Source organism: Chryseobacterium vaccae (assembly GCF_009602705.1).
Taxonomy (GTDB): Bacteria; Bacteroidota; Bacteroidia; order Flavobacteriales; family Weeksellaceae; genus Chryseobacterium; species Chryseobacterium vaccae.
In genome coordinates, this window is the sequence record NZ_VSWH01000001.1 from 634,386 (window position 1) to 865,071 (window position 230,686).

Here is a 230,686-nt window from a genome sequence, read left to right on the forward strand (position 1 = left end):
GGAAGAATATCTTAGCGATGAACCGGAAACCACATCAATAAAAACTGAAGATTCTGCCGGCAGTGAAGAATTAACGATCAATATTGCTCAGACAGACGCAGAACCTCAGATCATGAAATACCGTGAAGAACTGAATTTAACAGATATTCAGCAGGAAGTTCTAACCCTTTTTGAAAAGCAGAGCTTTAATATTCCACAGAGTGAAATGAGTACATTTCTAAGAGCTAAAAACCTTTTCATGGGGGCTGTGATTGACTCTATCAACGATCTCTGTTATGAAATCCTGGACGACATCCTTATTGAGGAAGAGGATGATTATTTTACGATGAATACAGATTATTATAAAAAACTTTTGAACAATGATTGAAAATATTAAGCCCAAAGAAGCCACATCCATTATCAATTCCCTGGTGAGCGGTGTTGTGCCGAAGATTGGTGTACAGCATATAACCGTTGGAAGATCAGAAGAGATCAATGCATTTATCAATTCTCTGGATGATGTAAAAAACGGTCACAGCATGGCCAAATTCTGGATCGGAGATTTTGGAAGCGGAAAATCCTTTATGCTTCATTTACTGAATACGGTTGCCCTGAAACAGAAATTTGTAGTAGCCAATGCAGATTTTACCCCGGATAACAGGATCTATTCCAATGACGGGAAAAGTGTGATCCTTTATTCTGCCATCATGGATAATATTGCCATTCAGACTAAACCGGAAGGAGGCGCGCTCCAGACTTTGCTTGAAAAATGGATCGAGCAGGTGATTACCAAAACAGCTGAAGAAAACAGGATTTCAATTACAGATATCCGTCATGACCAACATACAGATCTGATCAGAAGCGCTATTATGAAAACAGTCAACGAAATTACTGAAGTTGGGGGTTTTGATTTTGGTTCGGTGATCATAAAATATTATGAAGGCTATATTTCAGGAGACGACCAGCTACGAAGAAATGCTCTGAAATGGCTGAAAGGGGAATATTCTACAAAAACAGAGGCAAGACAAGATCTTGGGGTGAGGGAAATCATCAATGATTCCAATTATTACGACATGCTTAAAAATTTCTGTAAGTTCTTTGTGAGTATGGGTTACAGCGGTTTTATGATCAATCTGGATGAAGCGGTTAATCTGTATAAAATTTCCACGGCTGCTGCCCGTGAAAAAAATTATGAAAAGATCTTATCAATTTATAACGACTGTTTTCAGGGGAAAGTTTCCAATCTGTTCATCAATTTTGCCGGAACAAAAGAATTTCTGGAAAATGAAAGGCGGGGACTTTTCAGTTATCAGGCTTTAAAAACAAGACTGGAAACCAATAAATTTGAAACTGCGGAGATCAGAGATTTTGCTCAACCGGTTATTAAATTAACCCCACTGGATCACAACGAAATATTTGTGCTGCTGAAAAAATTAAAGCTGATTTTCGATTTCAATTATAAAACAGAACTGAACGTCACAGATGAGGATATTTCTGCATTTATGGAAGAAATGTTTAATAAACCGGGGGCTTCGGAATTCCTGACGCCTAGAGAAGTGATCAGAGATTTCTTAAACATCCTGAATATCATCAGACAAAACCCAGGTGCGGATAAAAAAAGACTATTCGGAGAAATTGAAATTTCTGATGAAAGACCGAATGATCTGGTACTTTTAGACAGTATTGAAGAGATATGACGGCTTTCGACATACTCTCTGAGCCGATCAGAAAATACATCAGGGATCAGAAATGGGAGAGTTTAAGACCTATCCAGGAGGCTGCGATTCAAAAAATTATCTCAACGGACCGTAATTATATTCTTATTTCCAGAACGGCTTCAGGTAAAACCGAAGCCGCTTTTCTGCCTATTCTGTCAAAAGTAAATTTTAAGGAACCAGGCGTGAAAGTGCTCTATATCTCACCGTTGATTGCATTGATCAATGACCAGTTTATGAGGGTAGAAAAGCTGTGTGAATATCTGGATGTACCGGTAACCAAATGGCATGGCGAAGCTTCAAAAGGAGCCAAAGACCGACTGATTAAAGATCCTGGCGGAATTGTACTGATTACTCCCGAATCCATTGAGGCTATGTTTGTCAACAAACCCTATAACGTCCAGCATTTATTTTCCTCGCTGGAATATGTGGTTATTGATGAAATTCATTCTTTTCTGGGTTCTGACCGGGGAATTCATCTTCAGTCATTGCTGCAGCGTTTGCAGAGGATTAATAAAAGTACGTTTAAGATTGTAGGTCTTTCTGCAACAGTTAACGGCGATAATCAATATATTGAGCTGAAAGAGTTTTTGGGTAACCCAGAGAACACAACAGTTATTAAGGATACCAATCCTAAGCCTATCAATGCTGTTTTCAAATATTTTCAGGGAACGGTTGAAGAACTGCCGATTGAACTGCTGAAAGATCTTTATATAAGAACCCGCGACCGTAAAGTACTGGTTTTTCCCAATGCCAGAGGGAGAGTGGAGGAAGTGGCTGTAAAGCTGAAAAAGATCTCAGAAAAAGTAGGTGGCCATCCCAATTATTTTGCCCACCATTCATCTGTAGACAAAGAAGTTCGGGAATATGTTGAGTTCTTTGCCAAGAAAAGCAAAACGGAAAACTTCTGCATCTCCTGTACTTCTACCCTGGAACTGGGAATAGATATCGGAAATGTAGACGAAGTAGCCCAGATTGATGCCACCCACAGCATTGCTTCTCTCATCCAGAGAGTAGGCAGAAGCGGGAGAAGAGAAGGAAGATCCAGCAATCTGCTTTTATATGCTACGGAAAAATGGAGTCATCTTCAGTCCTTAGCCTGCTGGCTTCTCTTTACAGAACAGTATATAGAACCGGTCAATGTTCATCAGAGACCTTATGATGTGCTTGTTCACCAGATTCTTTCTATGGTTAAAGGAAGTTCAGGAATTACCCTTACCAAATTACTGGAAGAGCTTGCTGTCAACTCAGCCTTTAAAAATATTAAATCAGAAGAAATTACGGAAATTATTAATCATCTTACCCTTATTGATTTCCTTGAAAAACTTGGAAGAGAATATATTATCGGAGTGGAAGGAGAGAAGGTGGTGAATGCAAGAGATTTTTATACGCTATTTCACACTCCGGTTTACTTCAAGGTTTCCAGTCAGGGAATAAAGATCGGGGAGCTGCCGCTTTCTCCACAAATCCGGGTTGATGAGAATATTTATCTTTCCGCCAGGATCTGGAAAATAAAAGATATTGATTTTGAATCTAAAAAAATAGAAGTAATCCCAACAAAAGATGGCAAAAAACCGATGTTTTTAGGAGATTCTGCGGATACGGCTACCAGAATCAGGCAAAAAATGCTTGAGATCCTTATTTCTGAAGATCACTATGATTTTATGGATGATGCGGGAAAAGAAATTATCAGGCAGATGCGTGAAGAGTTTAAAGTTTTCGATATTGCCGATCCAAAAACAGAAAGGCCTCTTTTATCCGGTCCGGAGAAGGAAAATTTTGAATTCTATTCATTTGCCGGGTCAAAAATTAATAGGACACTGAGTTTTATTCTTGATAAAATGGGTATTGGGAACACTCTTGATGACAGAGAGACCTTGTTTGAAATTGAACTTCAGAAAAAACCAGAGTTTATGTCGTTGCTGAAGGATCCTGTTTTATGTAATACCGATTTTGAACCGTTTCTGACTGAGCTGCTGGAAACCCTGCCCGAAATCCTGAGTTTTTCCAAATGGGGAACTTATCTCCCCTTACAGTATCAGGCAGCCATAGTAAAGGAACGCTATTTTGATTTTGACGGATGTTTTAAGTTTGTTGAAAAACTGAATTTCATCGAAAACAAACTATTACATTCTTAACATATCAGCCGGAACTTGTAAAAAAGATCCGGCTGTTTCATTCATTAGTAAAATATTTTTCCTCTTTCAATTTTTACTATTTTGTCTTTTTCCATATTTTTTATGGCCCTTATTACCGTTTCTACACGGAGCCCTGTGAGTGAAGCAAGCTGCTGGCGGGTAAGAGGAATCCGGAATGAATAAGAGCTTTTATCTTCATAATAGCTTTTGAGATAATCCATCAACTGTTTCAGCTTAAGAATGGGATTCTGAAATGAAAGGTTATACAGCATGACATACTTGTAGTACATCCTTTCAGCTAGGCATTGATAAATATTCAGTGAAATTTCAGGATTTTCCCGGATGATATCCAGAAAACTGGATTTTGGCAATTTTAGAATATGAGATTCCTCCATTGCTACAGCATTCATTGGATAGGGTCTCTCCACAAACAGCAGGGACTCACCAATGCTGTGCCCGTCAGAAAATATATTCTGGAGAAATTCTTTCCCGTCTTCCGTATAATTATTCAGTTTTACCTGGCCGCTTCTGATCTGATAATAATACAACGGAGAGTCTCCTTCCCGAAAAATAATATCTCCAGTTTTATAATATTTGACAGTAGCTCCGTATGAAAGTAATAAATCTTCAGTGATCATAGGTGATCTGTTTTTTTAAATTAAAATTTTAAACTGCTGTTTAACCTGAGTGTTCTGGTTAAGGAGTTTAAATATAAAAGGCTAGAAGTCACTTTTGGTTATAAATACTGAAAACCTCTGTAAAATCAAATTTGCTAAAAAAAATGGTAATCTATTATTGATGTCCTTCAGAACCTAACTCTTCCATCCCCAACTTCCAAGCTCTATAAATCAAAAATTCTTATCCTGAACTGAGGTTGTTTAATAATTTTTTCATCATCTGAATAAATACATTGATTGAGATCATAAAAAATAAGCCTGGTAATCCTTTAGATTTGCTGTAAATAATAAACAGGAAGGCTTAATTTCCTAGACTGAGTTTAAATTAGAAAAATTATATGGGCCGGAGAGATGACGTGGTATGTATGTGGTATTTCAATTGCGGAAAAATTTAATCATTTTTTCTTTCTTTGTTTTTGTTTTAAAATATCCGGCAGGATTTTCTTTCCCGGAAATTTTTAGAACGAAGCTGAAACCAGGATACGCCATTTGACCCTTATGAAATTTTAAAAAAACAAATTAAAGCTTCTATGGAAAGAAGCTGAAAACAGCTGTTAAAGCATAGTGAAACTGAAGCATTGTACTGCCGGAATATTATAAATAGGCATGAAATAAGTAGAGATGAGAAAACAATTATGAAAAACAAAAAACCTGAACCCAATTTAGAAAATTTGAGTCAAAAAATTTTAGTACAGGATGAAATTATAGCACTGGCCAAGGAAAACTCTCCCCGGCTGCTGAATAAATTCAGATTGGTATATCCGGATTTCTTTGGTAAAATTGGAGCCATACAGCCCAATCTCAAAAATTCTGAACAGATTTTCTGCATCTATCTAAAGCTCAACTTTACCACTAAAGAAATTGCAACGTATACTTTTGTGACACCAAAGGCCATCCAGAACAGGAAAAATAGGCTCAGAAAAAAGCTTAACATTCTGTCTGAGGTTGATATCTACAAATGGTTTAATGACCTTTAAAGTTTGTTTGGGATTACATTTGGATTACTGCTTTATCCAGATCATGATAAAGTAGTATTTTCCATCGGTTTTCAATGGCTTCTTTCTGCCATTTCAGCCTTAATTTCATCGCTTTTCTGCCATCAAAATCAGTTTTGTACGCAAGGTGGTATTTCAGATAAGATTCCTGCGGAAGATCATCGGCTCCGTAAAATACAGTTTCATGATTTTCCCTGATCCAGAATACCTGCATAAAAGGCGTATGTCCTCCCACAACCTCAAAAGAAATTTCATCCGTGATCTGACCTTTATCTTCATTCATCCAGATGATGTTGGGTAGTGAAATCAGTTTTTCCAGTATTTCAAAATCGAAAGAAGGGTTACCCTTGTTTTCCATGGCATAGTTCAGTTCCCGCTTCTGGATAAATATTTCCGCATTGGGAAATACCGGCTCAAAACCGTTCTTTGTTAGACGTATACTGCCATCAATATGATCTTTGTGAAGATGGGATAGTAGCAGTTTGGTGATCTGTTCAGGTTTTACATTTTCTTTTTCCAGGATTTCGGAGATTACAATTTTTCCTTCAGGTGTTTTCCATCCGATACCGGTATCAAGAAGGATATGATCATGTTCTGTAATGATCAGAAAAGGCTGTACTGACATTCTGATCCCTTTAACGGTATCAAAATTTTCAGAGGTTAAAAGGGTAAAATCTTTCGTTCTGCTGGCTGAAAAATTGCCTTCTTTAAGCGGAATAATTCTCATGATGCAAATTTCCCTAATATTTTCAAAATCTGAAAGCCTTTTTCTCAATACAGTTCATTGGCAAAAACAATCATGATGTAATCAGTAGAAAATAATAACAATCTTTTCTCCGTTAAAAAATAATACAACCTTGCCAGGTATTCTGCTGAGGCTGTACAGATGAAAAATTATACCTTCTCGTTACTTGAATAATTTTAAAAATGCCATAGAATCAGGGACTGTTTTCCGGAGCAGTCTCTTTTTTATTGATTATCTTTGCCCGTCAAAAAGAAACTGTATTTCCTGTTGGTATTAACGGTTCTGAACTACTTTTTCCATATGTCTTAGTAATTCAATTTGATGTAAAATTTAAATCTATGATGCAGGTAAATTCATCAAACGGTATTTCCCGTACTGTGATCTGGCTGATGGCGGTTATTTCAGGGCTTGTAGTAGCCAATAATTATTATAACCAGCCGCTTCTGGCTCTTATTTCAGATGATCTTAAGGTTTCAGAAAGTGCCGCAAGCAGGATTTCTGTTCTTACCCAGATTGGGTATGCCCTGGGATTGCTGCTGATTGTACCGCTGGGAGATAAATTTTACCGTAAAAAACTAATTTTATTTGACCTGTTTCTGGTATTCGGATCTTTGCTATGGATGACTTTTGCCAATGAATTGTGGATGCTGTATGCGGCTAGCCTTCTGATAGGAGCTACTTCCGTGATTCCGCAGTTGTTTGTTCCTATTGCCGCTGAACTTTCATCAGACCAGGAAAAATCTTCCAATATCGGAACGGTAATGTCCGGATTGCTTCTGGGAATACTTCTTTCCCGTTTCATTGGCGGGATTGTAGGAGAGGTCTGGGGCTGGAGAGCCATGTTCGGGATTGCTGCAGGACTTATGATTCTGGTCTGGATTGCTGTTTACAAAATGCTTCCGGAACTGCATCCTAACTTCAAAGGAACCTATAAAGAGCTCATGGGCTCTGTTGTCCATCTTGCCAAAACGCAACCGATTCTGCAGCTGGCCTCATTCAGAGGAGCAATGGCATTCGGATCTATGTGTGCTTTGTTTACCACACTGGTTTTCCATATGGAAAAACCGCCATTCAATGCCGGTTCTTCAGTCGTGGGAAGTTTCGGACTTGCCGGTGCTGTAGGAGCTTTGGCAGCAGCTAAAGTAGGTAAGATTCAGAAATATTTGGATATTAACCGGATTATTCTGTACTCACTTCTTATTGTTTTGGGAAGCTGGGGCTTCACTTATTTTGCAGGAGAAACCTATTGGGGGCTGATTGTTGGCGTTATCCTTGTCGATTTGGGTGTACAATCAAGTCACATTATGAACCAGACCAACTATTTCCTGATAAAATCCAATGCCGTGAACAGATTAAATACTGTTTATATGGTTTCCTATTTCATCGGCGGATCATTGGGAACATGGCTGGCGTCTGTTGCATGGCAGTATGCAGAATGGAGCGGTGTATGTTTTGTAGGAGCTTCTTTTGGCTTGCTGGCCATCATTGCTCATGTTCTTTTCTGTAACAGGGTGGGAGTTTCAGAAAGTTAACTTTCAATAGAGAATATCAGTTTCAGTAGTCGATAATATATATTGTAATAAATTTTGTTACAATGACATGATAGGTTAAATTTGGGAACGTAAAACTTTATCAAGAATAAAAATAAAAAATGAAAATAGAAATATGGTCGGATGTAATGTGTCCGTTTTGTTATATCGGTAAGCACAACTTTGAGCAGGCATTGGAAAAACTGCCGTTTAAAGATGAAGTAGAAATAGAGTGGAAGAGTTTTCAGCTTGATCCCTCCCTTGATCCTGCGTCTACCCAAAATACGATTGAATATTTTAAGGAGAAAAAAGGATTTCCTGAAGCACAGGCTTCACAAATGATCAGCCACGTTGCAGAAGCAGGAAAAGGAGCGGGAATTAATTTTGATTTTGAAAAAGCTCTGATCACCAATACTTTTAAGGCACACCGACTCCTTCATCTGTCCAAAAAACATGGGGTTTCTTCTGAAATGGAAGAAGCGTTGTTCAAAGCTCACTTTATAGATGGTAAGAATGTTGGAGATGTAGATACTTTAATTGCTCTGGCTGAAGATTTAGGCATTAATCATCTGGAAGCAAGATCAGCTTTAACTTCCGATGAATTTGATTATGAAGTGAATCAGGATATTATGGAAGCGAGAAATAATGGTATTTCCAGTGTTCCTTTCTTTGTCCTGAACGGGAAATATGCCGTATCCGGGGCACAGCCGCCTCAGGTTTTTGAAGATGCTCTTCAGCAGACTTATAAAGAAACGGTAACTCCTTTTAAAGATCTTTCACAAGGAGGTGCTTCATGTGATGCGGATGGCTGCAGTATTTAATATTCTGAATTTCCAATGATAAAAATTAACGACAAACTTCATTTTCCGATATCAGAAACACTTTTTGTATTTGCTCTGGATTCAGAAGCAGGAAAGGCCTTCGATGGGAAGAATAAATTAATAACAGGGATAGGAAAGGTAAATGCTGCTATAGAGCTTACACGTGAGGTTCATTTACGAAAGCCTAAACTAATCGTTAACCTTGGTTCGGCAGGAAGCCAAAGCTTTGGGAAAGGAGAAGTGGTCTGCTGCACGAAATTTATCCAGCGCGATATGGATGTAAGAGGACTTGGCTTCAGTTTGTATGAAACCCCTCTGTCCGGAATTCCGCCGGTACTGGAATATGGAATGCAGATGAACGGTTTGAAAGAAGGTATCTGCGGCAGCGGTGATAGTTTTGAAATGAATCATTTTGAAACAGACTACAATATCGTAGACATGGAAGCTTATCCATTAGCCCTTATCGCTAAAAAAGAAAATATTCCGTTTTTGTGTCTGAAGTATATTTCGGATGATGCAGGAAGTGATGCGGCAGACGATTGGAGCGTACAGGTACATCTGGCAGCGGAAGCGTTTAAGAAAATATTATTTTAATCTTAAACCTGTTTAAGCCTCTTATACGATTGATTATCCTATTTTTATTGATAAAATTCGATACATCAAGCTTGAAATTTTTTTTAAAAGGTCATGCAAATTTGGATTTCTTCAAGTCTGCAAAAAAGGTTAACGCAAAGTTGATGAATAATTCCGCTTTATTTTAAGCAGGCAAAGTGAGGCCACTTCACCGCTCATGAAACGGTATGTTTATTCATACGCTTCGACGAATCAACGAAGTTGATCTCATCCTTTGCCCCCTTAAAATCAGCAGCTTCAAAAATGAAATCCTTTGCGTCAGGAAAAAGCACTATAAGAACATTATCTTTTTAATCAAAAAATACTCAAAGAATGTGATTGATATTAAGATTTGAATGGTACAAAAAATCAAATTAGAAATTTAAACAGGCTCTTAAAACTTAAAAATGATCCCAATTATAATCAATAAGGCAACCGCAGAAGATCTTGAAGTAGTACAAAATCTTGGCAGACAGACTTTTTCTGAAACTTTTTCAGACAGCAATTCTGAAGAAATGATGAAACAATATCTGGAAGAAAGCTTTAGCACAGAAAAGATGATATCCGAACTGAATAATCCGGATTCCTATTTCTTCATTGTTTGTGAAGATGATGATCCTGTAGGCTATCTTAAACTGAATTCAGGACCGGCACAAACAGAGCTTCAGGATGATGCTTCTCTGGAAATAGAACGGATTTATGTCAAAAAAAGCCACCATGGTAAAAAAATAGGACAATTACTGTATGAGAAAGCTCTCGAAATGGCGGAAAATCTTCAGAAAGAATATTTGTGGCTAGGCGTTTGGGAGGAGAACCATAGAGCTCTTGATTTTTACAGAAAAAATGGCTTTGAAACATTCGGAACCCATACTTTCAGGCTGGGAGATGATGAACAGACTGATCTGATGATGAAAAAAGTTCTGAATCCGTAATTTAGAGATTTGAAAGAGTTTATAGAACAGATTAAGCAGTATTATCCGCTGTCTGACAAAACAATTGCAGCGCTGATCAATATTTGTACTGAAGAAAGATACTCTAAAAATGAGCTTTTGCAGGAGGCAGGAGCAGCAGCCAGGTATTATTATTTTATAAAATCGGGGCTGGTGGGGTATTATACAATAGATGAACAGGGTGATTCCGTCTATAAGATTTTTTTTGAAGAGCATAGTTTTGCTGCCTCTACAGCGGCTATTGTGGAAAACCGGGCGAGTGATTTTACGATTATTGCCCTGGAAGACAGTACCGTGATCCGATATCCTGTCCGTGAATATAGAGAACTGCTTTTAAAGTACCATGATCTGGCCCTGTTTCAAATTCATTACCTGGAAAAAAACTGGGTGGTGAAAAAAGAACCGTTGGAAATATCTTTAAAACATGAAACCGCTAAAGAACGTTATCTGAAACTTCTGGAGAACAAATCACTATACAGCCGTCTGAAACAGCATCATATTGCTTCTTATCTGGGAATTACACCCACTCAGCTCAGCCGTATAAAAAAAGAAATAAGATAACAAAAGCTTCAACATATGTTGAGGCTTTTTCATGAGATCATGAGCATCTTTGTGTTAGGAAATTATTTCGTAATTAATTATTTTATCGTATGAAAAAGCTAATGAGTCTTATAATCCTGACAGCAGTATGCATTCCTATGTCTGCTCAGAAGATCATTCATCAGGAGATCTTCAGTTCAAAAATGAACAAAAAAATAAAAGCGGTGATCATTACTCCTGACGCACAGCAGGGAACAACCTACCCATCAGTCTATATTCTTCACGGATACAGCGGAAATCCGGACCGAATTCTGAAACAGGATATTCCAGATCTGGCTAAGAAAGCGCAGGAATATAAAACTATTTATGTTCTGCCGGACGGAAATTTTAATTCCTGGTATGTCGACAGCCCGATTGTTAAAGATTCTCAGTATCAGACTTTCATTGGAAAAGAGCTGGTAGAGTTTATTGATAAAAATTATCCGGTAAAGGCTGAAAAAAAATTCCGAGGCATTCTGGGCTGGAGTATGGGCGGCTATGGAGCAGTTACTATCGGAACCGTTTATAATAAAACTTTCGGTATTGTGGGAAGTTCCTGCGGAGCACTGGATCTGGCTGCATTTGGACCTGGATATACTAAATATAACGTAGATAAAGTGCTGGGACCTGTGGCTTCGTTAAACAAAAACTTCCTGACTGACAGTAAAACCAAACTCATGGTTTCTGCCGGACAGCAATACATTTTTGACTGTGGTACAGAAGATATTCAGATGATTGAAATGAACAGGAATTTTCATAAAAAACTTACAGACCTCAAAATTCAGCACCTCTACACTGAATCTTTAGGCGGTCATGATGATCAATACTGGAGCCGGTCACTATCTGAACAGCTGGTTTTGTTTGATAACTTTTTTAAACATTAACAACATAAAAAAACAGCCTTCCAAAATCGGAAGCCTGTTTTTTTAACTATTTAACCTCAGTTCTTAACTCGAACTCTTAGGTTAGTTATTATTCTTTGTCTTTCGTGAATTTTAATTTCAAAGATTTTCCCTGATTGAAATCAATGGTTTTCAGCTCTGGATTAAAAGTCATTTTGATCTCGTCCTCTTCATTGGTAAAGATATGATTTTCATAGGCAGTCAGTTTTACGGGTTCTTGTCCTTCTGCTATTGCCTGTATATAAAGAACATGATCCTGCACAAATACCTTTAGTTTCATTGGAAAATTAGGAGCACTATAAACTCCTGTATAAGAATTCAACTGTGTATCGGTTGGTGTAACTGCTTTTAATGGCTTTTCAACGTCCAGCTTTTCGTTATACAAAACTTTGCGGATTTCGTCTATCGGAACAACTGTTTTCCGGGTCATATTATTCTGAAGCAGAATGAACGTTTTATCGTTATCCATATGCCGTTCTATATAAGTAACGTATCCTGACCAGCCACCTGAATGATTGGCTATTTTTCCATATTTTGGGCTGTTTTTCACTTTCCATCCGAAACCATAGCCGCTTTGTTTTCCGTCACCCGTTGTAACATCGTTAAATATTAACTTTTTATCATCGTCATTTACAAGCTTGTTCGTGTATAAAGCTCTGTCCCATTTCAAAAGGTCTTCAACGGTAGAGTTCACCATTCCGTCACCTACAACTCCATCCAGATAATAGGTATAAAACTCCTTTCCATAGCTGTCCAGAAGAACCTTTTTTCCGGAATTATCTTCTTCATAGCCTAAGGCATAATTGGCGATGGTCTGCGGTTTGTAACGGCTTCTGTATACAAGGGTATGATCCATGCCCAGAGGTTTAAAGATATTGGCTTTCAGAAAATCTCCAAAAGATTGTTTGGAAACCCGTTCAATAATACTCCCCAACAATGCATAACCTGTATTGCTGTATTCATATTTCTGACTGGGTTCAAATTCAAGAGCCGGTTTGTATTTTGCAAATTCTTTGACGATGTCGTCATTGACCGCAAATTTACTTTTGTCCCAGTTTTTTTCGAATAATTCCATATAATCAGGAAGTCCGCTCGTGTGGTTCAGGAGATTTCTTACCGTTATTTTATCATAGAAAGACAGTTCAGGGATATATTTTGAGATCTTATCATCATAGTTGAGTTTTCCTTGTTTGTGTAACAGAACAATTCCCATTGCGGTAAACTGTTTAGAGACAGAAGCCAGTTCAAACGTCGTTTTAGGATCCAGTTTGCGCTGTGTTGCTTCATCCGCTATTCCGTAGCTTTTTTCGAAGACAGGTTTGCCCTTTTCAGCGATCAGTACATTGCCGTTGAATTTTTTCTTGTTGTACAGGGAAGTAAAAATACTGTCCAGAACCTTAGTTTTGTCCTGCGCAAATGATCCGATGGAAAATAGCACAAGATTAACGCATACTGCTTTTCTTACAGTTGATGCCATGATTGATTTTGTCATGAGATATGAGTTATTAGTTGGTGAGGTTAAAATAGTTTTGATCAAATATAGTCTAAAAAAGCCTTAATTACAGAGGAAATACAAAAATCCCTTTTAAGCACAGAACTTAAAAGAGATTTTGATGGTTGAATTTCAAAATGTTAACTAAACATTTTGAAGTTGCTGAAAGTTTTTACCCAAATGTTCTTCGATTACAAAAAATGGATCGTCTGTAAGAGTATGGGCTCTCATATCAATCAGGCTTACTTTACTCATCATTCTAAGCATGATTCTTCTTTGGCACTGATGTTCTACACCATCAATATTCCTTACTCCGGCACGAAAAGCTGACCTTCCATGAGCACATAAATGATTGTTGACCAGAATAACATCGCCAGCCTGTGGCGTAAAATTCGAATAGATCAGATGCCGTGCCTCTTCCCAGAATTCACTTAAACAATGATGCGCTTCTTCCGACTGCTGAATGTCCGGATTGAACAATTGTTCTGCCGCATCAAACCTCATAAAAGGAAGACGAAAGTTACCATAGAGAACAGAATCTAAAGTCTCTTCCTCATTCGTATCCGTCTCCAGATTAGCATCCTTGGGAATTTTATAGATCCGTTCAAAAAGAGGTTTGAAGTTTTCCCCGATAGATTCATGAGAACGAATGGAGTATAGGGTAGACGGTACCTGCTCTTCATTCCGGATATACATGAAGCTGAGGAAATCTGCCTGATGTTTTAAGAAAGCATCTTCGGTATGAACATAGAGATCTGTTGCAGATCCTGATCCTGTCTGAGTTTCACGCATTTTTTCATCAGGAATAATGGCATGGATCAATCCTCCGCCTTTACGCTGTGAATAATATTGTACAGGTTTTGACGGAAGAGCACCGTGAACCAATGCGCAGGCAAATCCATAAAGATTAAATTTAGAGGAGTCGGCAGACTGCCAGTTGGATGGAGTAATACCAATTTCCTCCTGATCGATGTCCATAAGGCCTTTAAATATCAATGCTCCGTATTGGTCTTTTGAAAAATCGCTTGCAAAATCAGCTGCTATATTCAGAATTCTTTCGGGCAGAAAATAGGACGCAAGCTGGTGGACATGTCTTATAAAATCTCTGTTTTCATAGCTGCCATATTTTCTATGAAGATGCACCGCTGCATCTTTTATCATTCTTCGCTCCTGAGAAGTGATCTCAATAGCTGCAGGAAGCAGTTTTACGGCAGTAATACTGTCTTTATCTAAAATTTCTATAGAATTCATTAAAAATAAATTTGGTGTTAAGTAATAATTTTTATATTTGTTTTTAATTATTCTAAATAACAATAGCGAGTTCAAATTTATGAATAATTTATAAATCACCAAATAAAAAGTAAAAAAATGTAGAAAATTAAAAACCTGACTGTCAGATACATATGTAATTGTATCAAAATAATACTCACAATTTATTGATTTAAAAATCACCTTACAAATACTTATATGAACCACAACCAAATGCCTGCGGGCGATGTCCTCAGTGCTACCTCTCCTCACTTTTTGGGGAATTTTAAAAATATTTTTCATTCTGATAATTATGATCACTACCGTACCGCTGTTGGCGATACTTTAGATCTTGTAGGAAAATTTTTACACAGAAATGAAAAGCCTTTCAGCGGTATTGAAGCCAAAGAAATGAAAACCATGGTACAGCAGATAGACCTTAATCAGAAACTGTTTTCTTATCAGGAACTTCTTCAGGAAGTAGACCATATTTATGTAAAACATGCTACCGCATTTCACCTGCCGCAGTATGTAGCCCATCTTAACTGTCCGGTTGTTATCCCCGCATTAGCCGGAGAAATTCTTGTCAGCGCAATTAATTCTTCACAGGATACTTATGACCAGAGTGCCGGAGGGACCTTTATGGAAAGAAAACTAATTGACTGGACCGCAGAACAGCTAGGCTATCATCCTGAAAACAGTGACGGAGTCTTCACAGCCGGAGGCTCACAGAGTAACTTAATGGGCCTGGTAATGATGCGTGACTGTTTTTCACAGAAAAGATATCATCATAATATCAAACTGGACGGGCTTCCACGTGAAGCATCGAAGTTCAGAATATTCGTTTCAGATAAATCCCATTTCAGCAATCTGAAAAATGCTTCCATCATGGGACTGGGCGAAAAAGCGATCGTAAAAGTTCCTACTGATGAAAGATTCAGAATGGATATTGCTCTTTTGAAAAAATACATCAAAAGGGAAGAACAATTGGGAAATATCCCGATAGGAATTGTCGCTACGGCAGGAACAACCGATTTCGGAAATGTAGATCCTATGGAAGATATTGCCAATATCGCAGAACAGTATAATATATGGATGCACGTAGATGCAGCTTACGGATGCGCGCTCTTATTAAGCGAGAAATACCGCCATCTTCTGAATGGAATTGAAAGAGCAAACTCAGTGACCATTGATTATCACAAATCATTCTTCCAGCCTATAAGCAGCAGTGCTTTTATCGTTAAAGACAAAAAAGAATTGCTTATTCTTAAACACCATGCAGACTATCTGAATCCCAAAGAAATGGATGAAGAAGAGATTCCTGCACAGATCAATAAATCCATTACGCAAAGTACCCGGAGATTTGATGCTCTGAAACTCTGGTTTACCTTAAGAATGATGGGTAAAGAACAGCTTTCCGAATATACTGACACGGTAATAGATCTTACCAAAGATGTTGCGGAAATGCTTACTGAAGATCCGGATTTCGACCTGCTTTCAGATACAGACCTGAGTGTTCTTGTGTTTCGGTATATAAGGCCTGAAATCACAGATCTGAACGCCCTGAATCAGTATATAAAAATGAAACTGTTCTACAGCGGAGAAGTTCTGGTAGCAAGCACAAGGGTAAATGGGAATTTCTATCTGAAATTTACCTTCCTGAATCCGATCACCACCACTGAAGACGTACATGAAATTCTCAACAAAATCAAAATGCATGGAAAAGACTTTGATACAGCAGCCCACTCAATATAAAGAAAAAGCACAGGAAATTACTGTACGGATCCTGCTGAACGGAATGCTCCGCGAACTCGCAAACGGGAAATTCTACCAAGGAGTTCCGAAATATGATCTTCTTACAGCCCAGGCACTTCAAAACAGTATTTATCCTTTACATATAAGATTCGATCTGAAAAAAAGTGAGGTCTTTTTATTCGCCCCCGTTTCTTACCGTTCCGAAAGTACTTTTCATCATTACGGGCAGGAGTTATGGGTGGTTGACCATAAAAATCAGCAAATTTTTCAACCGGATACTGATCAGTTGACAGAATTGGTTTATAAAGAACTTTCTGAACAGTCTACCCAACAGGGACTAGAACTTTTTACCAAAAGAATCCACAGCAGCCTTAGAAACCTGGAACTGATCATGGATGCCGGATTACAGGGTAAAAATGAATTAACTTATTCCTTCCTTGAATCTGAACAGCAGCTTCCCGTAGGGCATAATCTTCATCCGTTTACCAAAGCCAGAATGGGCTTTTCCAGAGAGGAGCAGCTTCTGTACGGCCCGGAATTCAACAGGGAAATTCAGCTTGAATATTTCCTTGTCCATAAAAGCTGTGTGAAAGAAAACTCTGTATTGGATATTCCTTACAGTCGGTTTCTGGAAAGCATCATTTCATTACCAGAAGATCTGGTAGAAAACCACCTCAGCGGAGAAGAACGGCTTTCGGATTTTTATGCGGTTCCATGCCACCCGTGGGAGGCCAGCTATCTTTTATCAACAAAAGAGGGTTCGGAAATGCTTACTAACCGTACTTTGGTTTATATCGGAAAATCAGGTGAAGGATTTTACTCAACCTCATCCATCAGAAGTATGTACAGCCCGGATATTCCGTGGATGCCCAAGTTCTCTTTAAATGTTCTGTTGACGGGCTCAATACGAATTAATACTGAAAAAGATCTGGCAAGAGGATACGCATCAGCTTTATGGAGGAAACATGCGGGCGAAAATTTTGACAAAAAGTTCAGTCACTTCAGATTACTGCTGGAACCTGTTACATTAGGAGTGTATCATGCCGGTAAAAACATTGAGAGCCTGAATCTCCTGATCCGTGAAAACCCTTTCCAGGCGGAAGACAAAATATTGCTTCTGGCCAGATTATGCCAGGATGAACCTTCTGATGGGAAATCCTTTATACAGCAGTTTTTTGATGATGTTTCAGAAAAGCTGGGAACAAAGCCTGAAGAGTCGGTGATGATCTGGTTTGAAAAATACATTCAGTTATTCATTGAGCCTTTAAATTACTTGTTCAGCCGGTATGGAATGGCTCCTGAAGCCCACCAGCAGAATCTCCTGATCAGCCTTGATGAGAATCTGATGCCGGAAACCCTTTGGATAAGAGATGCTCAGGGATATCTTCTGAGAGAAAGTGCACGGGAACAGTATGTTGAACTTGCAAAATCTTATCCTGAAATTGGAGACCTTTTTATCAGGGATGAGCGTCTTTTAGATATTGTTTCCTATCATGTGCTGGTCAGCAATCTTTCAGCATTGATTGCTTCATTAGGAAAGACAGGATGGGTAAAAGAAAGAGCCCTGATAGATATTCTTTACAGGGAGTTTGAGAGAGTACATTCCGAAGAACCTTCAGACTTCACCCGTTATGCTCTTGAAAACCGTTATTGGGGAACAAAAACCAATTTTAAGGCAGTAGCCAATGAAATTGACGGAATTACAAGTGCGTCAGCGATTTCTTATGCAACAGTTCCCAATCTTCTTCACCAGTATTTCTTTTCAGACCAGTTGATCCATCCGAAAGGAAAAGACGTTTTCTTCAAACGCTATTTCGAAAAAGAAGAGGTGACCATCACCATGCGTCCAATTGATCTTGATCAGGATCTTGAAATGCTTCATGAGTGGTTCAACCGCGAACATGCCATTAAAATCTGGCAGATGAACTGGCCCATTGATGCGCTGGAAACCTATTACCGTCTTATGCTTCCCGGCGATGAAGCCCAAAGTTACATTGTCATAAGCAACGGCGAACCTTCCTGTAATATTGAAGTCTATTGGCCATGCAGGGATATTGTAGGCGATTATTATGATGTTCTTCCGACAGATTACGGAACCCATCAGTTTATTGCTCCAACCGATCCTAAAAAGAAATATGTTTCTCCTTCCACACAATCTATGGTAGATTACGTATTTGCCCAGCCTGAAGTTGGGAAAATGGTGGGTGAAGGTTCTGTAGATTCTCTGGCATCCATGATGAATAAAGCACATGTAGGCTTTAAAGTGGAAAAGGTCATTGAAATGCCTCATAAAAAAGCCAACCTCAACTTCTGCTACCGGGAATGGTATTGGGAAAAGTTTCCACAGAACAAATACGTACAATTTACCGTAAAAACCACTGAACATGAATAATGAAACCCCATATAACGTGATCGGAATTGGAATCGGGCCTTTTAATTTGGGACTGGCCGCATTATCCAATCCGATTTCTGAATTAAAAACCCTTTTTCTGGACCAGAGAGACGGTTTCGACTGGCATCCGGGATTAATGATCGATCATGTAACCCTGCAGACGCCGTTTTTGTGTGACTGTGTATCTATGGCTGATCCAACCAATCCTTTGAGTCTTCTGAATTATTTAAAAGTAACCAACAGGCTTTATAAATTCTTTATCCGGGAAGATTTTTTCATTCCCCGTAAAGAATATAACCGGTATTGTCAATGGGTAGTAAGCCAATTGCCGCAATGCAGGTTTTCAACACAGGTTGTGGATATTGTATATGAAGACGGATTGTATGTAGTAACGACCATTCACACCAAAACTAAAGAAGCCGAAGTTTTCAGGACAGAAAGGTTAATTCTAGGAACAGGTACACAGCCCCATATCCCTTCATTTATTCCAAAAGATGATTCCAGGATTCTTCATACCAGTTCATATTTATACCGTAAGGAAGAGCTTTTGTCCCAGGGTAAAAAAATTGCGGTGATTGGTTCAGGACAGAGTGCGGCAGAGGTTTTCTATGATCTGTTGCAGAGCCGGAATGAAAATACTCAGTTAGGCTGGTATTCCCGCCCGGACCGTTTCTTCCCGATGGAATATTCAAAACTGACCTTAGAGCTGACTTCTCCTGATTATGTAGACTATTTCTACAGCAGAAGCGAGAATGCAAGGAAAGCCATTTTAAGCAAGCAGCAGGCTCAGTTCAAAGGGATTAATTATGATCTCATCAACCAGATCTATGATTTTATTTATGATCTGAATATTGATAATGAGGATACAAGGCTTACCATTATTCCGAACAGCCAGCTGGACAGGGTAGACAACAGCAGTACAGACCATCTTACGCTTGAATTTACTCAGCTTGAACAGGACGTTCAGTATGATCAGGAAGCCGATTATCTGGTGATTGGAACAGGATACCGCTACCATGAACCTTCATTCCTTAAAAATATTCAATCCAGAATTAAAAGGGATTCAGGCGGATTATTTGCGGTTAACCGGAACTATTCAATAGATCATAATGGCGGTGAAATCTATGTATTGCACGCAGAAGTTCATACCCATAGCTATATTTCAACGGATCTGGGAATGGCAGCTTACCGTAATTCTTATATCATCAACGATATTCTGGGAAGAGAATATTATAAGATTGAAAATAAAATTGCATTCCAGGATTTTGATGTTGAAAAATATGCCGCCATACCAACAACTGCCAAAATATAATGTTAAAAATGAACACCACTTTAAATAATACACCCATCAGTCAGGAAATCTGGCTGATGGCCAACCGCGATCTGATGGCTAAAACCTTTGCGGAGTTAATGCATGAAGAGCGCCTGAAACCTATTCCTGTTTTCCAGGATGAAGCAGGATTCACCGTTTTCAGACTTGAAACCGGATTGGAAAATATTGAATACAGCTTCCGCGGACAGGAAAGAATGATGGATTACTGGCATATCGACAAAGACAGTATTGTTAAAATTGAAAATGAAGTAAAAAGTCAGACCCTGAATGTTCCTCAATTCTTTCTTGAAATGCAGACCGTATTTGACTTAGATTCTAATACGTTAGCAAAATATACAGAAGAACTGCTTCATACTTTATATTGTGATGCGCTGATCTTATCCAGAGGAATTATTTCTTCAAAAGATCTTGCCTCCAGCAATTATCAGACGGTAGAGCATCAGATGACAGGCCATCCCTGGGTAATCGTCAATAAAAGCCGGCTGGGATTTTCTCCCTCTGATCTTGAAGTTTACGCGCCGGAAGCAGGGCAGGACATAAAAGTTCTGTGGCTGGCTGCCCATAAAGACAGATCAGCCTTTCAGGCGCTGGAGCATATTGATCAGGAAAACTTTTACCGTTCGGAAATTGGAGACAAATTGTATCAGGTATTTCAGCAGCAACTGATTGATTTAGGAAAATCTGTTCAGGATTACAATTTAATTCCTGTACATCCATGGCAGTGGGAACATAAGCTGAAGATTCATTTTGCGGGAGATATAGCTTCCGGAATTTTAATAAAGTTAGGGGGAGGAAATGATTTTTACAGCCCACAGCAGAGCATCCGGACTTTATTCAACACAGAGCATCCGGAGAAAAGATACTTGAAAACCGCAGTTTCTATTCTGAGTACAGGAAACATCAGAGGACTTTCTCCTAAGCAGATGAGAATTGCTCCATCGATTACAGACTGGGTAAAAGGTCTGATTAAAGATGATGAATATCTGGAGACAAAAGGAACCATTTTCCTGGGTGAGGAAGCTTCAGTTGCCTATCTGCATCCTCAATACAATGCTATAACCGCTGTACCTTATCAGTACAATGAGTTTTTAGGGGCTCTATGGCGTGAAAGTGCCATATCTTCCCTGAAAGAAGGTGAAGAAATGTTTACCATGGCTTCCCTGCTGTACGTTGATCAGAACGGAATTCCTTTGGTACAGGCTTTTGCCGAAAAAGCAGGAGTCAGCATCAAAGAATGGATCACGGAGTATCTGGATGCCTATCTTACTCCGCTGCTTCACATCTATTATACTCATTCTCTTTGTGTGACTCCTCACGGAGAAAACATTATGGTTGTGCTGAAGAATGGTCTTCCTCAGAGGATTGTCATTAAAGACTTTGTAGATGATATTGTACTGACCCCTGAAGCCAGGGAAAAGCTGCCTGACCATCTTGCAGACGGGCTGATCCAGTCTTCAAACAAAGAAAACGTACCACTTTCTATTCTGCTGGGGATTTTTGATGCGTTTTTCAGATATCTTTCCAATGTTTTGCATACGTATTCAAACTTCCGGGAAGAAACATTCTGGACTCTTGTTCATGAATGTATAAAAGAGTACAAAAATCAGAATCCGCATCTGAAGGAACGGTACGAAAAGTATGATCTGTATGTTCCGGCATTCAAAAGGTTCTATATCAACAGTGTCCGTCTGAAGAATAACGGCTATAGCGAAAATAAAGCTTTTGCTATTCCTAAGAAAGATGGCGCCCTTCTTAATCCGCTGTACCAGATCATCAATAAAAATTCTGTAGCGGAAGTATGAGAAAAGCGCTGCATATCATAAAAGAAGGCTCTGTATTTGCGTACGGAGCTTTGGCAGGAAAAAAAACAGAATTGACTTCAGGAAGTATTAATCGTTCTATCTTCAGCCTTGCCATTCCTATGGTATTAGAATTATTGATGGAATCTGTCTTTGTCAGTATCAATTTACTGATCATTGCCCGATTGGGAGATCAGGTTCTAGGGCTTGTGGGGATCACAGACAACTATATCAATTTTGCCAACGCCATTGCAATAGGTCTGGGAATAGCTGCGGCAACACTCACTGCAAGGAGAGCCGGGGAAAAGGACAAAGATGGAATGAGCCGGACTGCCCATTATATCATATTGCTGGCCTCTGCCTTTGCCCTACTTGTTGGAGGTTTGTCATTTCTTTTTGCAGGAGAGATCATCAGCTTTCTTGGCTTTAGCCCGGAAGCAATGACGCAGGCTTTACCATTCTCACAGCTGGTTTTCCTTAGTATCGGGCTGGTTATTCTGAGACTTTCCGTTAATGGATTATTCAGGGGAGCTGGGGATGCTGATCTTGCCATGAAATCCCTGTGGCTCTGCCATATCTCGAGTATGGTCTTTGCCGTTGTACTTGTTTTCGGGCTTGGACCTGTTCCTGCCTATGGACTTATGGGACTGGCTTATGCTACCGTGTTATCAAGGCTGCTGGCCGTTTTGTACCAGTTCTTTATTCTCCTTTCCGGTAAGACCAGTATCAATATTGTGGTGAAATTTCGTTTCGATCTTCCTTTACTCAAAAAGATGATGAAGATCGCGTTGGGAGGACTTGTGCAATATATTATACCTGCTTCCAGCTGGCTGATTATGGTTAAGATCATCGCGACGTTCGGAACTACAGCTCTTGCAGGATATATCATTGCTCAAAGGGTTGCCTCTGTGGCTACAATGCCTGCCTGGGGAATAGGAAATGCCGCAGGAGTACTGACAGGACAGAATTTAGGAGCTGGAAATCCGGACCGGGCGGAAAAAACAGTCTGGAGGGCCGGAGGAATCAACATGACCTATCTGGTAGCTGTCGCCCTGCTCTGGCAGGTCGCTGCAAAATATGTGGTTACTTTTTTTACTCAGGAGCCAGAAGTGGCAGGATATGCCGTACAGTACATTCATGTAGTGTCTATAGCTTATTTGCTGCTGGGCTTTACAATGGTAATCAGCCGGGCTCTTAACGCTGCCGGGAACATTATGCAGGTAACCTTGCTTTATATGATCATGTTTTATGTTATTCAGCTTCCTTTAGCCTATCTGCTTGGGGTACGCCTTCAATGGGAGCTGAAAGGGATCTTTACGGCCATTGTTTCCTCGGAAATAGTGCTTGCTGTACTGTTCTTACTGATCTTCAAAAATGGAAAATGGAAAACTATAAAAATTTAAAATGAACACAACAGAAGAGTTTTATGAAATTATCGCATCAGCTATTGCTGTTAAAAAAGAGTTGGTTGATGAAAACCTTACCTATCAGGAAATTCCCGAATGGGATTCTATGTCCCATCTGCTCATTGTAGAAGCATTGGAGCAGTTTTATCAGATCAAATTTGATTTTAATGATATTCTTGAAATGGGAACGGTAGGAAAAATCCGTGAGAAAATGAAAAAATACGATGTACTCGTAGAAAACTAAGTATATGAAAATTTTAGAAAATGTAATTGACAACAAAAGCCTGCTGTTTACAGATGCTTCGTCCGGTACCACCATACCGGCCGGGGCCCTGTGCAGGTCTTTGGGTTTAGATCCTTCAGAGCAAGGACTGATCTTTCTGTACAATGACAATCAGCTGCCCGGTATTGAGGTGCTCCTCAATTTTTACGGAACAGCTCATGCCATTGCTGTACTGGGACAGAAACTGCATCCTGAATTTAAGGAACGCCTGGAAGCAGAGTATCGCCCGAAATACATCTTTGATCCGTCAAGAGATGAGGTTTGGGGATATTCTTTAAAGGAATTCTCAGAAACCATTAAAATCTTTGCAAAAGAAGATCAAACGCCCGAAGCCTCTATTCACCCGGACATCAAAATCCTTCTGAGCACTTCAGGAACAACAGGGGTCCCGAAACTGGTGAAACTGTCGGATGAAAACCTTTATCAGAATGCAGTAAGCATCCTTCAGTACATGCCTATCCTGGAATCTGATGTGGTTCCGCTGAACGTACCGATTAATTTCGTGTACGGATTTTCTATTTTCACCACCAACTGTATGCGTGCTGGGAGAATTGTATGTACCGACAAAGACATTATGCAGAAAGCTTTCTGGGATGAAATGGAAGAATATGGCTATAGTACACTGGGAGGAGTCCCGTATTTGTATGAAAACCTGAACAGAATTGGCTTTTTCAGAAAAGACAGCCCCAGTTTAAGGTATATGACCCATACAGGAGGTGTTATTAACAGTGAACTGAGAAAAACAATCTTCTCTTACTGTCATGAATTTGAGAAACAGTTCTTTGCCCAATACGGGCAGACAGAGGCTGGAGGAAGAATGGCTTATCTTACCACAGACGGGCTTCTGGAAGAAGAAACCTCTATCGGGACTCCTGTACATGGAGGCAGTTTTACAATAGATCCTGAATCGGAAGAACTGCTTTTTTCACATCCGGGAATTTCCGGTGGATATGCCAACCGACTTGAGGATCTGTCTATATATGAACAGCCCGAAATTCTCCATACCGGAGATATGGGCAGAAGAGGCCAGAACGGGTTGTACTACATCACAGGAAGAATCAAAAGGATTATGAAGCTTTTCGGAATCCGTCTTAACCTGGATGAGGTAGAAGTTATCCTGAAGAACGAACTGGAAGGAAATACACTGGTATGCCTGAATTCCAATGACAAAAAGATCATTGTACTTTACGACAATCAGGGTATTGATCCCCAAAATATCACAGAAATTATTAAAAATAAGCTGCGCATCAATCCGCAGTACGTACGCACCGAACACATAGAATCATTTCCATTATCACAAAACGGCAAAATAAACTATCCTATGTTACAAAACTTACAGCATGAAAACATTTAAAACCCTTATATTACTTTTACTTCTTGTCAGCTTTCCGTTAATCCTTTCTGCCCAGCAGAATGATCGTGTTCACGGTAAAGTCATGCTGTCTGAGAAAGAACCTGTTAAAAACGCCCTTTTAAGGTTAGTGAATACACCTTATCAGGCAAAAACCAATAATTTAGGAGAATATTACTTTGATAATGTGCCGCCCGGAGAATATACCCTTCAGGTGGTTTTAAATGATATCGAACTGATGCGGGAACCAATCCGTATTGAGAAAGAGGTGTTTGAAATCCCTGTTGTTTATACTACAGCAGATAATAATGTCATTGAAGGAATCACAGTATATGCCGTAAGCAGAAACAAATTTCTGGATAAGGACAGTACTTCCATCTCTAAAATGCCTCTGAGAAACCTTGAAAATCCTCAGATGTATACCAGCATCAACCGACAGATCCTTAAGGAACAGCTCGTGTATGATGTGTCAGACGCTTTGAAGAACGTTCCGGGTATTGTTAAGATGCAGGGAAGTGCGGGTAGAGCAGGAGACGGAAGTTTTTATTACAACTTAAGAGGATTTCCGACCAGAGTTTCTATGGTAGATGGTGTTCCGGCAACAACCAACTCCGAAATTGATCCTGCAGACATTGAACGTATCGATGTAATCAAAGGACCTTCCGGAACATTATACGGTGGAGCTGTTAATTCTTTTGGAGGATTGATTAATGTAGTGACGAAAAAACCGAAGGATTATTTTGGAGGTGAAGTTTCTTATCTGATGGGAAGCTACAATTTAAACCGTGTAACTGCTGATGTATACGGCCCGATCACGGATTCAAGGAAAACCTTATTCCGTTTGAATGCAGCCTATCAGTATCAGAATGGTTTCAGAGATTCTGAATTCAGAAAATCAATGTTTGTGGCTCCTACATTCAGCTATGAGGTAAATGATCGCTTAAAATTCAATCTGGGGGCACAGATTTATACATATGAAGGAACCAATACTCCGATCATCTTCCTGTCCAGAACAAGAAAGTTTTTCGCAACAACTCCTGATGAACTTGGATTCGACTGGAAAAGATCTTATTCCAATAATGATATGAGTTTAAAAGCGCCTTCCATCAACGTAAAAGCTGAGGTGAATTACAAAATTTCTGATCACTGGACTTCACAGACTCTAATTTCAAGAAACTACAGAAAAACGGAAGGGTTATACCAATATCAGTTTATCAGAGGAAATGACAGCGATGCCATGCTGGAACGTAATGTACAGTGGCAGAATTCTGAAGGGGCTTCTACCAGTATTCAGCAGAATTTTAACGGTGAGTTCAAAATCGGGAAAATCAAAAATAAAGTTCTTATCGGGTTGGACTATTTAAATCAGTCATTGAACTATAATAATTCCCCGATCGTTAAATACGATACGATCAACGGAAGAAATCTGACTCCAAAATATGGTGCAATTTCAAGAGATCTGGCGCTTCAAAAAATACAGCTGTCAAAAGCTGCCTTGGAAAGAACTACCACATCGTCTAACATATACGGGGCCTATATTTCCGATGCTGTTTACATTACTGACCGTTTGATTACTTTGTTAAGTTTACGTTTTGATCATTATGAAAGTAAAGGACAGCTTAATCTGAACAACTATACTAATTCAGGAGCGTTCAATCAAAATGCATGGTCTCCGAAAGTCGGGATCTTGTATCAGATCTTTAAAGACCGTCTGTCAGCTTATGCCAACTATATGAACGGTTTCAGCTACACCGCTCCGGCATCCCAGCCGCTTCCGGACTACAGCGGAGACTTCAAGCCACAGAAATCTAATCAGTGGGAAGTTGGAGTAAAAGGAAATCTCTGGAGAAATAAGGTAAACTTCACCGTAGGATATTATGATATTCTGGTTAACAATATGTTAAGAGGAGTTGATGTAGTTCGTGACGGAAAAAGCTATAGTGTAACCATTCAGGATGGCGAGCAGAGAAGCAAGGGGATTGAAATTGAAACGATTCTGAACCCTATTCACGGATTGAATATTATGACCGGATATTCTTACAACGACAGTAAATTTGTAAAAGCGGCTGCTAATGTTGATGGACGCCGTCCTTCATCTGCGGGACCTGCTAACGTATTCAATTCATGGATCAGCTACATATTGCCAATCAAAGGACTTCAGGGACTAGGGTTAGGTTTTGGAGTGAACCGTGTAGGTCAACAGATAACTGTTGATAATGCAACTACCGGACAGTTTGTTTTCCCGGCGTATACTTTAATTAATGCCTCTGTGTCCCTTGAAAAAGAAAGATACAGATTAGGATTTAAGATGAATAATTTAGGAAATGCACAGTATTTTGCAGGGCAGGGGGTTGTAGTAGCCCAGATGCCTCGTAACTTTGTTGCTGAGGTCAGCCTTAAATTTTAAGAATGAAGTTGACATTTAGAAAAATTATACATCAGATACATCTATGGCTCGGACTAACGTCCGGGCTTATAGTTGTTATCATGGCAGCTACCGGCTGCATCCTTGCCTTTGAAAAAGAACTGAAACATGCATTACATCCTGAAAAATATTATGTAAAAACCATAAAAAAAGAAAAGCTGAAATTTTCTGAACTCAAACTGAAAGCAGAACAGGCATTACCAGACAGTCTGAAGGTAAGCAGGGTAGAAATTTCCTCAGATCCTTCCCGAAGTTATGCTTTCCGTACTTTGAAAATGGATAAAGAGGCCCTGACTTATTGGGGGTCTTATATTTATTATTACAGAGTTTATGTAGACCCTTACACCGGAAAAGTTCTGGAAGTAGAAAATGCAAAAACCGATTTTTTTGAAATCGTGATGGATCTTCACAGAAGATTACTGCTTGGAGAGAAAATCGGGAAAGCCATTACCGGATATGCTACCATCATATTTGCAGTAATGCTTTTTTCAGGTCTGGTGATCTGGGTTCCGAAAAAAATAAACAAGAATGCTCTGAAAGGAATGTTTTTCATCAAAACATCCGCAAAATGGAAAAGGATCAATTATGATGTTCACAATGTACTGGGTTTTTATTCCGTTATCCCTCTGCTTTTGATTTCATATGCCGCATTGATATGGAATTTTGAAGAAATGGATCAATGGGTAAAAAAAACGCTTAACGGAAAGGCAAAGACTGAACAGAAAGCCAAAAGTACAGTACCAACTACAGAAACTCCGGATTCAAAAAATATTCTGGATATGGTTGGAAACAGAGTAGAGCAAAGTCTTGCAGATAAAAAATCAGCGCTGATCAGCTTTCCGAAAACAGAAGAAGGGACCTATTATGCCGAAGTAACCTATGGTAACAGACAGTATCAGAATGAACAGTTCAATTTCGATCGGTATTCAGGAAAAATACTGAAATATCAATCTTATAAAAACGAAAATATCGGATATGGAACAGCATTAAGAGAAAGAAATTATGATCTTCACACCGGAAGTATCTTAGGAATGACAGGAAGGTTTTTATATCTTTTTGCAGGAATCATTGCCGCCTCGCTTCCAATCACAGGTTTTATCATCTATTTAAACAAGAAAAAGAAAAAACCTAAGAAAAAGAAAGGATCATAAAATTTCTGTTTCTTTTAATCTTTACCAAACAGGAGAGTATAATCATTGTATTATGCTCTCTTTTTATTCTCCGATTCAGCAGATCTATAGAAAGATATTAGAAAATGCAAAGGGCGCAAGGCTTTGAATCATTATGCTGTTTTTAAGGCGCAAGAAAACCAAAGGTTTTTAGCTATTTTTTTCAAATAAAATATATCAGTAATCTGTATATTCTGTGGGAAATTATTTTAACCACAAAAAAGTTTTTACACTTAAGATTAAAGTGACAAGCTTTATGTTGAGAAGAACACTTAAGCTTAAAAATCAAAGATTTTTATGAATTTTGCAGTGTGAAATTTTATCGCAGATAAAATCATTGCGACCTTTTTATACAGCTTGTAAATAACTCTTGCGACCTCGCGTATTCCAAAAAATCTGTGATATCAAAACTCAGATCAATTTCTTTACATTCTCTGAAAGAATTTCAATACTCCGTTCCATTTCTTCAAAGTTGAAATTTCCAAAGCCTATTCTCATAGCCGTAAGATCTCTGTTCTGATAAAGCAGTGTTTTAGGAATAAAAAGATTGTGCTGGGCACAGTTCCGGCTTAGCTGCATTAGATTAACAGGAACCTTCCATTCCATCCAGAATGCAAGCCCTCCGGAAGGTTTCTGAAACCCAATAAACCCCTTCAGATGTTCATCGAGTAATAAAGCAAAATGATCTCTTCTTTCCTGATAAACTTTTAAAGACTTTTTCAGATAGCGGTGGATTTCCCCTTCTTCAATCATTTCTCCCAAAGCTCTTTCCATGAGAATATCTCCCTGACGGTCTATAATCCCGAGGTATTTTCTCATTTCTGCCATCAGATTTTCCGGAGCCACAATAAACCCGGTTCTGAATCCCGGAGCCAGCGATTTTCCGAAAGAACCAATATAAATAACCATTCCGTTGGTATCAGCACTGGCAAGCGGAAGAATCGGACTTTTGTCATAATGAAATTCATAATCATAATCATCTTCCAATATGATAAACCCGTATTCATTAGCGAGTTCCAGTAATTCCAATCTTCTTTGTGCACTTAAAGCAACAGTGGTAGGATAGTGGTGGTGTGGCGTAAGGTAAAGCATTCTTATGCGTTGTTTTTTACAGGCTTCCCTTACACTTTCAACCCTGATTCCTTCATCATCTATTGGTATTGATACAATATTAACTCTCGATTTCTGAAAGATCATATTCACAGAAAAGTAACTTAAAGCACCAATCAGGACTGTATCACCTTCGGAAAGTAATATTTGCGAAACAATGTAAATACTCATTTCCGTACTTCGGGTAATGAGCAGGTTGTTTTTGGAGATAGGAAGGCCGCGGGAAAGATTCAGGTAATGGGATAAATGCTGTTTAAAAAATTCACTTCCGTCGTGATTATAATGTCCCAGCATTTTCTGATTGGATTTCCGTTTAAGAATAGAGCTGTAAAACCGTGAATGCTGGCCGATTTGTGTCAGTCTGATATCCGGAACACCATCATTGAAAATATATTCACAGTCTGAATGCTCAAAAGGATTGTCTAAAATATTGGATGTTTTAAAAGAAAATCCTGTGGTTTCCGGGTAATTCTGAAGGTTGTTTTTTTCAAAATCCTTGACTTTAATAGGTTTTTCCTGATTCTCTCCGATAATGAAAGTTCCTTTATTCGGAAGGCTTTCCACCCATCCCTGTGCAGAAAGTTCATCATAAACGGCAACAGCTGTATTGCGGTGAACCTCTAAAATTTCACTGAACAGTCTGGTTCCCGGCAGTTTGGTTCCAAAAGGAAGAAAGCCTCTCTGTATAGCATTGATCAGCTGATTGGCCACCTGCAGATAGATTGCTGTCTCTGAATTTCTGTCAATTTCTATAAAACTTTGGTAAGGGATCTTAACCGGACTATCCATAATATTAAAACTGGCACCTTTTAATGGTCCGGCAATATACTACTTTTGTGGCAAAATAAAAATCTATGGAATTTCATCGTATGCTTGAAAAGATCGTACAGGACGGTAAAACGCATGCCCAATGGCTGAATACACTTTCTTTTATGGAAAATGCGGGAGCCCGGAAGATCTCAAAGTGTGAACATCCTGTTTCCGTTAGCCTGATCCAGCTGAAACACGCTGCAGAAGAGCACCGTCATGCTTACTATCTGAAAAAGCAGATTGGAAAAATTGATGCTGAATACTGCCTGACTTATGAAGATCATGAACTGCTCGCTGCCATCGCTACAAGACAATATCTTCATTCTTTAGATGTTAAAGCGTGCAGATATCTTAAGAATGCCTTTCAGCTGACTAAAGAAGAATTAAAGTATGCTGCTTATCTTTTCGTGACGTATGCCATAGAAGTTCGTGCTGATGAGCTTTATCCCGTTTATCAGGATGTTCTTACCAAAGATTCCTCCAGGATTATGGTTAAATCTATTATCTTGGAAGAAGAAGGCCATCTGGAAGAAATGATTAACCAGCTGAACGAATTTTCTGAAGACTGGAAGCTCCACGCGGAAAATATTCTGGCTATAGAAAAAGAACTTCATGACCAATGGATTAACGCAATACTTGAAGAAGTGTCAAAAGTGAATTATGCTTAACAGACTTCAGGAACATCTTAATAAAAGAAAGGAGTCGGGAATAGTAAGAACTCTGAAATCCAAAAGGCCCGGAATCGACTTTTATTCTAATGATTATCTTGGACTTGCCGGAAACAGAGAACTTCAGAACATACTTCTGAAACAGGTTATTGAAAAGCCGAAGCTCCTCTCAGGAAGTACAGGTTCCAGACTGATTAGCGGAAATAGCTGTACAGCATTAGAAACGGAGGAATATATTGCGCAAGAACACAAATTTCCTGCTGCATTGCTTTTTCCTTCAGGATACAATGCCAACCTTGCTTTATTCTCTGCGCTTCCGGGTCGTCATGATACCATTATTGTTGACGAGCAGATTCACCGCTCCGTTCATGACGCCTGCAGAATGTCTCATGTCCGAAAACTGAAATTTAAACATAATGATCTGAATGATCTGGAACATTTGCTGAAAAGACAAAACGGACATTGTTTTATCGCCGCGGAAAGCCTGTATTCAATGGAAGGAGATTTTGCCCCATTAAAGGAAATGGCAGATTTAGCTGAAAGATACCATGCATCCCTGATTGTAGATGAAGCCCATGCCTTTGGAGTTTTTGGATATGGTTTGATTCAGCAATATCAGCTTCAGGACAAGGTTTGTGCAGCAGTAGTTACTTATGGAAAGGCTTTAGGAGCTCATGGTGCAGCGATATTATGCAATGATTTGGTGAAATCTTATCTGATTAATTTCGCATCCCCTTTTATTTACAGTACTGCAGCTCAGGATTTCCAGTGGGCTGCTATAAAAACGGGATATGAATTTTTAAAACAGTATCCTGAACTATCAGAAAAGCTTCAGCAAAATATTCAACTGTTCAGAAAACAGGTTATTCCAACACCTTCTTCGGAAAAGAGTCCTGTTCAGGCGGTATTAATTCCTGATAATAAACGATTAAAAATGATGCAGAATACTTTGTCAGAAAATGGATTTTTAACCTACGCAGTATACAGCCCTACCGTAAAAGAAGGGACGGAAAGGCTAAGGATATGCCTGCACAGTTTCAATACAGAAGAGGAAATTGTAACCCTTTCAGAAATTATTAAAGAATTTATTTAAAAAACATAAACAGTCGCAAGTTTGAAGCTTGTTTTTACCTGATTAACATGAAATTATTTATCACCGGGATCGGAACAGAAGTAGGAAAAACCATTTGTTCCGCCATTTTAACCCAATATTTTAAAGCCGATTACTGGAAGCCCGTTCAAGCCGGGGATTTGGCGTATACAGACAGTCATAAAATAGCAGACTGGACAGACTGCACAAAATGTCATCCGGAAACTTTTCGTCTCAAACTGGCAGCTTCTCCGCATCAATCTGCACGGGAGGAAAATATACACATCCGGATTGAGGATTTTAAGCTTCCGGAAACAGATCAGCCATTGATTGTAGAAGGAGCGGGAGGACTAATGGTTCCCCTTTCAGACGATGAATTTATGATTGATCTGATTGAAAAACTGGCAATCCCTGTTGCTCTGGTAGTTAGAAATTATTTGGGATGCATTAATCACACCTTACTTTCTATTATGGCGCTTCAACAGAAAAAAATAAAAGTGGAATACCTGATTTTCAACGGACTTTTTCCTCCTGATACAGAACGGGTGATTTCCGGATTCATTCAAAAGGAAACAAGGATCATCAGGATTCCTGAAATCAATCAGCCTACAAAAGACAGCATTAAAGCTATTGCAGAACAATTAACAAAAACAAATTTATGATAATGGATAAAAAAACTGAAATCAGAAACAACTGGACCAAAAAAGAAATAGAAGATATCTACCATCTGCCTTTATTGGAACTTATCTACAAAGCGGCAACCGTACACAGGGAATGGCACAACCCTGCGGAAGTACAGGTTTCAACCTTATTATCGATTAAAACTGGGGGATGCCCGGAAGACTGCTCTTATTGCGGACAGGCAGCCCGCTATCACACCAATATCAAAGTACAGGCACTATTGCCGACTGAAACTGTAATCGCCCACGCTCAGAAAGCAAAAGACAGCGGATCTTCCCGTTTCTGCATGGCAGCAGCATGGCGTGAAGTACGAAATAATAGGGATTTCGACAGGGTTATAGATATGGTAAAAGGAGTGAATGAGCTCGGAATGGAGGTGTGCTGTACGCTGGGTATGCTTACTGAGGAACAGGCCATACGTCTTCAGGAAGCGGGATTATATGCCTATAATCATAATCTTGATACTTCAGAACAGTATTATGAAGAGATTATTTCCACCAGAACTTTTGATAACAGGATTAATACGATCAATAATGTAAGAAAAGCAGGTATTACTGTGTGTTCAGGAGGAATTATCGGACTGGGAGAAACCCACGGAGACAGAATCTCAATGCTGCTTACTTTAGCCACAATGCCTAAGCATCCGGAATCTGTTCCCATCAATGCACTGGCTAGGGTAGAGGGGACGCCTCTTGAAAATAATCAAAAAGTGGATTCCTGGGAAATGGTAAGAATGATTGCCACTGCAAGAATTGTAATGCCTTCTTCCATGGTAAGATTAAGTGCCGGAAGAATTGAAATGACCGAAACCGAGCAGGCATGGTGCTTTATGGCCGGTGCTAATTCTATTTTCACCGGGGAAAGAGAAACCCTTTTGGTAACTCCTAATCCGGGGGTGTCGGAAGATATGCAGATGCTGGAAACACTTGGGCTAAAGCCCATGAAATCTAATAAAAAGCCGGAAACCTGCTGCTAAACGAGTAAAAATATAAGCTATGAATTTCTGGATCCTGATTATAATTCTGCTGGCATTGGTTGTAAAATTACTATCTGCTATACTGTGATATACATCAACCAGCAGTACCGGATACAGAATAAAAGAGCAGCCGAAACTATTTATAGTACACAGGCTGCTTTCGTTAAAAAAATTATAAATATACATTTGAAATGAATACATCAATACAAAATCTCGGGGAAAGAGACCAGGCTGTCAACTGGCATCCGTATACCCAGATGAAAACGGCTGGGGAGGCCATTCCTATTGTGAGCGGAAAAGGGGTTTATCTCTATGATGAGGAAGGGAAGCAATATATTGATGCTGTTTCATCATGGTGGGTCACTTTACATGGCCATGCCCATCCTTATATTGCTGAACGGGTATTTCAGCAGCTCAATACACTGGAGCAGGTTATTTTTGCAGGTTTTACCCATGAGCCGGCAGTCAGGCTTTCTGAAAATCTGTTGCAACTGCTTCCTGATAATCAGAAAAAGATCTTCTATTCTGACAATGGTTCTACAGCGGTGGAAGCAGCCCTCAAGATGTGTGTTCAGTATGCTTATAATAACGGACAGGAAAAGACAAAAATTCTGGCATTTAGAAATGCATATCATGGCGATACTTTCGGAGCGATGTCTGTGAGTGGAAGAAGTGTGTGGACAAAACCTTTCGGGAGCATGCTTTTTGAAGTGATCTTTATTGATACCCCCACCCGGGAAAACCTGGAGGACCTGAAAATCCAGATTAAAGATAGGGCTTCTGAAACGGCCTGCTTCATCTACGAACCTTTGGTACAGGGAGCTGCAGGAATGTTAATGTATAATGCTGAAGATCTTAGCGAACTGATGAAATGTTGCAGAGAATCAGGGGTTTTAATGATTCAGGATGAAGTATTTACAGGTTTCGGAAGAACAGGAAAGCTTTTTGCAGCAGACCATTTATCAGAAATGCCGGATATTATGTGCTTTTCAAAGGGATTAACGGGTGGAACCATGCCTATGGGAATCACTTCATGCTCTCAGGATATTTTCAATGCATTTTTGTCTGATGATAAATACAAAACCCTGTTTCACGGGCATTCTTTTACGGCTAATCCTTTAGCTTGTACCGCGGCATTAGCGAGTATGGAACTTCTTCTGAACGAAGAGACGCAGGCTGCCATCAACCGTATTGGAGAACAGCATTCAGAGTTTGGTGCAATTCTTTCAAAACACTGCAACGTTGAAAATGTACGTCAGACCGGAACCATTTTCGCTTTTGAGTTGAAAACCAATGAAAATACTTCTTATTTTAATGAAATAGGGAGAATCCTGTATGACAAATTCCTGCAGCGAGGGATTATTATGAGACCATTAGGAAATAGTATGTATTTAGTTCCCCCATACTGCATTACTTCGGAAGAACTGAGGTTGATTTATCAGAACATTCTTGATGTTTTAGAAGAGGTTAATGCAGATCATTTCTCTACCTGTTAAAAAATACTGACTTTGAAAGCTGTCCCGTAAATTGATTATTAATTCTGGAGAATAATCGAAGGAATCCGTCTGCGGAATGCCTGGATTATTCTCCAGTTTTTTATCATTCAAAAAAATAAGCGAAGAGGAGTAAGAGCTGTAAGAAAACGATAGGGTATATTTTACTTTAAAACAATGGTTTTCAGGTATTTTCATTCAATCTCATGCCATTTTGTAAAAATATAACTACGAATTGTAAATTCTGACTGATTTCTTACTTTACAATCATTATTTTTACCGTGCTAAAAAATGTAAAAATGATAAGCATTGCGATCATAGAAGATGAGCCGGCAGTACGTAAAGAAATAAGTTTCCTGATTCAGCAGGAAGCCGATACGGAACTTATCGGATGGAGTGACAGTGTACAAACCGCTGTACAACTGATTCAGGAAAAGCAGCCCGATGTCATCCTTATGGATATTCAGCTTCGGGACGGGACGGCTTTTGACCTTCTGAAATTACTTAATCCAATCCCTCAGAATATTATATTTATTACAGCCTATAACCATTTTGCGATCAAAGCTATAAAATATGGAGCGCTGGATTATCTTCTGAAACCTGTTGATCAGAGTGAACTGAGAGAGAGTTTGGGAAGGTACCGCCGGAGAAGTGAAAACAACCCACAGTGGATGCAGCAGTTAATGTTGACCCAAGAGTCTATGACAGCTTCAGATCTTCCTGAAAGCATTGCCCTTAATACCGTTCACAGTACTCATATTATTAAAGTTCAGGATATTGTTTATTGTAAAGGGGATGGACCTTATACTTTTTTCTTTCTGAATAATGGAACTAAAGAACTGATCTCCAAACCGCTTAAATATTACGAAGAATTATTACCCGCACCGCATTTTCTGCGCACTCATCAGTCCTATCTGGTCAACCGTCAGTATATATCAGGGCTTAACCGTTCAGAATATATTGTTCTTAAAAATAAGGAAGAGATTCCTATTTCCCTGAGACGCAAAAATGCTATATTAACTCAGCTTTTGAATAAATAAATGAAACATATACTTCGGATCATCTACTTTGGAACAGCAGTTTTGCTGGCTTCAGGATGTAGTAAAAAACAGACTTCTGCTACGAAGGAGAATGCTCTCCTAAAACAGATCAATACATTAGAAAATGCACCTGTAAATCCTAAAAATGCGGATTCTATGGTCGTTGTCTGGCGTAAATATGAAAAAAATCCATTGGTGATAAAAGACACTACGATGTCTGCAATTGTTAAATATCAAATGGCCCGTATGTATGGGATGCGCGGTCAGGATTCTGCCCGTTATTATATAGAACAGGCTCTGGAGCTTATAGAACCAACTTCAGGCAATCTTTTGTATAAGACATTGATATACAATGGAATTGGAAACATTCGGAGCATGGAGGCCAAACAACGGGAAGCAGGCTATTATTACAATAAGGCTGCAGCTATTGTTTCAGATACTGCTGTACATCTTTCTGATGAAGCGCGTTCAGCAATTCTTCTTTCAGCTGCACAAAGCAATCTGAATGCTTATCAGTACAATCTTGCTGAAAAAATGAACCGGGCTGCTCTGCCCTGGACTGTTCCCCTGCCTGAGGGGCATATCAATAAACAACGGGTACTGGTACAGATGATATTCACTCTTAGTACCCTCAATAAGCCTGCAGACAGTATAAAACCCTATCTCCATAAGCTGGAAGTTCTTCATGCACGAAATCCTGATCAATATGACATAGGTTATCTATATGATGCCAAAATGAAATATTTTGATTCCCAGGACCAGCGGGACTCCCTGCTTCATTATCAGCTCCTGAAAGCAAAGAATGACGAAAGTATAAACAATAAACAAACAGCTGCAGTTGAGATCAATAATCTTTTTGTTGATTACACTGATATTGCAGGAACTTATGTCGTACTTAAACAAGTGGAGAAAGCTCAGGAATTTATTCAAAAAACTGAAGCCCTGAAGAAAAGTCATCCCAAGCTGATCTATAGCTACAACGAGGCCACATATCTGAACAACCTTGCCGGTTTATACCAATTAAAGGGAAAGCCTAATGAAGCTATTGAGCTTATGAAACAGGCCGCAAAACTTCAAAAAGAAGTATACGAAACGGAAAATACCCAGGCCGTTGCAGAAATGAATGCTCTTTATCAGCTTCAGGCTAAAGACCGTTCCATCCGGACTTTGAATGAAAACATCAAGATTAACCAGTTGGAGCTGGAACAGAACCACTTATGGCTTGTTATCTCTGTCCTGGGATCTGTTCTTTTGGGGATTGTACTATTGTTTTTATATTATAGTTTCCGCCAGCGCCGTACAAGACAGGAAAAAGAAAAGTTGTTGCTTCAGCAGCAATTACTCCGGACACAGATGGAACCTCATTTTATCTTTAATACATTATCTGCGGTACAGAGCTTTGTGAGATTGGATAAAAAGGAAAGTGCTATTAAATATCTTAACCGTTTCAGCCGTCTTCTCCGAAGCAGTCTCGAGCTGAGCAGGGAAAATCTGGTTCCATTGAATGAAGAGATTGAAACACTGGAAAACTATCTCTGTCTTCAGCAGATGCGCTATGAAAATGCTTTTACCTATCACATCTCCCAGCCGGATGAACAGGATTTAGGAGCGGCATTACTTCCTCCGATGCTGATACAGCCTTATGTGGAAAATGCAATCCTGCACGGCATTAATCTGGATTCTCATACCGGAAATATTGAGGTATGTTTTAAACTGGATGACGATGTTTTACAGGTTACCGTTACCGATACCGGACGAAGCCAGGCACATCAGGCAGATACTTCACACCGTTCATTATCCGGAACAATCAGCAGGGAAAGAATGCAGCTGCTAGGCAAAAAAGCAAGTGTAAATATTTCCAAAAATGCAGGCAGTGGCACTGTGGTAACCCTATTAATCCCAGTGGTAAACCCTTAGTTTCAAAGAATGTAATTCAGGTCTGTTCCTCATCAATACTTTTTTCCCGGAAATGTAAAATTCCGGAAATAACGATAAAGAAGTATTGATGAGGAACAAATGATCTGATTAAGATAAAATTACAGTCAATCACAAAATATATTTTTATTCTTTTACTGTGGCGAATCTTCCGCGGCAGGGGAAAGCCAATAAAACCCCTCATTATTCCAATATTTCAGCAAGTCATTACTTTGGTAGAATAAACTCAATAAATGCTTTATATTATCATTGAAAAAGAACTTTAAACATATCGTTAATCGGATCTTTGAATCGCTGGCAGCTGTTATCATGGCAGCAATGATTCTGGCCTTTATATTTATAGTCAACAGTTATCATTATTTTATTTATGCGCTAATTATTTCTGCTCTTGTTTTTATATTGAGAAAGACTCAAAGGAAAGTCTGGAAGAAGAAAGGAGAATATTTTTTGATGCTGCTTGGATTTATTTATGTTTTTATGCTGATTCTTTTTTCTGTCTCTCCGTTTTTGAGATTTAAAGAATTTCAGGTAACTCATTTACGTTGGAATACGGCAGAATCTAAAGTAGTATTTTATCAGTCAGGCTGGGATAAACCTTACAGAAAATCCAGTGGGTATGCTTATTCAGATATTACCTACACCTATAAAATAGGACAGCGTAGTTTCACCCGTACAGAACATAAGGCAGAAAAATTATATTACCCGGTATGGGAAAGCAAAAACCGGATTCATAAACTGAAATCTGAAATTCTGCAAAGAACAGAACAGCAGATAGCTGAAAGGAAATTTATTCTTTTGTATAATCCCGGCAACCTTTCAGAAAGTAAATTATTTATTTCTACACAGCCTTTATATCTGCAAGGTTCAGGTTTGTATGCATTCGCTGTTATGATTGGGATAATTCTGCTTTTAGCCACTTTTTGTATAATTTTCACCCAGAAAAAATGACATTCATGATATTACCTATTATTTTAAATCATATATAGGTGAAAAATGTAGCGAATTGTAAACCACTTCCGGCGAATTGTAAACGAATCTTTTACTTCAGAAATATACTTTCTACCTTTGAACTCAACAGCCAGACCAAGCAAAAGAGTATAAAATGTGCTGCACAAATGACGAATACAAACTATATAAGCCATTTTATAAGACAGCTTCGCTTAAGAAAAAGAATCCTGATTCTTTTGCTGGTTTTGGCGGTTTTTATAATACCCTTTATATTTCTTGTTGTAGCCTATAAAGAAACCAATGACCTGGGAAAAGATCTGTTAGGAAAAACAAGATATAATGAAAGGATAGAAGATGCTGTAAAATATACTTTAGCAATGATGGGGCTTCTTACTGTAATGATAGTACCGCTGGCTTTTCTGCTCAACAGGTTTTTTGAAAGCTATGTTCCGGTGCTGAAATCATTGGAAGATGATGATATTAAGAAACTGAAAAAGTACAACGAAAGCCAGGCTCTGATACATAAATATCATGTTTCATTTATTTTCCAGAAAGATACACTGCATATTTTCAAACTGGGAAGGGTAAACAGCATCAAAGGAAACAGTATTATCAGTTATAATCTTGAAAAGACATACGGCCGGGGAGGTCATTACCGTCTCAGGATAAAGACTGCTGACAAAGATTATTTTTATATAATCAATAATAACGACAGACAGGCACTGATGCTGGAACAGGATCTGGCCGTCATTATGAACCAGACAAACAACTATAAAGAATCCGGAATACATTTTCTCCAGAAGAATTTAATACCCTCCGGAAAAAAGATATAGAAACATATTATTCAGGGAAAATAATAACCGATCAGAGAGACGACGATGGAAAAAAAACTTGCTTGTATACGTATTGTCAAGCATTATTTCGGAAAAAAAAATGCCACTGTTTCTCTGATCTTTGTTTCTATTCTTTCTCTTACAGGAATAGTCTCTGTTTTTGCCAACTGGAAAAGCGGACTTTGTGCAGCAGGTGTTGTAGCATTCATTTATTTCTTTCAAAAAATATTCGGATACAAGTATCTTTTACTGGGTATTGCTTCTATACTGGCTGCAATATATTGGCTAGGGCAGGTATTGAACGTAGAGTTTGTATTTTTTGCTCTTACATTAGTATTTCTTCCTTTTATTTTCTTTATAAAACCGTGTTATGACGAATATAAAAAGTCATCTTATTTTGAGGTTTTTTATTTGGATAAAAGAAAGATCAAATGCATGGTAACAATGGAGAACTCCGATTATAAAGGGTATATGCTTGATCCGAAAAGCTATGTGAAAGAATTTCCTTCAGCAAAGATCAAAGCCTTTTCTTTTGCTGAAAAAAGCATGATGATTGCGGTAGGTGACCTTTTGATCCGGCCGAAAGAGCTTTCTCATGAAGATCTTTATCTCATTCAGGAGTATGTATATCAATATTTTCCTGACCTTTTACAGAATGAGGAGGTAATCCGCGAAAATAGCGGAAAAGAAAACCTGTTTTATCTCCACAAACTCATGATCTTTTCTCCTATACTTATTTTGGGAATTGGTATTTATTTTTTAGCAGATAACGGAAAAGACCAGCTGTTAACCTGTATTTTTCTAATATTAATGGTGGTTTTACCTGTAATAATCTATAGTATTTTAAGAAAATTTAAAAAGTAACGGTTACTATATGTACATTTGAATAACCTATGAAAATCATTAAACATCTTCTGATAAGACTGCTGATCACCGCTGTTCCTCTGATCGGGCTGTATTTCTGGGCAGAAATGGCATTCAAAGCAAACAAACAAAAAGAACATCCTACCGATGTAGGAATGGGAGTTGCGTTGATGCTGATCTTTATATTAAGTGCTTTATTCTTTGGATTTATAACAGATTTGATTATAAGGCTGATAAAAAAAGATTACAAAGCAGCACTTACAGATATTCCGTTTCTTCTGGCTTTTATTGTCCCGATTCTTTACTTAAGCTGTTTATGGTCGGGTGGAGACGGTTTTTGTGAATGGCTAACCAATACTATTAACAAAATATGATATTAATTGCGGCAATAGTAATTTGTATAGTAATAGGTGGGCTTACTTACTTTAAACGTTCACCTAAAGCAATACTCATCACCATACTCCTGCTGTTGGGGGCAATGATCTGCTTTTTTTATTGGGCAGCTTCCAAAGAGAAAAAATATGGGATCTGCATTCCTGCTTATTTTAACAATGAAAAAAAAGACAGCCTTGTAATGTCTGATGGCGGAGAAAAACCTTCTGATGCAGAACGCGTTGTCCAGTGGAAAACAAAAGTATCTGTACAATCAGAAAGTTATGACTGGATACAAAAAGAAGAGACCTGGCAGATGTCACTGTGAATGTGAATACCCGTTTTGTGTTTTTTCAGTTCATCTGGTCTGTTTGAGATGCTCAGATGAAGAAGGAGAACCAGTTCTTTCATAACGACTATTATAAAACCCGTTCAGGAAAAATGAAAAAAATAGTATTGTTTGCCATAATTACCGCAGGAATATTCATTTCGAAGGCACAAACATTGACGCCATCCGGCATCTGGTATGATGTAATTCCGGCAAAGATGAATACAGATAGTCTTTTAACAAAAAAAGGATTTACATTGAAATATGGAGGTCCTAAAAAGCAGGGCGGAACTTTATATTGTTATGTCAACAAAAAAGCGGATGAATGGCTGTTTATCCATACCGATAAGAAGGAAGCCACCAGCCAGGTATCTTATCTGCTGCCTTCGTTAAAGAAATACCGGAAAAATCTGACCAGTAAAAAGCTGTTACTGCCAGGAGAAGAAGTAAGCGGAATGGGAAAAACTTTTCAGGAAAACAAAATATACTATCATCTTATCTATACTTTTCAAAAACCAGAAATACCTATTACAAGAGAATAAAACATGAAAATATTTAAATTGATATTGATTTTTGTTATGGTGGCCTTTGTACTTCTGTGCACAGGCACTTATTTCTATCCTGTACAATATGACAGCAATTGTCGTGACGGAAATATATACCGGTACAAAGCGGGAATTTACCAAATGACTACAGGAGTTTCTGGCAAAAAAGAATATAAAAAAATAGGCGGATTATCTATGTTTTTTGGAATTAAACCTATCATCTGTCCTGAAGAAATTGAAAAACAGCATTTTGAAGCAGTTGTAAAATCCATTGATAGCACCAATCAGATTTTAGACTGGAAACTTCAGAATAACGGACTGTGGATCAGTAAAAAAGGGGATTGGGCTATAAAGGAAATTATAGCGATAGGGCCGGAAGGAATGAAGCAGGCTGATCATTATATTAGTCAGATGGGATTTAATGATAATGAACCTCTGAAGGAGATCATTGATTCTGCTACTTTTCAAAAATTAAATACCAGCTTTTATAAAGATAAAAATCATGTTTACAGGTACTATGGAATGGTTTATGGAGGAAGTTTTTCTATTTTTCCGGAAGCGGATCCTGCTACATTTGAAGTATTAAACGAATGCTATGCGAAGGACAAAAGCCACATTTATGAATCACGCCAGGGAATACTGGACAATGTAGATTATAAAACGTTTAGAACTAAAAATACCCTGACAGGTTGTTTCGCAAAAGACCACAACGGATATTTGCAATGGGGAGACCGGATCTCTGAAGAAAATATGAAGGAGGAATATGTACAGAAAGCCATTAAAGAATTGAAATAATTTATTCCTGCAATTTCTAAGTCATGAAAAGAACACTATTTTCAGTTTTATTGTTTACGTTCAGCCAGATGAATGCCCAGACTGTTTATACAGGATCTATCGGCGATTATCCCATTGAAATGGTTATTTATGCAGGAGATGCTGTTTATTCTTATACTGATTTTGATGAACCGATTTCGCTGAATAATGGAACGATCAGCAATGGGAAACTTACTTTTTATGAAAAAGAAACAACCGGGAAAAAGCAGACCAGAGCAATTCTTACATTGGATCGTTTTTCTGAAGGGCAAAATACATTATCAGGGATCTGGAAAAATATCAAAACAAAAAATGAGCTGAAAATTAATTTAACGAAAAAATATGCTATTGAAAACGGTGAAAATATTCAGTGGAAAGGCAGAGAATTGTTACAGCCCGTTTCGGCAGGTAATACCTATTTCAAAGTGGTTGCTACCAAAGAAAAGGACCATTATTATCCCATGATTACATCCGTAAAGATATTTGAAAAGCGCACAGACAAGCTGCTGCAGGAGCTTGATGTTAGCTGTCAGCTCTGGGGATTAAATAATATAAGCATTGATGATTTTAACTTTGACGGGATTGATGATTTTTCTGTCTTTGAATCCAGTTATGCAGGCCCCAATACCTCCAGTATTTACTTTCTGTATAACAAAAAAACTCAGAAATATTACGAAAGCAGCTTCAGTGGAATTTCTTTGGAGTTTGATCCCGTTAAGAAAAGAGTTTATGAAAGAAATCAATGCTGTGCCGGAACTGTAGTCACAACGGTTGAGTATAAAGTTGCCAATAATAGTTTAATTCCGCTTGCTCAACACTGCTACCGCTGGAATGATAAAAAACAGAAGCTTGTGGAAAAGCCAATGAAAGAATGTCAGTAATTATTTTTCAATGAAAACGATTGAAAATCATCGGAATTTAATTCTTTTTTAATCATCAAAAGGCATACCCGGTCCAGCCCAGACTCATTCAGTACATAACAGAATAACTTAATCACTGAAAGTAGAATATAGTAAGAAAAAATAATAAGATTCACTTCTTAAGGAATTTTGAGGGACCTTTTATCCATTCATATAAGGCTTTTTTTGCGAATTGTAAACGGCATCAAGCGGATTGTAAATGAAAGAGGGAAGGGATGAAAATATTATCTACTTTTGAAATAAGAAACAACAGAAGTTCATCAGGAACCGGAATTATTTCTCGGTAGCCGTTTAATGAAACACCTGTTTTTGACTGGTTTAAAAAACCAATGATTAAGTTCTTTGAAATAAATATAAAACGGAAAAAACAAAAAATACTATTGCCCTATGAAGGCCATTGAAGTTTTACGGAACATTCTGATTGTATTTTGGATTTTGTTGCTGGCAGTGAATGTTCTGCTGGTACTTCCAGAATACTGTGCATGCAGAAATATTTCTGAAAACGGAAAAGGAAAAACCATCTGGGGATATACAATAGACTGTATTGGGGATAATGAAGAATTTTCTTTGATTTTCTTTCAATGGATTGGCTGTTGGCTGATCGGAATAATGACCATAATCATTATACTGCATATAATTTATAAAAGGAAGAAAGGACATCTGAAGTTGGAAGAATAATAACCATGAAAACTTTTAGTTTTAAACAGAGCAATAAAGAAAGCGGTACTGTCAATTGCCGCAGTAAACCTGATGTAACAGGCGTGCCGCTTTTTACTTCCCGAAACCCTGATACATTATAAAAAATTAAAAACTATAACCATGAAAACTCATCATTAACAGCCCAATAAAAAAGCTGTTCTGAGTGAATTACCATTTATAAAAAAGAAGAAAGGAATAGACAAGCCTAAAGAATTAGTAACCATGACAACTTTTGTTTTAAACAGCACAAAAACTGCTCTGCCTTTTTACAACAGGACACCTGTTCGTAATTTCCTGCTGTTTTTCTTCTATTTTTATAACTGTTGACGGTAGGGCAGAAAAAACAAACAGCATCGGTACAAAGGGGAAATGCCGGTGTTGTTTTTACTACAGTTAATCTGTTTACAGTATTATATTGTAAACAATAGATAAAGGAAGTGTAGAGTTAAAAACTAATAACCATGAAAACTCTAAATTTTAAACAAATTCATAAAAAGAGCAGCATGGCGCTGAATGTAATATGCTGCTTTTACTTCCTTCTATACTCCCTTTAATTAAAACAATAGGAAAAATACTGTATCTGAAACAATGAGACAGTTTTTCATAGATTACAAGTATTTAATAATGCTTATAATCCCTTTTTATATGATTTTTCTCTCGCAGACCCAGCAGATTGCACTGATGGTTGTGGTTTGTCAGAAATCTGCTCGTCTGTGGGAGAAAGATTAAGAAGTAAAGATCTTTTATGTTAATATTTTTTATTCTTCACGCAGATTTGGCAAAAAAGCGAATATGGTTGTGGTTTCATCAGTAATATGCCGGTCTGCGGAAGAATAAATTTAATCCGATTTTAAATCAAACTATGATACTGCTAATTTTAAATGTTTTCATAGAGAGTCTTAGATTCTTTATGATATAATTTTGTATTCTTTCCGCAGGTCAGACACCCTGTTGTATTATCTGCTGCCCTGCGGAAGAATCTAGCATTATTTCCTGTATTTATATGATCATTCAAATATTTTCAAAGACTTTACTTATTTACTCCAGAAAATTTCATTCTTTAAAGATATCACACATTTTAATGGATCAGGTCCAAAACGTGGGGTAATTATTTCTCCCTACTTTTCAGACCAATCCACTTTAATCCTCAACATATTTATGTCTTGCAGCCTTCATTCCAAAATAAAACATGAGAACAACTGCAAAGCTTAAAAAATAGAAAGAACTTTTCCACGAAACATCCCAGTCATGTAGTTTTCCGAAAACCGGAGGTCCAAATGCAGCAATCAGGTAGCCTACAGACTGAGCCATTCCGGATATTTTCACCGCATTGGCGCTGCTTTTTGTTCTTGTTGAAAAAAACAGGATAGACAAACTGAAAGATAAACCATTAGAAATGCCGATAATTACCGCATTCACATAGATCCATTGTGATTGAAGCCATGCAAACATCATTGTGCTGATCAGCATCAGAACACAGATTAATACAATCAATATTCTCTGATCTTTCATCTTATTGGCAATGATAGGACTGCAGAACGTAATAGGAATCATGGTGATCTGGATTACAAAAAGTACCCAGCCTGTACTGTCTCCCTGCATATGATAATCGCTAAGGAATGAAGGAAGCCACGCCACCATACAATAATAAAATAATGACTGTAATCCCATGAATATACTGATATTCCATGCCTGAGCAGATTTGAACATATTAAAATCTGAATTGCTTAATGCTGCTTTTGTCTGATCCGGATTTTTTTTATTAAAAATAAGCTCCAGGATAAGTACAAATAGTCCCAAACCGGCAATAACCAGCCATATTCCCAGAGAACCACGCCATCCGAATCCCGTCCATTCACCAATTTTCACACTGAACCCTGAAGCCAGGGCCGCCGTAAGATTCATTGCTACAGCAAAAATACCGGTCATTAAACCAATTTGCTTTGGAAAATTATTCTTAACATACCCCGGTGTTACCACATTTCCGATACAAATTCCCAGTCCGATAAACACAGAGCCCAGAAATAACATCCAGACAGATCCTGTAATGCGCAGAAACAGCCCGAAACTCAAAATAATCAGTGAATACATCAAAAAACGGCTGATACTGAATTGGTGCGAAAAACGGCTCACCAATACAGAACACGTAGCAAACATAAATAAGGGAATAGAAGTAAGAAGGCTTACCTGGAAATTATCCAGCTTCATTGCATCCCGTATATCACCCAGTACCGGAGCTACCGAAATGATAGGAGACCTGAGGTTGCTGGAAACCAATATGACAACAAGTACATTAATGATCATCAGGGCGTAAGACGCATTCTTTCTTGTTTCACTTTTCATGATGGAAATATTTAATGCAAAATTACTTCAGTATTTTTGTTTAATTTTGCCAAAGTTTTAACCTGAAACGACATGAATTCTCATAACAGTATAGACATTGATGAATTGAAAAAAACGTATTTTGTGTGGTTTGAAGAAGACTGGAAACATGATGATATTCTTCATTCTCATCAGAAAGGGCAGCTCGTCTATGTAGAAAGCGGTTTCCAATATATTACGATTGAAGGGAAAATATATTTGCTTCCACAGAATCACGCGGTATGGATTCCTCCCGGTGCTGTTCACAAGACCAATTCGCATTCTGAGAAAATAAAACTGATGATTATGTTTGCCAATGCTGAACCGGGAAGAACTTTTGACCAGGAAATCAATGTTTTCTCCGTTCCTCCGGTTTTAAAGGGAATGATTAAGTATGCTGAAAAATGGTCAAAAAATCAATCAATTGATCCTAATGAACAGATTTTTCTCAAAGCACTTTTCAATGAACTTCCTCATTTTGTAGAACATGCTATAAAGCTTCATATTGGCCTTCCGCAGGATAAGCGTCTCACAAAAGCCATCAATTATCTCCACAGCCATTACCGGGAAGATATAAGAATAGAAGATCTTAGTGAGATTTCCCTGCTTTCTCTGCGTACTCTGGAACGCATCTTTAAAAAAGAAACAGGCAGTACTCTGAACAAATACCAACAAATCCTCCGGATTATTAAAAGTATGGAGCTGTTGAGCTCAGGAAGCCTTACCATTTCTGAAATTGCTTACGAAACAGGATATAAAAGCGTACAGTCTTTTACAAGAAGCTTTTTGTCTGTAATGCAGTTCCGGCCTTCTGATTTTATAAAAAATATGAAATAAGACCTTTTTTAAAACAAAAAAAATCTCCGGAGATTTTCGGAGATTTTATAATTATAATTAATTTTTTTAGAACTTAAATAAGCATTCACAAACGCTCATTTTTCCTTCAACTACAGTGCTCCAGGCGCCTGTCCAGGTTCCGCCGTAGGAAGCACATATCGCAGGACAAACTTCTTTAGCATCTTCATTGCTCCAGATAGGTCCTGCAAGAACATTCATTTTATACTCAGTGCTTCCGGATGGCTCTGTATCGTATTCAACTTCGATAACACTCATCGCACCTTCAACAATAGTGCTCCATTGTCCGGTAAATTTTCCTAAATGAGCCGCAGCAATACGGCCTCCTAGTTTCTGGGCTTCGTCGTTGCTCCAAAGCGGACCTGCAACGATGTTGATTTTAAATTTTGACATGATGTAAAGTTTTTGGGGTTATTTAACATTACAAAGTTGTCACTTTAAAGAGAGATATACTACCGTAGAAAATACCAAATAATAGACTAGGTATTTTCACCTAAAGGAGAAAAAATAAGAAATCAGCCCCGAAAATAGAATTTCAGAATCCTAAAAAGGCATTTTCATTTAAATATTGAATAAATGATTATAGTTAAATAAACAAAAAAGGTCCCCGTAAAAGGGAGACCTTAAAAAAACACAAATGATGAAAAAAAATTATTTCGATCCACAAATATAAGCAAAAATTACATTATGCAAAACATTGTTTTGATATAATATTTTAAAAAATATTCATTCTAGATAAAAATAATGATTCACTAATCAATTCCTGTTATCATTTGCTTATTTACAAAATATTGGTGCCAGCAGAAAATCCTAAAGAAATAACCAAATTATGCAGATAGCTGAACAGAAAATGAAGGTATTGTGATTCTGCTCATAAAAAGCTACCCTTTATTTTCGTTAATTTATTCTGCCAAACCACAAAAATATGAAACCAAAATTAATTAAAGGAGTCCCGCAACAACATTCAGGTGGATTTCATGATACAGAAAGCCGGAAGCAGTATGAAGAAGCTCTTCTACCATTAAAGTTTGAAATGCTGAAAAAGAGATTTTTTTCAGTAAACAGATGGAAAAGCTATTGCGGTGAAGGCTTTGCTGATTTTAGGCTCCATGACTCGTCAGGAAAAGAAGTTGACCGAGATCCACAGAAAGGAGATTATATGAGGATTAACATTCCAGGACCTGGAGAAAGGGAGGCCAAAGGGTATGATTGGGTAGAAGTTACAGAGATCTGCTATTACCAGGATAATACATCAGAAAGAATACAGATAACCTGCCGGCCCTCCGGAGATCCCCAAATAAAAAATAAAGGCCACATTGCTCATTTTTACAGTGCCGGAGCGACCTCCACATTTATGATATCCAGAACTCCAGGCCATTTGAAAGCTGCAGTATATGGAAGAAATGAAACCCCTAATTTTAAAGCTAAGTTTATCGATGTGATCCGCAATCTAATGGTCGCAGCAGGAGGTATAATGGGAGTTTCAAAAATCCAGTGGAAACAGCTTGCTGATGGCTTTTTGGATTTTGACTGATATCGGAATATCTTTTTTTGACTTAAATCAAAGTTCCGGAACCGCCTTCTGCTTATTTTCGCCGCTTAAAAAATAAGCTATGGCAGAACTAGAAAAAATTATATGGATATCCATTATCTTAATCGTCATTATTTCGGTAAAAAACAGAATTAAACTGACGCTTCCTGTTCTGCTTGTATTGGCAGGACTTATACTCAGTCTTACAGGGCTGGTTCCCTCCATTGAAATGAGCCCGGAAATGATCTTTTATGTGGTATTGCCCCCAATTCTGTTTGATGCGGCCTGGAATACCTCAGTTCCGGATTTTAAAAAAGAATTTTCAAAAATATCTGTTCTGGCTGTAGGATTGGTATTTCTTACCACCACAATAATTGCTTTTGCCGTGCACAGCATGATTCCGGGATTTAGCTGGCCGCTCGCATTTATTCTCGGTGCTGTTGTTTCTCCTCCTGATGCAGTTGCCGCTACCAGTATCACAAAAAATCTTCCCATCCCTCAGAAACTGGTCACCATCCTTGAAGGAGAAAGCCTGCTGAATGATGCTTCAGCACTTATTGCCTATAAATGTGCCGTTGCAGCGGTTACCAGTGGAGTTTTCTCTTTCTGGGATGCAGGAACTCAGTTTATAACAGCAAGTCTGGGAGGGATCATAGCCGGACTGCTTCCCGGTTTCCTCTTTCTGAAACTTCACAGATATTTTAACGACCAGAGTAATGCGGAAACATTTGCTGTTCTGCTGTTGCCTTTTGCCGTATATAGCATGGCAGAACATTTACACTGCTTAGGAGTGCTGGCTGTTGTCACCCTTGGAATGTTTCTTTCTTGGAATTCATTTTTCATCTTCAGTGCAGGCAGCAGGATACAGATGGGGAATTTCTGGGAGGTGATCATTTTTGTATTGAATGGGTTGGTATTTCTTATCCTTGGAATGCAGCTGCCTGAGATAATAGCAGATATTCCGGTTTCCGGGCTGCCGGTTCTCATAGTATATGGATTTCTGATATTCATTATCCTCGTCGTCATCAGACTCTTTATTTTAGCTGTATTTCCCGTTTTTTCCGATAAGATTCCGGAAAATCGACACCGTTTTATGAACCAGACCAAAAAAGAATATCTTATTTTATCATGGTCGGGAATGAGGGGAGTGGTTTCGTTGGCAGCTGCATTAGCCCTGCCTTTTCATCATAGCATCACAATTGAACAGAGAAGTACACTCCTGTTCATCACTTTTGTTGTGATTCTTTTTACACTTTTGATACAGGGGCTTACCCTTCCGAAGCTCATCAGAATGATAAAACCTGTAGCACAGAACGTACAGAATGAAGAAATACTGAACAGACAGCTTCTCGAAAAATCAATCTTATTTCTGAGGAATTTTAAAAGCGAAAGTGCTGCTACACAGCATGCCCTGACAAAAATGACAGAAAAGCTGGAAAAAGAAGAAAAAAACATCCTTAACACTGAAAAAGATTCGGCCTCTACCGGAGATCAGGCTTTCCTTAAAAAAGTGTATTATGATCTGGAACTTCAGCTTGCCGGCCACCAGAGAAAAGAATTGATCAAAAGCTATCATACCGGCGAATTTTCCCTTGAAGTGATCCGTAAAAAAGAATGGGAACTGGATTTCTGGACGGCTACAATCCACCATGAAATGGAAACTCTGAGCAATAGTAGCATTTCTTCCGTTCAATGATTTTTTCTTTTTTGACTTAAGTCAAAGTTTTGCATTACCGCTTACAAGACATTTGCATCCGAATATTTTTATATACAAATTTATGAGTACAACATTAGAAAAAGGACAGACCCTCAGCTTCTATCAGGCCGCCGCACCCATCATTATATCGGTGTTCGGGGTTTACCTTACCATTGGAACAGCATTAGGTGTGCTGCCGGAGTTTGTTCAGAAGAATCTGGGCTTTGACAGTATTATGATAGGTCTTGTTATCGGGCTGCAGTCATTGTCAACTCTTTTAACACGGGCTTATTCCGGAAAGATCACAGATACAAAAGGAGCCAAGAACAGCAAAATGACAGGGGTAATCCTGGCTGTTATCGCTGGAATCGCTTATGTGCTGGCTGTATCATTTCAGAAAAATCCGGCATTGGCACTTTCGTTTCTGCTGCTGGCAAGAATTATTCATGGGGTAGGTGAAAGCTTTCTGGTTACTGGCGCTTTAACTTGGGGAATAGGTTTGGCAGGACCCTCCAATTCAGGAAAAGTAATGACATGGAACGGAATTGCCATGTACGCCGGGATTGCTATCGGGGCTCCGTTGGGTATCTGGATCAGTAAAGGATATGGCGATTTCCCAGCATTTATGCTTATTATTCTGCTACCTTTTGTAAGCTGGATCGCGACCATGAAATTACCTTCAATCCCAGTGGATAAAGATCACGTGAGAACCCCTTTCTATAAAGTTATCGGAGCTATTTCCGGGCAGGGGATCAGTCTGGCGTTTTCTTCCATGGCATTTGGATGTATCGCTTCTTTTATTGCTTTATTCTTCACAGAAAGGAACTGGGGTGATGCTTCTCTGGCTTTCATGACTTTTGGAGCCTGTTATGTTCTTACCCGGATCTTTTTTGCTTCTTTTCCAGATAAATACGGGGGCTTTAGAATTGCATTCATTTCTCTTATCATCGAGGTAATCGGACAGCTTCTGATCTGGACATCCGCTTCCAGAACAGGTGCAGTTATCGGATGTGGATTAACGGGAGTAGGATTTTCACTGGTTTTTCCGGCATTGGGAGTATTGGCCATTCAAAAAGTAAAACCACAGATGAGAGGAACAGCTTTGGGTGCTTATGTAGCTTTTGTAGATCTTTCACTGGGGCTTGCCGGTCCCGTTGCAGGGATTGTTGCCACTGGATTTAGTTATCAGACCGTGTATTTGTTTGGGGGAGTCAGCTGTGTTCTTTCTTTAATCATCCTCATGTTGAATAAAAAATAAAACAGATATGCCCCCAAATTCTATAAAAACAGAAAAAATACGTTCTAAGTTTACTGTTAAAGGTAAAAAATTCCTGACCCCTCATTTTATCCGCGTGGCTTTTGAAATTGATGATCAGCAGGAAGAATTGCTGACTTATGTAAAATCGGGCTCCAATAATAAACTTTTTATTCCCGCAAAATCATTAATATCATCAGACGAAAAGCGAATCAAAGCTGATTGGGAGTTTATCACAAGAACTTATACCAATCGTAAAATTGATCTGGAAAACAGAGAGCTGTTGATTGATTTTGTCGCTCACGGAGACAACGGACCGGCCTCAGCATGGGCTTTAACAGCTGTTCCCGGTGAAACACTTGAAGTAGGAATGAAGCAAAGTTCCAGGCCGTTGGTTCCAGATGCCGATTTCTATCTGTTCATAGGTGATGCAACAGCCCTTCCGGTGATCTGTGCCATTGTAGAAGAACTTCCGTCTTACGTTACGGCAAAAGTACTGTTGGAAGTATACGGAAAAGAAGATGAAATGATCCTGTGTTCTGCCGCGGATGTATCTGTACACTGGCTGCATAATGCAGAACCTGAAAAAGGGAGCATACTTGCAGATACAGCCAGAAATATTGACCTTCCCGGAGGAATACTGAAAAAATACATCTACGCCGCCGCAGAATATTCCACAATAAAAGCGATTAAAGACTATTTCAAAACAGAATTGAACTGGGATCCTTATGGATTATACACCTGTTCATATTGGAAATCCGGACAGTCTGAAGAGGAAGGGAAACCGTAAGAAAACGAGGAAATACAGCCATTTATTGCTACATTTGCTGATAACTGATTCACATCAATGGAAGAACTGTTAAGCTCATATATTAAAAGCAAAATATCGGTGACGGATGAAGAAATGAATACCATTCTTTCTTATTTTAAACCTATCAGACTGAAAAAGAATGAACTTCTTCTTACCAACGGGCAGACCAGCCAGCGGACTTTTTTCGTGGTAAAAGGCTGTCTCAGGATATTTTTCATCAATGAAGAAGGGCAGGACTCTACCCGGTATTTTGCTTTTGAAAACTGGTTCAGGATGCGCTTGAAAAATACCGCCAGCTGCTGGATGAGAATCCGGTTATTGTACGCAGGTTATCCAATAAAATGGTGGCTTCCTATCTCAATATTTCCCAGGAGACCTTAAGCAGGCTGAAATCCAAGCTTTAAGTTTCTTTTGGCCAGAATCCATGTTTTAGAACAACACGGTTTTCCGATTTTGTAATTCTTAAATATTCAGATCATGAACAAATTAGATATTTTCATGGGAATTGTCCTGCTGAAAACTAAAATTGCAGCCCATACCTATCATTTAAAAATACAAAGTTCAGACTTTTTACAGCAGGGAAATACGGCTGAATTTTTCTTTTCCAATCCTTATTATGATCCGCAAAGTAAAGTTCATCAATATCCTTTCTGGAATTACGAACCCGTTTACCACACCGCTGATTTTGCTGTCCACACCTTCTCAGAAGAAACCTCCCAATGGATAAAAGCCGTTCAGGAAGGAGATACTGTATTTTTCAGACAAATATCAGACGCATCTGAAGCTGACGAAACAGGGGAACATTATTTCCTGATTGGCGATGTGACTTCATTATCCCGGTTATATGAGATCAACAGGACGTTATCCGTAAGTAAAACGGTCAGCAGCCTGATCTATGCGGAACAGGATGAAGAGCTCTTCCCCGACCTGGATCACAGTTTTCCCTTGAATTTTTTCATTTCAAAGCCTGTTAAACCAGAAAAGGTTATTGAGCATATCCGGTATCATTTCCCGGAAAATGCAAAAAATACCATCGCTTATATTTTAGGGAATGCATCAGTTACAGAAGTTGTTTCCAGGTACATCAGAAAAGATCCCTCGTTCAGAATTTTGAAAATATATTGATTACGGTTCAGGATAATAACTTTAGATATAGACAGGTTTTGAAATTAGAAAATAGAAGTTAGGAGTCTGTTTGAATTCACTGTTGTTGGGTTTGCGCAAGGACGCTATTTTTTACCAGCTTTATGAGTATAAAAGGCGCAAAGATTTTATCTCCGATAAAATTTAATACTGCACGACTTGCCGAAAATCTTGGATTTTCTTTCGCCTTAAAAACGTTAGCATAATCAAAAACTTTGCACCCTTGCGTTTTCCAACCCAGAGACTGCCATCCTTTCAGCTTTCTTAGCCCGAACCTAATTTATTCTGGACTGAATCATAAAGAGAAAATTCTCAAAAAATTAATGTTAGACATTCTTTCCGGAAAAATTTAAGCCTTATATTTGCAGAACAATGTTAAAATGGTTTTCCATAGTATGCTCAATGATGTATGTGTTTGCTACCACTAATGCGGCGGAAGTACTCAAAGTACCTGTCTTCGTAGAGCACCTTATGGAATATGAAGGAAATTTTGCTGAATTTGTCATGGAGCACTATGACAATCACAAAAAAGATTCCGACTGGGATACAGACCAGAAACTGCCATTTATTAACCCTCCGGTTGTATTAATGGTACAAGCCCAGCTTCCGGAACTCAACTTTCAGATCGAAAAACCTAAGGAAATCATTATTTCCCAGAAAAAAACATCTTATCAGGAAAAAGACTTTCCCAGTCTTTATCTTTCCAGAATTTTCCAGCCTCCGCGGCAGTCTTAATGGTCCTTTATATTAAAAATTAATGCTTAAGCTTTAAGCAGTCAATTCTTATTATCCATTAATTAATCCGTTGTACATAAAAGTACTTTTTCCGCTTTAAACACTGAAAATGGTGTGGAATAACTTGTCCTTGTAAAGGAATATTACATACCATGTTTGTTCTTCAAAACTAAAGCATTTACAATTTTAGCTGAAACAAAAGTCTGAAAAGGGCTTTATAAAGTACACCGGATAATCAATCCAAATTTTTCATGTTAAATAAAATTATTGAGTTTTCTGTAAAGAATAAACTCATCATTGCTCTTTTTACCATCGGGCTTATCCTTTTTGGGGTTTATGAAACTACGAAGCTTCCTATCGATGCTCAGCCGGATATCACCAACAACCAGGTACAGGTCATTACCACAGCCCCGTCTTACGGAGCTGCAGATATTGAAAGGCTGGTAACATTTCCTATCGAACAGGCTACAAGCAATATCAGCGGAATTACCGAGCTGCGAAGTTTTTCACGTTTCGGACTGTCTCTGGTAACTGTAGTTTTTGATGATAATACAGATGTTTACTGGGCACGCCAGCAGGTACAGGAACGTCTTCAGCTTGTTCAGGAAAATATTCCGGAAGGGATTGGAAAACCGGAACTGGGACCTATCTCAACAGGTCTTGGTGAAATTTTCCAGTATGTTGTACGGGCTAAAAAAGGTTACGAACATGTATATGATGAAACAGAACTCAGAACCATTCAGGACTGGGTAATCAGACGTCAGCTTTTAGGAACAAAAGGAGTGGCAGATGTCAGCAGCTTTGGAGGAAAACTGAAACAGTATGAGATTGCTATCAATCCTAATAAACTTCAGGCCTTCAATATTAATATTAATGATGTATTTGCAGCGCTGGAAAAGAATAACCAGAATACGGGTGGCGCTTATATTGAGAAAAAAGAAACTGTACTTTTTATCCGTAGTGAAGGACTTTTAGGGAGTAAGGAAGATATCGGAAATATTCAGGTGGCAGATACGAAAGAAGGAATTCCGGTACACATTAAAGACGTAGCATCCGTAAAAATCGGATTTGCAACCCGGTATGGTGCGATGACCTACAATGACACAGGAGAAGTTTCCGGAGCAATTGTCCTGATGCTGAAAGGTGAAAATGCCAATGAAGTGATCGGGAATATTAAGCAGAGGCTTGAAAAGATTCAGGAGTCACTTCCCGAAGGAGTAGTAATAGAACCTTTCCTTGACCGTGCAAAAATGGTAAACAATACCATCAGTACTGTAAAAACAAACTTAATGGAAGGGGCCTTGATCGTTGTTTTCATTCTCGTTCTGTTTTTAGGAAACTTCAGGGCAGGACTGTTGGTAGCGTCGGTGATCCCTTTATCCATGCTTTTTGCCATTATTATGATGAATATTTTCGGAGTAGGAGGCAACCTGATGAGCCTCGGTGCTCTTGACTTCGGACTCATCGTGGACGGGGCCGTCATCATTGTGGAATCTGTACTTCACCAGCTCGCGCATAAAAAACATTTCGGAAAAGATAATATTCTCAGCAAAAAAGAAATGGATGCCCAGGTTTCCGGTTCTGCTGCGAAAATGGTGAACAGTGCTGTTTTCGGACAGATTATCATCCTGATTGTATATCTTCCGATCTTTACATTACAGGGAATTGAAGGCAAAATGTTCAAACCTATGGCACAGACTGTTGCATTTGCCCTGGTTGGTGCGTTTCTTCTTTCATTAACGTATATTCCGATGATGAGCTCCCTGGTACTGAGCAGAAAGAAAAAAGTAAAAGATAATATTTCAGATAAGGTAATGGCCAAAGCAGAGGCTGGTCATCAGAAACTCCTGATCAAAGCCCTTAAATATAAAAAATCAATCATTTTTGGGGTATTGGTTCTTTTTGCGGGTGCTGTTGTTACACTTTCCAGGATGGGAGGAGAATTTATTCCGTCATTAGAAGAAGGTGATTTTGCCGTTGAAATGAGGATTCTTCAGGGCAGTAATATCAATGAAACCAAAAAAATAACTACGCAGGCCGCCGGAATTTTATTAAAGGAATTTCCCGAAATAGAAAAAGTAGTTACCAAGATCGGAAGTGCCGAGATTCCTACAGAACCAATGCCAATGGACGCCGGAGATATGATCATTGTTTTAAAGCCTAAAAAAGACTGGACCTCTGCAAAATCTTTCCCAGAGCTTTCTGAAAAAATGAGTAAATCCCTTCAGGTTATTCCGGGGCTTACTACAGGATTTCAATTCCCCGTACAGATGCGTTTTAATGAGCTGATGACCGGAGCACGCCAGGACGTGGTATGCAAAATCTACGGTGAAGACCTGGACAGTCTTGCGGTTTATGCGAAAAAGCTGGGAAGTATTATCAATACGGTAAAAGGAGCTCAGGATCTTTATCTGGAACCTGTTGTAGGAGCCCCACAGGTCGTTATTGATTATAACCGGGCAGAACTTTCCCGTTACAATATTTCTGTGGCAGAAATCAACAGGGTGATCAATATGGCTTTTGCAGGGCAGACAGCCGGAGCCTTGTATGAAGGAGAAAGGAAGTTTGATATCGTCGTGCGTATGGATAATGAGCATAAGAAAGATATTTCAAGCATTCAGAATCTTTTGGTTCCTACGCCTTCCGGTGAACAGATTCCTTTGTCTCAACTGGCCAGAGTGGAACTGAAAAACAGCCCTAATCAGATCCAGAGAGAAGATACCAAGAGAAGAATTGTGGTAGGATTCAATGTACGCGGAAGAGATGTTCAGAGCATTGTGGAAGAGCTTCAGCAGAAAGCAGATAAAAGTCTTAAACTCTCATCAGGATACACGATCTCTTATGGTGGTGCTTTTGAAAATCTGAATGAGGCCAAAGCAAGACTGGGAATTGCTGTTCCGATTTCCCTGGTTATGATTTTCCTGCTGCTGTTCTTTGCGTTCGGTTCGGTAAAACACAGTCTTCTGATTTATACAGCTATTCCATTATCGGCGATTGGCGGAGTTTATTTTCTTGCTTTAAGAGGAATGCCGTTCAGCATCAGTGCCGGAGTTGGATTTATCGCACTTTTCGGGGTTGCTGTACTTAACGGAATCGTTTTAATATCAGAATTCAACCGCTTAAAAAACAATGGAATACAGAATACAAGCAGAATTGTACTGATGGGAACGAGAATTAGGTTGCGTCCGGTTCTGATGACCGCTTTTGTAGCTTCCCTGGGGTTTCTTCCGATGGCATTAAGCAATGGGGCAGGTGCAGAAGTACAACGGCCATTGGCAACCGTAGTGATCGGTGGTCTTATGCTGGCGACACTCCTTACCTTATTTGTCCTGCCTATTCTTTACGTCCTGTTTGAACATATTAATAAAAGTAAAATGAAATTTTCAAAAAAAGTAAACTATAAAAAGCTGTCTGTATTCGCCTTACTTCTTTCATTTGGGGGAGTCAGTGCTCAGGAGACCATTACTTTTGAGCAGGCTCTGGAAAAGGCCTATCAGCAGAACGGAACTTTAAAGAGTTCAAAATTAATGTCTGATTATCAGGAAAAGCTGAAAGCCAGTTACCTTGATATTCCACAGCTTGAACTTTCCGGAGCTGTAGGACAGATTCAGGGGCAGGAAACTGATAACTCGTTTACCATATCACAGAGGTTCAGCTTTCCGACCGTGTATTCAAAAAGAAAACAGCTTTTGAATGCGGAATGGAATGCCAGTATAATCAATCAGAAACTTACAAAAAATCAGCTTACAAAAGAAGTTTCTGATGTATTTTACAGGATTTTAACTCTTCAGGAAAAAAAGAAAGTCCTGGAATACATCAGCGGTCTGTATAATCAATTTTCAGAAAAAGCAAGTCTGAGACTGAAGAAGGGAGAAGCCAATATCCTGGAAGAATCAACAGCTGTCTTACAGAAAGAACAGGCCGGAATACAGCTGAATTCCCTTGAAAACGATCTGAATATCGCCAAACTACAGCTTCAGTTACTCCTTCAGTCCGAAATACCTTATCAGCCGGTAGCAGATAAAGTGCTGATGGGTGTAAATCTTCAGCTTTCCGATGACCAGGTAAAGCAGCATCCTGAACTGCAATATCTTCAACAACAGATTAAAGCCGGTGAAGCTGAAGTTCAGCTGGAAAAGAGCAGACTTTTGCCCGAACTTATGATTGGATATACCAACCAAAGCATGAAAAACATCAATAACAGCCGTTTTAATTCTGTTCAGGTGGGTGTGGGAATTCCTGTATTTACTAAAGGTCAGCGGGCCCTGACTAAGGCTGCCGAAGCTAAAATCGTTGTTACCGAAAATCAGTATCAGCGTAAAGAAATTGAGCTTAAAAACAGGCTTTCACAGCAGATCAGTAATTATATGAACCTGGAAAAGATCATTGAAAACTATGAACAGAAACAGCTTCCTAAATCCGAAACGATTCTGAATGCTGCGCGGAAGCAGATGGAGGTCGGGGAAATCGATTATCTGGATTGGGTAATTTTAGTCAACCAGGCTGTTAAAATCAAAGCAGATTATATCGACCAGCTGGAAAAGCTGAACCAAACCGGAGCGGAACTTAATTTCTTAATTTCAAAATAACAGCGGAATGCATTTCAAAAAAATATCAATATATAGTCTTTGTCTAACCTTAGTTTTATCTTCATGCTCCGGGAAAAAGGAAGAAGAAAAAACTGTTTACGAGAACAAAAAATTTGCCCAAGGCAATGAAAATACGGTTCATCTTTCGGAAAAACAGCTTCAGTCCGTAGGATTGACTACCACTTCCATCCAGAACAGAAATATGGAAAAATTGGTAAGGCTGAATGGAAAGGCAGAAATTGCTCCGTCACATATCAGCTCGGTTTCCAGTATTATGGGCGGACATATCAAATCGATTAATGTGATCAGTGGAAGCCGTTTCAGTAAAGGACAGGTTCTTGCGGTAGTGGAAGACCCTCAGTTTATACAGCTTCAGCAGGACTATCTGGTCACCAGAGCCCAGCTGGAATCGGCAAGACTGAATTTAAATCGCCAGAAGGATCTTAATACAAGCAAAGCCAGCAGCGATAAAACCTTACAGACGGCTCAGGCAGATTATTCCACGCTTAATGCAGCCTTAAAAGGGCTGGAGGAAAAGCTTAGAATTATCGGGATCAGTGCCAAAGGGCTTAATTCCGGAAATATCAGAAGCAGAATTAATGTGTATGCCCCTTTCAGTGGTTTTGTAAGCAAAATCCTGGTGAATAACGGACAATATGTAAATCCTTCCGATACTTTATTTGAACTGATTAATCCAGCGGGACTATTACTGGAATTAAAGGTATTTGAAAATGATGTGAATGATATCAAAACAGGGCAGGAGATCCTGGTATACAGCAACCAGAATCCTGAATTGAAATCCAATGCCAAAATCATAAGCGTTGTTCCGAATATCGAAAACGGAGGCTCTGCTACGGCTATAGCTCAATTATCGACCGCCAATTCCGAGTTTGTAAAAGGAATGTACATTAATGCTGAAGTGGTGATCAGCAGCCGTTATACGGAAGGATTACCCAATGAATCTGTGGTGTCTTTTGAGAATAAAAACTATGTTTTCGAAGACCTTGGTAAGTCACAGTATAAAATGATTCCTGTAACTGTCGGAATTTCAGATGATCAGTTTACAGAAATCTTAAAAGCGGAACATCTGAAGAATAAAAAAATAGTACAGAAAGGAGCCTACGGCCTGCTGATGATGCTTAAAAACAAAGCAGAGTAAAGGTACTTCATCTATTTCTTATACTTATAAAGCAAAAGAGAAACAGTTTCAGGCTGTCTTTTTTGCTTTTTTTGTTTATACTTTTATGATGCTCATTTATTTCTTGTTATCATTTTTTTACTGATGCTCCTTTTAAAAGAAATTCCAGTACTTTTTCTGTATAGTCAAACCTTTTTTGAAGATAAAAGATATTGCTGTCTTTGTTCTGGACTGTACTCAGCCCATTCTTTTCAGCAACTATGGTGATCGCGTTATGGATCTGGTCTTCAAAGGGAATGATCAGGTTTTTTCTGAGGGTCGTAATTTCTCCGTTAGATCCAAACCTTAAGCTGGTTGTATTTTTAATGCTTTTTTCAAGTTCCTCTATTTCTTTTTCTCTTATCTTCAGCTGATTACCGACCAATAAAACCTTTTCGCTATCAAAATTTGATTTTTTCATTTCGTACTCTGACTGTAAACGCTGAAGTTCCAGCTCCCATGTTTTAATCTGGGCATTTAATCTTGCTTCTGCTTCTTTATACTGAGGCATTTTCTCCAAAATGTACTGAATATCTACATAACCGGTTTTCTGTGCGCTGCTGAAACTGAAAAATAAGAATACTAAAAATGTGAAGAGTGTTTTCAGGTTTTTCATGGTATAATGAGTATTAAAGGTTATTAATGATCTAAAGAACGACAGATGGGGTTAATTATTATCTCATTATGTCCTTTGTTCCTTATAGCCCATAGGATTGAAAACCAGCAAATCTGCTAACTTCTCGACTTTCATATGAGAAATAAAGAGTGTTCCCGATACATTTATCCGGGATCCGTTGCCAAAACAATGATATTTCGCAGGTTTTTAATTTTAAAAATAGTATTCTATGCATAACTCATGTTAAAGCATTATATTTAAGGAGTGAATTAGTTTAAAAAGGATTTTAGTGTATTATTAATGAAGAACTTTTATTAAAAAATATGACAAAAAAACCTTTACACAATTTCCATATTCCGGTAATGGGGCTTGCCTATACGATAGACAGCCCGATTCGTGTTGCGCAATATGGAATTTCTTCCGTGATCTCTATTATTGATGATGAGATCCTAGAAAAAATGAAAGATTTTTATAACAAAAAATTTAATCTCAATTATCTGGGAATCTCCACGAAAATGGAAGATTACAGAGCCAAGAGAATTACGGACTATCTGGATATGGTAGATGATATCGTGAATGAAAAATTTGAATCATTCAAACAGGAAATCAGCAGAAATAGAGAAGCATTAAAAAACTTCATCTCAATTCTTCCCAATAGTTCAGATTTGAAAGCCGGGCTTCAGAATCTTATCAGCCAGAAAGATCATTTTGGTTGTGGGATCAGAAATTTTATTGAAACCAATTTAATGCCCGGAAGTATAGATGTCAATATCATGACGAAAGTGGATAAGGACAATTATAAAAATGGCGAACAGCTTCCGGTGATCTACAATGACGCCCATGCTTCATTGCGGGGATTTGCCAACAGTAAGCTGTCTTCTTCCGTAGTTTTATCTGCCGGGATGAATCCTCGCCTTTACAGTTATCTTGAAGAATTTGAAGACTTCTTTCCTGATCAGAACGGAGTGATAAAAAAGAAAATAATCCTTAAAGTCAGTGATTTCCGTTCAGCCATGATTCAGGGTAATTTTCTGGCCAAAAAAGGGCTCTGGGTTTCAGAGTACAGAATAGAGTCGGGGCTGAATTGCGGAGGACACGCATTTGCCACGGATGGACTTCTGCTTGGACCTATTATGGAAGAATTTAAGCAGAAAAAGAACGACCTGATCCAGTCTGCTCATTCTTTAATGACTGCGGCACTGGAACAGAAAGGAAAATATGCCGTTTCTCAGCCGTTAGAAATGAAAATTACCGTTCAGGGCGGAGTGGGTACCTCAGAAGAACATGACTTTCTTCTTGAAAACTATCATGTGGACAGCGTAGGATGGGGCTCACCATTCCTACTGGTTCCGGAAGCAACTTCTGTAGATCCTGAAACCAGAAAACTTCTTTTAGAAGCTAAAGAACAGGATTATTACACGAGCAATATGTCTCCTTTAGGAGTTCCTTTCAATACCATACGGGGAACATCCAATGAAGCAGTAAAACATCAGAAAGAAAAAGCTGGAAGATACGGAAGCTCATGTCCCAAAAAGCTGCTGGCATTAAGCAAAGAGTTCTCATCAGAAGGGATCTGTACTGCTTCAAAAAAGTATCAGGATATCAAATTACAAGAACTACAGACTGAACAGGAAACACTATCTGCTGAAGATTTTAACAAAAGAAAAGCACAGATTACCGATAAAGCCTGCCTGTGTGTAGGGCTGGTAAATTCAGCTTATATGGAACAGAATATCCGGATAAAAGGAGAAAAACAGGGTGTGGTAATATGCCCCGGACCGAACCTTGCTTTCTTTGATAAGGAAGTTTCCCTGTCAGAAATGGTACAGCATATCTATGGAAATGCCAATATCCTTCCTGATAAACAACGTCCCAATATGTTTATCAACGAACTTAAAATGTATGTGGCCTATTTAAAGAAAGAAATCGAAAATTCTTCTGTAACGATGACCAATGCACAGACTAAAAAATGGAATGCATTCAAAAAGAATATGCTGGAGGGGATAGAGTATTATAGCGATCTTTTTAAAAAAACGTCTTTCTTTAAAAACACATTGGATACTATAAATCTGCAATTGCAGCAACATAAACTGGAACTTACAGCCATTGAGATTCCTCAGGTTGAAAAGTAACAGGTCTTTTTAATTGATAGATAAAAACAGCTTTCGGAAGAAGGCTGTTTTTCATTAGAACTATGAATATTGTAATCTGCAAAATCTGAGATTTTTTTTATGCTCACAGATTTTTGTTGGAGTTACGCAAAGTCGCTATTTTTTAATCAGCTTCATGGTATAAGACGCAAGGATTTTATCTCCGATAAAACAATCTATAACTTACTGAAAATCTTCGATGTTCCAGCACTTTAAAGCAGCGTAATGGTTAAAACCCTTGTGTCATTGCATTTTCCAACTAATCAGAATATTCTTTCAAAAGCTGTCTGTAGCTCATCAGGATAGACGATTTTGAAATAAACCCTATAAATCCGTTGTCTTCACTTACCACGGGAAGATTCCACATCCCTGTATCATCAAATATTTGAAGGATTTCCAGAGGCTTATCCTCTCGATGCAGTACGGCTGGCGGAGTTTTCATGATCTGGGCTACGGTCAGAGAATGGTCTGCTTCAAAGTTAAAAAGATACGGCCGGATATCATCAAGGGTAAGAATGCCCTTTAGTTTTCCTTCCTGATCTACCGCTGCAAAGATATTTTTATTCCCGTTTTTCACCCGTTCAAAGAGTTCGGAAACAGAAGCTGTTTCCTGGATGGTTTCGGGATATTTATCGATAAAATCTTCTGTTCTTAGTGCAAAAAGTATATTTTTATCATGTTTATTGGTGAAAATTTTCCCTTGGTCAGCTAGTGATTTCAATTCCGGAGAAATAGGAGAGAACCATTTTGCAATCAGGTAAGACATCACCGAAACAATCATCAGCGGGATAAAGAGATCATATCCGAAACTGGATTCTGCAATCAGGAAAATAGCGGTAAGAGGAGCATAAAGGACTCCGCTCATGGCACCAGCCATCCCCACAAGAACAAGATTTGTAACCGGGACTTCCGTGAAACCGAGATGCTGGCATATCAATGCAAATAAATAACCAACTGTTCCTCCGGCAAAAAGAGAAGGTGCAAAATTACCTCCGTTTCCTCCGCTGAATATAGTAAAAGAAGTAGCAAAAGCCTTTAATAGGCATACCAGAACAAGAAAAATAATCACAGTCCAGTCTCCGATTTCAAAATATCTGAAAAAACTGTTTCTAATTACAGCCTGAATTTCACCTCCTGTAAAAGCTTTTACAGTTTCATATCCCTCTCCGAATAATGGAGGAAAAAGAACACAAAGAAGGGAGAGTACGGCCCCTCCAAACATAGCCTTACGTATTCTTGAAAGCTTAAGCCTGCTGATAAAATGCTCTACTTTTTGAGAAATAAAAACAAAATAACGGGCATAAAGTCCTGTTACCACTCCCAAGATGAGATAGTAGGGAACATTTTTATAGTTAAAGGCTTCTCTGGTATAAAACCTGAAAAGCACATCTTCCTGTAGCAATATTCTGGATAAAAGACTTCCGCAGACCGCAGCAACCACTAAAGGAATAAAATCTGTGAAAACCACTCCTGTAAGAAGAATTTCAAAAGCAAACATGATTCCGGCAATTGGTGCATTAAAGGCAGAAGCAATACCGGCAGTGGCTCCGGCAGCCAGCAAAAGGGTACGTTCTTTATAGCTCAGTCTGTAGGTCTGGGCATAATTGGACCCAATAGCTGCCCCGGTTACCGCAATCGGACTTTCTAACCCCGCAGATCCTCCAAGCCCTACCGTTACGGCACTCTGAATTACCTGGGAATACATTTTTACAGAAGCTACAATGCTTGAATTCTGTGCTATCTCATACAAAATAGCTCCGATTCCTTTCCGGTCCTGACCTTTAAACAAAGTAAGAACAATCAATGTAGTGAGAACAATTCCCAAAAAAGGAAAAACAATATAAAATAAAATCTGATATTCGAAATGAACCTTATGGGTAATAAAATAATGGATATTGTGCACCAGCGTCTTCAGGATTACCCCCGCAAGACCGGCAGTACAGCCTACAAGGATCCCGGAAAGCACCAGAAACTGATTCCTGCTGAGTCTGTTGTTCAGCCAATGGAGAATAAGTTCATAACTACGGGCTTTTTCCAGTCCGTAATTCTGAAAATCTCTTTTAAATTTTAGAAAGCTTAGGTATTTTTTTTTGTTGTGAATCTTCACCTGAGAATAGTTTTAACCTCAAAAGGTAATGTAAAGGTAAGCATATCTTTATAAACAGATAAACCTAATTTCAAGCAAACGGCTGTAATGTGCTGCCAGTCAATCGAAAATAATTTCACATAAAAAGACTGAGTAACAGGCTTCAGCTGGATTCAGAATGATCTTTCTTCAGATTGCTGATAAAGTAGGAGGGGCTCACCCCGGTTTCTTTTTTAAAGATAACGGCAAAAACTTCCCGGGAAGAAAAACCACAGGCTTCAGCCAGATAACTGATCTTATATTCCCTGTAAATGGGATTTTCATACAGCTTTTTGGTAATATAATCAATGCGGAGGCTGTTGATATAATTATTGTAATTTTTCTCCTTATGCTGTTTGATGATCTCTGAAAGATATCTGGTATTGGTATTCAGTTCATTCGCAAGAGAAGTAAGGCTGAGATCTTTTTTAATAAATTTTTGGGATTTTTCAAATTTATCCAGCTTAAGCAGAATCATATTCATGGTATCATCGGTAATATAGATACTTTTTTCCGAGTTTCCCGCTTCTTCACGATCTGTAGGAGTAGCAGGAATATTTTCTAGGTTTTTGATGGCAAGATCATATTTATCGTGAAGCTTTTTTCTGCTTACTCTCCATAAAACCCAGCCTGCCGCAGTAATAAAAATAATGAGAGCCAATGCAGACAGCAGAATTTTCCGGATATTACCGGTGTGGGCCTGGCCCTGTTTATCCATTATTTGTTTTACAGGAATATTGATGGCTTTCTTTTCTGCATTCACTAAACTGTCATTAAGCTTTGTATAGAGATTCATATATTTTTTTGAAGCCGTTTTTTCTCCAAGTTCTACATAGGATTTGAAGTATACTTCGTATATATCTCTTCGGATATAAGGCATGCTGATTATTTTCTCAAACTGCTCGGCACGGGATGCATAATAGACGGACTTGTCATATTCTTTCTGATCATAGTAAAGCCAGGCATATTCATTCAGAACAGTTATTTCCAGGTTTTTAGAAACATTATATTGTTTGTTCTGGCATATTTCTAAAGCTTTGCCAAAATAAGTTTCTGCATCATTTATCCTTCCGGAAGCAACACTTGTCATTCCCAGATTAATATTAACCAGTGCCAGCATATGATATTTTTTCGATACAAAATCCTTATCGTTTCCAATCTTCACTGTGCTTTCAAGGCATTTCTTCTGATAATAAATAACACTATCCAACGGTGCATTCACATGGGCCGAATAACTTGCGAAACCAATGTATGTTAAAGCATTTAAATAGTTTTTTTTATCACTGGATGTTATTTTCTCAGATATTTTTAATGCTTTTCTTAATTCTTTGATACATTCATCATTGAAACCGAGTTCTGTATAGGATGAAGCCCTCAGTCTGTAAACATTGGCCAGAATAGAGGCGTCTTTTAGTTCCAGTGCCAGTTTTTCAGCTTCTCCACTTAAATCGATTACTTTTTTATGGTTCCCCAGATCAAAGTATCTGGCCATAAGCATAACACTGCTCTCCAGAACTCCTTTTTTATATCCTTTCTTTTTTGAAATGGTATAGATTTCATGTGAAAGTTCTATGGATTGGGAAGGTTTATCTTTAGCAAGCTCTTCAGCTTTTTTAATTTTTGATTCAATCTGTGTAATAAATCCTATATCAACTTGTGCGTAATAAAATCCGAAAATAAAACAGAAGACAAATAGAGCTGATTTTTTCATGTAGTTGTGTTTTTGCGTTCGCAAATTAAGTGTAAAATTAACTATAATCTCGTAAAAACGGTGTTAGTTTTTCCGAATTTATCATACTGTGTTATAAATTTAACACGCTGATAATAAGTTCTTTAATTTACAAATTTTATTGAAGACCAAATGTGTCTTCGGTTTTTTAAAAAATTGATCTTTTTACACAAACTATTACACTTTCTGTTTCTATAGTTAAAGGAAAATGATAGAAAGGCAATCAATTTTTTACAAATATTCAAAGTGTATTATCCGGTTTAAAGGATGTAATATATTCAGAAATTACAACAGGGTTCATTTTCCCGTCTCTTCATAAACTGCTAATGTTGCAAAAGATTAAGCTTATTAAAAACACAGAATTTCAGGCTTGAATTCTAAAACACGGATTATGAAAAGCAATGTTACTATCAAAATTTCCTGTTCCCTCAATCCGAAATTTTGTTCCATTGCTTTTCTCCTGTTTTATTAAACACTGAAAATAAGCATACAAAAAAACACGCATATGGATTTAAAAAAATTAAATATCGGGCCGCTCATTAAGGAATGTGTAGAAAAAAGCGGACTGGAAATACAGCGTATCTCCCGGTTTTTAAATGCTTCAGAAGATGAAATCACTCAAATGTATCAGTCTGCTGAATTAAGTACAGATTTATTGCTTCGATGGTGTAAACTTCTGGAATATGATTTTTTCAGACTGTATTCACAGCATCTGATTTTATATGCTCCACAGTCTTCCGTTGACTATGTCCAGAAGAAAAAGTTACTGTCTTCACTTCCTGCCTTCAGAAAAAACCTTTATACAAAAGAAATCATAGAATTTGTTCTGGATAAGATCAGGAAAGGGGAGATGACAAAATCGGCTGTTGTTACTGAGTACAAAATTCCCAAAAGTACACTCTACAAGTGGATGAATAAGTATAATATCCCTGAAAAATAAGCTTTAAACCCTAAAACATGATGAAAAACAGCCCTGATTACAGAAAAATCTACACAGATATGATTAATGAAAAGTATCCTGATAAAAAAGGAGAAATCAAAGGCATATTATCCAAAGAAAATCTTTCGATGCTGGATGTGATTACCTGCAACAGTATTATTTCTGGTAGAGAAGATGAAAAGACCTTTTCTTTTAACCAGAAACATCGTTTTTTTGACCAGCAGTCCATCCTTCAGATCTTAGATTTTCAGAAAAAAAACGGCTACAATAATACCCAGGTTTCACGTCATTTCAAATTGAGCAGGAATACAATCACCAAATGGAAAAAGAAATATCTGTAAAAAAATGCTTTTGTTGTAATTATTTAACCTGTTGATTTTAAATATCATTACAAACGATACCTAAAGTCATTTTACCCATCGGTTATTTTCTTACTAACCTTTCAATTCTAATTTAAACAGTATACAATGAAAAAAAATCTACTGCCCATGGCCCTCCTGATCTCGATGTCTGCCGCCGCGCAGATAGGAGTCCATACAAAAGAACCTCTGGGGGTTCTGCATATAGATGGGGCAAAAGACAACGGAAATCCAGTTACCCAACAGCAAATAAGCAATGATCTCATTATTACAAAATCTGGTTTTATTGGCGCAGGAGTAGAACTTCCTGCTGTAAAACTGGATATGAGAACATCCGGAACACAAAACGCTTTTGGATTGGGCTCTACAACAATGACGGCCAACGCTGTCGGAGCAGGAGCTGTGAGATATGAATCTTCATCTTCAAAGATCCAGGTTTCTGATGGCAATACCTGGGAAGCTGCCATTATTCTTCCCGTTAAGGCTGTCGTTGTCGCAAGAATGACCAATGCATTTTCTGTTGCTTATAATGTGGATGTAAACATTACCGGATGGAATGAAGTAAGGGATCTTACTAACAGCTTCGATCCGGGGACAGGAATTTTTACTGCGCCCAGAGCTGGAATATACACCTTTTTGATGACTTATAACTTCGTTTCAGGCCCGGTAATCAATTCTTCTGAAGTAACCAGCCAGTTCTTCAGTCCAAGCAGCACATCTATTCTTGCACGTTCCTTCAAAACATTTGCGCGGGCTAATGAAGATGCCCAGATTGGCGGTTCTGCAGCAATTACTGTAAATCTGGCGGCTAATCAGACGGTGCGGCCTCAGCTTCGCCAGAATATTACCACCTCTTCCAGAGCTTTAAGAGTAAATTCAGACCTTCTGCATCCCGATGCCGGTTTTAACAATCTGACTATTATAGAACATTAAATAACACTAAAATGAATATTAACAGTATATACGGCATGCTTTTCTTTATTATTTTCTCTTTATCTCTGCATGCACAAACCGGTGTATTCACAAAAGATCCCTTACAGTCTTTTCATATTGATGCTGCTAAGGATAATACAGGAATACCACCTTCTACAACACAAATATTAAATGATGTAGTAGTAACTTCTGAAGGAAAAATAGGAGTCGGGCTTTTGGACCCAAAAACCAGAGTAGATATCCGGTCTGCCGATCAGAAAGGTATTATTGGATTGGGAACCAGCTCTCAGACCGCTACCGAGGCCAAAGCAGGTGCCATACGATACAGTACCGGAAATATCATCCAATATTCTGACGGAGCAGCCTGGCATAATCTTCCCATGACTCTTCCCCCTAAAGCATTGGTATTGGCCAATAAAGGAACTGCACGGACTTTTGGAAACAATGCGATTACAATCGTAGACGGATGGTCCGTCATTACAGACCCGCAATCAAATTTTAATGGAAGCTCAGGGACTTTTATAGCACCCAGAGCAGGGTTTTATATCGTTTCGTTTAATATCAGCCTGGCAGATGCCAATATTGCCCAGAATTCCAGAATAGAGACGATTATTGAAAGCAGTACTTCCACAAATAATATTCAGATTTACAGAAGCGTAAATTCTTACCCGGCATGGGACGTCAATACGGTAAGCAATATCGTGGGAGGCAACTGTACTGCCATATTCAACTTATCTGCAGGAAATACCGTTCAGTTTAAAGTCTATCATAATTTCGGCGGGATCAGAAATATTGATACAAGCAATGGTGGAACCAATAACAGCATTAGTATTTATGAATTATAAAAATCTAAACACATGAAACTGAATAAAAATATAGTATTCTTAAGTCTTGGAGTTTTTCCGGGCATTCTTTCAGCCCAGATTGGTATTGGCATTTCTAATCCCAATCAGGATAATGCTGTGGAAATAAATACTACTGAAAAAGTGCTCATTGACAAAACCGGAAAAATAGGAGCCGGAGTAGCTCTTCCAAAAACAGCAATCGACCTGAGAGGCGGGACAAATGGAGCTATGGCTGTAGGAATGACTGACCAGACGGCAGCAGAGGCCGGAGCCGGAGCCATCAGATACAATCCCAGCCCGGCTATCGGTGTCCAGGGATATATAGAATATTCTGACGGAGCTGTATGGGTTCCAATTCTTCCATACGGGAAACCCAGAATTATAGTTATGGCAGAGAAAACAGACAGCAATTGTACCGTTTTTGAACCGGGTTTATGGCCCGTGGGAGATTATACAGACGGAATTCCCGGAAGATCTTCTGCTTACCTTACTTCATGGACTGAGAAGCTGGATTCGGATTCCGGGCAGCCCAGGACTAATTTTAACCATGTAACAGGGGAATTTACAGCCCCTAGAGCAGGGGTTTATTTTGCCACTTTTACTTTTGCACTCGCTCCAAGCCAGATCAATACCAGCTTTGGGCAAAATCAGACAGAAGCCATCTGGGAGGTAAGAGACTCTTCCAATAAGGTAACGCAAAGGGTAAAAACCAATAATGGCTATCCCCAGGATACCGGAAATCCCCCGAATACGGTGATTGCAGGATCTGCATGTACGGTAAGCGTATATCTGAATGCCGGAGATAAGCTCAGACCTTTTGTATGGATTAATGTAGCATGGGATCCGGATAAACGGTCTTTACTTAATACAGGAGGATATAACGTCCTTACCATTGTAGAACAATAATATCCATGAAACACAAATGTCTTTATATAGCTGGGATGGATATTCTGTCCCGGCCCTCTTCGAGGGAATAAAATTCCGGAATTCATATAGAAAAATATATTGGGTTATCTTACATTCCTGAAAACAGAATTACATCTTTTGTGCTGAAAAACAGATATCTAAAATTCACTATAGAATGTCTGCACGATGTTTGCATTAGATTTAAAATAAACACAAATATATTGATATGAAATCTTACATTCTGACAGGAAAATACACCTCTATAAGCCTGCGGGCATTTATAAAAAAAATAGCAGCCTTTATCATTTTTATAGTCCTTTTTTCATGTGAAAATAAAAAAGCAGTTAAGCTAAGACAGATCATTGACAGGCAGGAAAAGCAGAGTTTCCGTATGCTTGTAGGAGAGAAAGGCTTAGAGGAAAAAAAACTGAACTATCTGATCGCCCATGAATATGATAGTGCTCTGGCTGTTGTTGATCAGCAGGAAGCAGAGTTTAACAAAATAATCGGAGACATTCAGAAAGCCAATACAGACGGTGTTTCTCAGGGAAAAGAGCTGCAGCATACTTCTGTTAATTACTATACATCAATCAAGAATCTTTATCTTTTTTCAAAACAGGAAATAGAATCGGAAAAACTAATCCGAAATGGAAAAAGAGCAGAAGCGGATTCTGCAATGAAAAGAATTGAGTTTCTTTATCGTGAAAAAAAACAGTTATATGACAAAGTCTTCCAGTCAGAGAATGATTTTTATAAAACCCGGCAGACATTTCTAAAGGAAAATAAATTAAAATAATCTGTCATTACACCACTTTTGCTTTTCTGACTATTTTCGCCAGCAGGGCAGGGAAGAACCTTTTCAGGTAAACACCTGTTACTTCGCGTCCTCCTATAGATTTTTGATTTTTCTTTTGCTGAATCGCGGTCAGCATTTTTTTTGCAAATACATCTGCGGGCATTCCTTTCATAGTGGCATCATCCATTGTTCCCTGCAGAGAACCGTCACCCGTTACGGCATTCACAGAGATATTAGTGTGCACAAACCCGGGACAGATAATGGTAATCAGAATTTTCTTCTCATACAGTTCAGCTCTGAGCGAATCAAAAAGGCCATGGAGGGCATGTTTCGCAGCAGCATAACCGCTTCTCATCGGAGCCCCGAAAATACCCATCAGACTGGACACTACAACAATCTGTCCACCACCGTTTCTGATCATATAAGGAATTACAGCTTTGGTGATTGCAGCGGTTCCCAGAAAATTAATATCCATTAAACGTTTATCCACTTCAATATCCGTCTCTATTGCCAGAGAACGTTGTGACAAGCCTGCGTTATTTATCAGTATATCAATTTTACCTAATTTCTCTACAGCTTCTGCAGCTTTGTCATTCATATTTTGGTAGTCAGCAAGATCCAGAGGTACTACTGCAAAACGTTCTACAGGAAGTCCGGCTTTTTCAGCAGCAGCATATAACTGGGCTTCGTGCCTGGATGACAATATGATTTTTGCAGTGCTTTTCTCCGCGAGTTCCCTGGTTAAAGCTTCTCCGATTCCTGAAGATGCTCCGGTAATCCAGATTACTTTATCGTTAAAATAAGTGTTCATTCTGTTATTCTATGTATTGGAATTATCTGTTTTAAGTTCTGCAATATACTTTCCGGCCTTCATTCCGGAGAAAATACAACCTCCGAGAAAAGTTCCTTCCAAAGCACGGTAGCCATGCATTCCGCCACCGCCAAATCCGGCGGCTTCACCAACGGCATACAGCCCTTCCAGTACACTTTCATCTTCCTTCAGAACCTGACCGCTTAGATTGGTTTTAATTCCACCCAGTGTTTTCCGGGTAAGTATATTTAGGCGAACAGCAATCAGGGGGCCGTTTTTAGGATCAAGTATCTTGTGCGGTGCGGCTACACGTCCCAGTTTATCTCCTAAATAATTCCGCGTACTGCGTATATAATTAACCTGGGTATCTTTTGAAAACTTATTATCCAGTTCCCGGTCCCGGGCTTCTATCTGTGATTTTATCTTTTCATAATCCAGAAGATGGTCCCCGGACAGCTCATTCATCTTTTTTACCAGATCTTCAAGATGGTCTGAAACAATAAAGTCTTTTCCGTGTTCTTTAAAAGCTTCTACAGGGCCTGGCGCCTTTTTCCCGAATATCCTTTTAAGAAATAATGGATAATCTTTATTGGTAATATCCGGATTTTGTTCTGAGCCGGACAGGGCAAATTCTTTTTTAATGATCTTTTGGGTCAGGATAAACCAGGAATAAGAAAATCCGGTGTTTTGGATGTATTTTAATGTTCCCAGCGTATCAAATCCGGGAAGAAATGGAGCAGGAAGGCGGTTGCCTTTTGCATCAAACCATAGAGAAGACGGCCCCGGAAGTATCCGGATACCGTGTTTGGGCCATATTGGATCCCAGTTCTGGATTCCTTCTGTATAATGCCACATTCTGTCACGGTTGATAATATGTGCTCCTGCATTTTCTGCAATACCAATCATTTTTCCGTCCACATACGCAGGAACTCCGCACACCATATTTTCCGGGGCTGTCCCCAGTCTTTCCGGCCAGTTTTTCCTTACCAGTTCGTGGTTGGCACCAATACCTCCTGATGCAATAATAATATGAGGCGCCGTATATTCAAACTGGGAAATTACATTTCTGTTAGTTTCCACACCTCTTGCTTTATCATCATCTTCAAGAATATCTCCTTTCACTCCTTTGAGTTTTCCATTTTCAACAATTAATTCAGTAACCCTGTGTCTGAATTTCATCTGCAGCAGGCCTTTTTTTTGAGCCTGATACGCTTTTTCTACAAAAGGCTTTACAACTCCTGTACCGGTTCCCCAGCTGACATGAAAACGCGGTACTGAATTTCCATGGCCATTTGCTGAACCATCACCACGTTCAGCCCAGCCCACCATAAACATCAGTTTGATGCCGAGTCTGGAAATGTATTCATACTTTTCTTGGGATGCGAATTTAAGATAAGCTTCTGCCCATTTGCGGGGCCAGTAATCTTCTTTACGGTCAAATCCAGCAGTGCCTTTCCAATCCTGGAGAGCCAGTTCATAGGAGTCTTTGATTCCCATTCTGCGCTGTTGTGGTGAATTGATCAGAAACAGCCCTCCAAACGACCAGAATGCCTGTCCGCCAATATTCTGTTCTGTTTCCTGATCTATTAAAAGCACTTTCTTTCCGGCATTGGTAATTTCCATGGCAGCAGTAAGTCCTGCCAATCCGGATCCGATAATAATGGCATCGGGCTGGAATATTGTTTCCATTCGTAAAGAGATTTCCTGATTAATAATACGTTACTTAAATGTATAAAATATTTGCGCTTCAACATATAAATTATCGAGAGAATTTATGCCGGAAAGGGATCTCTACAGATTTATATCATCTATCTTTGTTCATAAAATTAAGCGAAAATGATGCCGTATAAAGCATTTGCTGTAGCTAAAGACGGTACAAAACATCCTATTGAGGCCGAGTCTATTATCATAAAGCTTGTAGAAGATATCGAAATTTCTCTTTTACCACTACATCCGGTTTTTGACGGCAAACTCAATAAAACATTCTATCTTTGTTAAAAATAAAAAGTATGAGATATTTGTTGATCATGATGTGCCTTGTATGCTCGGTTTTCAGCCAGGTTTCAGCACAACAGAAGCAGGATCCGTGGAATGAAAGCCAACTGATGGATCCTGCATTATTAGCCTCCAGAATTACCCAGCACAAGACAAAAGATCTGGTTATTATTTCAGTAGGTCCGGAAGCTATTATTAAAGGTTCCGTAGACATTGGTCCGACCCATGAACCGGAAAATCTGGAAAAATTAAAAAATTATCTTAAAAAAATTCCAAAAGGAAGAGAAGTTGTGATTTACTGTGGGTGCTGTCCTTTCGTAAAATGTCCTAATATCCGCCCGGCATTTCAACTGTTACAGGAAATGGGCTTTAAAAATGCAAAACTACTCAACCTTCCGAAAAATATCAAAACGGATTGGTTAGATAAAGATTATCCTACCAATGATTAGAATAAAAACATTTTTCAGCATTCTGTTTTTAATGATTTGTACAGGATACATTTCTGCGCAGAAAAATATTGAAACAGGAAAGAAAGCTCCGGAAATTATACTTGCAAGACCTGATGGAAATTCTTTTTCACTTTCTTCATTAAAAAACAGGATTGTTCTGATTGATTTCTGGGCCACCTGGTGTGCTCCCTGTATGGATGAACAGCCGGAACTGAAGGCTTTGTATGATCAATTCTCAGATCAGGTAAAAGATAAGAAATTTGAAATTGTAGGAGTTTCTCTGGACAGGAATAAAGAGAGCTGGGAAAAAGCAATTCATCGTTTCAATATCAATTGGATACAGGTAAGTGACCTTAAGTTCTGGAAAAGTCCGGTGGCCAAATCCTATGAAGTTGATGAGCTTCCCTTTAATGTTATTATTGATGGAGAAGGAACTATTTTAGCCATAAATCTTCATGGAAAAGAGTTAGAGGATTTTCTGAAACAGAATTTAAGTAAGAAGTAAGATTATCAACGATAATAATTTGTAAGGAGTGGTAATTTTACCGCTCTTTTTTATTTACTTTATACATTTTTTATTACAGTTTGAAAGCAGAATACATCCGAATTTATCAATTTCATATATAGTATGTTAACAGATATCATTATCCACGACCTTGATGTTATTTTTTGCGGAATAAATCCAGGCTTAAAATCAGCTGATGACGGGCACCATTTTTCCGGAAGAAGCAACCGTTTCTGGAGAGTTCTTCATCAGTCCGGCTTTACACCTTATGAGATTGAAGCAGTAAACGATACTTCTATTTTAGATTTTGGGTATGGCTTGACAACTGCCGTAGCAAGAGCAACTTCTCGTGTAGACGAGCTTTCAAAAGAAGAATTTGATGATTCTCTGGAAGTTTTTAAAGCCAAGATAACTGAATTTCAACCTAAGTATGTTGCTTTTCTTGGTAAAGCCGCTTACAAGGCATTTTCTAAAAAGAAAGAGATTGTCTGGGGGCAGCAATCTGAAGTCTTCTGCGGGGCTAAGGCTTGGGTTTTGCCTAATACCAGCGGACTGAACCGAGGGTTTTCGCTTGACGATCTTGTTACCTCTTACCGTGAATTTCATCTTGCCATTCAGAAGTAATTAAAAATCACTCTTTTCAAGTTTATATTTTGTTCGGTTTGCTTACATATTTATTATTCTTTACAAAAAAGCGCCAGGGCAAGAGTGCATCTTCCTGAGCGTACGCAACCCCTATGCGGGGACCTGCTACGATTTCATCAGGATGATATATAATACCATGATCTTCAATCCAGATTTCATTTCCGTCCAGATCTTTTTTATTAAAGGATTTATCAATGCCTAAAGCCTTAGCTGCGGATCCCGGTCCCGAAGAAATAGCGGTTTTAGCAGCAGGTATATTCCGTCTGAATTCCATGATTTCCTTACCTATCAACGGCTCAACAGCCCTGATCAGAACTGCATGGGGATCATTTTCCACAGAGGTTACCACATTAAAAAGATGATGAATTCCATAACATAAATAGACATAAGAAACACCGCCAGGGCTGTATAAAGTTTCGGTACGGTCTGTTCTTCTGCCGCCATAAGCATGGGAAGCTTTATCCTTCGTGCCAAAATAGGCTTCAGTTTCTACAATAATTCCGGCTGTTATTTCACCATTAATTTCTGTAAAAAGAACTTTTCCCAATAGATTCTGAGCCAGAAAAAGCACATCTTGATTAGCATAATAGGAGAGTGGTAGTTTCAAATCAATGGTTTTATGAATGTACAGATCAAAATTAAAGATATAAAAACAATTTTTCACAATCAAACAGATTTGTTGCTACATTTGAATATTAGTTATTGATATTCTAAAATATGATAAAACCCTTTACGCTCATCCTGTTTCTATGTGTTTTTTGTTTGACGGCACTATCATTCAATATTCCTTATCAGCAATCTTATCAAAAAATGATTGTTGGAAAATGGCAGCCTGTACTTTCAAAAGCTGAAGGAATTGAAGCAAACGGAAAACGAACGGTTCAGAATAATTCCAAATACGGCAGTAAAGATATTATGCAGTTTAATGCGGATGGTTCTATTATTGATGGCGGACAACTTTATTTTTCGTATTCATTAGACTCTAATGATGATAAGCTTTTATCTTTATTTGATGGCGGCAATTATGAAAGAAAATTTGAAATCGCTCAATTAGACAAAACAACAATGAAAATTGTTATGCGGGATACAGATAAGTATAGGGGAGAACCTTTTCACGTAATCTGGACGATTGTATTTAAAAGAAAATAAGCAGGTTTAAATAACGTCAGTTCGGGATAAGAATGTGTGATTGATGGAGGTTTGAAGCTGGGAGCTGGAAAAGGGAAGTTATGGAAGCCATCAAGAATAACGGTTGATCTATTTTATTCTTTTTGTGATATTAAAATTTTATGGTAACTATCAATAATATAACTAAAAATAACTTTCAGCCTTAACTCCTTAATCCAAACTTAGGTTAAATAAAAAATCCCACAACTAGACTGCACCCAAAAGTTTAGACAAAATTAAACAATATTATTATATGAAAGAGTTCGGTACTGTACCGGACTCTTTCCTTTTAGATTAAGTCTTATCCTGTCGTTATTGTAGTAATTGATATACTTCTTTATTTCTTTTTTGAGCTCATCAATGGTTTTAAATTTCTTAGTATAGAACATTTCAGATTTTAAAGTTCCAAAGAAGTTTTCTATTACCGCATTATCCAGGCAGTTTCCTTTGCGGGACATACTTTGGATAATGCCTTTTTCTTTTAACAGATGCTGATAGGCTTTCATCTGATATTGCCAGCCTTGATCAGAGTGGATAATGAGGTTTTCAGTATTCTTGATTTTTCTGAGCCCTTTTTTGAGCATATTTACAACCTGTGCAAAGGCAGGCCTTTCCGAGAGATCGTAACTGATAATCTCGCCATTGTAAAGATCAATTATCGGCGAAAGATACAATTTACTGCCCGAGACGTTAAATTCTGTCACATCAGTGGCCCATTTTCTGTTTGGCTGATCTGCCTTAAAGTTCCTCTCCAGAATATTTGGTGCTATCCTGCCTTGCTCTCCCCGGTAAGATCTGTATTTTTTAACCCTAACGATACTTTTCAATCCTAGGGTCTTCATCAGTCTTAAGACCGTTTTATGATTAATTACAATTCCTTGCTGTTTCATAATCAAAGTAATACGACGGTATCCAAACCGGCCTTTATGCCTATGATAAATCTGTTTTATCAAAGTTTTTACTTCTCCATATTTATCTTTTTTATCAAGAGCTTTCTGATGGTAATAGAAACTGCTTCTGGCCATACCTGTACAATCCAGCAGGAGTGACAGGTCATATTTTCGCCTTAATCCTTCGATGGCCTCTGCTTGTTCTTTTTGAGAGTTAAGGCGTCTAACTTTTTTAGAAAATCAATTTCAGCTCGAAGCCTTTCGTTTTCCAATAAAAGTTCTTCTTCTCTGGTCAATGGCTTATCGGACTTTCTTTTCTTACGCTTGTGATCACTCATAATGCAGGGTCTTCCTTTGGGTTTGTTCTTTAACCCTAAAATACCACTTTTTTCGTAATCCCTTTGCCAATTCAACACGCTAGACTGAGCTGCGATATCGAATCGGATACATGCTTCCCTTTGGGAGATATGTTCTGTTTCGATGGCTTTTAGAACTTTAACCTTAAAATTCAGGGAATAGCTCTTGTTTTTTCTCGGTTGTAGCCCCGAGATTACGTACTTGTTATAAAAACCAATCCATTTGCGCAGATTGCTTTCATTAAATCCTTTCTCTGTTGCTATAGATTCAATCGAACGATAAGAGTTTTTGTGAAGATTAATACATTCTAATTTGAAAGCAACGCTAAATTTTTCTTTTCTATACATAAAAAAATGCCCCTAAAAAGTGTCTAACTTTTTGGGGGCAGTCCAAACAATGTGGGATTTTTCATGGGTTATCTTCCTCCCGGAGGACAATGTTCTTTCAGATATTTTGTAAACAGGGTTGCTAAGTGCAATGATGTTCCTTCTCCTTCATCAATAGAATGTGTACGGTTAGGGTAAGACATCAGCTGGAACTGTTTATTATATTTTACCAGTTCATTAATGTATACTTCCGTATTTTGGTAATGCACATTGTCATCGCCTGTTCCGTGAACCAATAAAAGATTTCCTTTTAGGTTTTTAGCATAAGCCAATGGGGAACCATTAACAAAATCTTCCCTGTTTTCCTGTGGAAGTCCCATATACCGTTCCTGATAGATATTGTCATAGAACAGTTGATTGGCTACCGGAGCAATCGCGATTCCCGTCTGATAAATATCGGGATACTGTCCCAAAAGGTTTAATGTGGAAGAACCTCCGCCGCTCCAGCCCCAAACAGCAACCCTTGAAGTATCTGCATATGGCCATTTTGCAAATAGGGCTTTTGCACCCATTGCCTGATCACGGATATTAAGCTGTCCTATTTTACGATAAACAGATTTTCTCCATTCACGTCCTTTTGGAGCGGGGGTACCGCGGTTTTCAAGGGAAACATACAGGTAGCCGTCTTCAGCCATATCGCCTGTATATAAATAATTCCAGCCGGTGTAGAAATTATCGGTTACGGTTTGTGATCCCGGTTCTCCATAGACAGTAAAAACAATAGGGTATTTTTTATTAGGATCAAAGTTTTTAGGCTTTACCACCCATCCGTCCATAGTAACCCCATCCTGTGTGGTAATCTGGAAAAATTCTGCTCTGGGTTTTGCAGGATCTGCTTTTGCTGATCTTTTGGGAGCAACAAGCTCTTTATGATCCGGTAATGATACAACAGCACCTGCTGAACGGGCATTAACACTGGTATTATTAAACACCGCGATTTTCCCGTTAGGTGATATTGTATATTGATTAGAGCCTGAATAGGTTCCCGGGGTAATTCTTTCTGCTTTTCCACCTTTCATGCTTACTTTATACAAGTATTTCTGCGTTGCATTATCGGGAGAAGCTAAGAAGTAGATCAATTTGTTCGGGACATCAAAAAACTCAGGCTTTATCACATCGAAATTATCTTTGGTAATCAGTGTTTCCTTACCGTTCATGTCTATTTTATAAATATGTCTCCAGCCGTCCTTTTCAGAAAGCCATAGAAATTCTTTTCCGTTATCAATCCAGTCCCAGCCACTCGGATCGTTGTCGTTCCACCGGGATTTGATGTCAATCCAGGCAGGATCTGTTTCTGTGTGAATGGTTCTGCTTGTTCCGGAATTGGCATCTGCCACGATAATCTTGCTTTGATTCTGCTTTCTGTTCAATTGCTGCAAAATAACAGATTTTGAGTCCAGAACCCATTCCATTCTCGGGATATAGTTTTGAATTTCATCGCCTGCTATATCTGCTTTCTTTGAAGATTTTGAAGCCAGATCATAGAACCAGATGCTGCATCCGGAAGGGTTTTCGCCTACTTTCGGATATTCTACAGGAACGGTAAAAGAATACAGGCTGTCTGTATTATTGATCATCAGGAAATTCTTAGTATCTCTTGCATCCAGTTTCCAGTAAGCAATTTTGCTTCCGTCCGGAGACCATCTGAAACCATCCTGCGTACCAAATTCCTCTTCATAGGCCCAGTCAAAAGTACCGTTGATCATTCTGTCTGTACCATCAGTGGTAATCTTCGTAATCTGGTTGTTTGAAAGGTCTTCAATATAAATATTATGCTTAGATACATAAGCTGCTTTTTTACCATCCGGAGAAAACTTGGCAAACATCAATGATGAAGCGGGCAGGCTTTTCCCCAGTTGGGTAAGTTTTTTATTATTCTTGTCGAAGATCCAGTAGTCACCTCTCGTATTATCTCTCCATACTTTCTTAGTATTGGTAAAGAGCAGTAAACTTTTACCATCGGGAGATACCTGAAAACTTTGTACTTCTAACGCGGCAGAGCTTCCCGAAGGAATTAACTCCGTATTGCTTAAAAAAGTCTGGTCTTTTCCTGAATTCAGGACATCAACGATTTCAACGCCATTTTTAGTAAATGAATAATAAGCATTGCCATCAGGAGTCCATTGGGTCTTTTGTGCAGCCAACGGAGACAGACACAGGAAATAGAATGCAATGACGGTTAGTTTTTTTATGTTTTTCATAGATGATATTTGAATTACGCTAAATGTTCTGTTCTGTAATTTTCAATTTCTTCAACGGTTTTAATCAGTCCGTTCCCCAAAAGTTTGTATCCGTCATCAGTAATCAGGAAATCGTCTTCTACACGGATTCCTCCGAAATTTCGGTATTCATTCACTTTATCATAATTGATAAAAGCGGCATTTTTATTTTCGGACTGCCAGATATCAATCAGTTCAGGAATCATATAAATACCAGGTTCAACCGTTACTACAAATCCAGAATCTAATTCTTTACCCAAGCGTAAGGATTTAAGTCCGAATGTTTTGGTATCCTTTGGCTCTTCCTCAGTATAGCCGATATATTGTTCACCAAGATCTTCCATATCATGCACATCAAGCCCCATCATATGCCCCAATCCACATTGGAAAAATAGGGTATGGGCATGATTTTTCACAGCTTCTTCAGGATCCCCTTTCATTAATCCTAAGTCAATAAGTCCTTCTACCAGATGCTGGGAAGCTTTCAGATGAATGTCCTTGAATCTGACACCCGGTTTCAGAAGATGCTGAGCGTTATTAAAAGCATTCAAAACCACTTCATACATTTCCTTTTGTTTTGTAGTAAAAGTATTGCTTACAGGGAATGTTCTTGTAAGATCACCGGCATATCCCATCGCGGTTTCAGCACCGGAATCATTCAGGAAAAGATCTCCTTCTTTCAGGGTATTAAGACGGTAATGATTATGAAGTATGCCTCCGTTTATGGTGACAATAGGAGGATAAGACATCTGGCATTCCTTATTGGCTGCAAGATATTGAATGGCATTGGCTATTTCATATTCTTTAACACCCGGTCTGGCAATACGCATGGCTAACAGATGCATTTCATTGGATACATTTACTGCCTGTTCTATCTGTACTATTTCCTGAGGCTCTTTTACAGAACGCTGCTTTACAATTGCCTTAATCATCTCTACAGAAGGCCGCAGTTCTCCTATTTTAATGTCAAGAAGATCCACTAACAAAATTTTGTTGGAAGACTGATAGGGAGGCAGATAGTGTACTTTTCTGCCGGAGTTTTGTGCTTTTAGAAGATATTGAGAAAGCTGGGCGTAAGATAAAGTTTCCTGTACTCCTGATTTCAGGCTTTTTTCTTTCAGGGTTTCCTGTCTGCCCATCCATACAATATCATCAATACTTAATTCATCTCCGAAAACGATAGTCTTATTTTCATCAATATCAATAATAGCCGCAATCCTGGGTTCCTGAATCCCGAAATAATATAAGAAAGTGCTGTCCTGACGGAAATAATATGGATTGTGTTCAAAGTTTACGGGATTCTCTATATTTCCCAGGAATAATAAAATTCCGTTGGCAACACTGCTTTGTAATACAGCTCTTCTATCTTGATAAGTTTGTACTGAAAACATATGATAATTACTTTTTTATTTAAAGCTTTAAAGTTACGACTTTGTACTATTTGCATCTCTTTATTCGGTAAAATAAAGGATATGTAAAGTTTGGATTTTAATATGATATTCAATGTTCATATTTTGCTTAAATTCGGCAATATTTTAACCTGCTCATATAAAGTGCTGATCTTATGAAAAGTCTCCAGTTTTCTGTACCTGCCGATACCAATAAAAGCATTCGCATCCAGGAAGATATGATGCCTAATTTCTACCCTTATTTCCATCGTCATACGGAAACTCAGATCATGTGGATCCTTAAAGGACATGGAACACTGGCTATAGAACAAAACCTTTTCAATTTTGAAGCCGGTGATATTTTCTATCTGGGTGCCAATCAATCGCATGTTTTCCGAGGTGATTTTGATAAAAATGAAAAACAAAAGGTTCATTCCATTTCTATTTTTTTTGACCCTCATAAAAAGATATCCGGATTTTTCGACTTACCAGAATTTGGAGAACTTAAAAGCTTTATAGATCATTCAAAAGTAGGCTTCCAGGTAGCTTCCAAACTAAAAATAAGTATTGGGGAAAGCATTGCGGCATTACAAAAAGCAAAAGGAGTAGATCAGATTATAGATTTCATCAGGATTTTAAACCACCTTATGCAAAACAGGTATTTGCATATTCCTTTATCTTCAGAGAAAAAATTACCTGATCATATTTCCGATACCGACAAAAGGATTATTGATGCCCAGACCTTTATCAAGAAAAATTTTGCCCAAACTAAACTCACTCTTGACAGTATCGCCAAAGAAGCCTGTATGACCCCTCAGGCGTTTTGCAGGTCCTTTAAAAAAAGAACCGGAATAACTTATATTGAGTATCTTAATGAACTCCGTGTACAGCGGGCCTGCAGACTATTGACAGCCAGCAATATGTACAGTATTTCTTCTGTTGCCTTTAACAGCGGGTTCAATAGCCTTACCAATTTTAACCGGGTCTTCAAGTCCATTATGAAATATTCACCTAAAGAATATCTGAAACATTACAAAGAGGCTACAATAGAGCAATAAAAAACCACCTGTTAAAATATGGTTAGAATCTATTAAAATATTAACATTTACCGTTTTGAAATTCTACTAGTTTTGGATAAATATTATTTGATATGAGTACAAAACTAAACTGGGAAGGTATTTATCCTGCTGTATTAACTCCTTTTACAAAAGAAGGGGAGATAGACTTTGAAATGTTTGCCCTTAATACAGAAGCCCAGATTAAATCTGGCGTTCACGGAATTATTCTTGCAGGAACACTGGGAGAAGCCAGCGTTTTAGAAACGGAAGAAAAATTTGAGCTGCTGAAATACGCAAAAAAGATTACCCAAGGAAGAATTCCTGTCATTCTTAATCTTTCTGAAAATACAACCAAAAATGCAATATATTTCGCTCAAAAAGCAAAAGAATTAGGTGCAGATGGCCTCATGCTGCTCCCACCGATGCGCTATAAAGCAGACAGCCGTGAAGTAGTAGAATATTTTAAAGCTGTGGCTACTGCTACAGATCTTCCTATCCTCATTTACAATAATCCTGTAGATTACGGAATATATGTTACTATTGAAATGTTTGAGGAGCTTATTGAATACCCAACCATTCAGGCTGTTAAAGAATCTACAAGAGATCTTGCGAATGTAACCAGAATGATTAACCGTTTTGGCAAAAGGATCAAAATCCTCGGAGGTGTGGATACGATTTGTCTGGAAACATTGATGCTTGGAGCAGATGGCCTAGTAGCAGGGCTTGTAGATGCTTTTCCTAATGAAACAATGGCTATGTACAATTATGTTAAAGCAGGGGAATATGAAAAAGCTGTAGCCATCTACAGATGGTTTATGCCTTTGCTGGAGCTGGATATTCATCCCAAACTTATTCAGTATATTAAACTGGCCGCCACTTCAGAAGGAATAAGCAGTCCTTATGTACGGGCACCGCGCTTGGAACTACAAGGAGAAGAGGCTGTAAGAATTAAAGAGATCATTGAGCAAGGCAGAGCCAACCGCCCAATATTAGACTAACACCAAAAATAAAGCGATGATGGAAGAAACATCAAAAGAAAATATGGATAGGAGAATTCAGATGGCTGCCGAGGCATATCAGTTTCTGAAAAATACAAATATAAAAGAACGATCTGAATTTATGAATGCTGTTGCCGATCAGATTGAAGCTTTAGGAGAAGAACTTCTGACAACAGCACATGCTGAAACATCATTACCTTTAGCAAGACTTACCGGTGAAAAAGCCAGAACAACAGGACAATGGAGAAGTTATGCAAAAGCTGTAGCCACAGGAATATACACTGAACCAAGAATTGACCTTGCACAACCCGACAAACAAAAAGGAGACCTCAGAAAATATAATGTAGGTATAGGACCTGTGGTTGTTTTTGGTGCCAGTAACTTTCCTTTTGCATTTTCTACGGCGGGAGGTGATACAGCGAGTGCTATTGGAGCAGGATGTCCTGTGATTATAAAAGCCCACCCGGCACATGCTAAGACTTCACAAATGATGGCTGATGCTATTACGGCTGTTGTAGCAGCATTCGGATGGCCGGAGGGGATCTTTAGCCATATTATCGGAGTTTCCAATGATGTAGGAGCTTATCTGGTTCAGCATAAAGACATCCATGCTGTAGCATTTACCGGCTCATTCAATGGAGGAAAAGCTTTATTTGATTTGGCTAGCCGTCGTGAAAACCCTATTCCGGTATTTGCAGAAATGGGAAGCATCAACCCCATATTTGCGATGTCGCATCTACTTGAAAACAAAGCTGAAGCACTGGCAAAAGAATATATTGCTTCTTTAACACTAGGAGTAGGACAATTCTGTACCAACCCGGGAGTGTTTATTGCGCTTAAAGGAAAATCCCTTGACCGCTTTATCACTGCATTGAAAAATGAAATTAAAGAAATTATTCCTTCCAATATGCTTCACAAAGGAATATTTGAAACTTTTGAAAAGCATAAAACCCTTGCAGTGGAACAACCTGAAGTAAATATTATTGCATCAGTAGATACAGAAATTGATGAATGGAAGGGACGTGCTATTGTTATAGAAACCAATGCTAAAAACTTTATTCATAATAAGATATTAAGCGAAGAAATCTTCGGACCTTTTGGAATCATTGTGACTTGTGAAACACGGGAAGAAATGACAGAGATTGCTCAACAGCTGAAAGGACAATTAACCATTACCATAGCAGCCACTCATGAAGATCTCCATGAAAATATGAATCTGATCAACCTTTTAAAAGACAAATGTGGCAGATTATTATTCAACGGGATGCCTACAGGAGTAGAAGTAGTATATGCCATGCAGCATGGAGGGCCTTTTCCGTCTACAACAGATGTTCGTTTTACCTCTGTAGGACCAGATGCAGTCAAACGCTTCGTTCGTCCCATCACCTTCCAGAACTGGCCGGGTGAATTTCTGCCGGAAGAACTGAAGAATGAGAATCCATTGCAGATCAGCAGAATAGTGGATGGTGAAATTCATTCAGGATCATTAAAATTGCAAACAACATGAACAGAACATTTTTTTGTATAGATTCTCATACTTGTGGCTGCCCTGTACGTCTTGTGGCGGGAGGCGGGCCTATTTTAAAAGGAAATTCCATGATGGAGCGTCGGCTTCATTTTATGAAGGAATACGACTGGATCCGCAAAGGACTCATGTTTGAACCCCGTGGTCATGATATGATGAGTGGAAGTATTTTGTATCCGCCTATTGACGAAGAAAATGATATCGGAGTTTTATATATTGAAACCAGTGGATGTCTTCCCATGTGCGGACACGGAACCATCGGAACAGTTACTATTGCCATAGAAGAAGGCCTGGTTGTACCCAAAATTCCCGGGAAGCTGCGCCTTGAGACACCGGCAGGAATTATTCTTATAGATTATGTGCAGGAAGGAAAAAAAGTAAAATCTGTAAAACTGACCAATGTAAAATCCTTTCTGTATGCTGAAAACCTTGAAGTTGAGTGTCCGGATCTGGGATTAATAAAAGCGGATGTAGCTTATGGCGGAAACTTTTATGCCATTATAGATCCTCAGGAAAATTTCAGAGATATTTCTGATTTTACAGCCAGCCAGCTGATTCACTATGGGAAGCTCATCAGAAAATTACTCAATGATCAATATCAATTTATTCATCCTGAAAACGAACCTATTACCGGATTAAGCCATATTCAATGGACTGGTAATCCAAAAGATCCTGAAGCCAGTGGTCGAAATGCCGTGTTAGTAGGTGAGAATGCTTTGGATCGTTCACCATGTGGAACAGGAACTTCCGCAAGAATGGCTCAATGGTATACTAAAGGAAAATTAAAAGAAGGGGAAACATTCATTCATGAAAGCTATATCGGTTCGCAGTTTATCGGAAGAATTGAAGGAACAGCCAGTGTTGGCGGAAAACCTGCCATTATTCCTTCAGTAGAAGGCTGGGCAAGAATTACTGGTTACAATCAGATTATTATTGACGATGAAGATCCTTACTGGCAGGGATTTCAGGTTATGTAAACAAACGTATGACACAGAATAAAGGAAAAGCACTTATCATTGGTGCAGGAATAGCAGGATTAAGCTCAGCATATTATCTTTTGCAGAAAGGCTGGGAAGTAGAAATTCTGGAGCAGAATGATCTTACCAACAATTGTTCCTATGGCAATGCCGGGATGATCGTACCCAGTCATTTTACGCCATTGGCCGCTCCGGGAGTGGTAGCTCAGGGAATACGCTGGATGTTTGACAGTAAAAGTCCGTTTTATGTAAAACCTTCACTTAATTCGAGACTCATCTCTTGGGGATTGAAATTTTTAAAACATTCCAATCAAAGCCATGTAGATCGTTCAGCATCCGCAATCAGGGATCTCAACCTGGCAAGCAGCATACTTTATAATGAAATTGCCCAAAAGGATGGGTTTGATTTTGAACTGAATCAAAACGGTATTCTGATGCTCTATAAAACGGAGAAAGTAGCACAGGAAGAAACAGAGCTTGCCCATAAAGCCATCAGTATGGGCTTACGTGTTGATATTCTGGATAAAGCAGGAATTCAAGCGCTGGAACCCAATACCCAACTCGATGTCATTGGGGGCATCAACTATAAATGCGACGGGCATATGAACCCCATGAAACTGATGCAACAAATGATCTCTTATCTTAAAAATAATGGAGTCATCTTCCATACTCATCATCAGGTAAAAGGGTTTGAGACTTCCGGAATTTATATTAAAGCAGTCATCGCCAATGATCAAAAATTTACAGCAGATCGGTTTGTCATGACAGGAGGTTCATTTTTACCCGAACTCGCCCAAAAAGCAGGTATTAAAATTCAATTGATGCCAGGAAAGGGCTATTCATTGATGCACCGTCCTGAAAATCCGCTCAGCCAAATAGAGCATGCTGCATTATTATTGGAAGCAAGAGTAGCTGTTACGCCCATGGATGGACAAATTCGTTTTGGCGGGACTATGGAGCTGGCTTCCCATCATGATAAAATAAATATGAAAAGGGTAGAAGGGATCATTCAGTCTATTCCAAAATATTTACCTGATTTTCAAGTAAAAATGCCCAAAGAATCTGAAATATGGTTTGGCTACAGACCTTGCGCACCGGATGGGCTTCCATACTTGGGAGAATCTTCCCGATTGAAAAATCTAATCATTGCTGGCGGTGGCGGAATGATGGGATTGAGCCTTGGACCCGTTTTTGGAAAAACAGTTTCTGAAATTGCCAACGAACAAAAACCAACAGCAGACATTCATATTTTTAATCCTGAACGTTTCAATTAATATAAATTAACCACAGTTCGGGATAAGAATTTTTGATTTATAGAGCTTGGAAGCAGGGAGATGGAAGAGGGAAGTTCTGAAGGCCATAGATTGCCGTCTTTTTTAGCTAATTTGATTTTACAGAGATTTTCAGTATCTATAACTAAAAGTAACTTCCAGCCTCCTTCTTCCATCTTCCAACCTTTTATATTTAAGAATTCAGGTTAATTAAATCCAGTTTTTATTTTGAATATTATCTCATGAAGTGAACCTTTCTTAGTTTATTTACGTACTTTTATTTAATCATTAACCAGTACGAGATTCTATTCTTATGTATTATAAAAACGAGACGATTATCATCCGTGAATTTACCCCTCAGGAGTTTATTTTGTTCAGTAAACTCTTCGAAAATGAAAATGTGACCCGCTATCTTCCCTATAAAACCCCGGAAGAATATAAAGAAATGTTTGATAAGGCATTATCAGATTATCAGGATAGTCCTTTCAGCAGATGGGGAATATTTCATGCAGAAAATAATGATTTTGTCGGAATGTGCCTGGCCAGAAATTTTTTCCATAATCCGGATCAGGTAGAAATAGGGTACACACTGGGTGAAAACTATTGGGGGAAAGGTCTTGGAACTCAGGTATGCCAGGCATTGGTTGACTATTGCCGCTCATTGAACGATACTAAAGAAATTGTTGCTGTTACCGATCTGGAAAATGCCGGATCACAAAAAGTACTTCTGAAAAACGGATTCAAAAGAATAGAAAATCTGGTCCGGGAGGAGGAAGAACTGGCTTATTTTCTATTGCAGAATCATTAAATTGGAGAACATCAACCTAATAGGTTTAGAAATAAAGCAATAACCTCATTCCAGGTTCTATATTTCATTTATCAGATAATTTGTTATAACTTGCAGGAATTATGATGTCGAAACGCTGCAAATACGCACTAAAAGCAATGGTCAGATTAGCAAGAAATTACAATCAAGGCTTTCTGCCCACTTCCGTTATTGCACAGGACGAAAACATTCCCAAAAAATTTTTAGAACAAATCCTTCTGGAACTTAAAAGAGCTAAACTGGTCAATAGTAAACAAGGTAAAGTAGGGGGGTATTATCTCTTAAAATCTCCCGATGAAGTCTCATTAGCAGATATTTACCGCATTTTTGACGGACCGATTGCCCTTACACCCTGTGTTTCTTTAAATTTTTATGAAGCCTGTGATGATTGTGTAGATGAAGCAGTCTGCTACCTTAGAAAGGAGTTGATTATCGTTCGGGAAAAGACCAGAAAAAGCATGATGGAAGCCACTCTGACTAAGTTTATCAACAAAGATTAAATTTTTTTTCATTTAAACTCTACTAATTTGATAGGAGTTATAGAATTTTATATATATTTGCAGGACTTAATTTCAATTGGATATGGAAAACAATCTGAAAAATAAATTTGATCAACTACAGGAAGAGGCTTCTGGAGGCTTACTTCAGGATAAAGGATTACAGATATTGGCGGATAGATTTCGGGGTAAGATCATCTTTTCTACAAGCTTTAGCTATGAAGATCAGGTCATCACTCATCTGATAAAGGATCTGAATATTGAAATATTTACGTTGGATACAGGAAGACTTTTTGAACAAACCTATGAAACCTGGACGAACACAAGAGCCTTTTTCAAAAAAAATATTAAAGCGTATTATCCGGATACCGAAGAATTAAAACAATTCATATCAGAAAACGGACCGGATTCATTTTATCAATCTGTAGAAAAGAGGAAAGCCTGCTGTGCCATTCGTAAAGTACATCCTTTGAAAAAAGCACTGGCCGGATATGAAATATGGATCACAGGTCTTAGGTCGGAACATTCTGCCAACCGTCAAAATATGCCGCAACTGGAATGGGATCCTGAGAATAAGATCATCAAGTTTCATCCCCTTCTCCACTGGACTTCTGAGCAGGTAGCAGATTATGTTAAAGCCCATCATTTACCCTACAACCAGTTACACAAAAAAGGATTTGTAAGTATCGGATGTGAGCCCTGTACCAGAGCTATTAAAGAAGGAGAAGATTTCAGAGCGGGCCGCTGGTGGTGGGAAGATGCCAATAAAAAAGAATGCGGGCTGCATATTCATCAATAAAAAAATAAAAAAATGTCAATACATCAATTAAACTATTTAGATCAGCTGGAGTCCGAATCTATCTATATATTAAGAGAGGTTGCGGGGCAGTTTGAACGTCCGGCGCTGTTATTCAGTGGAGGGAAAGACAGTATTGTGCTGGCTCACCTGGCAAGAAAAGCATTCCTTCACGGAAAAATACAGTTTCTCTTCGTTCATGTAGATACCGGACATAATTTTCCGGAGGTTTTGAAATTTCGGGATCAACTCGTTCGTCAGTTGAATGTCGACCTGGTCGCAAGAAAGGTTGAAGATACCATAAAAAGTAAAAAGCTGACTGAAGCTAAGGGCAAATTTCCAAGCAGAAACTGGCTGCAAACCTATACTTTACTGGATACCATAGAGGAATTTGAATTGGATGCCTGCATCGGAGGAGCAAGAAGAGATGAAGAAAAAGCCCGTGCCAAGGAAAGAATATTTTCTGTTCGTGATGAATTCGGACAATGGGATCCCAAACTTCAGCGTCCTGAATTGTGGAATATTTTTAACGGAAAAATTCACAAAGGAGAAAATGTAAGAATTTTCCCGATCAGCAACTGGACCGAACTTGACATCTGGAACTATATCCGCAGAGAAAAAATCGCATTGCCTTCTATATATTTTTCGCATGAACGGGAAGTCGTAGACTTTAACGGACAATGGCTGGCTAATTCGGAACATGTTTTTTTAGAATCCGATGATATTGTCACTACCAAAAAAATACGCTACAGAACAGTAGGAGACATGACCTGTACCGCGGCAGTAGAATCAAATGCAGAAACGATAGACGCTGTAATAGAAGAAATTGCGGCCACAAGAATCTCAGAACGCGGAGAAACCCGTATTGATGACAGAGTAACTGAAGCAGCAATGGAAGACCGCAAAAAAGGAGGCTACTTTTAATAAGCAGTCAGCAATGAATAATAAGTAATGGAATGGGCAGCTTTTACTTATTCTCACCGCAATATTACCCATTGCCCATTACTCATTACTTATAATTACAACCCATGGACATATTAAGATTTATAACAGCAGGAAGTGTAGATGACGGGAAAAGTACCCTTATCGGCAGACTGCTTTACGATAGCAAAAGTATTTTACAGGATCAGCTGGAAGTGCTTGAAAAACATTCTAAAAACAAAAATGAAGACGGGGTAGACCTCGCCCTGTTAACAGACGGACTGCGGGCAGAAAGAGAGCAGGGCATCACGATAGATGTGGCGTACCGCTATTTTTCAACTCCAAAAAGAAAATTTATCATTGCAGACGCTCCGGGACATGTGCAATATACCCGAAATATGATTACCGGAGCATCCAATTCCGAGCTGATGGTGATCCTGATCGATGCCAGAAAAGGAGTTATCGAACAGACAAGAAGACACTCTATCATCGCCTCATTATTACAGTTGAAAAAAGTAGCCGTAGCTATTAATAAAATGGATATGGTAGATTATTCAGAAGAGGTTTTTGAAACCATAAAATCAGATTATTCTACTATTGCAGAAAACCTGGGATTGAATGACGTCACCTATTTTCCGATTTCAGCGTTGAAAGGGGATAATATTGTTTCAAAATCATCAAGAACAGACTGGTATGAAGGAAGTTCCCTTTTAGAATATCTGGAACAGGTAACATTGAATGAGAAAAATAATACCGGAAGTCGTTTTCAGGTTCAGTATGTGATCCGTCCCCAGACAGAAGAGCTGCATGATTACAGAGGATATGCCGGGCAGATACTCAGCGGGAAATTTAAAAAAGGAGATACGATGGTAGTTCTTCCGGCAGGTTTAACGACTGAAATTTCTAAAATTGAAATCAACGGAGTAGAAAAAGAGGAAGCATTTGAAGGCCAGCCTGCCGTTATTCATACGGTTCATGATCTGGATATCAGCAGAGGAGATCTGTTTGCTGTAGGAGAACATCTTCCGGAAGTTGAAAATGATGTGGAAGTTCTCTTATGCTGGCTTGACCAAAAACCGCTGCAACCCGGCAATAAATACCTGTTACAACAGAATAGCAGACTCGTAAAAGCTATTGTGAAAAATGTGGATTATAAGATGGATGTGAATACGCTTAACCGGGAGCAGGCCGAAGATGAAATTAAACTTAATGAAATTGTAAAAGTGACCTTGCGAACGGCACAACCTTTGGTTTATGACAGCTTTATCCATAATAAAACAACAGGGTCTGCAATTTTGGTAGATGAAACTTCTAATTCAACTGTTGCAGCCTGTATAATTCAATAGAAACAATGGCAATTTCCAATCATTTAATGGCAAGAATTCATCAGGCTAAACAAAATAACATGCATGGATTCTTTGATAAAATAAGAACGAAAAGATGGGTTAAAGATCTTTATGAAGCTCTTTTTCTTCCCCAAAAAGACAATTCTGAAGATCAGCTGAAAAGAAATTTTGAGGCATTGCAGGAAACACTTTTTGATTTAATTCATTCGGTAACAGAGAGTAAAGACGATACTGAAGTCCACATTCATCAATTTTTTGAAGCGTTGCCTGAATTGTATAATCAGTTGGTTCTGGATGCAAAATCTATTTTGGAATTTGATCCTGCGGCAGATTCTCTGGAAGAAGTATACCTGGCGTATCCCGGCTTTTTTGCCACTTATGTCTATCGTATTTCGCACCAGCTTTGGAGCCAGGATGTAAAAATAGTACCTCGTGTGATTTCAGAATATGCCCATAGCAAAACAGGAATTGATATTCACCCCGGAGCCATAATCGGAAAGTCGTTTTTCATTGATCACGGAACCGGAATTGTTATAGGAGAAACTACAGTGATTGGAAACAATGTCAAAATCTATCAGGGAGTAACCCTGGGAGCGTTGAATGTCTCCAAAGAAAAAGCCAACCAGAAAAGGCATCCCAATATTGAAGATGGTGTGATTATTTATTCAGGAGCAACCATTTTAGGAGGAAATACAACCATAGGCAGAGAGAGTATCATCGGAGGAAATGTTTGGGTTACCCAGGATGTACCGGCCAACTCTCTGGTCTATCATAAAAGTGAAATAAAAATAAAGGATAACAGTTCATTACCGGAATCATTAACCTTTGTGATCTAAAACAAAAAAGATAAAAATTATATTGATATGAAATTTCAGAATACCTTAGAAACGATTGGAGACACACCTGTCGTAAAAATCAATAAATTATTCAGTTCAGACCATGAAATCTGGATCAAATTAGAAAAAAACAACCCGGGCGGAAGCATTAAAGACAGAATTGCATTGGCAATGATTGAAGACGCAGAAGCCAGAGGGTTATTAAATAAAGACAGCACCATTATAGAGCCTACAAGCGGAAATACAGGAATAGGCCTGGCATTGGTTGCTGCTGTAAAAGGATACAAGCTTATTCTGGTAATGCCGGAAAGCATGAGCATAGAACGCCGTAAAATTATGGAAGCATATGGGGCTGAATTCGTGTTAACTCCAAGAGAAAAAGGAATGAAAGGGGCTATTGAAAAAGCAAATGAATTATCAGAAGAAACACCCAATTCATGGATTCCGAGACAGTTTGACAACCCTGCCAACGTAAAAGTACACACCGAAACTACTGCACAGGAAATCTTAAATGATTTTCCGGACGGCCTTGATTATATTATCACAGGCGTAGGAACCGGAGGGCATATCACCGGAATCGCAAAAGTGGTCAAAGAAAAATTTCCGAATGTTAAAGTATTGGCTGTAGAACCGGAATTATCTCCAGTATTAAGCGGAGGAAGCCCCGCACCCCATCCATTACAGGGCTTGGGAGCAGGATTTGTACCTTCCATTCTGGATATCACTCTTTTGGACGGAGTCATTACAGTAGGCAAGGACGAAGCTTATGAATATGCTATCAATGCAGCAAAAAAAGAAGGTCTGTTTGTAGGCGTTTCTACAGGAGCAGCTTTGGCAGCCATTGCAAAACATTTACCGGAAATACCATCTAACGCTAAAATTCTTACCATCAACTACGATACCGGAGAAAGATATCTGTCAGTAGAAGGGCTCTTCTAAATCCTTAATAAACATCGACTTCAATGAAAACAATCATAAAATCACCAAAGGTTTACCTTATCGGTGCAGGCCCCGGCAACCCTGAACTCATCACCGTAAAAGCAGTAAAAGCCATTACGAAAGCAGACATTATTCTATGTGACCGCCTTGTAAGCCCTGAAATTATGGAAACGTATGTCAGCCAAAGCACAGAAGTAATCTATGTAGGCAAAGAGTGCAGTAAAAATGCCTCTACCCCTCAATCTCATATCAATACTTTAATGGTGGAGTATGCCCGGCAGAATAAAACCGTTGTCAGGCTTAAAGGGGGAGATGTTTCCATATTTTCCAATATTCTGGATGAATTGCAGGCCTTAAAACAAAACCATATTCCTTATGAGATTATCCCCGGAATTACAGCGGCTTTAGGTGCAGCAGCCTTTGCAGGAATGCCCTTAACCGCACGGGGATACTCAACATCAGTCCGTTTTCTGACGTATTATAAATCTGAGATTCTCAATGAAGAATATTGGAAAGAACTGGCGGCTACCAACGATACGCTTGTCTTTTATATGTCTAAAGGAAACCTTACCCGGCTTGTAGAAAAATTCAGACAGCTTGAAATTTCCGGTGAGAAAAAAATTGCGGTCATTGAGCAGGCTACAACCCCTTTTCAAAAGGTGTATACCTCCTCATTCGAGGATTTTAATACCCATTTTGGAAACAAAAACTTTGCATCTCCTTCTTTGGTGATCATCGGTAAAGTTGTGAACCTGCATGAAGAGTTTTCCTGGCTGGACAACGCAGAACAGGAAGGCCTGTATTTTAAATCCGTTGAAAACGGAAGTCTTATATCCAACCCTCAAAATTTCTTTGAATATGCTGTCTGAAACCAAATTAAATGTTCTCAAACAAATCTCCGGTGATTTTTCAAGAGATGAAGCCATCTGGGCCAGCGGATACCTGGCAGGCCTAGCCGGAGGAACATTAACTACCGCTGTACTGCCTCCTCAGCACACTGAAATTACAGCCCCGAATGCTGTGAAAAAAATTACCCTGGCTTACGGTACCGAAACCGGAAACAGTAAAAAACTGGCAACAGGTTTAGCTTCGGTTATTAAGAAAAAAGGAATTCAGGTTAAACTGGCCGATTTATCCCAATACAAGCCTAAAGATTTATCCAAAGAAGAATTCTTTTTTGTAGTGATCAGCACACAGGGAGAAGGTGAACCACCTGCACTCGCCAGGAAATTCTATGATTATATTTATGAAAATGAAATAAACCTCAGTCATCTAAAATTCGGAGTTTTAGCTTTGGGAGACAGCAGCTATCCGCTGTTTTGTAAGACAGGAGAAGATGTAGATTTCCGTTTTGAAACTTTGGGAGCCCAGCGAATTATTCCTTTAAAAAAATGTGATACAGACTATGAACAAGAGGCTGCTCACTGGATAGAACATGTATTCGAAACAGTGAATAAAAATGCTGATAACAGGACGAAAAATAGCTCAGCTTCAAAAGCTTCAACAGGCAGAAAAAAATATCTGGGTAAAGTTTCATCCATTATCAATCTAAATGATATTACTTCTGAAAAAGAAACCTATCACATCGAAATAGAAACAGAAGAAGCTCTGGTCTATCAGCCTGGTGCTGCTTTGGGAATTGTCCCGTTGAATTCAAAATCAGTAGTGGATGAAATTATCAGCCTGACAGGAATTGATCCCAAAAAGCAAATTGAAACCTCAAAAGTTACAGACAGTGCAGCAGAGCTTTTGTATAAACATCTTAACATCAGCTATCTGCTTAAATCCGTTGTTGCCCAATATGCAAAGATCACGGGACATTCTATTCCGGAAGTCCGTTTAAGCCTTCTTGATCTTTTACGAATTTATCCAGTGAAAAATGCTGAAGAATTTGAAGAAGTCATTCAGGTATTAACAGGTCAGGCTCCCCGTCTGTACTCCATATCCTCATCTTTGGAAGCTCATGGTGAGAATGAAATTCATATTACAGTTGCCAAATCAGAATTCTTTATTGACCATGAGAAACACAATGGTCTTTGCAGTGGGTTTCTCAGCGGATTTAATGAAGGAGAAGATGTTGAGTTCTATATTCAGGAGGCAGGACATTTCAAGCTTCCAGAGGCAGGTAAAGATATCATTATGATTGGTCCGGGAACAGGAATTGCTCCCTTCAGATCTTTTCTTTGGGAACGTGATGCAATAGGCGCAGAAGGAAGAAACTGGCTTTTTTTTGGAGATAGAAATTTTGTATCAGATTTTCTTTATCAGGCTGAAATCCAGGATTTCCTTAAAACAGGAAGCTTAACCCGTTTAGATCTGGCTTTTTCCAGAGATACGGCAGAAAAAACATATGTTCAGCATAAACTGGAACAAAAAGCTCAGGAAGTTTTTTACTGGCTTGAAGGAGGCGCATCGGTTTATGTATGTGGGGCCAAAGAACCCATGAGCCGTGACGTAGAGCAAACCCTTCTGAATATCATTCAAAACGAAGGAAAACGCAGTAAAGAAGAAGCACATCAATACCTTGAAGACATGGAGCTTAACGGCAGATATGCTAAAGATGTTTATTAGACTCCAACAGAAAACCCATAAAATTAAAAGAAATAAGTATGAGCAACAATAAAGATAATCTTTCACCGGTAGAAAGAATAAAAACGAGCAGTAACGGGCTTAGAGGTACATTAAAGGACAGTCTCTCCGATGATTTTACAGGAGCCATCAGAGAAGATGATCAAACCCTGATCAAATTCCACGGAATGTATCAGCAGGATGACAGAGACCGAAGGGAAGAACGCGTTTCCAAAAAGCTGGAATGGTTGTATTCCTATATGATCCGGCTGCGGTTACCCGGCGGTTTTTTAACTCCGGAACAATGGCTAGGATTGAATGAAACCGCAGAAGATCATTCAACGGGAACCATAAAAATCACCACAAGACAGACCATTCAGCTGCATGGTATTTTGAAATCCCATTTAAAGCCAACCATTCAGAGTTTTAATCTTCAGCGTCTTGATTCTATTGCAGCTTGTGGAGATGTTAACAGAAACGTGACCTGTACCGCCAATCCTTCAGAATCACCTTTACATCAGCAATCTTACGAACTGGCAGGAAAAATCAGTGAAATGTGCCTTCCTAAAACCCAGTCTTATTATGATATATGGATTGATGACGAATTAATTGTTAACAGAAAAGCGGAAGAAGATCCTCTTTATCAGGACCGCTATCTTCCAAGAAAATTAAAGATAGGAATTGCAGTTCCTCCCAATAATGATGTGGATGTATTCATTAATGATATTGCCCTGATTGCCATTATTGAAAACAACAGAATCGTCGGTTACAATATTGCGGCAGGAGGCGGATTGGGAGCTACCCACGGAAATGAAGCAACGTATGCCCGCCTGGCCTCTGTGCTTGGATTTATAGATACGGAAGAAAAAGTATTGAAGGCGGTCTATGAAATTATTACCGTACAAAGAGACTTCGGAAACAGAAGTGACAGAAAGCTGTCAAGGTTAAAATATACGATTGACAAACTCGGAATTGATCAGTACAGATCCGAAGTGGAAAAGAGAGCAGGATTCCGCTTTGAACCGGCCAGGGAATTTAAGTTTGAGCAGAGAAAAGACCGTTACGGATGGCTACAGAATCATGAAGGAAAATGGTTTTACACCCTGTTTGTTGAACACGGAAGAGTTCTCGATACCAAAGAATACCCATTGAAATCAGGGTTATTAAAGATTGCTCAGACCGGAAAAGCTAATTTCCGTTTTACCTGTAATCAGAATCTTATTCTCGCAGATATTAATGAAGCAGACAAAGCAGAAGTTGACCATATTCTGCAGGAGTACGGCATTTCAGAATACACAGAAAAAGCCAGTGCGCTTCGTAAGAATTCTGTTGCCTGTGTTGCTTTAAATACCTGCTCCCTTGCTTTAGCGGAAGCACAGCGGTATTTGCCGTCTCTGGTAACCAAAATAGAACCGGTTCTTGAAAAATATGGTCTTTTAGAGGAAGACATCACAATCCGTATGACCGGCTGTCCCAATGGCTGCGGAAGATCTCCTAATGCTGAAATCGGATTTGTAGGTACGGCATACGGTAAATATAACCTTCATATCGGTGGCGACAGACTCGGAATGAGACTTAATACAAAATTTAAAGAAAATATAGGCGAAGAAGAAATTCTTACCACACTGGATGAACTTTTCGGAATTTATGTACAGAAAAGGCTCGCAGAAGAAACATTTGGTGATTTTTCATACCGTTATTTACAAACCTTAAATTAAAGATATGGCCAATTTTCAATATAATCTGAACAAAAACAAAAACCAATCTCTTTTTTCAGGCCAGCGAATGTGCATGTGTTGTTGATTCTCCAATAACAATACATCAAAGCTGTTTCAACTTTTCTATTTAACCTCAAACCAAAGTCCGACGAATTTTAAACACTTAAGTATTTTTTAAGTGACAGGCTTTGTGCATATGAAGTACACTTTAGTTTTATGAAAATCAAAGGTTTTCATCTTATGTGAACTTTTATGCGGTACTATTTTAAACTTTCTTAAGTGAACTAAAGTGTTTTAAATAGTAAACTTTAGTGTCTTATTGTAGTTAAAAAAGTTCAGACAGCTTCATTCTCAACCTAAAAAATGAAGAAAATGAAAAACAAAAAACAGGGAAAACTTCTACCAAAAGCCTGTATTATTGCCTTTACCTTTTTATCTTTTAACCTGGCAGAAGCACAGCAGCAGCTCATAGAATTAAGCGGAAGCATCAAAAATACAGGCACACACAAAGGCCTCGATTCTGTAAAAGTACAGATCGAAAACACAGAAGATACCGCATTAACAGACCCGCTCGGAAACTTTAAGATAAGAACCAGAGTCACCATTCCATTCCGTGTGGTTATTAATAAAGAGGGCTTTACCAGCCAAACCGTGGAAGTTCTTTCTCCATCCAATAAAATAACCGTAGGTCTTAATCCTCAGAATACCATTATTGATGCTGTGGTTATTTCAGCATCAAGAATTCCTGAGAAAATATTGAGATCACCGATAGCTATTGAAAAAATTGATATCAAAACCATCAGGGAAAGTCCGGCAGCCTCTTTTTATGAAACACTGGAAAATGTAAAAGGGCTGCAGCTCTTAACCTCCAGTCTGACGTTGAAAATTCCCAACTCCAGAGGATTCAATTCACCAAATAATTTCAGATTTATGCAGCTGGTGGATGGCGTAGATGTACAATCTGCAACATTGGGTGTGCCGCTTGGAAATGCTATCGGGCCTACAGAACTGGACATCCAGTCTATGGAAGTGACGCCCGGTGCCGCCTCCGCATTATACGGGATGAATGCCATCAACGGATTGGCGAGCCTACAAACGAAAGACCCTTTTACTTCCGAAGGATTAAGCGTTTATTTCCGTGGTGGAGTTAACCATGTGGACAATGTCAATCATAAAATAAGTACTTTGGGAGAAAGTGCACTGCGGTTTGCTAAAGTGATTCATAAAAATTTTGCCGTAAAAATCAATGCGTCTTATTTCACCGGAACAGATTGGATTTCCAACAACCTCACAGATCAGAATCCTAATTCATTCATTACAGCTAATCCTAATTTCCCTTTAGCTAATAATCCCGCTGAAGATCTCTGGAATAAATATGGTGATGAAAGAAACAACAGAGTCGCTGTAAAAGTAGATTATAACGGAAAACCAACCACATTCAATGTTTCCAGAACAGGATATCTGGAAAAGGACCTTGTGAGCCCGGAAGTAAAAAATATAAAATTTGATGCAGGGTTATATTATCGTTTCGGAGATCAATGGAAAGCATCGTATGTATATCGCTACGGATTGCTGGACGGGACTTTCCAAAGAGGGAATAAGATTCGTTTACAAAACGCTACCGTTCAGAATCATAAAGTAGAGCTAACAGGTAAAGAATTTACCTTTAGAACCTATGTATCTATTGAAAACACGGGGGATTCCTACAATTTAAAGCCATTGGCAGATAATCTGGATCTAACCAACCTTTCCAATAACAACTGGAAAAATATCTTTCAGACCACATTACAGAATAACCTCAATGCAGGCGTGAATCTTAATGATGCTTTTATTCTCGCACGCAAAGAAGCCGACAAAAACAGAGCAGTACCCGGCACTCCTGCTTTTGAGCAGTTAAAAAATACCATTATCGGAATTAATAATTGGGATTCTGCCAATGGAGGAATAGCAGGTGCTCCCGCAACGGGAGGAGCTAAACTCGAACAAAAATCCAGATTTTATCAGAGTGAGGCGACCTATGATTTCAGCAGACTGGTGAAAATATTTAACCTTCTGGCTGGTGTTGACTACCGTCTGTACAGCATCACTCCCGACGGAAATAACTTTGTTGATTTTAACAGGCCTGTTAATGAAAGAAATATTCCTTTAGCTGAGGGAACATTCGGGAAAGACGTTATTTATCAGAAATATGGAGCTTTTGCGCAGATTACTAAAGTATTTTTTAATGACAAATTAAAGCTGAACGCCGCTTTACGCATTGACAGAAACCCGGAATTTGAGGCCAAGCTGAATCCCAGAATAAGCGTAGTTTACTCTCCGGTTAATCAGCATAATTTCAGAGCATCTTTTCAGAACGGATATCGTTTTCCGTCATTGTTTGAGGCCCTTTCATTCGTTAACAACGGAAATGTAAGAAGAGTAGGAGGTCTTTCAAAAGTGAATGAAGGATTAGGGTATCTGGAAAACTCATATACATTAGCCTCTATCGACAAATTCACTTCTGCCGTTAATGCTGATATAGACGGAGGAAAAAGCCAAAGCCAGGCAGCCCAGGATAACAGACAGCTTTTAACCGTTGCCAGCCTTCAAAAATTACAGCCAGAAAAAATCAACTCATTTGAAGTAGGGTATAAATCTGTTTTTTTTAATAGCAAACTGGTTCTGGACTGGGATTTCTATTATAATATCTACGAAGGATTTCTTGGGCAGGTGGAAGTTGCTGTTCCCAAAAACAGTCAGGTAGGAAGTAATACCGCTATTCTTGCCATGCTTGACCGAAGTAAGCAGGACCGTTACAGGGTATATACCAACAGTAACAGTACGTACAAAAGCTACGGTTCTTCATTAGGAATCCGCTATAATATAACGGGAAATTATAATATCAATACCAATGTTTCTTATAATGATCTTGCTTCCAACAATACATCGGATCTGTTCATTACCGCTTTCAATACTCCGAAATGGATGGTAAATGTAAGCGTAGGAAACAGAGAAATAGTAAAAAACATTGGATTTACGGTCGTAGCAAGATGGCAGAACAGTTTTATGTGGGAAAGCCCCTTAGCTTCGGGGAAAATTCCGGCTTATTATACGATTGATGCACAGGCTACCTGGAAAATTCCGGAAATCAATGCTCATGTGAAAATAGGAGCAACGAACTTACTGAACCACCGATATTTTCAGTATGCAGCAGGTCCTGAAATAGGAGGATTATATTATCTCGCTTTTACCTATGATCTAAAACTATAATCAAGATGAGTAATTCTTTATATCCCATATTCTTAAAACTTGAAACTTTGTCATTACTCATCATTGGTGGTGGCAAAGTTTCCCTTGAAAAGTTAGAGTCAGTACTCAGAAATTCCCCTGAGACCCCTATAAAACTGGTGGCAAAAGAAATTATTCCGGAGATCAGAACTTTACAACATGAGTTTCCGAATATCATATTGCATGAAAGGCCTTACCATATCAATGATTTTACGACTATTGACCTTGCTATTATTGCTGTAAATGATATTGATTTAGCAGCACAGATCCGGGATCATGCCCATCAGAAAAATGTACTGGTTAATATTGCCGATAAACCCAATCTGTGTGATTTTTACCTGGGCTCCATTGTTAAGAAAGGAAATCTTAAAATTGCCATCTCCACGAATGGAAAATCTCCTACTATCGCAAAAAGATTAAGAGAGACCTTTACAGATACCATCCCTGATGAAATGGATCATGTACTGGACAATATGCAGAACATACGCGATCAGTTAAAAGGAGACTTCGATTATAAGGTTGCAGAGCTTAACAAAATAACAACTCAATATCTTTCTGGTGATGAAGCTTCTCCTGCAAAATCCAATATGGAAATTGAGAAGCTCATCAATATCACCAAAATTGCTCAAAGAAAAGCCAATATCTATCTGGCCGTCATAGGCGTTTTACTTTTGTTCGGAATATTGGGATTGGTGGTCTATCAATTCAACCTTTCCGGAAATATTCAGTATTTTCTGAATAAAGACGGGCATATTTTTTACTGGATGTTATTGGCCGGTTTTCTGGCAGAAATTGTTGCCGGATCAATGGGCATGGGATATGGCGTCATATGTACTACCATACTTTTACTGCTTAATGTGCCGCCGCCTGTTGTCAGTGCAAGTATTCATTCCGCAGAATCTTTCACTACTGCAGCGGGAAGCTTCAGTCATTACAAATTAGGAAATGTGAATAAAAAAATGGTGTGGGTATTGTTTCCGTTAGCTATTGTTGGCTCTATTATCGGAGCATTAACGCTTTCTCACTATGGGGAACATTATGCTCATATTGTAAAGCCCATCATTGCCTGCTATACCTTATATCTGGGATTAAACATCCTGAGAAATGCTTTTAAAAGCAAAAAATCCAACCAGCCTAAGGCAAAGCAGAAAAGAACCAATCTCAGAGTATTAGGATTGGCAGGAGGCTTTATAGATTCTTTTGCAGGAGGCGGATGGGGGCCGTTAGTAACCGGGACGCTGATTAAAGAAGGAAGAATTCCCCGCTATGTTGTGGGAAGTTCCACGGTAGCTAAATTCTTACTGACCGTTACCAGTGCTGTCACTTTTATCTTTACCATTGGCATTCACCACTGGAATATTGTACTGGGATTATTGTTGGGCGGTGTTTTTACAGCTCCGTTTTCTGCCATGCTTACCTCAAAGCTTCCTACCAAAAAAATGTTCGTGATTGTTGGAGTAGTAGTCATTCTGATGAGTCTTATAACGATAATGAAATCGCTATTATAACATATAAGCAGAACAGAAAATAGTTGATTTTCAAATAAATAATCTGAATTCGGATTAAGGAGTTTAAATATAAAAGGTGGGAAGATGGAAGAAGGAGGCTGGAAGTTACTTTTAGTTATAGATACTGAAAACCTCCGTAAAATCAAATTACTAAAAAAGAGGGCAATCTATTATTGATGACCTTCAAAACTTCCCTCTTCCATCTCCCTGCTTCCAAGCTCATAAATCAAAAATTCTTATCCCGAACTCTGAGGTTAAATAAGAATGTATGCCCCCTTTATCGATTATGATAAAGAGGGCATTTTGTATTTATTGATCAGAAAAAATCGATTTACACCCTTATTCCGATGAGTTGTAAAGCACTTTTGGTAAGGTAAATATCATCAAAAACAGTCAATGACTCAACATCATTGAATCCTGAAGGGAATAAATCATTTTTATTAAAGGATAATTCTATAGAAGGATCATAAACTGCAATAATTCTAACCTTTGAATAGCCGTTATAATCAACTTTAAAGCCATCAAACAAACATTTTTTCTCCGCTGCCTGATATTGTATCTGTTCTTCAAATCCGGCGGTATCACTTCTTTTGCCATCATTGTGCTCAAGTGATTTCCATGCAGTATAGTTTTTAGGTTCTTTCAGAATGTTTCCCTGAGGATCTACAGGTACAAACATCCCAAGCGTCAGGCGCTGACGTAAAAAACCAGCATAATTTTTCATCATTTTTAATGTCTGAAGATCGGCATATCCTTCATTTGAGTAGTACTCAATGACAAAATCGGTCATCGGAATCAGCTTATGGGAAGCATCATTCAGCATAATGGGTCTTTTCTTGTGCCAAAAATAATATTTTTATTACTTGTATTCCAAATGATAATACAATGTTTCCCAAATAACATCTTTTATGGGAGCATAAAAACAATACATTTAGCAGTTTTTACAGTTTTAAAACTTAATATTGCAAAGGTATTCATCATAAATTCCTTAGAAATGAAAAATAAAGAGCATTGGGAAAAGGTATTTTCAACCAAATCATCACAGGAGGTAAGCTGGACACAGAAATATCCTGAAACAGCGATGAAGTATTTAGAACAGCTTCAACTTCCAAAAACAGCCAGAATTATTGATATTGGCGGTGGCGAAAGTAATTTTGCCGATTCATTGCTGGAAAAGGGATATGAAAACATCTGGGTATTGGATATTTCTGAGACCGCACTGGAAAAAGCAAAACAACGTTTAGGCAGTAAAGCCGAAAAAATACACTGGATTGTTTCAGATATTACAGAATTTAAGAATGAAATACCGTTTGATTTCTGGTATGACAGAGCTGTTTTTCATTTCCTTACCGATAAAGAAGACATTGAAAAATACGTTGCTTTAATAAACAGATCCATTCCCGAAAATGGTCATTTTTTATTAGGAACATTTTCAGAAAACGGTCCTCAGAAATGCAGCGGACTGGAGATCAGACAATATTCCGAAACAACAATGAAAGAAAGGTTTAGCCAGAACTTTGAAGCTGTAAAATGTTTTACGGAAGATCACCATACTCCTTTTGACACTGTACAGAATTTCCAGTTTTGCGGATTTAAAAAAATATAAATTCTTACCATGCCATTTGATCCTGTTATGATGTCGGAAAGGTTGAAAAATCGTAATCTCGACTTTCTCATTCCGAAAACAAATATCACTGAAGCCACTTTTAACCGGGATGAAATTATTTTCAAACTAATCCGCTCTTTGAAAAAAGATATTCCGGACCTTGTTTCCTTCCTTATTTCCACCATGGGAGCATCGGGCCTGGACGAATATGATATGAGCTGTATACAACTCATTCCCACAGACCAAAAGACGGTACTGGAGAGTATTGATAATTTTCAAACCTTATGGAAGTTGAATCTGGAAATTAAAAAATATATGGATGGAGAAATTCAATATATCTATGAAGCCAGAGATACCGTCAGAACCAATTACGACAGTGAAATCAGCTTTATTATAGAAACTGAAAATTCGTATATCTACTTTTTCACCCATCATTTCTATTATTAAAGCTGATGCCAGTCAAAAAATGAAACAAAACCTTCATTTTACAGATAAATCACTGATGTATAGCGTATTTTTCGTTTAAATCAATTTGAGTATAGTCAAAATTTTGTATATTGATTACTGTTTACAAAGCTTTTATTATAAATACTCAGCACAAAATGAAACGACTAAAGAATAGGTTTTCAACAAAGATTATTCCCTCAATTTTGGGTGTCTGTTTCATGTTCTCCTGCACCCAGAGTAAAAAAAATAAAGTGGTAGAAAAGGAAAAAGAAAAGAAGGAGACAGTCATTGAACCGTTCAAACCCTGGCAAGAGCAAAAGCAGATTCCTATTTGGACAAAAATTCCTTATGCAGAATTGGTTCAGGGAACTGAAATATACAATGACGGGATGGTCTCAAATGTTTCCAACCCAACCATAACAATTTACAAACCTAAGAATAATAATACCGGAACGGCAGTTATAGTTTTTCCCGGAGGTGGTTATAATAAATTAGCTATAGAATTAGAAGGTTCCGAAGTGTGCGAGTGGCTGGCATCAATTGGCGTTACAGGGATTTTACTAAAATATCGAGTTCCGGCTTCCGGCCCGCATTACAATAAAGATTGCCGCTGTGAAAAAGACCCTATTAAACCTTTAGCATTACAGGATGCACAAAGAACAATTGGCTTAGTACGCTCTCAGGCTAAAGAATGGAATATTGATCCCAATAAAATAGGCGTTATGGGATTTTCTGCCGGTGGACATCTGGTGGCAGAAGTAAGTACCAATTATGAGAAAAGGGTATACCCGATTTCTGATACTACAGATCAAATCAGCTGCAAACCCGATTTTGGTATTGTTTTTTATCCGGGGCATATGACTTTTCACACTTCTAAACCCTATGAGCTGAACCCAACAATTCCTGTCAATAAAAATACACCTCCAACTTTTATTTTACACGCAGGAAATGATAATATCGATAATATTAAAAATTCTTTGGTTTACTATATGGCATTACAGAAAGCAGGCGTAAAAACAGAATATCATATTTATGCAGAAGGAGGACATGCATTTGGTCTCAACGAATCAGCACAAAAAATACCCAATTGGAATAAACTGCCCATTGCAGATTGGGAAAAGCTTGTTGAAAGATGGCTGCAAACGATCAATGTTATTCCAGAATCAAAATAAATTAAATGCCGGCTTACTTCATAAAGTAGGCCGGCAAAATATCTTGTATCTATGATTGTTTTCTGCGGCGGACAGTAACCTTACGGTCTAATTCCCTGATATCCTGCCTCAGTTCACGGAACATTTCCTTAAAATTATAGCTTTCATAATCTCCGGGTTCAAAATCTTCCGGGAAAATTCCTGAAGCATACTGCCATATCTCCACAACTTCCTCAAAAGGAATATCATAAGGCTCATAAAAAGAATTATCAGCACTTACACAGATCGCATTTTCTTTCTTTTCTTTAAAACGTTTATAGGTAATTCCATCATTTAAGGTGACAAAAACATAGGTTTTTCCCGGTTTTAATTCATTGATGCCTTCCACATATTTTCCTACAATATAAGAACCGCTTCTGAAAGGAGGCATAGAATCTCCGTCTGCAGGGAAGGCTCTGTATTTTCCGTTAGTGAGGAAAGGAAGTGCTATACGCTGAAGACTTTCAATATAATCTACGTCGCTGTAACCCTCCAGATATCCCATAGAGGCCTTCTGGGGAATGATTTCAATGGTATCATTTCCATGAGTATCTACAGCAACTGGAAGAACAATCCTGTTATCCGGAAGCTTCAGCATTTCGTCTATCGGATATTTCTCAATATCTACCGAGAGCAGCAAATCAATACTTACATGAAAGTATTTGGATATTTTTATCAGCAGCTCGATAGGAGGTTCTGATATTCCGTTTTCATATTTGGAATACCGGACTCTGGAGATCGTTAATTCATCGGCTACATTTTGTTGGGATAGCTTTCTTTTAGCTCTTAAAAAGCGTATATTATTTGAAAAAATTGACATTGATAAAAGTATGTAGGCAAAAATACGAAATTTGATTTCGTTTATCAATGATTAAGACTGGTTTTACCGCAGGAAATAAAGAAATTTACTTGCGCTTTTCCTATATATGATGTTCATGTAAAAATAGATGATAAAATATGTTAATATTTTGGCTGTTATATCAAATAATATAATATTTGCCTGATGATTTTTGAGAAACAGCATATACCCCAAAAGTTCAGAGCCATTTTAGCAGTGGTCTTTACTTTTTGTATCCTTATTTCTTCATGCGCTATCAAAAACAGCATCAGACAATTACTGAATTTTGGCTGTGCACCGGTTTCCCAATCTTCGCCTACCAAAGAAAAAAAATATCAGAATCCCGCTCCGTCGGTATGCAAAATCTGTAAGGATAAAGAAATTCTTACCAAGGAACAGAACAGTAAAGATTTTTCTTTTTCTGATCTTCCTGAGCTAACAGCGTTTGCATTTATTATTTTCTGCGGAGCTTTTCTATGGTCTAAATTTCAAAAACATCCTTTTTACAGTAGCTCTAAACTGGAAAACGATCTCCCTATTTTCCTGAGGTACCGTAAACTTATCATTTGATTTCCTGATTTATATATCCGCCCGGAATCAATTAATGATTAATTCCGGCTTTACTGACTTAATTTTCAGTCAGTAAGATAATCTCTTTGTATCTGGCTTAAAGAAATAGTTTTCTGAAAAACTATCCATTGGCTGTGCAGAGATATTTCACACTACAATAAAATCAGAAATCAAACAATAAAAAAATGAAAAACATTCATAATATAAAATCCATTGTTCTATTATTTATTTTCTTAACTTCCTATCAGATGGTTCCGGGAAAAAGTAAAATGCAATCACAAAGATTTTCACAGAAGGAAACAGCTGTGGATTCAGAGGATGATCTTATCTTCATCCAGGAAGACGGGAAGAAAATATCATTAAGTGATTTAAAAGGAAAAATTGTCTTTATTAATTTCTGGGCAACCTGGTGTAGACCATGTATTGAGGAAATGCCTTCTATCCAGAGCCTTAAAAACAAATTTAAGAATGACGAAATCGTTTTTATCATGCTGAACATAGAATCCAACCTGAGCAAAGCAAAAAAGTTTATGAAACAGCGTAATCTGGATCTGCCCGTTCATATTGCCGGAAGCAAGATTCCGTCATCCTTATTCAAGAATGTAGTTCCTACAACACTCATCTATAATAAACAGGGAAAACTGGAAGCCAATATTCAGGGGATGAGAGATTTTGGAGAAGATGAAATCTATCAGGCATTAAAAGAATTATCTGAAAAGTAAAACACATCATGAAGAATACAAAAATATGGATCAAGAAAAACTGGTCTACCTTAACTTTAGCAGCTATTTTTATAATCCTTTTAGTAAGCCCGGATGCCAAAGCGTGGCTGATGCGGCAGATGATAGCAACCGGAATCTTTAATTCCAGTATTAAAGATTCCCCTACATCTGATGAAACGAAGTCTGCATCTGTCCATTTTAAAGTAACGGATGAAAAAGGAGAGGTTTTCAATACTTCACAGCTGAAGGGAAAGGTAGTCTTTATTAATTTCTGGGCATCCTGGTGTCCACCGTGCAGAGCAGAATTTCCTTCCATTCAGAAATTGTATGAGAAATATAAGGCTCATCCGGATATGGTATTTCTTACCATAAATCTCGATGATAATCCTGAACTGGGAAAAATTTATTTAACGGATAATCAGTTTACCCTTCCGTTTCTGACGCCTGTAGAGAATATTCCAAAAGAATATTACAGCGGATCACTGCCCACTACTGTTGTTTTGGATAAGCAGGGTAAAATAAGACTGCATCATACAGGAATGGCAGATTATAGTAAAACCTCGTTTTATGATCAAATGGATTTACTTTTAAAGGATAACTAATACTTTAAATAATTTTATAAAGGCCTCTCTGTATTCCGGAGAGGCTTTTGCTTTAACTGATTAATCTTTAAAAAGACCACAAAACGGTTCATTTTTTTTTCAATATAATCTCCGGATAGTGAAGTCAGCATCAAATTTTGGAGATCAAATCTGGTCTAAAAAAGGGCTTGCTGGTCTGAAATGGCTTCAGAAAAATTTAAACTTTACATAATCGTTATAAGCCTCTTAATATTAATTCAACATTTCGAAGTGCATAAGTTGGCATTTAACATAATTAAAATCAATCAGATAAATAATAAAATGAATAATTCAATAAATTTGAGTTATATTAACGAAATATTAAATAATAAAAAAATATAATTATTTTATTTAAAAATATTTTGACTTATTATTATTTTTCATATTTTAGTGATGTATTAATCATATAAAATTATATCATGAAAAATCTAAAAAAACTAGACAGAAACGAATTAAAAGCTATTTCAGGAAACGGACTACTTGATCCAATCGGAGGACTACTTGGCGGATTAGGCGGAGTAGTAGGTGGAGTAGTTGGCGGTGTAGGAACCATCGTTGGTGGAGTAGTAGGTGGAGTAGGTTCTACCGTTGGTGGAGTTGTTGGCGGTGTAACTACCGTTGTTGGAAACGCTCTATGCCAGACTCAGTGTGTAATTAATGGTGTTGTTCACATCAAATTACTTGAGTGCGGATCTACTTGCTAAGAAGCAAAAAAGCACTGACATTAAAAATTATACCGCTCTTTTCAGAGCGGTTTTTTTACGGTTTCCCGTTTTTGACTTAAACTGTTCTTTTCGTATTTTTAAAATAGTAACCATGACTGCATACGATGAGATCTTTATTATTACTTATTTTAGCTCTGATATTTAACTTTCAATTGATCTATGGGCGCGGAAAATGCACAGGCAGTGAATATTGCAGCGCCTGCGAAACCTGTAATTATTGTAAACATTGTGCTAAAAATGGTGGCAGCTGCGGAATTTGCGGAGGCAGCGACCGGGAAGATCATCATTCATCAATGAATTTATCTGAAAAGAAAAGTTTCTATGGTGATACTCAAAATTCTGAGAACAGCAAATCCTGGGAAAGGTATCTGGTAATTTTCTTATTGATTATTATAGGGTTATTGTTTTTGAAAATTGCTTTGCAGAAACCAAGGAAATAAAAACTTTGCTTAGATAAAGTCTGAAATTTTTTTCTCTCGTTGATTTGGCTAATCTGGCAGATTTATTAAAATTTCATGAAATTCTTATTGTGATCCAAAGGTTTATAAATTTAAGTTCTGAAATCTTTAAATCTCTAATCGCTGAGAATCGTATATAAATTTTCAAGCTTTACATGGGACTGTACAGGAGACTGTGAAAAGGATCTAATTTGAGGATCCAACAGAATGTTTTATATAGAAACAATTACAATTTAACATAATATAAATTATAGGAATTATTGAATTCTAATTTTAAAGCCTTTTATTCTATTTCATCTTTTCATGTAATTCTCGATTAACAGAAATCCTGGGATGAAAATTAATCATTATATTTGCCAAATAATGTCAAGATAAAAAATGTCAAGTATATTTGGTTCCAAACTCAGAATGCTTAGGGAGCAACAGCAGATTCCCCAAAGACAGTTAGCTTCCATTTTGGAAATTGACACAGCAACCTATTGTAAAATCGAAAAAGGCGACAGACAGGCAAAACGTGAACAGGTTATCGTTCTCGGAAACTTATTACAAGCTGATACAAAAGAACTCCTTAGATTGTGGTCAGCAGACAAAGTTTATAATATTATTGCCGAAGAAGATGAAGCAGCACAAATTCTTAGTGTTGTGGCAGAAAACATCGCTATTCACCAACATTCTAAAACAGAACATGAAACCACTAGTAAAATATAGAGGCGGAAAATCAAAGGAAATTCCACACTTAAAAAAACATATCCCGGAATTTAACGGCCGCTACATTGAACCTTTTTTTGGCGGCGGAGCCATGTTCTTTCACCTTGAGCCTCAAAAAGCGATTATTAATGACATCAATTCAAAGCTGATGACATTTTATAAAGGTGTAAGAACTGATTTTGAAACTTTACAGCGCGAGCTTTCAGAAATTGAGGAAATCTACCGTACCAACAGAAAGCAGTTTGAAGAATTAAAAGCTTTAACACCCAATGAAAGAGTTACGGATCATAACGAAGCTCTTTACTATCAGCTCAGAGATATGTTTAATGATCTGGCGGAGAAAAGATATTCAGATGCTTTGCTCTACTTCTTCATCAATAAAACAGCTTATTCAGGTATGATTCGTTACAATTCGAGGGGAGAATTTAATGTTCCTTATGGCAGGTATGTCAATTTTAATACCGCTTTGGTAACAGAAGCTCACAGCCAATTGCTTACGAATACTGACATTTATAACCTTGATTACCAGGCTATTTTTGAAATGGCAGAAGAAGATGATTTTATGTTTTTAGACCCTCCTTATGACTGTACTTTTTCTGATTATGGAAATGTAGAATATAAAGACGGAGGTTTTGATGAGAAAAATCACACTGAGTTAGCCAATGCATACAAACAATTAAAATGCAAGGCATTGATGGTTATTGGGCGGACTCCGTTAACTGAAAAATTGTACGGAGATATGATTGTGGATGAATATGGAAAATCGTATTCTGTCAATATCCGAAACCGTTTTAAGACTTCTGCTTCTCATATTTTAATTTCCAATTATGGAAACATTGCTGAACAACAGGTTGAAGCATTAAAATTAAATAAAGAATTAACGCTCTAAACTTCCATGGCAAGTATCAACAGTAAAGTAATATTCGTTACCACCTCTCCGAGAACTCCTGCTAAAATGATTCCTGAAATTGAGTTATTAAACACTCATTTTGCAGGACAAAAATGGAATGTCGAAACGCAGAGAGAATTTATGGAGCTGTTGAAGGAGGAAAACTTTTTCAATGGAGAGGGAGCAAATGACCCTGCGTTCAGCGCAAGAGACCGGATAAACAGAGCCCCTAAAGCACTTGGTTTTGTAATTCTTTCCCCCGAAATACGTCTAACTCCTGCAGGAGAAGAACTGGTCAATTCAAAGCGGAAAGATGAAATATTTCTGAGGCAGCTCCTTAAGTTTCAGGTTCCTTCCCCATTTCATAAACCTAGTGAAAATTCTGCCGATTTTTGGGTAAAACCTTATCTCGAGCTTTTCAGATTGATCAGGCAGTTTGGCTCATTGAAATTTGATGAATTGATGATTTTCGGGCTGCAGTTAACGGATTATCGGAATTTTGATGAAATTACGGCTAAAATTGACCGTTTCAGAGCAGCTAAAGCACAAAACGAAGGCAATTATAAACAATTTCGTGCTGAATATTTTGACCGGGAATTAAGAGAAATTTATCATTCTGACATTAGCTCCGGCAACACAAAAACAAGAGAAACGGCTGATGCTTCAGTACCAAAATTTTTGAGTACAAAAGCCAGTAATATGCGGGATTATGCTGATGCCTGTATCCGCTATCTGAGAGCAACGGGTTTAGTCAATATTTCACATTTAGGAAAAACAGTTTCCATTGTTCCTGAAAAAATGGAAGAAGTTGATTATTTTTTAGAGCACACCGATAGAACCCCCTGCTTTATTGACAACGAAGAACAATACATAGATTATCTGGGTAATGCAACGATACCAACCCTACTAACTGACAACAGAGAATTACTTGAGGAAAAAATTCACAGTGAATTTCCGGAACTTACGATATCTGCCACTGCGACTTTACAGGATCTTAAAGACATATTTGCTGACGAGTTAGAAAGCAGAAAAGAACAAATACTAGCACACCAGATTTCAGCCATAAAAGATTATCGTCTTTATGAAGACATCAATACAACATTTGAACAGATAATCGCCAATTCATTGTATGATGCCCCTCTGATGTTAGAATGGAATACCTGGCGGGCAATGACGATGCTGGATGGAGGTAATATTAAAGCGAATTTAAAATTTGACGACTTCGGAAATCCTATGTCAACTGCGCAGGGAAATATGGCAGATATTGTTTGTGATTACGAAACTTTTGGATTGACTGTAGAAGTCACCATGCAAAACGGCCAGCGACAATACGAAACCGAAGGTGAACCAGTAACCCGGCATCTTGCGAAATTAAAACGCGAAATAGATAAACCCGCTTACTGCTTGTTTATTGCTCCCAAAATACATGAAGCCTGTATTGCGCATTTTTATGCTTTACACAAAATGAATATTAAATTTTATGGAGGAACTTCCACCATCATCCCTCTTCCATTGAATATATTTTTAAAGATGGTTGAGGATTCACATAAAGCGCATTATGTGCCGGAACCCAGACATGTCCAACGATTTTTTGAACGCTCAAACGAATTAGCCAACACTCTGGACAACGAGGCAGACTGGCACAACGCCATAACAAAGGAAGCACTGAACTGGCTGAATCAATAGAGATTTCTTAGGATTACCAATAATAGGTACCCTCCTGCCCTTTTTTTATTTATTTAGATTAGGGTATACTAAATTATACCTCCGTTCCAAAGTTGGTCTGTAATCTCTTCTTCGCTGTGTTCAAAATATTCCCCATTTTTATTTTTATGCCTCTGAAACAGCTTGATATCATACGTCTTACAGTTTATTTTCAAGAAATTGGGATAATAATCACTGCCAAAACATATATAATTGTAAAACAGAGACCTGAAGGATTTATCATCAGGGTCAGGAATTTCAAAGGTTTTCATCCGCCTTACAATTTCGGCCAATTCACTTTTGGTGAGGCATTCAACCTTTTCAGGATCCGCTAAACATATGTCAAAAGCAAGGTTTTCAGCTCCATTGCCTTCCCACCATTCCCAAAGATTAAATTGTGACATGTCTTTACCTGTCATTCTATGAAGCTTATTTTCCAGATTTTTATATTCGCTGGAATCTTCATCTCCATGCTCATCGCAGTATGCTGTATAATCTAAAATGAGGTTTAAAACATCCGGATAAAGCTTTTCTGCTGTTTCAAAATCAGGTTCTATTTCCTTTCTTAATTCCATTACTTTTTCCTATTTCTTCTTTGTTAATTTATATATTATGTTAAATTCATTTAAAGAAAATCTTTCCTAAAATTCTTTATTCTGCCCTAGCCAAAGCCCTTCCACATTAATTTTTATGATCTGTCCAATAAAATTACAAAAACTTACCACATGGCAAGTTTTATGCTGATGAAATAAAATACCTTTATTCTCAACAAAAAATAAAATAATATGAAACCTAAAATGATCTGGGCCAATCTGGCTGTAGCCGATCTGGACCGCACACAAAAATTTTATACCAGTCTTGGGTTTAAGCCCAATAATCCACACAGCTCCAACGAACTGGTAAGTTTTTTCTTCGGGGAACAGGATTTTGTCATCCACTTCTTTCTGAAAAAAGTTATAGAAAATAATCTGAAAATGATGAAATTTGGTGATTCCCAGATTGCCAACGAAATCATCTTCACTCTTTCAGCCGAGAGTATAGAGCAAGCCGACCAATGGGCTGAGGAAGTTGAAAAAGCCGGAGGAACAGTTATTTCGCCCCCGGAAAGCTTTGGACCAAATTATTATGGTTTTGTCTTTACAGACCCTGACGGTCATAAATTTAATGTATTTCATATGTAAAAACCGGGAAAACCAAACGGAAAATATTTTCTCAATTTAGCGTCTCTTTTTTCAGGTAAATAGCATAGTTACTGGATGAAAAAAGACGCCCTATACGGGCTTCTAAGCGTTTTTGCATATAAATGAGTTTATTTCATGATTTATTCTAAAATTCAAATTATTTCCATTTTTATTTATAGTTTTATAAGCTCAGAATATTGAGAAATATATGGATTATCATACATTCCAGCCCCATCCTGATCTGGCAGATCTTATCAAGTGTTATTGGACCCTGGACAGTGCCAAAGAAGACGTTCCTCAAACCCAGACCATCGTTCCGGATGGATGTATGGAAATGATCTTTCACCACGGTGACCTGTATAAACAATATATTGACGGAAAAGCCACTGTACAGCCAAGAAGCTGTGTTTTCGGTCAGCTTACCGAACCTTTAAAGATAGAGCCCACGGGAATTACAGGGATATTTTCTGTCCGGTTCCATCATGACGGTTTTATTCCGTTTGCAACGATTCCTATAAAAGAAATGGATGATAAAGCAGTTTCATTGGTGGAACTCTTCGGAAATTCCGGAACTGAACTTGAAAGTAAAGTTATCCTTGCCAAAAGAACTGAGGATAAAATAGATCTGGTAGAAGCATTTTTACTCGGAAGGCTTAATACAGAAACCATTGACAGAATTGTTCAATCTACAGTAGATCTTTTGCTGAATGTTAACGGACAAATATCTGTGAATGAGCTTTCCCGACAAACCAATATCAACCGAAGACAACTGGAACGTAAATTTTCCTCCGTAATCGGTTTAAGCCCCAAACAGCTTTCCAGAATTATCAGACTGCAAACGACCCTCAAACTTCTTCTCCATAAAGAATACTCTAATCTTACGGCTCTGGCCCATGAGTCTGAATACTACGACCAGGCTCATTTTATCAAAGATTTTAAAGAATTTACCGGGCTTACCCCCAAAGAGTTCTATGGTGAAAACCTGAAAATGTCTTCCCTTTTCTATGGAACAGAATGATGATTTAGATGGATTTCAGTTATTTCCAGCTCCAAAAAATTACCTTGTCGCATTTTTACAATTTTAAGTAGGTCTTATACCTGAAATTTGTCAGCATAAAACAGAACGACAATGAAATCAAAACTAATCCTCGCCATAATCGCGATATTAACAGCAGGAAGCTGGGCACAACAGCAAAGTGAACTCAAAAAAATGGAATGGCTCCTCGGAACCTGGGAAACCAAAACTCCCAAAGGCAGCTTATATGAGACATGGACAAGAAAAAGTAACTTTGAATTTCAGGGTAAAAGCTATTTTCTGAAGAATAAAGACACTCTGCTATTTGAGACTGTTCAGCTTGTAGAAAAAGATAAAAAACTGCATTATATAGTCTCTGTAAAAAAACAAAACGGTGGATTTCCTGTAAGCTTCGTTTCAAAAAATACCTCTGAAGAGAAAGCGACTGTGTTTGAAAACCCTCTTCATGATTTTCCACAAGCTATTTCTTATAAAAAAACAGGAAAAGACTCTCTATTGGCAGAAATTTCAGGAAGTAAACACGGTCGGGAAATGAAACAGCAGTTTCCAATGAGGAAGATAAAATAGAAATGATGGTTGTTTCTGCAATGAACAATCATTAATTTTTATGGTTTAGCTTTTCAGGTTTCGGCGGCCGGAGGCCGCCGAAACCTGACCCATACCGCTTCGTCCAAATTTACTTATCCACGTCTTTACTCTCCCATACAAAGCCTAAACTAAAAAACATACTTTTTTAATTTTTGACTTCAGTAATCTGTGGGAAATTTTCATAACTTTTAATCTGGTTTCGCACAAATTCCACAGATTCTACAAATCTTTTACCAGCATAGAATATAAAACATTCTTTGCAACATACATTTACTCATAAATCATCTCCTTTTCTAAAACAATTTTGTTTCTGCAAGCCGTCACCACTACTCTGTCTCCCGGCTCAAAACCATCTTCTGTAGGCTCTTTCAAGGATTTAGTATAAATTTGATTTTAAAATCTTCAGCTTTTCATTTAGATAAATATTTTTTCATACATTCACATGAATTTTACACAAAACATATTAAAAATTCAGATGAAATAATATTTCAACTGAAAATATATAAACTAGTAACAATACAATAAATAAAAGCTTAAAAATTTAATAGAAGGATTAAATTAATACCAATTAATTACAATCCCTTATTAAAAAACACCATCAGATCTATGTTGAAAAATTTAAGACCCGCCCGCTTTTTACTCCTGCTTCCCCTTACTTTTTTGATGTTCGGTTTCAACTCGCCCAGAGATGAAGACGAAAAAATGCAGGTGATTATGATCAATACGAAGAATATTTTGTCTTATTTGCATTACAGTCCAAAAACCATTAATGATGCTTACTCAAAAGATGTTTATAAACATTATTTTGAATTGATAGATCCTACACAAAAATATTTTCTCCAGTCTGATATGGATGAATTCCGTAAATATGAAACAAAACTGGACGATTATCTGAACAATGGAGATTTAACCTTTTATAAAATTACAGTCGATAAGCTTTATCAAAGGATGAATGAAATTGATAAGATTACTCAGGATATTTTCAGTAAACCTATCAATCTGGAAGAAGATGAAACATTGATTTTGGAACCCAAGCTGAAAAAAGCACCGGCTAATAAACAGGAGCTTTATAATGAGTGGAAGAAATTTATCAAATATAGTATTCTGCAAGAAATAGAATCCATGAACAGTAAAGATGAAGCGGAAGAAAAAAATAAAGATTCTGCTAATAAAGATAGCAATATTAATAAACCTGAAGTATTAAGCCAAAATCAAAAAATAAAAAAAGCCACAGAAAATGTTAAAGATTTTCTGGAAGAAAAATTTAAAAGGTTCAACAAAAGGAAAAAGATGGATTGGTTTAGTTTATACATGAATTCATATGCTCATGTTTTCGATCCACATACCACTTATTATTCACCGCAGGGAAAAGAAGATTATGATTCGGACTTCAAAGGAAAAATAATTGGGATAGGCGCGATGATCCAGGAAAAAAAAGGTGGCCTTTATATCAGTACATTAACAGTTGGAGCCCCAGCCTGGAAATCTAAACAGCTGACTGAAGGTGATAAGATTTTAAAAATAAAATCTAATCCAAATGATGATGCTGTCAATATTATTGAGATGCTTTCCAGCGAAGCCGTAAGATTAATCAGAGGTGAAAAGGGAACGGCAGTAACTTTAACGGTACAGAAAAAAGACGGAACCATTAAAGATGTTACCATGATTCGCGAAGAAATAGCTATTGAAGATACTTTTGCTAAAAGTATTATTGTAAATACATCCGATAAAAAATACGGACTTATTAATTTGCCAAAGTTTAATGCTGACTTTGAAGATAAAGATGGAAGAAATGCATCTGATGATATTAAAAATGAAATTATCAAACTTAAGGAACAGAATATTCAAGGAATTGTTCTTGACCTCAGAGACAACTCAGGCGGTTCTTTAACAGAAGTAGGTGATATTCTGGGGCTTTTTGCAAATGCAGGTCCGTATGTGCAGGTGAAGGATGGAAATGGAAAGATAACAACTTTAAAAAATAAAAATGAAACTCCGGTCTGGAGTGGTCCGCTTGTGATTCTACAGAATGAGTTTTCAGCCTCTGCAGCAGAAATTTTATCCGGAGTTATGCAAGATTATGGAAGAGCCGTAATCATGGGATCTCCGGTATCTTATGGAAAAGGGACTGTACAGGTATTTGTAGATCTGAACAAGTTTCTCAATACTCAGGAAGACTTTGGTGCTATAAAATTAACCATTCAGAAATATTATAGAATCACAGGAGAATCTACCCAAAGAAAAGGAGTTACCTCAGATATTCCTATGAAAGATATCCTATCTTATGCTGAAATAGGTGAAAAATATGATGATTTTGCATTAGCCTGGGATAGAATACCGGGAACAAGTTTCAATAAACAAAACTTTTTCGATGTTCAGGCTTTACAGAAAGTAAGCACGGAAAGAATTGCTAAAAACAGTAACTACCAGTTATTACTTGAATATGCCCAATGGAGAGAAAATCTGGATAAAGAAAAAACAGTCCCTCTGAACATCCAGAAATTCAATGATCTTATGAAACAGAGAAAGATTCAGACTGAAAAATTCAAAGCTTTAAATACATTAGAAAGCGGTCTTAAATTCACTATGTATCCAAAGGATATTGAAAGAGAGAAAAGTGATGCTGCATTCAAAAATAAATCAGAAATATGGGTTAAAAATCTGCAAAGAGATTTATATCTACAGGAAGCAATAAACATAATTGGAGATCTCAAAAGCAGATCTTAAGCACACTCTCTTACCCTGAAATTAAGAAGCCCATATAGAGCTCATGAATGTATTTAACCTACATTTTTGAGCTCTTTTTTATTAAAATTAAAAATTTTATTTAAAAAATTTGCGTAGCTAAATAACTACACATATATTTGTAGTCAAATAACTACACAATGAATTTAAGAAGAGATGTATTTCAGGCCATCGCAGACCCTACCAGAAGATCCATATTGATGCTGGTAGCTTCTCAATCCATGACTGCCGGAGCCATTGCATCCAATTTCGATACCGCAAGACCTACCGTTTCCAAACACCTTCAGATCCTTACAGAATGTGAACTGCTGAGATCAGAGCAAAACGGCCGTGAAATTATTTATCACCTCAATCCTAATAAAATGAAAGAAATTGCCGATTTCATAGAGCCATTCCGCAAAATGTGGGATGAGAAATTCAATAAACTGGAAAGTGTGATGAAGGCATACCAGAACATGAATAATAAGAGATAAAAGATGAAAGACTAATAGATAATAGACGTCAATTAGTATCAACCTTCATCCATGCTAAACCCTCAAATTCAAAATATAATATGGAACTCAAAACAAAAATCCACGCAGAAGACGGAAAACAGGAAATATTCATCATCAGAGAATTTGATCTTCCTGTAGAACTCCTTTTCAAAGCCTATACAGAAGCTGAGCTGTTCGAGCAATGGATGGGTACAAAAGTGACAAAATTTGAAAATAAACAGCATGGAAGCTATCGTTTCGAAACCTTAAATCCTCAGGGTCATGTAGTGTTCAGTGCCAATGGAACCATTCATGATATTGTTCAGAACGAGAAGATTATAAGAACTTTTCAGATGGAAAATACCCCTTTCCCTGTACAGTTCGAATTTTTAGAATTTGAAAAATTAACGGATATAACCAGTAAAATCACGATCCAGACTATTTATAAATCTGTAGACTTCAGAGATCAGCATCTGAAAATGCCATTCGCCCAGGGAATTAATATGGCGCATAATCGTTTACAGGACATGTTTAAATAAGAGAGAAAAGAAAATAGATGAATAGATGAGAGATTAAAAGCCTCAAATTACTATTGAAAGGATAGCAGCCTTGAACATTAAATTTTAAACTTTAAACCCTGAATTCCAATGAATCCAAAAGTTGATTTTTTCTTCAAAAATGCCGGACAATGGCAAAAAGAATTTGAAAAATTAAGAACAATTGCCCTAAGCACCGAATTGACAGAAGATTTAAAATGGGGCTGTCCCTGTTATACCTACAAGGGAAAAAATATTTTCTTAATTCACGGATTTAAAGAATATTGTGCTCTACTCTTCTTTAAAGGTGCACTAATGAAAGATCCTGATCATATTTTAATCCAGCAAAGCAAAAATGTACAGGCTGCAAGGCAAATCCGCTTTACAGAAGTACAGCAAATCATTGATTTGGAAAAAGAACTTCAGGCTTATATGTTTGAAGCCGTTGAAATTGAAGAATCGGGAGCTAAAGTCGAAATGAAGAAAACTAAAGAATTTGAAATGCCTCAGGAATTTCAGGATAAACTGGATGAAGATCCTGTGCTGAAGGATGCTTTTGAATCCCTAACTCCGGGAAGGCAGAGAGCTTATCTACTCCACTTTTCTTCAGCCAAACAATCCAAAACCAGGGAAACAAGAATTGAAAAATGCATTCCTCAAATCCTAGACGGAAAAGGCCTTAATGACTAAAACTTAAAAACCACAACAATGGAAACATCAGTTCAATCACAAAAAACAAAAAAAATCATTTACTGGATCTTTACCATCTGGATGTCATTGGGAATGGTCTCAACGGCTATTGTCCAGCTTATGAAAAACAAAGATGAACTTGCCAATTTTACCAATCTGGGCTACCCTACTTATCTTATGAGCATTATCGGAATCTGTAAACTTCTCGGAGTTATTGCCGTTCTTATTCCTAAACGCTTAATTTTGAAAGAATGGGCTTATGCAGGGTTCATTTTTGTCATGGCAGGTGCTGTAGCCTCTCATCTTATTGTTGGAGATTCAGTTGGAAGAACTTTTCCTGCTGTCCTGTTACTTGCCTTAGTCATTATTTCCTGGTATTTTAGACCTGCCAACAGAAAGATTTCCGTAAGTAATCATTAAATTTAAATCCAATATATTTAATACAAATTCTGATATGAAAAAGAAAACATTAACCCCCGAACAAACTGAATCTCTTTTAACCATCCTGAAGAATCGTTTTGAGAAAAACAAGTCCCGTCATAAAGACCTTATATGGGAAAAAATACAGACAAAACTAAGGGCCAATCCTGAAAAACTATGGTCTTTAAACGAAATGGAAGAAACAGAAGGTGAACCGGATGTGATAGGATATGACAAAAAAACTGATGAATACCTGTTCGCAGATTGTTCCCCCGAAAGTCCGAAACGAAGAAGTCTCTGCTACGATTATCCAGCCTGGGAATCCAGAAAAGCCAATAAGCCGGAAAGTAACGCCATAGACAAAGCCGCTGAAATGGGCATCGAAATCCTCACCGAAGAACAATACCGAAACCTTCAGGAACTCGGAAAATTTGATCTGAAAACATCCAGCTGGGTAAAAACACCTTCTCATATCAGAGAACTAGGAGGAGCTATCTTCTGTGACCGCCGTTATAATACAGTTTTCATGTACCACAATGGTGCAGATTCCTACTATGCCGCACGGGGATTCAGAGGAGCGCTGACAGTATGAATAATAAGTAATAATTAATAGGTAATGAGTAATATATAATAATTCAAATTTTAGTATTAGAAGAGGCAAGATGTAAATATTTTCTCAATTATTCTGTTGATTTTAAGATGCAAAATCAAAAGTTCTCAAAAAATTTAACAATGATCATCTAAGTGGATTATTTTTTTCAATCTCGCAAATTAAGCAGATCAGACAGATTTTATGAAGATATTCCAATAAATAGAGATAAATGATATAAATTCATTTGAAATTAAATTGTCACTTTATAACACCCTATTTTAATCATAAATCAAAGATTCAACGAAGTCAAAAGGTCAAAAATTTTTTAACAATTTAAATTTATGCATAGTGTTAAATTTTATCGGAGATAAATCTTGCGCCCTCGCACATTTTAATATAAATCCACGATAATAAAAAGCTTTATCGCTGGTTTAATAATATCTTTCCGCTTTTTGTAGCTGATTTTCTTTCATATTGAAATACTATTGCTAATTTAGTACACTGAAATTTGAATTTAACAATTAAGGTATGAAGAAATTAATCTTACTGGGATCATTATCCGTTTTTCTGATCAACTGTAATAAAAAAGCAGATGCTCCGGCTGTAAAAATTGAAAAAGATACGATTGCAGCAGCTGAACCCGTAGTAGACACACTGGGACCAAAATCATTCTGTTATATGGGAGTTACCGGAAAAGATACCGTTTTTGCATCCATTGACGACAATCTGGGAACCATCACCGGAAAAATGGCCTATAAAAACAGCGAAAAAGACAGCTCAAAAGGAGATGTAACGGGCTTTAAATCAGGAGACACATTAAAACTAACCTATGAATTCCAGTCTGAAGGAAAGAAAAGCAAAAGAGATATTTTCTTCCTGCAGCAGGATGATACTTTAATTGAAGGAATCGGTGGACATAAAGAAGAAGACGGACAGTCAAAATATGCGGATGAGAAAAAGATCAGTTATAAAGACGGACAAAACCTAAGCACAGCAGACTGTAAAACGGTTGCCAAAGCTTTGAAATAAAAAATAATTCCTATAAAGCAGGCTGTTTTCAATGATTTGGAAACAGCTTTTTATTTTTTCTGAAATTCCGAATTTTCTTTCTCCCAATAATTTTCAACCACATTTTTCAAAATTCCTACATACCATTTAAGATGTCCCGGCTGGCTGAAAACATAGAACTGATCATGCGTGGTATGAAAATTCATATAAAAAAGCCAGAATCCGAAAGCGAGATAAGGAATCATAGCCACTTCCTGCTCACTTACAGAACGGAATTCACGATAACCTTTTAAAAAAGTATCAAATGCCTCCTTCGCTGCTTCAGCAGTCATTTTTCCAGTGTATACATCTAAAGCGAGGTGCTGCCAGAAGGTCATTAAATCATTGACCAGCCAGCCATAGCCCATAAAATCAAAATCAAAAAAGGTAACTGAATTATTTTCAAAATGAAAGTTTTTAGGAAGGAAATCAAAATGACAGTATCCTTTTGAAAATCCGGATGCATCAATCTGAGTCAGTTTTTTGTGGATTTGATCTACCCTATTCTGTAACCAGAAATAATCTTCAGGGTTTTCTGTAAAAACAGATTGCAAATTTTTCAGGGGCATCAAAATGGTCGTTTCAAAATCAAAGTTCCATCGGGCATTTCCCAACTGAATATTGGAAGATACATTATGAAAACGAGCCATTTCATTTCCCAATGTATAAAGCTGCTCTTGACTAAACATTCTTACTACCTGTCCCGGAGCGTAAGAAAATAATACGGCACACCTTTCTCCCTCGGCTGCATTTATTTTCAGGATTACTTCTTCTGAAATATTTTTTATAGGATATGAAACAGATACACCAGCTTGTTTTAAGGCCAGTAATAATGTCACTTCCTCCTCTATCTGCTGCAAGCTCCGATGGGAAGCACGATAAACACGGAGTATAAAGCGATTTTCAGAGGTTTCAGCCAGGTAAGTATCACCTACTCCGCGAACCAATAATCTGCACATAACATCTTTCAACCCATATTTTTCGGAGATCAATGAAGAAAGTGCCACTGGACAAAGCGTTGAATAAACTGCAGGAAAAATAGTTTCCATAAATAAAAATCCTATGATAATTCTTTTGTAATAATCTCAATAAAATGGTCTACAGGCTCATCTCCCGTATTCCATGAGGTAATCAGTCGTATTGCCGATGTTTTTTCATCTATTTTTTTCCAGACATAAAATTCAAAACTTTCAGATAAAATCTCAACCAGTTCATTATTCAAAATGGGAAATATCTGATTAGTATAGGTATCCGAAAGAAACTGTACTCCCCTCTCCTTCATCGCATTTTTCATCTTCATTGCCTGGGTGTTGGCATGTTTTGCCAAATCAAAATACAGATCATTCTTCATCAGTTCCAGAAACTGAATTCCGAGAAGTCTTCCCTTCGCCAGCAAAGCTCCCTTTTGCTTAATATTGAATGCAAAATCTGTTTTCAGATCCGGATTATTAATGACAACAGCTTCTCCTATTAAAGCTCCGTTCTTAGTTCCTCCCAGATAAAAAACATCTGTAAGTTCGGCAATCTTTTCCAACGTCAGATTACTGATTTCAGAAGTAATACCGTGCCCCATTCTGGCACCATCTATAAAAAGGTATAGTCCGTTCTTCCTGCAGAAAGACGACAGATCTTCCAGTTCTTCAGCCAGATAAATCGTTCCCAACTCTGTAGAATTAGAAATATACACCAGCTTAGGCATTACCTGATGCGGAATATTTTTATGACTTTCAAGAACAGGAATAATATCTTCAGGGCGAAGTTTCCCGTCTTCTGTTTCAATACTTAATACTTTATGTCCTGTAGCTTCAATAGCTCCAGTTTCATTATTCAGAATATGCCCGGAAGCCGCAGATATAACACATTGATAAGGTCTTAGAATCGAAGAAATAACGATAAGATTAGCCTGTGTTCCACCAGAAATAAAGTAAATATCCGAGTCTGTTTTTTTAATTTTTTCTTTAATTAAGTCTTTCGCCTGCTGAGAATATTTATCCTCACCATAGCCAGCCTGCTGCTCAAGATTATATTGTAAAAGTGCCTGTAAAATATTCGGGTGACATCCCTCTGAATAGTCGTTTTTAAATGAAAATTTCATAAAGTAAAATTATAAAAAGTTAAAATAACAAGAGACAGTTTTTAATTTTATTTTGTTAGATTTGTAGTGAAAATCATCTAACATTTTGAAAACAACATTAACAGAAGAAAATTATCTGAAGGCTTTGTTTCATTTAGTTGACAATGAAGGGAAAGTGACGATTAACGAACTCAGCAAATTTTTAAACGTAAAAATGCCGAGTGTGAATAACATGATGAAGAAATTCGCAGAGAAAAAATGGGTCATCTACGAAACCTATAAACCTTTACTCATCACAGAAAACGGAAAACGCGAAGCCGCCTTGGTAGTCCGAAAACACAGACTTACCGAAATGTTCCTGGTTAAGAAAATGAATTTCGGCTGGGAAAACGTTCACGAAATTGCCGAGCAGCTGGAACATGTACATTCTCAGATCTTTTTTGATAAAATGGACGAAATTCTGGATTACCCGAAATTTGATCCACATGGAGAACCTATTCCGGATAAAGATGGAAACATTATCGCACAGGACCTGCAGAAATTAAGCAGCTGTGAGGTTGGAGAAACAGCAATTTTCGCTTCGGTTACTCTTTCTGATGATGCTTTTTTAAGTTATTTGAATGACAGAAAACTCCTCCTTAATACCAAAGTGAAGATTATTAAAATTGAAAACTTTGATAAATCGATGACCATAGAAATCGGTGGCAGAAAAGAAATTCTCAGCAAAAAGGCTACCGAAAAAATATTAATTAAAAAATAGTTTTTAGCCACTGATGCACTAATAAAAAAATCGCACATCAGTAGTTAAAAATCAAAAATCTGTCTAAAATTAATAATTTCTGGATGTTTATCCGAAGTCATTGAAACAGGTTTTAAAATTTCCTGAAAATCAACCTACAAAATTTTATCGTAGATAAAATCCTAGCGTCTTATACCCCGGCAGATAAAAAAATAATTGCGTCTTTTCGCAAAAAAAACAACAACTGTTAAAAAACGGTTAAACTCCTCTCAAAAAAACCTGAAAACCCTAAATTTCCCTAGGTTTGCAAAACTTTCTGTTCAGAATAATCTTCTGACTAATACTGAAATTTTAATGATCCCCTGAAATTATGAAAAAAAGCATTCAGTTTTTTATCGTCTCCATGCTGTTAAGCCCTTTTGCAGGTGCTCAGGTAAGAGATTTTGTTATTGAGCCCCCTATAAAACCCAATCTTTATATTTATAAAACTTTCGGTGTGTTTGGAGGGAAAGAATACTCTACCAATGCCATGTATCTTATTACAAAGAAAGGAGTTGTTCTGTTCGATGTTCCATGGCAGAAAACACAATATCAAAGCCTGATGGATACCATAAAAAAACGCCATAACCTGCCTGTTATTGCGGTATTTGCTACCCATTCACATGCAGACAGAGCCGGAGACCTGAGTTTTTATAACAACAAAGGAATCAAAACCTATGCTACTGAAAAAACCAATGAACTACTGAAGAAAGAAGGAAAAGCAACATCGAACACCATTATAAAAACCGGAAAAACATACCGTATAGGAGGAGAAGAATTTGTAGTGGATTTTCTTGGAGAAGGACATACTGCTGATAATGTAGTGGTATGGTTTCCTAAATACAACATACTGGATGGCGGATGTCTTGTTAAAAGTAAGGCAGCCACAGACCTAGGCTACACCGCAGAAGCCAACGTAGAGCAATGGCCTCATACGATGGAAAAACTGAAATCCAAATATTCCCAGGCTACTTTGATTGTTCCCGGGCATGATGAATGGAAAGGAGGCGGGCACGTAGAGCATACGCTGGAACTGTTGAATAAAAAATAAATTAGAAAGGCCTGCAATCTCTGTCAGGTCTTTTTTTATATCCCAAAATTCATCAATATGAGTATATAAAAAAATCCCGGACTTTTTAATCCGGGATCTGTATTTTTCAAATGTTTTTATTAATCTAAAACACTCCAGCCTCTCTTTGGGTTGTTATTGGAGGATACTTCCTGCTCATTAACAATGATATTTTCTTTCTTCTGACCGATATAATCCAGTTCGCTCAGTTTAGAGAAAATGGTTTCAAGGCTTCTTAACATCTGCTGGATATAAAGAAGCGGCTCGCCGCAGTTGTGGTGGTCATAATTGGTTTCTGCTACAATAGAAAGCTGGTTCAGTAAAGTATGAGGGGCAATTTCACTCCATTCTAAGCTGTAGTTCAGCATTTCTTCCAGTTCGGCAGGTACCAGAATCTGGGTTGCATTGTACAGATGAAGAGCTAATTTAGCAAATACTTCAATCAGAAATACCGGCGGCTGCCAAGGAATAACATTTCTGAACTGGAAATAAACATCACCAAAAGTATTTACCATCGTTGTACACAGATATTTTACATTCTGTGCCAGTGCTGTATTCTGGTTCTTATGGGATGCCTTCTGGATGATTTTGAATGCATACTGCTGAAGGTTTCCGATAGACTTAGCAAAACTGCTGTAATAATCTACTAAAGCCGGATGACTTTGAATAGATGTACACGGCGGAATAAAATTAGAGTCTACCTGTGCAATATTGGCTCTCAGATCCACTTTTCCAATAATCAGGTAATTTCCTCCTGAATAACTGCTGTTCAGTGAAGTTACCGGAAGCAACTCTATAAAATGATTAGGTTGTGCATTCGGGTGGCGCGGCGGAATTTCTTCCGGGTCAATATCTCCGAAAGGTACCTTATCAAAAGGGTTTACAGAGATCAGAATGTAATATTCTCCATCTGCCTGCTCCTCATTCATTGATTTTGCAAGTGACTTCACACTCACTCTCCTATCATTCAGATCAATACGATACCCGGCCATTGTAATAGCGCTGCAGTGTTTAATCACCAGCTGTACATCATTTGTTGCCGTATTGTGAACATCAAAAATGGTTTTATCCGTATATTCTTTAGAGATAGGTAAAAGCCCGTAATTATAGGTGGAAATTCCCAATGAATTGGAATCTCTGATGGTGTCAATTAAAAAATTATCCTGATCATTAAGGTGTCTCTGGGATACTTTCATCCCGTCTACCCAGTTGATCGCAAAATGTTTGATAGGTTGTATCATAGTTAATACTTTTTAAATTTTCTGTGATTATGATCTTCTTATAACGCCTTCTTCCTCGTGCTGGATAACTCTTTTACAAATCACCACTTCATTTTCTGAAATGCCGTTCGTAGTGATATCCTGGTCGAAATCAATATATTTTCTAAAGCTGAAAAACGACTTTTTAGTGTAAAAAATCCAATAATATGGTTCTTTTTCAACATCGGAGAGGTGGATGATAGAACCTGGATTTTTATGGTTGTAATCATCTACAACCCTGTAGAACCAGTCTCCAAAAGTAATTCCCGTGGGAAGTGTTTTGGCTTTAATTCTAAAACGGTTGGCATCTTCTAAGTTTTTGCTTAATTCCACATTCAGAACCATTAAACGGTCAAAGTCAGCTCCTTCAAAATCCGGAAGTCTCTGATCCGGTGAATATTTCCATGTTTTATAAATATCGAAAGGAATACTGATAAACTGAATATAACAGTAATAAAATACCATAGGAACCACAAAAATTGCCATACTTGTAGCAGACATCACTGCATTTCCATTCCCTTTATTGATCAAGTTGAAAATCAGGGTAAACAAATATCCTCCGAAGGCAATACATGTTAATGAAAGAATCGACTCAAATAAAATACTCATTCCTACAGAATCAATATGCTTTCTGAAATATCTGTGCATTAAATTCACATGAATAATACCCAAAATAAGGAAAATCACCTGTGCAATAAGATACCAGTACGGATTAAAAAGATTTCCCGCAAATCCGAAAATTCCGGGAAGAGCCAGACATAAACTGCACAGAAGAACGTATACAATAATTACTTTAATTTTGATAGCAGGTTTGTTTCTTCTGATCACCCCGAGTATGGACATCATAATAACTGCTATTAAAGGCATTAATATATACCTTAAAAAAATACCTTTTACTGAAGAAATTTCCATTTGTTTCTTTTCGAATTTATACTTTGTTGGTAGTTGTAAATATAATAAATTATTTTAGAGGAATGTAGAGTATCCGAGACGGCTGGCGTTTCTTTCATTATCTTCCAGACAGAATGAATATTCCTGTTTCTCTGTAATGAAATTTTCTTCCACATCTACGGTTACAGGAAGAAAATAATCATAAAGGGCTTGCAGTACTTTCCTGAACGGGTTGCCAGGAATATATTTTTCCATTTCATGATAAGGAATCGGGCCTATATTCACCACCCAGTTCCTTTGCCCGTCCATATGTTTTCCGCTCGGAATATACGTTACTCCTAACCTGGAATTCCCCAATAACATAGAATCATCATTTTTCTCAATCTTGTCTATGATGTTAGGCGTAAAAGTAACTTCTACCGGAACCTGAAGAAAAGCTGTCATACATCTTTCAAACCATCTCTTATCACCTCTTATCTGATGGAAAAACGGCAGGATATGAATGAAAATATAGGCATTCTGCTGGTCAAGCATTCTCACCAGAGGCCATAGTTCACTCACTGTTTCCAACAATGCATCAGTATTGCTGGTGATATCAAACTCAGATTCTTTCAGCAATGCGCTGATCTCCGTAAAAAATATTTCCAGCTCAAAAGGCTTGAAAAACTTACGGGCATCATCTTCTACTCTTTTCTGTTTACGGATCTCACGGACTACCGTATCCACATTCTTTCGGGAAGCTCCCAATGAAGGTGGATGAAACAACCCTTCAGGAAGGTAATCATACACGCCTTCCCTATAGGTTTCTATCGTAAATACTTCCTCATCAAATCCTAAATAACTGCTTGAAATACTTTTAATGTCTTTCAGGTAAGCACGGTCGTTAATCCCAATCCGTTCAATAAATATATTGCTTACCGCGCGATGGTATTTCAAAAGGTTTACAGCCACTGCTTCTGCTTTAAAGTCCGTCTGCAGCTTATTGTAATTCATGTCTACAATATTATTCTCATACATAGTGTTTCCTGTGATTATGACTGGTAAAGATAATATATCTCGTAAGTTTGAAAAAATATTTTCCCAATAATTTTATTCTAAAAATACTAATTTATTGACATTAAACGGAATAATCTGTAACAAAATCCGTAAAAATACGGTATACAGCTTCTGAACAAACCTTTAGCACAAACCATTTCAATGAATTTTCAAACTGATAGTGAACAGTTTAAGCAGTAAAAATTCACACTGATAAAACAGATCATATGTGATATGCATTCCCTTTTTTATTTAGATTAAATTTTATTAACATTCTTCCGGGGAATAATCAGGAACTATTTAATGGTCAATTCGAAAGCGGGCCGTATCTTTGCAGCTTGTAAAATGTTATTTATAATGAAAAGTATTTATTCTAAAATTCTGATTTTAGCATTCATCTCCTCTTCACTTTATTCTTATGCATGGGGACTTACAGGACACAGAGTTATCGCAGAGATTGCAGAAAACCACCTGTCGGGGAAAACAAGAAGGGAGATCAAAAAAATAATGGGCAAAGAAAGACTGGCGTACTGGGCCAACTGGCCGGATTTCATTAAGTCTGATACTACAGGTGTTTGGAAACAGGCTTCATCATGGCATTATGTAAATATCGATCCGCAGGTTGATTTTAAAGCATTTGACCAAAACTTAAAGCTTCAGGCAGGTCCAAGTCTTTACACCCAGATCAACACCTTATCCAGCCAGATTAAAGATGCTAAAACTTCTGAAAAAGACAGAAAAATTGCCTTGATTTTCCTGATCCACATCATGGGAGACCTTGCACAGCCTCTGCACGTAGGAAGAGCCGAAGATCTTGGTGGAAATAAAATTAATGTAACGTATTTTGGAGACAAAACCAATCTTCACTCTGTATGGGATGGAAAGCTTGTAGATTCTCAGAAATACAGCTATACAGAATATGCAAAACTTTTAGACATCAAATCTAAGGATGAAGTAAAACAAATCCAAACCGGAACTGTAGAAGACTGGCTGTATGATTCTCATAAAATCGCCAACAAAATCTATGCACAGACGCCGGATGGCTCAAAATTATCTTACGACTACCAGTATAAATTCAATGATACAATGGAAAGACAGCTTCTGTACGGTGGATTAAGACTGGCTAAACTATTGAATGAGTTGTTTTAATGGCTGCTGGCTCAAAATAAAATCATAAAAAGAATTTTTAATTTTTAATTATTTATTCTTCACTATAAAAGCGGGACTTCGGTTTCGCTTTTTTCGTTTATATATCTTTTCTAAAAAAAATTAAATTAAAAACAAAAGAACAATCAATTAAAGAAATATAAAAAAATGTGATTTTTATAAATAGAAATTCTCACTTTCAGGAAAATTATAGAATAAAACACATAACATATTGTAAATCAATATTTAAACAAACTCAAAAAGTCTTTTTGTATATGTTTTTTATATAAATTTGAATACTAAATATTTAAATCGATGATAAAAATTTTTACGTTCGCCATTGCTGTATTTATTAATATTCAAGTTTTTGCCCAAACAAACGACTATTCCGTAAGAGAAGTTAAAAGCGGGTTATATATTCCTTGGGAAATGGTGAGTGCGCCTGATGGCAGCATCTGGTTCACGCAAAGACACGGTGCCATTTCGAGACTCAATCCGGTTACCGGTGAAATGAAGCAGCTTATCTTTGAACAGGGCGTGTCTATCAATAATGGTGAAGGAGGAATGCTTGGTTTAGCCCTGCATCCCGATTTTCCTAATATCCCGGAAGTATTCTGCTCTTACAATTATCTGCTTAATGGAAATGATTATCGTGAAAAATTAGTGGTATATGAATATAATCCGGTTACAGATGTACTTACCTTTAAAAGATTGATAAAAGATAGTATTGAGGCTAATGTCATTCACAATGGCAGCCGTTTGCTCATTAGCAATAATAAACTGTATATGACTACAGGTGATGCAAATGATCTGAGCTTTCCTCAGAATACAGCATCACTCAACGGTAAAATTCTACGCTATAACCTTGACGGGAGTATCCCCAGCGATAATCCTATACCCGGATCAGCCGTATGGAGTTTTGGGCATCGCAATCCGCAAGGACTGGCTATGATGGGCACTAAACTCGTTAGCAGTGAGCACGGTCCTAGCAACGATGACGAGATCAACATCATAGAAGCCGGCAGGAACTATGGCTGGCCCAACGTTGAAGGCTATTGCAATTTACCTGCAGAGGCCACTTTTTGCAACGCCAACAATGTTTATGAACCGGCCAAATCCTGGACCCCAACGATTGCCGTATGCGGTATTGAGTTTTATACTCACCCGCTCTTCCCGCAGTGGCAAAATAAATTACTCCTGGCTTCACTGAAAAATCAGGCCTTATATGTACTGACTTTCAATGCTGATCAAAACGCTGTCATTTCACAAGTGGATATACCTGAGGTAAGTTTTGGAAGAATAAGAGATGTGATGGCTGCCCCTAATGGGAAAATATATGTCAGTACCAGTAACTCCAACAATGTGAACAACAAGATTGATAAAATTTATGAAATATATGACCCTACACCCACCAGCCTGGGTACAGGAGAAACAATTTCCTTTAAAAATAATTGGGTAGCAACCCCTGTTCCTGCCAATAATACGATCACGATACAAAACAAATTGAATCATGCCACTGCAGAGATTGATCTGGTTGATATAAGCGGAAAGCTCATTAAACAAGTACATTTTCAAGGAAAACAAATGCAGATAGATATTAGTAGTCTGGCAGCTGGATTCTATTATTTGAAGATTAAGGAAAAAGGTTCTGTATCACAAGTTTTAAAAATTCAGAAGTTATAAAATCATTGCAAGCCGCATCCATTTCTAAAAGCCTGAAATCTGATGTATCCCATAATACCCCATAAATTTAAAAAATAATTAAAACTGGTGTAACCTTTTTACCACTTCATACGTATAATATATAGTAACTCTTTTTTGAGGATAAAAATAGATGAGACAATTAAAAATCACTAAGCAGGTTACCAACAGGGAAACTGCTTCATTAGACAAGTATTTGCAGGAAATTGGTAAAGTGGAACTGATCACTGCGGACGAAGAAGTAGAATTGGCACAAAGAATACGTGCAGGCGACAGAGCAGCACTGGAGAAATTAATCAAAGCCAACCTTCGTTTCGTAGTTTCCGTATCCAAACAATACCAAAATCAAGGTCTTTCTTTACCCGATTTGATCAATGAAGGTAATTTAGGATTGATGAAAGCAGCAAAAAGGTACGATGAAACTAGAGGTTTCAAATTTATCTCTTACGCGGTTTGGTGGATTCGTCAGTCAATTTTGCAGGCGTTAGCAGAACAATCCAGAATTGTAAGGCTTCCGTTGAACAAAATCGGCTCCATCAATAAAATCAACAAAGCATACGCTCACCTTGAGCAGGAAAATGAAAGACCACCTTCTCCGGAAGAATTGGCTGAAGTTCTTGACATGAGTGAAGAGGATATTAAAGAATCAATGAAAAACTCCGGAAGACACCTGTCTATGGATGCGCCTTTAGTAGAAGGTGAAGATTCTAATCTTTATGATGTTTTACGTTCAGGAGAATCTCCAAGCCCGGACAAAGACCTGATGCTTGAATCTCTTCAGATTGAAATTGAAAGAGCACTGAATACTCTTACTCCGAGAGAAGCTGATTTAGTAAGACTTTATTTCGGACTGAACGGAAAACATCCGATGACTTTAGAAGAAATCGGGGAAACTTTCGATCTTACAAGAGAGAGAGTTCGTCAGATCAAAGAAAAAGCGATCAAGAGACTAAAACATAATACCAGAAGTAAGATCTTAAAATCTTATTTAGGTAAATAATTTTAACGTAACAACGTATTCAACGGAGTCTGTTTTCAGGCTCCGTTTTTTTTGTAACAAATACCTGCTTAATATCAACTAATAGAAAAATTAAAGTTTCGATAAGATGAAATAAGATCTTCATCAGAGAACAGCTCTCATTCACCAAATACAAATTACTATGAGAAAAATACTTTTCGCCTCTGCACTGGCTTTATCTTTCATAGCCTGTAAAGAAAACCGGCCTGAAAATCCTCCGATTGTTGCCAACGCAGTAGACAATGCGGAATCATCAGTTTCCGGTTCACTGAAAGAAAGTTACCGTTCTGATGATATGATCGATCAGATTTATGCTGAACTTCTCAAAATCGATACCAATCTCAAGACTCTGGATGAAAGGGTAACCAAAATTTACCAGGATAGCGAAAAAGTTCTTGCCTCTTATGAACCTATTATCCGTAAATCTGAATCTTATTACCAGGACGCTCATCAGAAAGCAGTCGCCATTAAAGATTCACTCTTAAAAAAAGAAGTTGAACAACAGATTAAGATAAGTAAGGATCAGTACAGTCTTAAAATCAACAATATAAAAGAACTGATTAAGAAAATTAATACCAATACTGAGGCGATCACAGACCAATATACTGCTTTTAAAATCAGGAAAACCCTTCCTGAAATTCAGAAATATCAAAATGCCCACCCACTGAAAACAGACAGTCTGGAACATTTTATTACCAGACAGCAGAATTTACTGAACGAATTAAAAAATATGAAGTAAGATAAAACAATGAGATATACCACACAATGGCTTACAGACAGTGAACGGATTAAAGAACTGATCAGTTTCTTTATCACCCATAAAACAGATTCTTATATTTCTCACGGTGAGATCATTTCCGGAAGAGCTTTAAGCCCGGGACAATGGAATCCAGATCTTGAAACAATATTACAAGCCCAGTTTTCAGACGATTTTAAAGGTTCAGGGACTGAATTAAAAATTCTGATCGCGGAGAATGATCAAAATGAGATCATCGGGATATTGGTTTTTCATCTCATCAATGGCTTTAAAAAATATGCTGTTCTGGAAGATATGCTGCTAGACCAGTCTTACAGGGGACAGTCTATCGGAAGTATGCTGCTGGAAAAAGCGGTGGAAGAATCAAAAAACTGGAATATCAGTTTTATCATGCTTGAAAGCGGTGTAAACAATGCGGGAGCTCATCATTTTTTCGGAAAATATGGTTTTAAAAAAGTATCCGAAAATTATATATTAAATCTGTAATACAGGCCCCATGGATACTATTTCAATTATAGGAGCAGGAATCGGTGGACTGGCATTGGGAAATGTACTGAAGCAGAAGGGATATGATTTCACCATTTATGAATCTGCCCCGGAGATAAAACCCGTAGGAGCCGGAATCATGATGGCTGTCAACGCAATGCAGATCTTTGATCAGCTCGGTCTTAAAGGAAAAATTGAAAATGCTGGAAATAAAATCCACGGGATCTCTATTACAGATCCATTTTTTAAAACAATTTCAAAGACAGATATCACAGCATTTGAAAAAAAATATAATTCTTGTAATGTAGCCATACACAGAGCCGATCTGCAAAAGATTATGGCAGAAAATATAGGTTTTGAATCTATTCAGCTCAATCATTCTCTCCTGCAGATTGAAAAGCAAGAAAATTATGTGCTGCATTTCGAGGGACATTCAAAAGAAAGCAAAATTGTTTTCGGGGCAGATGGCATAAAATCAAAGGTCCGGGAACAGATCCTGAAAACGGGAACCATCAGAAATGCAGGGCAAAAATGCTGGCGCGGGATAACCCATTTCGATCTTCCTTCAAAATTTCTCCATGAAGCTTTTGAAATGTGGGGCAAAGGAAAACGTTTTGGATTTGTGCAGATTTCAGAGGAAAAAGTCTACTGGTACGCATGCATCAATGAAAAAAACTTTGACGAAAAACTAGATGTAGCTATAATTTTCAATGATTTTGATCCCTTAGTAATCAATCTTATTAAGGCTACACCAAAAGAAAATATTATCTGTAATGAAATTGCAGACCTCTCTCCCATTCCCCAATGGCATTTTGAAAACCTTTGTCTTACCGGAGATGCAGCTCATGCCACAACTCCTAATATGGGTCAGGGAGCCTGCCAGGCTATTGAAGATGCCTATATTATTGGTAAACTGCTGGAAAAAAATAAGGATTTCAACAGTGTTTTTGAAGAGTTTCAAAGAATCAGAAGAAAAAAAGTAGATTATATCGTCAGTACGAGCCGCACAATAGGGAAAATCTCGCAATGGGAACACGGAAATAAGCTCCGTAATTTGTTGATGCGCTTAACTCCTGACAGCATGAATCAGAAAACCGTTGAAAAAATTATTCAGCTGGAATGATAAAATTGCTGCTGAAAATCAGTATAAAAAAAGAAGCAGACTGCTTTCAATAAATAACTAAACTTATGAAATAATGAAAAAAATCATTTACCTCGCACTCCTCTTAACGATAGGGTTACAGATGACACGAGCGCAACAGGTTCCTTTGCTGGACAGACAGTTGTTTTTTGGAAACCCTGAAATTTCCGGTGGCCAGCTGAGTCCGGACGGAAAATGGATATCCTTTACCAAAGAATACGGAGGAATCATGAACATCTGGGTAAAAAAAATTGATGAACCTTTTGATAAGGCACGTCCATTAACGGACAGCAAACGTCCGCTAAGCGGATACTTCTGGTCTGAAGATGGAAAATACATCCTCTTTGCAAAAGACAATAACGGTGATGAAAACATCAATATTTTCGCTGTAGATCCAATGGCAAAAGTAACGAACGGAGTTCCTGAAGCAAGAAATTTAACCCCGCTTAAAGAGGTAGCCGCTCAGATCTATATGGCCAGCAGAAAAGATCCTGATTTGTTGATGGTCGGTCTGAATAACCGCGATAAGGCATGGCATGACCTGTATTCATTGAAAATATCTACCGGGGAACTGAAAAAGATCTTCGAAAATAAAGACCGTATTACAAGCTATAATTTCGATTGGGATGAAAAGCTAAGAATTTTATACAGAACGGATGAAAAAGGAACCACTCAATTTTTGTATAAAGACGGTGATCAACTAACTCCTATTTATGAAACCCTGGTAACGGAAGAAGCTTATATTGCAGACTGGAATGAGAATAACAGCAAGTTTTATTTGGTAACTGATAAAGGAAATCTGGATAAATCAGCATTATTCCTGATGGACCCGAAAACCAAACAGATCACCAAAGTAGAAGATGACCCTAAAGGAAAAGTTGATTTCGGAGGACTATTTATAGACAGAAATACCAGAAAAATCATTTCCACTTCTTATACAGGAGATAAAACAGAAATGTACTGGAAAGATAAAACATGGGAAATAAACTATAAATTTTTACAAAGTAAATTTCCGGGAAGAGAGGTTAATTTTGCCAGCCCTACTAAAGATTATTCAAAATTCCTGATCTCAGTCTGGGGCGACAAATATGCTCCTGAAGCCTATTTCTTTGATGCCAAAACCAAACAGCTGATCTTCCAGTACACACCAAGAACCGAATTAAAGAAAGTAGAACAGTACCTGGCTCCTATGACTCCTATTTCTTATAAGAGCAGTGACGGGCTTGAAATTCCAGCTTATCTGACCTTGCCGACAGGTTCTTCTGGAAAGAATGTTCCGGTAGTAATCTTAATACATGGAGGACCAAAAGGACCTAGAGATTATTGGGGATACAATTCAACGGTACAGTTTTTAGCCAACAGAGGCTATGCGGTACTTCAGCCTAACTTCAGAGCCAGTGGAGGTTATGGTAAAAAGTTTAAGAATGACGGGGATCTTCAATGGGGAAAACTAATGCAGGATGATATTACTTGGGGCGTAAAATATCTGATTGATAAAGGCATCGCTGATAAAAATAAAGTCGTGATCATGGGAGGAAGCTATGGCGGTTATGCTACTCTGGCAGGGCTTGCTTTTACGCCTGATCTGTATGCCGGAGGTGTGGATATCGTGGGACCAAGCAACTTGTTTACACTTTTAGACTCTGTTCCTGCTTATTGGGAATCAGCCCGCGCTTCTCTTTACGGAATGATTGGCGATCCGAATACAGAAGAAGGTAAAAAGGCCATCCGTGCAGCGAGTCCACTGTTCAGTGTTGATAAAATTGTAAAGCCTCTTCTGATTATCCAGGGAGCCAATGACCCGAGAGTAAAACAGGCAGAAGCTGATCAGATTGTGATTGCCCTTCGTGACAGAGGAAAAAAAGTAAATTACATCCTGGCTAATGATGAAGGACACGGATTCAGAAAACCGGTAAATAATATGGCCATGTATGCTGAGACAGAAAAATTCCTGTCAGAAGTGATTGGAGGAAGATATCAGAAAGAAATGCCTGAAGATGTAGCCAAACGTCTGAAAGAAATGACTGTTGATATTAAAAAGGTAACTTATACACCTGCAGCAAAAACTGACGAAGCAAAGAAATAAAAGCTGATTAAATTCAGAAAAAGCCGTCTCATTTTAAAATGGGGCGGCTTTTTGTTTTTATAAGGGAAGCTGAAAAATAAAATTACGGTGGATATTACACAAAACTTATAGGTTTAGAACATCTGCAATCGATAAAAAGTATTCACAAAGATCTGTGTAATCCGCGGAATCTGTGGGAAATTCAAGCTCCAATGACAGCACCTAAAATATACTAACCTCGATATATTTATTTTCCAAATGATAAAGGCTATCCATTGGACAGCCTTTATTTATAGTTAGTAAGTTAGAGTAACACCGGCACCCCAGCCCATTTCATTATCATAATTTCCGGAAACGGATAGCCATTTTTGCAGGATATACCGTACTCCTGTTGTAAATTCTCCATCAGAATTAACACTGAAATTTCCTCTTATCCTTCTGGAAATAGGAATATCTTCTCTGCTCAGCTCCAGTAAAACTTTTCCGTTCTGGTCTACACTTGCATCAGCAGTGATGAGCATCGGCAAAAGATACTGCATTCCGACAATGAAGGACGCTTTAGTCTTAGAAGCTTTCTGCTGTCCGAACCAGAATTTCTTTCCGTGAAAATCCATTCCCATATCTTCAGTCATCTGTCTTTCCATGATCTCATGATTCTTCTGGAACCTGAAACCGGCATATGGAAGAGCCCACTGGAATTTTCCTAAGAATCTTCCTACTTTTACATTTCCTTCAAAATGATCGAAATTCCAGTTGGAATGGAACTCATTCAGATTAGCCCATCTCGGTCCGAACATTGTCATTGTCTCAGCGTGCATTTTATTGCTGGCTACATCAAGCATTGCCATAGAGCTGATCATCCTGTTGTCCTGCAAAAAGTTTTTCCAGGCAAGTTTTCTGTTGGGCAGCTGTGGATTGGGCTTCGAGTTTTCATAGCTGAATATTCTTCCCATTCCCGCCATCATATGATATAGAATATGACAATGGAAGAACCAGTCTCCGTCCTGATTGGCCGCAAATTCTATCGTTACCGTTTCCATTGGCATAATGTCTACTACATTTTTCAACGGAGAATACTCTCCTTTTGAATTGATTAATCTGAAATCATGGCCATGAAGATGCATCGGGTGGCGCATCATAGAATTGTTATACAGCTTGATTCTAAGAATTTCTCCTTTTTTTACCAGAATTTTATCTGTTTCTGTTACCGTTTTATTATCCAGTGTCCACAGATAATGGTTCATATTTCCTTCCAGGGTAAACTTCATTTCACGAATGCTGTCTGTTGGAAGAATTGTTTTTTCAGGAGAATTTAACAGATTATAAGACAGTCTTTTGATTGTTTTTTCCTCCTTCATATTCATCCCTGAATGCTGTGAATGATCTTCTTCTTTCTGTTCCTTTTCTTTTGTCTTCACTCCCATCATTTCATTCATATGCTTTGCTGTTGTTTTACGCTGGCTTTCAGGAATTTCAGGATACATCACCTCGTTCATATCCATCATCTGGTTGCCCATCGTCATGTTCATCGGCTTCATGTTTCCGCTCATTTCCATCATTCCGTTCATCATTTTCATTCCTTCAAACAACATCAGTCTTGGCAGATTGGGAGCTTCAACCTTATCACCGGAACCCAGCCATAAAGAAGCATGGCCAATTCTGTCTTCGGAAGTAGCCCGGAATTCAAAGCTTTTATTCTCCGGAACTGTTACTTCAATATCATAAGTTTCAGAAACACCTATAATCAGACGGTCTACTTCCACAGGGACTACGTCATTTCCGTCATTTCCTACAACTTTTATTTTTCCGCCGCCGTAATTCAGCCAGAAATAGGTGGATGATCCTCCGTTGGCAACTCTCAATCTAATTTTGTCACCTGCTTTTAAATTGGAGTAATCAGAACTTGGAAGCCCGTTGATGAGGAACTTATCGTAATATACATCACTTACATCCATTGCTTCCATTCTTTTCCATTCATTCAGGGCTTTTGTTCCGAAATGCCCTGATTTTATAGCTTCCCAGTAACTCTGAACTGCATTTTTCTTCACAGCATACCAGTCTGTATTGGCCATATGAAGCCTTCTGGCAATCTGCATCGGATCATCATCACTCCAATCGCCTAAAAGAACCGGAATTTCCGCATTATATTGAGGAGCAGACTCCCCTTCTCTTTTTTTGAAAACAAGGATACCGTTCATTCCGATCTGCTCCTGAAGAGCTTCATGGGAGTGATACCAATAGGTTCCGTTCTGAGAGATTTTAAATTTGTATAAATGGGTTTCCCCTGGTTTTACAGGCTTTGTTGTGAGATACGGAACGCCGTCATGCTCATTGGGAAGAATTACTCCATGCCAGTGCAGCCCGGTATTCTCCTTCAGCATATTGTGAAGATAGATTTCTGCCGTATCCCCTTCTGTAAAATATAGGGTGGGAGCCTGCAATTTACCGTTAATGGCCAGCGCTCTCCTGTTTTTCCCTGTAAAATTTACGATTGTATCTTTCACATAAAGATCGTATCTGACTGTTTTTCCTCCAAAAGTTACTTTTCCGTTCTCAGAATTTTTTCTTAAAACAGATTTTTCTTCTTTTTTAGGTTCTTCAACAACCGCATGTTGATGATCTTCATTCTCCACCAGCTCCATTCCGCACTTCGGGCATTTTCCAGGTTTATCTGAGGTTACTTCCGGATGCATCGGGCAGGTATAAACAGAATGAGATTGCGTATGAACTTTAGGTTGAGAAACTATTGGTGCTCTGGCAGTCTGAACAGGTTTAGCAGGCTTTGCTTTTTCTGCTTCCTTGACACTTTTCACCTTTTTAATTTCAGGCTTTGCTTTATTTACTTTAGGTTCTACGGGTTTTGTTCTGATTTCAGCTTTCTGTACGGGCTTTTCCTGAGGTTTTGCAATTACTTTAGGCTTTATTACCACTGTTTTCTTTACCAGCGTCATTTTGCATTTCGGGCAGTCACCAGGTTTTGAGGAGACTACTTCAGGATGCATCGGACAGGTATAATATGTTTTCGTTGTTTGGGCGAAGGTAAAAACAGAGCATAAAAGCACCAGAAATATGATCATTTTTTTCATAATATTCTGAACTTTTTTAAAACTGTACGAATTAAAGTTAAACATAACCTAAATCGTACAACTTGTTATTTTAAAGATAGATACACTATTTATTTAATCTCCGACTTTACACTCCCGCATGAAAGCATAGAGCTTCCGTAGTATGGATTGGCGATCTTTTTTTCATCGCTCAGCCAGCTGCCGTCAGCCATTGGGCAGTATTGTACATAAACGGGCTTTTCAGAAAGTTTAAATTCTTTCGTCAAAGCAATCATATTTTCTGAAAGATTCAGGAATGTTTCTCTTTGTGCAGCAATATTTCTCGCATCAGAAATAACAGTAGCATCTTTTCTCAGGATATTAAGATTACCCTCAGACACTAATTTATAATCAACCGTAGAAGCTGTCTTAATAAATTCGGTTGCTGCTTTTGAGGTTTTATCGGCATCATCAGAAGCCAGAGCAGTTTTAATGGCAATATAATTCTGGTACAGTTTGGATACCTGCGCATCTTTTTTAGACTGTGCTGAAACTGAAAGGATTGAAAATAAAGATAAGGCTGCTGTAATGATATACTTTTTCATTGTTTTAAATTTTAGAATTAATTTTTAATAAAGAATTGTTGAAAAACGCACGTAATGCGCTGAACCGTGTTGTCCGCGAAAGTACGATCACCCGGATAATACCAGACAACAGACGGATTCTAAATTCTAAAATTACAATGATTGATATAGATGGGAACCGGCCTGTATTCAGGCGGTGCGTTGATTCTTATCTGGCTAAATTTTGATGCTGAAAAAGACTTGTCTGTAACGAAAAACTGGTGGTCCGGTGCTTTTTCCAGAATCTGATTTAAAAAATCAATCTTCAGAAAATCTGACTTTTGGGAATCATCCACTTTTACCACTTTGATCTCTGTCTTGCAGCAGCTTTTTTTATCTTTAACACCGCATTTACCACAGATATCATCCGTTTTTTGGCTTACAGAAACAAATTCCTGCATACAATAATGAACACTGAAAGCCGCTCCGGAAGAAAACCCGAAGTAGAAAACAGAAAACAATATGGCAAGAATCTTTTTCATTGATACAGCAAAGTTAAAAATATCTTCGAAAACGCTGTTATAAAATTCGGTATACTTGTTATAAAATTCTGCACAAAAAAAGCTCCTGAATTTCAGAAGCTTTATTTTTTTAATATATAGCTGATTTTATATCAGATTTACAGTTTAAATTCAAGTTTTACATTGAAGAAACGTCCTGTAAGACGCACAGGAACCGGATACATCTGGTTCGAGTTATAATCCGTAATCCATTGATTGGCTACTGTATTATTGATATTGAAAGCATTGAAAACCTGCACTCCTAAAGTAAGTTCTTCAAAATTACCCCAGAAACCATATCTCTTTTTCTTATCCTTGGAATCAATAAATACTTTGGAAAGACCTAAATCAACCCTTTTATAGGCTGGCAAAGTTTTCTGATATTGATAAGGATCGGTAAATACAGGAGCTCCGTTAGGAAGTCCCATGGAATAGATCAAAGTAAGGTTTACCCTCATCGATGGGAATTTCGGCATATAATCCTGGTAGAACATCGCAAACCTGAATCTCTGGTCTGTAGGTCTTGGAATATTTCCTCTTCCGTCTATATTTTCATAGATTCTGGAATAACTTGCAGACAACCAGGAATCAACTCCCGGAACAAATTCCCCGAAAAGTCTCGTATCAATTCCATACGCATATCCTGAAGCATTATTTTTACCGGAATAACGGATTCTCACGTTGTCCATATAATAAGGAATCAGGTTATCCATTTTCTTATAATAGGCTTCTGTAGTCAGCTTAAACGGTCTGTCATACATGTAGAATTCATAGTCATTGGAAAGGATGGCCTGAATGGAACGCTGCGATTTTATATTAGAATTGAAGTTTCCGTCAAGATCTTTGATCTCTTTGTAGAAAGGTGCCTGATAATAAATCCCTCCGGAAAGCTTGAAGGTCATATCAGATTCCCAATCCGGTTTTATGGCAAACTGGACTCTGGGTGAAAATATCGTTTCTTTATTGAAGCTCCAGTTGGAAACTCTTGCTCCGGCATTTAAAAATACTTTGCTCGCTCCCCAGTAGAACTTTTGGGAATATTGCGCATAAGCTGAGAGTCTTGAAGGTTCTATATTATTTTTTCCCGCGATCTGGTAAAACAGTCTTAGATCTCCTGTTCCTCCCGTTCTTGGGTCAACAATCGCCACCGGAAGACTGTATCCTGCAGAGTCTACCAGTTTCCATTCGTTGGTAAGGTCTTTCAGGTTTTCCTTTTCGTATTTAAAGCCTAATTCAATATTCGTATTCACATTCGGTGAAAAACGTGCTCTGAACTGGGTTCCATAGGTTTTTACATACAGGTCATTCCTTGCGTGCTCTATCTGTCCTCCGACATCGAAGCTGGATACAGGAGCCTGCGTTACAGGATCAAAAGTCTGCAATTCATAGCTGGAAGCAATGGAATAATACTCTTTTTCTCTGTTCTGATAAGCAAAGCTGTCTAAAGTAAATCTCCATTTATCTGATGGCTTATAGTTCAGTGAGAACGTTCCCATCATATTTTTATACATATCCTGCTCTTTACCGCCATATCCGATATTTACCGTAATGGGCTGCTGAAGGCTTCCGAAAGTAACACTTTTTGCCTTAGGAATCATTTCGTAGTCATTCTTGGAATAATACCCGATGAATGACATGGAAAATTTATCATTGACATGATAGTTGATATACGACTGGAAATCCCAATAAGTAGGATTGAAATCTGTGTCCTCGTTCAGCGTGTTCAGAACAAGATTGGTATTTCTGTACCTTCCTGAGAATAAAGCAGTCAGCTTTTTATTTTTTGAAGCCAGACCGGTTGTTAATCGTCCTCCGATCAAACTTGCTTCTCCTGAAAGTTCAAATTTTTCCGGCTCACGGTAATATACATTCAATGCCGAAGACATTTTGTCGCCATATTTGGCTTCAAAGCCTCCTGCTGAGAAGTTAACTACCGAAACCATGTCCGGATTGATGATACTCATCCCCTCTTGTTGAGAATTTCTGATCAGAAATGGACGGTAAATCTCAATATCATTAATGTAGATAAGGTTTTCATCATAGTTTCCGCCACGTACCATATATTGTGAAGACAGCTCGGTATTGGAACTTACTGAAGGAAGTGTTTTAAGCAGCCCTTCAATTCCTCCGCTTATTGTAGCTACACTTTGAGCCTCTTTTGCTGAGATCTTTACATTGGTAATATCAGAAGTTCTTCCGATCACTTTTTTCTGGAAAACAACTTCCTCAATATCGGTTACTCTTGTGGTTGTATCTTTTTTTCTGTTTTGAGAGAAAATCAATACGGGAACCATAAGGCTTAGTGGTAAAACTAGTTTTTTCAAAAGAAATATTTTAAGAATTTCTAAAATTAATTATTTTTTAACAATTACAAAATCGATTCTCTGATTCTTGTTAATTTTTGTAATAAATCTTCTAATAAATCCAGTCTTAGCATGTTGGCACCGTCTGATAAAGCTGTTTCAGGGGTTGGATGGGTTTCAATAAAAATTCCGTCCGCTCCTACTGCAATTCCGGCTTTGGCTACCGTTTCAATAAGATCAGGTCTTCCGCCTGTAACACCGGAACTCTGATTCGGCTGCTGTAATGAGTGGGTAACATCCAGAATAACAGGTGCATATTCCCTCATTGTAGGAATTCCTCTGTAATCCACGATCAGATCTGTATATCCGAAAGAATTTCCTCGTTCAATGATCGCTACTTTCTGATTATCAGAATCAGTTACCTTCTGAACGGCAAATTTCATGGATTCCGGAGAAAGAAACTGCCCTTTTTTCAGCGTTACGCACTTCCCTGTTTTCGCAGCAGCCACCAAAAGGTCGGTCTGGCGTACTAAAAATGCAGGGATCTGTAATACATCCACATACTGAGCGGCCAATGCTGCGTGCTCATTTTCATGAATATCCGTAGTGGTAGGAATATTAAAGGTCTCGCCTACTTTTTTCAGAATTTCAAGAGATTTTTCTTCACCGATGGAGGTAAAAGAATCTACACGGCTTCTGTTGGCTTTCTTAAAGCTTCCCTTGAAAATATAAGGAATGTTATATTTATCTGTAATATTGATTACTTTTTCAGCTATTCTTAAAGCCATATCTTCTCCTTCAATAATACAAGGACCGGCAATAAGGAAAAAGTTTTTTGAATCTTTGTGACTGATATTATCTAAATACTGAATCATTTTTATTTGAATTAAAAAGTTCAGTAAAAATACTGAGAAAGTTTCAGAATAGGAAATTATTTGAGCCTAAGAATAATTAAAAATATCCTGCATCAATACTCCGAAAAAAGCGGTCACCAAAAGTGAAATAAGAAAGAAAACAAATAAATAGGGAAAATATCTGTTTACCTGAAACACTTGGGTCAACAATAAATGAACCCCAAAAAGCAAGATATAGTAGCCTGAAAATACAATAATGATCTCCGGCAAGTTGTAAGGATCCGTAATAACAGCAATCAGGGAAATAACGATGAAGAATATAATAAACAGTTTATAGGTCTTCAAAGGGATCCGAAATGCCCAATAATAAAAGTTTGCAATGGCAAACATTACTGCAAGAAAAAGGAAAACGGCCATTTCTCAGTTAAAATTTCTTTAAAATCTTCTCAAACGTATTGATATTCCTGCTGGTCATCTGATCTTTCAGGCTTTTCTTTCCCAGCACTTTCCCGAATGTGGAATCCAGGGTATTACCTTTCGGAACCTGCCAATAGAAAATACCTTTAACGATTTCGGCTTTTTCATTTTCGGTTTTGGACGATTTTTCAAATTCTTCCATCAGTATATTTTCAACTCCCGGATTTCCCACAAAAGCATACAGATGAAGGTCATCGTTTTTTTCAAAAGGCCTTCCGTTCCAGAAAGCTTCTGTTTCTTCCAGAGATTTTATGAATAGAAAAGCTTCGTAAGAAAAGTGGTCAGACATGGCTTTCTCCAATATCTGCTTCAGTTCAGCGGCATTTTTATCTGAAGAAAAAACAATATTTCCTGAAGCCAGCACTGAACTTACATCAGTTACTCCTGCATTTTTAAAAACCTGACATACATCAGCCATTTTCATATTGGTTCCTTTTACGTTGACTCCTCGGAGAAAAGCACAGTATTTCATAGTTTCAGGTTTTAGGGTATTAGTTTTGAAAGATTTTAGAGCTTATGAGACTCTACCTGTTTTTTCAATGTTTTAATCAATTCTAATATACAAATTATAGTCTGTTCCTGAAGGTTTAAGCCTGTAGATCTTTTCCAGGATTTTATATTGACTTTTCAGGTGGTCTTTTACCCTGAATTCCTTCATCAGTTTGTAATGTGTCTGATAATAGGCAGCGTCTTTTCCTTCAAACAGGTTTTTGTAGGAAAGAAGATATTTTGGTTTTCTTTTTTTAACGGTATTAACCCAGTAATTAGCCCTGTCTTTCTTAACTTCTTCCTGAATCTGCTTATCAACCAATCCTACTTCGTCAATTGTTTTTAACCCTGAAAAGTAAGGTATATAGCCTGCAGGTTCCAGCAATATCCATTGTTTTTTATCTTTTTCAAAAGTTCCTAAATACAGGCCGATCATTCTGCGGTAATACCATTCTCCGTTTCCTGTTGCTATAGAATGTACAGTCTGAAAAGCAAACATCGGAAGGATATAAAATATAATGAGCAGTGATAACCACAACTTTCTTCTCTCTTTCTGCTCCAAAACAAAAATAAGAACGGGAACGAAAAGCAGTAATTGAGGAACCCAGTAATACCAGTCGAATAAACTTTTTTGAGAAATAAAAATAATCTGTTTTACCCACCCAAAAATGAAAATCATCCACAAAAAGTAGTTTCTTTTTTCCCTTTGTCTGATCAGGTAAATAAAGCAAAGCAGCTCAAAAATAAGGATCATAATCGTTATCGGGTTAAAGCTTCCGGGAAGTTTGAACATTCCCCAAAAGTTACCGAAACTCGCCCCAAAATATTCCAGGTGCTGTTGGAAAGTGAAATCACGCCCATACAGAAGTTTTTTGGCTGTAATGGTATTATTTACCAGTTCGCCAAAATAAAACCAGTTGAAAGACAGTACTGCCACAAGGCCTAAAATTCCTCCCAGTACATAGCGCCATCTGATCTTTCTGTTCCAGAAAATATCTACTAAAAATACAATTCCCAGGAAGATCACTGTATCTATTCTTGTAAACATGATGAGAATCGGCAGAAGAATCAGCGCCCATTTTTTATTTTTGCTGAAACCATAATACAGGAGTGCCATTTCAAGAAAGAAAAGGATTCCGTATTCCATTCCTAAGATTGAAATCTTAATGGCAGGAGGCAGAATTCCGATCAGAAATATAAAAATAGCTTTATGCCATGGATTTTTAAGAACCAAATGAGAAAGCAATACCGTTCCTATCGTAAAGAGTAAAGAGTTGAAGATTAAAAGAGGTTCAATAAAATTCTCTTTGCCAAAGATCAGGTTGAAGAAATAGGATACAAAAACATACAAATGTGTTGTAGAAGCTGAGATCCTTGTATTTCCGTTAAAACCTATAACTCCATAATCCAATAAGTTCTGTGCTACTCTCCAGGTGATAAAAGCATCTTCCTGAATATAGTGAGTCAATAAAAAAAAGATTTTAAAAACTACCGTAAAGGCTGCAGCATAGATGGGAAGGTTGTTGTTTTTAGTCTCGGTCATCGTGTATTTTTAGCGTCACAAATATAATCTTAAAAATCAGGAATCCCAATAATAAAAAAAACGGAACCGAAGTTCCGTTTTAAAGTATGAAGTTAAAGTTTCTATTGGGTTGCTTTAATGATCGCTGTAGTGATCTGCTCTTCTTTTTCTTTTGAATACGTAGAATCGAAAGGTTCCATCACATCAAATAAATACTGGTAGAAAGGCGTTATTTTCTGTACGTTTTCAGATTCTTTCATCGCCTTTTCTTTCCCCATCTGCTGAAGTTCTTTGATGAAAACATTGAACTTTTTATCAATTGGCTCTATCGATTTCACCAGATAAGCATATGCTTTTTCGTTCTGACCAATCTTTTTGTAAGCATCCGTAACCGCGGAAACCACAAGAGAATATTCCATTGGTTTCGTTCTCATCTGTCTTCTTACATAAGTCTGGTCAATAGGATCCAGGCTTAAATAGTAATCATATTCTTCGAAGATTCCTTTTTTAAGGATTTCCGCCAGCTGAAGACCTTTCTGCTCCTGACCTGCAACGATATATCCGGTTACCATCGCGCTTAATGAACGTGGATCGTTGTATTTTTCGGCAGGAATTTCTTTTGCTGCAAGATCAAGAATCTCAACCGCTTTAGCTTTCTGACCACTTAAGGCCAATGCTGAAGCCGCTCTGCTCGCTGACATTCTGTAGCTCATAATGTTTGAAGTAGCTGTTTCGTCAAAGTGAACATTTAAGTTTTTAAAGTTCCCCCATCTGAAATTTTTCACCACATTGTAAAGAGAATTTGCATCTACTTTCCCCATATCTCCATCCGGAGTCTGTACCGTATGTACAGGAACCAATCTGTAGCTGAATCCGTCAAACTGAAGGTATTCGTTCAGATAGAAAATATTTTCACTGTCATAGATTCCTCCTGAAGAGAAGCTGATCGGACGTTTCCAGTCGAAGTTCGCCAAAAGGTCCATCATAATCAGATTGTTTTTATAAAGAGTGTTTCCTTTGTAGGTGATCATAATTTGATTGACTACGTTCGGAAGATCTTCCTGGGTAATGATTCCTGCTTTTAAAGCATTTTCTTTGTTAACCGGAAGAATGAATTTATTAACCGGAAGAACGTTGTATTTCTCATATTTTTCTTCTCCGAAATACATTTTCAGAAGTTCATCTTTTTCAGGAGATTTGAATTTGATGAAATTAATTGCTTCTTTCAGGGTCAAAGAATCCTGTGTAAGATATTTTCTGAACGCTTGGAATTCAGTGTCAGGAACACCTTGTTGTTTAAGCATGGAGAATACACTTTCCCAATCCTCTTTCTTCATCATATAGATCTGGTCGTTTGAACCTTCTCTGTAATCTTCATGAGTCAGTTCACTTGGAATTCCTGCTGCATTATATGTCTTTCTTTTTACCTGATCAAGATTCCATGGAGTTGAAGCAAGGGTAAAATTAACCACTTTCACATCATCCCTGAATCTTTCCGTCTCTTGAATTGCCCACACAGGATAAGTATCATTATCCCCATAAACAAATAAAATATCATTTTTCGGAAGCGATTTTAATACTGAATAAGCATAATCATATGCAGTATACCTGTTGCTTCTGTCATGTACATTATAATTCTGGAATCCCATCATAAAAGGAACTCCTAACAGAATAACACCCAGAGCAATATTAGCTCCGTTGGATTTTATTTTGGACTGAAGGAACCATAAAATAGCTCCGGCCCCCATTCCGATCCAGATGGCAAAGGCATAAAAAGAGCCTACCATCGCATAATCTCTTTCTCTTGGCTCAAAAGGTTTTACCCCTGTATAAAAAACAATCCCTACACTTGTCAGGACAAACAAGGAAAGAAGGGCATAAAATCTTCCGAAATCTCTGTTCAGTTGGAAAAAGAAACCAATTAATCCTAAAATTAATGGAAGGAAGAAGAATTTCACCGTACTTTCATTCTGGAATTTAGCAGGCATTTTATCCTGGTTTCCTAATAAAGCATTGTCTATAAATGAAATTCCCGAGATCCAGTTTCCTTTTGTATTTTCCATGTTTCCTTCAAGGTCGTTTTGTCTTCCTACAAAGTTCCACATCAGGTATCTTACAAAATAGTATCCGTTCTGGAAAGAAATGAAATAATCAAGATTCTGGGCCAATGAAGGTTTCTGAACGTTGATCAGATCGTATGGTTTTACTTTTAAATAGTCTGCTGCTGTGATGGTTTTATCTTCATATTTCGCTCTCAGCTCGTCAAAGATCTGCTTGGCCTGAGGGTTGTCTGCAACATCTTCGTTGGCATAGTTCAAAGTAAAATCCGGGGCTCCGTACATAGAAATGTAGTTGGCCATTACATCTTTATCTTCATTGAACATTCTTGGCATCAGACTTACATGAGACTTGTTGAATACGTAGTTGAACCTGTCATTCGTCTTTCTGTACGTACCGGTTTTTTCGTCTTTTTCGTAAACCTCTCCGGTTTTTGTGGTCTTGAAGCTTCCGTCTTCATTTTTTTCAATTCCTTTGGCATCAAGGAAAGCGGTATAATTCTGTCCATAAATTGTCGGCCAGTCTCCGTACTGCTCTCTGTTATAATAATCCAGCATTCCAATCGCGGTATCAGGATCATTAAGGTTCATCGGAGGATTGGCATTTGCTCTTATTGGAATTACCATCCAGCATGAGAAACCGATAATCATATACACAATTGATAAGGCTGCAGTCTGGAAAATATTTCTTTTTGCTTTTCTCGCATACTTAATAATGAAATAGCATAAAACTGTCATTAAAATAAACGCGGCAATTGTTCCTGAGTGGAAAGGAAGGCCCAGTCCGTTTACAAAGAAAATCTCCAGCTTTCCGAACATCGTCATGATCAAAGGGAAGATAATTTTAAAAACAATAATCAGAATTCCCAGCGTAATCGCGTTAGCCCAGATAAAATTTTTCCATGTAAACTTGTAATTTCTGGCATAATAAACCAGACATACCGCAGGAACTGCCAGCATACACATCATGTGTACTCCTACAGAAAGCCCTAATACAAAGAAAATAAGGATAATCCATCTTTCACTGTCCGTTGCCTGATATTCATTTTCCCATTTCGTGATCAGCCAAACCAGCAAAGCAATAAACATGGAAGCCATTGAATATACTTCTCCTTCTACTGCTGAAAACCAGAATGTATCTGAAAACGTAAAACATAAAGCTCCTATAGCTCCGGCAAAGAGAATAGAGATTTCCTGATGTTTTGTTACTTCTTCAAAATCCTTGTTCAGAAGTCTTCTTACAAAATGTGTGATGGTCCAGAACAAGAACAGAATCGTTAGTGCACTGAACAGGGCAGACATCGCGTTAATTACGATTGAATAATTTTCGCCTTTTCCTAATGCAAAAATGGCGGCTACAGCCCCCACAATCTGGAATAATGCAGCTCCCGGAGCGTGCGTTACTTCAAGTTTTACAGCAGAAGAAATGTACTCACCGCAGTCCCAGAAACTGAAGTTGGGCTCTATGGTAGACAAGTACGTGAAAAAAGCAATGACAAAAATCACCCATCCTAAAACGGTGTTCCATCGCCTAAAAGTCCAATTTTTCATAGTATTAAATCAATTACGCGAAAGTAAGGCTTTTAAATTATTTTATGTTGTTTTTAACACAATTTAAAAAAAATGGCGTAGTATTTGTGATGATACTTCCGCTAAGATTGCAAATAAGAAAATAGATTTTCCTAAATCGCTGTCTAGAAATCAAACAAAAGTTTAGAAATTATTTATTTTTTTGTATTTTTGCGGTCAGATTTTTATTGAAAATAACAAATAATGAGTAATGTTTACGATAATATTCTTGGCCTTGTAGGAAATACTCCTATGGTGAAGCTTAATACTGTTACAAAAGATATTCCTGCAACCGTTTATGCCAAGTTAGAATCATATAATCCTGGACATTCCACTAAAGATAGAATTGCACTTCATATTATAGAAAACGCAGAGCAGAAAGGTTTATTGAAGGAAGGATCTGTAGTTGTTGAAACAACTTCAGGGAATACAGGATTTTCTATAGCAATGGTTTGTATCATTAAAGGATATCAGTGTATTCTTGCCGTAAGTGACAAGACAAAGCCTGAGAAAATCGCTTATTTAAAAGCATTAGGAGCTACAGTATATATCTGTCCTGCCAACGTTCCTGCAGATGATCCGAGATCATACTATGAAGTTGCTAAAAGAATTGCTTCAGAAACACCAAATTCAGTTTACATCAATCAGTATTTCAACGAGCTGAACATTGATGCACATTACCAGACTACCGGTCCTGAAATTTGGGAGCAGACGGAAGGTAAAATCACTCACCTTTTTGCCTGCACTGGAACAGGTGGAACATTATCAGGTTCAGCAAAGTTTTTAAAAGAAAAGAATCCGGGCATCAAGATCATCGGTGTAGATGCAGACGGTTCTATTCTAAAAAGCTACCATGAGACGGGAGAGATTCATAAAGAAGACGTTCATCCTTATCAGATTGAAGGAATGGGAAAAAATTTAATTCCTTCTGCCCTTCTTTTTGATAAAGTAGATGAATTTGTAAGAGTGAACGATGAAATGTCAGCCTACAGAACCCGTGAAATTGCTTTGAAAGAAGCTATCATGGGCGGCTACACTACCGGAGCCGTAACCCAGGCATTAATTCAGTATGCACAGTCCCATGAACTGACTAAGGATGATATGATTGTACTGATCTATCCAGATCACGGTTCAAGGTATATTACCAAAGTATACAGTGATAAATGGATGGCGGAACAGGGTTTTGTTAACAACTGCGTACACAATTACGATGAAGTTTTCAAGACCGAGTTCATTAAATAGAATAATATAAACCACGATACAAATAAAGCCTTTTGTGTTCTACAGGAAAGGCTTTTTTACTTAAAAATTACGATACAACATGTTGGATATTTTTGAAAGAATAAAAGAAAATCCAGGACCTCTTGGACAGTTTGCAGATTACGGAGAAGGCTATTTTATATTCCCGAGATTAGAGGGGCCTATCGGTCCAAGGATGCAGTTCCAGGGAAGAGAAGTAATTTTCTGGAGTGCCAATGACTATTTAGGATTATGTAATCACCCTGAAGTAATTGAAGCAGATGCCAAAGCTGCTGCGGAATACGGAATGTTCTACCCGATGGGAGCAAGAGCTATGTCTGGGGAAACAGAACAACACCTTCAGCTGGAAAGAGAACTGGCAGATTTTGTACAAAAAGAATCAGCATATTTATTAAATTTCGGTTATCAGGGAATGGTTTCTACCATTGATGCTCTGGTAAACAGAAATGATGTAATCGTTTATGATGTAGATTCTCATGCCTGTATTGTAGACGGTGTAAGACTTCATGCCGGAAAAAGATTTACCTACAGACACAACGATATTGCCAGTCTTGAGAAAAACCTTCAGAGAGCGACTAAAGTTGCAGAGGAAACAGGCGGCGGTATTTTAGTGATTACGGAAGGTGTTTTCGGAATGAGAGGTCAGCAGGGAAAAATCAAAGAAATCTGCGAGCTGAAATCCAAATACAGCTTCAGACTTTTGGTAGATGATGCCCACGGATTCGGAACACTTGGAAAAACAGGAGCTGGAGCTGGTGAAGAGCAGGGATGTCAGGATCAGATCGACGTATACTTCTCTACTTTTGCTAAATCAATGGCAGGTTTCGGAGCCTTCTTAGCTGGTGATAAGGAAATTATCAGATATCTGAAATTCAATTTAAGATCTCAGATTTTCGCTAAATCTCTTACGATGCCAATGGTAATCGGAGGTTTAAAGAGACTTGAGCTATTGAGAACAAGACCGGAAATCAAGGCCAAACTTTGGGAAAATGTAAATAAATTACAAAACGGACTTAAAGAAAGAGGATTCAATATTGGTGATACGAATACGTGTGTAACTCCAGTAATGATGCAGGGAACTCCGGTAGAAGCAACTCTTCTGGTGAAAGACCTAAGAGAGATCTACGGAATCTTTACTTCAGTAGTTGTGTATCCGGTAATTCCGAAAGGAATGATCCTTCTGAGATTAATTCCTACAGCTTCTCATACAGATGCGGAAATTAATGAAACGCTGGCTGCATTTGAAGCTATTCACGATAAACTAGTAAGTGGTTACTATAAAGAGCAGGAACAGAAACTTCTGCAGGAGCAGGGGTTAAGTTTCAAGCCAATTTAATAATAAAAATTTCAAAAAAACCACTGAACTTCTTCAGTGGTTTTTTTATGATTCAACTATAAAATCTGTAAAAGAAAAATGAAAATTAAAGGTTATCTGTTAGGTGTTTTGTCATCCGTTTCATATGGACTGATTCCAATCTTTATCCTGCCGCTGAAGCAGGCTAAATTCTCAATGGATATTACTTTGTTTTACCGTTTTTTATTTTCTGCCATGATGGTAGGCGGATATCTGCTTTATTCTAAGGAAAGCTTCAGAATCAATAAAAAAGAAGCCTTACTCCTTGCTGTTTTAGGTATTTGCTACGCTCTTTCCTCGGAGTTCTTATTTATAGGATATGATTTCCTTACTCCGGGTATTGCTTCTACAGTACTCTTCATTTATCCGGTTATTGTGGCACTCATTATGTTTTTCTTTTATAGGGAAAGACTTACAAAGTTATCTGTAGCTTCCCTTTTACTGGCTTTTGCCGGAGTTATTGTTTTATGCTTAAAAGGAGAAGGTTTTGAAATCAACTTTGCAGGTTTGGGGGTTGTCATGCTAAGCTCTTTATTCTATGCACTTTATATGGTGATTGTCAATAAATCAGGACTTAAGGTTTCCGGATTTAAACTTTCGTTTTATTCTATGCTGTTCACTTCAGGATTTTTTATGCTTAAAGCCTCTGTTGGCGGGCAGTCTTTCGCTATACCCTCCCTATCTATATTTTTAAGCTTTATTGTTTTTGCATTTCTTACTACCGTTATTTCCAGCCTGTGTCTGGTGTACGCTATAAAGTATATAGGTTCTACACCAACAGCTATTTTAGGGGCCCTGGAGCCCGTAGTTGCTGTTATGGTAAGTGTTCTAATGTTTCATGAGAAGTTCACAGGCAATCTTCTTATCGGAATCACATTGATTCTTTTGGGTGTTATCCTTAATGTCATTGCAGGCAGCATAAAATCAAGACGGATTAAGATGCATGCCAACTAAAAAATACATGATTACTTACAGATTACACTTAGATATTCTCTAACAATCGGAGATATCAATAGAATCAATAAACCAAAAATAATTCTCTCATACGGAGAATTTTGAAAATAAGTTTGGCTTTCCGGCGTAATTTTTTTCAGTTTTTCAATGTATATTTGTATAACAGTCCCTCACCTGCATATCTGTTATACAGAGATGCATTTTTACTTTACCAATAAATACAGCAGTGATGAAAACAGAAAAACTAACAAAAGAACAATTAAACGGCCGGATAAAAACAACTTCAGAAAAGTTGTACGCTGCCGTTCAGACCGCTCTGGATTTTACTTTCCTCAGCGAACATGATCCGGATGATGAAAGCTTTTCAGAATTTCTTGAAATGCTGGACTCCGAAACAGCAGAAAAAATACGGGAAGCTTCTTTGCAAATGAATAATGACCATGATGAACCTGAAATTCTGTTGATGAAAAATGAATGCACAACCTCTCTCAATCTTATTGCTGAAGATGGTGAAGGTTTCAAAATCATCCTGATTGAAGGTCATTTGGAACTATCGGGAAATTTATTCATCGAAGAATATGTTACCCTTATTGTGACAGGGCAGATTAAAGCTAAAAACATAATTGTTAACGGTTCTCTCTATTCCTCAGGGAGTCTTTCCTGCAGCGTGCTCTTTGGAGCATCCTCTAATGATCATGAAACATATATTGGAGGAAATATTTATGCTTCCCTTGTTGCAGAAAACGGACAATACACTGTTTCAGAAGGTAAAATATATTCCAAATATCTAATCAGTTTTCATAATGAAATTGAAGGAAAATCAGGAAGGTTTATTGAAAATGCTTTGATTGACAATGACAGTGAAGCAGCCAGATTAAATCCTGAAGTGCTGAATAAAAACGGATATTTTGATGAACAGGCTTTTCTGAGTTTCATTAATCAGCATCAGGTGGAAGCTTTATTTTATTGAATACTTTATATCCCGTAGAATTAAATAGTCAGCTTCATCGAAGCAACAGTATCAATATAAATCTTTGCATTGATAAAAATAACATGTGTTTTTTTTACTACAAATCGAAGATTCAACGAAGTCAAAAAGCACAACAGAATTTAAACACTTTAGTGATTTTTAAGTTAAAAACATTGTGTATAAAAGTTCACTTAAAATTAAAAATCTACGATTTTTATTATATTAATTAAAAAGATCTGCGTCATCTGAACAATCTGCGACCTTTTAAAAATATCCATAAACATCAGTGAAATCTGAGCAATCTGTGGGGAATTCTTTGAGGCAAAAAAGATTTTTACGGATTCGGCAGTGTAAAATTTTATCGTAGATAAAATCCTTGCGATCTTTTATACAGTCTGTAAAATAACTCTTACAACCTTGTGTATTCCAACGAAAAATCTGTTCAATCTGCAAATCAAGGAGAAATAAAATATCTGTCTATAAATCAAATTCAGGGTTTGCAATATACAGCACAAATTGTCTATCTTTGACGAACAGTTAACAGAGATCATTTAAAACCATAACCATCTGTTTATCAAAGCAAAACGGATTATATTTTCTCATATTTAACTGAATCCTAAAAATAAATTTGTAAAAAATTCCTGTTGAAAGATCTTCTTCTTATCACTCCGCCTTTTACCCAGCTCAATACTCCTTATCCGGCAACAGCTTATATTAAAGGGTTTTTGAATACCAAAAATATTTCTAGTTACCAGGTTGATTTAGGAATTGATGTTATTTTGAAACTCTTTTCAAAAAACGGAATCCAGCGGATTTTTGACCAGCAGATCGATCTTCAGGCTGTTTCTGAAAATTCACAGCGAATTTTTGCTTTAAAAGAGGAATATTTAAAAACGATAGATCAGGTCATTCCTTTTCTGCAGGGAAAAACACCAACTTTGGCAAGACAGATCTGCAGCATGAATTTTCTTCCCGAAGCTTCCCGTTTCAACCAATTGGATGATATGGAATTTGCTTTCGGAAACATGGGTCTTCAGGATAAAGCCAAGCATCTTGCCACTTTATATCTGGAAGATATTTCTGATTATATTGTAGAAAATATCGACCCCGATTTTGGTTTCAGCAGATACGCCGAACGTCTGGGAAAAAGTGCCAATTCATTTGATGAATTGTATTCAAAGTTATCAGATAAACAGACTTTTATTGATGATTTCACTTTAGAAATTCTTGAGGAAAAGCTGGAAATAGTACAGCCTAAACTGGTTTGTTTTTCAGTTCCTTTTCCGGGAAATCTATATGCAGGATTCAGATGTGCCCAATGGATTAAAAAGAACTATCCACACATCAAAACAGCAATGGGTGGTGGCTTTCCCAATACAGAACTAAGGGAGATCAAAGATCAGAGAGTATTTGAATTTTTTGATTTTATTACATTGGATGATGGTGAAATTCCTCTTGAACTTCTTCATGAAAATGTAATCAATCCTAAAGAAAATCAGGAATACAAAAGAACTTTTTTAATTGAAAATCAAGAAGTTGTTTATAAGAATAATTCTAAACGACACGATTATAAACAAGCTGATATCGGAACTCCTGACTATACGGATCTTCAGTTAGACCAATATATCTCAGTCATTGAAATCGCCAATCCCATGCACAGTTTATGGAGCGACGGGAGATGGAATAAACTGACCATGGCCCACGGCTGCTATTGGGGGAAATGTACATTCTGTGATATTTCCCTGGATTATATTAAAATCTATGAACCCATTTCTGCAAAAATTCTGGTTGACAGAATGGAAGAACTCATTAGAACAACTGGTGAAACAGGATTTCATTTTGTAGACGAAGCCGCCCCACCAGCCTTAATGCGGGAGGTTGCCCTGGAAATTTTGCGAAGAAATTTGGTCGTTACCTGGTGGACCAACATCCGTTTTGAAAAAAGTTTCACCGGAGATCTTTGTTATCTGTTGAAACTTTCAGGATGTGTTGCTGTTTCAGGAGGGCTGGAAGTAGCCAGTGACAGACTTTTGCAATTAATTGACAAAGGGGTTTCCGTAGAACAGGTAGCCAAAGTAACCAGAAATTTCACAGAAGCCGGAATCATGGTTCATGCTTACCTGATGTATGGCTACCCTACTCAGACCATTCAGGAAACTGTAGACTCTTTGGAAATGGTAAGACAGATGTTTGAGATGGGAATTCTTCAAAGCGGATTCTGGCATCAGTTTGCCATGACTGCCCACTCACCTGTCGGACTTCGTCCTGAGGAATTCGGAGTGATTCCCGTAAAGGAAAAAATTCTGTTTGCTCATAATGATATTGACTTTAAGGATAAAACCGGAATTGATCATAGCCAATTCAGTTTCGGTCTGAAAAAATCTCTTTTCAATTATATGCATGGAGTCAATTTTGAACTTCCGCTTCAGGAATGGTTTGATTTTAAAATTCCGAGAACAACTATTCATCCGGACCACATTCATGACTGTCTTTTGGAAGATGAAACCTTCAGCCTGAAAAACAGCTCAAAAATTATCTTTTTAACCCAAAACGTAATCGCTGAGAATCGTGTAAAAAATAAAAAGAAATACTCCGGTACATTTACGCTGCTTACATTCCACTTAAAAACGAATATTGTGAAGGTAGAACTGGAGCAGGAAAAAGCGGAATGGCTGATGGCTATTCTCAAAGAAAATTCCGTGAATAATTCGAAGAAAGCTACTATTCAACAACTTAAGAATGATTTTGAAGAAAATTTTGAGGATTTTGAATTGTTCTGGTTTTCAAAACCTATGCAGCAACTGAAAGAAAATGGGGTTATTTTATCGCTTTAATTTTTGAGATAAAATTGAGCAGGAAATTTAATTTTAATGATTTAAATATTTTTTCTCGCAGATTTTTCAGATTGAGCAGATTTTTATGGAATAACATCTGAGTAATCCTGTTTCCATTTAATTTTTTCTGCAATTTCTTCGAAGGAATATTTTCCGAATTCTATAACCTTTCCTTTGTCATTAATATAGCCGTAGTTTTCGCATTGGGTATAATAATGTTGACAGTCCGTTTCTCCGGGGTGATCATTCCATAGAACATCTTTACATTCTTTTCCAATAATTGCTTTCCCTTTATGAAAAGAAGAAACTATTTCAAATTGCGGCTGGATAACTATTTTGCCCTTTCCATCTGCAAAGCCTATTTTACCGTTTTTGCCGACAATTCTTATTTTATTATTAATCACATCATCAGGGCTTGGTGTTCCTTTTTCGGTATTCAAAACCTGAAATAACTTCTTTCCATTAATATCGACTGCTGTCCAGCCTTCTTCACCCCGAATTGAAAAGATTGAAAAATATCCCAATGTTTCAGGCCTGTAATTCAAACGGAAAGAATCATCCAGTTTTCTAATTACTTTGCCGTTTTTATCAGCAATATAAGCTGTAGAATAATCATTATTCTGATAAATGATCTGGAATTTTTGTGCTGAAAAGACTGAAAACGAAAACAATAACAGGAAAATCAAAACTTTCATAGGCTGTATTTTGTATGAAAGTTAATGAAAAAATTTAATGCATTGGAAAACTGTAGCTTTGCTTAATCTATTTTTTCGACGGGTTGAAACCCGTCGCAATTGAATAAATTGTTTATAATAGAGTGTTCCTCCACTGTTGTTCGAAAGATTCTTATTAGAAAAAATGAGTTAAAACCCATTTTATTATAGCCTTATTATTGTGAAGTTTGTTTCTCAACGGGACCCACAGATACTTTTTCCTGTATTTTAATAAAATTCGGATCCATAATAGCCATTCGTTCTGCTATTGCTTTGTAGGTTGGAAATTTCAGGAGAGCCGCTCTGCCGGACATTTGTCTGTAAATGGTAAAAATTTTTCCGTTCGTTGTCTTGATTTGTTTCATTGTTGTGCTATACCGTCCTATTAACTTACTTTTCGCATCATACACTTCAATATCTACGAAGGTTTTATCGGTAATAGTATCTTCTGAGCCAAAGCTTACAGGTAAATTTGTAAAATAGCCTACGGGAATCCCGTTACTTAAAATCTCACCAACTTTATTAACCTCAATGTTCAGTTTATCTATTTTGTTCCGGGTTGAATAAGCATCTTTTGTTTTACTGTCCAGCTTTCTTTTCGGGACATTTTTAAAAATATCATCCAGATTTTTAATGTTGACTCCTTTGTTATCGATAATTTTTAAGTCTTTTATTGAGGTGTAAACCGCCGATTTTTCTTCTCCTGAGAATGCTGAAGGTGAACTGTAATCCAGATCTATGGTTTTATCCCTGTTATACACTCTGTTCAACCGGATATAGCTGTCTCTTACAGAATCTACGATACTTTTATCTATAAATTCCATTGTATAAATCGGGGTCTCCTTCAGATCCATAAATGTATAAATACTGGATTTGTTTGAAATTTTGGCTACATGCACTCCGTCAAGACTTACAATACCTCTTTTCGTTTTGAAATTCTGGGCATTGAGGCAAATTCCCAGAACAGCAAAGAATATGATCACACCTTTCTTCATAGGATCAGATTTTATGGCATAAAAAAAAGTGTAACAAAGTTACACTTTCTTGAAAATATATTTAGCTTTTCATTTAATTATTCACAAAGGATAATTCCTTTATTATTATTAAATTCTACAACACCGCTTTTGATAGGGTAAGAAAAAGCTGAATCTTTTTCGTTTTCTTTAGTTAAGTTTTTCGTATATGCTTCATCAATAGATTTAGCAAAAAGCTTTACTTTACCTTCGATCAAAGAAGAAACGATACCTGCGTGATTTTTCATGATGTGAAATTCACCACTTTTCCCCGGCAATAGTACAGAGTCTACTTCCCCTTCAAAAACTACATATTCTGGTGTTAAAATTTTTATATTCATTTAATTTAGATTTGAAGATTTCAGATTTCAGATTTCAGACAACCTTAAAGTCTCATGTCTGGTATCTGTTATCTTTATGTCTAATTTATTAAGCGTTTTCAGCTAGCATTTTTTGTCCAGCTTCGATAGCTTCTTCGATAGTTCCTTTCAGGTTGAAAGCAGCTTCCGGAAGGTGATCTAGTTCACCATCAATGATCATGTTGAATCCTTTGATGGTATCTTTGATGTCTACCAAAGATCCTGGAATACCTGTAAACTGTTCTGCTACGTGGAAAGGCTGAGATAGGAATCTCTGAACTTTTCTTGCACGGTAAACTACTGATTTATCTTCTTCTGAAAGTTCTTCCATACCAAGGATAGCAATAATATCCTGAAGTGCTTTATATCTCTGAAGGATTTCTTTTACTCTCTGAGCACAGTTGTAGTGTTCTTCACCGATAATTTCAGGAGCAAGGATTCTTGAAGTAGAAGCTAGAGGATCTACCGCTGGATAGATACCTAATGAAGCGATCTTTCTGTCAAGTACCGTAGTTGCATCCAAGTGAGCAAACGTCGTTGCAGGAGCCGGGTCAGTTAAGTCATCCGCAGGTACGTATACCGCCTGTACTGAAGTAATAGATCCGTTTTTAGTTGAAGTAATTCTTTCCTGCATTGCTCCCATCTCAGAAGCAAGTGTTGGCTGATATCCTACCGCTGAAGGCATACGACCAAGAAGTGCAGACACCTCAGAACCAGCCTGTGTAAAACGGAAGATGTTATCTACGAAGAAAAGTACGTCTCTACCCTGTCCGCTTTCACCACCATCTCTGTAGTACTCAGCTAATGTAAGACCAGAAAGTGCTACTCTCGCTCTTGCACCTGGTGGCTCATTCATCTGACCAAACACGAATGCAGCTTTAGAATCTTTCATTACTTCAAGATCTACTTTAGAAAGATCCCAACCTCCATTTTCCATAGAGTGCATGAATTCGTCACCATATTTAATAATTCCGGATTCCAACATCTCTCTCAAAAGGTCATTTCCTTCTCTCGTTCTTTCACCTACTCCGGCAAATACAGAAAGACCTCCGTGTCCTTTTGCAATATTGTTAATCAACTCCTGGATCAATACTGTTTTACCTACCCCGGCACCACCGAACAAACCAATTTTACCTCCTTTTGCGTAAGGCTCGATAAGGTCGATTACTTTAATACCTGTAAACAAAACTTCTGCAGAAGTTGAAAGTTGATCAAATTTTGGAGCTTCTCTGTGGATTGGCAGTCCGCCCTCCTTAGAAATATTCTGAAGCCCGTCGATAGCATCCCCAACAACGTTGAATAGTCTTCCGTTCACAGCCTCTCCGATAGGCATTGTAATAGGATTTCCGTATCCAATTACATCCTGACCTCTTTTAAGACCGTCTGTAGCATCCATTGCGATACATCTTACTGTATCTTCTCCAATATGCTGCTCTACTTCTAAGACTACTTTTTCACCGTTTTCCTTTGTAATTTCTAACGCGTCATAAATACTTGGAATTGCTTCCACATCTGTAAAGACAACGTCGATTACCGGACCAATAATTTGAGAAATTTTACCTTTAATTTGGTTTGCCATTGCTAAATTTTTTCTTGGTGCAAATATAATGATTCTTCATAAACCCGCAATTGGTAAAAAAAAGATTTTTATCATACTTTTGGGATTGGGATAAGTTTGGAAAAATTAGAAAGTTTTTTTATTGTTATAGACTGATTGCAGAATGCTGACAACACGGGAAAGTTGAATGTGAATGATCCCTTTTTAAAATTTCAAATTAATTTTATCGCATCCTAACATCGCTTCTTTAAAACTCGTCTTATTCAAAATAAAGGTTTTATATTTGCAGTCAAAATTTTTTCCGTTTTGAAAGTGTTCAAAAATTTTAAAGATTACTCTTCTCAAAGGCCTCTAGCGCTGTCTTTAGGAATGTTTGACGGGGTACATCTGGGACATAAAAGCATCATTGATGAACTTATAAAATCAGGTAAAGAAAACAATCTGGAAACCGCTGTCCTTACTTTTTGGCCGCATCCGCGTTTTGTTTTCAACCCTAATGAAGATCTTAAACTTCTCAACACCCTTGAAGAAAAGAAGCAGCTGGTTGAAAAATATGGCATTGATCATTTATTTTTGAAAGAATTTGATGAAGAGTTCAGAAATCTTACCGGCGAAGAATTTGTCCGCCAGATTCTGATCGAAAAATTAAATGTAAAATATCTCATCATCGGCTACGATCATTCCTTCGGAAAAAATAAAAGCGGAAACTTTGAGCTTCTTCAAAAACTGTCTAAAGAGCTAGATTTTGAAGTTGAACAGATGGAAGCCATCAATATTCATGAGAATAATATCAGTTCTACGAAGGTCCGCAATGCACTTCTGGCCGGAAATATAAAGGAAGCCAATGAAATGCTGGGATACTCCTACTCTGTTTCGGGAACGGTGGTTCATGGAAAGAAAATCGGAAGAACCATTGGGTATCCTACTGCTAATATTGAAACAGAATCTCTTAAACTTCTTCCTAAAAAGGGAGCTTATGTTGTTGAAGTTGAAGTAAAAGGCCAACAACACAAGGGAATGTTAAGTATTGGCACCAATCCTACGGTAAACGGAGAAAAACTAACCGTTGAAGTTTATATTCTTGATTTTGATGATGATATTTATGATGAAAAGATCACGGTAAAATTCAGAGATTTTCTGCACGATGAGATTAAATTTGAAGGTCTTGAAAAACTAATTGAGAGACTGGATGAAGATAAAAGGCTGACGGAAGTGTTTAAGTTTTAACACTTTTAATCATAAAATGATAACAGAATAATCCACTTCATATAGACTGCACCCAAAAGTTTAGACAAAATTAAACAATATTATTATATGAAAGAGTTCGGTACTGTACCGGACTCTTTCCTTTTAGATTAAGTCTTATCCTGTCGTTATTGTAGTAATTGATATACTTCTTTATTTCTTTTTTGAGCTCATCAATGGTTTTAAATTTCTTAGTATAGAACATTTCAGATTTTAAAGTTCCAAAGAAGTTTTCTATTACCGCATTATCCAGGCAGTTTCCTTTGCGGGACATACTTTGGATAATGCCTTTTTCTTTTAACAGATGCTGATAGGCTTTCATCTGATATTGCCAGCCTTGATCAGAGTGGATAATGAGGTTTTCAGTATTCTTGATTTTTCTGAGCCCTTTTTTGAGCATATTTACAACCTGTGCAAAGGCAGGCCTTTCCGAGAGATCGTAACTGATAATCTCGCCATTGTAAAGATCAATTATCGGCGAAAGATACAATTTACTGCCCGAGACGTTAAATTCTGTCACATCAGTGGCCCATTTTCTGTTTGGCTGATCTGCCTTAAAGTTCCTCTCCAGAATATTTGGTGCTATCCTGCCTTGCTCTCCCCGGTAAGATCTGTATTTTTTAACCCTAACGATACTTTTCAATCCTAGGGTCTTCATCAGTCTTAAGACCGTTTTATGATTAATTACAATTCCTTGCTGTTTCATAATCAAAGTAATACGACGGTATCCAAACCGGCCTTTATGCCTATGATAAATCTGTTTTATCAAAGTTTTTACTTCTCCATATTTATCTTTTTTATCAAGAGCTTTCTGATGGTAATAGAAACTGCTTCTGGCCATACCTGTACAATCCAGCAGGAGTGACAGGTCATATTTTCGCCTTAATCCTTCGATGGCCTCTGCTTGTTCTTTTTGAGAGTTAAGGCGTCTAACTTTTTTAGAAAATCAATTTCAGCTCGAAGCCTTTCGTTTTCCAATAAAAGTTCTTCTTCTCTGGTCAATGGCTTATCGGACTTTCTTTTCTTACGCTTGTGATCACTCATAATGCAGGGTCTTCCTTTGGGTTTGTTCTTTAACCCTAAAATACCACTTTTTTCGTAATCCCTTTGCCAATTCAACACGCTAGACTGAGCTGCGATATCGAATCGGATACATGCTTCCCTTTGGGAGATATGTTCTGTTTCGATGGCTTTTAGAACTTTAACCTTAAAATTCAGGGAATAGCTCTTGTTTTTTCTCGGTTGTAGCCCCGAGATTACGTACTTGTTATAAAAACCAATCCATTTGCGCAGATTGCTTTCATTAAATCCTTTCTCTGTTGCTATAGATTCAATCGAACGATAAGAGTTTTTGTGAAGATTAATACATTCTAATTTGAAAGCAACGCTAAATTTTTCTTTTCTATACATAAAAAAATGCCCCTAAAAAGTGTCTAACTTTTTGGGGGCAGTCCAATATGAGGTGGATTTTAGTTTTATAGGTCTTTATTTTTTTTTCTCTGGTAAGCAAAATCCTTGATTTTTTTACCATTTAGCTCTTCAGTATCTCCTCTTTTGCTTTTTTCGTCAGCGAATTAAATACTAAATCATAGGACTGATCTATCATTTTAAATACCAGATCTCTCTTCAGGCCGTCTGTCATCACAGAATTCCAATGGGTTTTATTCATATGAAATGCTCCTGTAATTTGTGGATACTGTTCACGGAGTTCTGCACTCCATTCAGGGTCTGTTTTCACATTAATATTCAAAGGTTGTTTTTCCAAGGGCATCAGTAAGAACATTTTGGTTCCTACTTTCATAACAAGTGTTTCGTTGTCAAAAGGAAATGTTTCTGTAACCCCTTTTTTGGCAAGACAGTAATCCAGAATTTCGTTGGCATCCATATTTTATTTATGAGTAATGGGTAATTAGCTATGAGTAATATATAATGAGTGGTAACTGATATTTACCGTTTCTTTTGGCCTTTTATTAATTCAAATTTAGTAAATTTAAGAAAGAAAATATCGTTTCATCAAACCCAATTGTTATGAAAGCTTTAGTAATCGGTGCCACAGGTGCTACAGGAAAAGATTTAGTCAATCAATTGCTCAATGACAAAGATTTTGAGGAAGTTGATGTTTTTGTCAGAAAACCTATTGATATTCAGGATGACAAACTAAAAGTACATGTTGTAAATTTTGAAAATCCTGAAGAATGGAAAGATCAGGTTAAAGGTGATGTTGCATTTTCCTGTTTAGGAACTACATTAAAGGCTGCCGGAAGTAAAGAAGCGCAACGGAAAGTAGATTTTGGCTATCAATATGAGTTTGCCAAAGCTGCTAAAGAGAATGAAGTGGAAGATTATATTCTTGTTTCAGCTTATGGAGCCAGCCCGGAATCTAAGATTTTTTATTCTAAAATGAAAGGAGAGCTGGAAGAAGCTGTAAAACAACTCCATTTTACCAAGATCACTATTTTCAAACCCGGAATGCTTGAACGGAAAGATTCGGAAAGGACGGGTGAAGTGCTCGGCAGCAGGATTATTAAATTTGCCAATAAATTAGGTCTTCTGGAAAGCCAGAAACCGCTTCCTACCGATATTTTAGCTAAAGCAATGATTAATTCCTCAAAAATAAAGAGTAATGGGTATTCCAGTATTAAGCTGGGAAATATTTTTTGCTTTGCAGAGAAGAAGGTGGAATAATGTTATGGGTTGGAAGCTGGAAGAGAGAGGATGGAAGTTTTATAAGCCATCATATTTAAAGTCTCACGTTAAAATTGCTTAGATTTTTTTAAGGACAAGAGCATAACTTAGCAAAGTAATACAAAGGAGTTGTATTTCAAAGATGCTTAGTGAACCTGGTTCTGAAATATTTAACTCCGTTCAGTATGATATTTCTAATACGCCCTGTATCATTGGGCTGTCATACTGAGCGGAGTCAAAATTGATAAACTAAGTGTTTATTGTTTTCTGTTATTTCAGATGTTTTGTAATGGCTTCGTCTGTAGGTTTTGTCGTACTTACGAAGGTATCTACCAGTTTTCCATTTTCATCGACAAGGAATTTGGTGAAATTCCAAAGGATCGTGGTGTTTTTTATCCCGTTAAGTTCTTTTTCCGTAAGATATTTAAAGATCGGTGCGGTATCATCTCCTTTTACGGAAACTTTTGCAGCCATCGGGAATGTTACTCCATAATTTTTCTGGCAGAAAGTCCCGATTTCAGTATTGGTTCCCGGTTCCTGGCCTCCAAAATTGTTGGCTGGAAAACCTACAATTACCAGTTTGTCTTTATGTTCTTCATATACTTTCTCCAGATCAGCATACTGCGGTGTAAACCCACACTCTGAAGCTGTGTTCACAATAAGGATCTTTTTTCCTTTGAAATCTGCAAAATTGATTTCGTTTCCGTCAAGGCTTTCTACCTTGAAATCATATATTGTTTTTCCCATAAGTTCTTTGGTTTTAGCTTGAGAAATTTCACTTTTCTGGTTGGTACAGTTTTGTAAAAATGCCACAAAAGAAAGCAGCAGCAAGAACATCTTTTTCATTTTTATCGATTTTAAGCAGCCATGCTGCGTTATTTTTCTTCTGTTAAAACTTAAAAATATTCGCAGGAAATACTTTGTTAACGTCTATTCTGTTCAACAGCATTACATAGTCTCCGTCTTTTTTAGTACTTGATGATTCTATTTTAAAAGGCATCAGAAGATTACCTACTTTTTTATAGTCAGCATATACAAGGGTTTCATCTTTTTTAATCTCCTTTAAGAGCATATAAGTTTTAGTATCGAAATAGTAAAAGTTCTTATTTACGTTTTTCGTTAACTCTACTTTATGGCAGTAGATCTCTCCTACTTTTTCTTTTCCGAGATATTTCGCTTCAAAACCTTTGCTTTCCCAGTCTATAAAGTCATTATCAAAACTTTCCGGCACATATTCTGCGTATTCCTGCAGCTTATTGGCAGCATAATTCATAGCATAACCTTTCGTCCCGTCAAAGCCTTCAATCGCTGTATCTTTTCCGTTAATGGTGATCACCGTTTTGGTAAGATTCGGGCGCTGCTGGTATATTTTTATGGGATATTCATCTTTGATTCCTAGAACAACTTTTCCCTGCAGCATTACTGAATTTAAAAGCTTCCAGTTCGTTAGTCCTCCGGAAAGCTCTATATTTTTATCTATAATTTCCTTTGCGGTCTGAGAATACAGTGAAGTTGTAACGATTAAAAGAACTAAATATATTATTTTTTTCATTTATTTTTTTTAAAATAGTAATGTAAAGAAGGTCTGAACACTAAACCCAGCTCTCCTTTTTTCTTTTGAGGTACGAGATTCCCGTTATCGTACTTAAAAATCAATCCAGGATCTTCATCCAGCTCCATTGGCTTTGCAAGATATAATATTTTATTTTCAAATCTATAGTTTACTGGTCCTTCTTTGGTTTCTTTTTTAGATGGTATTTCCAAATAAGATGGATAGAGTTTATTATTTTTGAATTCCAGAACGATAAAGGTGTATCTGTCCAATGCTCCGTTCGTTGTCGCTATGCAGCTGTGTCTGATTTGAGCATAAAATTTTTTATCATTCAGATTCTGACCTTTTACACCTGAAAGGCAAAATAATATTCCTATTAAAAATAAGTTCTTCACCAATACCCTTATTTATCTATCCAAATATAAGAGGAATTGGTTGAAAAAGCAAAGATGAAGAAGCCTGAGAAATGAATTTTACATCAGAGAACCAGTGAATTTCCTTATTTTCAGATTAATTTCCTTGCTTTTTCCAGGTCTTCCGGAGTATCGATTCCTACGCCTACAAAATTGGTTTCTATCATTTTGATCTTCATTCCGTATTCCAGGTAGCGGATGCATTCAATTTTTTCTGATATTTCCAGAGGCTTCATTTCCAGTTTTGAGAACTGAAGCAGCGCATGTTTCCTGAAAGCGTAGACTCCGATATGCTTGAAGTAATCTACCTTATAAGAAACTTCCCTATGAAAGGGAATAGCAGAACGGCTGAAATAAAGGGCAAAACCATTATTATCGGTAATTACTTTTACGTTATTCGGGTTTTCGATTTCTTCCTTTTCTGTAAGCTTTATTTTTAGAGATGCCAGTGAAATTTCCTGATTATGATCTTCATGAAAAACTCCGATCAGCTGTTTTAATGGTTCCAGCTTCAGGAAAGGCTCGTCTCCCTGTACATTGATCACAATATCACAATCAATGTTCTGTACGGCTTCTGCAATACGGTCGCTTCCTGTTTCATGCTGACCCGTCATTACGGCTTTTCCACCGTTTTTTACAATCTCATCAAAAATAATTTCGGAGTCTGTGGCTACAAAAACCTCATCAAATAACCCTGTCTCTACAACATTCTGATAGGTTGTGGTGATCACAGTTCTTTCACCTAATTTCTGCATCAATTTCCCCGGAAAGCGGCTGGCTTCATATCTTGCAGGAATAACAGCGATTATTTTCATATTCTTCTAATTGTCAGTTTTTTATAAAAATACTTCAGTTTTGTTGTTAACAAAATTCAAGTATTTTAATTATTTTTCATACTTATAAAAATATACATTCTGAGGCTTATCAGACTTGTAATCAAAAGGATAAACCAGCGTACTGTCTTTTACTTTCATACCGTAAAACTGAGCTCTAACGATATTGGATGCAATAAGCTGTACTTCTGCTGAAACGAAATCCGGATCATAAACCATTTTTCTCTCAGTTTCAAGATCTTCCGTTATAATTGTTTTTAAGTAGAGCTTATAATGTAGGGAATCTTTTGTTTTATAAGTAAAGACATAAGTATATCCCCTGTCAAATTCAAATACATGCTCCTTTTTATTGAATCTAAACTTTTTAAAGGATTCCATACTACTTCCGCAGTGCTTCAATAATGCCCATTTTGAATCAGAAAGAGTGATATCTTTTTCACCGGTTTTTTTGACGATAAAATAATCTACGTCTATCATTCCCGGATAATAAGCACGTTCATTTTTCAGAATAAGTTTGTTGAGTTTTGAATTGGGGCCTCTATCCAGTTCCATTATTCTCACACTGTCTTTATCTTTAATAATCCGGCCATCAAATGTCCTGCCTTTGGTTATAAACTGATACTTGTTACGTCCTGTCTGGTTGATCACTACTGAATCGCATGCATTATCAACAGAATAAAGCACATAATTTTCTTTTTTACAAGAGATCAAAAGGATTCCTGCGAGTATAATAAAACCTTTTCTAAGGTAATTCATCGTTTAATGTAACAATATAGCAATACAACAGTGTAGCAATTCTTAATAAACTATTACACTGTTGTATAGGGAGATTTATTTAAGATTATTCAATGCGTTTTCCAGTTTCGGAAGCATTACTTTGATCTCATCAATGGCAAGTCCTCCAACAGAAGCACGGAACCAAGGTTCTGATTTTTCTTCTCCGAAAGCTGAGAACGGAACTAAAGCCACTCCTGCATCATTGATCAGGTAAAATACAAGATCAGATGAGTTTTCAATGACAGATCCGTCCGGTTTTGTTTTTCCGATATAGTCTAATTTAATAGTAAGATAAAGGGCTCCCATCGGTTCAATACTGTCTACGGTAAGTCCTTTGGCTTTTAAATCCTGGATTCCACCGTGAAGAACTTTTAAGCTGTCTTCCAGCTTTGCTTTAAAATCTTCTACGAATACGTTTACATTTTCAGGGTTTTCATAGAATTTTGCAGTTGCTTCCTGCTCAGGTTTTGGTGCCCAGGCTCCAACGTGTGTTAGAAGCGCTTTCATCTTATCAATGATATGCGCAGGACCGAATCCCCATCCTACACGTACTCCTGTTGCAGCAAGACATTTTGAGATTCCGTCAATATATATGGTATATTCCTTCATTTCAGGGAAAAGAGAAACCGGATCTACGTGTTCTGCTCCAAAAGTAAGGTTGGAATAGATCTGGTCATACATTAAGTATAAAGGTTTTTCGTCTGCTCCTCTTTTTTTGTTTTCAGCGATCACCAGCTCACAGATTTCTGAAAGCTGCTCTCTTGTAAACATGGTTCCTGTAGGGTTCAATGGAGAACAAAGGGCTAAAAGAACTGCTCCATCCAAATGCGGTCTCAAATCATCTGCTGTCGGAAGGAAGTTGGTTTCAGGCTTTGTTTTTACTTCTACGGCATTGGCGGAAGTAAGGTAAGCATAGTGGTTGTTGTTCCATGACGGAGTTGGATATACTACTTTGTCTCCTTCATCTACAATGGTTTTGTAAACAGCGTAGATCAACGGTCTTGATCCTGCAGTGATAAGGATATCATTCGGTGCGTAATCCAGATTCCATCTGCTTTTCAGGTCTTTTGAAACTTCTTTTCTTAAAGATAAAAGTCCGTTGGCAGGCGGATAATTCGTCAGATTATTCTGATAAGCTTTCTGAATCTCTTCCTTCAGCAGGGCTGGAATAGGATAGATATTAGAATTCAGGTCACCAATAGTAAGATTGGCTATTTCTGCTCCTTTTGCCTTTAAATCATTTACTTCATTACCAATTTTTACAATTTCTGAACCAATCAGGTTCGCCGCTAATTTTGAAACTTTCACTTTATTTTTATTTAAAATTTACTAATATTGTCTTTATACATCCATTTTCTCACGTATCTGATCCACTGGCATCTGTGCCTCAAAAAGGGCCATTAGTTCCTTAGCTTTTTTTGCCGTGTTGGAATTCGGATATTTTTTTATGATCCTTTTGAATTCCTTTATGTTTTCATCGTATAGTTTTCCGTCTGCGCTTTCGTAGGTCATTGTATTATCCATACCGAAAAGATAATCGTCCAGATAATTATTATAGTCCTGCTTTACTGTTTTTAAAAGCTTACTTTTAGGATATTTATTAATAAAATTCTCCCAGAATATCAACCTCTCTCCTAGTTCTTCCCAAGTAATGATCAGCCCGGCATCTGCGGCATAATTGCTTTCGCTTTCTTTTGCAGTCTGAGTAATATACAGTTCATAATCCGGGGTTACTTTTCCCTTAAAAATAGGAGGATAATATCCGGGAATGGTCCAGATCTCGGTTATTCCTTCTCCTACTTCCCTGAATTCAAGGCCTACTTTTTTCAGTTCAGCAGCCACTTTCTTTACATTGTCCGGAAGATTATATTGATCTTTATCGTAGTTGTAATAATTGACATACTTGTCTAAAATATCACTGTGCAAAGTACTTAGACATTCTGTATACTTTTCTCTTATCTGAACAAAATCTTCATATGTTTTATCATTTTGTTCCGGAGTGTTCGCTGCAAGCTCTTTTTCAATCTTAGTACGATACCATTGAAGAGCAGTGATGTAATCTTCCGTTTTATGGGAAGGAGAACATGCCGTATCAATTGGTTTATACTGATCTTCTTTGGCTTCAGTTTTAACAATTGAATCGTTTGCCGGCTTTACATCAGAAACTGCAGCTTCCTTTTTACAGGAAACTACAGCCACAGACAGTATACAAACTGCTATAATTTGTTTTATCATAATCTGTTAATCCAGTTTTAAATCTGTTTTAACGGCTCCGATCTTCGCTTCCAATGATTTTAATTTATCTATGAAATCTGCTTCTGAAGTAATGGAGTCTTTCACCGACACATAAAATTTAATTTTCGGTTCGGTTCCGGAAGGCCTTACGCAGACTTTTGTTCCATCCTGTGTATAGTAAATCAATACATTGGACTTCGGAATATCATTCATTACTTTTATTTCATTGTTAGAAACACTGAAACTGGTCTGCTCTTTAAAGTCCTTGATTTCCTCTACCAATGAGCCTGCAAGCTCTTTCGGAGGATTTTCACGGAAGTTTTTCATCATATTCTGAATTTCTTCAGCCCCTTCTTTTCCTTTTCTTACGATATTGATCAGTCCTTCGTAATACATTCCCAGATCTTTGTAAATCTCGATCATGTATTGGTACATTGTTTTCCCGTTGGCTTTACACCAGGCAGCGATTTCACAGGCTAAAAGGATACTTCCACAAGAGTCTTTATCACGAACAAAGTCTCCGGTCATGAATCCGAAGCTTTCTTCGCCTCCGCAGACAAATTTCTGAGTTCCTTCTGCTTCACGGATCATTTTCCCGATCCATTTGAATCCTGTAAGTCCCACTTTGCATTCTACGCCAAACTTTTGGGCAATATCAAAGAAAATATCGGACGTTACAATGGTAGAGCCAATGAATTCTTTTCCGGTAATTCTTCCCTGCTTTCTCCATTCGTTCAGAATGTAATACGTAAGAATGGTGTTGGTCTGGTTTCCGTTCAGCAGCTGCATTTCACCATCAAGGTTTCTTACGGCAATTCCAAGTCGGTCTCCGTCCGGATCTGTTCCGATTACAATATCTCCATTGGTAATTCTTGCAAGGTCCATCGCCATTTCCAGTGCAGCCGGTTCTTCCGGGTTCGGAGAATCTACGGTAGGGAAATTTCCGCTTGGGATCATCTGTTCTCTTACCAGATCAATCTTTTTAAATCCTGCTTTTTCCAGGGCTTTAGGAATGGTTGTATAGGTTGTTCCGTGGATGGAGGTGAAAACAATGTTTAAGTTTTCTTTTCCTACGTTCTGATACGTGGAATTTTCTATACAGGCATCGATGTACACATCATCCTGCTCCTCTCCGATCCATTCGATCAGGTCGTCATTTCCGTTGAATTTAATTTCGTCAAATTTCACGGAATATACTTCATTGATAATGGCTTCATCATTAGGCGGAACAATCTGTGCCCCGTCATTCCAGTATACTTTATAACCGTTGTATTCAGGTGGGTTGTGAGAAGCTGTCAGTACAATTCCTCCGTTACATTTTTTATCACGTACAGTAAAGGAAAGTTCCGGGGTTGGTCTGTGCTCTTTGAAAAGCAGGACTTTGATTCCGTTTGCCGTTAAAACATCTGCAACCAGTTTTCCGAATTCTTTTGAATTATTACGTACATCATAGGCAATGGCTACTTTAATCTCTTCGCCTTTAAACTGAGCCAGCATATAGTTTGCCAGTCCCTGAGTTGCCTGACCTAATGTATATTTGTTTAAGCGGTTGGTTCCTACTCCCATAATTCCTCTCATTCCTCCTGTTCCGAATTCCAGTTCTCTGTAGAAAGAATCTTCCAGATCCGGAGAATTGCTGTCAATTAACAGCTGTACCGCCTCTCTTGTTTCTTTATCGAATGTATCGCTTAACCAAAGTTTCGCCTTTTCTAATGTTGTCATATGTGTATTTAAGTTTGGAAGCTGGAGGATGGAAGTTTGTTTATCCCACAATTCAAATCCACAGCTTTGTTTTATTATTTTATTTTTAATTAATGAAGAACGAGCAATTACCCAGACCTTCTATTATTATCTAATCTTTAAGTTGATTTCTGAATGCTATAATCTGATTCATTAAATTATAACATTCGTTATACATTTTATCAAATTCTTCTTATGAAATATATTTTCTATTTTTTGCTTTATACAGACATGTTACGGTTTCAGCTAGAGAACGGATAGAATAACCGAGAAATTTTTTAAATTCTTTGTTCGACTGCAAAATACTGCCTTCAGAAATATTAAGTGCAATAGAATCAGATGCTCTTCGTATTTGTGATGCCAGATTAAAAATTTCATCTTTGGGAAAGTTCAAAGTCAAACTAAAAATCTGTTCTGCAAAATTCATTGACTTCTGCCAAATCACCAATTTCTCAAATTTGAAACTCATCAATTTGTATTTTAATCTATTCTTCCATCTCCCAGCTTCCCTCTTCCTGTCTTTATTACTCTAATTTTTTATTTTCTACTCGGGTTGACTTATCAATTTTAAATGCTCTGATCGGATTGTTATAATAGATAAACTTTGCGGTGTTCTGAATATGTCCTTTTAACGAATCTTTTACATTCACCTCAGCATAGTTTCCGTTTTTAGAGTCGATGTTCAGATTCGTGATTTTCCAGTAAGGAGCGATTAAGCTTGCGGTATCGGAAATTTTTATCACTGCTTCCTTAGTCAGACCAAGAAAGTTGGCCCTGCTTCTGTTGTGCATCTCCACTTCTGCTCTTCTTGTATTCACCGATCCCATAAATGTAGCGTTATTTTTCAGATTAAGTCTGAAGTTATCGGTCTTAATTTCGCTTGAAATATTCATTTCAACAGAGTCTGAAACGGCTACTTTTTCAAGGTTATATTTTGAATAAATGGTTACGTTATAAAAATCTACCCCTTTTGTACCTCTCTTCTCTTTGATGGAAAGCGTTTTATCTTTCACATCCACATCTAAATTGGAGGCTACGTTAGGATAGGTTTCTATCTCTACAAAATTCTTAGGCCCTCTGGCATAAAATACACGGAATTTCCCTTCAAGATCCAGATTTACAAATTCTGAAACTTCCACATCTTTCTTTTCAATGGTTCCTTTTGGAGAAACTTTTCCGCAGGAAACCGCCACAATAAGCAGGGATGTGTACAATATTTTCTTCATATTTATTAAAATATTCTATATAAAATCATTACAATAGCAAGACTTTCTACTCCCATCAGAACATAAAGAACTGCTGTTCTCCATAGCAGGCCCGGTTTTGAATATGAATTTTTAAAAGCATTCCAATAGGTAACTGCCGGAAACAGAATAAAAAGAGCAAATAAAATCTTGTCCAGGACATCAAAAATCTTAGTCACAGGCTTCCACAGCCCGATGAGACTTACAATATCATTTAACAAAAATAGGATTAAAATTCCTAAAAGGCTTACTGTTCCAATGATAAAATGCTCGGCAATGTTCAATTTTATTCTTTTGAAAAGAAAAAAAGCATTGAAGGCCAGCATCGGAATGATAACAAAAAGTATTGTTTTGGAATAGTTTGAGAAAAATGATTTTACCTGCGAATCTTCGGCCAGGGTTTCCGGCGGTGCTAATTTTTCATAGAAGTGAAGCCCAAGGACGTTGAAACTGAAAAGAATCAGCAGCAACGAAAGAAAATTGTAGTACCTGACCCTTTTTCCTGAGATATAATCCATTGCTGTTTTTCCGGGTCTGAACAAAATGTCTTTTACGGTATTGAAGAATCGGGTTTCTATGTGCCAGATTGAACCCAGAATATCGCTTTTGATGAGTGTGCGGGTTGTTATTCTTCCTGTATCCGACTTCTGTCCGCAATGAGGGCAAAACTCATCGTAGATTTTATGACCGCAATTCAGACAGCTTTTTTTGCTCATCCTTTATCAGTTAAGGTTATATTCACTTTATTTTCTTCTGTAAAACCAGGTTGTAGGTTTCTTCTCATCTGATAAGAGCAGATGATCACGGCTTACATAGGAAATTTTCATAACAATTGTATCTTTGTTCTGGCTGTATTTCATTTTCAACACATTTTTCTTATTCCAGTAGCTTCCTTTATTTTCCATGACCTCAAAAGATCCATTGTTGTGGAAAATCAAAGTTCCGGTTCCTGCTTTAGAGTGGTTTTCTTTATTTTTCAGGGTATCTACATTGTTGAGTACTTTATCATACACTTCAATAAACTCCCAGCTTCCTTCCAGCTTTTGTATTTTACAGGAAGACAGGAGCAACAAGGCAAAGCATGTTAAAAAAAATCTGGCCAATTTGATTTTCAATATTCGTTTAAAAACTTACACCAACATTCTGGTTTCTGAATCCTACACTTCTACAAATATAAAGAAAAAGCACCATTTTCAGGTGCTTATTTATGTTTTCAAAATTTATAATTGGTATATTTTACCCTCCCCAGATTTCAACAATCTTTACTTTTTTCAATTCTACTTTTTCACCATCACATTCTGCATATACCTTAATATCCTTATACATAAATGAAGGAACCAATACAATATCTATAGGCTTTCCAGAATGTTTTTCTTTGAAATTTTCAAATATTTTCATCAGCTCCTCATCATTAAATCCTATTTCTGCGCTATACTTCTGCATCATAAAGATCACATTATAAGGTATTGCATCTTTTTTATATACTTCAGCCGCTTTTGCACCGATTAAGTATTCTGATTCTCCATTATAATTCAAACGATAAATTTGAACAAAAGTATCTTTCTCATCGTAAGGATGAAGCTTAAAGCGGTAATTATACTTTTCCCTATATTTGTCCCATAACCCATAGGGAATTCCGGTTTTTTCAATTTCAGTTTTAATACTGTCAGGAATTGAAATCTTGTATAATTCCTCAAAGAATCCCTGCTGGGTCCTGTTATGTGGATTATCATAAAAATCATTGACATCTACAGTGGTCTCTTTAGCCTGCAGACGACAAATTTCTGTTCTGTGGTGGTTGCCTGACAGCCATACTATTATAACACCGCCAGGAGCGGCACCAATTGCAATTTCAGTATAAGTTCCCTGAATCCATTTAGCATTTCCATTTTCATCCAGGCCTTCCTGAATTAAAAAACCTTTTTTGAATTCTTCCAGAATTTTGTCTTTGGGAAGAACCCCTTCTACTCTATAAAATTTTTTCTCTGCATAGGCAACATACGTAAGATCAATGTAAGATGGAATAATATTTCCTCCCTGTCCTGCTTTTGCGCCATCATACTGCCACGGTCCATCTTCCATTCCACCTTTTGGAACTCCACTTATAAGTTTCTTATTTTCATCACCCAGATAACCTTCATGTACTTCCGCTGTAAAACCGGTGGCTGCTGAAAATGTTACAGCATAGGAAAAATCTTTTTTATTTTCTATATTCATTTGTTTGTCTCCTTTGCTGCAGCTTTGTAATAAGAGTATCCCACACAGCAGATTGATTAATAGTATTTTCATTAGTACACAATTCTTTTCCTTTTTCCATTTTCTATATTAGGATGATCTTTCTGAACAGGAATTTCAGAGGCTTTTTGTCCATATCTTGAGTTCCAATGCAAATAATTATTACGAAGGAATTTAATCCATTCATTCTTTTTGTCAGCTTCTGCATTCAGTTTTGCCTGTCCTTCATATTCACGCATCCTTCTTTCTCTTTCATACCGGGCTGCATCCGGACTGTTTGTTGCATATACAATAGGTGGTTCATTATGAACACGCGGCTCAACAAATACAAAAGGTTCTCCTCCTTTGAAAGAATAGTTTTCTAATCTGGTCTTAATGGCTTCTAAGAACTGAACATTTCCAGTAATCCAGTTCCCTTTGAAGTTTTTAAATTCTAATAAGGCTGTCGTATTAATAGGAACTGCTTTCTTATTACAGAAATCAGCCATGATATGCAGAGGAATATAGCTGTACTGGTTACTGATTTTTCTCCTGTTTCCTTCCAAACGGAAATTATTAATGGTAGGTCTGTAAAAAGGATCCTGAATAATAGTAAGTTCACTTTCTTTAAACCAGCCCTGTCTGATCAGTTCAGACCGTAAAGGTTCCAGACTGCTTGCAAATATCGTCGCATCTATCCTTTTAGGATTATCCGGACGGCCTTCTTCATAAGCTCCTCCTACATCACAGTGAACTCCCGGATAATATAATTCTATTCCTCCTTTTTTACAACTTTCTGGAGATGTTTTGGTAACGGACGAAATATTAACCAAGCTAAAATTGGCACGATGCTCATCTGCTGCTACCATGTGTACTACATAATTAGCCCTATTTACATCATCCAGCCCAAGCTGCTTATTATCATTAGACTGGGCAATACCGTAATGTGGTACTGTATCATAAATTCCGACAAAACGGATTACAACTTTCATCTGCTCATCCATAAGCTTTGCTTCATCAAGCAACTGTCCGAGATATCCATATGCCGGCATCATTTTGTAAGCATAAGACTGATCAAGGCTATAACCAAACATATCCCGGGCATTGATAGTCTCTTTACTATAAGTCACTTTGGGTTTGTAGGCACCCTGTGTAACAACATGTACAAAATGGCGTGCTGCCGCTGCTCCCCTACTAAATCCAAATACATCAAAAACTATTGTTCCTACAACTTCGTTGCTTGGTGAAATATTAGATGATATAAATTCTCTTACATCCCGAATAGATTTTCTTACTCTGTCTTTAATTCCAGCACTTCCCATTCCAAAACCTGGGCCTTGCATAACATCATCATCTTCATAATCGTCAGCTGTAAGATCTACTCCTTGCGCTCTTGGAGCTGAGTTTGTCCCTATCCCTTCTGTGTAAACCTTAAATAATTTTTTACCTTTATCCTCATTATACTTTTTAAATAAGATTGCTGGATTTGAAAGATCATTTTCATAACTACTTTCCTGATCATCAGCATCTCCATGTTTATTATATACAGTACTTGCCAGAATTACTCTATTAAGACCGGTTGTGTCAGATTGCGCTTTTCCTTCTGCTTTTTTTCTAAGCTCTGTATTATACATATTATTCAGTGTTCCATCTATAAACACTCCAAATGTAAAATTAACAGCCCTCTTCTTAGGTTTTATCTGAGCCTCGGTCTTTCCTACCACTAAAGGATTATTGGCTGGTTTGGGCTGGTCAATATGTTTTTTCAGTTCATTTTCTACCACCAGCTGCGTTTTTTCTTCTGCCTGGTCTATATGGTTTTTGTATACTATTTTTACAAAGTATTCATGTTCACTTTCGTTTACCCAGTCAGCGTCATTCAGTTTGGTCTGGTATAAATTCAGTTGCTTGAAATATAGAAACGCATAGCCTCTTTCATTAACAGCACTGCTTGTATAGGTTCCCATGGCGCGGTCTCCCGTAGTATCGTCTTCGTAAACAGAAATTTTGAGGGTATCCCCTTTAGGAATATTGGCCGTTTTTATGCTGAGTGTTATTTTATCCAGATAGCCCACTTTTCGTTTTCCAATAGCTTTTCCATTGGAATCCTGCCATTCTACGGACACAATTTTAGGTTTTTCTGCAAGGATGGTCAGATTAATGGAATAAGGGCTCTGTTTGCCATTTTGCACAGCTATTGCAGTCAGTTTTACGGTTTTCCCAGCCAGACTGATATTGAACTTAAATGCGCCGCTGGTACTCGTAGCCAGCACCTTGCCTCCGTATTCTATTTTCCATTCTTTTGTGGTAACTTTTTTACCTCCTGAAGTAAGTGCGTAGGCACAACTTGTCCCGGCAACCGGGCGTGTATCTCCTGTAATAACCATGATAATTCAATTTTAATTAGTTTTCATCCTGTTTAACTTACCTTCAATCAATTCTTCACAGAATAAGAATCTTCATAAGAATCTGTCGAGGTATTATCTTTTACAGAGGTAATTATTTTTTTTATTCTTTTATTATCGTAATAATAGTTTCTTTTGTATTGAAAAGTTTTATCATCATATTTTCCCTGCACTTCAATTTCCTCCAGTCCGTCTTTTCCTTTTTTGATTCTGGCAGCCTTTATCGTAGAGCTTTCCGGCAGATATGGAAGGGCGTTGCTTTTTGGAAACCTGAAATCACAGCCGCTGTATCCTTCTTTCGTTGATTTACAGTTTTCTTTGATGATATTTTCTATTTCCAGATCTTTCTTTGTAAAATTGAAGTTATTAACCGGAACTTCATCCACTGATAAAGGATTTCCCGACACAACAATGTCCGAAAGACTGGTATAGTAATCGACATATTTAATATTTCCGCCTGCTACCCTCTTTTTCTGTTTCCCATCATAGTTGAATTCTTTTACAATCAGATCGTTTTTATCACGGTTAAAAGTTAAAGAGTCGCTTTCAGCAGAATTTCCGTACACCCTTGCATATTCCGCATGATCAGAATGGAAATAATAGGTGGTCATAATCTCATTATTACCTGAGTGAATGACTTTATAATCATGTTTCTGAGATTTACAGCCGAGGTAAAAAAAGAATACGATAAAAAAATACAGGTTATTTCTTTTTCTCATTGGGTTTCTTTTTTTCATTAGGTTTCTTTTGTTCAGCGGGTTTCTTCTTTCTTGTTTTTAATTCTTTCCAAAAAATAGTTCCTAAAAATACCGCCCTTGATTCCAGAGCAATGGTACCTTCAGTTGCATATTTATTGTTAGGATTTTTGCCCGGAGTATATTTTTCTTTGGGTGCATTAAAGGTGGCTCCCAGTCTTTCAACTCCTGTCTGCCATTTGGTGTGATGCGCATCTGAAATCGTCCATCCCATGGTATTCATATGGATTTCAAACTTCCCTGTTGAATATCTGTCGTCAGTAGCCGGAAAAGCTGCCTGTTCGGCTCCATCCCACATAGTCGCTCCGTTACTCGGATCTTCATCTGTAGTTAATGAACGGATGATAGCCGCTACGGCTAACTGTTTCTTCGTCTCATTGCGTTCTGCAATTTTTGTATTTCTGAATAAAACAGCCTGCTTGCTGTTAACCCCATAAGCCACTTTATTGATTTTATGAACACAGGCTATGGCAAGCATTTCGTTTTCAAGCTCTGTTTCCATTTCAACATTACCTCTGTATGCTGAACTTTCTCCGTATATGGTGGATGCTTTTTCAACAAACTTTTCATTAGTAATAGCGGCTTCTTTTTCTTTTAACAGACTCTTTTCAATATTAATTCCCGACCATTTCTTATCTGCCTTTACTTTATCATATTCCTCCTGCGTAGCCAGATATATTTTGGCGCTTTTCTCTAAGCCGCCCAGATATAATCCTTCTTTGGTATAATAGATATACTCGGTATTATCTTCTTCTGCAGGTAACAGCTGTGCGGCCACTTCAGGACGTACGTTATCCACATTCTGCTGGGTGGGTTCTGCGGTTTGTCCATGGAATATAATTTCTATACTCGGAGTTCCGCTGATGGCACAGGTGGCTTTACTGTCTTCAAGAAGAGCATTTCCGCCATTGTCTTCCACTGTGATTTTGTCATAATAACCATCCCATTTTGTCACTGTAGGTGTACAGGGATTGTTATTCATTTTAGCACAGCTTCCGAAGGTATTTTTTTCAAAAGTTGTCCCGATGTCCACGTGAGTGGCCATTAATTTTTCGCTGCCGTCTTTATCGTTGATGTAGCGTTTGCTCTGAGTCTTTACCATAAGCTTATCCGGAGCTGTTCCGAACTGGCACTTACAGATGGCACCCTGGCAAACCAAATGTTTCTCACTCATCCTTTTTGGTGTTTTCTATACTTTTGCTCCACTGTGTTTTTTCTTCAGAAAATTGGTTTGCAGAAGGCTTATACCTCAAATTTCTTCACAACATACTGCAAAGAATTTATTTTAAAACACGGATTATTTTCTGTAGAAGTAATATCTGGGCAATCGCTCAGTATTACTGTAAAAAGACATCAGGTCCGGCTAGGACTTCAGGGATCAAAAAGTACTTGCATATTAATATTTTTTTATGATTTGGTATATCAAAGATAAGATTCCTGACGATATATTTCAATATATTTTTTAAATTATTGATTATTATAGAAAATTGATAACACCTGATACTATTTTTATTATTTGACTTATATTTAATCGCTCCGTTATCCTAAAGGCTAAAACTGTACTTTTCATTATTAAAAATCACAGTACATTCGTTTTCATTAAATGTTATTTTCCCCAACCCATATACTCCGTCTAACTTATGTTTAATGACTCCGGAATTCCAATCCCAAAAAACAAGATTGTTATCAATAAGCGATGCTATAAGTTCTTTGTGGATAATAATTCTTCCATCTTTAACTACAGAGCTGCCTTTTGTGGGCAAAACTAAACATTTGGGTCTCTGTGTATGAATTACTTTTTTTTGAGAAATGGAATATCTGTAAAAAATATGATCATGATCCAATATCAGCACATGTTCGTTATCGGGAGCAAATTTAGCATCAATAATTCCGGCATAATTACTTTTAAATTTAGCGAACATTTTACCACTGCCGATATCCCATATTCTTACTGTAAAGTCGTATGGAGACCAATTATCTCCGGATCCGCTCAGTACATATTTACCATCATGAGAAAAGTCCGAGCAATTAATCCCATGTGTATGCCCGCTAAAAGAAATAACTTTCTTGCCGGTTTCGGTATTTAAGAGCGTAAGTGTTTTTTCTCCTACAGCTTCAAGGCATCCGTCTTTACTTATACTTGGATGTGAATAATAAATTTCATAATCGATATTCATTCATTATTGTTTTAAAAGTTCAATGATAATTGCACATTTTTCCTGCAGTTCCTCGCTCCAGGAAGAATAAGATTCATATCGTTTTTGGGCAATATCCATTGCTGTAAATCCATCATTATTTTTAAGAGTACGATCAACCCCTTTGCTTAATAAAAATTCAACCATTTCTACAGATGGGGATGAGGCCAGCAGACTTGCATGGAGTAATGAATTATTTTTATTTACATCCAAAGCATCAAAATTAACATCGTGTTTAACGATCTTTTTAAAAAATCTTTTATCTTGAGGATAACAGCTCACCATTGAAAAAACAAGGGGCCACTTCATCTCAGATGAATAATATGTCTCCATTTCTATGTTAGGATCAGCCCCATGATCTAACAGTAATTTAAACGAGTTATATTCATTTCTGGTATAGGCAATGCTTAATATTGGTTTTTTAAAAGAATTATCAGAACTATTTGGAGAAATCCCGTTCAACAACAATGCTTCAAAAACTTCTTTATCCGTAATAAATTCAAATAACATTTCATCTTTTGACTCTATAAATCGATTTTCCAGGATTTCCTTAGCTTGCTTTGCATTCATTTTTATCTATTTTTTTGTATTTGTTTCGAGACAATTTCTGTAGAAGTAATATCCAGTTCCATATTACGGCAGAATATATCAGCTCCGGACAGAGACTTCGGAGATTAAAAAGTATTTATGTAGTATTATTTTTTATGATGGATTCATTAGAGATAAGATTCCTGAAGGTAGATCTCAATACCTATCTTAATTTCCTGATTATCATAGAATGTTGATAATGCTCCTGTAATTGAAAATATATTTCCTCCTTTATCCAGCTGATAAACAAGATCTATTTTTCCTTTGTCTTCATCCAGACTTATTTCATCATAGTATTGTTCACCTTTTACCTGAACAACTATTCTTCCACGGTCTGTAAAAATTCTTTGAAGTGAAAAAACAGCATCATAAGAAACGGTTTCCCCAAAGGAAGGAAAATAAAAATCCAGGCGTTCTTTTTTCTGATAATCAGGATATGAATCATAAAGAGGCATAAAGAACAAAGGATAAAATATATTACGCTGTAAACTTCCTGCTCCGTTTGCTATATTTTCGTAAAAGTGATCAAATCTGGCCACAAGCCCGTCTGTAACCTCTCCCACATAATACTGTTTAATTTTGGGGCGGTATGTTTCTGTCCAGCGGGTTTGTATTTCTTCAGCATTTTCTATCTGGTCTGGTTTTCCTTTCTTATTCAGGGACATCTGCAGCGGATATAGTGCTTCTCCGGCCGTTTCCATCATTTTCTCAACCATCATTCCTACTTCATTATTATTGACGAAGAGCTTCTGACGGGAAACTGAAATCTTATTCTCAGCCTTTTTCTGGATATCAATAAGATAATCGATCTGTAATTCCGATGGCTGCTGGGTGATCAGAACTCCATATGTAAGCTTTTCTGATGCTCCCGGACTGGTGATACGGGAAGCCGGAAGCTGCTTTTCTTTCCACGTATTGTATTTTTCTACAGGAATGTAAATACTGCTGATGTATTTGGGCAGATTTTCGGGAAGCAGCTCATGCAGAGCACAGTGCCGGTTGTGAAACGAGATCAGCTCATGTTTTGAAATATTATATTCTTTTGAGATAGAGTCAATATCTACAAGATCTTTGATCTCTATTTTAATGCTTTCCATGGAGTTTATTTATCATTACGAATATCGGAAAAGGAATTGATGAAATCAAAAAAAATACTCTTAAAAAACATATGTTTTTTAAGAGTATTTATAAATTAGTGATTTATGTTAAATTTATTAAATCACTTCATCAATATTGTAATTTTTATGCTCCCTGTTCGTTCTGATGATCATTTCTCCCAGGAATCCCGCTATAAACAGCAATGTTCCCATCATCATCATCGTCAGTGCAATATAGAACCATGGGTTATTGGTAATCAGATGTCCGTAAATTCCTCTGGCTACATCAATCAGTTTTGAAATCCCCAGCCAAAGTGCTGAAAGAAATCCTACAATAAACATCAAAGTTCCCACTGCTCCGAAAAAGTGCATAGGCCTTCCTCCAAAGCGGCTTACAAACCAAAGGGTTACCAGATCCAGAAAACCTCTGATGAATCTTTCTGTTCCGAATTTTGAGGTTCCGTAAGGTCTTGCCTGATGCTGAACTTCTTTCTCTGTAATTCTTCTGAATCCTGCATTGGCAGCGAGTACCGGAATGTAGCGGTGCATATCTCCATATACATCAATGGATTTTACTACTTGTTTTTTATACGCTTTCAGGCCACAGTTAAAATCGTGAAGATAGACTCCTGAAACTTTTCTGGCCGCCGCATTGAACAGTTTTGACGGTACATTTTTCGTCATGACATTATCAAAACGCTTCTTTTTCCAGCCTGAAACGATGTCATAATTGTCTTCAACCACCATTTTATAAAGCTCGGGAATTTCTTCCGGAAAGTCCTGAAGGTCAGCATCCATGGTAATCACCACGTCTCCGTGGGCTCTTTCGAAGGCAGCATGAAGCGCCTGTGATTTCCCGTAATTTCTGGAAAACTTAATTCCGTGGATCTGAGGATGCTGTATTTTTAAATTCTCAATGATGCTCCACGACAAATCTGTACTTCCGTCGTCTACAAACCAGATCTCATAAGAAAGAGAGGCTGTTCTGCAGACATTATCGATTCTTGAAAAAAGCTCTTCCAGAGAGTCTTCCTCGTTAAGTAACGGAATAACTATAGATAAATTCATTTAATTTTTGATAAAAAATTATTCTTTGATTGTTGGTTCTTCGTACACAGTTCTTGTTCTGAAGAATGCTCCGAAAAATACCGACAAAACTACGTAAAATATAAGAATTGCGGCAAAATATCCTGAAAAATGACTTGCGGTAAGCATATCTTTTCCCTTTACGGCTTCCGGAGAGAAACTAGGAAGTCTTTCTTTGTACTTCTGATCCAGTTCGTCAATGTCTTTCTGATGCTTCAGGATCTTTCTTGCAGAATTATATTCTGTATCCAATTCTGTTTTTTGCCTCTGCACATACTGATAGTTCAGCAGCTTTTTGGCATCTGTGTCTACAAAATTCAGGAATGAATAAATACAGAAAATAGAAAGAATTCCTCCAATAAACATCGGAACGAAAGCTCTTTTGAAAGCATCTTTAAATTTAACTACTTTATTTTTATTCCAGAAAGATTTCACAGACCAGAAGGCTCCTCCTGCATACAAAAGAGGAAGAACAAAAGCATTGATTTTCAAAGACGTATCAAAATAGTTGATTCCTGAAAAGAAGAAATAGGCTACAAAAAATATGATCATTGTAGCGATAAAAAGTAAAATTCCTAGTGTTGATGGACTTTTCGTCATATTTAATTTTTTAGAAAAAAGTGAAAAATTATTTCCTTAAATGTCAGCTGTTTAGCTTTACCACTGCATTTTTTCGACTAATTTTCTTTAATAAAGTTTTGAAGTTTATAAATTATTCCTACCTTTGCAACGGCAAGTCCTAAACAACCAGCTCCTGAGAATCCTCCAGGGTGGGAACGCAGCAAAGGTAATCGGTTGTAGCGGTGTGATTTAGGTAGCTTGCCATTTTTTTTTGGTTTAAATTGAAGAGAGAGGTAATTTGATGATTATCTTTTTTTGTTTTTAATCCTTTCTGCATTACTTTCATTTTTTAACTTTCAAATTACCTCTACCCTGTTTCTATTTAAAATTCGAACTCTTCACCCAGTTTTGGCAATACAAGTTCTACATTTTTATCTGCAAAATGCTTTAATGCATTTTCATGATTGATTTCAATAGCAGGGAATGTATCAAAATGACATCCTATTACTTTTGGAGTTTTTAATAATTCTGCGGCGGCAAAAGCTGCTTTTCTCGGGCACATGGTATAATGGCTTCCGATGGGAAGGATAGAAAGATCAATATTCCCGAAAAGTCTTGGGAACAGCTCCATATCAGCCATTACACCGGTATCTCCCGCCATATAGATGTTCTTGCCTTCAGGCAGTCTGAAAATATATCCTACAGGAACGCCTCCGTAGCTTCCATCCGGAAAAGAACTCGTGTGGTGAGCCGGAACCATGGAAATTTTAAGATCGTCGATTTTTGCTGACCCTCCGAGGTTCACATCGTCTGTATTTTTTGCTGTCTTAAAGTATCCGCAGATTTCCGGAACTGCAATAATGGTGGCTTCAGGATGATGCTGAAGGACTTCCTCTACATCTGCAATATGATCACCGTGCGCATGGGTAAGCAGGATATAATCGATTTTCTGAGCAGAGATATCAAACCCTGATTCCGCTTTTTTATAGTTGTAAAAGGGGTCACTCAGAATGGTTTTGTCTTTGTACGTGAACAAAAAACAGTTTTGTCCTAAGAATTGTATTTTCATTTTTAAGTTTATTTTAGTTTTAAATATCATTGATACCCCTCAACTCATGAGACTGGTATTTTCATAAAGGTCCATATGATGGTAATTAAGAATGGAATTATTGCTGCGGAAATTTATCCTCTATAAGATTCAGGTTGATCCCGTGTTCCAGATAAGCCTTACAACCGTCTAAAACTGTAGTAAATCCTCCTGTATTGTCATTGACCTGCCTTAGAAGTTCTTCACCGGTCTGGCTGAATCCATAGCTTTTAATCACAACAAGGGTTCCTTTTTCCATTACACGGAATTCGTAGTCTACATTCGTTGAAGGATCTCCCCAGATGGTTTTAATCAGCTGGTTCGGGATAATCTGAAGGGTCTTTACATCAGATGATACTCCATACATTTCCCATTCCCAAGTCACTGTTTTACCTTCTTCTAATTTCCCGGTAGATTTTGTAAACCAGAAATGAGTAGTTACTGCAGGGTTGATAAATGCTTCGAAGACATCATCAACCGGTTTTCTGATAAGCATTTGAGCTTCAACATAGATACTAGAACTCATGATATAATATTTAGATTTAGTTGAATAAATTAAGTCCGGCTGCTGTAAGAATTGCCATTACAAACGTCATAATTCCCACCTGCTTTAGATATTGGTCTAATTCTCTTGGTTCTTTTACAGCCATGATGCTTCTTCTCAGTTTCGCCAGCGGAAACAACAGGATCATTACAATAAAAGCGTAGTAATTCTGCGCCTGAATAAATCCGTTCACGCCTAAAAATATAAGAATCAGAACCAGTGGAAGCTGTAACAGGATCATTTCATAGATCATGGCATTTTTGAAACCGATTCTCAATGCGAAACTGTTTTTTCCTGACAACTTATCACTTTCAATATCTCTCATGTTATTAAGGTTAAGAACCGCCATGCTCATCATTCCAATAGCTGTTCCTGGTAATAACATATCCCAGCTGAAAGTTTTGGTAAACAGGAAATAACTTCCACACACGGAAACCAGTCCGAAGAAGATAAATACAAAAATATCTCCCAGTCCCATATATCCGTAAGGTTTTTTACCTACCGTATACCCTATTGCTGCTAAAATACAGGCTACTCCCAGCCCGATGAAGATATAAAATTCATTCATGTACTCAGGGATGAAGGCTGTGTATAATAAAGCAACTGTCGCAATAAAAGAAAGTGCAGAAAAAAGGATTACCGCATTTTTCATCTGTTTTGCTGTAATCTTTCCTGATGCTACTGCTCTTGCTTCTGCTTCATTGATTCTTTTAGCGTCGGTTCCTTTTACTCCGTCACCGTAATCATTGGCATAATTTGATAAAATCTGATACAAAAGGGTTACCAGAAGAGCCAGAGCAAAAATTTTCCAGTCCCAGGTTCCGCCTTCTCTGTAAAGCCTCCATTTGGCGATGAAAGCTCCCATAATAATTCCGCTTAGGGAAAGCGGTAAAGTTCTTAGCCTCGCGGCTTTTATCCAATCAGTCATAAATTTATAAGTAATGAGCAATGGGTAATAGGTAATGAAATAGTGATCACTACTGATTACCCATCGACAATGTTATGAGATCCATTGATCTTCCCCGAAGTTTGGTTTTCTTTTTTCAAGGAATGCATTTCTTCCTTCCTGAGCCTCCGCGGTCATGTAAGCTAAACGGGTTGCTTCTCCTGCAAATACCTGCTGGCCAACCATTCCATCGTCTGTAAGGTTCATAGCAAATTTCAGCATTCTGATAGAAGTCGGAGACTTTGCAAGGATTTCCTGAGCCCACTCATAAGCGGTATCTTCCAGTTCTGCGTGAGGAATTACGGCATTCACCATTCCCATATCCAACGCTTCCTGAGCAGAATAATTTCTTCCTAAAAAGAATATTTCACGGGCTTTTTTCTGACCTACCATTTTCGCCAGGTAAGCAGATCCGTAACCACCGTCAAAGCTGGTAACATCAGCATCAGTCTGTTTAAAAATAGCATGTTCTTTACTTGCTAAGGTAAGATCACAAACTACGTGAAGAGAGTGTCCTCCGCCAACTGCCCATCCCGGAACAACTGCGATAACCACTTTTGGCATGAAACGGATCAGACGCTGAACTTCTAAAATATTCAGACGGTGTCTTCCATCTTCTCCTACATATCCCTGATGTCCTCTTGCTTTCTGGTCTCCTCCGCTGCAGAAAGCCCAACCTCCATCTTTTGAGCTCGGTCCTTCTCCTGATAAGAGAACCACTCCTATGGAAGGGTCTTCTGAAGCATCATAAAAAGCATCATAAAGTTCTGAGGTTGTTTTAGGTCTGAAAGCGTTACGCACTTCCGGTCTGTTGAAAGCAATTCTTGCTACCCCATTGCATTTTTTGTAGGTAATATCGTCGTATTCTTTGGCGGTTTTCCACTCAATCATTTTGTAAAAATTTTTCTCAAAGATACGGAATTGCAGAGAATTTTAACATTGATTTTTGATGATAATAACTGTGAAATCTATGGGATATTTTTGTTTAAAATTCAGGATTGAGATTAAAAGAATGGTATGGAATATTTTTTCTACCTTAGAATGAAGAATGTATAATATCCCTTAAGCTACATTTAACAAAAAATTTGATGAGACAACTTATTCTATCATTAGCATTTATCCTTTTATCATGGGGTGTATCTGCTCAAAAAGTAACGGTTATAAAATCTCCGGCAGCATTGCCTACTGAAGATAAAAGGTTAAAAATATTTCTGGGCGGCAGCATTGATATGGGCAATGCTGAAGACTGGCAGGCCAAAGTTACCAGGGAATTATCTGAAAAGAATTTTATATTATTTAATCCAAGGCGGGATGACTGGAATAAGGACTGGAAACCTGTGAGCACTGAACCTAATTTCAGGAAACAGGTAGAATGGGAACTTGAAGCATTAGAAAAATCAGATCTCATCATCATGTACTTCACCCCTAAATCCCAAAGCCCGATAAGCTTACTGGAACTGGGACTTTATGCAAGAACAAATAAACTGATGGTGGTCTGCCCTGAAGGATACTAGAGGAAAGGAAATGTTGATATTGTCTGTGAAAAATATAAGGTCCAACGATATGAATCTATTGACATGCTGATCAAGGCCCTGAAAGAAAAGACAGAATAAAAAAAATATAAAAAACCGGAGCATTTCTGTTCCGGTTTCTGTATAGTCAAACTAAAGGATTATTGTTTTGGTTTTGCAGCCAATTCTGTTTCTTTAGCTTTCATTTCTTTTACTTTCTCCATATTTTTAGTTACTACATAAATTTCTTTTAAGGCAGTAACAGCTTCAATATTTTGCGGAGATGCTTTGTACCATGCTTCTGCATAAGGTAAAGCTTTAGCAAATCTTTCTCTTCTTGCATCGATAAGTTTCGATGCTTCGTCCGGCTTATCTTTTCTTAAAGCATTGATCTGCTCTACCGTTTTAGAATCATCTCCAATTACTGTATAAACAAGGTTCTGGTGAGCATTATTCATATCAGGCTTAAGCTCAATTGCTTTTTTGAATGACGCAATAGCATCTTCTGATGTTGCAGGATTTTTAGACTGCATTACCCCAAGGTTGTACCAGTTTGTGGCATCAGTCGGGTTTTTAGCCAGCTGCTCTTTAAGGGTAGAAATAAATTTATCTGTATTTCCTGATGCATAATAAGCAGTTCCCTGAGCATCTTTCAGTTTCGCGTTATTAGGGTATTTCGCCAATCCTTTCTCAATGATTACTAAAGCCTCATTCGGTTTCTTAGCATTTAAGAGAAGAGTGGTTAATGTTTCATACAAATCCGGTTCAACACTTGGAGTCTGTTCTGTTTTAAAATCTGAATAATCAGAATTTTTCTTCATAAGATCCCAGGTTGTTTTATCCAAAGGCACAACGTTTCCTGTTTTCTTTTCTTTAGCAGTATAAGTTGTCTGGATACCTGTAAAGCCTGAATTAATTAAATCTGTGTAAATTTTAATCGCTTCATCGCTATTGTTTGCCAACGCATAGCTAAGCCCTGCATAATACATATAAATCTTGTCATCCTGCCCGCTTCCTTTCAGTAAGTTGTAAACTTCTACAAATTTAGGAGCTGCTGCGGTATAGTTTTTTGCGTTATACGCATCCATAGCAGCCTTATTAGCCGCCTGCAGTTGGGCATTTACATCGCCTTTCTGCCCGAAAACGAATGCAGAAGCAACGATAGCAATACCTAAAATGAGTTTCTTCATAATAACTATATTATATTAATTGTACAATTTATTCTTCAGAGTCAGAATTCTCATTTCCCTCTGCTGGTGTTTCATTTTCAGCCTGAGGTTCTGTATTATCGTTTTCCTGGTTATCGAAAAGACTTCCTGTTCCTTCTTCATTTTCTTCAGAATCTTCTTCTACATCTTTATCCATGGCTACTTTTGCAATGGCTGCAATTTCGTCATTTTTCTTGAGGTTGATCAGTTTTACTCCCTGGGTATTTCTTCCCATTACTCTCATTTCATCCATACCCATTCTGATGGCAACACCCGATTTATTGATGATCATCAATCCATCTTCGTCTGTCACATTCTGAATAGCAATCAGATTTCCGGTTTTTTCGGTAATGTTAAGGGTAATAACTCCTTTTCCTCCTCTATTGGTGATTCTGTAATCTTCTACAGCTGTTCTCTTGCCGTATCCTTTTTCAGATACTACAAGAACGGTTTCTTTCTCTACATCGTTCACAACAATCATACCAATAACCTCATCATTGTCTTCCATGGCAATACCACGTACTCCGATGGAACCTCTTCCTACTTCTCTTACTTTTTCTTCAGGGAAACGGATACACTTACCATTTTTGGTAGCAATCATAATCTGGGAAGTCCCGTTAGTTAGGTAAGCTCCCAATAACTGGTCATTATCTCTGATCTCAATAGCATTTACCCCGTTTACTCTTGGTCTTGAATAGGCTTCAAGTGATGTTTTCTTAATGGTACCATTCTTAGTCACCATCACTACACTCATTTGATTGACATATTCAGCATCTTTTAAGTTGTTGGTTCTGATGTATGCTTTGATCTTGTCGTCCGGTTCAATATTAATCAGGTTCTGTACGGCTCTTCCTTTAGCAGTTTTGGAACCTTCAGGGATTTCAAATACCCTTAGCCAGTAACATCTTCCTTTTTCTGTAAAGAACAGCATATACTGGTGGTTGGTTGCAGAAACAATATATTCAAGGAAATCGGAATCTCTTGTTGTTGCGGCTTTATTTCCTACTCCTCCTCTGCTCTGAATTTTATATTCGGAAAGGGAAGTTCTCTTCACGTATCCTGCATGCGAAATTGTAAGAACTACTGCTTCATTCGGGATGATATCCTCGATGGACATTTCACCTCCTGAAAAATCAATTTCCGTTCTTCTTTCGTCGCCATATTTTTCTTTGATCTCAATAAGCTCTTCCTTAATAATCTCGAATCTTCTGCTTTCATTAGCCAAAATCTCTTCCAAATTCAGGATCTCTTTCATGATCGCATCATATTCGTCGCGGATCTTATCAAGCTCCATTCCTGTAAGACGTGCCAATCTAAGATCAAGGATTGCCTGTGCCTGAATATCAGAAAGCTCAAATGCTTCAATCAGGCCTTCTTTTGCTGCCTGAGGGTTTGCACTGTGACGAATGATAGAAATTGCCCTGTCTAATGCATCCTGGGTTCCGATTACTTTCATGAAACCTTCAAGAATGTGGGCTCTTTCTTTTGCTTTTTTAAGCTCAAACTTGGTTCTTCTTACGATCACCTCATGTCTGTGCTCTACAAAATGATGAATGATATCTTTTAAGTTCAGCTGTTCCGGTCTTCCCTTAACTAAGGCAATATTGTTAACACTGAAAGACGTCTGAAGCGCTGTATACTTATATAAAAGGTTCAGAACAACGTTAGGAATCGCATCATTTTTCAGTTCATAAACAACACGCAGACCATTTCTGTCCGATTCGTCTCTGATCTCATGAATCCCCTGAATTTTGTCATCTTTAACCAATTCAGCAGTTCTGGCAATCATATCTGCTTTATTGACCTGGTAAGGAACTTCTGTAACAATGATTGCGTTTCTGTTTCCGATTTCTTCGAAATTCACCTTCGCTCTCAGCACTACTCTTCCTCTTCCGGTATGGAAAGCATCTCTTACCCCGTCATATCCATAGATAATACCTCCTGTAGGGAAATCCGGTGCTGTGATATGATGCATTAACTCATCAATGGTAATTTCTTTATTATCAATGTAAGCACAAATTGCATCAATTGATTCAGACAGGTTATGTGGTGCCATATTGGTGGCCATCCCTACTGCAATTCCTGAAGTACCATTTACCAGAAGGTTAGGAACTTTGGTAGGAAGAACGGTAGGTTCCTGTAAACTATCATCAAAGTTATTCTGAAAATCAACGGTTTCTTTATCAAGATCTGCAAGCACCTCATCAGAGATTTTTTTCAGTCTTGCTTCGGTATAACGCATTGCTGCAGGCGGGTCTCCATCCATTGAACCGAAGTTCCCCTGTCCGTCTACCTGCGGGTAACGTAAGCTCCAGTTCTGAGCCATTCTCACCATTGCATCGTATACAGAAGAGTCTCCGTGCGGGTGGTATTTACCCAAAACGTCCCCAACAATTCTCGCAGATTTCAAGTATTTTCTATTTGAAAAAACCCCTAGTCCATACATACCATACAGTACTCTTCTATGAACGGGTTTCAGGCCGTCTCTTACATCCGGAAGTGCTCTTGACACGATAACGGACATCGAATAATCGATATAAGACGACTTCATTTCATCAACAATGTTGATAGGAATCAGTCTTTCTCCTTCTTTTTGCATAAACAAATTTTATTATAATGACAGTCAGACCTTTAGCTGTGCGTCTGAAAATTATTTATTTCCAATTTTTATTAACGGGCTAATTTACGAAATTTTTACCGATTTTTGCCCTAGAATTTATCCACAAAATCTTAAAAATTCATAAAATATGAGCCTATTAAGTATAACTTTCCACTGCACGAAAAACAATATTGAAGAATGGGAAAATTATATTGATGAAACCCTGGTCCTGATGGCAGAAAACCTGATGGATGTCAATAAGTATATCCTGTCGGAAGTACACAGCGATTATATTGAAGAAGGCAAGAATTACAATCTTCTTCTGATGTTTGATAATGATGATCTTCGTGAAGATTTCATTAAAAGTGAGATGGTAAACATCGCTGAGAGGGTTGAAAAGAAATTCGGACAGGAGGTTATGATCTTCAATACATTCCTGAATCCTAAAAAATCCAGAATGTAATACATATCAAAAGCCCTGAAAAATCAGGGCTTTTTAATTTTTTTTAATCTCTGTGATGTTTGTGGCCTTTGTGCTTATGACGGTGACCTCTATCGTCATTGTCATAGTAGTACACTCTTTTTTTCACATGTCCCGGTGCATAGTACCTTGCACTTCCCCCATACATTTTTTTAGCATGTCCCGGCGGAACTCTTCTTACCTGGTGGTCGTGAACAACACACGATGTCAGCATCAACATTACTGTTACTACTCCAGCCATTTTAATCAAACCTTTCATTTTCTCACTTTTTCAAATTTCGTAGTGGAAATAACAATGTTAATGCCAAAGTAGTTCAATTATTGAGATATTAAAAGAATTAACAATTAAAAAATTATTATTTACTACTTATAACTCATTTTCAAGGCATGATTATGATCTTTCTGCGACTCTTTATCATTTATCCGATATTTTCACTTCTTTTCTCCATCATGATCACATCTTTCCATTGCCCATTGAGTTTTCCTATTTTCTTTCTTACTCCCACCGTTCTGAAGCCATTTTTCTGATGAAATCTGATGGATGCTTCATTTTCAGGGAAGATATTAATCTGCAGCGTCCAGAAACCATGATCTTCACTATCCAGAATCAGTTTTTTTAAGAGAACCGATCCTAAACCTTTTCCCTGATAATTATTATCGAAATAAATACTTACTTCAGCAACTCCTTTAAAGCATTCTCTTTTGCTGACAGGCTTTAAAGCGCACCATCCAACCACTTCATTTGTTTCATTCTCCAATACCCAACGGCAGTCATTGAAATATTCCATATTCCAGGCTTCAGCAGTAGGGATTTCTGTTTCAAAAGTAGCAATCCCTCCGTTTACACCCTGTCTGAAAATTTCCAGCACTTTAGCTTCATCAGCGGGAAGCATTTCTCTTAATTCGTAATTCATCTGTTTAATGGTATTTTCTTTTATTCTTTCTTTTGATTCTTGAATAATGGGTCTGTTTTTCCTGTTCATCTTCTGAAATCACACTGATGTTGCCATCTACTTCTAAAATAGACAGCTTTACATTCTTTATTTTTTCAACACCGTGCTCACGGATGGCTTCTTCAAGTTCATCACGGGTAATTTTCACTCTGTTTAAAGCCACCTGATCAATAATCCCGTCTTTAATCAGAACCACCGGATCTTCTTCCATAAATGTTTCAAATTTATGATTGGCAAACATGAAACGTTTTAAAATAAAGTTGGCAACGAACAGAACAAGCGCAGCAATTAGGCCGCCCTGAAGGGATGTATCGGGACCTACCATTGCATTCTGAACGGCATTAGAGATCAGAAGCAATAAAACAACATCTCCGGCATTCAGCTGTGAAAGTTGATTTTTCCCAAAAAGCCGTATCGCAATCACCATAAAAAGGTAGACGCACAGCGAACGGACAACTACGTTAAGAATAGGATCCACGAAAAGTTTTTTATATAATCAAATGTATTGATTTTTTGTTATTATACGGACGTATTCATGCAAAATACATTCATCCTAAAAATAAAAGTAAGAATGGTACTCTCCACGCTCTTTGGTACAGGTTTTGGAATTGAGTTTAAGTAATAAGCACTCTATGAGACGACTATTCTTCTTATCATTAAGTATGATCCTCTTTTTCACAGCATGCAATAAAGCCGGACCTTCACCTTCATCAGGCAATGGGAATGACGCAGTTACTGAAAAGGTGAATGATCTTTATACTCAATATGGAACTTCTAATGAAGCTTTATATCATCAGTCTTTTTCTGACAGCCTGTTTTCTCCTGATCTGAAAAGAACCCTGGAAACAGCGATCAATACATCAAAAGCAGATATTGAGAAAGTAAAGAACAGTGATCATCCGGATGAAAAACCTTTGCTATTTGAAGGGGCTGTTTTCTCAAGTTTATATGAAGGATATACCGGCTACAGGATCAAATCTACAAATATAAGTGCTGATAAAGCGACTGCTGATGCTGCCGTGGAGTTTGAATATACTGCAAGTCCGCCAAAAATGATCTGGACAGATCATGTAAATCTGGTTAATTCAAAACAGGGCTGGAAGATTGATAATATTATTTTTGATACCATTGCTCATTCTAAAGATCTTAAAACCACACTGAATGAGTTTATTAAAAACGCTCAATAAATATAAAGCCCTACCTTCTCAGAGAGAGAGACTTATAAAAAACCGCCTTATCATAAAGCGGTTTATTTTTTTAAGGGCACTGAGAGAGGCGAATTTCACTGCATATTGTTCTATTATACCTTTCACAATAAAAGCAGTAAATTTTAGGCTGTCCTCCGTACACGGCTTTCAGATCTGTTTTTGTCAATTTTTTTAAGTTTTTCATATTTTAAAATTTTATGATTGTTGAATTTAAAACGAATATCATTATTAATTATTACATGATACTATTCAAAAATTTCATTATTTATAGATTTTAATAAAAAAATGTAGCATTTAAAGCATAAATCGATGATAAAAAATCATTTGGTTTTAATTCCCTATCTTTAAAGCACCTAACAATCACACATCAATACAAAATTAATATGGAAATTATTACACCCAAGGGAGCTCATATCGGGCAAATGGACTCTATCAGTAAAGCCAGGATCGGAAATTCTCTTATTGAAGGCAGCGATGACATCATCCATTACAATAAGGGAGTATGCCACGATGCCGTAGGTTATACAATGTATATGCTGGGAGCCAAAATTACTCCAGATGAACTTACGATGTATAGCGGACAGGGCTGGCTGAAGAAATTCAACTATCCTGAAGGAGAAAAATGGGACGGCTACTCTGTTATTCCCAAAGGAAAAGCAATCGGTTTTTACAGATTAAAAGATAAAACATGGTTTCATTCTGCTTTAAGTACCGGAAACGGAGCCGAAATCCGGTCTGTAAATGGTTTTAAACTGGGAACAACCTGGTCGGTTCCGGCCGATATGAAATGGGTTCTGGGCAAACGCAATACTGAGGATGGAACCTTTAATTATGACGGTACAAAAATAGAGGTTTATATTTCTTCTTTGTAACTTCAGAATTGGATATAAAAAAGAATCTGCTTTTCAGGGCAGATTCTTTTATATTTTAAGTGAGACCTTCTACAATTCCCTTTTCAGAAACTTCCCAGTCAGACTTTTCTTAGACTTCACAATTTCCTCGGGAGTTCCCTGGGCTACGATCTGCCCGCCGTGTTTTCCGCCTTCAGGACCTACGTCAATAATATGGTCAGCTAATTTGATCACATCCATATTATGTTCGATGATAATGAATGAGTTTCCTAATTCCACCAATTGATTAATAGCATCCATCAGGATCTTTACATCTTCAAAATGAAGTCCGGTTGTAGGTTCATCAAGAATGTATAACGTATTTCCGGTCTGTCTTTTGGAGAGTTCGGTAGCCAGCTTGATACGCTGTGCTTCTCCTCCTGAAAGCGTTGTAGACTGCTGTCCCAGCGTAATGTATCCTAAACCAACATCCTGAAGAGTCTTTACTTTAGCAAAGATCTTAGGAATTGGCTGGAAGAATTCTACAGCTTCATCAATAGTCATATCCAGAACATCAGAAATTGATTTTCCTTTGTAACGAACTTCGAGAGTTTCTCTGTTGAAACGTTTTCCGTTGCAGGTTTCACAGTGTACATACACATCCGGAAGGAAATTCATTTCAATGACTTTAAGTCCGCCCCCCTGGCATGTTTCACATCTTCCGCCTTTCACGTTGAAAGAGAACCTTCCCGGCTTATAGCCACGGATCTTACTTTCCGGAAGCTCAGCAAAAAGGTTTCTGATATCGGTGAACATTCCTGTGTAGGTTGCAGGATTTGAACGTGGTGTTCTTCCGATCGGCGTCTGGTCTACATCTACAATTTTGTCGATATTCTCAAGACCTTCAATTTTTTTATACGGAAGAGGTTCCTGAACAGCTCTGTAGAAGTGTTTATTCAGAATCGGGTACAATGTTCCGTTAATCAGGGAGGATTTTCCGCTTCCTGAAATTCCGGTTACCACCACCAGTTTGCCTAAAGGAACATCCAGGGTTACATTTTTCAGGTTATTTCCTGTAGCTCCTTTTAATACTATATTTTTTCCGCTTCCTGCTCTTCTTTCAGCGGGAATTTCTATTTTTCTTTTTCCATTGATATACTGTGCGGTGATGGTATCTGCCTTCAGCAAATCTTTCGGTTTCCCCTGCCAAAGTATTTCTCCTCCGAATTTTCCGGCCCTTGGACCAATATCCAGTACCTCATCAGCTTCAAGGATCATATCTTTATCATGTTCTACCACCAACACGGAGTTTCCAATATCTCTAAGGTTTTTCAGTGAGCTGATCAATCTTTCATTATCTCTCTGGTGCAGCCCGATACTTGGTTCATCCAGAATATACAGTACGTTAACCAGCTGAGAACCGATCTGTGTAGCAAGGCGGATCCTTTGGGATTCTCCACCGGAAAGGGTTTTAGAACTTCTGCTTAAGCTCAGGTAATCCAATCCTACATCCAGAAGGAACTGAAGGCGGGTTTCTATTTCTTTTAAGATCTCGTGGGCAATGATCTTATTTTTTTCTGAAAACTTATCCTTTACATCAGCCAGCCAGTCTTTCAGATCTGCTAAGCTTAAAGCATTAACCTCAGCAATATTTTTTCCATCTATTTTAAAACTCAGACTTGAAGGCTGAAGACGTGTCCCATGGCATTCAGGACATATTTCCTCTGTCGTGAAGTGTCTTTCTAACAATACGGCTTCATAAGATTCTCTTTCTTCAATGATCTCTTCCATAAAAGAAATCAAACCATCAAAGCTGATCTTTATTTTCTTGGTAATTCCTGCGTATTTAAGATCTTTGTTGAATTCCTTATGACATCCGTTATAGATATAATCCAGCGCTTCTTCAGGAATATCCTGCATAGGCGTTGTCATACTTAAGCCAAAAATTTCAAGGATATTTTTAATCTGTGACAGGATCCATTTGTTCGATTTAATATCTTCCAGCGGCAATAATCCTCCCTGATTAATGGAAAGCTTAGGATTTTCCACAAAGTAATCGGTATTGATCTTTTTGATCATTCCCAGTCCTTTACAATCTGGGCAGCTTCCTTTCGGAGAATTGAACGAGAACGTATTCGGTTCCGGCAGTGCCAGTGAATGTCCTGTTTCAGCATCCATCAGGTTTTTTGAAAAATATTCAATATCTGTACTTCCCAGTTTCTGAATACCGATAATCCCCTCACCCATTTCCATCGCGGTACGGAGTGATTTTTCCATCCTTCCTTCTGAGGCATTTTCACCGATAATCCAACGGTCTATCACAATATCAATATCGTGGGTTTTATAACGATCCAGTTTCAGGTCGTATTCTATATCCTGTAATTCTCCGTCAATTCTTGCCTGCCCGTATCCTTTTTTGGCCATCTGAACAAAAAGTTCGTGGTAATGTCCTTTTCGGGAACGTACAACAGGAGCCAGAAGCATTATTTTTTCACCTTTATAGTTTTCCTTGATTGTTTCCAGAATCTGTTCTTCCGTATAGCTTACCAGTTTTTTTCCTGTGGATAAGGAATAAGCATCAGAAACTCTCGCATACAAAAGACGCAGGAAATCATAAAGCTCGGTAACTGTTCCTACTGTTGAACGTGGATTTTTATTGGTGGTTTTCTGTTCAATGGCAATCACGGGAGAAAGTCCTTCAATTTTATCTACATCAGGTCTTTCCAGCCCGCCCAAGAACTGTCGTGCATAAGCCGAAAATGTTTCGATATAACGGCGCTGCCCTTCTGCAAAGATGGTATCAAAAGCCAATGAAGATTTTCCGCTTCCGGAAAGCCCGGTAATAACAACCAGTTCATTTCGCGGAATTTTGACATTAATATTTTTCAGATTGTGTTCACGTGCTCCGTAAACTTCTATATATTCTGTTGATTTACTCATAATCTGGAGTGATTCTACCTGAAAATCACGATGTGCAAAATTACGGAATTTTATGCAATTGTATAAACCGGAAAGTTTTATTAAAGTTTAATTTTAGTTAAATTTTTTAAGTTACAATTTCTATCTCACGGAATCACGCCTGTAAGGGATAAATGGAGTTATTTTTCAGTTTCTGTTTAATATACTTTGATCAGGCATACGTAATTTTTTAATACTTTGACCTGATCCTGTAGTTCACTGGTTGAAAGTTTAGAAGTAGACAGAACAGCCTCTTTTTTTGAAATTTTTCTATATAAATTGAGTAAGTAAAAAGATTTTAAAGCATAATTTACATTCTCCGTTTTGGTTCCGGCAGCTTTTAATTTAGCGGTTGTTATCCCCACTATATTACCATCTCTATTAAAGAGCGGACCACCACTATTTCCTGGCTGTAGCGGAACGGAAATCTGATAATAACGCTCATCATCGGCAATACCGGATGTGGCACTGATAATACCGTCAGTAACTTTATAATTACTTCCCATGATATCATTTAAAGGATACCCCAGCGTAAAAACCCTTGAGCCGACCTCCTGGGTCTGTTCAATGCTGTATGGAATAGTTTCCAGGTTTTTAAATTTACTGTCTGTTATCTTCAGCAATGCAACATCATTAGGTGAATCAGCGATTAATAGTTGGGCTTTATAAGTAGATACCCCGGATTTATAGTTTACCGTAACTTCAATATCAGACGCATCTGCTACAACATGGGCGTTGGTGGCAATAATCCCAGTTGTGGTTAAAAAAAATCCACTACCCGATGCTATTGAATTATCTTTTTTAAAAATAGTTTCGTTTCCGGCAACAGGGTATGTTTTAATAAAATAATCGAGGCGTTTGCGCAGCGTTTTGGTGTCTTTTAGTTCTATTGAAAGTAAAGTTTCGCTTTCCATATCTACATTCGAAAAGGTTTCGTAGGGTGTTTTATCACTCATATACCATTTAGTAGAATACATTCCCTTTACAGCACCGGGTTCAAATACAGCTTTAACCTCTCCGGTTTTCCATCCGGGTACTTCGGTTTCAAGAATAATGGCTTTATATACAGAACCATCTTTTATAATTCCTATTTTGTAATGTGGCATACCATCCCGCTGATAGCTTTTATAAATACCTTCTATTGGGTCGAACTTTCGGGATGACATCGCAGCTCTGATGGATTCGTCTGTCCATTTCGTAAGTTCTGTTATGTTCTCTGCATGCTGAGCTGATACTATAAACGAATAAAGCAGGAACAATAACAATAGAATCTTATTTTTCATTCGTAAATTTTTAGTTTATACTTCGGTAAGACAAAGGATAAAATCCAAAACAACTGTTTTTTGCTAACGGGTCAGAATATAAGTCTGTTTGTAGGTTGTATTTCCTTCAGTTGCAGTATTACTGAATGTAAATTTGTTTTGGGTCAGTTCCAGGATTTTATGTTCCTTTTCCCATAAAATCATCGTGTTATTGACCTTCAATTCATAGGAGTATTCTGCTTCCCCCTCGGCATTCGTCTTTACTCTTCCGTTGGCAAAAAATTCAAAATAAATATTATGAGGATCATTGCTGATGATTTCAGGAGGCTGATTCCCTACTGTTGTTTCTTCTATAAATTCCACTAAATTCCAGTAGCCCAGTATTTTTTGCTGCGTCACTGATATCATGTCATCTTCATCATCTCCTGAACTGCTTTTCTGACAGCCAAAAGTGGCCATTAAAACGGCTAGTGACAATAGCAGGATGGGTAAAAATTTATTTGTTTTCATATCTGTTCAATTGTATGTTCATATTATCTGCCCAGGTTATAGGTTTGTTTACTGGTATAATTGGCATTTGCTTTTACAAATTCAAAAACCAGTTTTTGCTGGGTAAGTTCTTTTATAACACAGACATCGTTATTAATTTTAAGGGTGGTTTCGTTTTCAATGCTGTAAGGTTCTATCTGCTCTTCATTTCCACCTAAAGCATAGTATATATTTCCATCATTACGAAAATCAAAATAGTCGCCTTCCGCACCCGGTTTCGTCACGATATCAACAGGTTCCGAAGGTCTTGTAGTTTCAGTTACTAACGAAATGAATTTCCATTTACCCAGTATTCTTTCTTTTGCGGGGGCTTCTGAAGAATCTTCTCTGGAGCAGCCTGCTGTAATACCGAGTGATATTATTGTAAGCAGGATTAATATTGCTTTTTTCATAGTGTTAAAATTTAAAATCAAGACTATTATTTCTCTTACAAAGATGATGTCTGATGGATAAATTTTCCAACAAAAGAGATCTACAAAACATCTACAATCACAGATAAACGCTTTATAAAGAATATACAGCCCTATTTCTACTCTCATTCAGGATTATTTCAACGATGGAAACATACCTGTAATTAAATGAACAAATTGTATTTTTGTTTTATTCAGTATGATGAAATTCATTGAATCTGAATTAAGGTTAAGGTATAGCTTCCTTAAACCACTACGCCAAATCAAGCATTATGAAGCATCCTATAAAGTTCATAATTATTCTGTTCCTGTTTTTCGCCGGACCTGATAAGGTTCGCTCACAATCTATCATGGTTGATTCTTTGAAAAGCCTGCTCCGAAACCCGGGACTGAAACCGGAGAAGAAAGCAATGGCTCTTTCTCATCTTGGCCGTAACATCTATGAAACAGATCTTCCATCTGCCTTGAACTCCGCCAATGAAGCACTGAAACTAAGTCGCCAATTTTCTGACGGCCAGTACAGCGCTTTCGCTCTGGCTACATTAACGTATCTGAATGTACAACGGGACAGTTTGGTGCTGGCTCAAAAAAATATTGACAGTGCTTTAATTTATACGGCAAAATCCACAAACAGAGTGGTCAACGGATATGTGTGGCTCCGAAAAGGATGGCTTGAATACACGGTTAATAACACTCCGAAAGCTACGGCCAGCTTTTTTAAAGCCCTGCAACTGCTTGAAGGCCAGAAAGCATATGCTTATGAGAGTCTTGTCTATCATTATTTAGCGAGTATTTATGCCGATTTAAAAGATCCTGAAAAATTGAAGAAATACACCCATCTGAGCCTGAAATTCGCTAACCAATCCCGGGAACCGGATATCATCTGCAATGCTTATCTGGCCACAGGGTCTTCATTTTTACAGGGTTTCAGAAAAAATCCCTCAGAAAAAAAACTGCTTGATTCTGCTCTTCTCTACAATCAGAAAGTGCTGCAGCTTGCACAGGCACAACCCAGAAGGATTGTTAACCATATCAACATAGCCGCTGCAGCTTTAAATACAGCCAATATTTATTGGGAGTTCTTTCCAAAAGAGTATAAAGACAAAGCTCAAAATTATATTAACCAGGCTTTAACCATTGCCCGAAAAACCAGGCATGAAGAAGTGATTGCGAATTGTTATGGAATCTTAAGCGAATATGCCCTGGCAGAGGGTAATTATGCAGAGGCAGAAAGACTGTTCCTGTCTGGATTTTCTGAGGTAGAAAACAGTCTGGGCAGCAGTATTGGGGTGAAAGCTTCCATGATGAAGGGGCTTGCAACCGTAGCTGAGAAAAGCGGTGATCAGATCAAAGCATTAAATTACTATAAGCGGTACATGCAGTACGAAAAGGAAGCCTACAATGCTGCAAAACTGTCTATAGCCCAAAAGCTTGAAGTACGATACGAAGCAGAAAAGAAAGAAAAAGAACTTGCAACGCTGCAGGAAAGGGCCACTTTTAACAGAAAACTTAATTTTATTTCTATCGGCCTGATCATAGCGGGTTTTCTTACCCTTGTATTCATTTTCCGTTCTTATCATTTCCGTTTAAAATCCTCTATTCAACAGCAGAAACTGCGTGCTGAGGAAGCCGCCCGCCTAAAGGCTGAGCAGGAACTGCTGGAGGAAAGACAGGATAAATTACAAAAAGAACTGCTGGCGGGCAGCTTACAGATGGAACAAAAAAATGATCTTTTACAAACGATGCGGGACAAATTAGCAGATCAGCAGGAAAACGGGATGCTCAAAAACCAGATAGAGCGCATATTAAAAGAAGATCTACGGATGGACGAAGATTTTGAGCATGCCAAAGCCAGCCTCACCAACATACACCCGGAATTTTTTAACCGATTGCAGCAACAAGCCAATAATAAGCTTACCCGGCTGGATTTGAAACACTGTACTTACATACTCATGGGGTTTTCCAATAAGGAAATTGCCAATCGTTTGGGTGTGGACCCTAAAAGCATTATCATGGCAAGGTACAGGATAAAACAAAAATTAAATCTCGACAAAGAAGCCAGCCTGGATCTTTTGATACAAAAACTAAGTTGAAAATACCAGGCCAGGTTTTCAGATAAAAAAAGACTGACACACAGCGTCAGTCTTTCTATAAGTTTTCTTTGATCTTTATTTCACAAATGAATTGTAGGCATTCAATACAGATTCATAAGAGGAATCAATCTGCTGGATATCAGTGTCTGAAATTTTCCCGGATGCTTTTGAATCCCGGATTAGTTTTCTGTAATTATCCAAAAAGCCGGATGCATTTTTATTAAATTGGTCAAACTGAGATTTTTTGTAAGAATACTGTGGATCTTTAACATTGAATTCCAGTTTTGCATTGGCTTCTGCAGCTTTAGCAAATTCATCATATTTTTTCTGGGCTTCAGCTTCGTCAAATTTTCCTGCGTATTGCTTATCAAGAACATCCAAAACAGCATCCAGTGAACTCATCACACTTTTTGAAGAAATGATGTATTCTTTCATTGGATGATCTTTAAGAACGACTGCTTCAGCTGCATCTGTTGCCGGTTTTATTTTGGTTATAATGTTTTCTCCAGCTGTAAAAAAAGCCTGTGCTTCTGTCTCCAGATCCTTTTTTATCGCTTCAGCTTTCGCTCCTTTGTCGTCTTTATAGTCTTCGGAATTCATATAAGACTGCAATTCTTCAAATTTTTTCCCTATGCTCTCTTTTTTAGCTTTATAGGTATTAAAATCAGTTTCTATAGCTGCTTTATCCTTATCAAAACCCGAAGGCACTTCTTTGATTTTTGAAAAGCTGTGATCCATTGAACTTAATACAATGGGCATTATCAGCACATTTTCTCCTTTTGATTTGGCTACAGCTGCATCAGCATAGTTAAGAATTCCATCAATATGCTTGGATGTGCTTTTATAGGAATCTAAAAAATTATTATTGAAATCAATAATAGCGTTTGCATTGTCTGTACCTCCCACATCCAATACTGATTTGCCCAGTTTACTGAGGTCCTTCTTGCAGCTTATAACAGTGACTGAGGTGAAGGTCAGTGCCATGGCAAGTACGATAATCTTTTTCATATTTTTTTGTTTTGGTTTACATATCCTGGTAGTCTGTGTCTTCATTGCTGATTTTCACAACATATTCAATACCGTCTATGGCTTTTGCTATGATCTGATTTCTGAGAATATTGGCCATGTTTTCCCAATACGCTCTTCCATAGAACGAATAATTCTGTGGAATAATCTCAACTTCCACAGTTCTTACAAAGCCTTCTTTTGGTCTGTTGCTGATCATGGTTCCTCTTCTTACCCTTACTTCCTTCAGCTCATCCTTAAGAATCATTCTGCAGTAGTTTTTTACATCTTCCAAAGAAATTATTTTGTCTCTGGTTGTTAATGCATATTTATACGCCTGAATACTGTCTGTTCCTTTCTGCTCTTCGGAACCTCCGATGGTTTCGGTAAGCAGGATCACGGTCTGGGATTTTAGCTGATTGGAAAGTTCTGTTCCTGAACGCATATGATTGGCCAGTGTGCAGTGAGTGATCCAGAAAGAAGCATAAGTATGATCTGTTTTTTCTACAGGCTCCATAATTACATAATTCAGTTCCTGTCTGATGCTTCTTTTGGCATTGTTCACTTTCTGCACCATCGATTTCATTTTATCGGACATCTCGCTTAATACCCCTTTCACATTATCCCTGTTTAAAAGGGAAAAAGCAGCAATCTCATCCCTTGTCAGTTCCAGTACATTGGCAATCATATCTACTGCATTTCTGTTGGTGAATCGCTCCATACCTCCTTTTCTTACGGTATACAAGCCTTTTTTAAGATCATCCGCTGGAGTGAATGGAATTTCGGTGTATTTTCTCCCGTCTCCATCCTGAACCTCATCTACATACAGAAAATGTTCACCTTCATCAGTTACCAGAGGAATGTTATTTCCCATGATATCAAGGCTATATTCTGTTTTCTTCCAGCCTCTGTTATAAACAGGGAAAGCATTCATTACGAATGAAAAGTTATCGAGAATCTCTGCTGAAAACTGTGGTGGAAACTCGAAAGTAAGCCATAGATAACGCTTATCTCCGATCTGTTTTGTAATTTCTTCTTTTCCTGCCAGAAAATCAAGATTCTGCGGAAGTTTTCCAGGTTCTGAAAATAAGCTGCTTGAAATACCTGTAATTTCAATGAATTTATGACGGTAAATACTTTTTATGTCTTCAATAACTTTATTTCGGATAGACTGTTCTCTGAACATCTGCTCATATCCGTCCTGCTGATTATTGGAAAGATAACTTAACCCTTCTCTCACAAACAACGGATTCCCATTACTGGAAACGGTAATATAAGGTAATAGTTTATAGACGAAATCCAAATGTTCAAAAGCTGGGTTTGAGCAGAATATGCTAAGGTATTTAGGAAAGTTTTCACTGGCGTATTTACTTACATCCACCCCTATTGTAACCTTTCTATAGTCTTCCGGTCTTCCCTGAAATCTTGCGACAGGTATTTTATTCAGTCTGTCATCAACACTATAACATGTATTTCCTACAAACATCACTGCAGTCTGCGCTTTATTAATACGGACATTTCCAATGGGGGTAAAAGGAATATTCAGCTGTTTATCTGATTCTGATTTCACCGTGGAAGTCATCTGCTTACGGAAGAAAAACTCGGAATGTTCCAAAAGAATCTCCGAAGATTCATAAGGCTGGGTATAAGCAACAGCATGAGCCGGAATTGGATGGGTATAAATAGAAGGGGTCAGAAGTTTAGCCAGTTTTTCAAGAATTCTGGCATTAACGGTCTGAATTTCATTATTAGCTTTAAAAACTTCCGTACTGAATGCATCAATCAGAAGCTTTACAAAAGGATCCAGAGACTGCGGACTTTTCAGCCCCCATACTTTGGTTGCATTCTGAAGCATCCTGGCCTTTACAGATTCTTTGGAATATATATTTTGATCTAAGTTCATAAGTTTTGTGGTGGTTAAAAGATTTAGTCAATAGACATCGGGCTTAAGAATAGTTCTGTGGAAAAGCTGAAGCGCTCTCCTGTTTCCTCCATTTTGGCATTAATGGCAATTCTTACTTTCTTTTTGATTTCTGTATGTTCTTTGGTATCGTAGCTATGTTCTACAATCTGGATATGGGCATCAATCTGAGGCTGCACAATCCGTGGTTCATATTCCAGGATCTGTCTTCTGAGACTTTTAACAAAGACGTTCTCCCAAACGGCGCTGGTAACTCCATTATCGAATTCCAGGTTCCAAACGTCGTTTCCATAATTTTCATCATATCGGTTTTCGCCTTTTTTTGTGGTGATCAGCAGCATGATATTGTGGGCAATGCTTTCCCCCATATCGCATGTATCAATGCTTCCGCCCTCCGTCATTAATGTAGACGGGACAAAAGGCATTCTGTAATTTGGTGTATCCATAATCAGCTTCTTAATTTTTTTACTCCATGGTCTGGTTTACGTAAAACGAAATACCAAAATACACATTTTCACTAAATAATTGTTACAAGATTTTAAAAATATTATTCGAATTCATGGTTGGAAGCAGGAAGACGGGGACCTAAAGTTGCTGTTGGACTGTTATTTCTTATTATTATAGCAAAATTTATATTTTAGGGACAAAAAAGGCTCTTCAACGAATTGAAAAACCTTAGATTACTGTAGATATTATTTATATTATTCCTGTTGGCTCTCTGTCTTATTTTTCCGGTTGATAAAATAGTATACCGGAAGTCCTAGCAGAACCATGATAAATCCTGGCCAGGTATACTGCTGTTTATAGATCAATAGAAGTACACAAAATCCTGTTCCTATCAGCAGATAGATAACGGGAGTTACCGGATATAACCATGTTTTGTAAGGTCGTTCCAGATCCGGTTTTTTGAATCTCAAATAAATTACCCCGAAAACAGTAATCATATAGAATAAAACGATTACAAAAGAAATCATATCCAACAGGTTGCCGTATTGTCCGCTAAGACATAGTAAGGAAGCCCAAACTCCCTGCATCCATAAAGCATTGGCAGGTACCTCATTTTTATTATTTTCAACTGCTGATTTAAAGAACATTCCGTCTTTTGCCATCGTCTGGAAAACACGTGCTCCAGCCAGAATCAGTCCATTATTACACCCAAAAGTAGAAACCATGACCAGCAAAGCAATAATAATAGTTCCTGCGCTTCCGAAAATATTCTGAGATGCTGCCACCGCTACTCTATCATTGGCTGCAAAAGCAATACTTTCCCTGTCCAAAGCGTTCAGATATACAAAATTAACGGCCAGATAAAGGATCATTACAGCTGAAGTTCCGTAAATCATTGCTTTTACTACATTTTTCTTAGGGTTTTCAATTTCTCCGGAAACAAATGTTACACTTTCCCAGGCTACAGAACTGAAAACGGAACCTACCATGGCTGCTGCAATTCCGCCCAGAAGGGTCATTCCGCTAATCGATTCCCAGCCTTCTTTAAGAAAATTACCACTAAGATCTTTTTTAAGATTGTTAAATGATTCCATCCCCAAACTGAAATTTTCGGATAAATGAGAAATATTCACCAGAATAAATCCAGCTGCAATCAGTCCGGCCAAGGCAATGATTTTCGATCCTGTAAATACATTCTGGAGCAATTTTCCACTTTCCACTCCTCTTGTATTGATATAAGTAAGAAGAAGAATAACCGCTATCGCCAGAATCTGTATCCAGGTAATTTTAAATTCTCCACTCTGAAAAATGGGTGCTGCATCATTTAATGAAGGAACGAGATAGGCTGTAAATTTACCAAAAGCCATGGCTACTGCTGCAATCGTCCCGGTCTGAATCACTGTAAAAAGTCCCCATCCGTAAAGAAATCCCATCTTTCGGCCAAAAATTTCTTTAAGATAAGTGTACTGTCCCCCGGCTTTAGGAAACAGAGCCGACAGTTCGCCATAGCTGATTGCTGCTGCTACCGTCATAATTCCTGTAATAATCCATACGACAATCAACCAGAACCCGGAGCCTAAATTCCGCATCATATCTGCGCTTACAATAAAGATTCCGCTTCCGATCATAGACCCCATCACAAGCATAATGGCGTCCCAAAGTTTCAGTTTTTTCTGCATAGTCAAGTATAGGCGTCAAATATAAACAAATATGCTATTGATTTTGAAATTTGTTTATAAATTCCCGAATGACCTGTTTTTTATCAACTTTTTATCCTTATTATATTCAATTTTAATTAGTACTTTTGAAAAAAATATTAAAAATGAAATTCAAAGTTATATTATTGGCTGCTGCTGTAAGTGTATCTACTTTAGCTTTTGCACAGGAGACAAAAAAATTTGGTCCACCTGCAGGAAATGCTGTTGTTGGTGATGCTTACGGAGCAGGAGTTGCTTCTTCTTCTGAATCTAAGGCAATATCTGTAGAAAAATTAAGCAAAAAGCTTAAAAAAGATAATAAGAAAGTAGAAAACGTAGCCATTAAAGGTAAAGTAACTGATGTATGTGAGAAAAAAGGATGTTGGCTTACCATCCAGACTGAGGATGATTCTCAGTTTTTCGTAAAAATGAAGGATTATGCTTTCTTTGTTCCTACTGCTTTAAAAGGAAAGAATGTTGTGCTTGAAGGTAATGCAGAAAGAAAAGTAACTTCTATAGATGAGCAGAAACACTATGCAGAAGATGCTAAAAAACCACAGGCTGAAATTGATGCGATCACTAAACCTAAGGAAGAGATCAGATTTGTAGCCAACGGAATCAAAGTGGTTAACTAGTTCTCTTTGAAATATATAAAATAACGTCCTCAAGCTTTTTGAGGACGTTTTATTTTATGTCTTAGATACATGAATGATTTTTATTTGCTGATGGCGCAGAGTTTTTTTAAATTTACTTTTGTTGGATTTGCGCAAAGACGCTATTTTTCCATCAGCTTTATGGGCATAAGGCGCAATGATTTTATCACTGATAAAATTTCATACTGGAAAAGACTGCTGAAAATCTTTGATTTTCTTGCGTCTTAAAAGTGGCATACTTTGTCAAAAACCTTGCAACATTGCGTTTTCCAACATCATCTTTCAGACAAAAAAAGAGAAAGTCAACTTTTCTGATTATTTAATCTTCAATCGTAAATTCCACGGGTGCATCCAGCTTCGGGTATTTGGTGTCTGCTATAAATTTTTTTCCTGTACAGTCTATTTCCAACCAGCCTTTTCTTTTTTTCACATCTCCTACTTCCATAACGAAAGGTACAAAGGAAATTTCATCTTTACCATCTTCAATAACCTCTCTATACTGAACCGCAACATCTAAGATACACTCATGTTCGGTATCCAGTTTTACATTTCTGTAGATGATATCATAATGGGTTTCCTTATTCTCCGGAATTTCGAGATAGTTCTCCCATCCTTCGATATCTGAATTTAGGTCGCTTATCGCTTTTAAGGCATAATACAAGGCTATTGTATAATATTTTCTTGTTCCTTTTCTTGTATAGTCATCTATGAAATGTCCTCCTTCAAATAAAATAGTCGGCATTCCGGCTTTGATAAAATTATCTCCCGTGGAAGTCGGATAGAATTCATCTGAGTATCTGCCAATCTGGTCAGGGATCATTTCCTTTAAGTGTTCATATACTTTACCAATGACAGCCATACACTTTTTTCTGTTGTCTGTTACGGTACGCTCTACATTTTCTGAAGGTGCCAGAAATGAAAGTGTTGCCGGATGAATTCCGTCTGTAGTAAATATGGTACGCTGTTCATGGAGATTTAATGCATAATCATATTTTTTTCCGGCGACGGCAGCTTTCAGATATTTGATCTCTTTACTCGCTTCATTATGAAAATCTCTGTTCAGGTCAACATCTGATGCATTAAGTCTTGTCCATCTTTCTGAACCGTCCGGATTAAGCATAAAAATAAAATCGAGGCTGATCTTACTGAACAGCTCATCCTTCATTTCCGGAGCCTTATCTAAAGTTTCCCATAAGTCGAGTATGGCATGAGTAGCATTGGATTCATTTCCGTGCATCTGTGACCAGGCAAGAACATTAATATTTCCGGAACCGATGCTTAAACGGTAAATAGGTTTCTCTAAATATGACCTTCCAATCTCATGAATGTAATTGCTGAGATTAGTCTGTAGGTAAGAAAATAATTTTTCGGGGGAAATATAGCGGTTTGGGAAATCAGGATTCGGAATATAGATTTGTTCAAAGTTCATTATGAAGTAGTTTACAAGAGTCAAATTTAAGCATTTTTGACTAAAAAATAAAATTAACATAAGTAAACCAGCTAAACATTGTAAACTGTCATTTTGTCTGTGGATAAAATTGTGGATTGCGAATAATTCAAAACGCATATTACATTTTATTTATTTTCAGCTAGTTACAAATTTTATTTCAACTATATTAGTAATATAACTTTAAGTGTTTAATTAAGAATTTTTCGGGAAAAGCGTATAGTTTTATTAAACAGTACTAATGTGGATAACTCTAGAAGTTACTAATATATACAAATGTAAATTTGTTATTTTGTTAGAATTTTAGCAAAATAGAGGTTTAAAAAGACAACATCCTGTACAAAATACTCCTCTATGGTATTTACAATTGAAAATAAGTTGATAATTAGATTAAAATACAAATAAAGTATTGATAATTAGATTATTACGTTTTAATTTACTTTTGTATAACGTTAAAAATATTGATATTTAACGATAAAAGCTGTTATAAATCAATTGATCTTTAACTATGTAATCTAGTTAAATATATTACTGATAATTAGCTACTTATATTGTTTACAAACTTAAATTACCTATATCAGAAAGAATTTCTAGCAAAATAATACTAAGGTCAGATGATTAATGATTCAGAATAGCATAAAAAAGAAAATTTACTTTAGTTAATTGTATTTTATCTTCTAAAATGTAAATATATCATTGGTATTTAGCATATTACACTTATTTACATTTGTATATTCAAAATAATCACTCCCATTTACTTTTGTAATTTGCATTTGTAACTTTATTTATTTACATTTGTAAAATAATTAAAGACTTGTTTTTATGAGTTTGAACGAAAGAATTTCCAAAGTGATAGAGTATTCTGCTTTTACTCCTTCTGAATTTGCTGATGAGATTGACGTACAGCGTTCTTCTATTTCGCATATTACCTCGGGAAGAAATAAACCCTCTCTGGAATTTATCATCAAGATAAAATCCCGTTTCCCGGAAATCCTTTGGGATTGGCTGATTACGGGTGAAGGAGAAATGTTGAAATCTGAACTTCCGGAAACCATAGAAATTCAGACAGAAAAATTGGATGACCAGCCAAAGCCCACTCCGCTTCCGGATCTGTTCACCATGATGAGCGATGATGAAGATCCGGAACTTACAGAGGTTGCTTCTGAATCTCCAAAACTCAGCCCGCGAGAATCGTCTGTACCTGCCCAAAGTACGGTCCAGGAAAATTTAACCGATTCTCGGCGATTAGAAAATTCTAATGAACAGATAATAGCGCAAGCTACTGGAAATCAAAGCAATAAGATAAAACGTATTGTCCTGTTTTATGAAAATGGAAAATTCGAAAGTTTTGAGCCATAAAAAACCTGACTAAAGAAAATAGCCAGGTAAAAAATATTTGAAGAAGAAAACTAAAGCTATTGCTTTATTTAGTTTTTAATGGATAGGGATCTGCTTTTCCTTTTTAGCAGATAACGGATTGGATTCATAAGTTTGCTTTCATCCTATTTCTATTTAAAACTTATTATATAACCTGGTCACTTTATAGTAAAACCTGTTATGTATTAAATACTTTTATGATATTATCAAATATAGCAAAACACAATTAAATTAGCAATAATTTTTAAATAAATTTAAAAATTAATTAATATATAAAGGAACAATATAGATAATTGTTAATTTCGGAAAAATAAAAATCGCTGTCAGAGTGACAATAAAAACGGTTTTTCACCAATAAATGCATAAAAAAGACCTGCAGAAAACTGCAGGTCGCTTTATATTTTGGATAAGAATCTTATTTCTTTCTTCTTTCCAGTTCCTTTTTAATAAGTCCTAGTTCTCTTCCGGTCTGTCCGGCCACAGAAGTATTCTCCTGAGCTCTTCTCGTAAGATATGGAACTACATCCTTCACAGGCCCGTATGGAAGATATTTAGCCACATTATAGCCTTTATCCGACAGGTAGAAGGTAATATTATCACTCATTCCGTAAAGCTGTCCGAAATAAACATGAGGGTTTCCGTTTTCGAGAGACTTGGCTTTCATTTTATCCATTACGAGTTCTGATGAAACCTCATTATGCGTTCCAAAGAATGCTGAAACCTTATCCAGATGATTCATTACAAAATCAATTCCGGCATTATAGTTTTTATCGGAAGCTTCCTTGTTCGGCTGGATAGGATCTGCGTATCCTTTCTCTGCTGCTCTTGCTCTTTCTTTCTCCATATAAGCTCCGCGAACAATCTTATACCCGATAAAATAATTCTTTTCTCTTGCTCTCTGAAGGTGCTGTTCCATGTACTCAAGTCTTCCCGTTCTGTACATTTGGATGGTATTCCAAACGATAGGTTTTTCCTGGTTGTATTTCTCCATCATTTCTTCACACAAATAGTCAGCCGCCTCCTGCATCCAGGTTTCTTCGGCGTCTACCATTACTTTTTTATCATTTTCGTGGCACAGGCTGCATACTTCATCAAATCTTTTTACCACTCTTTCCCATTCTTCTTTCTGGCTGGATGTCAGCTCTGCATTTTTGCCAACCGCCTCATACAGATCAATTCTTCCGAATGCTGTAGGTTTAAACACAATAAAAGGAATAGCCGGATTTCCCACTGAAAATCTTACGATATCCTTGATCTCTTTACATACGGCATCAAAGGTTTCTTCATCTTCTTTTCCTTCAATGGAATAGTCAAAAATACTACCTACTCCCCTTTTGAAAAGCTGTTTTACCACCTTCATACTTTCTTCGCGGGTTTCGCCTCCGCAGAACTGCTCAAACAATGTGTTTTTAACAATTCCGGTAACGAAAGGAAAATTATGATGTACGGTAAAATTAAGGACAGAGGTTCCAAGGCTTGTAAGAGCAGGCTGTTCAATCATTTTAAACATCCAGTACGCCTTTTTCAGTTGTGCATCAGACTTGTCTGCAAATGCAACTTTAGTATCATTAAAAATGGGCATTCCTTTTTATTAAATTTAGTTCTGCAAAGGTAATGAATACCTCAGTTTATTTAAAGAAATTTTTTCTATAATTTGCTTTCAATTCCATTCAAAAGCATTGCAATAATTCCTACAAAAACCCAGAATCTTAAAATATTGAGGGTGAGAAAAATTCTTCTTCGTGAGAAGTTCAGAAGGAGGTAAATACACAGAATCATGATGAAAAGTCCTCCTGCAAAATAGTACGCCATAAATCCGGATATTCCGGTTTTAATAATGATTTTCATGGATACTGCCATTGTTACAAGCAGCAGAGAGATAATGATAATCCTTGTATTTCTATTTTTAAAATAGTTCGGGATGGTGGTATAACCAAAGGTCCTATCAACACTTTTAGTCAACATATCTTTTACAATATCAATACATAAAAGAATCAGGAAAAGGAAAACAGCCATCAGCAGTACTTTCCATGAAAAGGTCTCGTAATAGACCATCATTCCGAAGAAAGGATATAAGGTAAGGCTAACGAAAGTAAGGTTATTAAGAATCAGAATCCTGCTCAGTTTATGACTGTAAAACCACATAAAAAACTGGTATACAAGAAAGAAAACAAAAACCCTGTGTGAAATCATCCACGCTACGCCCAAAGAAATGGCACTTAATGTGAGATAAGCATACAGGAAATATTTCTGCTTGATGAAACTCTGTATTCTGGTCCGGAATGGCTTTGCAATATGATCTTTTCCCAGATCATAGAACTGGTTGATAATTCCTCCTGCAAGAATGGTAAGAACGGTACAAAAGATGATCCCGTGAACTTTGAAATCGAAGACAAATTTTCTGAAGGTTTCATCCTGATTAAACAGAAAAAAAGTCGAAACATATAGGGCAAAAGTCAGAAGAACAGCTACGAAGAACCGCGCTCCGAGAAGAAAGCCCACCAGTTGTGAGAATCTGTAAAATATAGATTTAGAGACATCGTTTTTAGATTGGAAAGTTTCTTTTTCAGAATTCATTCCAGTGTGTTTAAAATCTGTAGATCACTTCTTTCTGGAAGCCGTCAAGCATTTTTTCTGCCTTTTCATAATCTTTGGTAAAGCCCAGAATATACCCTCCGCCTCCGCTTCCGCAAAGCTTAAGATAATAGGCATTGGAATCCAGTCCTTTTTTCCAGATCTTAAAGATACTTTCAGGAATCATTGGACGGAAGTGTTCATACGCCCAATGGGACAGTTTTTTCAGGTTTCTGAAGAATGGGTTCATATCTTTTTTCAGGAAAGCGTCAATACAAGCGTTGTTGTAACGGATAAACTCTTCTTTCAGTGTTTTACGGAAACCTTCTGTTTTCATTTTTTCAAAGAAGATCTGGATCATTGGACCTGTTTCTCCGGTGATTCCGCTGTCGATAAGGAAAATTGCTCCTTTTCCGGCTTCTCCTTCCGGGATATTTACCCTGTCTAAATTTTCTTTGTTCTCAATAAGAATCGGCAGGTTCATGTAACAGATCAAAGGATCCATTCCTGAACTTTTGCCATGGAAATAGCTTTCCATTTCTCCAAAAACGGTTTTTAATTTTTTCAGATTGTCTTTTGAAATATGTTCAGAATCTAGTTTACTGATTGAATATTTTTCAAAAATAGCCGCTACCAGAGCTCCGGAGCTTCCTACTCCGTATCCCTGAGGAATATTGGAATCAAAGAAGAGCCCTTCTGCAATATCACTTTTAAAGCGATTGATATCTAATTCAAAATCATCAGAAAGATCAAGCGTTGTAAGGAAATCAGCATATTTCTGCAGATGTCTGTTGGAATTAAGTTCAAATTCAGAACCGAGATCTGAGAATTTCAAAGTTCCTTTATAGAAGCTGTAAGGTACTACAAGCCCTTGGGAATCTTCAATCATTCCATATTCTCCAAACAGGATTATTTTTGCATAAAATAGAGGGTTGGTCATTTTGACAATAAATCTTTTGACAAAGTTAAAAATTATTCCGCTGAATATAATCAAAATTCACGCCGAATTCCATATTTAATGTAAAAAGCAGACTTTTTTATCGAATCTCAACCGGATGACCCATAAAAAAGCTGTTTCAAAAGTGAAACAGCTCTGTATATTTTACAAGGTATCTCTGTCTTTCCGCATCTGAACTTTCAGGAACCGGATCAATATTAATCCGGTTGCGAAGAACAGTGTCATGGAAAGCGCTGCAATACGCATATTGTTGAAATGCTCAATGAGTGTTGCAAATATAAAGGTTCCGATGATGATGGCAATTTTTTCCAATACATCATAGAAACTGAAAAATGTTGTATTTTCCATAGAATCTTCAGGAAGCAATTTGGAATAAGTAGACCTGGACATCGCCTGAAGACCTCCCATTACAAGTCCGACAACTGCTGCCACACCATAAAACTGGTATTCCACTGTAGGATTTTCTTTATTTAGGAAAAACGCCCAAAGACAGGCAACAATCCATAGTATAATGGCTATAGAGATTACATTTCTGTTTCCGATTCTTTTTGATAATCTTGAGAAGATTACCGCTCCGATAATGGCTTCGATCTGGATAACCAGAAGCGTGGCTATCAATTTATCCTGAGCCAGATTGATTTCACTTTTTCCGAACAGGGTAGCCATCAGGAAAATAGTCTGCATTCCTACACTGTAAAAGAAGAAACTGGAAAGGAAAAATTTCAGGTTTCTGTCTTTAAACAACTCTCCTCCTACTTTGAATAATTCATGGAAACTTTCTTTAGCAATGTCTTTATAAAAGCTTAGATTATCTTTCAGAACTTCAAAGAATCCGCCCTGCTCTTCATGCTTTTTAAAAATATTTTTATAGTTTAAAAGTACCAGATCTTTTGGAAGTTTATCTTTAACATCTCCAAACTGAGGAAGGTGCTTGAAGGTATACTGTGAGAACCCGAACCACCATGCTCCTGTCAACAAGAAGCTGATTCTTGTGAACAACAGCTGCTGGGCCGCTCCTTTGGCAAATACCTGAATCAATACTAAACAGATCACCACCAATACTACCGATCCGATATATCCATAGACATATCCTTTAGCCGAAAGGGCATCCTGCTTATCCCGGGTTGCAATATCCGGCAAGAAGGAGTTATAAAATACAAGACTTCCCCAAAACCCGACACTTGCCGTAATACTGAAAAGAAGCCCCAGAAATACATTATGCATCCCTGTAAACATAGCAAGCCCCATACATGAAGTTGCTCCCAGATAACAAAAGAACTGAAGGAATGATTTTTTATTGCCTATGGTATCTGCCAATGATGATAAAAATGGAGACAGCAGTACCACAATAAAGAAAGAGATGGTGAGTGAATATCCATATACCGCATCAGGCTGGTATTCTTCTCCGAAGATTTTAATCATATGCCTCACCGGGACATCAATCCAGGATTTGGTTTCTTCTACATATTCTTTTTTCTCATACGCTGTGGTAAGAATGGAATAGTAAATAGGAAAAATGGTGGAGGTGATTACCAGCGAATATACGGAATTCGCCCAGTCATATACCGCCCAAGCCTTCATAATCCTTGGATTATTTTTTATATTTTGAGGCTGTTGATTCTCAATTTCAGACATTTCAAATAAATATTAGTAGCACAAAAATAAAAAAACCATTAAGAAATGGATAAGATTTAAAAAAAATTATCGATTCCTTAATGGCAAATACTCTCAAAGAGAATATTATATGTTTTCAATAACGATCGCTGAAGCACCACCGCCACCATTACAAATGGCTGCAGCACCATATTTTGCGTTATTTTGCTTCAATACATTAATCAGGGTAACAATGATTCTTGACCCTGAACTTCCCAGCGGGTGCCCAAGGGCTACCGCTCCTCCGTTAACGTTTACTTTGGAAGCATCCAGCTTTAAGATTTGGTTATTAGCCAATCCCACTACAGAGAAAGCTTCGTTAAATTCGAAGAAGTCGATGTCTGAAATCTCAAGACCTGCTTTTTTAAGAGCAATCGGAAGTGCTTTTGCCGGAGCAGTCGTGAAGTTTTCAGGCTCCTGGGCTGCATCAGCATAAGAAACAATCTTCGCTAAAGGTTTCAGTCCTAATTCTTCCATTTTTTCTTTAGATACAAGGATCAGGGCAGAAGCACCGTCATTCAGTGTGGATGCATTAGCTGCAGTTACTGTACCGTTTTCTTTTTTGAATACAGTAGGAAGTGTTGTAATTCTATCGAAATTTACAGCTTTGTATTCTTCATCTTCAGCGAAAATAACAGGTTCTCCTTTTCTTTGTGGAATTTCAACAGGAACAACCTCATCATTGAATTTTCCTTCGCTCCATGCTTTTGCTGCTTTCTTATATGATTCAATAGCAAAGTTATCCTGATCTTCTCTTGAAATGCTGTAATCTGTTGCACATTTTTCTGCACATACTCCCATATGCACTTTGTTGTACACATCGGTAAGACCGTCCAATACCATTCCATCCTGCATTTTGATATCGCCTAATTTGGTAGCAATTCTTGCATTATAGTAATGAGGCACTGAAGACATATTTTCCATACCTCCGGCAACGATTACTTCAGCATCACCGGCTTTAATCGCCTGTGCAGCCATAGTTACCGCTTTCATTCCTGAAGCACATACTTTATTTACCGTAGTAGACGGAGTTTCAATAGATAATCCCGCTCCAAGGGCAACCTGACGTGCCGGCGCCTGGCCTTCTCCTGCCTGAAGCACATTCCCCATATAAATTTCCTGAACATTTTTAGGATCAAGACCAATTTTATCTAATGCTCCTTTTACTGCTGCAGATCCCAGTTTGGTAGCCGGAACTGTTGAAAGGCTTCCCATAAAGCTCCCCATAGGAGTTCTTACTGCGGAAACGATGAATACTTCTTTCATGTGTATTATATTTTACTTTTTTTAATGAATGAAGCCTTCCGGCTTCGTATAATATCTGTTCTATTTTACTTTTACGTAGGTAAGTTCAAACTGATTGTTGTCAATCTTTGTCTGAACTTTCAGGAAATTATCCTGAGTTTCCATAATTTTAACGCTGAAAACATCTCCTATCTGTACAGGATCGTTTTTATCTGATTTTTCAATGACAATTGCCTTATAGTTACAGTCGTCCACAAAAACCAGTGTTGATTTTATAAAATCTTTTCCGTTATTGAAATACTCGGTCTGAACATTATCTTTCACGGTCATATACCAGATGCCTTCCGGATAATTCTCACGTAGGAATTTACCTTCTTTCAGACTTTTACATTTAGCTGGTTTATCCGGTTTGCTGAAATCTGTGCTCTGAGCTTCGGCTTTTGAAAATGCTAACATCAGTATTCCAGCGCAAAATACTTTTATTAATTTCATATCTGTACTCTGTTGTTTACTTTTTTACTACTCCTAGCCAAAATCATCATGAATGCACCCAGAAACTCTACAGCCCAGCCCCATTTAAGCTTTACAACCCCTGCGAAAGTTTCCCGCCAGGATTTAAAAGGCAAAAAGCTGAAATACTCCAGCGACTGCATTTTGACAGCTACCAGGGTAAATGCAAACAAAATGATCAGCAATACTCCAAAAAATCTTACGATTTTCGCACTGTTATTAACAATACCAAAAACGGCACATGCAGCAAAGATCCAGCACGCAATGGCCAAATAGTGGTCCAGTTTCCAATAGTTCCAATTTCCAATGATGGGAACATGAACAAGGGGCAGAAAGCTGCCTACAACCACTAATAACAATCCTAATAACTGAATATTTCTCATATTTACTAAAGTGCCAAAATACAAAAAAAAACACACTTAAAAAAAGCGTGTTTCAAATTCAGATTATTACCGAACAAACGTTAATAAGTTTAAAAAAAATCAATTCAAATTAGCAATATAATAAATAATCATTATTTTTATTAACAATTTAAAAATAGATACTTGCAATCTCCAGACCGATCTGAAGTCCGTATTTCTTTGTAAACTGTGCGTTATTGTTAAATGTCGGCGTAAAATCTTTCTGAACAAATAAATTGAAACCTCCGTAACCGATCCCGAATTTGCCACCAACCACAAGATCGTTCATTCCATATCCTACTCTTTCTCTTTCTACAATCCTTGATGAAAATTCATTGGAGTACTTATTATAAATAACGGTTCCAACCCTTACCCCTCCATATACTCCTAAAACAATGCTCAGCTGGTCTTTTTTGTTATCTAAATAGGTATTTCCTTCAAATTCAACATATTTAGGATTCAGAACAAACCGGAGATCTACCGGAACAAAAATATAGGTATTATTAAATCGGGTCTGTTTCAGATTGCCTTTGGTAAATTCCTGTACAGACAGCGTATGCCCTTCCTGTGAATATACTTTTCCGTATTTTGCAGAAAACTGATCTGAACGGAATCCCAGTCCGAATCTGTAAAACAACGGGCTTTTAAAACCACCGACCTGGCTTTCGTATCTGAGCGTAAAATTATAGGAATTATAGACTGTATTTTTCACTTCAGAATCTTTGCTGTAAAACCTGAACGGCTGATCTTTAGAGGTCATATTGGTACCAACAAAGCTGAACGTCATGGCTAAAGAATTTAAAAGCTCTTTAGGTGTTGTTCGCCTTCTCGGAAACATTTCCATTTTGAATCCATTAGAGCCAAGCTGTAACGAATATCTGCTGGGAGGAGCAGGGTTTTTCCCTTCAAAAACAGCGTCTCTTACCATTTCTTTGGTAGCAGTTTCCAATTCTGATTTTTCTGCGTCTATTTTATCGTTAATGATCTGCTGATATTTTGAAGCTGTTTCGGTACGTTGTTTCTGCTTTTCATCGAATGTGATTTTATTTTCACTGAAGCTTTTATCTATGGCATTTAGTTCTGTATTCAACTTTGATTTTTCAGAGAGGACAATGCTGTCCACTTTTTTTGAATACAGTTCCATTCTTGGATTTATCGGCTGATTTTCCTGGGCAAAACTGCAGGTAAAAGCTGTTACTGCAGCCATTAAGGTTAATTTAGTTCTCATATTCTTATTCATTTTCAGACATTATTTATACTCTGTCCTCGTTCAAAGGGCAGTATTTTTTTATATTAAAGACTGGTTTTATTTTGAATCGATGTAGACGGTCACACCCAGAACGGTTACGTTCCCAACATTCGGTACCATTCTGTCAAAGTTGAATGTTCCTACTTTCTTATCATTTTTAGCTGCTTTTGCACGATTTTTATCATATTCATTTCCCAAAAGAAGATCATCGGTGCTGATGTAGCTTGTTTTCGTCTGCTTTACTTCTGCTATAACAGGAAGGTTAGCTGTACTGATTTCTGTTTTTTCCGGGGTCTGCGTTACTTTTTCCGGTTGTTTTACTGCTATCTGAGGTTCTTTATATTCAATGGTTTCAATACTTTGTGGCTTTACTTTTTTTGCAGGCGTTAAAACTTCCTGTGAGTTTACTTTTTCATGAGATTTACTCACTATTTTTATTTCATTTTCCTGAACTGGTTCTTCATTTGGATGTACAGGAAGATCCTGAGTATCGGAGTTTACAGGTTTGGCCACCTGTTCAAGCGTTTTTTTAACGATATAATCTGTTTTATGATTAGGTTTACTTTCCCGGCTGCTATAAAAAATAAATGTTCCCGCTGAAATCAACAGTAATGCAACAGCTGCATACTTCCACCACTGAAAAGAGGGTTTTACTGCCGTTTCAGGGTTTCCGTCCAACTTCTGGTCCAGTTTTGCCCAAAGATCTGCAGAAGGCTTTATTTCGAGCCTTTCATAGTCAGATTTTAGCTGTTTCAGTATTTCTTTTTTCATTGTTTTCGGTTTTTAAAAATTCTGTCAGCCATTTTTTTGCCTTGCTAAGCTGGCTTTTGCTGGTTCCTTCTGAAATATTGAGCATTTCTGCAATCTCATGATGTTTCTTGTCTTCAAAAACATACAGATTAAAAATCAGTCTATATCCTGCAGGCATTTGGGAAAATAGGTCTTCAATATTGATTTCCGCCATCCTTTCATCTATATCTTCTTCCGGGTGATCATCTGCAATTTCTATATCTGCATAAAGAATATTCCGGTTTTTTCTGAGAAAGCTTACAGAATCATTCACGACAATTTTTCTGAGCCAGAACGGAAAGCTTTTCCAGTCTCTGCATTCATCCAGTTTTGTAAAACATTTCAGGAAGGCACTGCTTAAAATATCTTCCGCATCATGAAGGTTGTTGACATAAGAATTTGCAATGGCAAGCATTTTAGATGAAAACATCTCATACAATGCTTTCTGGCCTCTCCGGTCCCGTTTTTTTGCCAGTAAAAAATTCTCTTCTAAATTCTTCATGTATTGGTTTCTATCTATAAGACGGAAATTCTTTAAAATGGTTGCCTGAAAATAAAAAAAACTGCACTTTTTTCCAAAGTGCAGTCTAATATTTTAATTTTCAGTATGATAAATTTAATGATTTACTGAAGAAACCTCATCAGGATTATGTTTATGCCTGAATAGAATCGCAAAGAATATAGCAAGAACCAGAGCATAGATTGCAAAAGAAAGCCATATCTGATGCCAATCTTTTACCATAACAACAGATGAAAGGGTCCCATCCGGATTTACTGCAGCATTAAAACCGCTTTTCAAAATCTCAAGGAATGTAGGATTATCCGGTGTTGTTTCCAGGTAGGTGGAAAGATCCGAAGCTGTTGTAAACTTGTGTGTAAAAAATTTATCAATGGCCCAACCTGCTATATAACTTCCGAAAACAGCTCCAAAACCATTGGTCATCATCATAAATAACCCCTGAGCAGAAGAACGTATTTTTTTATCAGTAGTTGTTTCTACGAAAAGAGAACCTGAGATATTGAAGAAATCAAATGCCATTCCGTATACAATACAGGAAAGAATAATCAGTGAAAGCCCAAATCCGTCCGGCACACCATAGGCAAAGAATCCGAATCTTAAAACCCATGCAAGCATAGACATCAACATTACTTTTTTGATCCCGAATTTCTTCAGGAAAAAAGGAATCGCTAAAATGAACAAAGTCTCTGAAACCTGAGAAATTGACATAATAATGGTAGATCTCTGAACAACAAAAGAGTCTGCATATTTTGGAAAATGTGAAAATTCACTTAAGAAAACATCTCCGTAGGCATTAGTTAATTGAAGTGCAGCTCCCAAAAGCATTGAAAACAGGAAGAATAAGGCCATTTTGTAGCTCCCGAATAGCTTAAATGCATTCAGACCTAACTGCTCTGATAATGGAGCGCTTTTATCAATTAGTTTTTGTGGCGGACATTTCGGAAGCGTCAGTGCATAAATTCCCAATAGGATCGCTACCGCTCCTCCAATATAAAACTGTCCTTCGGTTGCTTTGTTTCCTGTAAGATTGGTAATCCACATGGCTACAATAAATCCAATTGTTCCCCATACCCTGATTGGCGGGAAATCTTTTACCACATCCAGATTACTATTTTTCAAAATAGTATATGAAATAGAGTTGGCAAGGGCAATGGTAGGCATATAAAAACACATGGCTACAAGCATTACCGAAAAGAAAGAATTAGGATCTGCCGAATGAGGCAATATGAAAAGAACAGCACCATAAAGAATGTGCAGCACCGAAAAAATTCTTTCAGCATTTACCCAGCGGTCAGCAATAATTCCGGTGATGGTTGGCATAAAGATAGAAGCAATTCCCATTGTTCCGAAAACGGCTCCGAACTGGGTTCCATCCCAGTGCTTTGTACCGAACCAAAAATTAGCCATCGTAATCAGCCAGGCTCCCCAGACAAAAAACTGAAGAAAACTGAGGATGGTCAGTCGTAATTTTAAATTCATAGTTTATATAAAGTATCTCTTTTAGTCAATTTTCTTTTTCCTCCTTTTAATTTCTTCCTGAATTTCCAGAGCGGTGTCATAATCTTCTTCTCTTACGGCTTCATCCAGCATTTTCTGAAGTTCTTCCATAGACACAGATTTTAAGTTATCTTCAGCCTGTACTGTTTCTGAAAACGATTGTTCTTCTTTTGAAACATCTTCCAGCTCAAGAAGGATTCCTGCTTCATTCAGCACTTGTTGTGTAGTAAAAATCGGTGCATCGAATCTTACAGCCATTGCAACAGCATCAGAAGTCCGGGCATCAAGGATCAGCTCTTCGTCATTGGCTTTATTCTTAAAGTTGATATTGGAGAAAAATACACCGTCTACAATTTGATAGATAATTACCGAAACCAATTCGTAATGGGTAGAAACTATAAATTTGGTGAATAGATCGTGGGTAAGGGGTCGCGGTGGATGGATATCTTTTTCCAGTCCGAGAGAGATGGACTGTGCTTCGAAATTTCCAATGACAACAGGTAATTTTATGTGTGTCTCTTCATGTTCCAGTAATAGGGCGTACGCGCCTGATTGGGTCTGGCTGTACGATATTCCGCGAATAATTAGCTGTTTATAATCCATAACTACAAATATAGATTAATTTTTTATTGTGATTTCACTTTTTTACGCAAAAATAAAAGCCCGGAAAGCCGAGCTTTTATTTGTATTATGAAGAATTGTAAATGGCTGATCGTCAATGGTACTCCGTAAGTGAATTTTTAATTTATCAAAGATTGACAAGCGAAGCGAACTGACTGCTCACCATTAACTTTTTTATCCTTTTATTGCTTTGATTTTCTCTGTTAAAGCCGGGATGATCTGGAAAGCATCTCCTACTACTCCATAATCAGCAGACTTGAAGAATGGTGCTTCAGCATCATTGTTGATTACTACGATTGTTTTAGAAGAGTTTACCCCTGCAAGGTGCTGAATAGCCCCGGAAATCCCTACTGCAATGTAAAGATTAGGTGCAATTGCTTTACCGGTCTGTCCTACGTGCTCTGTGTGAGGTCTCCATCCGATATCAGAAACCGGCTTAGAACATGCGGTAGCAGCTCCTAAAACGTTAGCCAGTTCTTCAATCATTCCCCAGTTTTCAGGACCTTTCATCCCTCTACCTGCAGAAACAACCACCTCAGCTTCTTTAAGATCTAATTTACCTGAGCTTTGCTCGTGAGAGATCACTTTTGTATCTTCGTTAGCTACTGAAAGATTTTTCACCTCTTCTGAACCTGATACTCCGTTTTCTTTAACACCGAAAGCATTTTGAGAAACAGTAACAATTACTCCGCTACCATCTGCTTTTGCATGCATGAATCCTTTTCCTGAGAATGCTTTTCTTTTTACCTGGAATGGAGAAAGGTTTTCAGGAGCTTCCAAAGCGTTTGTAATTAAAGAATAGTTCTTCATTACAGCCAGCATAGGTGCAATAGAAGAAGCATCTGTTGTATGAGGGAAAACAATAATATTTCCGTCTGCTACTTCATTTACTGCCTGTGCATATGCTTTTGCAGAGAAATTCTTAAGACCCTCGTCTTTGATATTGATTACGTTTGACGCTCCATATTTGTACAATACATCTGAAGCATCTGTAGGGTTTACAGAGATTGCCGTAACGGTATCTCCTGCTTTGTCTGCAACAGCTTTAGCATAAGAAACTGCCTCAAAAGCTGCTTTTTTGTAAACTCCGTTTATATTTTCTGCGTATACGAATACTGCCATTTTTTTAAATTTAAAGATTAAAAAATTAAAGGATTAAAGAATTAGATCACTTTAGCTTCTTCGTGAAGTAATCTTACCAATTCATCAAGGTTATCAGGAGAAACCATTTTTACAGCAGCTCTAGGCGGCACACTGTCATAAGATACACCCTGAACTTTTACTTCTGAAGAAACTGGTTCTACAACCTGCAAAGGTTTTGTTCTTGCAGACATAATCCCTCTCATGTTTGGAATGATAAGGTCTTTTTCATCCACTAATCCTTTTTGTCCTGCAATGATGGCCGGAAGTTTTACAGAAATAGTTTCTTTCCCTCCTTCAATTTCTCTTACTGCAGTCGCCTCGCTTCCGTTTACGTCTAAACCTACCGATGCATTTACGAAAGGCTGGTTCAATAACTGAGCTACCATTCCCGGAACAGAACCTCCGTTATAATCGATAGATTCTTTTCCACAAAGGATAAGATCATATCCCCCATTCTGAGCTACTGCAGCAATTTCTTTTGCTGTTGAATAGCTATCCTTAGGATCAAGGTTTACTCTTACTGCATCATTAGCACCAATTGCCAATGCTTTTCTGATAACAGGTTCTGTAGCTGCATCTCCTACATTGATCACAGTTACTATTGCTCCCTGAGATTCCTGAAGTTTAACCGCTTTTGTTAACGCAAATTCGTCTAAAGGGTTGATTACCCACTGAATTCCGTTTTTGTCGAAAGCAGACTTATCTGCTGTAAAGTTAATTTTGGAAGTAGTATCCGGAACACTACTAATACAAACTAATATTTTCATGTGTACTATTTTATTATTTCCCTTTAGTGCCTAAACCCATGATGATTTTAGCAGAGATTTTGTTTGAATTAATTTTTGCTAATATAAGCAAAAAATATATTATGCATGCATAATATATATTGATTTGTTATTCAGAGCATTAAAATTAACAAAACGCCCTAAAACAGAGCGTTTTTGTATTAATAAAGAGATCATTAATCTTATTTTCTGATGAATTTTTTAGAAAATTTGTTTCCCTTAATTTCCATGCTAATGGTATAAATTCCGGGGGTAAGATTTCGAATATCTATTTTATTGTGGTCAGGCTGGGTATTCATGCTTCTTCCTGTATTATCAAAAATTTCAACTTTGGAGACTGGTGATGCAGATTGTATATTTATAAAATCAGTCGCGGGATTCGGATACACTGAAATATTACTTTCTTCCTCAACAGTTTCTTTAGTTCCCAATGTTGAACTATTTACGGCTGTCACCATATAATCATCAAAAGATGTGATATGAGCTACTGTATTCCCTGCACCAACTACTGAAACAAAATCCAATTCAAAAGGATCTACACCTGCGGCGGCTGGTGTATGTGTTGAGGCAGGACTGTAAGCAGTACCTCCAGGGGTTATCCATGTAACAATTCCTGTCGTTTTGTTGAATGTACAGTTCAAAGTAATCCATGTATTGGGTGGATAAGTATTTGTAGCAGGTTCAAGATAAAAAAGATAATTTCCGGTTACCGCTGTTGATACTTTAGTATAATATGCAATTCCTACAATTCGTTGTGTATCATATTCATATCCGGCTCCCAGCAACGTTTTATGGGTGGTCCCGTCATAAATCAATACGGTTACTCTTCCCACACCGCCTGTGACGCTTCCTGTGTATAATTTGAAGCTTAGTTTAAGGATATCATTTCCAGCAGTTCTTGCCGCCCAGGATGTTCCCAGCCCGTTCTTCCACATATACTTTGTGCCCGTAGATCCAGCACTTCCGGTAAGCTGTAAAGATTTTCCGTGGGAAACATCTACATTCACAATCTGTGCTTCCGAATTGGAACCTCCGGCAAAATCCGTATAAAAGCCACCTTGCCCGGGAGTTGATGCAGTAATATCCGTTCCAATATTTCCTATAGTATAACTATTAAAATTATCACTTTCCAGAGTCTGGGCATTCAAGGTTTGAAATAAAACCCATAGAAATGCATTAATTGATAGAAAATTTTTCATAATATATTTTTAATTCAATGTCAAACTTACTTCAGTTAAAAAGTGGAATCAATACCAGTTATTAGGTAAATTTTACACTTTAAAGAAAATTGATTCTTATTTTAACATCAATTGAAGAAGGATTAGCTCCTGTTAATAAGACAGCAGAAATCCTGAAAGGTTGTCTGTGAAATAAAAATATCTATTGATTACTACATTAAAATTTAATTGATTTTTGAGATTTATAAAAAAATATTCAATCTGGATTCCCAAAAAGCATCATTTATAAAGGCTTTGTTGCCCTGAATTCTATTTTACTCGGCAAAACTCTTGGATTCATTTTCAAAATATCCAGTACAAGATTTCCCATATCTTCGGGCTGGATCTTCCAGCTGTCTTTTTCTGAAGGAATATTTCCGTTGAAATGAGTCGCCACTGATCCGGGCATAATCACGGTAGATTTGATATTGTATTTTCTAAGATCGATCATAGCCGCTTGGGTAAACCCTACAACACCAAATTTTGAAGCGTTATATCCTGTTCCGTTCTCAAAGAAGTTGGCACCTGCCAGACTGGAAATGGTGATATAATATCCTTCCGTTTTCTTTAATTCTTCCACGGAGGCTTTTAAAGTATAGAAAACACCGGTTAAGTTTGTTTCGATCATATCATTCCATTCCCCGGCTGTGAGCTCATCCACCGGTTTAAATATTCCCAGTCCTGCATTGGCAATTACAAAATCCAGTCTTCCAAATTTTTCTACTGCATATTTTATGGCTTCCTCTTCACTTTCTAGGCTTCTTACATCAGAAACAATTCCCAGAACATTTTCCGAATACTTCCTAAGCGTTTCTTCAGCTTTCTCTACCTCTTCTCTTTTGCGTCCCGAAAATGCTACGGAAATTCCGTTTTCAAGCAATATTTTTGCGATCCCGAAACCAATTCCTTTGGTCCCTCCCGTTATATAGGCTACTTTATCTGACATGTTCCTTAATTTTAATTCCCTAAAATAATAAAAACGCTCCAATTGGAGCGTTTTATATAGCCTAAGATTTTGTCAGGTTATTTTTTGATGAATTTTTCGGTAAAATTTCTGTCGTCAGTTTCAATATTAAGAAGATAGACTCCTGCAGATAGGTTTTTTACATCAATCTTGTTTCCGTTCAGCTTAATTTGAAGTTCCTTCCCCTCCATATTGTAAACCTTAACTGCTTTTACCAAATGTGAATCAGTCAATTTGATAAAATCTGTAGCCGGAT

The 230,686-nt window shown here is 37.6% G+C and carries 214 protein-coding genes, 1 other RNA gene and 1 pseudogene (2 of these 216 only partly in view); 118 read left to right on the forward strand and 98 right to left on the reverse strand.

What is annotated here, in order from left to right:
* The 3 genes in view from FW768_RS02880 to FW768_RS02890 are tightly spaced (each overlapping or abutting the next) and all read left to right on the forward strand, a layout consistent with a single transcriptional unit that may run on beyond the window.
* Positions 1–367: the 3' portion of a tellurite resistance TerB C-terminal domain-containing protein gene (locus tag FW768_RS02880; RefSeq protein ID WP_153392209.1), read on the forward strand. The gene continues 1,094 nt to the left of window position 1, outside the view; the window shows 367 of its 1,461 coding nt (coding positions 1,095–1,461); its start codon lies beyond the left edge, outside the window; its stop codon occupies positions 365–367.
* Positions 360–1,676 (forward strand): ATP-binding protein, encoded by a 1,317-nt coding sequence (locus FW768_RS02885; RefSeq protein ID WP_153392211.1) that lies wholly within the window; start codon positions 360–362, stop codon positions 1,674–1,676. The genes FW768_RS02880 and FW768_RS02885 overlap by 8 nt, the downstream gene beginning before the upstream one ends.
* Entirely contained in the window at positions 1,673–3,832 is a 2,160-nt protein-coding gene (locus FW768_RS02890) for a DEAD/DEAH box helicase (protein ID WP_153392213.1), read from the forward strand. Before FW768_RS02885 ends, FW768_RS02890 begins: the two co-directional genes overlap by 4 nt.
* Positions 3,833–3,876: 44 nt before the next feature.
* Here the strand turns inward: FW768_RS02890 and FW768_RS02895 are convergent, their stop codons facing one another.
* Positions 3,877–4,470: a Crp/Fnr family transcriptional regulator gene (locus tag FW768_RS02895; RefSeq protein WP_153392215.1), complete on the reverse strand. Its 594-nt coding sequence runs from the start codon at positions 4,468–4,470 to the stop codon at positions 3,877–3,879.
* Between the two features lie 674 nt (positions 4,471–5,144).
* Between FW768_RS02895 and FW768_RS02900 the strand changes: the two genes are divergently transcribed.
* Entirely contained in the window at positions 5,145–5,486 is a 342-nt protein-coding gene (locus FW768_RS02900) for a helix-turn-helix transcriptional regulator (protein WP_153392217.1), read from the forward strand.
* A gap of 13 nt (positions 5,487–5,499) precedes the next feature.
* On the opposite strand, the gene FW768_RS02905 is transcribed toward FW768_RS02900, so the two are convergent.
* Entirely contained in the window at positions 5,500–6,231 is a 732-nt protein-coding gene (locus tag FW768_RS02905; RefSeq protein ID WP_153392218.1) for an MBL fold metallo-hydrolase, read from the reverse strand.
* 356 nt (positions 6,232–6,587) lie between these two features.
* Between FW768_RS02905 and FW768_RS02910 the strand changes: the two genes are divergently transcribed.
* The 6 genes from FW768_RS02910 to FW768_RS02935 all read left to right on the forward strand — a co-directional run bounded on the left by FW768_RS02910 (position 6,588) and on the right by FW768_RS02935 (position 11,624).
* On the forward strand, positions 6,588–7,781 hold the full coding sequence (locus FW768_RS02910) for an MFS transporter (protein WP_231128621.1): 1,194 nt from the start codon (positions 6,588–6,590) through the stop codon (positions 7,779–7,781).
* Between the two features lie 119 nt (positions 7,782–7,900).
* Positions 7,901–8,599, forward strand: a complete 699-nt coding sequence (locus FW768_RS02915) for a DsbA family oxidoreductase (protein WP_153392220.1) — start codon at positions 7,901–7,903, stop codon at positions 8,597–8,599.
* Between the two features lie 15 nt (positions 8,600–8,614).
* Positions 8,615–9,193, forward strand: coding sequence for a 5'-methylthioadenosine/S-adenosylhomocysteine nucleosidase family protein (locus FW768_RS02920; protein WP_153392223.1), 579 nt, complete (start codon positions 8,615–8,617; stop codon positions 9,191–9,193).
* Between the two features lie 425 nt (positions 9,194–9,618).
* Positions 9,619–10,143: a GNAT family N-acetyltransferase gene (locus FW768_RS02925; protein WP_153392225.1), complete on the forward strand. Its 525-nt coding sequence runs from the start codon at positions 9,619–9,621 to the stop codon at positions 10,141–10,143.
* A gap of 9 nt (positions 10,144–10,152) precedes the next feature.
* Positions 10,153–10,722: a Crp/Fnr family transcriptional regulator gene (locus FW768_RS02930; protein WP_153392227.1), complete on the forward strand. Its 570-nt coding sequence runs from the start codon at positions 10,153–10,155 to the stop codon at positions 10,720–10,722.
* A gap of 101 nt (positions 10,723–10,823) precedes the next feature.
* Positions 10,824–11,624 (forward strand): alpha/beta hydrolase, encoded by an 801-nt coding sequence (locus tag FW768_RS02935; protein WP_231128622.1) that lies wholly within the window; start codon positions 10,824–10,826, stop codon positions 11,622–11,624.
* Positions 11,625–11,712: 88 nt separating this feature from the next.
* Here the strand turns inward: FW768_RS02935 and FW768_RS02940 are convergent, their stop codons facing one another.
* Together FW768_RS02940 and FW768_RS02945 are read right to left on the reverse strand one after the other, a co-directional pair.
* Positions 11,713–13,134, reverse strand: coding sequence for a serine hydrolase domain-containing protein (locus tag FW768_RS02940; RefSeq protein ID WP_231128623.1), 1,422 nt, complete (start codon positions 13,132–13,134; stop codon positions 11,713–11,715).
* A 144-nt stretch (positions 13,135–13,278) separates the two neighbouring features.
* The gene (locus FW768_RS02945; protein WP_153392231.1) at positions 13,279–14,385 is read right to left on the reverse strand and encodes a TauD/TfdA family dioxygenase; all 1,107 of its coding nucleotides are present in this window, start codon (positions 14,383–14,385) and stop codon (positions 13,279–13,281) included.
* A 216-nt stretch (positions 14,386–14,601) separates the two neighbouring features.
* On the opposite strand from FW768_RS02945, the gene FW768_RS02950 reads away from it, so the two are divergent.
* The 9 genes from FW768_RS02950 to FW768_RS02990 are packed head-to-tail and all read left to right on the forward strand — an operon-like array spanning position 14,602 to position 28,277.
* Positions 14,602–16,137, forward strand: a complete 1,536-nt coding sequence (locus FW768_RS02950; protein ID WP_153392233.1) for a pyridoxal phosphate-dependent decarboxylase family protein — start codon at positions 14,602–14,604, stop codon at positions 16,135–16,137.
* Complete coding sequence (locus FW768_RS02955; protein WP_153392235.1) at positions 16,100–18,529, forward strand: GNAT family N-acetyltransferase; 2,430 nt, start codon at positions 16,100–16,102, stop codon at positions 18,527–18,529. Before FW768_RS02950 ends, FW768_RS02955 begins: the two co-directional genes overlap by 38 nt.
* Complete coding sequence (locus FW768_RS02960) at positions 18,522–19,841, forward strand: lysine N(6)-hydroxylase/L-ornithine N(5)-oxygenase family protein (RefSeq protein WP_153392237.1); 1,320 nt, start codon at positions 18,522–18,524, stop codon at positions 19,839–19,841. The genes FW768_RS02955 and FW768_RS02960 overlap by 8 nt, the downstream gene beginning before the upstream one ends.
* Before the next feature lie 8 nt (positions 19,842–19,849).
* Complete coding sequence (locus FW768_RS02965; RefSeq protein ID WP_153392239.1) at positions 19,850–21,664, forward strand: IucA/IucC family protein; 1,815 nt, start codon at positions 19,850–19,852, stop codon at positions 21,662–21,664.
* On the forward strand, positions 21,661–23,064 hold the full coding sequence (locus FW768_RS02970; RefSeq protein ID WP_153392241.1) for an MATE family efflux transporter: 1,404 nt from the start codon (positions 21,661–21,663) through the stop codon (positions 23,062–23,064). Before FW768_RS02965 ends, FW768_RS02970 begins: the two co-directional genes overlap by 4 nt.
* 1 nt (position 23,065) lies before the next feature.
* Complete coding sequence (locus FW768_RS02975) at positions 23,066–23,311, forward strand: acyl carrier protein (RefSeq protein ID WP_115929440.1); 246 nt, start codon at positions 23,066–23,068, stop codon at positions 23,309–23,311.
* Between the two features lie 4 nt (positions 23,312–23,315).
* A complete protein-coding gene (locus FW768_RS02980; RefSeq protein ID WP_153392243.1) occupies positions 23,316–24,704 on the forward strand; it encodes an AMP-binding protein in 1,389 nt (462 codons plus the stop codon).
* On the forward strand, positions 24,691–27,108 hold the full coding sequence (locus tag FW768_RS02985; RefSeq protein ID WP_185151926.1) for a TonB-dependent receptor: 2,418 nt from the start codon (positions 24,691–24,693) through the stop codon (positions 27,106–27,108). Before FW768_RS02980 ends, FW768_RS02985 begins: the two co-directional genes overlap by 14 nt.
* A gap of 2 nt (positions 27,109–27,110) precedes the next feature.
* Positions 27,111–28,277 carry a PepSY-associated TM helix domain-containing protein gene (locus FW768_RS02990; protein WP_153392245.1) on the forward strand — a complete coding sequence of 389 codons (1,167 nt, stop codon included), beginning with the start codon at positions 27,111–27,113 and terminating at the stop codon, positions 28,275–28,277.
* A gap of 429 nt (positions 28,278–28,706) precedes the next feature.
* On the opposite strand, the gene FW768_RS02995 is transcribed toward FW768_RS02990, so the two are convergent.
* Positions 28,707–30,194, reverse strand: coding sequence for an aminotransferase-like domain-containing protein (locus FW768_RS02995; RefSeq protein ID WP_153392247.1), 1,488 nt, complete (start codon positions 30,192–30,194; stop codon positions 28,707–28,709).
* A 65-nt stretch (positions 30,195–30,259) separates the two neighbouring features.
* Here FW768_RS02995 and FW768_RS03000 point away from each other — a divergent pair, with 65 nt between their 5' ends.
* From FW768_RS03000 to FW768_RS03075, 16 genes are all read left to right on the forward strand, one after another.
* A complete protein-coding gene (locus tag FW768_RS03000) occupies positions 30,260–30,883 on the forward strand; it encodes a hypothetical protein (protein WP_153392249.1) in 624 nt (207 codons plus the stop codon).
* A complete protein-coding gene (locus FW768_RS03005) occupies positions 30,876–31,976 on the forward strand; it encodes an aminotransferase class I/II-fold pyridoxal phosphate-dependent enzyme (protein WP_153392251.1) in 1,101 nt (366 codons plus the stop codon). The genes FW768_RS03000 and FW768_RS03005 overlap by 8 nt, the downstream gene beginning before the upstream one ends.
* A gap of 47 nt (positions 31,977–32,023) precedes the next feature.
* Positions 32,024–32,635 carry a dethiobiotin synthase gene (gene bioD, locus FW768_RS03010; protein WP_153392252.1) on the forward strand — a complete coding sequence of 204 codons (612 nt, stop codon included), beginning with the start codon at positions 32,024–32,026 and terminating at the stop codon, positions 32,633–32,635.
* 2 nt (positions 32,636–32,637) lie between these two features.
* Positions 32,638–33,630, forward strand: a complete 993-nt coding sequence (gene bioB, locus FW768_RS03015) for a biotin synthase BioB (protein WP_153392254.1) — start codon at positions 32,638–32,640, stop codon at positions 33,628–33,630.
* Positions 33,631–33,821: 191 nt separating this feature from the next.
* Entirely contained in the window at positions 33,822–35,126 is a 1,305-nt protein-coding gene (gene bioA, locus FW768_RS03020) for an adenosylmethionine--8-amino-7-oxononanoate transaminase (protein WP_153392256.1), read from the forward strand.
* Positions 35,127–35,422: 296 nt separating this feature from the next.
* The gene (locus tag FW768_RS03025; RefSeq protein WP_153392258.1) at positions 35,423–36,163 is read left to right on the forward strand and encodes a LytR/AlgR family response regulator transcription factor; all 741 of its coding nucleotides are present in this window, start codon (positions 35,423–35,425) and stop codon (positions 36,161–36,163) included.
* Positions 36,164–38,080 carry a histidine kinase gene (locus FW768_RS03030; RefSeq protein WP_153392260.1) on the forward strand — a complete coding sequence of 639 codons (1,917 nt, stop codon included), beginning with the start codon at positions 36,164–36,166 and terminating at the stop codon, positions 38,078–38,080.
* Between the two features lie 267 nt (positions 38,081–38,347).
* Positions 38,348–39,046 carry a hypothetical protein gene (locus FW768_RS03035; RefSeq protein ID WP_153392262.1) on the forward strand — a complete coding sequence of 233 codons (699 nt, stop codon included), beginning with the start codon at positions 38,348–38,350 and terminating at the stop codon, positions 39,044–39,046.
* Between the two features lie 167 nt (positions 39,047–39,213).
* Entirely contained in the window at positions 39,214–39,879 is a 666-nt protein-coding gene (locus tag FW768_RS03040; RefSeq protein WP_185151927.1) for a hypothetical protein, read from the forward strand.
* 45 nt (positions 39,880–39,924) lie between these two features.
* Entirely contained in the window at positions 39,925–40,743 is an 819-nt protein-coding gene (locus FW768_RS03045) for a hypothetical protein (RefSeq protein WP_153392264.1), read from the forward strand.
* Between the two features lie 29 nt (positions 40,744–40,772).
* Entirely contained in the window at positions 40,773–41,117 is a 345-nt protein-coding gene (locus FW768_RS03050) for a hypothetical protein (RefSeq protein WP_153392266.1), read from the forward strand.
* Complete coding sequence (locus tag FW768_RS03055; RefSeq protein ID WP_153392268.1) at positions 41,114–41,443, forward strand: hypothetical protein; 330 nt, start codon at positions 41,114–41,116, stop codon at positions 41,441–41,443. Before FW768_RS03050 ends, FW768_RS03055 begins: the two co-directional genes overlap by 4 nt.
* A 113-nt stretch (positions 41,444–41,556) precedes the next feature.
* Positions 41,557–41,985: a hypothetical protein gene (locus tag FW768_RS03060; RefSeq protein ID WP_153392270.1), complete on the forward strand. Its 429-nt coding sequence runs from the start codon at positions 41,557–41,559 to the stop codon at positions 41,983–41,985.
* Positions 41,986–41,988: 3 nt separating this feature from the next.
* Entirely contained in the window at positions 41,989–42,783 is a 795-nt protein-coding gene (locus tag FW768_RS03065; protein ID WP_153392272.1) for a DKNYY domain-containing protein, read from the forward strand.
* A gap of 23 nt (positions 42,784–42,806) precedes the next feature.
* The gene (locus FW768_RS03070; protein ID WP_153392274.1) at positions 42,807–43,682 is read left to right on the forward strand and encodes an XAC2610-related protein; all 876 of its coding nucleotides are present in this window, start codon (positions 42,807–42,809) and stop codon (positions 43,680–43,682) included.
* 426 nt (positions 43,683–44,108) lie between these two features.
* Positions 44,109–44,399, forward strand: a complete 291-nt coding sequence (locus FW768_RS03075) for a hypothetical protein (protein WP_153392275.1) — start codon at positions 44,109–44,111, stop codon at positions 44,397–44,399.
* Between the two features lie 1,161 nt (positions 44,400–45,560).
* Here the strand turns inward: FW768_RS03075 and FW768_RS03080 are convergent.
* Positions 45,561–46,763 carry a CynX/NimT family MFS transporter gene (locus tag FW768_RS03080; protein ID WP_153392277.1) on the reverse strand — a complete coding sequence of 401 codons (1,203 nt, stop codon included), beginning with the start codon at positions 46,761–46,763 and terminating at the stop codon, positions 45,561–45,563.
* A 72-nt stretch (positions 46,764–46,835) separates the two neighbouring features.
* Here FW768_RS03080 and FW768_RS03085 point away from each other — a divergent pair, with 72 nt between their 5' ends.
* Positions 46,836–47,618: a helix-turn-helix domain-containing protein gene (locus FW768_RS03085; protein WP_153392279.1), complete on the forward strand. Its 783-nt coding sequence runs from the start codon at positions 46,836–46,838 to the stop codon at positions 47,616–47,618.
* A gap of 66 nt (positions 47,619–47,684) precedes the next feature.
* On the opposite strand, the gene FW768_RS03090 is transcribed toward FW768_RS03085, so the two are convergent.
* Positions 47,685–48,029: a mannan-binding lectin gene (locus tag FW768_RS03090; RefSeq protein WP_153392281.1), complete on the reverse strand. Its 345-nt coding sequence runs from the start codon at positions 48,027–48,029 to the stop codon at positions 47,685–47,687.
* A gap of 532 nt (positions 48,030–48,561) precedes the next feature.
* Between FW768_RS03090 and FW768_RS03095 the strand changes: the two genes are divergently transcribed.
* The 9 genes and pseudogenes from FW768_RS03095 (at position 48,562) to FW768_RS03135 (ending at position 60,555) form a co-directional block, all read left to right on the forward strand.
* A complete protein-coding gene (locus FW768_RS03095) occupies positions 48,562–49,170 on the forward strand; it encodes a hypothetical protein (protein WP_153392283.1) in 609 nt (202 codons plus the stop codon).
* A 79-nt stretch (positions 49,171–49,249) separates the two neighbouring features.
* On the forward strand, positions 49,250–50,863 hold the full coding sequence (locus tag FW768_RS03100) for a Na+/H+ antiporter (RefSeq protein WP_153392285.1): 1,614 nt from the start codon (positions 49,250–49,252) through the stop codon (positions 50,861–50,863).
* 82 nt (positions 50,864–50,945) lie between these two features.
* On the forward strand, positions 50,946–52,121 hold the full coding sequence (locus tag FW768_RS03105) for an MFS transporter (protein WP_153392287.1): 1,176 nt from the start codon (positions 50,946–50,948) through the stop codon (positions 52,119–52,121).
* 7 nt (positions 52,122–52,128) lie between these two features.
* Complete coding sequence (locus FW768_RS03110; RefSeq protein WP_153392289.1) at positions 52,129–52,908, forward strand: siderophore-interacting protein; 780 nt, start codon at positions 52,129–52,131, stop codon at positions 52,906–52,908.
* 57 nt (positions 52,909–52,965) lie between these two features.
* A pseudogene (locus FW768_RS03115) lies at positions 52,966–53,333 on the forward strand (hypothetical protein).
* Between the two features lie 73 nt (positions 53,334–53,406).
* Positions 53,407–54,054, forward strand: a complete 648-nt coding sequence (locus tag FW768_RS03120) for a ferredoxin reductase domain-containing protein (RefSeq protein WP_153392291.1) — start codon at positions 53,407–53,409, stop codon at positions 54,052–54,054.
* Positions 54,055–54,444: 390 nt separating this feature from the next.
* A complete protein-coding gene (locus FW768_RS03125) occupies positions 54,445–54,807 on the forward strand; it encodes a hypothetical protein (protein ID WP_153392293.1) in 363 nt (120 codons plus the stop codon).
* Between the two features lie 251 nt (positions 54,808–55,058).
* Positions 55,059–59,396, forward strand: a complete 4,338-nt coding sequence (locus FW768_RS03130) for a CusA/CzcA family heavy metal efflux RND transporter (RefSeq protein WP_153392295.1) — start codon at positions 55,059–55,061, stop codon at positions 59,394–59,396.
* Positions 59,397–59,403: 7 nt separating this feature from the next.
* A complete protein-coding gene (locus FW768_RS03135; protein WP_153392297.1) occupies positions 59,404–60,555 on the forward strand; it encodes an efflux RND transporter periplasmic adaptor subunit in 1,152 nt (383 codons plus the stop codon).
* A 109-nt stretch (positions 60,556–60,664) separates the two neighbouring features.
* Here FW768_RS03135 and FW768_RS03140 read toward each other — a convergent pair whose 3' ends face one another.
* Positions 60,665–61,189 (reverse strand): OmpH family outer membrane protein, encoded by a 525-nt coding sequence (locus FW768_RS03140; RefSeq protein ID WP_153392299.1) that lies wholly within the window; start codon positions 61,187–61,189, stop codon positions 60,665–60,667.
* Positions 61,190–61,512: 323 nt separating this feature from the next.
* Here FW768_RS03140 and FW768_RS03145 point away from each other — a divergent pair, with 323 nt between their 5' ends.
* A complete protein-coding gene (locus FW768_RS03145) occupies positions 61,513–63,321 on the forward strand; it encodes a hypothetical protein (protein ID WP_153392301.1) in 1,809 nt (602 codons plus the stop codon).
* 277 nt (positions 63,322–63,598) lie between these two features.
* On the opposite strand, the gene FW768_RS03150 is transcribed toward FW768_RS03145, so the two are convergent.
* Entirely contained in the window at positions 63,599–65,446 is a 1,848-nt protein-coding gene (locus FW768_RS03150; protein ID WP_153392303.1) for a chloride channel protein, read from the reverse strand.
* 142 nt (positions 65,447–65,588) lie between these two features.
* A complete protein-coding gene (locus tag FW768_RS03155; protein WP_153392304.1) occupies positions 65,589–67,175 on the reverse strand; it encodes a tetratricopeptide repeat protein in 1,587 nt (528 codons plus the stop codon).
* A gap of 523 nt (positions 67,176–67,698) precedes the next feature.
* Between FW768_RS03155 and FW768_RS03160 the strand changes: the two genes are divergently transcribed.
* The 6 genes from FW768_RS03160 (at position 67,699) to FW768_RS03185 (ending at position 71,972) form a co-directional block, all read left to right on the forward strand.
* Positions 67,699–68,133 (forward strand): recombinase family protein, encoded by a 435-nt coding sequence (locus FW768_RS03160; protein ID WP_153392306.1) that lies wholly within the window; start codon positions 67,699–67,701, stop codon positions 68,131–68,133.
* Positions 68,134–68,150: 17 nt separating this feature from the next.
* Positions 68,151–68,474 carry a helix-turn-helix domain-containing protein gene (locus tag FW768_RS03165; protein ID WP_310000339.1) on the forward strand — a complete coding sequence of 108 codons (324 nt, stop codon included), beginning with the start codon at positions 68,151–68,153 and terminating at the stop codon, positions 68,472–68,474.
* A 126-nt stretch (positions 68,475–68,600) separates the two neighbouring features.
* Positions 68,601–69,425, forward strand: a complete 825-nt coding sequence (locus FW768_RS03170) for a complement C1q domain-containing protein (RefSeq protein ID WP_153392308.1) — start codon at positions 68,601–68,603, stop codon at positions 69,423–69,425.
* 11 nt (positions 69,426–69,436) lie between these two features.
* On the forward strand, positions 69,437–70,270 hold the full coding sequence (locus tag FW768_RS03175) for a complement C1q domain-containing protein (RefSeq protein ID WP_153392309.1): 834 nt from the start codon (positions 69,437–69,439) through the stop codon (positions 70,268–70,270).
* A gap of 12 nt (positions 70,271–70,282) precedes the next feature.
* Positions 70,283–71,176, forward strand: a complete 894-nt coding sequence (locus FW768_RS03180) for a hypothetical protein (RefSeq protein WP_153392311.1) — start codon at positions 70,283–70,285, stop codon at positions 71,174–71,176.
* Positions 71,177–71,402: 226 nt separating this feature from the next.
* On the forward strand, positions 71,403–71,972 hold the full coding sequence (locus FW768_RS03185; RefSeq protein ID WP_153392313.1) for a hypothetical protein: 570 nt from the start codon (positions 71,403–71,405) through the stop codon (positions 71,970–71,972).
* A 7-nt stretch (positions 71,973–71,979) separates the two neighbouring features.
* Here the strand turns inward: FW768_RS03185 and FW768_RS03190 are convergent, their stop codons facing one another.
* Both FW768_RS03190 and FW768_RS03195 read right to left on the reverse strand, forming a co-directional pair.
* Positions 71,980–72,783: an SDR family oxidoreductase gene (locus FW768_RS03190; protein ID WP_153392315.1), complete on the reverse strand. Its 804-nt coding sequence runs from the start codon at positions 72,781–72,783 to the stop codon at positions 71,980–71,982.
* A gap of 9 nt (positions 72,784–72,792) precedes the next feature.
* The gene (locus FW768_RS03195; protein WP_153392317.1) at positions 72,793–74,472 is read right to left on the reverse strand and encodes an FAD-binding dehydrogenase; all 1,680 of its coding nucleotides are present in this window, start codon (positions 74,470–74,472) and stop codon (positions 72,793–72,795) included.
* Between the two features lie 147 nt (positions 74,473–74,619).
* Between FW768_RS03195 and FW768_RS03200 the strand changes: the two genes are divergently transcribed.
* The 4 genes from FW768_RS03200 to mug all read left to right on the forward strand — a co-directional run bounded on the left by FW768_RS03200 (position 74,620) and on the right by mug (position 76,356).
* The gene (locus FW768_RS03200) at positions 74,620–74,781 is read left to right on the forward strand and encodes a hypothetical protein (protein WP_153392327.1); all 162 of its coding nucleotides are present in this window, start codon (positions 74,620–74,622) and stop codon (positions 74,779–74,781) included.
* Between the two features lie 11 nt (positions 74,782–74,792).
* Positions 74,793–75,227: a rhodanese-like domain-containing protein gene (locus FW768_RS03205; RefSeq protein ID WP_153392329.1), complete on the forward strand. Its 435-nt coding sequence runs from the start codon at positions 74,793–74,795 to the stop codon at positions 75,225–75,227.
* On the forward strand, positions 75,220–75,732 hold the full coding sequence (locus tag FW768_RS03210; RefSeq protein ID WP_153392331.1) for a TlpA family protein disulfide reductase: 513 nt from the start codon (positions 75,220–75,222) through the stop codon (positions 75,730–75,732). The genes FW768_RS03205 and FW768_RS03210 overlap by 8 nt, the downstream gene beginning before the upstream one ends.
* 123 nt (positions 75,733–75,855) lie before the next feature.
* On the forward strand, positions 75,856–76,356 hold the full coding sequence (mug, locus tag FW768_RS03215) for a G/U mismatch-specific DNA glycosylase (RefSeq protein WP_153392334.1): 501 nt from the start codon (positions 75,856–75,858) through the stop codon (positions 76,354–76,356).
* A gap of 22 nt (positions 76,357–76,378) precedes the next feature.
* On the opposite strand, the gene FW768_RS03220 is transcribed toward mug, so the two are convergent.
* Complete coding sequence (locus FW768_RS03220) at positions 76,379–76,984, reverse strand: DNA-3-methyladenine glycosylase (RefSeq protein WP_153392336.1); 606 nt, start codon at positions 76,982–76,984, stop codon at positions 76,379–76,381.
* Positions 76,985–77,187: 203 nt separating this feature from the next.
* Here FW768_RS03220 and FW768_RS03225 point away from each other — a divergent pair, with 203 nt between their 5' ends.
* A complete protein-coding gene (locus FW768_RS03225) occupies positions 77,188–77,526 on the forward strand; it encodes a hypothetical protein (RefSeq protein WP_153392338.1) in 339 nt (112 codons plus the stop codon).
* Positions 77,527–77,780: 254 nt separating this feature from the next.
* On the opposite strand, the gene FW768_RS03230 is transcribed toward FW768_RS03225, so the two are convergent.
* The 4 genes from FW768_RS03230 to FW768_RS03245 all read right to left on the reverse strand — a co-directional run bounded on the left by FW768_RS03230 (position 77,781) and on the right by FW768_RS03245 (position 82,787).
* Positions 77,781–78,623 carry an IS3 family transposase gene (locus tag FW768_RS03230; RefSeq protein ID WP_153392340.1) on the reverse strand — a complete coding sequence of 281 codons (843 nt, stop codon included), beginning with the start codon at positions 78,621–78,623 and terminating at the stop codon, positions 77,781–77,783.
* On the reverse strand, positions 78,611–79,138 hold the full coding sequence (locus tag FW768_RS03235; RefSeq protein WP_153392342.1) for a helix-turn-helix domain-containing protein: 528 nt from the start codon (positions 79,136–79,138) through the stop codon (positions 78,611–78,613). Before FW768_RS03235 ends, FW768_RS03230 begins: the two co-directional genes overlap by 13 nt.
* Positions 79,139–79,206: 68 nt before the next feature.
* Positions 79,207–81,378, reverse strand: a complete 2,172-nt coding sequence (locus FW768_RS03240) for a S9 family peptidase (protein WP_153392344.1) — start codon at positions 81,376–81,378, stop codon at positions 79,207–79,209.
* 14 nt (positions 81,379–81,392) lie between these two features.
* Positions 81,393–82,787 carry an aminopeptidase P family protein gene (locus FW768_RS03245; protein WP_153392346.1) on the reverse strand — a complete coding sequence of 465 codons (1,395 nt, stop codon included), beginning with the start codon at positions 82,785–82,787 and terminating at the stop codon, positions 81,393–81,395.
* Between the two features lie 173 nt (positions 82,788–82,960).
* Between FW768_RS03245 and FW768_RS03250 the strand changes: the two genes are divergently transcribed.
* The 5 genes from FW768_RS03250 (at position 82,961) to FW768_RS03270 (ending at position 88,616) form a co-directional block, all read left to right on the forward strand.
* Positions 82,961–83,842: an AraC family transcriptional regulator gene (locus tag FW768_RS03250; RefSeq protein ID WP_153392348.1), complete on the forward strand. Its 882-nt coding sequence runs from the start codon at positions 82,961–82,963 to the stop codon at positions 83,840–83,842.
* A 92-nt stretch (positions 83,843–83,934) separates the two neighbouring features.
* Positions 83,935–84,840 (forward strand): dihydrodipicolinate synthase family protein, encoded by a 906-nt coding sequence (locus tag FW768_RS03255; RefSeq protein ID WP_153392350.1) that lies wholly within the window; start codon positions 83,935–83,937, stop codon positions 84,838–84,840.
* A gap of 16 nt (positions 84,841–84,856) precedes the next feature.
* Positions 84,857–86,347: an aldehyde dehydrogenase (NADP(+)) gene (locus FW768_RS03260; RefSeq protein ID WP_153392353.1), complete on the forward strand. Its 1,491-nt coding sequence runs from the start codon at positions 84,857–84,859 to the stop codon at positions 86,345–86,347.
* Positions 86,344–87,342: a 4-hydroxyproline epimerase gene (locus tag FW768_RS03265; protein ID WP_153392355.1), complete on the forward strand. Its 999-nt coding sequence runs from the start codon at positions 86,344–86,346 to the stop codon at positions 87,340–87,342. Before FW768_RS03260 ends, FW768_RS03265 begins: the two co-directional genes overlap by 4 nt.
* Before the next feature lie 8 nt (positions 87,343–87,350).
* Positions 87,351–88,616 carry an NAD(P)/FAD-dependent oxidoreductase gene (locus FW768_RS03270; RefSeq protein WP_153392357.1) on the forward strand — a complete coding sequence of 422 codons (1,266 nt, stop codon included), beginning with the start codon at positions 87,351–87,353 and terminating at the stop codon, positions 88,614–88,616.
* Here FW768_RS03270 and FW768_RS03275 read toward each other — a convergent pair.
* Positions 88,613–88,789 (reverse strand): hypothetical protein, encoded by a 177-nt coding sequence (locus tag FW768_RS03275; RefSeq protein WP_153392359.1) that lies wholly within the window; start codon positions 88,787–88,789, stop codon positions 88,613–88,615. The genes FW768_RS03270 and FW768_RS03275 overlap by 4 nt on opposite strands.
* 137 nt (positions 88,790–88,926) lie before the next feature.
* On the opposite strand from FW768_RS03275, the gene FW768_RS03280 reads away from it, so the two are divergent.
* From FW768_RS03280 to FW768_RS03335, 12 genes are all read left to right on the forward strand, one after another.
* Positions 88,927–89,421, forward strand: a complete 495-nt coding sequence (locus tag FW768_RS03280; protein WP_153392361.1) for a GNAT family N-acetyltransferase — start codon at positions 88,927–88,929, stop codon at positions 89,419–89,421.
* Positions 89,422–89,522: 101 nt separating this feature from the next.
* On the forward strand, positions 89,523–89,939 hold the full coding sequence (locus tag FW768_RS03285; protein WP_153392363.1) for an RrF2 family transcriptional regulator: 417 nt from the start codon (positions 89,523–89,525) through the stop codon (positions 89,937–89,939).
* Positions 89,940–90,021: 82 nt separating this feature from the next.
* Entirely contained in the window at positions 90,022–90,735 is a 714-nt protein-coding gene (locus FW768_RS03290; protein WP_153392365.1) for a phosphoadenylyl-sulfate reductase, read from the forward strand.
* Positions 90,736–90,747: 12 nt separating this feature from the next.
* The gene (cysD, locus tag FW768_RS03295) at positions 90,748–91,656 is read left to right on the forward strand and encodes a sulfate adenylyltransferase subunit CysD (protein ID WP_153392366.1); all 909 of its coding nucleotides are present in this window, start codon (positions 90,748–90,750) and stop codon (positions 91,654–91,656) included.
* Between the two features lie 104 nt (positions 91,657–91,760).
* Positions 91,761–92,999: a sulfate adenylyltransferase subunit 1 gene (locus FW768_RS03300; protein WP_153392368.1), complete on the forward strand. Its 1,239-nt coding sequence runs from the start codon at positions 91,761–91,763 to the stop codon at positions 92,997–92,999.
* Positions 93,000–93,004: 5 nt separating this feature from the next.
* A complete protein-coding gene (gene epsC, locus FW768_RS03305; protein ID WP_153392370.1) occupies positions 93,005–93,835 on the forward strand; it encodes a serine O-acetyltransferase EpsC in 831 nt (276 codons plus the stop codon).
* A gap of 27 nt (positions 93,836–93,862) precedes the next feature.
* Positions 93,863–94,774 carry a cysteine synthase A gene (cysK, locus tag FW768_RS03310; protein ID WP_153392372.1) on the forward strand — a complete coding sequence of 304 codons (912 nt, stop codon included), beginning with the start codon at positions 93,863–93,865 and terminating at the stop codon, positions 94,772–94,774.
* 23 nt (positions 94,775–94,797) lie between these two features.
* Positions 94,798–95,643 (forward strand): uroporphyrinogen-III C-methyltransferase, encoded by an 846-nt coding sequence (gene cobA / locus FW768_RS03315; protein ID WP_153392373.1) that lies wholly within the window; start codon positions 94,798–94,800, stop codon positions 95,641–95,643.
* Positions 95,633–97,345 (forward strand): diflavin oxidoreductase, encoded by a 1,713-nt coding sequence (locus FW768_RS03320; protein ID WP_153392375.1) that lies wholly within the window; start codon positions 95,633–95,635, stop codon positions 97,343–97,345. The genes cobA and FW768_RS03320 overlap by 11 nt, the downstream gene beginning before the upstream one ends.
* A gap of 38 nt (positions 97,346–97,383) precedes the next feature.
* Positions 97,384–99,060 (forward strand): assimilatory sulfite reductase (NADPH) hemoprotein subunit, encoded by a 1,677-nt coding sequence (cysI, locus tag FW768_RS03325; RefSeq protein ID WP_153392377.1) that lies wholly within the window; start codon positions 97,384–97,386, stop codon positions 99,058–99,060.
* A 372-nt stretch (positions 99,061–99,432) separates the two neighbouring features.
* Entirely contained in the window at positions 99,433–102,309 is a 2,877-nt protein-coding gene (locus FW768_RS03330; protein WP_153392379.1) for a TonB-dependent receptor, read from the forward strand.
* A 5-nt stretch (positions 102,310–102,314) separates the two neighbouring features.
* Positions 102,315–103,835 (forward strand): TSUP family transporter, encoded by a 1,521-nt coding sequence (locus tag FW768_RS03335; RefSeq protein WP_153392381.1) that lies wholly within the window; start codon positions 102,315–102,317, stop codon positions 103,833–103,835.
* A gap of 331 nt (positions 103,836–104,166) precedes the next feature.
* Here the strand turns inward: FW768_RS03335 and FW768_RS03340 are convergent, their stop codons facing one another.
* A complete protein-coding gene (locus tag FW768_RS03340) occupies positions 104,167–104,658 on the reverse strand; it encodes a hypothetical protein (protein WP_153392383.1) in 492 nt (163 codons plus the stop codon).
* Positions 104,659–104,829: 171 nt separating this feature from the next.
* Here FW768_RS03340 and FW768_RS03345 point away from each other — a divergent pair, with 171 nt between their 5' ends.
* The 3 genes from FW768_RS03345 (at position 104,830) to FW768_RS03355 (ending at position 107,060) form a co-directional block, all read left to right on the forward strand.
* Positions 104,830–105,441 (forward strand): class I SAM-dependent methyltransferase, encoded by a 612-nt coding sequence (locus FW768_RS03345; protein WP_153392385.1) that lies wholly within the window; start codon positions 104,830–104,832, stop codon positions 105,439–105,441.
* Between the two features lie 9 nt (positions 105,442–105,450).
* Positions 105,451–105,888: a hypothetical protein gene (locus FW768_RS03350; RefSeq protein ID WP_153392386.1), complete on the forward strand. Its 438-nt coding sequence runs from the start codon at positions 105,451–105,453 to the stop codon at positions 105,886–105,888.
* A 155-nt stretch (positions 105,889–106,043) separates the two neighbouring features.
* A complete protein-coding gene (locus FW768_RS03355; RefSeq protein ID WP_196782919.1) occupies positions 106,044–107,060 on the forward strand; it encodes an alpha/beta hydrolase in 1,017 nt (338 codons plus the stop codon).
* Between the two features lie 49 nt (positions 107,061–107,109).
* Here FW768_RS03355 and FW768_RS03360 read toward each other — a convergent pair whose 3' ends face one another.
* A complete protein-coding gene (locus FW768_RS03360) occupies positions 107,110–107,898 on the reverse strand; it encodes an XRE family transcriptional regulator (protein WP_153392388.1) in 789 nt (262 codons plus the stop codon).
* Positions 107,899–108,081: 183 nt separating this feature from the next.
* On the opposite strand from FW768_RS03360, the gene FW768_RS03365 reads away from it, so the two are divergent.
* The 7 genes from FW768_RS03365 to FW768_RS03395 all read left to right on the forward strand — a co-directional run bounded on the left by FW768_RS03365 (position 108,082) and on the right by FW768_RS03395 (position 114,294).
* Entirely contained in the window at positions 108,082–108,486 is a 405-nt protein-coding gene (locus FW768_RS03365) for a hypothetical protein (RefSeq protein WP_153392390.1), read from the forward strand.
* 185 nt (positions 108,487–108,671) lie between these two features.
* A complete protein-coding gene (locus FW768_RS03370) occupies positions 108,672–109,208 on the forward strand; it encodes a TlpA family protein disulfide reductase (RefSeq protein ID WP_310000388.1) in 537 nt (178 codons plus the stop codon).
* A gap of 8 nt (positions 109,209–109,216) precedes the next feature.
* Positions 109,217–109,810 carry a TlpA family protein disulfide reductase gene (locus FW768_RS03375; protein ID WP_153392392.1) on the forward strand — a complete coding sequence of 198 codons (594 nt, stop codon included), beginning with the start codon at positions 109,217–109,219 and terminating at the stop codon, positions 109,808–109,810.
* Positions 109,811–110,247: 437 nt separating this feature from the next.
* Positions 110,248–110,532, forward strand: a complete 285-nt coding sequence (locus tag FW768_RS03380) for a bacteriocin-like protein (protein ID WP_153392394.1) — start codon at positions 110,248–110,250, stop codon at positions 110,530–110,532.
* A gap of 857 nt (positions 110,533–111,389) precedes the next feature.
* Positions 111,390–111,719 (forward strand): helix-turn-helix domain-containing protein, encoded by a 330-nt coding sequence (locus FW768_RS03385; RefSeq protein WP_153392396.1) that lies wholly within the window; start codon positions 111,390–111,392, stop codon positions 111,717–111,719.
* Positions 111,697–112,608, forward strand: coding sequence for a DNA adenine methylase (locus tag FW768_RS03390; RefSeq protein ID WP_153392398.1), 912 nt, complete (start codon positions 111,697–111,699; stop codon positions 112,606–112,608). The genes FW768_RS03385 and FW768_RS03390 overlap by 23 nt, the downstream gene beginning before the upstream one ends.
* Positions 112,609–112,614: 6 nt before the next feature.
* Positions 112,615–114,294, forward strand: a complete 1,680-nt coding sequence (locus FW768_RS03395) for an AlwI family type II restriction endonuclease (protein ID WP_153392400.1) — start codon at positions 112,615–112,617, stop codon at positions 114,292–114,294.
* A 68-nt stretch (positions 114,295–114,362) separates the two neighbouring features.
* Here FW768_RS03395 and FW768_RS03400 read toward each other — a convergent pair whose 3' ends face one another.
* Positions 114,363–114,887 carry a hypothetical protein gene (locus FW768_RS03400; RefSeq protein ID WP_153392402.1) on the reverse strand — a complete coding sequence of 175 codons (525 nt, stop codon included), beginning with the start codon at positions 114,885–114,887 and terminating at the stop codon, positions 114,363–114,365.
* A gap of 210 nt (positions 114,888–115,097) precedes the next feature.
* On the opposite strand from FW768_RS03400, the gene FW768_RS03405 reads away from it, so the two are divergent.
* The 10 genes from FW768_RS03405 (at position 115,098) to FW768_RS03450 (ending at position 123,602) form a co-directional block, all read left to right on the forward strand.
* Positions 115,098–115,493, forward strand: a complete 396-nt coding sequence (locus FW768_RS03405; protein WP_153392404.1) for a VOC family protein — start codon at positions 115,098–115,100, stop codon at positions 115,491–115,493.
* A gap of 208 nt (positions 115,494–115,701) precedes the next feature.
* Positions 115,702–116,511, forward strand: a complete 810-nt coding sequence (locus FW768_RS03410; RefSeq protein WP_153392406.1) for a helix-turn-helix domain-containing protein — start codon at positions 115,702–115,704, stop codon at positions 116,509–116,511.
* Between the two features lie 111 nt (positions 116,512–116,622).
* Entirely contained in the window at positions 116,623–117,096 is a 474-nt protein-coding gene (locus FW768_RS03415; protein ID WP_153392407.1) for a DUF6265 family protein, read from the forward strand.
* Between the two features lie 627 nt (positions 117,097–117,723).
* On the forward strand, positions 117,724–119,844 hold the full coding sequence (locus FW768_RS03420; RefSeq protein WP_153392409.1) for a carboxy terminal-processing peptidase: 2,121 nt from the start codon (positions 117,724–117,726) through the stop codon (positions 119,842–119,844).
* A 158-nt stretch (positions 119,845–120,002) separates the two neighbouring features.
* Entirely contained in the window at positions 120,003–120,335 is a 333-nt protein-coding gene (locus FW768_RS03425; RefSeq protein WP_153392411.1) for an ArsR/SmtB family transcription factor, read from the forward strand.
* Positions 120,336–120,415: 80 nt separating this feature from the next.
* On the forward strand, positions 120,416–120,874 hold the full coding sequence (locus tag FW768_RS03430; protein ID WP_153392413.1) for an SRPBCC family protein: 459 nt from the start codon (positions 120,416–120,418) through the stop codon (positions 120,872–120,874).
* A gap of 108 nt (positions 120,875–120,982) precedes the next feature.
* Positions 120,983–121,561, forward strand: a complete 579-nt coding sequence (locus FW768_RS03435; RefSeq protein WP_153392415.1) for a YdeI/OmpD-associated family protein — start codon at positions 120,983–120,985, stop codon at positions 121,559–121,561.
* 18 nt (positions 121,562–121,579) lie between these two features.
* Entirely contained in the window at positions 121,580–121,981 is a 402-nt protein-coding gene (locus FW768_RS03440; RefSeq protein ID WP_153392417.1) for a DoxX family protein, read from the forward strand.
* Positions 121,982–122,015: 34 nt separating this feature from the next.
* Positions 122,016–122,573, forward strand: coding sequence for a DUF4256 domain-containing protein (locus FW768_RS03445; RefSeq protein ID WP_153392419.1), 558 nt, complete (start codon positions 122,016–122,018; stop codon positions 122,571–122,573).
* A gap of 528 nt (positions 122,574–123,101) precedes the next feature.
* Positions 123,102–123,602, forward strand: a complete 501-nt coding sequence (locus FW768_RS03450; RefSeq protein WP_153392421.1) for a hypothetical protein — start codon at positions 123,102–123,104, stop codon at positions 123,600–123,602.
* 50 nt (positions 123,603–123,652) lie between these two features.
* Here FW768_RS03450 and FW768_RS03455 read toward each other — a convergent pair whose 3' ends face one another.
* Both FW768_RS03455 and FW768_RS03460 read right to left on the reverse strand, forming a co-directional pair.
* Positions 123,653–124,669, reverse strand: a complete 1,017-nt coding sequence (locus FW768_RS03455; RefSeq protein WP_153392423.1) for a phosphotransferase enzyme family protein — start codon at positions 124,667–124,669, stop codon at positions 123,653–123,655.
* Between the two features lie 11 nt (positions 124,670–124,680).
* Positions 124,681–125,715, reverse strand: coding sequence for a threonine aldolase family protein (locus FW768_RS03460; RefSeq protein WP_153392425.1), 1,035 nt, complete (start codon positions 125,713–125,715; stop codon positions 124,681–124,683).
* Positions 125,716–125,800: 85 nt separating this feature from the next.
* Here FW768_RS03460 and FW768_RS03465 point away from each other — a divergent pair, with 85 nt between their 5' ends.
* Positions 125,801–126,454, forward strand: a complete 654-nt coding sequence (locus FW768_RS03465; protein ID WP_153392427.1) for a metal-dependent transcriptional regulator — start codon at positions 125,801–125,803, stop codon at positions 126,452–126,454.
* A 349-nt stretch (positions 126,455–126,803) separates the two neighbouring features.
* Positions 126,804–127,523 carry an IND family subclass B1 metallo-beta-lactamase gene (gene blaIND / locus FW768_RS03470; protein ID WP_153392429.1) on the forward strand — a complete coding sequence of 240 codons (720 nt, stop codon included), beginning with the start codon at positions 126,804–126,806 and terminating at the stop codon, positions 127,521–127,523.
* A 119-nt stretch (positions 127,524–127,642) separates the two neighbouring features.
* Here the strand turns inward: blaIND and FW768_RS03475 are convergent, their stop codons facing one another.
* The 3 genes from FW768_RS03475 to FW768_RS03485 are packed head-to-tail and all read right to left on the reverse strand — an operon-like array spanning position 127,643 to position 130,684.
* Positions 127,643–128,782 (reverse strand): hypothetical protein, encoded by a 1,140-nt coding sequence (locus FW768_RS03475; protein WP_153392431.1) that lies wholly within the window; start codon positions 128,780–128,782, stop codon positions 127,643–127,645.
* A gap of 27 nt (positions 128,783–128,809) precedes the next feature.
* Complete coding sequence (locus FW768_RS03480; RefSeq protein WP_153392433.1) at positions 128,810–129,712, reverse strand: TssN family type VI secretion system protein; 903 nt, start codon at positions 129,710–129,712, stop codon at positions 128,810–128,812.
* A gap of 54 nt (positions 129,713–129,766) precedes the next feature.
* Entirely contained in the window at positions 129,767–130,684 is a 918-nt protein-coding gene (locus FW768_RS03485) for a type VI secretion system baseplate subunit TssG (protein ID WP_231128626.1), read from the reverse strand.
* Between the two features lie 399 nt (positions 130,685–131,083).
* Here FW768_RS03485 and FW768_RS03490 point away from each other — a divergent pair, with 399 nt between their 5' ends.
* The 7 genes from FW768_RS03490 to FW768_RS03520 all read left to right on the forward strand — a co-directional run bounded on the left by FW768_RS03490 (position 131,084) and on the right by FW768_RS03520 (position 139,061).
* Entirely contained in the window at positions 131,084–131,875 is a 792-nt protein-coding gene (locus tag FW768_RS03490; protein ID WP_153392436.1) for a S1/P1 nuclease, read from the forward strand.
* 312 nt (positions 131,876–132,187) lie between these two features.
* Positions 132,188–133,555, forward strand: coding sequence for a PQQ-dependent sugar dehydrogenase (locus FW768_RS03495; RefSeq protein WP_153392438.1), 1,368 nt, complete (start codon positions 132,188–132,190; stop codon positions 133,553–133,555).
* A gap of 151 nt (positions 133,556–133,706) precedes the next feature.
* Entirely contained in the window at positions 133,707–134,573 is an 867-nt protein-coding gene (locus FW768_RS03500) for a sigma-70 family RNA polymerase sigma factor (protein WP_002979276.1), read from the forward strand.
* Positions 134,574–134,733: 160 nt separating this feature from the next.
* Entirely contained in the window at positions 134,734–135,330 is a 597-nt protein-coding gene (locus FW768_RS03505) for a hypothetical protein (RefSeq protein ID WP_153392440.1), read from the forward strand.
* 9 nt (positions 135,331–135,339) lie between these two features.
* On the forward strand, positions 135,340–135,834 hold the full coding sequence (locus FW768_RS03510) for a GNAT family N-acetyltransferase (protein WP_153392442.1): 495 nt from the start codon (positions 135,340–135,342) through the stop codon (positions 135,832–135,834).
* 10 nt (positions 135,835–135,844) lie between these two features.
* Positions 135,845–136,957, forward strand: a complete 1,113-nt coding sequence (locus FW768_RS03515) for an FAD-dependent monooxygenase (protein ID WP_153392444.1) — start codon at positions 135,845–135,847, stop codon at positions 136,955–136,957.
* Between the two features lie 73 nt (positions 136,958–137,030).
* A complete protein-coding gene (locus FW768_RS03520; RefSeq protein WP_153392446.1) occupies positions 137,031–139,061 on the forward strand; it encodes an alpha/beta hydrolase family protein in 2,031 nt (676 codons plus the stop codon).
* 275 nt (positions 139,062–139,336) lie between these two features.
* Here FW768_RS03520 and FW768_RS03525 read toward each other — a convergent pair whose 3' ends face one another.
* The 8 genes from FW768_RS03525 to FW768_RS03560 form a co-directional block, all read right to left on the reverse strand.
* Positions 139,337–142,126 carry a multicopper oxidase domain-containing protein gene (locus FW768_RS03525; RefSeq protein ID WP_185151928.1) on the reverse strand — a complete coding sequence of 930 codons (2,790 nt, stop codon included), beginning with the start codon at positions 142,124–142,126 and terminating at the stop codon, positions 139,337–139,339.
* An 89-nt stretch (positions 142,127–142,215) separates the two neighbouring features.
* Complete coding sequence (locus FW768_RS03530; protein WP_153392448.1) at positions 142,216–142,689, reverse strand: DUF3347 domain-containing protein; 474 nt, start codon at positions 142,687–142,689, stop codon at positions 142,216–142,218.
* A 119-nt stretch (positions 142,690–142,808) separates the two neighbouring features.
* Positions 142,809–143,189 (reverse strand): HYC_CC_PP family protein, encoded by a 381-nt coding sequence (locus tag FW768_RS03535; protein ID WP_231128627.1) that lies wholly within the window; start codon positions 143,187–143,189, stop codon positions 142,809–142,811.
* Between the two features lie 137 nt (positions 143,190–143,326).
* Positions 143,327–145,531: a TonB-dependent receptor plug domain-containing protein gene (locus tag FW768_RS03540; RefSeq protein ID WP_153392450.1), complete on the reverse strand. Its 2,205-nt coding sequence runs from the start codon at positions 145,529–145,531 to the stop codon at positions 143,327–143,329.
* Between the two features lie 44 nt (positions 145,532–145,575).
* Positions 145,576–146,385, reverse strand: coding sequence for a 3-deoxy-8-phosphooctulonate synthase (gene kdsA, locus FW768_RS03545; protein WP_153392452.1), 810 nt, complete (start codon positions 146,383–146,385; stop codon positions 145,576–145,578).
* A gap of 403 nt (positions 146,386–146,788) precedes the next feature.
* Complete coding sequence (locus FW768_RS03550) at positions 146,789–147,313, reverse strand: DUF1697 domain-containing protein (protein ID WP_153392454.1); 525 nt, start codon at positions 147,311–147,313, stop codon at positions 146,789–146,791.
* A gap of 72 nt (positions 147,314–147,385) precedes the next feature.
* Positions 147,386–148,873: a hypothetical protein gene (locus FW768_RS03555; protein WP_153392456.1), complete on the reverse strand. Its 1,488-nt coding sequence runs from the start codon at positions 148,871–148,873 to the stop codon at positions 147,386–147,388.
* A 101-nt stretch (positions 148,874–148,974) separates the two neighbouring features.
* On the reverse strand, positions 148,975–152,460 hold the full coding sequence (locus tag FW768_RS03560) for a glycosyltransferase family 117 protein (protein ID WP_153392458.1): 3,486 nt from the start codon (positions 152,458–152,460) through the stop codon (positions 148,975–148,977).
* Between the two features lie 222 nt (positions 152,461–152,682).
* On the opposite strand from FW768_RS03560, the gene FW768_RS03565 reads away from it, so the two are divergent.
* The 5 genes from FW768_RS03565 to FW768_RS03585 all read left to right on the forward strand — a co-directional run bounded on the left by FW768_RS03565 (position 152,683) and on the right by FW768_RS03585 (position 159,850).
* Complete coding sequence (locus tag FW768_RS03565; RefSeq protein ID WP_153392460.1) at positions 152,683–153,720, forward strand: PLP-dependent cysteine synthase family protein; 1,038 nt, start codon at positions 152,683–152,685, stop codon at positions 153,718–153,720.
* An 82-nt stretch (positions 153,721–153,802) separates the two neighbouring features.
* The gene (locus FW768_RS03570) at positions 153,803–155,074 is read left to right on the forward strand and encodes an aminotransferase class I/II-fold pyridoxal phosphate-dependent enzyme (protein ID WP_185152040.1); all 1,272 of its coding nucleotides are present in this window, start codon (positions 153,803–153,805) and stop codon (positions 155,072–155,074) included.
* A 78-nt stretch (positions 155,075–155,152) separates the two neighbouring features.
* A complete protein-coding gene (locus tag FW768_RS03575; protein ID WP_153392464.1) occupies positions 155,153–156,046 on the forward strand; it encodes a DMT family transporter in 894 nt (297 codons plus the stop codon).
* Positions 156,047–156,275: 229 nt separating this feature from the next.
* Positions 156,276–157,016: a hypothetical protein gene (locus tag FW768_RS03580; RefSeq protein WP_153392466.1), complete on the forward strand. Its 741-nt coding sequence runs from the start codon at positions 156,276–156,278 to the stop codon at positions 157,014–157,016.
* A 644-nt stretch (positions 157,017–157,660) separates the two neighbouring features.
* The gene (locus FW768_RS03585) at positions 157,661–159,850 is read left to right on the forward strand and encodes a B12-binding domain-containing radical SAM protein (RefSeq protein WP_153392468.1); all 2,190 of its coding nucleotides are present in this window, start codon (positions 157,661–157,663) and stop codon (positions 159,848–159,850) included.
* An 83-nt stretch (positions 159,851–159,933) separates the two neighbouring features.
* On the opposite strand, the gene FW768_RS03590 is transcribed toward FW768_RS03585, so the two are convergent.
* The 4 genes from FW768_RS03590 to atpD form a co-directional block, all read right to left on the reverse strand.
* The gene (locus tag FW768_RS03590; protein ID WP_153392470.1) at positions 159,934–160,545 is read right to left on the reverse strand and encodes a WG repeat-containing protein; all 612 of its coding nucleotides are present in this window, start codon (positions 160,543–160,545) and stop codon (positions 159,934–159,936) included.
* Between the two features lie 194 nt (positions 160,546–160,739).
* A complete protein-coding gene (locus tag FW768_RS03595) occupies positions 160,740–161,558 on the reverse strand; it encodes a hypothetical protein (protein ID WP_153392472.1) in 819 nt (272 codons plus the stop codon).
* Positions 161,559–161,635: 77 nt separating this feature from the next.
* Complete coding sequence (locus FW768_RS03600) at positions 161,636–161,917, reverse strand: FoF1 ATP synthase subunit delta/epsilon (RefSeq protein ID WP_153392474.1); 282 nt, start codon at positions 161,915–161,917, stop codon at positions 161,636–161,638.
* Positions 161,918–162,005: 88 nt separating this feature from the next.
* Positions 162,006–163,514: a F0F1 ATP synthase subunit beta gene (atpD, locus tag FW768_RS03605; protein ID WP_153392477.1), complete on the reverse strand. Its 1,509-nt coding sequence runs from the start codon at positions 163,512–163,514 to the stop codon at positions 162,006–162,008.
* Positions 163,515–163,799: 285 nt separating this feature from the next.
* Here atpD and FW768_RS03610 point away from each other — a divergent pair, with 285 nt between their 5' ends.
* Positions 163,800–164,720: a bifunctional riboflavin kinase/FAD synthetase gene (locus FW768_RS03610; RefSeq protein WP_153392480.1), complete on the forward strand. Its 921-nt coding sequence runs from the start codon at positions 163,800–163,802 to the stop codon at positions 164,718–164,720.
* A gap of 70 nt (positions 164,721–164,790) precedes the next feature.
* On the opposite strand, the gene FW768_RS03615 is transcribed toward FW768_RS03610, so the two are convergent.
* From FW768_RS03615 to FW768_RS03625, 3 genes are all read right to left on the reverse strand, one after another.
* Positions 164,791–165,633, reverse strand: a complete 843-nt coding sequence (locus FW768_RS03615) for an IS3 family transposase (protein WP_153392340.1) — start codon at positions 165,631–165,633, stop codon at positions 164,791–164,793.
* Positions 165,621–166,148 carry a helix-turn-helix domain-containing protein gene (locus FW768_RS03620; RefSeq protein ID WP_153392342.1) on the reverse strand — a complete coding sequence of 176 codons (528 nt, stop codon included), beginning with the start codon at positions 166,146–166,148 and terminating at the stop codon, positions 165,621–165,623. Before FW768_RS03620 ends, FW768_RS03615 begins: the two co-directional genes overlap by 13 nt.
* A 121-nt stretch (positions 166,149–166,269) precedes the next feature.
* A complete protein-coding gene (locus FW768_RS03625) occupies positions 166,270–166,623 on the reverse strand; it encodes an MmcQ/YjbR family DNA-binding protein (RefSeq protein WP_153392483.1) in 354 nt (117 codons plus the stop codon).
* A gap of 143 nt (positions 166,624–166,766) precedes the next feature.
* Between FW768_RS03625 and FW768_RS03630 the strand changes: the two genes are divergently transcribed.
* Positions 166,767–167,423, forward strand: coding sequence for an NAD(P)H-binding protein (locus FW768_RS03630; protein WP_153392486.1), 657 nt, complete (start codon positions 166,767–166,769; stop codon positions 167,421–167,423).
* A gap of 270 nt (positions 167,424–167,693) precedes the next feature.
* Here the strand turns inward: FW768_RS03630 and FW768_RS03635 are convergent, their stop codons facing one another.
* The 21 genes from FW768_RS03635 to FW768_RS03735 form a co-directional block, all read right to left on the reverse strand.
* The gene (locus FW768_RS03635) at positions 167,694–168,269 is read right to left on the reverse strand and encodes a glutathione peroxidase (RefSeq protein ID WP_153392489.1); all 576 of its coding nucleotides are present in this window, start codon (positions 168,267–168,269) and stop codon (positions 167,694–167,696) included.
* 43 nt (positions 168,270–168,312) lie between these two features.
* The gene (locus FW768_RS03640; RefSeq protein ID WP_153392492.1) at positions 168,313–168,975 is read right to left on the reverse strand and encodes a histidine kinase; all 663 of its coding nucleotides are present in this window, start codon (positions 168,973–168,975) and stop codon (positions 168,313–168,315) included.
* Complete coding sequence (locus FW768_RS03645; RefSeq protein WP_153392495.1) at positions 168,972–169,370, reverse strand: hypothetical protein; 399 nt, start codon at positions 169,368–169,370, stop codon at positions 168,972–168,974. Before FW768_RS03645 ends, FW768_RS03640 begins: the two co-directional genes overlap by 4 nt.
* A gap of 110 nt (positions 169,371–169,480) precedes the next feature.
* Positions 169,481–170,203, reverse strand: coding sequence for a 3-deoxy-manno-octulosonate cytidylyltransferase (gene kdsB / locus FW768_RS03650; RefSeq protein WP_153392498.1), 723 nt, complete (start codon positions 170,201–170,203; stop codon positions 169,481–169,483).
* Between the two features lie 69 nt (positions 170,204–170,272).
* On the reverse strand, positions 170,273–170,977 hold the full coding sequence (locus FW768_RS03655; RefSeq protein ID WP_153392501.1) for a hypothetical protein: 705 nt from the start codon (positions 170,975–170,977) through the stop codon (positions 170,273–170,275).
* A gap of 75 nt (positions 170,978–171,052) precedes the next feature.
* Positions 171,053–172,306: a pyridoxal phosphate-dependent aminotransferase gene (locus tag FW768_RS03660; RefSeq protein ID WP_153392504.1), complete on the reverse strand. Its 1,254-nt coding sequence runs from the start codon at positions 172,304–172,306 to the stop codon at positions 171,053–171,055.
* A 33-nt stretch (positions 172,307–172,339) separates the two neighbouring features.
* The gene (locus FW768_RS03665) at positions 172,340–173,233 is read right to left on the reverse strand and encodes an outer membrane protein assembly factor BamD (protein ID WP_153392522.1); all 894 of its coding nucleotides are present in this window, start codon (positions 173,231–173,233) and stop codon (positions 172,340–172,342) included.
* A gap of 6 nt (positions 173,234–173,239) precedes the next feature.
* On the reverse strand, positions 173,240–174,955 hold the full coding sequence (locus FW768_RS03670) for a phospho-sugar mutase (protein ID WP_153392525.1): 1,716 nt from the start codon (positions 174,953–174,955) through the stop codon (positions 173,240–173,242).
* 211 nt (positions 174,956–175,166) lie between these two features.
* Positions 175,167–175,442, reverse strand: a complete 276-nt coding sequence (locus FW768_RS03675; protein WP_231128628.1) for a four helix bundle protein — start codon at positions 175,440–175,442, stop codon at positions 175,167–175,169.
* A gap of 55 nt (positions 175,443–175,497) precedes the next feature.
* Positions 175,498–176,199, reverse strand: coding sequence for a GIN domain-containing protein (locus FW768_RS03680; protein WP_153392528.1), 702 nt, complete (start codon positions 176,197–176,199; stop codon positions 175,498–175,500).
* A gap of 5 nt (positions 176,200–176,204) precedes the next feature.
* Positions 176,205–176,933: a DUF3667 domain-containing protein gene (locus tag FW768_RS03685; RefSeq protein WP_153392531.1), complete on the reverse strand. Its 729-nt coding sequence runs from the start codon at positions 176,931–176,933 to the stop codon at positions 176,205–176,207.
* Between the two features lie 27 nt (positions 176,934–176,960).
* Complete coding sequence (locus FW768_RS03690) at positions 176,961–177,290, reverse strand: hypothetical protein (RefSeq protein ID WP_185151929.1); 330 nt, start codon at positions 177,288–177,290, stop codon at positions 176,961–176,963.
* 163 nt (positions 177,291–177,453) lie between these two features.
* On the reverse strand, positions 177,454–178,506 hold the full coding sequence (locus tag FW768_RS03695) for a DUF2931 family protein (protein ID WP_153392536.1): 1,053 nt from the start codon (positions 178,504–178,506) through the stop codon (positions 177,454–177,456).
* Entirely contained in the window at positions 178,506–180,818 is a 2,313-nt protein-coding gene (locus FW768_RS03700) for a T6SS phospholipase effector Tle1-like catalytic domain-containing protein (RefSeq protein WP_153392539.1), read from the reverse strand. The genes FW768_RS03695 and FW768_RS03700 overlap by 1 nt, the downstream gene beginning before the upstream one ends.
* A gap of 47 nt (positions 180,819–180,865) precedes the next feature.
* A complete protein-coding gene (locus tag FW768_RS03705; RefSeq protein WP_185151930.1) occupies positions 180,866–181,555 on the reverse strand; it encodes a hypothetical protein in 690 nt (229 codons plus the stop codon).
* Positions 181,539–182,765 carry a DUF4280 domain-containing protein gene (locus FW768_RS23925; protein ID WP_196782921.1) on the reverse strand — a complete coding sequence of 409 codons (1,227 nt, stop codon included), beginning with the start codon at positions 182,763–182,765 and terminating at the stop codon, positions 181,539–181,541. Before FW768_RS23925 ends, FW768_RS03705 begins: the two co-directional genes overlap by 17 nt.
* Before the next feature lie 370 nt (positions 182,766–183,135).
* Positions 183,136–183,768 (reverse strand): WD40 repeat domain-containing protein, encoded by a 633-nt coding sequence (locus FW768_RS03715; protein ID WP_153392545.1) that lies wholly within the window; start codon positions 183,766–183,768, stop codon positions 183,136–183,138.
* 3 nt (positions 183,769–183,771) lie between these two features.
* Positions 183,772–184,356: an ankyrin repeat domain-containing protein gene (locus tag FW768_RS03720; RefSeq protein WP_153392548.1), complete on the reverse strand. Its 585-nt coding sequence runs from the start codon at positions 184,354–184,356 to the stop codon at positions 183,772–183,774.
* Between the two features lie 146 nt (positions 184,357–184,502).
* Positions 184,503–185,471: a hypothetical protein gene (locus tag FW768_RS03725; protein WP_153392550.1), complete on the reverse strand. Its 969-nt coding sequence runs from the start codon at positions 185,469–185,471 to the stop codon at positions 184,503–184,505.
* 117 nt (positions 185,472–185,588) lie between these two features.
* Positions 185,589–186,539 (reverse strand): glycosyltransferase family 2 protein, encoded by a 951-nt coding sequence (locus FW768_RS03730; protein WP_153392553.1) that lies wholly within the window; start codon positions 186,537–186,539, stop codon positions 185,589–185,591.
* A gap of 18 nt (positions 186,540–186,557) precedes the next feature.
* Positions 186,558–187,157, reverse strand: coding sequence for a DUF4199 domain-containing protein (locus FW768_RS03735; protein ID WP_153392556.1), 600 nt, complete (start codon positions 187,155–187,157; stop codon positions 186,558–186,560).
* A 130-nt stretch (positions 187,158–187,287) separates the two neighbouring features.
* On the opposite strand from FW768_RS03735, the gene ffs reads away from it, so the two are divergent.
* Positions 187,288–187,385: signal recognition particle sRNA small type (ffs, locus tag FW768_RS03740), an RNA gene on the forward strand.
* 115 nt (positions 187,386–187,500) lie between these two features.
* On the opposite strand, the gene FW768_RS03745 is transcribed toward ffs, so the two are convergent.
* The 4 genes from FW768_RS03745 to FW768_RS03760 form a co-directional block, all read right to left on the reverse strand.
* Entirely contained in the window at positions 187,501–188,187 is a 687-nt protein-coding gene (locus FW768_RS03745; protein ID WP_153392559.1) for a metal-dependent hydrolase, read from the reverse strand.
* A 97-nt stretch (positions 188,188–188,284) separates the two neighbouring features.
* On the reverse strand, positions 188,285–188,731 hold the full coding sequence (locus tag FW768_RS03750; protein ID WP_153392562.1) for an SRPBCC family protein: 447 nt from the start codon (positions 188,729–188,731) through the stop codon (positions 188,285–188,287).
* A gap of 16 nt (positions 188,732–188,747) precedes the next feature.
* Positions 188,748–189,677 (reverse strand): 1,4-dihydroxy-2-naphthoate octaprenyltransferase, encoded by a 930-nt coding sequence (menA, locus tag FW768_RS03755; RefSeq protein WP_153392565.1) that lies wholly within the window; start codon positions 189,675–189,677, stop codon positions 188,748–188,750.
* Positions 189,678–189,749: 72 nt separating this feature from the next.
* Complete coding sequence (locus tag FW768_RS03760; RefSeq protein WP_153392568.1) at positions 189,750–190,586, reverse strand: 1,4-dihydroxy-2-naphthoyl-CoA synthase; 837 nt, start codon at positions 190,584–190,586, stop codon at positions 189,750–189,752.
* 197 nt (positions 190,587–190,783) lie between these two features.
* On the opposite strand from FW768_RS03760, the gene FW768_RS03765 reads away from it, so the two are divergent.
* Positions 190,784–191,209, forward strand: a complete 426-nt coding sequence (locus FW768_RS03765) for a nucleoside 2-deoxyribosyltransferase domain-containing protein (protein ID WP_196782922.1) — start codon at positions 190,784–190,786, stop codon at positions 191,207–191,209.
* A 158-nt stretch (positions 191,210–191,367) separates the two neighbouring features.
* Here FW768_RS03765 and FW768_RS03770 read toward each other — a convergent pair whose 3' ends face one another.
* Both FW768_RS03770 and gyrA read right to left on the reverse strand, forming a co-directional pair.
* Complete coding sequence (locus FW768_RS03770) at positions 191,368–192,396, reverse strand: tetratricopeptide repeat protein (protein ID WP_153392571.1); 1,029 nt, start codon at positions 192,394–192,396, stop codon at positions 191,368–191,370.
* 28 nt (positions 192,397–192,424) lie between these two features.
* On the reverse strand, positions 192,425–195,013 hold the full coding sequence (gyrA, locus tag FW768_RS03775) for a DNA gyrase subunit A (protein WP_153392574.1): 2,589 nt from the start codon (positions 195,011–195,013) through the stop codon (positions 192,425–192,427).
* A gap of 148 nt (positions 195,014–195,161) precedes the next feature.
* Here gyrA and FW768_RS03780 point away from each other — a divergent pair, with 148 nt between their 5' ends.
* Positions 195,162–195,476, forward strand: a complete 315-nt coding sequence (locus tag FW768_RS03780; protein WP_153392577.1) for a DUF4286 family protein — start codon at positions 195,162–195,164, stop codon at positions 195,474–195,476.
* 43 nt (positions 195,477–195,519) lie between these two features.
* On the opposite strand, the gene FW768_RS03785 is transcribed toward FW768_RS03780, so the two are convergent.
* The 3 genes from FW768_RS03785 to FW768_RS03795 form a co-directional block, all read right to left on the reverse strand.
* A complete protein-coding gene (locus FW768_RS03785) occupies positions 195,520–195,753 on the reverse strand; it encodes a hypothetical protein (protein WP_153392580.1) in 234 nt (77 codons plus the stop codon).
* Positions 195,754–195,913: 160 nt separating this feature from the next.
* Positions 195,914–196,408: a GNAT family N-acetyltransferase gene (locus tag FW768_RS03790; RefSeq protein ID WP_153392583.1), complete on the reverse strand. Its 495-nt coding sequence runs from the start codon at positions 196,406–196,408 to the stop codon at positions 195,914–195,916.
* Between the two features lie 4 nt (positions 196,409–196,412).
* Positions 196,413–196,925: a DUF421 domain-containing protein gene (locus tag FW768_RS03795; protein WP_153392586.1), complete on the reverse strand. Its 513-nt coding sequence runs from the start codon at positions 196,923–196,925 to the stop codon at positions 196,413–196,415.
* 154 nt (positions 196,926–197,079) lie between these two features.
* Here FW768_RS03795 and FW768_RS03800 point away from each other — a divergent pair, with 154 nt between their 5' ends.
* A complete protein-coding gene (locus FW768_RS03800; RefSeq protein ID WP_153392588.1) occupies positions 197,080–197,634 on the forward strand; it encodes a DUF3828 domain-containing protein in 555 nt (184 codons plus the stop codon).
* A gap of 70 nt (positions 197,635–197,704) precedes the next feature.
* On the opposite strand, the gene FW768_RS24055 is transcribed toward FW768_RS03800, so the two are convergent.
* The gene (locus FW768_RS24055; protein ID WP_409017740.1) at positions 197,705–197,839 is read right to left on the reverse strand and encodes a bacteriocin-like protein; all 135 of its coding nucleotides are present in this window, start codon (positions 197,837–197,839) and stop codon (positions 197,705–197,707) included.
* A 199-nt stretch (positions 197,840–198,038) separates the two neighbouring features.
* On the opposite strand from FW768_RS24055, the gene FW768_RS03805 reads away from it, so the two are divergent.
* Entirely contained in the window at positions 198,039–198,527 is a 489-nt protein-coding gene (locus tag FW768_RS03805) for a hypothetical protein (RefSeq protein WP_153392591.1), read from the forward strand.
* 69 nt (positions 198,528–198,596) lie between these two features.
* On the opposite strand, the gene uvrA is transcribed toward FW768_RS03805, so the two are convergent.
* The 4 genes from uvrA to FW768_RS03825 all read right to left on the reverse strand — a co-directional run bounded on the left by uvrA (position 198,597) and on the right by FW768_RS03825 (position 203,646).
* Positions 198,597–201,425 carry an excinuclease ABC subunit UvrA gene (gene uvrA / locus FW768_RS03810; RefSeq protein WP_153392593.1) on the reverse strand — a complete coding sequence of 943 codons (2,829 nt, stop codon included), beginning with the start codon at positions 201,423–201,425 and terminating at the stop codon, positions 198,597–198,599.
* A gap of 176 nt (positions 201,426–201,601) precedes the next feature.
* The gene (locus FW768_RS03815; RefSeq protein WP_153392596.1) at positions 201,602–202,726 is read right to left on the reverse strand and encodes a S1C family serine protease; all 1,125 of its coding nucleotides are present in this window, start codon (positions 202,724–202,726) and stop codon (positions 201,602–201,604) included.
* A gap of 63 nt (positions 202,727–202,789) precedes the next feature.
* Positions 202,790–203,215: a hypothetical protein gene (locus FW768_RS03820; protein WP_153392599.1), complete on the reverse strand. Its 426-nt coding sequence runs from the start codon at positions 203,213–203,215 to the stop codon at positions 202,790–202,792.
* Between the two features lie 23 nt (positions 203,216–203,238).
* A complete protein-coding gene (locus tag FW768_RS03825) occupies positions 203,239–203,646 on the reverse strand; it encodes a hypothetical protein (RefSeq protein WP_153392602.1) in 408 nt (135 codons plus the stop codon).
* Between the two features lie 290 nt (positions 203,647–203,936).
* Between FW768_RS03825 and FW768_RS03830 the strand changes: the two genes are divergently transcribed.
* On the forward strand, positions 203,937–205,757 hold the full coding sequence (locus tag FW768_RS03830; RefSeq protein WP_153392605.1) for a LuxR family transcriptional regulator: 1,821 nt from the start codon (positions 203,937–203,939) through the stop codon (positions 205,755–205,757).
* 75 nt (positions 205,758–205,832) lie between these two features.
* Here FW768_RS03830 and FW768_RS03835 read toward each other — a convergent pair whose 3' ends face one another.
* From FW768_RS03835 to FW768_RS03850, 4 genes are all read right to left on the reverse strand, one after another.
* Complete coding sequence (locus tag FW768_RS03835) at positions 205,833–206,765, reverse strand: DUF3829 domain-containing protein (protein WP_185151931.1); 933 nt, start codon at positions 206,763–206,765, stop codon at positions 205,833–205,835.
* A 16-nt stretch (positions 206,766–206,781) separates the two neighbouring features.
* Positions 206,782–208,665, reverse strand: a complete 1,884-nt coding sequence (locus tag FW768_RS03840) for a type VI secretion system baseplate subunit TssF (protein ID WP_153392610.1) — start codon at positions 208,663–208,665, stop codon at positions 206,782–206,784.
* 23 nt (positions 208,666–208,688) lie between these two features.
* Entirely contained in the window at positions 208,689–209,129 is a 441-nt protein-coding gene (locus FW768_RS03845; RefSeq protein WP_153392613.1) for a GPW/gp25 family protein, read from the reverse strand.
* Between the two features lie 255 nt (positions 209,130–209,384).
* Entirely contained in the window at positions 209,385–210,809 is a 1,425-nt protein-coding gene (locus FW768_RS03850) for an APC family permease (protein ID WP_153392616.1), read from the reverse strand.
* Between the two features lie 143 nt (positions 210,810–210,952).
* Between FW768_RS03850 and FW768_RS03855 the strand changes: the two genes are divergently transcribed.
* Positions 210,953–211,462, forward strand: coding sequence for a DUF4920 domain-containing protein (locus FW768_RS03855; protein WP_153392619.1), 510 nt, complete (start codon positions 210,953–210,955; stop codon positions 211,460–211,462).
* Between the two features lie 337 nt (positions 211,463–211,799).
* Here the strand turns inward: FW768_RS03855 and FW768_RS03860 are convergent, their stop codons facing one another.
* Positions 211,800–212,909: a M14 family zinc carboxypeptidase gene (locus FW768_RS03860; RefSeq protein WP_153392622.1), complete on the reverse strand. Its 1,110-nt coding sequence runs from the start codon at positions 212,907–212,909 to the stop codon at positions 211,800–211,802.
* 840 nt (positions 212,910–213,749) lie between these two features.
* Here FW768_RS03860 and FW768_RS03865 point away from each other — a divergent pair.
* On the forward strand, positions 213,750–214,286 hold the full coding sequence (locus tag FW768_RS03865) for a helix-turn-helix transcriptional regulator (RefSeq protein WP_153392625.1): 537 nt from the start codon (positions 213,750–213,752) through the stop codon (positions 214,284–214,286).
* Between the two features lie 433 nt (positions 214,287–214,719).
* Here the strand turns inward: FW768_RS03865 and FW768_RS03870 are convergent, their stop codons facing one another.
* The 17 genes from FW768_RS03870 to FW768_RS03950 all read right to left on the reverse strand — a co-directional run.
* Positions 214,720–215,886: a proline dehydrogenase family protein gene (locus FW768_RS03870; RefSeq protein ID WP_153392627.1), complete on the reverse strand. Its 1,167-nt coding sequence runs from the start codon at positions 215,884–215,886 to the stop codon at positions 214,720–214,722.
* 65 nt (positions 215,887–215,951) lie between these two features.
* A complete protein-coding gene (locus FW768_RS03875; RefSeq protein WP_153392630.1) occupies positions 215,952–216,881 on the reverse strand; it encodes a UbiA family prenyltransferase in 930 nt (309 codons plus the stop codon).
* A gap of 10 nt (positions 216,882–216,891) precedes the next feature.
* Positions 216,892–217,818, reverse strand: a complete 927-nt coding sequence (locus FW768_RS03880; protein WP_153392633.1) for a mevalonate kinase family protein — start codon at positions 217,816–217,818, stop codon at positions 216,892–216,894.
* Positions 217,819–217,980: 162 nt separating this feature from the next.
* Positions 217,981–219,471, reverse strand: coding sequence for an MFS transporter (locus FW768_RS03885; protein ID WP_153392636.1), 1,491 nt, complete (start codon positions 219,469–219,471; stop codon positions 217,981–217,983).
* Positions 219,472–219,576: 105 nt separating this feature from the next.
* On the reverse strand, positions 219,577–220,755 hold the full coding sequence (locus tag FW768_RS03890; protein WP_153392639.1) for an acetyl-CoA C-acyltransferase: 1,179 nt from the start codon (positions 220,753–220,755) through the stop codon (positions 219,577–219,579).
* A 60-nt stretch (positions 220,756–220,815) separates the two neighbouring features.
* The gene (locus tag FW768_RS03895; RefSeq protein ID WP_153392641.1) at positions 220,816–221,226 is read right to left on the reverse strand and encodes a hypothetical protein; all 411 of its coding nucleotides are present in this window, start codon (positions 221,224–221,226) and stop codon (positions 220,816–220,818) included.
* Complete coding sequence (locus FW768_RS03900; protein ID WP_153392644.1) at positions 221,223–221,627, reverse strand: hypothetical protein; 405 nt, start codon at positions 221,625–221,627, stop codon at positions 221,223–221,225. The genes FW768_RS03895 and FW768_RS03900 overlap by 4 nt, the downstream gene beginning before the upstream one ends.
* Before the next feature lie 148 nt (positions 221,628–221,775).
* On the reverse strand, positions 221,776–222,873 hold the full coding sequence (locus tag FW768_RS03905) for a hypothetical protein (RefSeq protein ID WP_153392647.1): 1,098 nt from the start codon (positions 222,871–222,873) through the stop codon (positions 221,776–221,778).
* Positions 222,874–222,951: 78 nt separating this feature from the next.
* The gene (locus tag FW768_RS03910; RefSeq protein WP_153392650.1) at positions 222,952–223,665 is read right to left on the reverse strand and encodes a hypothetical protein; all 714 of its coding nucleotides are present in this window, start codon (positions 223,663–223,665) and stop codon (positions 222,952–222,954) included.
* Positions 223,631–224,185 (reverse strand): RNA polymerase sigma factor, encoded by a 555-nt coding sequence (locus tag FW768_RS03915; RefSeq protein ID WP_153392652.1) that lies wholly within the window; start codon positions 224,183–224,185, stop codon positions 223,631–223,633. The genes FW768_RS03910 and FW768_RS03915 overlap by 35 nt, the downstream gene beginning before the upstream one ends.
* 114 nt (positions 224,186–224,299) lie before the next feature.
* On the reverse strand, positions 224,300–225,682 hold the full coding sequence (locus tag FW768_RS03920; protein WP_153392655.1) for a nucleoside permease: 1,383 nt from the start codon (positions 225,680–225,682) through the stop codon (positions 224,300–224,302).
* Between the two features lie 21 nt (positions 225,683–225,703).
* Positions 225,704–226,303, reverse strand: coding sequence for a bifunctional nuclease family protein (locus FW768_RS03925; RefSeq protein WP_153392657.1), 600 nt, complete (start codon positions 226,301–226,303; stop codon positions 225,704–225,706).
* A gap of 192 nt (positions 226,304–226,495) precedes the next feature.
* Positions 226,496–227,443 (reverse strand): electron transfer flavoprotein subunit alpha/FixB family protein, encoded by a 948-nt coding sequence (locus FW768_RS03930; RefSeq protein ID WP_153392660.1) that lies wholly within the window; start codon positions 227,441–227,443, stop codon positions 226,496–226,498.
* A 41-nt stretch (positions 227,444–227,484) separates the two neighbouring features.
* Positions 227,485–228,231 (reverse strand): electron transfer flavoprotein subunit beta/FixA family protein, encoded by a 747-nt coding sequence (locus FW768_RS03935; RefSeq protein ID WP_153392663.1) that lies wholly within the window; start codon positions 228,229–228,231, stop codon positions 227,485–227,487.
* 200 nt (positions 228,232–228,431) lie between these two features.
* Positions 228,432–229,448 carry a T9SS type A sorting domain-containing protein gene (locus tag FW768_RS03940; RefSeq protein WP_153392666.1) on the reverse strand — a complete coding sequence of 339 codons (1,017 nt, stop codon included), beginning with the start codon at positions 229,446–229,448 and terminating at the stop codon, positions 228,432–228,434.
* A 262-nt stretch (positions 229,449–229,710) separates the two neighbouring features.
* Positions 229,711–230,412 (reverse strand): SDR family oxidoreductase, encoded by a 702-nt coding sequence (locus FW768_RS03945; RefSeq protein WP_153392669.1) that lies wholly within the window; start codon positions 230,410–230,412, stop codon positions 229,711–229,713.
* Between the two features lie 77 nt (positions 230,413–230,489).
* Positions 230,490–230,686, reverse strand: partial view of a T9SS type A sorting domain-containing protein gene (locus FW768_RS03950; protein ID WP_185151932.1) — the final stretch only. 712 nt of this gene lie beyond the right edge of the window; the window shows 197 of its 909 coding nt (coding positions 713–909); its start codon lies off the right edge, out of view — the gene reads right to left on this strand; it ends in the stop codon at positions 230,490–230,492.

Bases quoted from the DNA above. Each gene is read 5' to 3' on its own strand.
- FW768_RS02890 (WP_153392213.1), top strand. From the start codon at position 1,673: ATGACGGCTTTCGACATACTCTCTGAGCCGATCAGAAAATACATCAGG.
- FW768_RS03320 (WP_153392375.1), top strand. From the start codon at position 95,633: ATGCTGTCTGAAACCAAATTAAATGTTCTCAAACAAATCTCCGGTGAT.
- FW768_RS03090 (WP_153392281.1), bottom strand. From the start codon at position 48,029: ATGTCAAAATTTAAAATCAACATCGTTGCAGGTCCGCTTTGGAGCAAC.
- FW768_RS02975 (WP_115929440.1), top strand. From the start codon at position 23,066: ATGAACACAACAGAAGAGTTTTATGAAATTATCGCATCAGCTATTGCT.
- FW768_RS03745 (WP_153392559.1), bottom strand. From the start codon at position 188,187: ATGAAAATACAATTCTTAGGACAAAACTGTTTTTTGTTCACGTACAAA.
- FW768_RS03170 (WP_153392308.1), top strand. From the start codon at position 68,601: ATGAAAAAAAATCTACTGCCCATGGCCCTCCTGATCTCGATGTCTGCC.
- FW768_RS02955 (WP_153392235.1), top strand. From the start codon at position 16,100: ATGGAAAAGACTTTGATACAGCAGCCCACTCAATATAAAGAAAAAGCA.
- FW768_RS03520 (WP_153392446.1), top strand. From the start codon at position 137,031: ATGAAAAAAATCATTTACCTCGCACTCCTCTTAACGATAGGGTTACAG.
- FW768_RS03715 (WP_153392545.1), bottom strand. From the start codon at position 183,768: ATGAATATCGATTATGAAATTTATTATTCACATCCAAGTATAAGTAAA.
- FW768_RS03245 (WP_153392346.1), bottom strand. From the start codon at position 82,787: ATGTTTTCAGTACAAACTTATCAAGATAGAAGAGCTGTATTACAAAGC.
- FW768_RS03030 (WP_153392260.1), top strand. From the start codon at position 36,164: ATGAAACATATACTTCGGATCATCTACTTTGGAACAGCAGTTTTGCTG.
- FW768_RS03370 (WP_310000388.1), top strand. From the start codon at position 108,672: ATGAAAAACATTCATAATATAAAATCCATTGTTCTATTATTTATTTTC.
- FW768_RS03785 (WP_153392580.1), bottom strand. From the start codon at position 195,753: ATGAAAGGTTTGATTAAAATGGCTGGAGTAGTAACAGTAATGTTGATG.
- FW768_RS03375 (WP_153392392.1), top strand. From the start codon at position 109,217: ATGAAGAATACAAAAATATGGATCAAGAAAAACTGGTCTACCTTAACT.
- FW768_RS03480 (WP_153392433.1), bottom strand. From the start codon at position 129,712: ATGGAAATTTCTTCAGTAAAAGGTATTTTTTTAAGGTATATATTAATG.
- FW768_RS03835 (WP_185151931.1), bottom strand. From the start codon at position 206,765: ATGAAAAAGATTATCGTACTTGCCATGGCACTGACCTTCACCTCAGTC.
- FW768_RS03700 (WP_153392539.1), bottom strand. From the start codon at position 180,818: ATGGTTATTACAGGAGATACACGCCCGGTTGCCGGGACAAGTTGTGCC.
- FW768_RS02900 (WP_153392217.1), top strand. From the start codon at position 5,145: ATGAAAAACAAAAAACCTGAACCCAATTTAGAAAATTTGAGTCAAAAA.
- FW768_RS03550 (WP_153392454.1), bottom strand. From the start codon at position 147,313: ATGAAATACTGTGCTTTTCTCCGAGGAGTCAACGTAAAAGGAACCAAT.
- FW768_RS02965 (WP_153392239.1), top strand. From the start codon at position 19,850: ATGAACACCACTTTAAATAATACACCCATCAGTCAGGAAATCTGGCTG.
- FW768_RS03125 (WP_153392293.1), top strand. From the start codon at position 54,445: ATGTTAAAATGGTTTTCCATAGTATGCTCAATGATGTATGTGTTTGCT.
- FW768_RS03635 (WP_153392489.1), bottom strand. From the start codon at position 168,269: ATGAAAAAGATGTTCTTGCTGCTGCTTTCTTTTGTGGCATTTTTACAA.
- FW768_RS03155 (WP_153392304.1), bottom strand. From the start codon at position 67,175: ATGAAAAAATCAGCTCTATTTGTCTTCTGTTTTATTTTCGGATTTTAT.
- FW768_RS03830 (WP_153392605.1), top strand. From the start codon at position 203,937: ATGAAGCATCCTATAAAGTTCATAATTATTCTGTTCCTGTTTTTCGCC.
- FW768_RS03895 (WP_153392641.1), bottom strand. From the start codon at position 221,226: ATGAAATTAATAAAAGTATTTTGCGCTGGAATACTGATGTTAGCATTT.
- FW768_RS03625 (WP_153392483.1), bottom strand. From the start codon at position 166,623: ATGGATGCCAACGAAATTCTGGATTACTGTCTTGCCAAAAAAGGGGTT.
- FW768_RS03530 (WP_153392448.1), bottom strand. From the start codon at position 142,689: ATGAAAAAGTATATCATTACAGCAGCCTTATCTTTATTTTCAATCCTT.
- FW768_RS03270 (WP_153392357.1), top strand. From the start codon at position 87,351: ATGACACAGAATAAAGGAAAAGCACTTATCATTGGTGCAGGAATAGCA.
- FW768_RS03300 (WP_153392368.1), top strand. From the start codon at position 91,761: ATGGACATATTAAGATTTATAACAGCAGGAAGTGTAGATGACGGGAAA.
- FW768_RS03080 (WP_153392277.1), bottom strand. From the start codon at position 46,763: ATGAAAAGTGAAACAAGAAAGAATGCGTCTTACGCCCTGATGATCATT.
- FW768_RS03395 (WP_153392400.1), top strand. From the start codon at position 112,615: ATGGCAAGTATCAACAGTAAAGTAATATTCGTTACCACCTCTCCGAGA.
- FW768_RS03490 (WP_153392436.1), top strand. From the start codon at position 131,084: ATGAAAAGTATTTATTCTAAAATTCTGATTTTAGCATTCATCTCCTCT.
- FW768_RS03595 (WP_153392472.1), bottom strand. From the start codon at position 161,558: ATGAAGAAAGGTGTGATCATATTCTTTGCTGTTCTGGGAATTTGCCTC.
- epsC (WP_153392370.1), top strand. From the start codon at position 93,005: ATGGCAATTTCCAATCATTTAATGGCAAGAATTCATCAGGCTAAACAA.
- kdsA (WP_153392452.1), bottom strand. From the start codon at position 146,385: ATGATTCAGTATTTAGATAATATCAGTCACAAAGATTCAAAAAACTTT.
- FW768_RS03915 (WP_153392652.1), bottom strand. From the start codon at position 224,185: ATGAAGAATTTAGAAGAGAATTTTTTACTGGCAAAAAAACGGGACCGG.
- FW768_RS03130 (WP_153392295.1), top strand. From the start codon at position 55,059: ATGTTAAATAAAATTATTGAGTTTTCTGTAAAGAATAAACTCATCATT.
- kdsB (WP_153392498.1), bottom strand. From the start codon at position 170,203: ATGAAAATAATCGCTGTTATTCCTGCAAGATATGAAGCCAGCCGCTTT.
- FW768_RS03455 (WP_153392423.1), bottom strand. From the start codon at position 124,669: ATGGAAACTATTTTTCCTGCAGTTTATTCAACGCTTTGTCCAGTGGCA.
- FW768_RS03935 (WP_153392663.1), bottom strand. From the start codon at position 228,231: ATGAAAATATTAGTTTGTATTAGTAGTGTTCCGGATACTACTTCCAAA.
- FW768_RS03165 (WP_310000339.1), top strand. From the start codon at position 68,151: ATGATGAAAAACAGCCCTGATTACAGAAAAATCTACACAGATATGATT.
- FW768_RS03630 (WP_153392486.1), top strand. From the start codon at position 166,767: ATGAAAGCTTTAGTAATCGGTGCCACAGGTGCTACAGGAAAAGATTTA.
- FW768_RS02995 (WP_153392247.1), bottom strand. From the start codon at position 30,194: ATGGATAGTCCGGTTAAGATCCCTTACCAAAGTTTTATAGAAATTGAC.
- FW768_RS24055 (WP_409017740.1), bottom strand. From the start codon at position 197,839: ATGAAAAACTTAAAAAAATTGACAAAAACAGATCTGAAAGCCGTGTAC.
- FW768_RS03920 (WP_153392655.1), bottom strand. From the start codon at position 225,682: ATGAATTTAAAATTACGACTGACCATCCTCAGTTTTCTTCAGTTTTTT.
- FW768_RS03770 (WP_153392571.1), bottom strand. From the start codon at position 192,396: ATGAAGAAACTCATTTTAGGTATTGCTATCGTTGCTTCTGCATTCGTT.
- FW768_RS03855 (WP_153392619.1), top strand. From the start codon at position 210,953: ATGAAATTCAAAGTTATATTATTGGCTGCTGCTGTAAGTGTATCTACT.
- FW768_RS03350 (WP_153392386.1), top strand. From the start codon at position 105,451: ATGCCATTTGATCCTGTTATGATGTCGGAAAGGTTGAAAAATCGTAAT.
- FW768_RS03565 (WP_153392460.1), top strand. From the start codon at position 152,683: ATGAGTAATGTTTACGATAATATTCTTGGCCTTGTAGGAAATACTCCT.
- FW768_RS03815 (WP_153392596.1), bottom strand. From the start codon at position 202,726: ATGAAAAATAAGATTCTATTGTTATTGTTCCTGCTTTATTCGTTTATA.
- FW768_RS03190 (WP_153392315.1), bottom strand. From the start codon at position 72,783: ATGAACACTTATTTTAACGATAAAGTAATCTGGATTACCGGAGCATCT.
- FW768_RS03330 (WP_153392379.1), top strand. From the start codon at position 99,433: ATGAAAAACAAAAAACAGGGAAAACTTCTACCAAAAGCCTGTATTATT.
- FW768_RS03180 (WP_153392311.1), top strand. From the start codon at position 70,283: ATGAAACTGAATAAAAATATAGTATTCTTAAGTCTTGGAGTTTTTCCG.
- FW768_RS03900 (WP_153392644.1), bottom strand. From the start codon at position 221,627: ATGAGAAATATTCAGTTATTAGGATTGTTATTAGTGGTTGTAGGCAGC.
- FW768_RS03040 (WP_185151927.1), top strand. From the start codon at position 39,214: ATGACGAATACAAACTATATAAGCCATTTTATAAGACAGCTTCGCTTA.
- FW768_RS03200 (WP_153392327.1), top strand. From the start codon at position 74,620: ATGATGCCGTATAAAGCATTTGCTGTAGCTAAAGACGGTACAAAACAT.
- FW768_RS02940 (WP_231128623.1), bottom strand. From the start codon at position 13,134: ATGACAAAATCAATCATGGCATCAACTGTAAGAAAAGCAGTATGCGTT.
- FW768_RS03380 (WP_153392394.1), top strand. From the start codon at position 110,248: ATGAAAAATCTAAAAAAACTAGACAGAAACGAATTAAAAGCTATTTCA.
- gyrA (WP_153392574.1), bottom strand. From the start codon at position 195,013: ATGCAAAAAGAAGGAGAAAGACTGATTCCTATCAACATTGTTGATGAA.
- FW768_RS03055 (WP_153392268.1), top strand. From the start codon at position 41,114: ATGATATTAATTGCGGCAATAGTAATTTGTATAGTAATAGGTGGGCTT.
- FW768_RS03435 (WP_153392415.1), top strand. From the start codon at position 120,983: ATGAATCCAAAAGTTGATTTTTTCTTCAAAAATGCCGGACAATGGCAA.
- FW768_RS03160 (WP_153392306.1), top strand. From the start codon at position 67,699: ATGGATTTAAAAAAATTAAATATCGGGCCGCTCATTAAGGAATGTGTA.
- FW768_RS03000 (WP_153392249.1), top strand. From the start codon at position 30,260: ATGGAATTTCATCGTATGCTTGAAAAGATCGTACAGGACGGTAAAACG.
- FW768_RS03790 (WP_153392583.1), bottom strand. From the start codon at position 196,408: ATGAATTACGAATTAAGAGAAATGCTTCCCGCTGATGAAGCTAAAGTG.
- FW768_RS03340 (WP_153392383.1), bottom strand. From the start codon at position 104,658: ATGCTGAATGATGCTTCCCATAAGCTGATTCCGATGACCGATTTTGTC.
- menA (WP_153392565.1), bottom strand. From the start codon at position 189,677: ATGACTGATTGGATAAAAGCCGCGAGGCTAAGAACTTTACCGCTTTCC.
- FW768_RS03805 (WP_153392591.1), top strand. From the start codon at position 198,039: ATGGAAATTATTACACCCAAGGGAGCTCATATCGGGCAAATGGACTCT.
- FW768_RS03695 (WP_153392536.1), bottom strand. From the start codon at position 178,506: ATGAAAATACTATTAATCAATCTGCTGTGTGGGATACTCTTATTACAA.
- FW768_RS03175 (WP_153392309.1), top strand. From the start codon at position 69,437: ATGAATATTAACAGTATATACGGCATGCTTTTCTTTATTATTTTCTCT.
- FW768_RS03495 (WP_153392438.1), top strand. From the start codon at position 132,188: ATGATAAAAATTTTTACGTTCGCCATTGCTGTATTTATTAATATTCAA.
- FW768_RS03065 (WP_153392272.1), top strand. From the start codon at position 41,989: ATGAAAATATTTAAATTGATATTGATTTTTGTTATGGTGGCCTTTGTA.
- FW768_RS02885 (WP_153392211.1), top strand. From the start codon at position 360: ATGATTGAAAATATTAAGCCCAAAGAAGCCACATCCATTATCAATTCC.
- FW768_RS03725 (WP_153392550.1), bottom strand. From the start codon at position 185,471: ATGGAAAGCATTAAAATAGAGATCAAAGATCTTGTAGATATTGACTCT.
- FW768_RS02920 (WP_153392223.1), top strand. From the start codon at position 8,615: ATGATAAAAATTAACGACAAACTTCATTTTCCGATATCAGAAACACTT.
- FW768_RS03905 (WP_153392647.1), bottom strand. From the start codon at position 222,873: ATGAGAACTAAATTAACCTTAATGGCTGCAGTAACAGCTTTTACCTGC.
- FW768_RS03240 (WP_153392344.1), bottom strand. From the start codon at position 81,378: ATGAAAAACATAAAAAAACTAACCGTCATTGCATTCTATTTCCTGTGT.
- FW768_RS03005 (WP_153392251.1), top strand. From the start codon at position 30,876: ATGCTTAACAGACTTCAGGAACATCTTAATAAAAGAAAGGAGTCGGGA.
- FW768_RS03105 (WP_153392287.1), top strand. From the start codon at position 50,946: ATGAGTACAACATTAGAAAAAGGACAGACCCTCAGCTTCTATCAGGCC.
- FW768_RS02905 (WP_153392218.1), bottom strand. From the start codon at position 6,231: ATGAGAATTATTCCGCTTAAAGAAGGCAATTTTTCAGCCAGCAGAACG.
- FW768_RS03265 (WP_153392355.1), top strand. From the start codon at position 86,344: ATGAACAGAACATTTTTTTGTATAGATTCTCATACTTGTGGCTGCCCT.
- FW768_RS03510 (WP_153392442.1), top strand. From the start codon at position 135,340: ATGAGATATACCACACAATGGCTTACAGACAGTGAACGGATTAAAGAA.
- FW768_RS03120 (WP_153392291.1), top strand. From the start codon at position 53,407: ATGAACAAATTAGATATTTTCATGGGAATTGTCCTGCTGAAAACTAAA.
- FW768_RS03890 (WP_153392639.1), bottom strand. From the start codon at position 220,755: ATGAAAGAAGTATTCATCGTTTCCGCAGTAAGAACTCCTATGGGGAGC.
- FW768_RS03760 (WP_153392568.1), bottom strand. From the start codon at position 190,586: ATGATTGAGTGGAAAACCGCCAAAGAATACGACGATATTACCTACAAA.
- FW768_RS03440 (WP_153392417.1), top strand. From the start codon at position 121,580: ATGGAAACATCAGTTCAATCACAAAAAACAAAAAAAATCATTTACTGG.
- FW768_RS03145 (WP_153392301.1), top strand. From the start codon at position 61,513: ATGACAAAAAAACCTTTACACAATTTCCATATTCCGGTAATGGGGCTT.
- FW768_RS03460 (WP_153392425.1), bottom strand. From the start codon at position 125,715: ATGAAATTTTCATTTAAAAACGACTATTCAGAGGGATGTCACCCGAAT.
- FW768_RS03535 (WP_231128627.1), bottom strand. From the start codon at position 143,189: ATGAAAAAGATTCTTGCCATATTGTTTTCTGTTTTCTACTTCGGGTTT.
- FW768_RS03135 (WP_153392297.1), top strand. From the start codon at position 59,404: ATGCATTTCAAAAAAATATCAATATATAGTCTTTGTCTAACCTTAGTT.
- FW768_RS03640 (WP_153392492.1), bottom strand. From the start codon at position 168,975: ATGAAAAAAATAATATATTTAGTTCTTTTAATCGTTACAACTTCACTG.
- FW768_RS03825 (WP_153392602.1), bottom strand. From the start codon at position 203,646: ATGAAAAAAGCAATATTAATCCTGCTTACAATAATATCACTCGGTATT.
- cobA (WP_153392373.1), top strand. From the start codon at position 94,798: ATGAAAACAATCATAAAATCACCAAAGGTTTACCTTATCGGTGCAGGC.
- FW768_RS03525 (WP_185151928.1), bottom strand. From the start codon at position 142,126: ATGAAAAAAATGATCATATTTCTGGTGCTTTTATGCTCTGTTTTTACC.
- FW768_RS03655 (WP_153392501.1), bottom strand. From the start codon at position 170,977: ATGAATTACCTTAGAAAAGGTTTTATTATACTCGCAGGAATCCTTTTG.
- FW768_RS03025 (WP_153392258.1), top strand. From the start codon at position 35,423: ATGATAAGCATTGCGATCATAGAAGATGAGCCGGCAGTACGTAAAGAA.
- FW768_RS03445 (WP_153392419.1), top strand. From the start codon at position 122,016: ATGAAAAAGAAAACATTAACCCCCGAACAAACTGAATCTCTTTTAACC.
- FW768_RS03840 (WP_153392610.1), bottom strand. From the start codon at position 208,665: ATGAACTTAGATCAAAATATATATTCCAAAGAATCTGTAAAGGCCAGG.
- FW768_RS03500 (WP_002979276.1), top strand. From the start codon at position 133,707: ATGAGACAATTAAAAATCACTAAGCAGGTTACCAACAGGGAAACTGCT.
- FW768_RS03560 (WP_153392458.1), bottom strand. From the start codon at position 152,460: ATGAAAAATTGGACTTTTAGGCGATGGAACACCGTTTTAGGATGGGTG.
- FW768_RS02945 (WP_153392231.1), bottom strand. From the start codon at position 14,385: ATGAATTCTATAGAAATTTTAGATAAAGACAGTATTACTGCCGTAAAA.
- bioB (WP_153392254.1), top strand. From the start codon at position 32,638: ATGGATAAAAAAACTGAAATCAGAAACAACTGGACCAAAAAAGAAATA.
- FW768_RS02910 (WP_231128621.1), top strand. From the start codon at position 6,588: ATGATGCAGGTAAATTCATCAAACGGTATTTCCCGTACTGTGATCTGG.
- FW768_RS23925 (WP_196782921.1), bottom strand. From the start codon at position 182,765: ATGAGTGAGAAACATTTGGTTTGCCAGGGTGCCATCTGTAAGTGCCAG.
- FW768_RS03730 (WP_153392553.1), bottom strand. From the start codon at position 186,539: ATGAATTTATCTATAGTTATTCCGTTACTTAACGAGGAAGACTCTCTG.
- FW768_RS03415 (WP_153392407.1), top strand. From the start codon at position 116,623: ATGAAATCAAAACTAATCCTCGCCATAATCGCGATATTAACAGCAGGA.
- FW768_RS02990 (WP_153392245.1), top strand. From the start codon at position 27,111: ATGAAGTTGACATTTAGAAAAATTATACATCAGATACATCTATGGCTC.
- FW768_RS03675 (WP_231128628.1), bottom strand. From the start codon at position 175,442: ATGAGTTTCAAATTTGAGAAATTGGTGATTTGGCAGAAGTCAATGAAT.
- FW768_RS03800 (WP_153392588.1), top strand. From the start codon at position 197,080: ATGAGACGACTATTCTTCTTATCATTAAGTATGATCCTCTTTTTCACA.
- bioA (WP_153392256.1), top strand. From the start codon at position 33,822: ATGAATACATCAATACAAAATCTCGGGGAAAGAGACCAGGCTGTCAAC.
- FW768_RS03420 (WP_153392409.1), top strand. From the start codon at position 117,724: ATGTTGAAAAATTTAAGACCCGCCCGCTTTTTACTCCTGCTTCCCCTT.
- FW768_RS03335 (WP_153392381.1), top strand. From the start codon at position 102,315: ATGAGTAATTCTTTATATCCCATATTCTTAAAACTTGAAACTTTGTCA.
- FW768_RS03555 (WP_153392456.1), bottom strand. From the start codon at position 148,873: ATGACCGAGACTAAAAACAACAACCTTCCCATCTATGCTGCAGCCTTT.
- FW768_RS03925 (WP_153392657.1), bottom strand. From the start codon at position 226,303: ATGGATTATAAACAGCTAATTATTCGCGGAATATCGTACAGCCAGACC.
- FW768_RS03945 (WP_153392669.1), bottom strand. From the start codon at position 230,412: ATGTCAGATAAAGTAGCCTATATAACGGGAGGGACCAAAGGAATTGGT.
- FW768_RS03580 (WP_153392466.1), top strand. From the start codon at position 156,276: ATGAAAACAGAAAAACTAACAAAAGAACAATTAAACGGCCGGATAAAA.
- FW768_RS03275 (WP_153392359.1), bottom strand. From the start codon at position 88,789: ATGGAAGAAGGAGGCTGGAAGTTACTTTTAGTTATAGATACTGAAAAT.
- FW768_RS03505 (WP_153392440.1), top strand. From the start codon at position 134,734: ATGAGAAAAATACTTTTCGCCTCTGCACTGGCTTTATCTTTCATAGCC.
- FW768_RS03515 (WP_153392444.1), top strand. From the start codon at position 135,845: ATGGATACTATTTCAATTATAGGAGCAGGAATCGGTGGACTGGCATTG.
- FW768_RS03210 (WP_153392331.1), top strand. From the start codon at position 75,220: ATGATTAGAATAAAAACATTTTTCAGCATTCTGTTTTTAATGATTTGT.
- FW768_RS03475 (WP_153392431.1), bottom strand. From the start codon at position 128,782: ATGATACAACCTATCAAACATTTTGCGATCAACTGGGTAGACGGGATG.
- FW768_RS03235 (WP_153392342.1), bottom strand. From the start codon at position 79,138: ATGTATAGAAAAGAAAAATTTAGCGTTGCTTTCAAATTAGAATGTATT.
- FW768_RS03290 (WP_153392365.1), top strand. From the start codon at position 90,022: ATGGAAAACAATCTGAAAAATAAATTTGATCAACTACAGGAAGAGGCT.
- FW768_RS02925 (WP_153392225.1), top strand. From the start codon at position 9,619: ATGATCCCAATTATAATCAATAAGGCAACCGCAGAAGATCTTGAAGTA.
- FW768_RS03680 (WP_153392528.1), bottom strand. From the start codon at position 176,199: ATGAAGAAAATATTGTACACATCCCTGCTTATTGTGGCGGTTTCCTGC.
- FW768_RS03860 (WP_153392622.1), bottom strand. From the start codon at position 212,909: ATGAACTTTGAACAAATCTATATTCCGAATCCTGATTTCCCAAACCGC.
- FW768_RS03665 (WP_153392522.1), bottom strand. From the start codon at position 173,233: ATGATAAAACAAATTATAGCAGTTTGTATACTGTCTGTGGCTGTAGTT.
- FW768_RS03140 (WP_153392299.1), bottom strand. From the start codon at position 61,189: ATGAAAAACCTGAAAACACTCTTCACATTTTTAGTATTCTTATTTTTC.
- FW768_RS03385 (WP_153392396.1), top strand. From the start codon at position 111,390: ATGTCAAGTATATTTGGTTCCAAACTCAGAATGCTTAGGGAGCAACAG.
- cysD (WP_153392366.1), top strand. From the start codon at position 90,748: ATGTCAATACATCAATTAAACTATTTAGATCAGCTGGAGTCCGAATCT.
- FW768_RS03255 (WP_153392350.1), top strand. From the start codon at position 83,935: ATGAGTACAAAACTAAACTGGGAAGGTATTTATCCTGCTGTATTAACT.
- FW768_RS03940 (WP_153392666.1), bottom strand. From the start codon at position 229,448: ATGAAAAATTTTCTATCAATTAATGCATTTCTATGGGTTTTATTTCAA.
- FW768_RS03100 (WP_153392285.1), top strand. From the start codon at position 49,250: ATGGCAGAACTAGAAAAAATTATATGGATATCCATTATCTTAATCGTC.
- FW768_RS03880 (WP_153392633.1), bottom strand. From the start codon at position 217,818: ATGACCAACCCTCTATTTTATGCAAAAATAATCCTGTTTGGAGAATAT.
- FW768_RS03410 (WP_153392406.1), top strand. From the start codon at position 115,702: ATGGATTATCATACATTCCAGCCCCATCCTGATCTGGCAGATCTTATC.
- FW768_RS03450 (WP_153392421.1), top strand. From the start codon at position 123,102: ATGAAGAAATTAATCTTACTGGGATCATTATCCGTTTTTCTGATCAAC.
- FW768_RS03620 (WP_153392342.1), bottom strand. From the start codon at position 166,148: ATGTATAGAAAAGAAAAATTTAGCGTTGCTTTCAAATTAGAATGTATT.
- FW768_RS03250 (WP_153392348.1), top strand. From the start codon at position 82,961: ATGAAAAGTCTCCAGTTTTCTGTACCTGCCGATACCAATAAAAGCATT.
- FW768_RS03405 (WP_153392404.1), top strand. From the start codon at position 115,098: ATGAAACCTAAAATGATCTGGGCCAATCTGGCTGTAGCCGATCTGGAC.
- FW768_RS03685 (WP_153392531.1), bottom strand. From the start codon at position 176,933: ATGAGCAAAAAAAGCTGTCTGAATTGCGGTCATAAAATCTACGATGAG.
- FW768_RS03820 (WP_153392599.1), bottom strand. From the start codon at position 203,215: ATGAAAACAAATAAATTTTTACCCATCCTGCTATTGTCACTAGCCGTT.
- FW768_RS03930 (WP_153392660.1), bottom strand. From the start codon at position 227,443: ATGGCAGTATTCGTATACGCAGAAAATATAAACGGAGTTTACAAAAAA.
- FW768_RS03345 (WP_153392385.1), top strand. From the start codon at position 104,830: ATGAAAAATAAAGAGCATTGGGAAAAGGTATTTTCAACCAAATCATCA.
- cysK (WP_153392372.1), top strand. From the start codon at position 93,863: ATGAAATTTCAGAATACCTTAGAAACGATTGGAGACACACCTGTCGTA.
- FW768_RS03060 (WP_153392270.1), top strand. From the start codon at position 41,557: ATGAAAAAAATAGTATTGTTTGCCATAATTACCGCAGGAATATTCATT.
- FW768_RS03600 (WP_153392474.1), bottom strand. From the start codon at position 161,917: ATGAATATAAAAATTTTAACACCAGAATATGTAGTTTTTGAAGGGGAA.
- blaIND (WP_153392429.1), top strand. From the start codon at position 126,804: ATGAAAAAAAGCATTCAGTTTTTTATCGTCTCCATGCTGTTAAGCCCT.
- FW768_RS03590 (WP_153392470.1), bottom strand. From the start codon at position 160,545: ATGAAAGTTTTGATTTTCCTGTTATTGTTTTCGTTTTCAGTCTTTTCA.
- FW768_RS03870 (WP_153392627.1), bottom strand. From the start codon at position 215,886: ATGCCCATTTTTAATGATACTAAAGTTGCATTTGCAGACAAGTCTGAT.
- FW768_RS03575 (WP_153392464.1), top strand. From the start codon at position 155,153: ATGAAAATTAAAGGTTATCTGTTAGGTGTTTTGTCATCCGTTTCATAT.
- FW768_RS03865 (WP_153392625.1), top strand. From the start codon at position 213,750: ATGAGTTTGAACGAAAGAATTTCCAAAGTGATAGAGTATTCTGCTTTT.
- FW768_RS03045 (WP_153392264.1), top strand. From the start codon at position 39,925: ATGGAAAAAAAACTTGCTTGTATACGTATTGTCAAGCATTATTTCGGA.
- uvrA (WP_153392593.1), bottom strand. From the start codon at position 201,425: ATGAGTAAATCAACAGAATATATAGAAGTTTACGGAGCACGTGAACAC.
- FW768_RS02985 (WP_185151926.1), top strand. From the start codon at position 24,691: ATGAAAACATTTAAAACCCTTATATTACTTTTACTTCTTGTCAGCTTT.
- FW768_RS03885 (WP_153392636.1), bottom strand. From the start codon at position 219,471: ATGTCTGAAATTGAGAATCAACAGCCTCAAAATATAAAAAATAATCCA.
- FW768_RS03205 (WP_153392329.1), top strand. From the start codon at position 74,793: ATGAGATATTTGTTGATCATGATGTGCCTTGTATGCTCGGTTTTCAGC.
- FW768_RS03280 (WP_153392361.1), top strand. From the start codon at position 88,927: ATGTATTATAAAAACGAGACGATTATCATCCGTGAATTTACCCCTCAG.
- FW768_RS03845 (WP_153392613.1), bottom strand. From the start codon at position 209,129: ATGGATACACCAAATTACAGAATGCCTTTTGTCCCGTCTACATTAATG.
- FW768_RS03110 (WP_153392289.1), top strand. From the start codon at position 52,129: ATGCCCCCAAATTCTATAAAAACAGAAAAAATACGTTCTAAGTTTACT.
- FW768_RS03070 (WP_153392274.1), top strand. From the start codon at position 42,807: ATGAAAAGAACACTATTTTCAGTTTTATTGTTTACGTTCAGCCAGATG.
- FW768_RS03910 (WP_153392650.1), bottom strand. From the start codon at position 223,665: ATGAAAAAAGAAATACTGAAACAGCTAAAATCTGACTATGAAAGGCTC.
- FW768_RS02970 (WP_153392241.1), top strand. From the start codon at position 21,661: ATGAGAAAAGCGCTGCATATCATAAAAGAAGGCTCTGTATTTGCGTAC.
- FW768_RS03365 (WP_153392390.1), top strand. From the start codon at position 108,082: ATGATTTTTGAGAAACAGCATATACCCCAAAAGTTCAGAGCCATTTTA.
- FW768_RS03085 (WP_153392279.1), top strand. From the start codon at position 46,836: ATGAATTCTCATAACAGTATAGACATTGATGAATTGAAAAAAACGTAT.
- FW768_RS03765 (WP_196782922.1), top strand. From the start codon at position 190,784: ATGAGACAACTTATTCTATCATTAGCATTTATCCTTTTATCATGGGGT.
- FW768_RS03705 (WP_185151930.1), bottom strand. From the start codon at position 181,555: ATGAGAAAAAGAAATAACCTGTATTTTTTTATCGTATTCTTTTTTTAC.
- FW768_RS03400 (WP_153392402.1), bottom strand. From the start codon at position 114,887: ATGGAATTAAGAAAGGAAATAGAACCTGATTTTGAAACAGCAGAAAAG.
- FW768_RS03095 (WP_153392283.1), top strand. From the start codon at position 48,562: ATGAAACCAAAATTAATTAAAGGAGTCCCGCAACAACATTCAGGTGGA.
- FW768_RS03750 (WP_153392562.1), bottom strand. From the start codon at position 188,731: ATGAGTTCTAGTATCTATGTTGAAGCTCAAATGCTTATCAGAAAACCG.
- FW768_RS03225 (WP_153392338.1), top strand. From the start codon at position 77,188: ATGATTGTTGGAAAATGGCAGCCTGTACTTTCAAAAGCTGAAGGAATT.
- FW768_RS03780 (WP_153392577.1), top strand. From the start codon at position 195,162: ATGAGCCTATTAAGTATAACTTTCCACTGCACGAAAAACAATATTGAA.
- FW768_RS02950 (WP_153392233.1), top strand. From the start codon at position 14,602: ATGAACCACAACCAAATGCCTGCGGGCGATGTCCTCAGTGCTACCTCT.
- FW768_RS03425 (WP_153392411.1), top strand. From the start codon at position 120,003: ATGAATTTAAGAAGAGATGTATTTCAGGCCATCGCAGACCCTACCAGA.
- cysI (WP_153392377.1), top strand. From the start codon at position 97,384: ATGAGCAACAATAAAGATAATCTTTCACCGGTAGAAAGAATAAAAACG.
- FW768_RS03075 (WP_153392275.1), top strand. From the start codon at position 44,109: ATGAAGGCCATTGAAGTTTTACGGAACATTCTGATTGTATTTTGGATT.
- FW768_RS02915 (WP_153392220.1), top strand. From the start codon at position 7,901: ATGAAAATAGAAATATGGTCGGATGTAATGTGTCCGTTTTGTTATATC.
- FW768_RS03485 (WP_231128626.1), bottom strand. From the start codon at position 130,684: ATGAATTACAATAAGCTGCAGACGGACTTTAAAGCAGAAGCAGTGGCT.
- FW768_RS03050 (WP_153392266.1), top strand. From the start codon at position 40,773: ATGAAAATCATTAAACATCTTCTGATAAGACTGCTGATCACCGCTGTT.
- FW768_RS03720 (WP_153392548.1), bottom strand. From the start codon at position 184,356: ATGAATGCAAAGCAAGCTAAGGAAATCCTGGAAAATCGATTTATAGAG.
- FW768_RS03195 (WP_153392317.1), bottom strand. From the start codon at position 74,472: ATGGAAACAATATTCCAGCCCGATGCCATTATTATCGGATCCGGATTG.
- FW768_RS03360 (WP_153392388.1), bottom strand. From the start codon at position 107,898: ATGTCAATTTTTTCAAATAATATACGCTTTTTAAGAGCTAAAAGAAAG.
- FW768_RS03260 (WP_153392353.1), top strand. From the start codon at position 84,857: ATGATGGAAGAAACATCAAAAGAAAATATGGATAGGAGAATTCAGATG.
- bioD (WP_153392252.1), top strand. From the start codon at position 32,024: ATGAAATTATTTATCACCGGGATCGGAACAGAAGTAGGAAAAACCATT.
- FW768_RS03670 (WP_153392525.1), bottom strand. From the start codon at position 174,955: ATGACAACATTAGAAAAGGCGAAACTTTGGTTAAGCGATACATTCGAT.
- FW768_RS02980 (WP_153392243.1), top strand. From the start codon at position 23,316: ATGAAAATTTTAGAAAATGTAATTGACAACAAAAGCCTGCTGTTTACA.
- FW768_RS02960 (WP_153392237.1), top strand. From the start codon at position 18,522: ATGAATAATGAAACCCCATATAACGTGATCGGAATTGGAATCGGGCCT.
- FW768_RS03390 (WP_153392398.1), top strand. From the start codon at position 111,697: ATGAAACCACTAGTAAAATATAGAGGCGGAAAATCAAAGGAAATTCCA.
- FW768_RS02895 (WP_153392215.1), bottom strand. From the start codon at position 4,470: ATGATCACTGAAGATTTATTACTTTCATACGGAGCTACTGTCAAATAT.
- FW768_RS03875 (WP_153392630.1), bottom strand. From the start codon at position 216,881: ATGAATTCTGAAAAAGAAACTTTCCAATCTAAAAACGATGTCTCTAAA.
- FW768_RS03430 (WP_153392413.1), top strand. From the start codon at position 120,416: ATGGAACTCAAAACAAAAATCCACGCAGAAGACGGAAAACAGGAAATA.
- mug (WP_153392334.1), top strand. From the start codon at position 75,856: ATGTTAACAGATATCATTATCCACGACCTTGATGTTATTTTTTGCGGA.
- FW768_RS03355 (WP_196782919.1), top strand. From the start codon at position 106,044: ATGAAACGACTAAAGAATAGGTTTTCAACAAAGATTATTCCCTCAATT.
- FW768_RS03285 (WP_153392363.1), top strand. From the start codon at position 89,523: ATGATGTCGAAACGCTGCAAATACGCACTAAAAGCAATGGTCAGATTA.
- FW768_RS03735 (WP_153392556.1), bottom strand. From the start codon at position 187,157: ATGACGAAAAGTCCATCAACACTAGGAATTTTACTTTTTATCGCTACA.
- atpD (WP_153392477.1), bottom strand. From the start codon at position 163,514: ATGGCAAACCAAATTAAAGGTAAAATTTCTCAAATTATTGGTCCGGTA.
- FW768_RS02935 (WP_231128622.1), top strand. From the start codon at position 10,824: ATGAGTCTTATAATCCTGACAGCAGTATGCATTCCTATGTCTGCTCAG.
- FW768_RS03185 (WP_153392313.1), top strand. From the start codon at position 71,403: ATGAAATCTTACATTCTGACAGGAAAATACACCTCTATAAGCCTGCGG.
- FW768_RS03850 (WP_153392616.1), bottom strand. From the start codon at position 210,809: ATGCAGAAAAAACTGAAACTTTGGGACGCCATTATGCTTGTGATGGGG.